216 protein-coding genes, 1 tRNA gene and 1 pseudogene (2 of these 218 only partly in view) are annotated in these 230,686 nt (G+C 38.8%); 119 read left to right on the forward strand and 99 right to left on the reverse strand.

Features of this window, described 5'->3' with window-relative positions; all coding sequences use genetic code 11:
• On the reverse strand, positions 1-412 hold the 5' end (the start) of the coding sequence (locus LEP1GSC195_RS12210) for a Ppx/GppA phosphatase family protein (protein WP_015682556.1). It extends 1,190 nt beyond the left edge of the window; the window shows 412 of its 1,602 coding nt (coding positions 1-412); its start codon is at positions 410-412; the stop codon falls past the left edge of the window.
• Between the two features lie 144 nt (positions 413-556).
• Between LEP1GSC195_RS12210 and LEP1GSC195_RS12215 the strand changes: the two genes are divergently transcribed.
• From LEP1GSC195_RS12215 to LEP1GSC195_RS12245, 8 genes are all read left to right on the forward strand, one after another.
• Positions 557-1,579, forward strand: a complete 1,023-nt coding sequence (locus tag LEP1GSC195_RS12215; protein ID WP_002972591.1) for a rod shape-determining protein — start codon at positions 557-559, stop codon at positions 1,577-1,579.
• Between the two features lie 336 nt (positions 1,580-1,915).
• Complete coding sequence (locus LEP1GSC195_RS12220) at positions 1,916-2,095, forward strand: hypothetical protein (protein ID WP_015682212.1); 180 nt, start codon at positions 1,916-1,918, stop codon at positions 2,093-2,095.
• A gap of 139 nt (positions 2,096-2,234) precedes the next feature.
• Positions 2,235-3,032 (forward strand): FRG domain-containing protein, encoded by a 798-nt coding sequence (locus tag LEP1GSC195_RS12225; RefSeq protein ID WP_232227839.1) that lies wholly within the window; start codon positions 2,235-2,237, stop codon positions 3,030-3,032.
• Positions 3,029-7,270 (forward strand): NACHT domain-containing protein, encoded by a 4,242-nt coding sequence (locus LEP1GSC195_RS12230; protein ID WP_015680625.1) that lies wholly within the window; start codon positions 3,029-3,031, stop codon positions 7,268-7,270. Before LEP1GSC195_RS12225 ends, LEP1GSC195_RS12230 begins: the two co-directional genes overlap by 4 nt.
• Positions 7,271-7,563: 293 nt before the next feature.
• Positions 7,564-7,779 (forward strand): hypothetical protein, encoded by a 216-nt coding sequence (locus LEP1GSC195_RS12235; protein WP_015682687.1) that lies wholly within the window; start codon positions 7,564-7,566, stop codon positions 7,777-7,779.
• Positions 7,780-7,794: 15 nt separating this feature from the next.
• Positions 7,795-8,370, forward strand: coding sequence for a hypothetical protein (locus LEP1GSC195_RS12240; protein WP_015682531.1), 576 nt, complete (start codon positions 7,795-7,797; stop codon positions 8,368-8,370).
• Between the two features lie 276 nt (positions 8,371-8,646).
• Positions 8,647-8,769, forward strand: coding sequence for a hypothetical protein (locus LEP1GSC195_RS20185; protein WP_269571341.1), 123 nt, complete (start codon positions 8,647-8,649; stop codon positions 8,767-8,769).
• Between the two features lie 261 nt (positions 8,770-9,030).
• On the forward strand, positions 9,031-9,684 hold the full coding sequence (locus tag LEP1GSC195_RS12245; protein ID WP_015680954.1) for a lysoplasmalogenase: 654 nt from the start codon (positions 9,031-9,033) through the stop codon (positions 9,682-9,684).
• 141 nt (positions 9,685-9,825) lie between these two features.
• On the opposite strand, the gene LEP1GSC195_RS12250 is transcribed toward LEP1GSC195_RS12245, so the two are convergent.
• Positions 9,826-11,292 (reverse strand): protein adenylyltransferase SelO, encoded by a 1,467-nt coding sequence (locus LEP1GSC195_RS12250; protein WP_040507134.1) that lies wholly within the window; start codon positions 11,290-11,292, stop codon positions 9,826-9,828.
• A 209-nt stretch (positions 11,293-11,501) separates the two neighbouring features.
• On the opposite strand from LEP1GSC195_RS12250, the gene LEP1GSC195_RS12255 reads away from it, so the two are divergent.
• Both LEP1GSC195_RS12255 and LEP1GSC195_RS12260 read left to right on the forward strand, forming a co-directional pair.
• Complete coding sequence (locus tag LEP1GSC195_RS12255; protein WP_040506693.1) at positions 11,502-11,972, forward strand: PaaI family thioesterase; 471 nt, start codon at positions 11,502-11,504, stop codon at positions 11,970-11,972.
• Positions 11,973-12,016: 44 nt separating this feature from the next.
• Entirely contained in the window at positions 12,017-12,808 is a 792-nt protein-coding gene (locus LEP1GSC195_RS12260; RefSeq protein ID WP_232227784.1) for a helix-turn-helix domain-containing protein, read from the forward strand.
• A 10-nt stretch (positions 12,809-12,818) separates the two neighbouring features.
• On the opposite strand, the gene LEP1GSC195_RS12265 is transcribed toward LEP1GSC195_RS12260, so the two are convergent.
• Positions 12,819-13,331, reverse strand: coding sequence for a DUF1554 domain-containing protein (locus LEP1GSC195_RS12265; protein WP_232227785.1), 513 nt, complete (start codon positions 13,329-13,331; stop codon positions 12,819-12,821).
• Between the two features lie 369 nt (positions 13,332-13,700).
• On the opposite strand from LEP1GSC195_RS12265, the gene LEP1GSC195_RS12270 reads away from it, so the two are divergent.
• From LEP1GSC195_RS12270 to LEP1GSC195_RS12290, 5 genes are all read left to right on the forward strand, one after another.
• Positions 13,701-13,952 carry a VOC family protein gene (locus tag LEP1GSC195_RS12270; RefSeq protein ID WP_198012778.1) on the forward strand — a complete coding sequence of 84 codons (252 nt, stop codon included), beginning with the start codon at positions 13,701-13,703 and terminating at the stop codon, positions 13,950-13,952.
• Positions 13,953-14,022: 70 nt separating this feature from the next.
• Entirely contained in the window at positions 14,023-14,577 is a 555-nt protein-coding gene (locus tag LEP1GSC195_RS12275; RefSeq protein WP_015682262.1) for a cysteine hydrolase family protein, read from the forward strand.
• Positions 14,578-14,697: 120 nt separating this feature from the next.
• Positions 14,698-15,072 carry a DUF2200 domain-containing protein gene (locus LEP1GSC195_RS12280; RefSeq protein WP_015681747.1) on the forward strand — a complete coding sequence of 125 codons (375 nt, stop codon included), beginning with the start codon at positions 14,698-14,700 and terminating at the stop codon, positions 15,070-15,072.
• A 487-nt stretch (positions 15,073-15,559) separates the two neighbouring features.
• Positions 15,560-16,165 carry a hypothetical protein gene (locus tag LEP1GSC195_RS12285; RefSeq protein ID WP_015681229.1) on the forward strand — a complete coding sequence of 202 codons (606 nt, stop codon included), beginning with the start codon at positions 15,560-15,562 and terminating at the stop codon, positions 16,163-16,165.
• A 3-nt stretch (positions 16,166-16,168) separates the two neighbouring features.
• Entirely contained in the window at positions 16,169-16,924 is a 756-nt protein-coding gene (locus tag LEP1GSC195_RS12290; protein ID WP_015681803.1) for an oxygen-binding di-iron domain-containing protein, read from the forward strand.
• Positions 16,925-16,973: 49 nt separating this feature from the next.
• On the opposite strand, the gene LEP1GSC195_RS12295 is transcribed toward LEP1GSC195_RS12290, so the two are convergent.
• Positions 16,974-18,377 carry a beta-propeller fold lactonase family protein gene (locus LEP1GSC195_RS12295; protein WP_015681551.1) on the reverse strand — a complete coding sequence of 468 codons (1,404 nt, stop codon included), beginning with the start codon at positions 18,375-18,377 and terminating at the stop codon, positions 16,974-16,976.
• Positions 18,378-18,676: 299 nt separating this feature from the next.
• On the opposite strand from LEP1GSC195_RS12295, the gene LEP1GSC195_RS12300 reads away from it, so the two are divergent.
• On the forward strand, positions 18,677-19,765 hold the full coding sequence (locus tag LEP1GSC195_RS12300; RefSeq protein ID WP_040506695.1) for a calcium:proton antiporter: 1,089 nt from the start codon (positions 18,677-18,679) through the stop codon (positions 19,763-19,765).
• A 9-nt stretch (positions 19,766-19,774) separates the two neighbouring features.
• Here the strand turns inward: LEP1GSC195_RS12300 and LEP1GSC195_RS12305 are convergent, their stop codons facing one another.
• Positions 19,775-22,159 carry a ribonucleoside-diphosphate reductase subunit alpha gene (locus LEP1GSC195_RS12305; protein ID WP_015680760.1) on the reverse strand — a complete coding sequence of 795 codons (2,385 nt, stop codon included), beginning with the start codon at positions 22,157-22,159 and terminating at the stop codon, positions 19,775-19,777.
• 18 nt (positions 22,160-22,177) lie between these two features.
• On the reverse strand, positions 22,178-23,149 hold the full coding sequence (locus LEP1GSC195_RS12310; protein ID WP_015680751.1) for a ribonucleotide-diphosphate reductase subunit beta: 972 nt from the start codon (positions 23,147-23,149) through the stop codon (positions 22,178-22,180).
• A 374-nt stretch (positions 23,150-23,523) separates the two neighbouring features.
• Here LEP1GSC195_RS12310 and LEP1GSC195_RS12315 point away from each other — a divergent pair, with 374 nt between their 5' ends.
• Positions 23,524-23,961 (forward strand): DUF3995 domain-containing protein, encoded by a 438-nt coding sequence (locus LEP1GSC195_RS12315; protein ID WP_015681246.1) that lies wholly within the window; start codon positions 23,524-23,526, stop codon positions 23,959-23,961.
• 67 nt (positions 23,962-24,028) lie between these two features.
• Here LEP1GSC195_RS12315 and LEP1GSC195_RS12320 read toward each other — a convergent pair whose 3' ends face one another.
• From LEP1GSC195_RS12320 to LEP1GSC195_RS12330, 3 genes are all read right to left on the reverse strand, one after another.
• Positions 24,029-26,767 carry an ATP-binding protein gene (locus LEP1GSC195_RS12320; protein WP_040506696.1) on the reverse strand — a complete coding sequence of 913 codons (2,739 nt, stop codon included), beginning with the start codon at positions 26,765-26,767 and terminating at the stop codon, positions 24,029-24,031.
• A gap of 145 nt (positions 26,768-26,912) precedes the next feature.
• On the reverse strand, positions 26,913-27,329 hold the full coding sequence (locus LEP1GSC195_RS12325) for an SRPBCC family protein (protein WP_015681030.1): 417 nt from the start codon (positions 27,327-27,329) through the stop codon (positions 26,913-26,915).
• Positions 27,330-27,431: 102 nt separating this feature from the next.
• A complete protein-coding gene (locus tag LEP1GSC195_RS12330) occupies positions 27,432-27,884 on the reverse strand; it encodes an SRPBCC family protein (protein ID WP_015682185.1) in 453 nt (150 codons plus the stop codon).
• Between the two features lie 78 nt (positions 27,885-27,962).
• Between LEP1GSC195_RS12330 and LEP1GSC195_RS12335 the strand changes: the two genes are divergently transcribed.
• A complete protein-coding gene (locus LEP1GSC195_RS12335; RefSeq protein ID WP_015681571.1) occupies positions 27,963-28,766 on the forward strand; it encodes an AraC family transcriptional regulator in 804 nt (267 codons plus the stop codon).
• Between the two features lie 330 nt (positions 28,767-29,096).
• Positions 29,097-29,534 carry an OsmC family protein gene (locus LEP1GSC195_RS12340; protein WP_015682385.1) on the forward strand — a complete coding sequence of 146 codons (438 nt, stop codon included), beginning with the start codon at positions 29,097-29,099 and terminating at the stop codon, positions 29,532-29,534.
• Positions 29,535-29,605: 71 nt separating this feature from the next.
• Here the strand turns inward: LEP1GSC195_RS12340 and omp85 are convergent, their stop codons facing one another.
• Together omp85 and LEP1GSC195_RS12350 are read right to left on the reverse strand one after the other, a co-directional pair.
• Positions 29,606-31,129: an Omp85 family outer membrane protein gene (omp85, locus tag LEP1GSC195_RS12345; protein ID WP_015682622.1), complete on the reverse strand. Its 1,524-nt coding sequence runs from the start codon at positions 31,127-31,129 to the stop codon at positions 29,606-29,608.
• A gap of 145 nt (positions 31,130-31,274) precedes the next feature.
• Positions 31,275-32,828 carry a methyl-accepting chemotaxis protein gene (locus LEP1GSC195_RS12350; RefSeq protein ID WP_015680801.1) on the reverse strand — a complete coding sequence of 518 codons (1,554 nt, stop codon included), beginning with the start codon at positions 32,826-32,828 and terminating at the stop codon, positions 31,275-31,277.
• A 539-nt stretch (positions 32,829-33,367) separates the two neighbouring features.
• On the opposite strand from LEP1GSC195_RS12350, the gene lsa14 reads away from it, so the two are divergent.
• The 4 genes from lsa14 to LEP1GSC195_RS12370 are packed head-to-tail and all read left to right on the forward strand — an operon-like array spanning position 33,368 to position 35,446.
• A complete protein-coding gene (gene lsa14 / locus LEP1GSC195_RS12355) occupies positions 33,368-33,784 on the forward strand; it encodes an adhesin Lsa14 (protein ID WP_015682683.1) in 417 nt (138 codons plus the stop codon).
• Positions 33,785-33,797: 13 nt separating this feature from the next.
• Complete coding sequence (locus tag LEP1GSC195_RS12360) at positions 33,798-34,115, forward strand: TRL-like family protein (RefSeq protein WP_015680583.1); 318 nt, start codon at positions 33,798-33,800, stop codon at positions 34,113-34,115.
• 2 nt (positions 34,116-34,117) lie between these two features.
• On the forward strand, positions 34,118-34,453 hold the full coding sequence (locus tag LEP1GSC195_RS12365) for a TRL domain-containing protein (RefSeq protein WP_015681132.1): 336 nt from the start codon (positions 34,118-34,120) through the stop codon (positions 34,451-34,453).
• Positions 34,454-34,456: 3 nt separating this feature from the next.
• Complete coding sequence (locus tag LEP1GSC195_RS12370; RefSeq protein WP_015681893.1) at positions 34,457-35,446, forward strand: hypothetical protein; 990 nt, start codon at positions 34,457-34,459, stop codon at positions 35,444-35,446.
• 91 nt (positions 35,447-35,537) lie between these two features.
• On the opposite strand, the gene creD is transcribed toward LEP1GSC195_RS12370, so the two are convergent.
• The 5 genes from creD to LEP1GSC195_RS12395 all read right to left on the reverse strand — a co-directional run bounded on the left by creD (position 35,538) and on the right by LEP1GSC195_RS12395 (position 42,982).
• Complete coding sequence (creD, locus tag LEP1GSC195_RS12375; RefSeq protein ID WP_015682612.1) at positions 35,538-36,866, reverse strand: cell envelope integrity protein CreD; 1,329 nt, start codon at positions 36,864-36,866, stop codon at positions 35,538-35,540.
• Between the two features lie 83 nt (positions 36,867-36,949).
• Entirely contained in the window at positions 36,950-38,341 is a 1,392-nt protein-coding gene (gene creC / locus LEP1GSC195_RS12380) for a two-component system sensor histidine kinase CreC (protein WP_232227840.1), read from the reverse strand.
• Between the two features lie 42 nt (positions 38,342-38,383).
• Positions 38,384-39,052 (reverse strand): response regulator, encoded by a 669-nt coding sequence (locus LEP1GSC195_RS12385; RefSeq protein ID WP_015681412.1) that lies wholly within the window; start codon positions 39,050-39,052, stop codon positions 38,384-38,386.
• A gap of 8 nt (positions 39,053-39,060) precedes the next feature.
• Positions 39,061-40,923, reverse strand: coding sequence for a gamma-glutamyltransferase family protein (locus LEP1GSC195_RS12390; RefSeq protein ID WP_015681051.1), 1,863 nt, complete (start codon positions 40,921-40,923; stop codon positions 39,061-39,063).
• A gap of 64 nt (positions 40,924-40,987) precedes the next feature.
• Entirely contained in the window at positions 40,988-42,982 is a 1,995-nt protein-coding gene (locus LEP1GSC195_RS12395) for a methyl-accepting chemotaxis protein (protein ID WP_015682466.1), read from the reverse strand.
• A gap of 183 nt (positions 42,983-43,165) precedes the next feature.
• On the opposite strand from LEP1GSC195_RS12395, the gene LEP1GSC195_RS12400 reads away from it, so the two are divergent.
• Together LEP1GSC195_RS12400 and LEP1GSC195_RS12405 are read left to right on the forward strand one after the other, a co-directional pair.
• Positions 43,166-43,621 carry a hypothetical protein gene (locus tag LEP1GSC195_RS12400; protein WP_015681800.1) on the forward strand — a complete coding sequence of 152 codons (456 nt, stop codon included), beginning with the start codon at positions 43,166-43,168 and terminating at the stop codon, positions 43,619-43,621.
• 137 nt (positions 43,622-43,758) lie between these two features.
• Positions 43,759-44,184, forward strand: a complete 426-nt coding sequence (locus tag LEP1GSC195_RS12405) for a hypothetical protein (protein ID WP_015680992.1) — start codon at positions 43,759-43,761, stop codon at positions 44,182-44,184.
• A 70-nt stretch (positions 44,185-44,254) separates the two neighbouring features.
• Here the strand turns inward: LEP1GSC195_RS12405 and LEP1GSC195_RS12410 are convergent, their stop codons facing one another.
• Positions 44,255-45,121 carry a DUF4349 domain-containing protein gene (locus tag LEP1GSC195_RS12410; RefSeq protein ID WP_015680525.1) on the reverse strand — a complete coding sequence of 289 codons (867 nt, stop codon included), beginning with the start codon at positions 45,119-45,121 and terminating at the stop codon, positions 44,255-44,257.
• A gap of 246 nt (positions 45,122-45,367) precedes the next feature.
• Entirely contained in the window at positions 45,368-46,621 is a 1,254-nt protein-coding gene (locus tag LEP1GSC195_RS12415) for a U32 family peptidase C-terminal domain-containing protein (protein ID WP_015682280.1), read from the reverse strand.
• Positions 46,622-46,747: 126 nt separating this feature from the next.
• Here LEP1GSC195_RS12415 and LEP1GSC195_RS12420 point away from each other — a divergent pair, with 126 nt between their 5' ends.
• The 6 genes from LEP1GSC195_RS12420 to LEP1GSC195_RS12445 all read left to right on the forward strand — a co-directional run bounded on the left by LEP1GSC195_RS12420 (position 46,748) and on the right by LEP1GSC195_RS12445 (position 50,521).
• Positions 46,748-47,242, forward strand: a complete 495-nt coding sequence (locus LEP1GSC195_RS12420) for a hypothetical protein (RefSeq protein WP_040507138.1) — start codon at positions 46,748-46,750, stop codon at positions 47,240-47,242.
• 48 nt (positions 47,243-47,290) lie between these two features.
• Entirely contained in the window at positions 47,291-48,685 is a 1,395-nt protein-coding gene (locus LEP1GSC195_RS12425; RefSeq protein WP_015680789.1) for an OmpP1/FadL family transporter, read from the forward strand.
• 12 nt (positions 48,686-48,697) lie between these two features.
• The gene (locus LEP1GSC195_RS12430) at positions 48,698-49,180 is read left to right on the forward strand and encodes a hypothetical protein (RefSeq protein ID WP_015681798.1); all 483 of its coding nucleotides are present in this window, start codon (positions 48,698-48,700) and stop codon (positions 49,178-49,180) included.
• A gap of 23 nt (positions 49,181-49,203) precedes the next feature.
• Positions 49,204-49,617 (forward strand): hypothetical protein, encoded by a 414-nt coding sequence (locus LEP1GSC195_RS12435; RefSeq protein WP_015682461.1) that lies wholly within the window; start codon positions 49,204-49,206, stop codon positions 49,615-49,617.
• Positions 49,618-49,622: 5 nt separating this feature from the next.
• Complete coding sequence (locus LEP1GSC195_RS12440) at positions 49,623-50,030, forward strand: hypothetical protein (protein WP_015682776.1); 408 nt, start codon at positions 49,623-49,625, stop codon at positions 50,028-50,030.
• 77 nt (positions 50,031-50,107) lie between these two features.
• On the forward strand, positions 50,108-50,521 hold the full coding sequence (locus LEP1GSC195_RS12445) for a hypothetical protein (protein WP_015681194.1): 414 nt from the start codon (positions 50,108-50,110) through the stop codon (positions 50,519-50,521).
• A gap of 26 nt (positions 50,522-50,547) precedes the next feature.
• Here the strand turns inward: LEP1GSC195_RS12445 and LEP1GSC195_RS12450 are convergent, their stop codons facing one another.
• A complete protein-coding gene (locus LEP1GSC195_RS12450) occupies positions 50,548-50,985 on the reverse strand; it encodes a bacteriohemerythrin (protein ID WP_002977190.1) in 438 nt (145 codons plus the stop codon).
• Between the two features lie 319 nt (positions 50,986-51,304).
• Here LEP1GSC195_RS12450 and LEP1GSC195_RS12455 point away from each other — a divergent pair, with 319 nt between their 5' ends.
• The 22 genes from LEP1GSC195_RS12455 to LEP1GSC195_RS12560 all read left to right on the forward strand — a co-directional run bounded on the left by LEP1GSC195_RS12455 (position 51,305) and on the right by LEP1GSC195_RS12560 (position 69,954).
• Entirely contained in the window at positions 51,305-51,868 is a 564-nt protein-coding gene (locus tag LEP1GSC195_RS12455) for a fasciclin domain-containing protein (protein ID WP_232227786.1), read from the forward strand.
• Between the two features lie 30 nt (positions 51,869-51,898).
• Positions 51,899-52,360: a c-type cytochrome gene (locus LEP1GSC195_RS12460; RefSeq protein ID WP_039925906.1), complete on the forward strand. Its 462-nt coding sequence runs from the start codon at positions 51,899-51,901 to the stop codon at positions 52,358-52,360.
• Between the two features lie 8 nt (positions 52,361-52,368).
• Positions 52,369-54,288 (forward strand): Sec-dependent nitrous-oxide reductase, encoded by a 1,920-nt coding sequence (nosZ, locus tag LEP1GSC195_RS12465; protein ID WP_015680928.1) that lies wholly within the window; start codon positions 52,369-52,371, stop codon positions 54,286-54,288.
• 5 nt (positions 54,289-54,293) lie between these two features.
• The gene (locus tag LEP1GSC195_RS12470; RefSeq protein WP_015681240.1) at positions 54,294-54,905 is read left to right on the forward strand and encodes a hypothetical protein; all 612 of its coding nucleotides are present in this window, start codon (positions 54,294-54,296) and stop codon (positions 54,903-54,905) included.
• A complete protein-coding gene (locus LEP1GSC195_RS12475; RefSeq protein WP_015682029.1) occupies positions 54,895-55,281 on the forward strand; it encodes a nitrous oxide reductase accessory protein NosL in 387 nt (128 codons plus the stop codon). The genes LEP1GSC195_RS12470 and LEP1GSC195_RS12475 overlap by 11 nt, the downstream gene beginning before the upstream one ends.
• Complete coding sequence (locus tag LEP1GSC195_RS12480) at positions 55,235-56,593, forward strand: nitrous oxide reductase family maturation protein NosD (protein ID WP_015682487.1); 1,359 nt, start codon at positions 55,235-55,237, stop codon at positions 56,591-56,593. Before LEP1GSC195_RS12475 ends, LEP1GSC195_RS12480 begins: the two co-directional genes overlap by 47 nt.
• Positions 56,590-57,297, forward strand: coding sequence for an ABC transporter ATP-binding protein (locus LEP1GSC195_RS12485; RefSeq protein WP_015681038.1), 708 nt, complete (start codon positions 56,590-56,592; stop codon positions 57,295-57,297). The genes LEP1GSC195_RS12480 and LEP1GSC195_RS12485 overlap by 4 nt, the downstream gene beginning before the upstream one ends.
• The gene (locus LEP1GSC195_RS12490) at positions 57,294-58,079 is read left to right on the forward strand and encodes an ABC transporter permease (RefSeq protein WP_015681559.1); all 786 of its coding nucleotides are present in this window, start codon (positions 57,294-57,296) and stop codon (positions 58,077-58,079) included. Before LEP1GSC195_RS12485 ends, LEP1GSC195_RS12490 begins: the two co-directional genes overlap by 4 nt.
• Positions 58,080-58,171: 92 nt before the next feature.
• Positions 58,172-58,585, forward strand: coding sequence for an LIC_11090 family protein (locus tag LEP1GSC195_RS12495; protein ID WP_015681160.1), 414 nt, complete (start codon positions 58,172-58,174; stop codon positions 58,583-58,585).
• A 101-nt stretch (positions 58,586-58,686) separates the two neighbouring features.
• Positions 58,687-59,472 (forward strand): hypothetical protein, encoded by a 786-nt coding sequence (locus tag LEP1GSC195_RS12500; protein WP_015681665.1) that lies wholly within the window; start codon positions 58,687-58,689, stop codon positions 59,470-59,472.
• A 68-nt stretch (positions 59,473-59,540) separates the two neighbouring features.
• Complete coding sequence (locus LEP1GSC195_RS12505; protein ID WP_015682615.1) at positions 59,541-61,154, forward strand: copper chaperone PCu(A)C; 1,614 nt, start codon at positions 59,541-59,543, stop codon at positions 61,152-61,154.
• A 194-nt stretch (positions 61,155-61,348) separates the two neighbouring features.
• Positions 61,349-61,960: a GNAT family N-acetyltransferase gene (locus LEP1GSC195_RS12510; protein ID WP_015680768.1), complete on the forward strand. Its 612-nt coding sequence runs from the start codon at positions 61,349-61,351 to the stop codon at positions 61,958-61,960.
• 11 nt (positions 61,961-61,971) lie between these two features.
• Positions 61,972-62,733: a phytanoyl-CoA dioxygenase family protein gene (locus LEP1GSC195_RS12515; RefSeq protein ID WP_015681598.1), complete on the forward strand. Its 762-nt coding sequence runs from the start codon at positions 61,972-61,974 to the stop codon at positions 62,731-62,733.
• A gap of 183 nt (positions 62,734-62,916) precedes the next feature.
• Positions 62,917-63,414 (forward strand): DinB family protein, encoded by a 498-nt coding sequence (locus LEP1GSC195_RS12520; protein WP_015680585.1) that lies wholly within the window; start codon positions 62,917-62,919, stop codon positions 63,412-63,414.
• 1 nt (position 63,415) lies between these two features.
• The gene (locus tag LEP1GSC195_RS12525) at positions 63,416-63,823 is read left to right on the forward strand and encodes a hypothetical protein (RefSeq protein WP_015682164.1); all 408 of its coding nucleotides are present in this window, start codon (positions 63,416-63,418) and stop codon (positions 63,821-63,823) included.
• Positions 63,813-64,262 carry a GNAT family N-acetyltransferase gene (locus LEP1GSC195_RS12530; RefSeq protein ID WP_015681659.1) on the forward strand — a complete coding sequence of 150 codons (450 nt, stop codon included), beginning with the start codon at positions 63,813-63,815 and terminating at the stop codon, positions 64,260-64,262. Before LEP1GSC195_RS12525 ends, LEP1GSC195_RS12530 begins: the two co-directional genes overlap by 11 nt.
• 24 nt (positions 64,263-64,286) lie before the next feature.
• Positions 64,287-64,889: an FMN-binding negative transcriptional regulator gene (locus LEP1GSC195_RS12535; protein WP_015682128.1), complete on the forward strand. Its 603-nt coding sequence runs from the start codon at positions 64,287-64,289 to the stop codon at positions 64,887-64,889.
• A gap of 56 nt (positions 64,890-64,945) precedes the next feature.
• Positions 64,946-66,124 (forward strand): chromate efflux transporter, encoded by a 1,179-nt coding sequence (gene chrA / locus LEP1GSC195_RS12540; RefSeq protein WP_015682628.1) that lies wholly within the window; start codon positions 64,946-64,948, stop codon positions 66,122-66,124.
• 18 nt (positions 66,125-66,142) lie between these two features.
• Entirely contained in the window at positions 66,143-67,705 is a 1,563-nt protein-coding gene (locus LEP1GSC195_RS12545) for an NAD(P)/FAD-dependent oxidoreductase (protein WP_015682528.1), read from the forward strand.
• Between the two features lie 2 nt (positions 67,706-67,707).
• On the forward strand, positions 67,708-69,006 hold the full coding sequence (locus LEP1GSC195_RS12550; RefSeq protein WP_015682022.1) for a DUF2079 domain-containing protein: 1,299 nt from the start codon (positions 67,708-67,710) through the stop codon (positions 69,004-69,006).
• 40 nt (positions 69,007-69,046) lie between these two features.
• Positions 69,047-69,622 carry an LBF_2127 family putative lipoprotein gene (locus LEP1GSC195_RS12555; protein WP_015681498.1) on the forward strand — a complete coding sequence of 192 codons (576 nt, stop codon included), beginning with the start codon at positions 69,047-69,049 and terminating at the stop codon, positions 69,620-69,622.
• Positions 69,592-69,954, forward strand: a complete 363-nt coding sequence (locus tag LEP1GSC195_RS12560) for a hypothetical protein (RefSeq protein ID WP_015680524.1) — start codon at positions 69,592-69,594, stop codon at positions 69,952-69,954. The genes LEP1GSC195_RS12555 and LEP1GSC195_RS12560 overlap by 31 nt, the downstream gene beginning before the upstream one ends.
• Here the strand turns inward: LEP1GSC195_RS12560 and LEP1GSC195_RS12565 are convergent.
• From LEP1GSC195_RS12565 to LEP1GSC195_RS12585, 5 genes are all read right to left on the reverse strand, one after another.
• Positions 69,951-71,309 carry a TolC family protein gene (locus tag LEP1GSC195_RS12565; protein ID WP_015681019.1) on the reverse strand — a complete coding sequence of 453 codons (1,359 nt, stop codon included), beginning with the start codon at positions 71,307-71,309 and terminating at the stop codon, positions 69,951-69,953. The genes LEP1GSC195_RS12560 and LEP1GSC195_RS12565 overlap by 4 nt on opposite strands.
• Before the next feature lie 8 nt (positions 71,310-71,317).
• Positions 71,318-74,380, reverse strand: a complete 3,063-nt coding sequence (locus LEP1GSC195_RS12570) for an ATP-binding cassette domain-containing protein (protein ID WP_015681981.1) — start codon at positions 74,378-74,380, stop codon at positions 71,318-71,320.
• A gap of 2 nt (positions 74,381-74,382) precedes the next feature.
• On the reverse strand, positions 74,383-75,486 hold the full coding sequence (locus tag LEP1GSC195_RS12575; protein ID WP_015681477.1) for an HlyD family efflux transporter periplasmic adaptor subunit: 1,104 nt from the start codon (positions 75,484-75,486) through the stop codon (positions 74,383-74,385).
• Entirely contained in the window at positions 75,479-78,544 is a 3,066-nt protein-coding gene (locus tag LEP1GSC195_RS12580; RefSeq protein WP_015680922.1) for a peptidase domain-containing ABC transporter, read from the reverse strand. Before LEP1GSC195_RS12580 ends, LEP1GSC195_RS12575 begins: the two co-directional genes overlap by 8 nt.
• Positions 78,545-78,865: 321 nt before the next feature.
• Positions 78,866-80,047, reverse strand: coding sequence for an acetyl-CoA C-acetyltransferase (locus LEP1GSC195_RS12585; RefSeq protein WP_040506703.1), 1,182 nt, complete (start codon positions 80,045-80,047; stop codon positions 78,866-78,868).
• Positions 80,048-80,136: 89 nt separating this feature from the next.
• Here LEP1GSC195_RS12585 and LEP1GSC195_RS12590 point away from each other — a divergent pair, with 89 nt between their 5' ends.
• Positions 80,137-81,534, forward strand: coding sequence for a DUF6938 domain-containing protein (locus tag LEP1GSC195_RS12590; RefSeq protein WP_015681666.1), 1,398 nt, complete (start codon positions 80,137-80,139; stop codon positions 81,532-81,534).
• A 15-nt stretch (positions 81,535-81,549) separates the two neighbouring features.
• On the opposite strand, the gene LEP1GSC195_RS12595 is transcribed toward LEP1GSC195_RS12590, so the two are convergent.
• A complete protein-coding gene (locus LEP1GSC195_RS12595) occupies positions 81,550-81,858 on the reverse strand; it encodes an Hpt domain-containing protein (protein ID WP_015681256.1) in 309 nt (102 codons plus the stop codon).
• 143 nt (positions 81,859-82,001) lie between these two features.
• Between LEP1GSC195_RS12595 and lpxA the strand changes: the two genes are divergently transcribed.
• Both lpxA and galE read left to right on the forward strand, forming a co-directional pair.
• On the forward strand, positions 82,002-82,808 hold the full coding sequence (gene lpxA / locus LEP1GSC195_RS12600; protein ID WP_015680771.1) for an acyl-ACP--UDP-N-acetylglucosamine O-acyltransferase: 807 nt from the start codon (positions 82,002-82,004) through the stop codon (positions 82,806-82,808).
• Positions 82,805-83,773, forward strand: coding sequence for a UDP-glucose 4-epimerase GalE (gene galE, locus LEP1GSC195_RS12605; protein ID WP_015681993.1), 969 nt, complete (start codon positions 82,805-82,807; stop codon positions 83,771-83,773). The genes lpxA and galE overlap by 4 nt, the downstream gene beginning before the upstream one ends.
• On the opposite strand, the gene LEP1GSC195_RS12610 is transcribed toward galE, so the two are convergent.
• Genes LEP1GSC195_RS12610 through LEP1GSC195_RS12630 form a run of 5 tightly spaced genes read right to left on the reverse strand, consistent with a single transcriptional unit; the run spans position 83,768 to position 88,745 of the window.
• Complete coding sequence (locus tag LEP1GSC195_RS12610) at positions 83,768-84,556, reverse strand: M15 family metallopeptidase (protein ID WP_015682377.1); 789 nt, start codon at positions 84,554-84,556, stop codon at positions 83,768-83,770. The genes galE and LEP1GSC195_RS12610 overlap by 6 nt on opposite strands.
• Positions 84,557-84,582: 26 nt before the next feature.
• Positions 84,583-86,652, reverse strand: a complete 2,070-nt coding sequence (gene recG, locus LEP1GSC195_RS12615) for an ATP-dependent DNA helicase RecG (RefSeq protein WP_015681614.1) — start codon at positions 86,650-86,652, stop codon at positions 84,583-84,585.
• Positions 86,649-87,059: a hypothetical protein gene (locus LEP1GSC195_RS12620; RefSeq protein ID WP_015682256.1), complete on the reverse strand. Its 411-nt coding sequence runs from the start codon at positions 87,057-87,059 to the stop codon at positions 86,649-86,651. The genes recG and LEP1GSC195_RS12620 overlap by 4 nt, the downstream gene beginning before the upstream one ends.
• Positions 87,060-88,064 (reverse strand): metallophosphoesterase family protein, encoded by a 1,005-nt coding sequence (locus LEP1GSC195_RS12625; RefSeq protein WP_015682661.1) that lies wholly within the window; start codon positions 88,062-88,064, stop codon positions 87,060-87,062.
• Positions 88,065-88,745 carry a hypothetical protein gene (locus LEP1GSC195_RS12630; RefSeq protein ID WP_015681872.1) on the reverse strand — a complete coding sequence of 227 codons (681 nt, stop codon included), beginning with the start codon at positions 88,743-88,745 and terminating at the stop codon, positions 88,065-88,067.
• Positions 88,746-88,801: 56 nt separating this feature from the next.
• On the opposite strand from LEP1GSC195_RS12630, the gene LEP1GSC195_RS12635 reads away from it, so the two are divergent.
• A complete protein-coding gene (locus tag LEP1GSC195_RS12635) occupies positions 88,802-89,803 on the forward strand; it encodes an NAD(P)H-dependent glycerol-3-phosphate dehydrogenase (RefSeq protein WP_015680828.1) in 1,002 nt (333 codons plus the stop codon).
• On the opposite strand, the gene LEP1GSC195_RS12640 is transcribed toward LEP1GSC195_RS12635, so the two are convergent.
• The 8 genes from LEP1GSC195_RS12640 to LEP1GSC195_RS12675 form a co-directional block, all read right to left on the reverse strand.
• A complete protein-coding gene (locus tag LEP1GSC195_RS12640) occupies positions 89,800-90,204 on the reverse strand; it encodes an MAPEG family protein (RefSeq protein WP_015681610.1) in 405 nt (134 codons plus the stop codon). The two genes, LEP1GSC195_RS12635 and LEP1GSC195_RS12640, sit on opposite strands and share 4 nt — an antisense overlap.
• Positions 90,205-90,328: 124 nt before the next feature.
• Positions 90,329-91,114: an alpha/beta fold hydrolase gene (locus LEP1GSC195_RS12645; protein ID WP_015681021.1), complete on the reverse strand. Its 786-nt coding sequence runs from the start codon at positions 91,112-91,114 to the stop codon at positions 90,329-90,331.
• Between the two features lie 8 nt (positions 91,115-91,122).
• Complete coding sequence (gene map, locus LEP1GSC195_RS12650; protein WP_015682746.1) at positions 91,123-91,878, reverse strand: type I methionyl aminopeptidase; 756 nt, start codon at positions 91,876-91,878, stop codon at positions 91,123-91,125.
• On the reverse strand, positions 91,879-92,853 hold the full coding sequence (gene arsS / locus LEP1GSC195_RS12655) for an arsenosugar biosynthesis radical SAM (seleno)protein ArsS (protein WP_015681107.1): 975 nt from the start codon (positions 92,851-92,853) through the stop codon (positions 91,879-91,881).
• A 3-nt stretch (positions 92,854-92,856) separates the two neighbouring features.
• On the reverse strand, positions 92,857-93,198 hold the full coding sequence (locus LEP1GSC195_RS12660; RefSeq protein WP_015680612.1) for an arsenosugar biosynthesis-associated peroxidase-like protein: 342 nt from the start codon (positions 93,196-93,198) through the stop codon (positions 92,857-92,859).
• 125 nt (positions 93,199-93,323) lie between these two features.
• Positions 93,324-94,100 carry an enoyl-CoA hydratase/isomerase family protein gene (locus LEP1GSC195_RS12665; protein ID WP_015680615.1) on the reverse strand — a complete coding sequence of 259 codons (777 nt, stop codon included), beginning with the start codon at positions 94,098-94,100 and terminating at the stop codon, positions 93,324-93,326.
• A 1-nt stretch (position 94,101) separates the two neighbouring features.
• Positions 94,102-96,150 carry an AMP-dependent synthetase/ligase gene (locus LEP1GSC195_RS12670; RefSeq protein WP_015680839.1) on the reverse strand — a complete coding sequence of 683 codons (2,049 nt, stop codon included), beginning with the start codon at positions 96,148-96,150 and terminating at the stop codon, positions 94,102-94,104.
• A gap of 68 nt (positions 96,151-96,218) precedes the next feature.
• Positions 96,219-96,431: a hypothetical protein gene (locus tag LEP1GSC195_RS12675; RefSeq protein WP_015681660.1), complete on the reverse strand. Its 213-nt coding sequence runs from the start codon at positions 96,429-96,431 to the stop codon at positions 96,219-96,221.
• 165 nt (positions 96,432-96,596) lie between these two features.
• Here LEP1GSC195_RS12675 and LEP1GSC195_RS20030 point away from each other — a divergent pair, with 165 nt between their 5' ends.
• Positions 96,597-96,827, forward strand: a complete 231-nt coding sequence (locus tag LEP1GSC195_RS20030) for a hypothetical protein (RefSeq protein WP_015682321.1) — start codon at positions 96,597-96,599, stop codon at positions 96,825-96,827.
• A 229-nt stretch (positions 96,828-97,056) separates the two neighbouring features.
• Positions 97,057-98,577 carry a MutS-related protein gene (locus LEP1GSC195_RS12685; RefSeq protein WP_040507148.1) on the forward strand — a complete coding sequence of 507 codons (1,521 nt, stop codon included), beginning with the start codon at positions 97,057-97,059 and terminating at the stop codon, positions 98,575-98,577.
• Positions 98,578-98,643: 66 nt separating this feature from the next.
• On the opposite strand, the gene LEP1GSC195_RS12690 is transcribed toward LEP1GSC195_RS12685, so the two are convergent.
• Genes LEP1GSC195_RS12690 through LEP1GSC195_RS12720 form a run of 7 tightly spaced genes read right to left on the reverse strand, consistent with a single transcriptional unit; the run spans position 98,644 to position 107,743 of the window.
• Entirely contained in the window at positions 98,644-100,722 is a 2,079-nt protein-coding gene (locus LEP1GSC195_RS12690) for an AsmA family protein (protein WP_015681006.1), read from the reverse strand.
• A gap of 7 nt (positions 100,723-100,729) precedes the next feature.
• On the reverse strand, positions 100,730-101,686 hold the full coding sequence (locus LEP1GSC195_RS12695; protein ID WP_040507149.1) for an ABC transporter ATP-binding protein: 957 nt from the start codon (positions 101,684-101,686) through the stop codon (positions 100,730-100,732).
• A complete protein-coding gene (locus tag LEP1GSC195_RS12700; protein ID WP_015682125.1) occupies positions 101,679-102,668 on the reverse strand; it encodes an ABC transporter ATP-binding protein in 990 nt (329 codons plus the stop codon). Before LEP1GSC195_RS12700 ends, LEP1GSC195_RS12695 begins: the two co-directional genes overlap by 8 nt.
• On the reverse strand, positions 102,665-103,714 hold the full coding sequence (locus LEP1GSC195_RS12705; protein WP_015681672.1) for an ABC transporter permease subunit: 1,050 nt from the start codon (positions 103,712-103,714) through the stop codon (positions 102,665-102,667). The genes LEP1GSC195_RS12700 and LEP1GSC195_RS12705 overlap by 4 nt, the downstream gene beginning before the upstream one ends.
• Positions 103,711-104,721, reverse strand: a complete 1,011-nt coding sequence (locus tag LEP1GSC195_RS12710) for an ABC transporter permease subunit (RefSeq protein ID WP_002972926.1) — start codon at positions 104,719-104,721, stop codon at positions 103,711-103,713. Before LEP1GSC195_RS12710 ends, LEP1GSC195_RS12705 begins: the two co-directional genes overlap by 4 nt.
• A 3-nt stretch (positions 104,722-104,724) precedes the next feature.
• A complete protein-coding gene (locus LEP1GSC195_RS12715; protein WP_015680667.1) occupies positions 104,725-105,771 on the reverse strand; it encodes a lipocalin-like domain-containing protein in 1,047 nt (348 codons plus the stop codon).
• Positions 105,764-107,743, reverse strand: coding sequence for a SpoIIE family protein phosphatase (locus LEP1GSC195_RS12720; RefSeq protein ID WP_015680969.1), 1,980 nt, complete (start codon positions 107,741-107,743; stop codon positions 105,764-105,766). Before LEP1GSC195_RS12720 ends, LEP1GSC195_RS12715 begins: the two co-directional genes overlap by 8 nt.
• A 137-nt stretch (positions 107,744-107,880) precedes the next feature.
• Between LEP1GSC195_RS12720 and LEP1GSC195_RS12725 the strand changes: the two genes are divergently transcribed.
• On the forward strand, positions 107,881-108,336 hold the full coding sequence (locus tag LEP1GSC195_RS12725; protein ID WP_015681321.1) for a hypothetical protein: 456 nt from the start codon (positions 107,881-107,883) through the stop codon (positions 108,334-108,336).
• Here the strand turns inward: LEP1GSC195_RS12725 and ispF are convergent.
• From ispF to LEP1GSC195_RS12740, 3 genes are read right to left on the reverse strand one after another with little or no spacing between them, the layout of a single operon-like run.
• On the reverse strand, positions 108,333-108,827 hold the full coding sequence (gene ispF / locus LEP1GSC195_RS12730; protein WP_015682641.1) for a 2-C-methyl-D-erythritol 2,4-cyclodiphosphate synthase: 495 nt from the start codon (positions 108,825-108,827) through the stop codon (positions 108,333-108,335). The two genes, LEP1GSC195_RS12725 and ispF, sit on opposite strands and share 4 nt — an antisense overlap.
• Before the next feature lie 5 nt (positions 108,828-108,832).
• Positions 108,833-109,819: a quinolinate synthase NadA gene (gene nadA / locus LEP1GSC195_RS12735; RefSeq protein WP_002977123.1), complete on the reverse strand. Its 987-nt coding sequence runs from the start codon at positions 109,817-109,819 to the stop codon at positions 108,833-108,835.
• Between the two features lie 20 nt (positions 109,820-109,839).
• On the reverse strand, positions 109,840-110,337 hold the full coding sequence (locus LEP1GSC195_RS12740; protein ID WP_015680659.1) for a hypothetical protein: 498 nt from the start codon (positions 110,335-110,337) through the stop codon (positions 109,840-109,842).
• Here LEP1GSC195_RS12740 and LEP1GSC195_RS12745 point away from each other — a divergent pair.
• Genes LEP1GSC195_RS12745 through LEP1GSC195_RS12755 form a run of 3 tightly spaced genes read left to right on the forward strand, consistent with a single transcriptional unit; the run spans position 110,312 to position 113,108 of the window.
• Positions 110,312-111,070, forward strand: coding sequence for a hypothetical protein (locus LEP1GSC195_RS12745; protein ID WP_015682451.1), 759 nt, complete (start codon positions 110,312-110,314; stop codon positions 111,068-111,070). The two genes, LEP1GSC195_RS12740 and LEP1GSC195_RS12745, sit on opposite strands and share 26 nt — an antisense overlap.
• Before the next feature lie 35 nt (positions 111,071-111,105).
• Positions 111,106-111,684 (forward strand): hypothetical protein, encoded by a 579-nt coding sequence (locus LEP1GSC195_RS12750; protein ID WP_002977008.1) that lies wholly within the window; start codon positions 111,106-111,108, stop codon positions 111,682-111,684.
• Between the two features lie 17 nt (positions 111,685-111,701).
• On the forward strand, positions 111,702-113,108 hold the full coding sequence (locus LEP1GSC195_RS12755; protein ID WP_015681586.1) for a lipoprotein: 1,407 nt from the start codon (positions 111,702-111,704) through the stop codon (positions 113,106-113,108).
• A 1-nt stretch (position 113,109) separates the two neighbouring features.
• Here the strand turns inward: LEP1GSC195_RS12755 and ftsZ are convergent, their stop codons facing one another.
• The 7 genes from ftsZ to LEP1GSC195_RS12795 form a co-directional block, all read right to left on the reverse strand.
• Positions 113,110-114,300: a cell division protein FtsZ gene (gene ftsZ / locus LEP1GSC195_RS12760; RefSeq protein ID WP_015681897.1), complete on the reverse strand. Its 1,191-nt coding sequence runs from the start codon at positions 114,298-114,300 to the stop codon at positions 113,110-113,112.
• A gap of 10 nt (positions 114,301-114,310) precedes the next feature.
• On the reverse strand, positions 114,311-115,549 hold the full coding sequence (gene ftsA / locus LEP1GSC195_RS12765) for a cell division protein FtsA (RefSeq protein WP_015681955.1): 1,239 nt from the start codon (positions 115,547-115,549) through the stop codon (positions 114,311-114,313).
• A gap of 1 nt (position 115,550) precedes the next feature.
• Positions 115,551-116,282, reverse strand: coding sequence for a cell division protein FtsQ/DivIB (locus LEP1GSC195_RS12770; RefSeq protein WP_015680837.1), 732 nt, complete (start codon positions 116,280-116,282; stop codon positions 115,551-115,553).
• Between the two features lie 113 nt (positions 116,283-116,395).
• Positions 116,396-116,761 (reverse strand): LIC_10421 family protein, encoded by a 366-nt coding sequence (locus LEP1GSC195_RS12775; protein WP_015681628.1) that lies wholly within the window; start codon positions 116,759-116,761, stop codon positions 116,396-116,398.
• Positions 116,762-117,067: 306 nt separating this feature from the next.
• A complete protein-coding gene (locus LEP1GSC195_RS12785) occupies positions 117,068-118,777 on the reverse strand; it encodes a caspase family protein (RefSeq protein ID WP_015682135.1) in 1,710 nt (569 codons plus the stop codon).
• Between the two features lie 59 nt (positions 118,778-118,836).
• A complete protein-coding gene (locus tag LEP1GSC195_RS12790) occupies positions 118,837-120,114 on the reverse strand; it encodes a DUF1574 family protein (protein ID WP_015682336.1) in 1,278 nt (425 codons plus the stop codon).
• The gene (locus LEP1GSC195_RS12795) at positions 120,104-121,660 is read right to left on the reverse strand and encodes an MBOAT family O-acyltransferase (protein ID WP_015681530.1); all 1,557 of its coding nucleotides are present in this window, start codon (positions 121,658-121,660) and stop codon (positions 120,104-120,106) included. The genes LEP1GSC195_RS12790 and LEP1GSC195_RS12795 overlap by 11 nt, the downstream gene beginning before the upstream one ends.
• Positions 121,661-121,718: 58 nt before the next feature.
• On the opposite strand from LEP1GSC195_RS12795, the gene LEP1GSC195_RS12800 reads away from it, so the two are divergent.
• From LEP1GSC195_RS12800 to LEP1GSC195_RS12830, 7 genes are all read left to right on the forward strand, one after another.
• On the forward strand, positions 121,719-123,626 hold the full coding sequence (locus LEP1GSC195_RS12800) for a RecQ family ATP-dependent DNA helicase (protein ID WP_015681942.1): 1,908 nt from the start codon (positions 121,719-121,721) through the stop codon (positions 123,624-123,626).
• A gap of 123 nt (positions 123,627-123,749) precedes the next feature.
• Positions 123,750-124,994: an amidohydrolase family protein gene (locus LEP1GSC195_RS12805; protein WP_015682624.1), complete on the forward strand. Its 1,245-nt coding sequence runs from the start codon at positions 123,750-123,752 to the stop codon at positions 124,992-124,994.
• Complete coding sequence (locus tag LEP1GSC195_RS12810; protein ID WP_015680675.1) at positions 124,984-127,068, forward strand: sensor domain-containing protein; 2,085 nt, start codon at positions 124,984-124,986, stop codon at positions 127,066-127,068. Before LEP1GSC195_RS12805 ends, LEP1GSC195_RS12810 begins: the two co-directional genes overlap by 11 nt.
• Positions 127,069-127,110: 42 nt before the next feature.
• Positions 127,111-129,510: a phenylalanine--tRNA ligase subunit beta gene (pheT, locus tag LEP1GSC195_RS12815; RefSeq protein ID WP_015681165.1), complete on the forward strand. Its 2,400-nt coding sequence runs from the start codon at positions 127,111-127,113 to the stop codon at positions 129,508-129,510.
• Positions 129,511-129,557: 47 nt separating this feature from the next.
• The gene (locus tag LEP1GSC195_RS12820) at positions 129,558-131,519 is read left to right on the forward strand and encodes a 7TM diverse intracellular signaling domain-containing protein (protein ID WP_040506708.1); all 1,962 of its coding nucleotides are present in this window, start codon (positions 129,558-129,560) and stop codon (positions 131,517-131,519) included.
• Between the two features lie 26 nt (positions 131,520-131,545).
• The gene (locus LEP1GSC195_RS12825) at positions 131,546-132,103 is read left to right on the forward strand and encodes a gamma carbonic anhydrase family protein (RefSeq protein WP_408605941.1); all 558 of its coding nucleotides are present in this window, start codon (positions 131,546-131,548) and stop codon (positions 132,101-132,103) included.
• A gap of 44 nt (positions 132,104-132,147) precedes the next feature.
• Complete coding sequence (locus LEP1GSC195_RS12830) at positions 132,148-133,371, forward strand: MFS transporter (RefSeq protein ID WP_015680705.1); 1,224 nt, start codon at positions 132,148-132,150, stop codon at positions 133,369-133,371.
• On the opposite strand, the gene LEP1GSC195_RS12835 is transcribed toward LEP1GSC195_RS12830, so the two are convergent.
• On the reverse strand, positions 133,368-133,877 hold the full coding sequence (locus tag LEP1GSC195_RS12835) for an acyl-CoA thioesterase (protein ID WP_015682294.1): 510 nt from the start codon (positions 133,875-133,877) through the stop codon (positions 133,368-133,370). The genes LEP1GSC195_RS12830 and LEP1GSC195_RS12835 overlap by 4 nt on opposite strands.
• Positions 133,878-133,966: 89 nt before the next feature.
• Between LEP1GSC195_RS12835 and LEP1GSC195_RS12840 the strand changes: the two genes are divergently transcribed.
• Complete coding sequence (locus tag LEP1GSC195_RS12840) at positions 133,967-135,859, forward strand: putative bifunctional diguanylate cyclase/phosphodiesterase (RefSeq protein ID WP_015682297.1); 1,893 nt, start codon at positions 133,967-133,969, stop codon at positions 135,857-135,859.
• Between the two features lie 83 nt (positions 135,860-135,942).
• On the forward strand, positions 135,943-136,866 hold the full coding sequence (locus tag LEP1GSC195_RS12845; RefSeq protein WP_015681720.1) for a cation diffusion facilitator family transporter: 924 nt from the start codon (positions 135,943-135,945) through the stop codon (positions 136,864-136,866).
• 106 nt (positions 136,867-136,972) lie between these two features.
• Here the strand turns inward: LEP1GSC195_RS12845 and LEP1GSC195_RS12850 are convergent, their stop codons facing one another.
• Complete coding sequence (locus LEP1GSC195_RS12850; RefSeq protein WP_015681506.1) at positions 136,973-137,629, reverse strand: DAPG hydrolase family protein; 657 nt, start codon at positions 137,627-137,629, stop codon at positions 136,973-136,975.
• 128 nt (positions 137,630-137,757) lie between these two features.
• Here LEP1GSC195_RS12850 and LEP1GSC195_RS12855 point away from each other — a divergent pair, with 128 nt between their 5' ends.
• Positions 137,758-138,414, forward strand: a complete 657-nt coding sequence (locus LEP1GSC195_RS12855; RefSeq protein WP_015681018.1) for a TetR/AcrR family transcriptional regulator — start codon at positions 137,758-137,760, stop codon at positions 138,412-138,414.
• Between the two features lie 16 nt (positions 138,415-138,430).
• Here the strand turns inward: LEP1GSC195_RS12855 and LEP1GSC195_RS12860 are convergent, their stop codons facing one another.
• Entirely contained in the window at positions 138,431-139,600 is a 1,170-nt protein-coding gene (locus LEP1GSC195_RS12860) for an MltA domain-containing protein (protein WP_015682542.1), read from the reverse strand.
• A gap of 209 nt (positions 139,601-139,809) precedes the next feature.
• On the opposite strand from LEP1GSC195_RS12860, the gene rpmH reads away from it, so the two are divergent.
• The 8 genes and pseudogenes from rpmH to LEP1GSC195_RS12895 all read left to right on the forward strand — a co-directional run bounded on the left by rpmH (position 139,810) and on the right by LEP1GSC195_RS12895 (position 146,654).
• Positions 139,810-139,971: a 50S ribosomal protein L34 gene (gene rpmH / locus LEP1GSC195_RS19560; RefSeq protein ID WP_002977245.1), complete on the forward strand. Its 162-nt coding sequence runs from the start codon at positions 139,810-139,812 to the stop codon at positions 139,969-139,971.
• A 26-nt stretch (positions 139,972-139,997) separates the two neighbouring features.
• Positions 139,998-140,303, forward strand: a pseudogene (locus tag LEP1GSC195_RS12870) (ribonuclease P protein component); the annotation flags it as partial.
• A complete protein-coding gene (gene yidD, locus LEP1GSC195_RS19565; RefSeq protein WP_084597409.1) occupies positions 140,300-140,527 on the forward strand; it encodes a membrane protein insertion efficiency factor YidD in 228 nt (75 codons plus the stop codon). The pseudogene LEP1GSC195_RS12870 and the gene yidD, both read left to right, overlap by 4 nt.
• A 3-nt stretch (positions 140,528-140,530) precedes the next feature.
• Entirely contained in the window at positions 140,531-142,483 is a 1,953-nt protein-coding gene (gene yidC / locus LEP1GSC195_RS12875) for a membrane protein insertase YidC (protein WP_040506710.1), read from the forward strand.
• A 28-nt stretch (positions 142,484-142,511) separates the two neighbouring features.
• Positions 142,512-143,243, forward strand: coding sequence for an RNA-binding cell elongation regulator Jag/EloR (gene jag / locus LEP1GSC195_RS12880; protein WP_002972218.1), 732 nt, complete (start codon positions 142,512-142,514; stop codon positions 143,241-143,243).
• On the forward strand, positions 143,236-144,621 hold the full coding sequence (gene mnmE, locus LEP1GSC195_RS12885) for a tRNA uridine-5-carboxymethylaminomethyl(34) synthesis GTPase MnmE (RefSeq protein WP_015681855.1): 1,386 nt from the start codon (positions 143,236-143,238) through the stop codon (positions 144,619-144,621). The genes jag and mnmE overlap by 8 nt, the downstream gene beginning before the upstream one ends.
• Positions 144,622-144,701: 80 nt before the next feature.
• Entirely contained in the window at positions 144,702-144,953 is a 252-nt protein-coding gene (locus tag LEP1GSC195_RS12890; protein WP_015681480.1) for a hypothetical protein, read from the forward strand.
• A 66-nt stretch (positions 144,954-145,019) separates the two neighbouring features.
• On the forward strand, positions 145,020-146,654 hold the full coding sequence (locus LEP1GSC195_RS12895; RefSeq protein WP_015680510.1) for a hypothetical protein: 1,635 nt from the start codon (positions 145,020-145,022) through the stop codon (positions 146,652-146,654).
• Between the two features lie 20 nt (positions 146,655-146,674).
• On the opposite strand, the gene LEP1GSC195_RS12900 is transcribed toward LEP1GSC195_RS12895, so the two are convergent.
• Positions 146,675-147,586 carry an ankyrin repeat domain-containing protein gene (locus tag LEP1GSC195_RS12900; RefSeq protein ID WP_015682470.1) on the reverse strand — a complete coding sequence of 304 codons (912 nt, stop codon included), beginning with the start codon at positions 147,584-147,586 and terminating at the stop codon, positions 146,675-146,677.
• Complete coding sequence (locus LEP1GSC195_RS12905; RefSeq protein ID WP_015681487.1) at positions 147,587-149,341, reverse strand: GMC oxidoreductase; 1,755 nt, start codon at positions 149,339-149,341, stop codon at positions 147,587-147,589.
• A gap of 132 nt (positions 149,342-149,473) precedes the next feature.
• Between LEP1GSC195_RS12905 and LEP1GSC195_RS12910 the strand changes: the two genes are divergently transcribed.
• Positions 149,474-150,505: a DUF2804 domain-containing protein gene (locus LEP1GSC195_RS12910; protein ID WP_015681167.1), complete on the forward strand. Its 1,032-nt coding sequence runs from the start codon at positions 149,474-149,476 to the stop codon at positions 150,503-150,505.
• An 8-nt stretch (positions 150,506-150,513) separates the two neighbouring features.
• Here the strand turns inward: LEP1GSC195_RS12910 and LEP1GSC195_RS12915 are convergent, their stop codons facing one another.
• Both LEP1GSC195_RS12915 and LEP1GSC195_RS12920 read right to left on the reverse strand, forming a co-directional pair.
• Positions 150,514-153,600, reverse strand: coding sequence for an efflux RND transporter permease subunit (locus LEP1GSC195_RS12915; RefSeq protein WP_015681326.1), 3,087 nt, complete (start codon positions 153,598-153,600; stop codon positions 150,514-150,516).
• A gap of 63 nt (positions 153,601-153,663) precedes the next feature.
• Positions 153,664-154,338: a DsbA family oxidoreductase gene (locus LEP1GSC195_RS12920; RefSeq protein WP_015681881.1), complete on the reverse strand. Its 675-nt coding sequence runs from the start codon at positions 154,336-154,338 to the stop codon at positions 153,664-153,666.
• Positions 154,339-154,390: 52 nt separating this feature from the next.
• Between LEP1GSC195_RS12920 and LEP1GSC195_RS12925 the strand changes: the two genes are divergently transcribed.
• Positions 154,391-155,575 (forward strand): Acg family FMN-binding oxidoreductase, encoded by a 1,185-nt coding sequence (locus LEP1GSC195_RS12925; RefSeq protein WP_015680681.1) that lies wholly within the window; start codon positions 154,391-154,393, stop codon positions 155,573-155,575.
• Here the strand turns inward: LEP1GSC195_RS12925 and LEP1GSC195_RS12930 are convergent.
• Genes LEP1GSC195_RS12930 through LEP1GSC195_RS12945 form a run of 4 tightly spaced genes read right to left on the reverse strand, consistent with a single transcriptional unit; the run spans position 155,572 to position 158,411 of the window.
• Positions 155,572-156,372 carry an EAL domain-containing protein gene (locus tag LEP1GSC195_RS12930; protein WP_015681094.1) on the reverse strand — a complete coding sequence of 267 codons (801 nt, stop codon included), beginning with the start codon at positions 156,370-156,372 and terminating at the stop codon, positions 155,572-155,574. The two genes, LEP1GSC195_RS12925 and LEP1GSC195_RS12930, sit on opposite strands and share 4 nt — an antisense overlap.
• 53 nt (positions 156,373-156,425) lie before the next feature.
• The gene (locus tag LEP1GSC195_RS12935; RefSeq protein WP_015682633.1) at positions 156,426-157,412 is read right to left on the reverse strand and encodes a sulfite exporter TauE/SafE family protein; all 987 of its coding nucleotides are present in this window, start codon (positions 157,410-157,412) and stop codon (positions 156,426-156,428) included.
• A gap of 5 nt (positions 157,413-157,417) precedes the next feature.
• Entirely contained in the window at positions 157,418-157,990 is a 573-nt protein-coding gene (locus tag LEP1GSC195_RS12940; RefSeq protein ID WP_015682197.1) for an LIC12231 family lipoprotein, read from the reverse strand.
• Complete coding sequence (locus LEP1GSC195_RS12945) at positions 157,971-158,411, reverse strand: hypothetical protein (RefSeq protein WP_015681383.1); 441 nt, start codon at positions 158,409-158,411, stop codon at positions 157,971-157,973. Before LEP1GSC195_RS12945 ends, LEP1GSC195_RS12940 begins: the two co-directional genes overlap by 20 nt.
• A gap of 152 nt (positions 158,412-158,563) precedes the next feature.
• Between LEP1GSC195_RS12945 and LEP1GSC195_RS12950 the strand changes: the two genes are divergently transcribed.
• Positions 158,564-158,977 (forward strand): hypothetical protein, encoded by a 414-nt coding sequence (locus LEP1GSC195_RS12950; RefSeq protein ID WP_040507155.1) that lies wholly within the window; start codon positions 158,564-158,566, stop codon positions 158,975-158,977.
• Here LEP1GSC195_RS12950 and LEP1GSC195_RS12955 read toward each other — a convergent pair.
• Positions 158,962-159,798, reverse strand: a complete 837-nt coding sequence (locus tag LEP1GSC195_RS12955) for a YihY/virulence factor BrkB family protein (protein WP_040506711.1) — start codon at positions 159,796-159,798, stop codon at positions 158,962-158,964. The genes LEP1GSC195_RS12950 and LEP1GSC195_RS12955 overlap by 16 nt on opposite strands.
• 110 nt (positions 159,799-159,908) lie before the next feature.
• Here LEP1GSC195_RS12955 and LEP1GSC195_RS19855 point away from each other — a divergent pair, with 110 nt between their 5' ends.
• From LEP1GSC195_RS19855 to LEP1GSC195_RS12970, 4 genes are read left to right on the forward strand one after another with little or no spacing between them, the layout of a single operon-like run.
• The gene (locus LEP1GSC195_RS19855; protein ID WP_015682509.1) at positions 159,909-160,070 is read left to right on the forward strand and encodes a hypothetical protein; all 162 of its coding nucleotides are present in this window, start codon (positions 159,909-159,911) and stop codon (positions 160,068-160,070) included.
• Between the two features lie 49 nt (positions 160,071-160,119).
• A complete protein-coding gene (locus LEP1GSC195_RS12960; RefSeq protein ID WP_015681771.1) occupies positions 160,120-162,060 on the forward strand; it encodes an ABC-F family ATP-binding cassette domain-containing protein in 1,941 nt (646 codons plus the stop codon).
• Complete coding sequence (locus LEP1GSC195_RS12965; protein ID WP_002977207.1) at positions 162,060-162,401, forward strand: rhodanese-like domain-containing protein; 342 nt, start codon at positions 162,060-162,062, stop codon at positions 162,399-162,401. The genes LEP1GSC195_RS12960 and LEP1GSC195_RS12965 overlap by 1 nt, the downstream gene beginning before the upstream one ends.
• Positions 162,402-162,403: 2 nt before the next feature.
• Positions 162,404-163,453 carry a 3-deoxy-7-phosphoheptulonate synthase gene (locus tag LEP1GSC195_RS12970; RefSeq protein WP_015682169.1) on the forward strand — a complete coding sequence of 350 codons (1,050 nt, stop codon included), beginning with the start codon at positions 162,404-162,406 and terminating at the stop codon, positions 163,451-163,453.
• A gap of 3 nt (positions 163,454-163,456) precedes the next feature.
• On the opposite strand, the gene panB is transcribed toward LEP1GSC195_RS12970, so the two are convergent.
• Genes panB through LEP1GSC195_RS12985 form a run of 3 tightly spaced genes read right to left on the reverse strand, consistent with a single transcriptional unit; the run spans position 163,457 to position 165,579 of the window.
• Positions 163,457-164,263, reverse strand: coding sequence for a 3-methyl-2-oxobutanoate hydroxymethyltransferase (gene panB / locus LEP1GSC195_RS12975; RefSeq protein ID WP_015682677.1), 807 nt, complete (start codon positions 164,261-164,263; stop codon positions 163,457-163,459).
• The gene (folK, locus tag LEP1GSC195_RS12980; RefSeq protein ID WP_015682489.1) at positions 164,238-164,711 is read right to left on the reverse strand and encodes a 2-amino-4-hydroxy-6-hydroxymethyldihydropteridine diphosphokinase; all 474 of its coding nucleotides are present in this window, start codon (positions 164,709-164,711) and stop codon (positions 164,238-164,240) included. The genes panB and folK overlap by 26 nt, the downstream gene beginning before the upstream one ends.
• Before the next feature lie 4 nt (positions 164,712-164,715).
• Positions 164,716-165,579, reverse strand: a complete 864-nt coding sequence (locus LEP1GSC195_RS12985) for an ATP-binding protein (protein ID WP_039925882.1) — start codon at positions 165,577-165,579, stop codon at positions 164,716-164,718.
• Positions 165,580-165,812: 233 nt separating this feature from the next.
• Here LEP1GSC195_RS12985 and fcpA point away from each other — a divergent pair, with 233 nt between their 5' ends.
• Complete coding sequence (fcpA, locus tag LEP1GSC195_RS12990) at positions 165,813-166,715, forward strand: flagellar coiling protein FcpA (protein WP_039925880.1); 903 nt, start codon at positions 165,813-165,815, stop codon at positions 166,713-166,715.
• Positions 166,716-166,773: 58 nt separating this feature from the next.
• Here the strand turns inward: fcpA and LEP1GSC195_RS12995 are convergent, their stop codons facing one another.
• The 3 genes from LEP1GSC195_RS12995 to LEP1GSC195_RS20190 are packed head-to-tail and all read right to left on the reverse strand — an operon-like array spanning position 166,774 to position 170,224.
• Positions 166,774-169,317 carry an ABC transporter permease gene (locus LEP1GSC195_RS12995; protein WP_015682033.1) on the reverse strand — a complete coding sequence of 848 codons (2,544 nt, stop codon included), beginning with the start codon at positions 169,315-169,317 and terminating at the stop codon, positions 166,774-166,776.
• Positions 169,314-170,090, reverse strand: a complete 777-nt coding sequence (locus LEP1GSC195_RS13000) for an ABC transporter ATP-binding protein (RefSeq protein ID WP_015681482.1) — start codon at positions 170,088-170,090, stop codon at positions 169,314-169,316. The genes LEP1GSC195_RS12995 and LEP1GSC195_RS13000 overlap by 4 nt, the downstream gene beginning before the upstream one ends.
• The gene (locus LEP1GSC195_RS20190; protein ID WP_015680862.1) at positions 170,090-170,224 is read right to left on the reverse strand and encodes a hypothetical protein; all 135 of its coding nucleotides are present in this window, start codon (positions 170,222-170,224) and stop codon (positions 170,090-170,092) included. Before LEP1GSC195_RS20190 ends, LEP1GSC195_RS13000 begins: the two co-directional genes overlap by 1 nt.
• Positions 170,225-170,643: 419 nt before the next feature.
• Between LEP1GSC195_RS20190 and leuS the strand changes: the two genes are divergently transcribed.
• Positions 170,644-173,247 carry a leucine--tRNA ligase gene (gene leuS / locus LEP1GSC195_RS13005; RefSeq protein WP_015681130.1) on the forward strand — a complete coding sequence of 868 codons (2,604 nt, stop codon included), beginning with the start codon at positions 170,644-170,646 and terminating at the stop codon, positions 173,245-173,247.
• A gap of 129 nt (positions 173,248-173,376) precedes the next feature.
• Here the strand turns inward: leuS and LEP1GSC195_RS13010 are convergent, their stop codons facing one another.
• The 3 genes from LEP1GSC195_RS13010 to thrC are packed head-to-tail and all read right to left on the reverse strand — an operon-like array spanning position 173,377 to position 176,647.
• Complete coding sequence (locus LEP1GSC195_RS13010; RefSeq protein WP_015681876.1) at positions 173,377-174,537, reverse strand: LIC10486 family protein; 1,161 nt, start codon at positions 174,535-174,537, stop codon at positions 173,377-173,379.
• Positions 174,537-175,247: a hypothetical protein gene (locus tag LEP1GSC195_RS13015; protein ID WP_040506712.1), complete on the reverse strand. Its 711-nt coding sequence runs from the start codon at positions 175,245-175,247 to the stop codon at positions 174,537-174,539. Before LEP1GSC195_RS13015 ends, LEP1GSC195_RS13010 begins: the two co-directional genes overlap by 1 nt.
• Positions 175,248-175,297: 50 nt before the next feature.
• Complete coding sequence (gene thrC, locus LEP1GSC195_RS13020) at positions 175,298-176,647, reverse strand: threonine synthase (RefSeq protein ID WP_015682626.1); 1,350 nt, start codon at positions 176,645-176,647, stop codon at positions 175,298-175,300.
• Between the two features lie 215 nt (positions 176,648-176,862).
• Here thrC and lepB point away from each other — a divergent pair, with 215 nt between their 5' ends.
• From lepB to LEP1GSC195_RS13035, 3 genes are read left to right on the forward strand one after another with little or no spacing between them, the layout of a single operon-like run.
• Positions 176,863-177,342 carry a signal peptidase I gene (lepB, locus tag LEP1GSC195_RS13025; protein ID WP_232227841.1) on the forward strand — a complete coding sequence of 160 codons (480 nt, stop codon included), beginning with the start codon at positions 176,863-176,865 and terminating at the stop codon, positions 177,340-177,342.
• A 2-nt stretch (positions 177,343-177,344) separates the two neighbouring features.
• Entirely contained in the window at positions 177,345-179,156 is a 1,812-nt protein-coding gene (locus LEP1GSC195_RS13030; protein WP_015681592.1) for a penicillin-binding protein, read from the forward strand.
• On the forward strand, positions 179,157-181,067 hold the full coding sequence (locus tag LEP1GSC195_RS13035) for a motility associated factor glycosyltransferase family protein (RefSeq protein ID WP_015682123.1): 1,911 nt from the start codon (positions 179,157-179,159) through the stop codon (positions 181,065-181,067).
• A gap of 1 nt (position 181,068) precedes the next feature.
• On the opposite strand, the gene LEP1GSC195_RS13040 is transcribed toward LEP1GSC195_RS13035, so the two are convergent.
• From LEP1GSC195_RS13040 to LEP1GSC195_RS13065, 6 genes are all read right to left on the reverse strand, one after another.
• Entirely contained in the window at positions 181,069-182,118 is a 1,050-nt protein-coding gene (locus LEP1GSC195_RS13040; RefSeq protein ID WP_015682253.1) for an OmpA family protein, read from the reverse strand.
• Positions 182,119-182,180: 62 nt separating this feature from the next.
• Positions 182,181-183,677, reverse strand: a complete 1,497-nt coding sequence (locus tag LEP1GSC195_RS13045) for a sigma 54-interacting transcriptional regulator (RefSeq protein WP_015680677.1) — start codon at positions 183,675-183,677, stop codon at positions 182,181-182,183.
• Positions 183,678-183,681: 4 nt separating this feature from the next.
• A complete protein-coding gene (gene prfB / locus LEP1GSC195_RS13050) occupies positions 183,682-184,809 on the reverse strand; it encodes a peptide chain release factor 2 (protein ID WP_015681315.1) in 1,128 nt (375 codons plus the stop codon).
• Between the two features lie 24 nt (positions 184,810-184,833).
• Positions 184,834-185,673: a hypothetical protein gene (locus tag LEP1GSC195_RS13055; protein ID WP_015681377.1), complete on the reverse strand. Its 840-nt coding sequence runs from the start codon at positions 185,671-185,673 to the stop codon at positions 184,834-184,836.
• Complete coding sequence (gene purD, locus LEP1GSC195_RS13060) at positions 185,673-186,950, reverse strand: phosphoribosylamine--glycine ligase (protein ID WP_015680861.1); 1,278 nt, start codon at positions 186,948-186,950, stop codon at positions 185,673-185,675. The genes LEP1GSC195_RS13055 and purD overlap by 1 nt, the downstream gene beginning before the upstream one ends.
• On the reverse strand, positions 186,940-189,624 hold the full coding sequence (locus LEP1GSC195_RS13065; protein ID WP_015682447.1) for a valine--tRNA ligase: 2,685 nt from the start codon (positions 189,622-189,624) through the stop codon (positions 186,940-186,942). Before LEP1GSC195_RS13065 ends, purD begins: the two co-directional genes overlap by 11 nt.
• Before the next feature lie 118 nt (positions 189,625-189,742).
• On the opposite strand from LEP1GSC195_RS13065, the gene LEP1GSC195_RS19860 reads away from it, so the two are divergent.
• The 5 genes from LEP1GSC195_RS19860 to LEP1GSC195_RS13085 all read left to right on the forward strand — a co-directional run bounded on the left by LEP1GSC195_RS19860 (position 189,743) and on the right by LEP1GSC195_RS13085 (position 193,246).
• Complete coding sequence (locus tag LEP1GSC195_RS19860) at positions 189,743-189,892, forward strand: hypothetical protein (RefSeq protein ID WP_002972862.1); 150 nt, start codon at positions 189,743-189,745, stop codon at positions 189,890-189,892.
• Between the two features lie 30 nt (positions 189,893-189,922).
• Positions 189,923-190,369 (forward strand): thioredoxin family protein, encoded by a 447-nt coding sequence (locus LEP1GSC195_RS13070; RefSeq protein WP_015680579.1) that lies wholly within the window; start codon positions 189,923-189,925, stop codon positions 190,367-190,369.
• 35 nt (positions 190,370-190,404) lie between these two features.
• Entirely contained in the window at positions 190,405-190,980 is a 576-nt protein-coding gene (locus tag LEP1GSC195_RS13075; protein ID WP_040506714.1) for a hypothetical protein, read from the forward strand.
• Positions 190,981-191,103: 123 nt separating this feature from the next.
• On the forward strand, positions 191,104-192,522 hold the full coding sequence (locus LEP1GSC195_RS13080) for a flavin-containing monooxygenase (RefSeq protein ID WP_015681894.1): 1,419 nt from the start codon (positions 191,104-191,106) through the stop codon (positions 192,520-192,522).
• The gene (locus tag LEP1GSC195_RS13085; RefSeq protein ID WP_015681111.1) at positions 192,479-193,246 is read left to right on the forward strand and encodes a M23 family metallopeptidase; all 768 of its coding nucleotides are present in this window, start codon (positions 192,479-192,481) and stop codon (positions 193,244-193,246) included. Before LEP1GSC195_RS13080 ends, LEP1GSC195_RS13085 begins: the two co-directional genes overlap by 44 nt.
• 23 nt (positions 193,247-193,269) lie before the next feature.
• Here the strand turns inward: LEP1GSC195_RS13085 and LEP1GSC195_RS13090 are convergent, their stop codons facing one another.
• Together LEP1GSC195_RS13090 and LEP1GSC195_RS13095 are read right to left on the reverse strand one after the other, a co-directional pair.
• On the reverse strand, positions 193,270-193,581 hold the full coding sequence (locus LEP1GSC195_RS13090; protein ID WP_015680614.1) for a hypothetical protein: 312 nt from the start codon (positions 193,579-193,581) through the stop codon (positions 193,270-193,272).
• A gap of 79 nt (positions 193,582-193,660) precedes the next feature.
• Positions 193,661-195,253, reverse strand: coding sequence for a sodium:solute symporter family protein (locus LEP1GSC195_RS13095; RefSeq protein WP_015681206.1), 1,593 nt, complete (start codon positions 195,251-195,253; stop codon positions 193,661-193,663).
• Between the two features lie 85 nt (positions 195,254-195,338).
• Between LEP1GSC195_RS13095 and LEP1GSC195_RS20035 the strand changes: the two genes are divergently transcribed.
• The 11 genes from LEP1GSC195_RS20035 (at position 195,339) to LEP1GSC195_RS13150 (ending at position 204,232) form a co-directional block, all read left to right on the forward strand.
• Positions 195,339-195,575, forward strand: coding sequence for a hypothetical protein (locus tag LEP1GSC195_RS20035; RefSeq protein ID WP_040506715.1), 237 nt, complete (start codon positions 195,339-195,341; stop codon positions 195,573-195,575).
• Between the two features lie 119 nt (positions 195,576-195,694).
• Entirely contained in the window at positions 195,695-196,867 is a 1,173-nt protein-coding gene (locus tag LEP1GSC195_RS13105) for an ACP S-malonyltransferase (RefSeq protein WP_015682749.1), read from the forward strand.
• Positions 196,867-197,823: a WYL domain-containing protein gene (locus LEP1GSC195_RS13110; protein WP_015682153.1), complete on the forward strand. Its 957-nt coding sequence runs from the start codon at positions 196,867-196,869 to the stop codon at positions 197,821-197,823. Before LEP1GSC195_RS13105 ends, LEP1GSC195_RS13110 begins: the two co-directional genes overlap by 1 nt.
• Before the next feature lie 2 nt (positions 197,824-197,825).
• Positions 197,826-198,746: a 4-(cytidine 5'-diphospho)-2-C-methyl-D-erythritol kinase gene (locus LEP1GSC195_RS13115; protein WP_040506717.1), complete on the forward strand. Its 921-nt coding sequence runs from the start codon at positions 197,826-197,828 to the stop codon at positions 198,744-198,746.
• Positions 198,747-198,750: 4 nt separating this feature from the next.
• Positions 198,751-198,826 (forward strand) — tRNA-Gln (locus LEP1GSC195_RS13120).
• Between the two features lie 27 nt (positions 198,827-198,853).
• On the forward strand, positions 198,854-199,615 hold the full coding sequence (locus LEP1GSC195_RS13125) for a sugar phosphate nucleotidyltransferase (protein ID WP_084597410.1): 762 nt from the start codon (positions 198,854-198,856) through the stop codon (positions 199,613-199,615).
• Complete coding sequence (locus LEP1GSC195_RS13130; RefSeq protein ID WP_015681670.1) at positions 199,612-200,553, forward strand: ribose-phosphate pyrophosphokinase; 942 nt, start codon at positions 199,612-199,614, stop codon at positions 200,551-200,553. The genes LEP1GSC195_RS13125 and LEP1GSC195_RS13130 overlap by 4 nt, the downstream gene beginning before the upstream one ends.
• Before the next feature lie 17 nt (positions 200,554-200,570).
• Positions 200,571-201,203: a 50S ribosomal protein L25/general stress protein Ctc gene (locus tag LEP1GSC195_RS13135; protein WP_015682329.1), complete on the forward strand. Its 633-nt coding sequence runs from the start codon at positions 200,571-200,573 to the stop codon at positions 201,201-201,203.
• A 19-nt stretch (positions 201,204-201,222) separates the two neighbouring features.
• Entirely contained in the window at positions 201,223-201,786 is a 564-nt protein-coding gene (gene pth, locus LEP1GSC195_RS13140; RefSeq protein WP_002977024.1) for an aminoacyl-tRNA hydrolase, read from the forward strand.
• 29 nt (positions 201,787-201,815) lie between these two features.
• Positions 201,816-203,768, forward strand: coding sequence for an ATP-dependent zinc metalloprotease FtsH (gene ftsH, locus LEP1GSC195_RS13145; RefSeq protein ID WP_015680517.1), 1,953 nt, complete (start codon positions 201,816-201,818; stop codon positions 203,766-203,768).
• Positions 203,769-203,776: 8 nt separating this feature from the next.
• Entirely contained in the window at positions 203,777-204,232 is a 456-nt protein-coding gene (locus LEP1GSC195_RS13150) for an EVE domain-containing protein (protein ID WP_015681902.1), read from the forward strand.
• 78 nt (positions 204,233-204,310) lie between these two features.
• Here LEP1GSC195_RS13150 and LEP1GSC195_RS13155 read toward each other — a convergent pair whose 3' ends face one another.
• The 5 genes from LEP1GSC195_RS13155 to LEP1GSC195_RS13175 form a co-directional block, all read right to left on the reverse strand.
• A complete protein-coding gene (locus LEP1GSC195_RS13155; protein WP_015682516.1) occupies positions 204,311-204,706 on the reverse strand; it encodes a response regulator in 396 nt (131 codons plus the stop codon).
• Positions 204,699-206,765 (reverse strand): PAS domain S-box protein, encoded by a 2,067-nt coding sequence (locus LEP1GSC195_RS13160; RefSeq protein WP_232227789.1) that lies wholly within the window; start codon positions 206,763-206,765, stop codon positions 204,699-204,701. Before LEP1GSC195_RS13160 ends, LEP1GSC195_RS13155 begins: the two co-directional genes overlap by 8 nt.
• Positions 206,766-206,849: 84 nt before the next feature.
• A complete protein-coding gene (locus LEP1GSC195_RS13165; protein ID WP_015681613.1) occupies positions 206,850-207,692 on the reverse strand; it encodes a CAP domain-containing protein in 843 nt (280 codons plus the stop codon).
• A gap of 8 nt (positions 207,693-207,700) precedes the next feature.
• A complete protein-coding gene (locus LEP1GSC195_RS13170; RefSeq protein WP_015681898.1) occupies positions 207,701-208,273 on the reverse strand; it encodes a hypothetical protein in 573 nt (190 codons plus the stop codon).
• A gap of 48 nt (positions 208,274-208,321) precedes the next feature.
• The gene (locus LEP1GSC195_RS13175; protein WP_015682524.1) at positions 208,322-209,707 is read right to left on the reverse strand and encodes an SLC13 family permease; all 1,386 of its coding nucleotides are present in this window, start codon (positions 209,705-209,707) and stop codon (positions 208,322-208,324) included.
• A gap of 106 nt (positions 209,708-209,813) precedes the next feature.
• On the opposite strand from LEP1GSC195_RS13175, the gene LEP1GSC195_RS13180 reads away from it, so the two are divergent.
• Positions 209,814-212,234: a 1-acyl-sn-glycerol-3-phosphate acyltransferase gene (locus LEP1GSC195_RS13180; RefSeq protein ID WP_084597411.1), complete on the forward strand. Its 2,421-nt coding sequence runs from the start codon at positions 209,814-209,816 to the stop codon at positions 212,232-212,234.
• 18 nt (positions 212,235-212,252) lie between these two features.
• On the opposite strand, the gene LEP1GSC195_RS13185 is transcribed toward LEP1GSC195_RS13180, so the two are convergent.
• Genes LEP1GSC195_RS13185 through LEP1GSC195_RS13200 form a run of 4 tightly spaced genes read right to left on the reverse strand, consistent with a single transcriptional unit; the run spans position 212,253 to position 216,249 of the window.
• Positions 212,253-212,732, reverse strand: coding sequence for a DUF4442 domain-containing protein (locus LEP1GSC195_RS13185; protein WP_015681386.1), 480 nt, complete (start codon positions 212,730-212,732; stop codon positions 212,253-212,255).
• Positions 212,732-213,625, reverse strand: a complete 894-nt coding sequence (locus tag LEP1GSC195_RS13190; protein WP_015682067.1) for a DMT family transporter — start codon at positions 213,623-213,625, stop codon at positions 212,732-212,734. Before LEP1GSC195_RS13190 ends, LEP1GSC195_RS13185 begins: the two co-directional genes overlap by 1 nt.
• The gene (locus LEP1GSC195_RS13195) at positions 213,622-214,530 is read right to left on the reverse strand and encodes an AEC family transporter (RefSeq protein ID WP_015682765.1); all 909 of its coding nucleotides are present in this window, start codon (positions 214,528-214,530) and stop codon (positions 213,622-213,624) included. Before LEP1GSC195_RS13195 ends, LEP1GSC195_RS13190 begins: the two co-directional genes overlap by 4 nt.
• 3 nt (positions 214,531-214,533) lie before the next feature.
• Positions 214,534-216,249 carry an acyl-CoA dehydrogenase family protein gene (locus LEP1GSC195_RS13200; RefSeq protein WP_015682341.1) on the reverse strand — a complete coding sequence of 572 codons (1,716 nt, stop codon included), beginning with the start codon at positions 216,247-216,249 and terminating at the stop codon, positions 214,534-214,536.
• A gap of 81 nt (positions 216,250-216,330) precedes the next feature.
• Here LEP1GSC195_RS13200 and LEP1GSC195_RS13205 point away from each other — a divergent pair, with 81 nt between their 5' ends.
• A complete protein-coding gene (locus LEP1GSC195_RS13205; protein ID WP_040506719.1) occupies positions 216,331-217,203 on the forward strand; it encodes a molecular chaperone DnaJ in 873 nt (290 codons plus the stop codon).
• A gap of 23 nt (positions 217,204-217,226) precedes the next feature.
• On the opposite strand, the gene LEP1GSC195_RS13210 is transcribed toward LEP1GSC195_RS13205, so the two are convergent.
• Positions 217,227-217,775, reverse strand: coding sequence for a YceI family protein (locus tag LEP1GSC195_RS13210; RefSeq protein WP_040506720.1), 549 nt, complete (start codon positions 217,773-217,775; stop codon positions 217,227-217,229).
• 104 nt (positions 217,776-217,879) lie between these two features.
• The gene (locus LEP1GSC195_RS13215) at positions 217,880-218,590 is read right to left on the reverse strand and encodes a SanA/YdcF family protein (protein WP_198012780.1); all 711 of its coding nucleotides are present in this window, start codon (positions 218,588-218,590) and stop codon (positions 217,880-217,882) included.
• A 25-nt stretch (positions 218,591-218,615) separates the two neighbouring features.
• On the opposite strand from LEP1GSC195_RS13215, the gene LEP1GSC195_RS13220 reads away from it, so the two are divergent.
• Together LEP1GSC195_RS13220 and ligA are read left to right on the forward strand one after the other, a co-directional pair.
• Positions 218,616-219,629, forward strand: coding sequence for a M23 family metallopeptidase (locus tag LEP1GSC195_RS13220; RefSeq protein ID WP_015681635.1), 1,014 nt, complete (start codon positions 218,616-218,618; stop codon positions 219,627-219,629).
• Positions 219,630-221,636, forward strand: a complete 2,007-nt coding sequence (ligA, locus tag LEP1GSC195_RS13225; protein WP_015680924.1) for an NAD-dependent DNA ligase LigA — start codon at positions 219,630-219,632, stop codon at positions 221,634-221,636.
• A gap of 48 nt (positions 221,637-221,684) precedes the next feature.
• Here ligA and LEP1GSC195_RS13230 read toward each other — a convergent pair whose 3' ends face one another.
• Complete coding sequence (locus LEP1GSC195_RS13230) at positions 221,685-222,317, reverse strand: methylenetetrahydrofolate reductase (protein WP_015680589.1); 633 nt, start codon at positions 222,315-222,317, stop codon at positions 221,685-221,687.
• Between the two features lie 181 nt (positions 222,318-222,498).
• Here LEP1GSC195_RS13230 and LEP1GSC195_RS13235 point away from each other — a divergent pair, with 181 nt between their 5' ends.
• The 3 genes from LEP1GSC195_RS13235 to LEP1GSC195_RS13245 are packed head-to-tail and all read left to right on the forward strand — an operon-like array spanning position 222,499 to position 223,776.
• Positions 222,499-222,843 (forward strand): ArsR/SmtB family transcription factor, encoded by a 345-nt coding sequence (locus LEP1GSC195_RS13235; RefSeq protein ID WP_015680915.1) that lies wholly within the window; start codon positions 222,499-222,501, stop codon positions 222,841-222,843.
• Entirely contained in the window at positions 222,830-223,303 is a 474-nt protein-coding gene (locus LEP1GSC195_RS13240; protein WP_015681396.1) for an SRPBCC family protein, read from the forward strand. Before LEP1GSC195_RS13235 ends, LEP1GSC195_RS13240 begins: the two co-directional genes overlap by 14 nt.
• A 56-nt stretch (positions 223,304-223,359) precedes the next feature.
• A complete protein-coding gene (locus tag LEP1GSC195_RS13245; RefSeq protein WP_015682082.1) occupies positions 223,360-223,776 on the forward strand; it encodes a GFA family protein in 417 nt (138 codons plus the stop codon).
• Between the two features lie 50 nt (positions 223,777-223,826).
• On the opposite strand, the gene LEP1GSC195_RS13250 is transcribed toward LEP1GSC195_RS13245, so the two are convergent.
• The gene (locus LEP1GSC195_RS13250) at positions 223,827-224,585 is read right to left on the reverse strand and encodes an SDR family NAD(P)-dependent oxidoreductase (RefSeq protein WP_232227791.1); all 759 of its coding nucleotides are present in this window, start codon (positions 224,583-224,585) and stop codon (positions 223,827-223,829) included.
• A 209-nt stretch (positions 224,586-224,794) separates the two neighbouring features.
• Between LEP1GSC195_RS13250 and LEP1GSC195_RS13255 the strand changes: the two genes are divergently transcribed.
• Positions 224,795-225,427 (forward strand): TetR/AcrR family transcriptional regulator, encoded by a 633-nt coding sequence (locus tag LEP1GSC195_RS13255; RefSeq protein WP_015682564.1) that lies wholly within the window; start codon positions 224,795-224,797, stop codon positions 225,425-225,427.
• 476 nt (positions 225,428-225,903) lie between these two features.
• On the opposite strand, the gene LEP1GSC195_RS13265 is transcribed toward LEP1GSC195_RS13255, so the two are convergent.
• Both LEP1GSC195_RS13265 and LEP1GSC195_RS13270 read right to left on the reverse strand, forming a co-directional pair.
• On the reverse strand, positions 225,904-226,293 hold the full coding sequence (locus LEP1GSC195_RS13265) for a DUF1801 domain-containing protein (RefSeq protein ID WP_015680825.1): 390 nt from the start codon (positions 226,291-226,293) through the stop codon (positions 225,904-225,906).
• A gap of 173 nt (positions 226,294-226,466) precedes the next feature.
• A complete protein-coding gene (locus LEP1GSC195_RS13270) occupies positions 226,467-227,072 on the reverse strand; it encodes a YceI family protein (protein WP_015681171.1) in 606 nt (201 codons plus the stop codon).
• Positions 227,073-227,149: 77 nt separating this feature from the next.
• Between LEP1GSC195_RS13270 and LEP1GSC195_RS13275 the strand changes: the two genes are divergently transcribed.
• On the forward strand, positions 227,150-229,378 hold the full coding sequence (locus LEP1GSC195_RS13275; RefSeq protein ID WP_015681819.1) for an ABC transporter transmembrane domain-containing protein: 2,229 nt from the start codon (positions 227,150-227,152) through the stop codon (positions 229,376-229,378).
• A 21-nt stretch (positions 229,379-229,399) separates the two neighbouring features.
• Positions 229,400-230,686: the 5' portion of an HlyD family secretion protein gene (locus LEP1GSC195_RS13280; protein WP_015681531.1), read on the forward strand. The gene runs 51 nt beyond the window's last position; only the first 1,287 of its 1,338 coding nucleotides appear in the window; its start codon is at positions 229,400-229,402; its stop codon lies beyond the right edge, outside the window.

The following is a 230,686-nucleotide window of genomic DNA, read 5'->3' on the forward strand; positions in this document are numbered from 1 at the left end:
ATATCCCCAAATAAATGAGGCGTGCTTCCTCATTTCCTGAGATGACTTGGATTTGGATTCCTGTTTCCTTCTCGGCTCGGTTTAGAAATACCTGGCGGTTCTCTGCTTCTCTGAGGGCACTTGTGGCAACTGCTCGGATTTCAGCCTTATAGGAGTCTGCCAGAGACTGAAATCGTTTGAGACAAGCGATCCCTCTCTCCATGGCATCTTCCTGGATAACCGCATAATCACTGCTACCGCTTCCAAGCCTTACCGATTCCTTTTCTTTGGTCAGATATTCGAGTGTACCGTCCGGTCTTAGTTTTACGACAACGATGTGGAAAGAATTTGTGCCCAAATCAATGGCAGCGAGTATCTTTTCCGTGCGAAATGCGGGATTGGGTTTTCTTAAGATTTGTGAGAAAGGAAGCATTTTGTATCTAACTAGCCTAGCGAAAATTTTTACGGTTGAAAGCAAAAACCAGCCGAAAATTATGGGGAACGGGTAGAATTATATTATTTTGGTGTTAACCCACCTGAAATTCCCCCTTTCGTACTTCTTTCACCAGGATCTGATATGATATTTGATAACCTCTATGGACTTTTCTCGAACGATATGGGAATCGATTTGGGAACCGCGAACACGCTCGTGCATGTGAAAGGACAAGGAATCGTCCTATCAGAACCGTCGGTCGTGGCAGTCCAGGCCTCTACGGGTCGGGTCCTTGCCGTTGGCCAAGAAGCCAAACGAATGCTAGGAAGAACTCCTGGTGACATCGTTGCCATTCGTCCCATGAAAGACGGGGTCATCGCCGACTTCGAAACTGTAGAAAAGATGATTCGTTACTTCATCGCTAAAGTTCACAACCGCACTACATTTGTAAAACCGCGCATCGTCATCGGAGTTCCTTCTGGAATTACCGAAGTAGAAAGACGGGCCGTTCGTGAGTCCGCAGAACAAGCGGGTGCTCGGGAAATCTTCCTCATCGAAGAAGCTCTTGCCGCGGCCATTGGTGCGAACATCCCCATCCATGAACCAGCAGGGAACATGATTGTTGATATCGGCGGGGGAACCACAGAAATCGCTGTGATCTCTCTTGGCGGTATGGTGATCGCTGAGTCCATTAGAACTGGGGGCGACGAATTTGATGAAGCCATTGTCAAATACCTCCGTAACCAATACAACCTAGTGGTCGGAGAAAGAACTGCCGAGGATATCAAACTTACCATCGGTAATGCCTTCGCAGACAAACGCGTGGACACGATGGAAGTAAAAGGTCGTGATGCGATCTCTGGTCTTCCACGTACTCTCGAACTTGATTCTAACGAAATTCGTAAAGCTCTCAAAGAACCAACAGACGAAATCCTAGACGGAATCAAATCCGTATTGGAACGCACTCCTCCGGAACTTGCGGCCGACATCGTAGAACGAGGAATCGTTCTTACAGGTGGTGGTTGCCTTCTTCGTGGTCTCGAACACTACCTCACCAAAGAAACAGGAGTTCCGGTCTTCCGTGCCGAAAACCCACTGACTTGTGTGGTACTCGGAACCGGTCGATACTTGGACGAATTGAAATACATCAAACCAGGAATCCGATAAAAGATATTTCTGATTTAGAAAACAACTCTGCAATCCTTCGGATGAAACTCTCACTCTAAGGATTAAGGTCGAAAAGGGAACCTTTGGTTCTCTTTTTTTTTGGGCGCACATTTCCGGCTCTCCGCTCCAATCTTTGCTCCGCAAAGGATTTCCGCTTCTATCCGGGGCGCGGGAAAGCTACTATCCTCAATTCAGAAATTTGAATGAGTCAATTTACTTATTGAAAACGAATTTTCCTCTTTTCGTTAATCAAATCCCCGTTAGATTTTGTTTTGTCCTAGGTTTATGGTAAACTAATATTGTTATAGGACAAGAAATCTTAATTTTGGCATTTTTATGAATGATAATTTACTCAAACTCAAAGAATATAAAGAGGTATCGAATTCAAACACCGGCTCTGATAAAAAACATTTAGAACATAAGGCGGAACTTTTGGACAAACAGATTGATGCGCTGGTGTATCAGTTGTATGGGTTGGATGAGGAAGAGATTGCGATTGTGGAAGGGGCGGTGTGAGAATATCACAGTATTTGATTAGAGAAAATAAGTGCCGTATACTGAGATAAATTTTACTAATGTGGACGAATTTTGGGAATATCTTGATCCGAGAAATCCTTTGAAGAAAAATTTTCCTGTCGATGTTTGTAAGAATATCATGTATAGAGGGCAATCGGATTCGGAATGGACATTAATACCTTCAGCCTTGAGAAGTAAGATTCGAACCTCTAGGAGAATGAAAATAAAAGACTATGAAAATGCACTAAAAGAAGAATTTTCTGTCTTAAAAGATTTTATCACTCACCCTTCCTTTGAATTGCCAAAAGGATTGCCGGGGATCGACAAACGAAAGATCTTCCATGATGTCAATATTAACACATTCTTCAAATATCCAGAAAATTTACTTCATTGGCCAATCGAACCATATGATGCTTTCTCAGCTTTCGTTCAGCACCAGAAAACGAAAACATCTCTTTTAGATTGGACTAGCCGATCTTATGTGGCAATATTTTTTGCTGCGATTGGGCATCTAGATGTTGATCCTGCCCTAAAAGAAACCAAAATTATTGCTGTCTGGATATATTTACATCATGAGAATACACGGATAAAGATTTTTGAACCTTTATCAACTGAACAAAACATAAAAGCACAATTTGGAAAGTTTAGTTCAGTTAGTCAAGAGATCGATTTTTCTGATGAAATTAGATATGAAACCTTAGATTCACTTCTAGATAAATCGCGTCTTTTCAAAATTACCATAGATAAAAACTTTTCGCCAAATTTATTACAATACTGCAAAAATCACTTTATCGATTATGCTAGTATGTATCCAACAAATAAAGATAGCATAACTAAAGCAAACGAAGACGAAAAAAAAATAATAGAAATTATGAAAACAAATCAGAAAGAATACGTATTTTTAGATCCCACAAGTGATGCATTGGATACAATATGAATATTGAATTATTAATACGTTACTCATTAGAAACTTTAAATGAAAGAAGGAATGGCGATACTGTTTTTGACAGTCTTTGTTCGGAAGTGATACGGAAAAAAATTGATCCAGATTTTTTTCCAGCAACAGGCTTAGATGCTGGAGGTGATGGCGGAATCGACGGTTGGTCAGAAACTCAAGAAGGTAAAATAAAATACGCATTTTCAATCAATAAACAATGGACACTGAAATTGAAGGAGGAAATTGAAAAAGCAAATAAACAAAAATTCAGAATACTACGTTTTTTTACAAACCAGCCCATTCCACAAAGAATTAAAGAATCAAAAAGCGAAACCGAAAAAACAATTTCTTTAGAAATCTATGATTTAGATAATTTAGTCGAAATTATCAATAAAAACCAAGAGTTAGGATCTATTCTAGATCTTCCATCTATTGAAAATGCAATCAAAATAGATTATCTTCAAAGAAATAACCAATTCAATATATCAGCAAATGAAATATCAACCTACCTACAAAGAAATGTTTATGAAATTGATTCGAAAAATAGAGAATTATCATCAAAATCTATAATTGAGTATTGTAAAAATCTTCCTGAATATACGATTCTCGAAGCTCGGGCTGGATATGGAAAAACACTTTGTCTAATATCTTTACACCAGGCAATTCTTAGAAAAAGTACAGAAGTCAAAATTCCACCAGTCTACATTGCATTACGTGATTATACCATTGGGAAACTAATGGATATGGTAGAAACGGGTATGGCAGCGAGTGGTGCTTTCCAAGTAAAAGATGCCTTGTTGCTCCTTGATGGATTCGATGAAGTATCAGAAACCAATCGATCTGCCCTTCTAAAAGAAATCAATCAAATCACAATTCAATCACCTTATATTCGCAAAGTAATACTCAGCGTAAGAGAAAATACTTATGATTTGTCTCAATTTACTAATAATGATTGGCAAGACTTAAAGTTTATATACTTGCAATCATTAGACAACGAAGATATACAATATCTCTTGGATACTCAAAGGATAACAACTTCGAATAGAGAACTTTTTACAAGAGATCCAATCTTTATTTCATTCAAAGATAATATTTTCTATGTAAGCAAATTATTGGATTTTTTTGAACAGAAAGGAACTCTAGCAAATAGTATCATTCAACTTTTTGAATTTTTAATTGAAAACGAGATCCGTAAAGTATTTCGTAAACGGGAAAATTTCACTGAAATTCAGAATTCTTTAGAGTCACTAGCATTATATATGACTCTAAATCAAAAGACTAAAATAAGAATCGAAGAAATCGATAAATTCCTTTCACTGCCAAACTCTCCATCAACCTTTGAATTTTCTCATAAAAATCTACAGGAATATTTAGCCGCCAAAAAGATAAGCCGACAACCAATCGAAATAGTGAAAAAACTGATTGCACGCGGAAATCAAATCCTTCCCTTTATGACGAATACCTTCGGCTTTCTATTGAATCTTTTCAACACTGAAATAAATTATTCTAAATTTGAAGAGATTTTAGATTGGTCTTTGCTAGGTGAAGGCAATGCGAGAAAATTGCTCCAAATCGAACCTGATAAAATCACTAAAGACATAAATCTAAAAATATTCAAATCAACAATCAACCAAGAAGCAAAATCTGGAAGTGTATGGAATATTCCATCCAACCTGGAAGATTTTTGCTTAAATGGGGATGCGAGGAACGAAAATATTCAATTCCTCGTTGAACAACTTGAATTAACAATTAATTCGGATGAATTCTTCTACTATTCAATCGTATTACAAAGTATCTTGTATAAACATAGCAATGTGCTCTCCGATCAACAAGAATCTAAAATAAAATCTGTTTTATGGAATTTATTGGATTCGAAAATCAACAATAAAAACCAAGAAAAAGTGGAATATATTCTAAGTGTTGTTTCAAAATTCAAACATTGGGAATTTTCAAATGAAGATGATTACCAAAAAATAAAAACAAAACTTTTTGAATTGCGAAACAGCGATACGATCTTCGATAATTTCTGCAAAATACTCCTTCATTCGAATTTCGAAATAAAGATAGAGCAATACCAAGAATTTTTAAACTATATTTTAGGAAAAAAATTGAATGAAATCCATCAAGTTGCAAGGAACTCACCTACTCAAATAGATGACGATTATAGTTTAAATTATGTTAAAGTTTCATCATGGGGAAATTTTCTTATACTTTCTGAGAAAATGACAGAGAAGATTTCTGATAGTCTATGGATAATCTTGCGACATTTAAGAAATCATTATAATGAATATTTTATCAAATACATTAATTCAGATGAATTGGAAGAGTATCTAAAACATATTTTAAAACGGTTGGAATTTGAATTAGATACATCACAAATCAGAGAAGAAAACAAAATGTTTTTAATGGAATGGATTTTTGAGAGTGCCGATGAAGCAAGAATAAATCCAGTTCTCAACATTATAAAAAAATTTAAAAAGTCTACCAATATCCTCCAACTTCTACACGAAATCATAATCAAAGCTCCTAATCCGAGTCGAAATGTATGGTTATTTTCAGAATTAATTCAAACTTTGATTCGATCCGAAAATGATTTTGATTTATTCCAAGAATTATTTTTGGATATGAATAATGAAAGGCTCTTCCCACTTTATAAATCAGTAATTTTTGGATTAAAAAATAATCTTGAAATCTATTCTTATATAAAAATAAAAGCGCCTCCAGAAATCATAAGTGAAATAAACCTCGATCAAATAAAAATTTCGGAATCAAAAAAAGCTTATCAATCCAGACAAGAAAAAGAGAAATCCGATTATAAAATTGCATTTAATTTGGACGAGATCAAAAAAGAAATCTCATTGATTTTTGAAGTATTAAAGACAGAAGAAATACAAAGAGCCAAGTTATGGGATTTTCGAAAAGAGAGCGAATTCGAGAATATCAACCAATTTGTATTGTTTTTAGTTCGTTATTCGACTACCGATGATAATGAAATCATAGAACGATCAAAACTTCTCACCATCTTAGATTCAATGAATTGGGATTTAAGTTTTATGGATTTTTTAATTCAATACTGTTCTGCAAAATCAATCGATATCAATGAATTCTCACAAGAGGAAATAGATAAGGTAATCGATTGGATGAAGCTTGCAGTAGAGCGCTTTCCATTAAATAATGTCGCCAAACCTCTTAAAAATGTTCACCGCACATTGTCTTTTTTATTAAGAAAAATAAATCCTGAATGGATAAATTTTGACTTCAAAAAAGAGTATGGTAAAAATTTTCTCGGACTTGCCTTTTCTGGTTTTCCGAACCAATTGCACGGAGCAATTATTGTCAACTATGATTCTTTTTCCATAGATTATCTAGAAAAAGTCCTTCTTGATCGTCTGGACATTTTGAAGTTTATCATCGAGAACTTTGAAACGGGCACAAAAAACTCAAGAGTCATAATTGGAATCACTGGATACATTTCAAATCATTTAGGTTCACTTTTCCCTGGATTGCGAAAAGAAATTAAAAACAAAATCACTCAATATTTAATAGACCACATTGCCGAAGAATACTATCCTTCCATCCTCGATTGTGCCTACCAGCTTGGCTTTTCACCTTTGGATTTGGATGTAGAATGGATTAGCAAGGCATTAGTTATCGATGAAGATAGGCAAGATCTCGTGCATAACATCGCTGCTTCATTTTACATTTATGGGTCGGAACATTTTTCAAATATTGAAGGCATTTATAACCATTTATCAAAAGCACTACTGGAATCCTTCAATAAAGAAAAAGATAGTTTAAAAAAGAAAATTTTTGCAGAATACTTATTAAGAATCCATCGTAATGGCGGCAAGGTTTTCCAATGGTATGTAAATTATTTATTGTCTAATGATGCAAATCCGATTTCTTCCAGGTTTGTACGATACTCGGAAGGTGGCAAAATTTATTCAAATAATATAAACGATCTTCCTCTGATAGAAAAACTATTTGTTTATTCAAGAGAAAAAGACCCTCCAAGTGAAAGGCGAAGGACAATTCTTGATTTTGCGCTTACTTCCTATAAAGAAATGAGTTATTCGATAAATTCCGATGAAGAACTTAGAGAAATTTTACAATCTATCGAAAGAATGATTCAAAACGGTCATCCATTTATGAATCAAATAAAGTATGAAATCGAAAGTTCATTTAACGAGAGAAATTATAAACCGATGGAACTCGAAAGATTTTTAGAGTTAGCTTGATTAGATAATTTAGTTTCATTTTTTATCAAATGCAAAACTGGAGAAAAACGAATGAGTAAAACCTCAGATAAATGCTGAGGTCTAATTGTTCATTCCACCTAACGGAATTACTGTTTTTAACCTACTGAAAAAAGTGAAAAATGGGCGGCCTAATGATTCTGAAACCTCCGCAATTGTAAGCTGAAAAAAAACAGGAACTATGTCTCATTTTTGCTGTACTTTTAAATCAAGGCATTCTATCGTTTGAAATCTAAAGGAAAGACAAAAGTTTTAGTGCTTGAGAAAAGGCTACTTTGTCAAATAATTACAATATGACTGATATTCTTAAAGATGCAAGTCCTGAGTCTTTAAAGGCAGGGGAACGATTTATCCAACGGATTAAATCTGGAGTGATCAAAAAGAATTCCCTTCCCAATAAGTCAGAAGATTATCCATTAGAAAAGGCGTCGGACAATTACAAAGCCTACCTCGACTCCGATGATTTTGCTCATTTAATCAATAAAAAATAGAACCTACTCCTTCGCATGCCTGAAGCCGACTATGAATATTTAATAAAGAATTTCGGCGAAGAGAAAATACTTAATCGGTTTGTTTTCATTCGTGATAGAGCAATCGATTTTCTAAAACGTATTTGCATAGATCATAATATCGCTTTTGATGATTATTTTTTTGTATGTGACGAACTCATCGAAGAAGCGGTGATCGATTATTTTGCTGATTTAGTTCGCTTAAAAGATTTTCATAATATTGAAAAAGCCCAGCCTCAAAAAGTAGCGGCCTACACTTCTTATTGGGTTTTCAGAAGAAAACCTATCCAATTGAAAAAACCCATCGAAGATGATCTTCTAATTCGTTTTCCAAATATTAAATTTCTTAATGAATCGTTTGCCTACACATTACTTATCAATTTAGTATTTGATGAAAGAAAGAGAACCAACGATTCGAACCCTAAGTATGGAATATTCAGAGATTTAATTATGTATAATTTTCAATACAGACAACTGAATTCACAGATTTTAGAATTGGTAATTGTCGCTCTTAGTACGAATCCAAATAAAGAATTTCTAAGTGAGACTGATCACCCAATTATGGGAGACTAAACTCTTTCTAATTAAGTTCAATCAAATCCCCCGCACCAGGGATTGCAGTGGAAATCCTTTGCGCGATAGCGAAAAGATTGGAACGGAAAGCCCGGTCGCTTTCATAGAAAATTCAAGCGCAAACATCAGATTGCGAGGTGCCCACTAAAAGGTAACGCTTTCGCTGAAAGATTTGTTTCTTTTTCTTGTTTACAACCGGTGCAATCGATGATTTCCTCTCGACTGTAACTACAACGTGGCTCAAGCAAGCCCCGGACCGATGAGTCAGGAGACCAAATGGGCGACAAAAATCCGAAAACGAAAACAAAGCAGACATCGCAGAAAAACGCAAAAAGCGCTATTGCCAAAGGGAAAAAAGATGCGGCCACTGCCGCAAAGCAGGTTCCTTCGAAGAAGTAGCTATATTCTGGAAATTCACCGATCGATCTCGTGTTTGATGAAAGAAACGATTGGGACTTGAAGCCCGGTCGATGGAACAAAAATTCCGAGGTAACCTAACGATTACTAGGTGCCTACTCATGAGATGATTCGGGAGAATCATACAAAAAAGATTCGTCTTTCAGTAAATGTACCTCTCATCATGGGCAATCTATGCCACAAAATTTTGCTTGCTACTGATTTCTGTGGCTCAATTCTTTCAAAGGGCAAAGGATTTTTTTAATGGTTCATTATATCATTCTATTTTCAGCACTCCCACTTCTGTCAGGGCTTCTCTACTTTGAAAAAAAAGAATCCGTAAAAGGACTGTTAACTGTGAAACCACTTTTATCATTTCTTTTTGTTTTATCAGCGTTTCTTCAGTTACATGATCAAAAAACTTACGATTATCTAATCCTTACAGGGCTGATTTTATGCCTATTAGGAGATATCTGTTTGATATTTTTCTTCCATAAAAAAGTTTTTACTGCGGGCCTAGCAACATTTCTCGCAGGTCATGTTATGTATACCATTGCCTTTTCCAGTTTGGGAGAACTGGGTTGGGTAATGATAACGGTGGGAGCATTATGCATTCTCCTCAGCATCATTATTTTCATTCGGCTAAAGTCACACCTCGGCAATATGCGCGGGCCCGTTTTAGTATATATCATTATTATCACAGCGATGGTTGTCGGAGCTGCCTCATTGTGGAATCATTCAGCGCTAAATATCACTAGCCGCAATCTTGTGCTGATCGGGGCACTGCTCTTCTACATATCAGATATCTTTGTGGCACGGCATCGGTTCGTAAAAAAAGAATTTCTGAATAGGGCTATCGGTCTGCCTATGTATTACACTGCACAATTTCTAATTGCATTTTCAGTAGGTTTGATCTGACAGTTATGCATTTTTATCGAACCAAGTCTGCGATGAAGCAGAAGATAGATGGTTCAGAGAAACTTCACTTAAGTCACTCATTCATCATTTTTTGCCAATAAAAAAGAAAATTCAGCACTTTGATAACCTAACAATTCGCCGTTATGTACCACAGAACGTTCGATAATTGCCATCTCCACCAGAGGGGGCTTCTTCTGAGTAATCATAGCCTAACTCCCGCTTGTAGGGAGACAAACTTCTTTCGATGAGTTGTTCGGCAACACTTGTAAGACCTTGGTTTGCATTCGCGAGTGCGATTTCCACGAGGTGATTTCTGGGAACCAAACTTGGATTGGATTTTTGCATGAGAGTTATGGCATCCTCTTCGCGGATCCCTTGTTTCTTTTGTTCCTCGATCCAAACCTTCACCCAATCTTTCCAACGTGTATCGTTATAAATTGAATCTTTTGGTGTATACACTCCCTCCAATACAAGAAATGTATTCGTAAAATCGGCTTCTGTGTCTTGCATCCATTGGTACAGGCTTTGGAGTAATGGTAATTCCTTTTCAGTTAAGTTAGGAATTCCGATTTTTTCACCTAACATACGCAAGTAACTTATTTGAAACCAAGTTTCCAATTCGTTTAATTTTGCCTTTGCCAATTCAATAGCGGTTTCTTGATTTGGATCAATAAGCGGAAGTAGAGAATTGGTTAGACAAGCAAGGTTCCATTGTGCTATTCCCACTTGATTCGAAAATGCATAACGCCCATTGACATCTATAGAACTAAACACACGTTTTGCGGAAAATCCATTCATAAAGGCACAGGGACCATAGTCGATGGTTTCTCCGGAAATACTCATATTGTCGGTATTCATCACTCCATGGATAAATCCAACTCGCATCCAATTGGTGATAAGGGTTACTTGGCGCTTCATCACAAAATCCAAAAATGTTAGTGCGGGATTGTCTGTTTGCAAAACCTCTGGAGCATGCCTATTGGCAGTGTATTGAAATAATGCCTCCAGTTCTTCCAAGGATAAAGTTTGGTACGCATATTCAAATGTTCCCACTCGAATATGGCTTTTTGCCACCCGAGTCAAAACGGCTCCTTCTTGGGGTTCTTCTCGTAAAACAGTCTCTCCTGATTTGACAACCGCCAAACTTCGAGTTGTTGGAATCTGTAAGCCAGCCATCGCCTCGCTCATGATATACTCTCGCACCATAGCGCTGAGAGTGGCACGACCATCACCATTTCTCGAATACTTGGTTCTTCCTGAACCCTTCCATTGGAAATCAAACCGTTCTCCACTTCGGTTTTTGAATTCCCCCATCACAATCGTTCTACCATCACCTAACACTGCAAAGTGTCCAAACTGGTGGCCGGCATAGGCTTGTGCAAACGGTTGGAAACCTTCCGGAAGGTTTGTCCCAGAAAAAAAATGAGCAGTGGCTTCCTCCTGTTTTTTCCAATGCGAAAATTGAAACTCAGAAGCTAAGTCATCGTTCCAAAATAAAACTTTGGGAGAAGAAACGGGAGTGGGTTTGGTGGATTGGAAAAATGAATTGGGTAAGGAAGTATAGGTTGTTTCCGTAGCGGGATGCGAAGGGAAGGAAAAAGATGGCATATCATTTAGACCACCCTTGACATTGATTGTGCGTTTGATTTTCACCCGAATGTTCCTTCTTTATCTTCTCTCCGAATTGTGATTTCAATCTGTTATCTGAGACGAATATTTGTTATCTCCATAAACAGTCCCAGACATTTGCAGGTTTTTCCAAGACTCATACATAACGACATGTTACCCTTCTCCCCATACAAACAAACGGGGGGAATATGACTGTTTTAGAATTACTGTACCATAACGTACCAATGGATCTTTTTACTTTAAAGGAAAACTGTTCTTTGGTGGAACAGGCCCAAAATCTGATCGACCAATGCCATCCGGGTGCGACGAATATGAAAGTTTTGAATCTCAGCAGAGAAATTTCCGAAGCTGACATTCCTTACTCTCAAAGTAACAGAGCTCTTCATGGATTTATGCACGGAGGTTGTTTCTTTAGTGTGGGTGATACGCTCACATCTATCATGGCCTTCTTCCACGTGGAAAATCAAAAGGAAAGGACCTTTACGATGGATGCATCGATACGATACCTACGACCCGTAAGGACGGAAACCGTTCGCGCCAAAGCAAGACTCGTCCAAAAGAACGGAAAACTTTTAGAATACGTCTGTGACTTTTTTAACGAAGAAAACAAAAGGACAGCACAAGCAAAATACAAATATGCAATCGCAGAACCGCGTTGATTTTTTCGATTGTGTTTGTTAGGTTTTTCGGTTCAGATGAGCAGATGCAGAACGTAATCTGTGCTCTTCGAGGTGCGGTGTTGTTCGTCGGACAATTGCCGTATCTTGCGTTTCATTCTACCGTTACCTCTGCAACGATTGTAGGGCTTAATACGGAAATCCAAAAACGGATCCAAGGGAATCAAGATTGGATGAGTTCTCGTTGTTTTGTTTTTGATGGAAGATTGAGTCACGAAACAATTCTCAAAGGACCTGTCGGAATTTTGTTTGCCGATCCTGGAAGTGAAATCGGAGAGATTCTAACAAAGGAGGCTGGCCCTAGCAGACTTTCCTCCAATCCCACTTGGGCGCCAGAATTGATTGCCACTTGTTTTGAAATTCAAACTGCAAACCCGGAACAATATCCCAAAATCTTAAGTAGTTCTTTTCCCTTCAACCAACTAACACCTGCAAAAAAAATACAAGACGATGATCGTTTAATTCATGTTTTACGTAAACTCATCGAGAGCCCAGAAGAAACTGTAAATATCGAAGAACTTGCCCATGAGATTGGAATGTCTGAGTCTTGGTTACAACATGAATTTAAGAATGTGGTTGGTCTTCCCATTCGTGCTTTTCGTAAATGGTTTCGAATCAAAACGGCGGTGATCGCACTCAAACAAGGAGCCACCCTTGCCGACGCGGCCCTCAGTGCAGGCTTTTACGACCAAGCTCACTTTACCAATGTGTTTCGGGAAATCTTCGGAATTTCACCTTCCATCGTATTTAAAAAGGGAGAATCAATTCGCTGGTACATCCAAAACGAAGAGATCGATAAGATGCTTAAAGTTCTTTAAAAAACTGAAACTATTGCTCCACGCAGAGTAAATTGTTGAGAGTACCTCCGTTTCCGAATGCTGATGTGATCGCAATCGAACGGCTATCAGTCCAACTTGTTACCCCATAGGATCCGCAGCTTGCTGAGACACTATCCACCCAAGACGAACAGGTATGTGTTGTATCGGTTTGCCAATCCCAAGAAGGATTGTTTTTGATCCCTGTCCAAATTGCCGCCGCTGCGACAGAAATTAGATTCGTTAAGTTATTGTTATATACACCATTGGCATCCGATATGAAAATAATAGTAGATGGACTTGAGGCTTGCACATAGCTCGTATTTGGTGCCAATACCCAGTCGATTTGTTCCGTAATTCCACCAGAAGTACAATTAACGCTATTGCACGCTCTGCGATTTACATTATCCACAATCAAAGCCTTATAATTACCAGAGGAAGGTTTGTTGGCATCCAAGGAACATTTGTTATCTGCACCTATAATACCTCCTAGATTGGCATTATAGATCGTTGCTGTAACGAACATTTTACAAGGAGAACAGTGAGGAAAACCCGAGGAATTTGACAGAGTTGGTTTTTGCGTAATCAATTGTAAGATTCCGCAGCTACTTGTAAGATCAGCAGGATTACACAAATCTGCAGGTTTGCAGTAAAGAAAGCACAAAAGGTAGATGCAAAAGAATCTTATATTTAATCTCATGAATTGGACTGTTAAGTTCTTACGATAACATACTGGTATTTTTTTGTCCTCCGGGGACGGGAATCAGGAAGATAAATAAATAATTTATAACAACTGTATTTCATTCAGAATCTGAAACAGCGGAGACAACGTTTAACTTTCGTAATAAATCCCGGGACATTTGGTTATCGGTTGGGATCCTAATCCGAATAGAGTATGTTCATGATCATAAGAATGCGAAATCCGCCCATTGTTTCAGATCATAGGGCTACTCCTGTAAATTCGCTCGGATATTTGCGAGTGATGTTCACCGTACAAGATATTGACGAAATGGTATCTAGACTGATCAAAAATGGTGCAGCGCTTGTCGGTGGAATGGTTCAATACGAAGACATGTACCGACTTTGTTTTATTCATGGAGCCGAAGGAATTTTAATCGGTTTGGCAGAAGGACTCGGAAAAAAATAAGTATCCGCCCTTTATGGTTAAAGTGCCTTCATTTGAAGGTATGATTATTGATAAGAATTAGGTGATTCATATGAAAACTGCATTGATGGTTATTGATGTTCAAAATGACTATTTCCCTAACGGTAAGATGGAATTGAGTGATAGCATTCCAGCAAGCATTCAAATAAAAAAAATACTCCAACATTTTCGAAATGAAGCATTGCCGATAATTCATATCAAACATATTTCCACGAGACCAGGATCAACTTTCTTCCTACCTGATACTTTCGGTGTTGAATTCCAGGAAAATGTATTACCTACAAGCGATGAGAAAATAATTATAAAACACTATCCGAATAGCTTTCGCGAAACAGAACTCAACAGTTATCTAAAAGATAATCATATCTCAAAACTTGTAATCACTGGAATGATGACTCACATGTGCATTGATACAACAGTTAGAGCAGCTTACGATTTAGGATATGAATGTATTGTCGTTAAAGATTGTTGTGCGACAAAAATACTAAAAATAGATGAAGATGAAATATCTGCAGAAAATGTCCATAATGCATTTATGGCAGCCCTGAATGGAGTATTTTCTAAAGTCCTTACAACTAAACTAATATTAGAAATGCCATTTAAATAAATTCTCATCCCTCCAATAGTTGTAGAGGAATTCCCACAAATATTTGAGTTGCTGACCAGACCTAATTGAAGTATAAATACTCAGTCCTTTATTGAATAGATCCAAAGGAAATGTAAATTTATGGAACCAACCGCAGAACACAACCAACGAATGGCGCAAATGACTTTTGCCTCGGTGTATCCTCTTTATTTGACTAAAATTGAAAAAAAGGGACGAACACAAAAAGAACTAAACCAAGTGATCGAATGGTTAACATCTTTTGATGATAAAAAGATCAAAGAATTGATCGATAAAAAAGTAACTTTTCAAACCTTCTTTGAGAAAGCTAAATTAAATAAAAATGCAAATCTCATCAAAGGAATGATTTGTGGGTATCGTGTGGAAGAAATTCAGAATCCAATTACAAAACAAGTTCGGTATTTAGACAAACTAGTAGATGAATTGGCGAAAGGGAAAACAATGGAGAAGATTTTAAGGAATGGCATTTCGATATGACCTCCGGCCTAATCAATGCCCCAATTGTATTGATTATAATCAGTCGTTTCGGTCGTTAAGTAGCGAAGCGTATCGATACAGTGTTTTACTACGAACGAGTGCAAGGATGGTCACGAAAGAAAAAAGAAACATTGATGGAAAAAGCTAAATTCATCTGACAAATCCACCTAACTTTTATTAATCTAAAAATCACCTAACAAATAGTATTTTTCGAACAATCCTTGCGCCAAGGATTGCAGTGGAAATCGGAGCGAAAGCGAAGATTGGAACGAAAAGCCTGGTCGGTTCGAAGATCCAATCGCAAAATTATTTCCCATTCGAGGCGCCCAAACGAACCGAAAACTATCTCTGGGCCACCTACCAGACTTTTAGACCCATTCTATACCTTTTTTCTTAATTTCGCTGATTGTATCTCTTCTTGACAAATCATCCTATAGATGATCTGCTGATTGAGTTCCAGATATTTGAAAATCCTGTTAGGTTCCCAATGGCAGATGAAGAGACAAAAGATTTTTTCCGAAAAATTATTTTTACCAATGAAGAAATTTTAAAACTTAGAATTTTACTTTATAGTTTAAAAATACGAGCTCTCAATGCACAAATCCTTTCCGCAAACTCGGGAGCATTTGCAGCAAGTTACGGTGTTGTATCAGCAGAGATCATTCATTTTAATCATAAAATTCAGGAAGTAAACGAGAAGTTAACGAGAGCAATCACCGTAGTCATTAAGATGGCAAGTGAAATGCAAAAAATAGCCAAGGTCTATCATTTGCTACAAATAGCAGTTGAAACTTGTGATAAAAGAAAAATTGACCCTAGTCATTATAAAAATATTGAGTCCAGTTTACATTACCGCAACGAAGAAAAAGAAATGTTGGATTTACAGTTGAGAAAAGAATTTAACGCCATACACAACATAGTTAAAAGTTCAACTAAGTTATGTTTGGAGGGGCGCACTGTTTCTTTACAAGCTCGTATTGAATCAGCATCCATCATCGAAAATCAAAAATTATTTTTAGCAGTTGCTGAAAGTTTTGATGGGGCATTAAATATTATCGAATCTTCTTATCGTTATTTGGCTAAACTCTGGTAAACAATGAAAAAAATTCAAACTATCTATTCGGATAATGATCACAAATGGTCAGTGATTGCAAGAGATCCTGCCAAACCTAGTTGGCTCATTGATACCAATGAATACTTAATTGAGTCGGATGGAATGGGGCTACTCACAGATCCGGGGGGAAGCGAAATTTTTCCTGAAGTGTTTTCTGCACTGGTGGAAGTATTTCCTGCTTCGCAAATTAAAAATATTTTTGCCTCCCACCAAGATCCCGATATTGTTTCTTCTATTTCTTTATGGTTGGAAGTCAACCCAGCAATTCGTTGTTATGTGAGTTGGCTTTGGACTGGTTTTTTACCTCACTTCGGAGGGAATGCAGAGACCTTCATTCCTATGCCCGATGAAGGAATGGAAATCATTCACCAAAACATTAAACTTAGATCCATCCCCGCCCACTTTTTACATAGCGCTGGAAATTTAAATCTTTGGGATCCAAAAGCAAAAATATTGTTCAGTGGAGATATCGGTGCCGCCTTACTTCCTATAGATGAGACAGATTTGATAGTAAAAGATTTTGACAAACACATTCATTATATGGAAAAGTTTCATAAACGATGGATGGCTTCTGAACAAGCCAAAGTAGCATGGTGCGAACGAATCTCCCATTTGAAGCCAGATATGCTTTGCCCACAACATGGCTCTGTATTCCAAGGGCCCGATGTGGAACGCTTTATCAACTGGTTTTCGGAATTAAAAATTGGAATGGATGCGTTGGAGCTTCCGAAAACTTAAAATGAGAATTTAGAAATTGAATCTCAGACTTTTCATTGGATTTTAAGATTTATAGAAACGTCAGGTTCCATTGAGGATGACCTGGATTCACTGTCCCCAATAAAGTGAGTTCACCAGTGGTTTGGCTGATAGTGAATTGATATATATCCCCGCTATTATTTGCCACATAGGCGAAACGTCCGCTTGGATCGATTATCATATAACGCACGTTTCCAACTAGTCCAGACTGTTTTGAGGAGAAAGAAATTTTTCCCGATTTTGAATCCACCGTATAACAAGATATTTCACCTTCATTGATATGGACTAAATAGAAAAAATTTCCGCTAGGATGGATTGCTGTACCATTGATGCTCAGGCCGTGAAAAACAGAATCCACAAAAGCCATTTGTCCCGTATTTTTATCAAAACTTAAAACCGTTACAGTAGGACTAGTAGCAACATATAAATATCTGCCATTGGGATGAGTTGCAACAAAACCTGAGCCTCCACTGGGAAAACTTGGACTAATTCCTACTTGTGTTAAACTTCCATCATTATAGTTGATTCGATAGGAAACAATTTCTGTTAAGCTAGGACTAATATAAAAGATAAAATTCCCATTGCGTGAAATTTGAATCACATTGTGAGGAACAGCAGTTGGGTAGGCTGAAAGAAAAGTAAGAGTGCCATCGGAATTGATCGCAAAAGCCCGAATCTCCATATTACCTTCCGATGCAAGGTATAAAAATCTACCGTCGGGAGTGATGACAAGATTTCTCGGTGCTGCACCCGCCGAAGAAGTAGGGATAGAATTTGCAGTGAGAGCACCCGTACTCTGGTTGATTAAAAATTGGGAGAAAGTTCCACCGTATAAGTTTGCAGTAAATAAAAACTTTCCTGTTGGATCGACTCCGATCCCTGTGGGTCCATCACCAGTTGCATATACTCCAACTGAGGATAGGACTCCGGTTGTCTGGTTCATAGACAGAAAGCCAACAAAATCATTTAAATCCATAGAGGTATAAACATAACCCGAATACACCGTGATATCGGAGCTAGCATTGGTCCGTCCATCGGCTGCTGTGGCAGTGATCCAAACCTTTCCATTGCCAATACTTTGGACGAGTCCATTGGCATCGACTGTAGCCACAGAATTGTCGCTACTGGACCACTGAAAAGTAGAATCTGTTTTGGAACCGTACAAATAGTACTGTGCTTTGAGTTGCAAACTGTCCCCTTTATGAATGCCAGCCCAACTATGATTGAGTTCGACCGTAGAATTGGAGTCAGCAAGTAAGGCCAAAAGACCAAACAACGATTTGGAGGAAGGATTTTTTTCGGGAAAAAGGAGATTGTGAACGATGGGATTGAGCAGGCAGGCGTTGAAGGAAAAAAGACAAATGAATAAGTAAAAAACTTTCTGATACTTTGTGATTGTTGGAAGATACAATCGATGAGAACGATTTGTTTTCATAGAAATCAACAAACATAAGTAAAGCGGATATGAAAATTGTCATTCCTAAAATCTAGAACCATTGGTAAAAAAATCTTTGTTTTGAACTGCGTTAGCGCCAGGGATTGCAGTGGAAATCGAAGCGAAGCGGAGATTGCAACGGAAAGCCCGGTCATGCCTGGAACAAATGAGACTTACAGGAAAAAATCGAGGCGCCCCGAGTTTTAACAAAGATGGCAAATCTGTGGATTTGGTTGAACTTTACAGCGTTTTTGATCGTCTTAGAAGGGAAGGAATTATTTTATATATTTATAAACTCTATGACAAAAACAAAAACTCTCACATCCAATGACTGGCTTTCGATCACTTCCTTTTTGGTATTGGTCTTTGCCATGATCGCACCCATTGGCGAAGGACTGCTGATTGCATTCGCTGTTGTATTTTTAGCAGTGGGAATTTCCAGTGCGGTTCACAATGCAGAAGTCATTGCCGAACGAGTGGGACCTGCACTCGGAACATTGATTTTGGCAATTTCAGTCACGGTGATTGAAGTGGCACTTATCGTAAGTCTTATGAGTAACGACACTGCAGACTCACCACAAATTGCAAGAGACACTGTGTTTGCGGCTCTAATGATTGTGACCAATGGTATCATTGGAATCTGTATTTTGTTAGGTGGATTGAAACATAAAGAATTAGGATTTCAATTGGTGGGAACAACCGCTTTACTAGGAGTTCTTGCTGTGTTATCCACTCTCACATTAATTTTGCCATTATACACAACTTCCACAAACAAAGGAACTTATAGTGCGGGGCAATTGATTTTTGTTTCCTTTGCCTCTCTTGTTTTATACGGATCTCTTGTTTGGTCACAAACCAAGTCTCATAAAAACTTTTTTTCTGCTTCCGAAGGTGAGGTTCTGCCAACCGACACAACCGCAACTAAACCTTCCAAAAAAAGAGCCATTACTAGTTTTATCTCGCTTTTATTTTCACTCGTCGCCGTTGTTGGATTGTCAAAAATTTTAAGTCCGACAATCGAAAGCACCATAGCCGCATTAGGTGCACCAAAAGCAGTAGTGGGGATAGTCATTGCGATTCTTGTCCTTGCGCCAGAAACATTGGCTGCGATGAATGCAGCAAAAATCAATGAATTACAAACCAGCTTAAATTTAGCTTTGGGATCGGGAGCAGCCAGTATTGCGCTGACCATTCCCGCAGTGAGTCTCTATTCGTTGTTATTTGACAAGCCACTCACCCTTGGTTTGGATACCAAGGGAATTGTGTTTTTAATGGTAACATTTCTTGCAGGAAGTTTTACTTTTGGATCAGGAAGGACCACATCCCTTCATGGACTCATCCACTTAGTGATTATGGCTTCTTTTTTGGCGATCTCTCTTATGCCATAAAGAGTCCGCTTAACTTCCACATACGAGGCATCCTTCTTCCATAGAACAAGATTCGCCGACAAATTCAGATTCCGCTTGGACTTTGTTAGTTGATTCTTGCATAGCAAGTTCGTTCTCTTTTGTAATTTTGTCTTTGGCTTTTTCCACAGTGAATTGAATGGCTTGGGTAGCGGCTTTCGTTCGTAAGTAATACATTCCTGTTTTTAAACCTTGTTTCCATGCATAAAAATGCATAGACGAAAGTTTAGAAACTGTAGGATTTTCCACAAACAAGTTTAAAGACTGGGATTGGCAGATAAAGGCACCACGGTCTCTTGCCATATCAATGAGTGATCTTTGTTTCATTTCCCAAACTGTTTTATAGATTTCTTTGATAGAATCAGGAATGGAAGGAATGGATTGGATACTGCCACCCGCTTCAATAATTTGATTTTTCATTTCAGAATTCCAAAGTTCGAGTTCAATTAAATCATGTAACAAGTGTTTATTGACAATGATAAATTCTCCACTCAAGACTCGTCTTGAATAAATATTGGAAGTATAAGGTTCAAAACATTCGTTGTTTCCCAAAATTTGTGAGGTGGAAGCTGTGGGCATGGGGGCCACAAGAAGGGAATTTCTCGCGCCATATTGGATCACTTCTTTACGAAGGCTTTCAAAATCCCAACGTCCTGTTGGATTTACATTCCATAAATCAAATTGAAATATTCCCTTCGAGAGAGGAGATCCCGAATAACTTGGATAAGATCCTTCCACTTTTGCTATATCTTTACTTGCGGTCATTGCAGCAAAATAGATGGTTTCAAAAATCTCGATGTTGAGTTTTTTTGCAGCATCACTTTCATAAGGCATTCGTAATAGAATAAAAACATCCGCAAGACCTTGCACACCAATGCCGATGGGACGGTGTTTTAAATTAGAATTTTTAGCTTCAGGCACTGGATAATAATTTTCATCGATGATGCGGTTTAGATTCACAGTCATCTGATAGACAATCTCATACAATGTTTCAAACAAAAACTTCCCGTCGGAAACAAACTTCAGTAAGGCGACTGATGCTAAATTGCAAACCGCTACTTCGTCGGGACTAGTAAACTCTAAAATTTCAGTGCAAAGGTTACTACTTTTGATGGTTCCTAAGTTTTTCTGATTACTTTTAGAATTGGCAGCATCTTTGTATAACAAATACGGAGTCCCAGTTTCGATTTGTGATTCTACAATGGCAAACCATAGGTCCTGGGCTTTGACTTTAGTGCGAGCGCGACCTTCTATTTCATACCTTTCATACAATTGAACAAAATCATCACCATACACATCAGAGAGACCTGGAGCTTCATGGGGGCAAAACAGGCTCCAATCTCCCCCCTCTTCCACACGTTTCATAAATAGGTCGGAGATCCAAAGAGCATAGAATAAATCACGGGCACGCATCTCTTCTTTTCCATGGTTTTTCTTTAATTCCAAAAAAGGAAATATATCGGCATGCCAAGGTTCTAAATAAATGGCAAAGGCACCTTTTCGTTTCCCACCACCTTGGTCCACATAACGCGCTGTATCATTAAACACTCGTAACATGGGAATGATTCCATTACTGGTTCCATTAGTACCGCCAATATAAGAACCTGTGGCACGAATATTATGAATGGAAAGTCCAATCCCACCAGCACTCTGCGAAATTTTGGCTGTTTGTTTCAATGTATCGTAAATTCCATCAATGCTATCGTCTTTCATGGTCAAAAGAAAACAGCTACTCATTTGTGGTTTCGGAGTGCCTGCATTAAAAAGTGTAGGAGTTGCATGAGTAAACCAACGTTCGCTCATTAAATTGTATGTTTTGATGACTTCTTCAATTCGATCTTTATGGATTCCTATCGCCACTCGCATATACATGTGTTGTGGCCGTTCTACAATCTTTCCATCAAGCTTCAATAAATAGGATTTTTCTAAAGTTCTAAATCCAAAATAATCAAATCCGAAATCCCTATCATAAATAATGGAACTATCCAAAAGTTCAGAATGTTTTTGCACCACTGCCCAAACATCTTCTGCAATGAGGGGCATCCATTTTCCTGTTTTCGGATCTTGATAAGAATACAAACGTTCCATTGTTTCCGAAAAGGATTTTGTTGTGTTTTTATGCAGATTACTCACAGCAATACGACTAGCAAGAAGTGCGTAGTCTGGGTGTTTGGTGGTAAGTGAAGCAGAAATTTCTGAGGCTAAATTGTCTAATTCAGAGGTGCTCACCCCGTCAAAAATCCCTTCGATTACTTTTTTAGCTACATCGATGGGACTCACCAATCGACTAAGGCCATAGGATAATTTTTCAATCCGAGCAGTCACCTTATCAAACTTAACCGATTCTTGTTTTCCATTTCTTTTGAGTACAAACATATAATTACCTTTTAGAATTTAAAAATCTTCATTAAGCGAAAATGTGAAACCTTGTTCCGAATTGAGAACACCAGCCTTCTGGTAGTCACCCACTCGTTTTTCAAAGAAGTTTGTTTTCCCTTGTAAGGAAATCATTTCCATAAAATCAAATGGATTGGAGGAATAATAGAGTTTCTCAAAGCCAAGTTCAATGAGCCAACGGTCAGCGACAAATTCAATGTATTGTTGCATCAGTTTTGCATTCATACCAATGAGGTCCACTGACAAAGATTCGGTGATAAACTCTTTCTCGATATTTACTGCATCGGTAAAAATTTCATACACACGTTCGGCACTTGGTTTGTCTTGTATCATTTTAAAAAGGATACAGGCAAATTCGCAATGTAAAGCTTCATCGCGACTGATGAGTTCATTGGAAAAACTAAGACCAGGAAGGAGCCCTCTTTTTTTCATCCAAAAAATGGCACAAAAACTTCCGCTAAAAAATATTCCTTCCACAGCAGCGAAGGCAAGGAGTCGTTCCGCAAAATTTCCTTCACCGATCCAACGTAATGCCCATTCTGATTTTTTTTGAACGGCGGGGATGGTTTCTATGGAATGAAATAAGCGATTTTTTTCTTTTGGATCTTTGATGTAGGTATCAATCAAAAGAGAATAAGTTTCCGAGTGAATGTTTTCCATCATAATTTGGAATCCATAAAAGCACCTAACTTCAGGCAATTGAACTTCTCTCATAAAGTTGACTGCTAGGTTTTCATTTACAATCCCATCACTCGCAGCAAAAAATGCTAAAATATTACTTAAAAAAAATCGTTCTTTGTCATTGAGTGAGTTCCAATCGTCTAAATCGCTACTCAAATCAATTTCTTCAGCAGTCCAAAAGGATGCTTGTTGTTTCTTATACATTTCCCAGATTTTAGGATATTTAATGGGAAGGATCACAAAACGATCCTTGTTTTCTTTTAGTAATACTTCTGATTGATAATCCATGACTAAATCTCCGTTAGTCGGGACGCAACATCTTTTTTTTAGAAGGTGTGGGTATCCCGGTAGCAATAGTCCGGGGCCCTGAAAAAATTTTCGGTACGGATGATCGTTTACGGGCGATTCATCTGTGGGAAGATCCGACTTTTCTTACCTGAATTGGATAAGAATTTACGGTTGCGCCGTCAGTTGAGGAGTTTCACCTCATTCCTCCCGGAATAGAATCTAAACAAATCCAAAGAGACATATTTTGTCAATGGAATAAAACGGAGGAAAAATCAAAAAAGTCCAGAGAATAGAAATCCTAAGCTAACAATGACAAACGAATCATTTTAAATAATGAGTATTCAATCATCTTCCCATTTCGAAAGATTTCCTCTATGCATCTTCTTTACACATTGGCCTTGGTCGTTATTTTTTTCATTCTCGCCGTTTTACATTTTCTTTGGTCCCTCAATATTCTTTGGGGATTCGAATCTGCACTGCCACGAAAAAAAGATGGAAGTTTTCTATTTTATCCAAAAAAGATCGAAAGTTTTTTGGTTGGACTCGCACTCACTCTTCTAGCAGGATTTTACTTTTCATTCACAGGTTTTATACCGTTGTTATTTGATTCCATAGTTTATCAAATTGGATGTTGGTTTACTATTGTTATCTTTGGGATTCGTGCCATTGGAGATTTTCACTATGTTGGTTTCACCAAACGTATCAAAAATAAGGAATTCGCATATTGGGATACTATCCTCTTTTCTCCTCTCTGTCTTTTTATCTCGTTTTTAGCTTATTTGGTAGAAAGAGGAATAGAGTCTTTGTTCTAACAAAATTTCTAAGACCTTTCGCTTTTATCTCCAGAATCTTGGGTATTGATTTATAAATCAAATTTTGTTAGGTCAAATTTTGATAGATAGTGGAAAGAAGTTCTGAAAGTATGATAGGTTTTTTTACATAACCATTCATTCCATTTTCCAAATATTCATTCAATTGGGATTCCATACTATTTGCAGTGATCGCTATGATGGGAATATCACGGTACGAATCATTTCGTTTTCGGATGAGTTTTGTTGCTTCCATTCCATCTAATACTGGCATCTGAATGTCCATTAAGATTATATCAAATCTATCTTCCAAATGACTTAATGAATCATCCAAAAGCTGAATTGCTTCCTGACCATTCGACGCAACACTTACCTTGATTTTTTCTTTTTGAAATATTTTTACTATGAATTTTTGATTTAATAAATTGTCCTCAGCAATTAAAATATGAAAACTTTTACCAAAGTCATCTAACTTTGAATTAATATTAGTTAACGGTGCTTCTCTTTGATCCGTTTCTTGAAATGGAATGGTAAATTGAAATGTGGAGCCTGAGTTTACTTTACTTTGAACCTCGACTTCCCCACCCATTAATTGAACAAGTTGCTTAGAGATATAGAGACCAAGGCCAGAACCTTCAAATTTTTTGGTTCGAGAGTCTTCTAATTGAACAAATCGATTAAATAATTTAGAAATATTCTCTTCAGAAATTCCGATTCCTGTGTCCTTTACCTTAAAAATTATAAATCTTTTATCATCACTTAAATTTACATCTAAACATATCGATCCTACAGATGTGAACTTAAAAGCATTTGCGATTAGATTGATCAATATTTGGCGTAAGCGGTTTTCATCAACTAGGACATAAAGGCTAGAATCCAAATCTGTTACATTCAAATGTAACTCTAAATTCTTTTGCTGCGCATCCACCGAGAACAAATGGACTACGTCTTTGCAAAGTTTGTTTATGTTAGCTGGTTTTGAAACAATCTCTAATTTTTTGTTTTCTAGCTTAGATACATCCAGTATGTCGTTAATAATTGTAAGGAGAGACAAAACCGACTTTTTCGCATTATCTAAATAGTCTTTTTGTTCTACATCTACATTGGTCTGTTCCAACAAGGTCAACATTCCTAAAACACCATTCATCGGTGTGCGGATTTCATGACTCATATTTGCCAAAAAATCTGATTTGACTCTGTTGGCTTTTTCAAGCTCAAAGGTTCTCTTTTCAACTATATCCTGAATGCTCTTTTCTTTACCCATAATAATAAGAAGCAATATCCCGAGTAGTCCTGTTAATAACGAAGAAATAATTAACAAAAATTTGGATGCATTTGTTAGATTCATTTGAAAATATTCTTTCGTTGCAATAGTTTTTATATTTAAAACATGCGAACCAATTGTCATTTGACGTTCATAATAAAAATCAGAAAAAATCTTTTCCTCCATATTCGAACATTCTTTAGAAAACAAACCTATGTTAGATGAATTTTTCAACTCTTCAATTTTTATACATAAATGATTTTGATCATTCCCGATCAGTGCCTTTTCAATTATGGTGGCTATTCGAATCACGGCAGTGGCAAATCCAAACTCTCCGTTCCACCTCTTGACAGGAAAAAGAACCAAAAAACCTAAATTATTATCCAAACTTTGAACCAAGCTAATTTTACCTGTCATATCGATTCCTTGTCTTTCAGTTGCACGGAAAAGTGCCTCCATCCTAGTTGAATCTGAAAGTAGGTTGAATCCAATTGCTTGTTTGTTTTCATTATATGGGTATATATATCTTATATATACGTATTCTTCGTTCTGAGGCGAAGGTAATAATTTTTTATCCTTTTGGATGGAAATTCCAATAGAATCTGGATAATCTATTTTTAAGTTTGCATCCGCTATGGAACGTAATGAATGTCGAACCAAAGGGTTCCAAGAAAGTGCAGTTACACTATCCGAGTCTTCCATAATTCCTTTTGAAAACGCATCAAAGTATCTACGATTTAATTTTTCTGTTAACGCTATAAATGAGCCAAGCCCCTTAACAACTCTAAGGTTTTCTAATAATCGATTTTCGATTCCAGTAGAAATGATTTGGCCATCTGATTTGATTCGATATTTAATAAATTCTTTTTCCCAATTCCGAGTTAAGAAAAAAATAGATAAGGTAAAAACAAAAGTACTCATTGTTGCAGAGGCAAAAATAATTAATCTTAATAATTTTTCCTCACCCTCGTACCATTTCCAAATTAATATAAGTAGTGGAGTAAAAATGATAATTCCGATCGAATCACCCATCCACCAAGTAATCCAAGTTTGAAAAAGAAACTCAAAGTAGATGATCTTAAAATAAAACAAAGATAAACTACCAATCACTGAAGAAATGAATGCAGTAACTGGACCGGCTAATAAAAAAAAGATTAAAATCTCGTTTGCTTGGAAAATATTCAATTTGGGACTCGAATACTTTTTTAAAAGATAGGATCCCAATATCGCTGAAGTCGAATTCCCCAAAGAGATAGTTATATTTTGTGGATTAGAGATTAAAAATTGAATCCATGGTTCCGATGTGGGGAAATGGGTTGTGTTAGTAAAGTAAGCACCAAAAAATAGTGCCGGCCAAACACGATTGCCAAATATTAAAACAAATCCCAAAGCAAGGCCCGCTGGGGGCCAAACGGGAGTACTGTATCCATCTATGGAGGACAGGTTGAGGCTGAGTTTTCCCGCTATGAGATAGAGAAAGAATACAAAGATCAGGAGAACAAATTCTCGAATGAAATTTCTGATCAATGCATTCCAGACAGGCATACAATTTTAAAGACGATGAAAATTAAAAGAATCAGTAAAATTAAAATTTCGACTGAGGGGAAATAAAAGTATTTTTCTCGTCCAAGTCAGGAAGGACCTACCTAGGGTACCAATCGTCCGATTGTTTTGAACCAATCGAAAATTTCTAATGGGACTCTACGTATTTCTTAAAGTTGTCAAGTATGGCTTGCCATCCTCCCCTTTGCATCTCTACCGGATTCTCTTTCTCAGCATCAAAACTTACGGTTACTGTTGTTTTATTTCCTTCAGTTTCTAAATCAACAGAGGCTTTCCTGCCATCTTCCATCGTATAGGTAAATGACTTTTGTTCGATGATATTGTCATAGACCGCTTCAAACTCAAAACCAAAACTTCCATCCTTGGCTTCCATTCTTGCACTGTATTTACCGCCGACTCGCAAATCATTTTTGGCCCAAGGACATTGCCAGTCGTCAGTAGCAAAGTTCCAATGGATGATGTGTTTCGGATTGGTGTAGTAGTCCCAAACTTTTTTAGAGTCAGCATCGATAGTGGATTGAATCATGATTTGGTTGGAGTCCATGCCAGGAGTTTTACCGGCTTCTCTTTTCAGTTGCAATTCATTTTCAGTATCACCGAGATCAAAATTTTATCAAAAAAAATAAGTCAGAAGCAGCTCTAGATTTTAATCCAACTTCTCTGCAATTCCTTTTATGATATCCAAACATTGGTTCCAACTCTCGATGGAATGGTCCCGTCTTTCCTCTGTGGTAAATCCAGTTTGAGTTAAGTGGATTGTGACAAGTCCGTCTGCAAATGTTAGTTTGTTTTCAATGATAGAATAGTTTTCGGGTCTGTCAGGTAAGCCAAAAAAAGCGCTAAAATAAGAATACTTAAATGTGTGAGGTGGTTGGAAGGAAAGTATGTTTCCTTTTTCATTGTATGGAGTTCCTTCCCAAACTCCTTTAAAAACAAGGGAAGATCCCTCCTTCCATTCAGAAATGGCTTCGGATCCATATAAATACTCTTTGATGTATTTGGGTGTCGTAAGAATTTCCCAAATACGTTCTTGATTTGATCGTATGGTTTTAGTAAGACTCAAACTTAAATGATGATTCATTTGATTGGCAGTGTTCATTGGCTTCCTCAAAAAATAAGATATCAGGGATCCAAAGTTTTGGATTGTAAAAACACGACAAAACTATAAATAAGTGGTATGGCGAAAGAAAAAGGAAAACCAACTAGAGGAGTATTACGCCAAACAAAAGCAAACTTGACGGCGAAACACAGTCGTTTTTTTGCCAATACGAAACTAGATTATTTTATAGAGCACTATTGGACCGTCAGCTGGGATTTAACAGGTAAGGAACCTTATCTTGCAGAAACTCTTCCTAATCCAAGCATTCACATTGTTTTTGAAATAGGAAATTCCAAAATATTTGGAGTCACCAAAGGTAGATTTTCTACTCTTTTAGAAGGGAAAGGTTCTGTGTTTGGCATCAAATTTCGACCCGGGGGGTTTTATCCTTTCTTTCAAAAAAATATAGCCGTACTCACAGACAAAACGATTCCCATATCTGAACTTACAAAAGAAGAGATTCTACCACTTGAAAAGGAAATCTTTCAAAAAGAAGACGAAGAGAGTAGAATCAAAATCGTTGAAACTTGGTTAGAAAATATCCTTCCGGAACGCGATCCTAAAATTCTCTTCATCAATACCATAATCGATCGGATCAAAGATGATAGAAGTATTCAATCGGTAGAACAAATTACGAAACTATATTCGATCCAACTTCGTAGTTTACAAAGACTCTTTCAAGAGTATGTAGGAGTGAGTCCCAAATGGGTGATCCAAAGATTTCGAATCCAAGAAGTCGCAGAACGAATAGAAAAAGAAAAAACAATTCCTTATGCAGAGATGGCTCTCGAACTAGGATATTACGACCAGGCGCATTTTATAAAAGATTTTAAAAATACCATTGGACTAAGTCCCGAAGAATACCTAAAAACGATGTTTTGATCATAATAAAGACCATTGGTTTGATGAATCCGAAATCGTAGACTAGCGCCAGGGATACGGAAGGCTTGGTCACCTGCCATCGTTAGATGGTGGGGGACGGAAGCGAACGCGGACCCTGGAGTAGCCCGGTCGGTTTTGGATCCAATCATTGCAGTAAAACCTTTCGAGGCGCCCCTTTCTCCCACTTCCACCGTAGCCTCTGTCCAAAGTATCAGAAGTTCGAAGCATATACTATGCAATATTGAACAATTTGTCTGTTATAACGAACATAGGACTTGCCAATTCTTTTCCTCTCCTGAACTTCAGTACGTACCAATTTGGAGGAAACAAATGGCGAATAGTTTATTTGAAGCAAAGGCATCGTGGGCCGGGGGCCTGAAGTTGAACATTGAATCAAGGAATCACAAATGGGTGATTGATGAACCAGAATTTTTAGGTGGGACCGATTTAGGAGCAAATCCAGTAGAACATGTATTAGGTGGTCTTGCGGCCTGTGTGGGAGTTTTGGTTTCTGTTTTTGCACCGGCGCACAAAGTGGAATTAAAAGACTACCAAGTTTTTGCAGAAGGTGATTTAGATTTGGATGGATTTCAAGGCCTATCAGATGTTAGACCAGGTTTTTCGGAAATCCGTTACCGAGTTAACATTCAAAGTGATTCACCAAAAGCAAACATTGATGCACTTCTTGCCCATATTGATAAAGTATGTCCCGTGAAGGATAGTCTTTCCGGAGTTGCCGTTTTGAATGAGGTTGCTGTTGCAGGTTAATATTTATTTAGGATACCAATCGTTGGGATAAAACCTTTGGTATCCTCCCTGTACGTTTCTTATATTTTTAATTAGAATACATGACTAAAGTTGACAAAAAGTTGTTCATCTTCTCTAGATTTTGCATAATCGATCATGATGATAGTTGCTTGGTTCCAGGCAATTCGTAAACCAATACCTCTAGAATACGCATAACCTTTCCAACCTAATTTATGTTCGTCGTCCCATACACGACCGTAATCGAAAAAAGGAACTAAGTTGAAGGCAAAGAACTCAGACCCAAATTTAGCTTCAGCAAATTTCCAACGAACTTCTGTGTTTCCCCAACCCATGGCACGGCCCACAAATCGATCTTGTTTGAAACCTCGAATGGTTCGAAGGCCTCCTAGCCCCCCAACAAGACCTTCAGTTCCCCACATATTTCTATATTCATAAAATGGTGCTTCCCCATCTGTCACACCCAAGCCAAATCGATTGGCGATAACTAACTTATCAAATACCTTGGGGAATGGACTCCAAAATAGTTTTGTTTGAGCAAAGTATTTTTGATAATTGTAATCTGACCCAATGGACTTTGTATGTTTTTCATAAGTTGCTTCCGCAAAAATTCCGGAATTGGGATCTGGTTCAAAATCTCTGGTGTCGTATACAAGACCAACACGAAGAGCATTCACATAACCACCATTATATCCAATTATTTTTTTTGCTTCATAATCTTCCGTAAGTCGTGTTTTGCCATTGGGAACATCCGCAGTGTGTTCACCACCGAGGATAGGATCTACACCACGTGCTAACTTACCATCATAGGTTCTCACAATATTATTAGAAAACTTTAAACCCGCCACAAGCCTGACTGTTCCACCGACAAAGGAACGTTCTGTACTTGTGGTTGCCATTGGTGTTTCTATCACATAACGGTTGTACATTTTATCTGTCACAACATAACCAGGTGCTTGTGGAAATCCTGAATAGGATTTTCCTCCAAAACTTATGGGATCGGAACTAGTTCCTGGCCGGTAATACGCCAGGTTATTTTCCTGATCCATATAACTTGCGTTTACAATATGCCTTCCATCTTGTTGGTTTCTATCCAAATAAGATAAAGGTTTCATACTTTCTTCACCAATACCAAAGTAGAGTGTAGTGGGTGTGATGGTCAAAAATAAGTCAGCACGTAGTCTCCATTGTGTGTCTGCAATGAAGGGCATGTCCAAACTTACTTGGTGGTATTGAGCATTTTTGTTTGTATTGAAGTATTGAGCAAACACACGCATGCGATACGGTGTGTAATAAAAAAGTGGATCTGTTTTTTTTCCGTTCTCGTAGATATAAGCACGAGCCCCATACCCAATGCCTTCGTTTGGGTCGGAGTTGATCAGTGGCAAACCTGTTGGATACCAACTTTCTTTTTTATCCTCAATGTCCTTTTTGCAAAGTTGTTTGCTCGTATCCATAGGAAAGGGGAGATTTTTCGGTGGAGGATCTTTTTCACAACCGGCACTGGGAACGTATTCTTGCGCAGAGAGAGAAGTTGGAATGGCAAAGAAAAACCAACCAACAAAGGAAAAAAGAACAAGGCTAAGGATTCGATTCATAGGCGTGTGAGCGTACACAACCCATGGACAATACGTACAGGATAGAATTGGTCAACCAGGAAATGAGTTTCTACTCACTTTTTATAGAGATCGAGTCTTACTCCGGAGTTTGGTTTCCAGAGTTGGGAATTTAGCAAAATGATTGTTAATTCGTCATTTCTTTCGTCATGGAATCCAACTGAACAATGATCCCTCCGGTGGATTTGCTACTTTCTGAAATTTGTTTGGAAATTTCGACTATGTTGGTTGCGTATTCCGAAATGTTTGCGGTGATTTTTGTAGACTCTTCTGTTGCAATCTTTTGGAAATTCGTAGAATTTTCTATTGTTTTACTGGTTTCGTAAATCCTGGTGTTTAGGTTGTCGATGGTCTCAATCGCTTTGTCAATTTCCACAATTTTGGAACCAACACCGGTGATTTCATTTTTGATAATTCCAATAGCTGTATCTAATTTTCCCATAAGATCAGAGGACTTGTTGATAAGTTCACTACTCTCACCAATGAGAGAAAGATTCTCTTGAATGATTTTTGAAATTTCTTTTGAGTTTCGAGTGGTTGCATCTGCTAACTTTGAAATCTCTTCCGCAACCACCGCAAATCCCCGACCATGTTCCCCTGCTCTTGCTGCTTCAATGGCTGCATTTAAAGATAACAAGTTTACTTTGTCAGCAATGTCATTGATGACATTGACAAAATCTGAAATTTCTGTGCTTTTTTCTTGGAGGATATTGAACTTATTGATTGAGAGATGAATGTGTTCGGATGTATCATTTGAATAACCCATAACCACATCTAAATTTTTATATATTCTTCCTGTTCCCGTTTGGACAGTTTCGTTAATTGCTTTTAGATCATTTACAGATTGAATCGAAACTTCAGATTCATTATACAAGGATTTGGCGATCTTATTATTTGAATCTGCTTTTGAAGATAACTCTCTCAAGGAAGTAGATATTTCCGAAAGAGAGGATGCTTGGTGTTCAGAAATTTGTTTTAATTCATCTGATATGGTATCTTGATTTTTGATCTGTTGTTTCATAAGATCAATTGTATGAAGAATGGTTTTCGCCGCGTTTAATACATTGTCTAAGGCCTTCTTTGCCTCTTTTTGTTTTTCTACAGCTAAGTTAAGAAGAGTTCTTGTAGCAGTTGCCCCAACTGTCGCACCAATCCCTACCCAAACAAAAATCAAAAATCTTACAATGATATTACTTTTAGGACCACCAGGGATGAGTTCTGGTCGTAACAAAAACAAAACAATTTCAGAAACTATAATCAGAATAAAATTGTATATGGAAGCATTTCTATTGAAGTATAAAACACTTAGGACAAACGAAATATAAAAAGTGGCAGCAAGTTCTGTCGCTCCATAGATCACATACTGAAACACAAGTAAACACAAAGTTACACCTGTGATGGATATATAACTAGAAGACCAATGTGTTTTTAACTTTGCAGAAAGTAAAAAACCAACGATCAGTATCGAGGTAGCTAAAAGAAATTCGATTAGAATGCTTTGGTAAGTGAGGTAATCCGAACCTTTCCCAGCAATTTTGATCGAAAGTGTCGCCACGTTCGCAAGAGCAAGGATCGAAAGAAACGACATAAACATACGTTTGTTGTTTCGTAACATCACTTCCGTGAAAAGATCATCGGATATCGTCATCACCTTATTGGGGGCAAAAAATTTAGCGAACAAACAGAACCTTCTTTATGACGTAGTTTGATTTAAGTGCCATACTTTAGGAATGGGGTCACTTGGCAAGAAACGTCCCTCCTCTTCTGCTAGAAAGATTCTAAAATAGAAGCGAGGTAATTTTCAGCCTGGAGGCCGATTTTGCGGAACACAAGCTGCGTCCGTTCCTAAATCTATGGAATGAAGGAATTAAAACTCAATCCACTTCGAAACAAATGAGACGAAAGGAAAGAGTTAGATTTACAAAAAAACCTATAACCTATTGGGAATTTATTCTATTATCTTTCCAGAAAATGGAATTCTTGAATGGGATAACATCTGCGGAACTTCTTTGCAATGCCAAGGAAAGGTACTTTTTGTGTGCGCAGACTAACAGCAATCATCCTATTTTCACAAGACACACATTAGGTTTCAACTGATTTTTTATTAAAATATTAGATTTTTTGAATATTCTAGATATCCCTAAACCACCGTTAAGACCATGTTAGTTTTTTAAACAGAATGCGCCTACTCGGTTGACACATAACAAAGGTATAATTCTAATGTCAGAAAATAATTTGGAGAATTATGTGAAAAAAAACATTTTCTTTGTTATCTTGCTCAATTTGATTCTATTTACGCTAAACTGTAGTGGCGGGTCCATACATTCTAGTTATGTTCCAAGTGCCAATACAAATCCAACTCGAGAATACGCAACCCCCTCAGTATTACTCAAGGGAGGATTTATTTATCATAAAACTTACGTTCCTGGCCCAATTGGCTTAAATGCAGAGGGGACTTCAGAAGGACGAGGATGTAGTCAGTCCGTTTTGTATTTATTCTCATCCGGAAATTCCTCTATTGAAGCAGCGAAAAGAGCAGGAAATATTACAAAAGTTGCATATTTGGATTACGAACAAGTGGGGATTTTCATGGGCATCATCTACCATCGATTTTGTACCATTGTTAAAGGATCATAATCAGGATATAATCATGAAAATCAAACTAGTATTTATCTTTCTGCTAAGTGTATTTCTCCTCACAAGTTGTGCAATTGGACCTACTCATGGTTATATTTTGACATCAACAAGATTTGCGGGAACTTTTAATCCCGAAAATAATGTTAAGGCAACAAAAGAAGGAACTGGGTGTCAGTTTACTGTTTTGTATCTTTTTAGTTTCGGAGATGCAGGTGCAGGATCTGTGGCAAAACAAAATGGGATCAACAAAATTGCAACGATTGACCACTCCACACTATCTTTTCTAACCGGTGTTTACCGATCATACTGTACAATCGTTTACGGAGAGTAATTATGAAATATCTATTTCTTCCTATTTTAAGTTTATTATTTTTTTCAAATTGTGTAACAACTCCACTCCCAGGTTATTTGTTCGCATACACAACCCAACACTTAAATGGCGATGCCACTGGTAACATGGTAACATCTGCTAAACTAGAGAAAATGGGGAAGTCTTGTAGTTTTTCCGGAATCGTAGTCAATTTTTTCTTTTATGGTGCTGGTAACTCAATTGAAGAAGCAACTCAACATGCAAGTATCCAGAAGATAGCTGTCATCGACAGAGAATCTTTGACTATCCTACCGTTCGGTATCTTCTATCGCGAATGCGTAATTGTATGGGGAGAGTAAATCGTGTCCCATAAGATACTAATCACTGTTTTGTGGATTTCTTGCCTATATTCAAGTAGCATTTTCTCCAAAGACTTTGACTCAACTCACGAATTACCAAAAGTAAGGGAACCGGACAAACATAGAGTTTATCTTCGCCGTAATGAAGGTTATGGAGGAATAAATTTTCCAGTCATAGATTACTTAAAATATGAACATTTTAATTCATTATTGATTAATGGGTACGATGCTAACTCTGCGGTTAGGGCATTTTCAAAGAATGACGGTTATAATGCGGTTTCCATTCAACACGAACTCGAATATCGTTATATGGATAAGTTCCGAGTCTTTTATGAAAGTCGATCATTAGTAAATTTAAAAGCTAGCAAAAATGATCAAAGAAATCTACAATTCAAAGAAGATTACTCAAGTTTAGGGGTAGCATATTTTCATCCTTTATCCCCTAATTTAAATATTGGGGTTAGTTTGAGACAGGTTGATATTGAACAAACCACAAAAAATAACTATGTGTTGTTTGATCTTTTCCCGCCACTGGTTGGCCCAAGAAATAGAGAATTCAGTATGAACGTACGAGGCACAGTACCAGGACTTCATATCGAAATTAAGCCATTACGTTGGTTTGAAATTCATATTGGAAAACAATTCTATAATCTTTCAGGAAATGATACTAGATCAAGAATTGATATCATTTTGGTTAGTGATAGAAATGCTAATTTATTGCTTGGCTATTTTGACTTTTCAAAAGGTTTAGTAAGCTATACGGGAGAAAAAACAACATTAGACTTTGTATTTCGGTTCTCTTCCTGGTTTGCCACTAAATGGGGTTATTCGATTGAAAGATATGACGTAAAATACAAAAAATACCTTCTTTATGTAGATGATGATCTTCAATCTACATTGATTTATACAGCTTTGGAAGGTTCACAAAAGCAAAAAATGGAATTTGGATCTATGAATCTAACCTTTGAATTTTCAAAAAGTTTCGGCGAGTAACTTAAAAAAAACCTAACAGGGAACAGATCCCTGTTAGGATATCCTTCTATATCATTTCCATCTGTAATCTTATCAGTTCGAAAGCTCCAATCTAACCTTCCTTCTTTAATCCAAACTGGTACCAATCCACTTTACGAGTAAAATGCATCACGGCCGCTAGAACGGAAAAAAGTGCCAATGATCCAAGAAGTAACGCTTGTTCTTCGGATGCCAAAATCACATAAAGGAAAGAATATAAAACCAAATAATACGAAGCTGTAATCATCCCCTTCTTTTTATTTTTTAGCACACTAATCGCATAATATCCAATGAGTCCTGTCACCGCTAAACTCGACAAAATATACGCTGGCAAAAAACCCAAGTGCTCCGAAAACGATAGGTTTAGAATGTAAAACAATACCATGGCCGACCCGATTAAAATGTATTGGATGGGATGTAACAATACTCCGCCAAACACTTCCATCAAAAAAAACAAAGCAAAACTAGTTACAATAAAAAGAAGTCCATACTTTACAGACCTTTCCATCTTCAGATAATGATCCACAGGAATCACCAAACTCACTCCATACCCAGAATTCAAAATGGAATTTAAGATGCCATCATCCATAGAATGGATCACTTGAGGATAGGATCTTGCAAAATAAGACGACTCCCAAACAGCAGAAAATCCATTTTCATGAATGGAACGATCTTTTGGCAGAAGGTTTCCATTAAAGGAAGGATCCTTCCAATCAGAACTCATCATCAGTTTGGATTTTTTTCCGACAGGAATTACAGAGAGTGTTTCGGATCCTTTGACTTCCATTTGGATTTCAAATGGAATCGAGTTACCAGCTTCTGTGATAAAAACAGGGGCATTCAACCCTGATGGTAAATAGGAAGATTTGGTTCCTGGTAAAAACTTTTTATCTTTCCCAGACCAAGTCAGTTTCATTTCGCCTCCGAGGCCTTTCAAATCCGAAACAGAGACAAGTAACCTTGCATCATCCCAATAGATATAAGTTGTGTCCATAGGGAAATCAGAGGATTGTATTGGTGAAAATTTTCCAGTAAGCTTCACCTTACTTGTGTATAATGGAATTTCATAGATACTTCTTTTTCGAAGTTCCGTTTTCATATCTACGATAGAATCCAAATCCTCAGGTAAAAAATAGGCATAATCGGTAATATAATCCCACTTATCCTTTTCTTTTGTGGAACCTGATTTTGGAATTCTTAGATTGTAAGGAACCATCAAAATAGGGCCGACGATGGTTTGGTTCGTTCCCCATTTTTCCCCCACTTCGACTACGGCTTCGTTTCTTGCGGCACTTCTTTCTTCGATTAAAGAACCAATCATAGCCAGTGGTATGATAAACAATAAAATCATACCGCCGAGTATGGCTAAACGTAGGTTGACCGATGTTTGTAATTTACTCATAAAAATCTCCTATCTAAAGGATAGATCTTTTTCGTGAGTCTTTTATGTTCTGATTGTGAGGATTCTGTGAGGGTCTAGTTTTTTTAGAACCGGATGGAAACAATTACCCCATGAGAGTCGCGGTTTCTGATCTCTAACTGGCCACCATGTAGTTCAACAATTTGGTTTACAATGCTAAGACCCAAACCAGAACTTTTTCGGTTGTTCGTTGGTCTTGGTAAAGAATAGAATTTTTCTGTCACCCGAGTGAGTGCATAATCAGGAATTTTATGACCCTCATCTATTACAGATAATTTTAAGGAATTGTCTGGTTCTTTATGTATTTCAATGTTTATGGTATCGTTTTCGCTCGCAAAATCGATGGAATTTTTAATCAAATTTTTTATAGCTAAAAATAAATAATTACGGTTTCCCTTTACTTCCCAAGTTTTATTTTCACAATCAATTCTAACATGAATGGATTTCCATTCCATTTCCGATTGGAAATTCAGTAATACTTCCTGAACTAAATCATACAAAATTACGTTGTCTTCCAAAGATATCGATTTTTTTCCCTCCAAGGAAGAAAGTTCTAACAATTGTTCGATGATATTTTGAATTCGTTTGGCTTCCTCCTGTATATTTTTGGTGAGTCGTTCTGATTCGTTGGGATGTGTATGTAACAGTTCTACTGATGCTAAAATTGAAGAAAGCGGACTTTTGATTTCATGAGTCAAAGTTTGCACATAAGATTCTATATATTTTTTTCCTTCAATTTCTTCGACTAGTAAATCCACCTTTTTTCCTAGTTCGTTCAATTCACGAATTCCAATTTTGGGAAACACAACTTTCTCTTTTCTGCGTAACGAACTCACATACTGAGAGAGTCTTAAAATTGGTCGAAAAAATAAATAGGCAAGTATACTAAACAGGACGGCAATCGCAGAAGCCACAAGGAGAGATATTCGCCAAAACTTTCTTTTTGCTTCATCAATAAAAGGGATCACCCCTGTTTTTGGTTTGATGACAGTGAGAACTCCAATGGTCTTATTTTTGTTTCGGATGGGAGAGGCCACAAACAAGGCACCTTCTCCTTCCTTATCAATGAGTTTACTCGATCTTGCTCCATACTTTCCTTGAAGAGTCAAATACACATCGTTAAACTTCGAATAGTCGAGCCCTTCTCTATACTTTTCCGAATCAAATACCACAATTCCCTTTGTATTGGTGATATAAACTTGGATGTCTGTATTTGTTTTTAAAAGAGAATAAATCTTTGCATTAAAAGAACGTTTGTTTGTGTTTTCGAAAACGGGTGAAAATATAGAATGAAGGGTCTCTTGGAACTTTAGATAGGAACGAGGATTTTGTTCTAGTCTCTCTTCCACAATGGCAGATAAAATATGTGCTGTGTCATTCAACGATTCCTCGACAGTTTCCATATAACGAGGGCGAATGGATTCTTCTGTTTTATCGATTAAATAATAAAATCCAATACTTAGGATAAAAAAAACTAATGATGATTCGAATCCAAAGGTTCATATCTTTTCCTTCAATCCATAACCCTGTCCCCTTCTTGTTTCAATGGGGTCGAAGTCATTTTCAATTTCTTTGAACCTAGCACGGATGTTTTTGATGACTGTATCCACAGCGCGGTCGAAACTATCTTCTGGTTCTGTCCACACACTGTCCATAATTTCTTCTCTGGTAAAAATACGTCCGGGCCATTTAAAAAATAATTCCATGGTTTTGTATTCGTAAGGGGAAAGATTCAATATTTTGCCATTCAAATAAACCAATTTTTTATCCAATGAAATTCTAAACTTATGATCTTCCATTGGTTGTAGTTGGGTTGTTCTTCTTAAAATGGCACGAATTCTTGCTAAAAGTTCTCTGGGACTGAATGGTTTTACAATATAATCGTCTGCTCCCATTTCCAATCCCAATACTTTATCGATCTCTGTATTTCGTGCTGTTAAAAAGATAACAGGTGTTTGGAATGACTTTCGAATTTCTTTTAGAACTTCAAATCCATTTTGGTCAGGTAATCCAATATCAAGCACAATGAGTGAGGTATCATTGGAGACTTTTTGAATCCCTTGTTTCCCTGTGGAAGCCACAGATACAGAAAACCCTTCCGACTCCAAAGTAATTTGGATGGTTTCCTGGATTCCTGGTTCATCTTCAATCAGAAGTATTTTGGTCATCTGAAAATTTATTTCCCTTCAGCCCAAGACTCTTCTCTAGGGTCGGCCACTCCTATCAGTTTTTTAGACTTTGCATCATTTAATACTGCGCAGACGGAACCAAAATCATTGTCTAAATGACCTTTTTTATATACTTTATAACCCATTGTTTTTAAAGAATCAGAGACTTTTGCATACAGAGACTCTTCTAATTCAATTCCACCCGGCCTGTAACTATGTGGTGAAAAACTATCTGGCCAGTTCACGGAACGAAATCTAGGTACCTCCACCGCTTTTTGTGGATCCATTCCAAAGACGATCACATTTAGAAAAAATTGAATCATCGCTTGGCTTTGGACATCCCCACCAGGTGTTCCAAAACTCATCCATAACTTTCCTTGTTTCAACACCATACCTGGATTAGGTGTGATCCGTGGTCGTTTTCCCGGGGCAAGTGCGGAAGGATGATTTGGGTCCAAACGAAACTGTGTCATACGAATTCCCAATGTAATCCCCGTACCAGGAACCATCGGTGATTGCGGGAAATCGCTCGGAGTGAGAGAGACAGCATTCCCACTTCCATCCACAATACTCAAATAAGTAGTGTCTTTGCCATACTTAATTTCGCTGATCGATTGTTCCTTTGTTTCGTTAGGTTGTAAATGATGGGAGTTTGGTTTTTTTGAATCGAACATCCAAGGATTTCCAGAAGGAGGTGTCACTCCAAAGGCATCTTTTTGAATCAGTTTTCGTCTGAGATTCGCATACTTTTTGGAAAGTAAACCAGCAATAGGAACCTCTACAAATTTTGGATCTCCAAAATATTTTTCTCTATCGGCAATGACAAGTTCAATCGCTTGGGACACTGTATGGATGTATTCTGGGGAGTTATGACCCATTGATTTAAGATCAACACCATCTAACAATTGCAAAACCATAGGAACCACTGGACCTTGTGTCCAAGTTTGGTTTGAGAAAATTTGGTATTCTCCAAACTCACCGGATACTGGTTTTTCCCAACCACCGGTATATTTTGCCAAATCTTCTTTCGTAAAAAGACCATTTTTATCCGTATGTAGTTTCACAATGGCATCAGAAATTGGCCCTTTATAAAAATAATCTCTTACCGATTCTAACGCTTGTTTTCTGGTCTTTCCTGTTTTTAAAGTTTGCATTTCTGCACCAGCCATAGACTTCCATGTATTTGCCAGATCCAACCGTTTCGTGAGTTCCCCTTCTCGAATTCCATACCACCATTTTTTCTCAAGGTATACTTCCGAGTTGTATGGCATAATCAAAGTAAAACCTAAACGTTTATATAATGGTAAGTCTAAGTTCTTTACTAAGATTCGGTTGGCAGGAAAACCTTCTTCTGCGATTTGAATGGCTGGCTGCACTAGTTCTGAAAAAGATTTGGTTCCATGATCTTGTAACAATCTTACAATGACATCGGGAGATGCCGGCAACAACTGAGCCAAAATAGAATTTTTTGGCATCACCTCATAACCTTTCTCTTTAAACCATTCGATATTTGCTTTTTTAGGGGCAGTCCCTGCTCCTATATAACTTTTTACTTGTCCTGATTTTTTATCATAAACTAATGTTGGTGCCACAGAAGGAAAACTAGCAGCTTCTCCATTGGTTACATTTAACACAAGGAGTGCTGCAACGGATGCATCAACTGCATTCCCACCACTTTCCAAAACTTTGATTGCAGCCTTTGTGGCCAAAGGATTTCCCGTGGAGACCATAAACTTTTGTCCAACGGCAGCATTACGTAAATTACCTTGAGGGTCCACATAAGAAGGAACAAGTGGCCGACGACTTCCCAAACATTGAAATAAAGAAATAGAGATGGCCAGAGAAATAAAAATCTTTGGTAAATTTGCCATGGAATCCTCAAAAAACGAATTGATAAAAACAATGTCGAATTTTGATTTTATGTCGAACTATTTTTTACAACTTAAATCGTTCGGTGATCCCTTTTAAAATCTCAGCAGTTGATGCTAAATTTTGCGCGGAAGAAGACATCTCTTCTGAACCAGAAGCAGTAATTAACGTATGTTCATTGATTTGTATGATGACTTCCGAAATTTCTCTCACTGCCCTCTTCTGTTCATTGGTGGAGAGTTTGATTGTCTCTGCATCAAAACCCATTTGTTCAGCACCTTCGTCTACTTCTCGTTTAATGGATTCTTGAGCAGAAGTGACTGAGTACAATTTGTTCATTGCTGCATTTACTGTTTCCACATTTTGAATGATGTTGTGTAACATTTCGGCAGACGAACGAATGGCATTGGCACCGGAATCCAATTCCCGATTGTTTTTAGTAATCATGGTTCCAATTGATTTAATAGAGGAGGCTGTTTTTTCTGAAAGTTTAGAGATCTCATCAGCAACAACAGCAAATCCTCTTCCCGCTTCACCGGCCCGAGCCGCTTCAATCGCAGCATTCAAAGCCAATAGTTGTGTTTGGTCTGCGATTTCATTGATGATTTGAATGATAGCAGTCATTTCTCCCGAGGAATGAAGGATGTTCTCAATCATTTGGCTCATACCTTGGATGGACTCTTCTCCCTTTTTGGCTTGGTTAGAAATGGATTCTGCTAACTTCAGTGTGCTTTCAATTTCGGATCCAATTTTACGGATACTTTCTGATAGTTCTCTAATTTTAGAATGGAAGTTTGTAAAGTTTCCAAATTGCCTGTCTGTAGAGGCTGCAATATGATCCATACCTGCGGACATTTCTTCAATCGTAGCAGACATCTCTTCAGAAGAAGCCGCAGTGGACTGCGCTCCTGTAGCAAAGTTATTGGAAGAAGAAGTTAATTCTTCCGATGATGCAGCAAGTTCTATGGTAATTCTTTGGATCTCTTCAAAAGACTTTCTTAAACTAGCAATAAATACATTGAGTCCTTGCCCCATACGTCCAATCTCATCATCATAAACAACTTTAATGGACGAAGTTAAATTTCCCTCTGACATTTCTTTAAAAATATGACTCACATCTTCCAATGGATTCAATCGTTTACTCAGTAAAACATATAACAACCAAATAGACACAAGAGCAATCACGATGGATGAAATTGCTATGATTATAAGTAACTCAAACAGTGCTTCTTTGATTTCTTCTTTAGGTTGGATGGCAAGAATCACCATTCCCCAATCTTTTAGATGATGGCTAACAGCAAGATGTTCCCGTTCTAAATATTCAAATTCAAGTACATCTCCTGTTTTCAAAGACAACATACGTGCACCTGATTCATCTTTGGACAAATCATACTTTAAAATTTGTTTTTTTTCTTTTAAAGCAATGAGGAGTCCCGCCTTTGTCGAAATGACAACATAACCATCGCGACCAATTTTGATTTTATTGATCACCTTATCGGTTAAGTTCATAAGCGAGAGTGCAATTCCCGCATTCCCGATCAATTTTTCGTTGTCGTATACAGGATAGGTGATGGTAACAACAGGATTGTTAGTGAGAGGATTCAGAATAGGTTTTCCGATAAAGTACCTTTTTTCTTTGCCGGCCTTTAGTTCTTCTGGATCCATATCTTCCGGTTTCATTTTCCATCCGATAGCTTGGCCTGTGGCATCCGCTACAACTCGAGGATCATTATCATAAGTATGTGTATAAATATTTTCATAGACTCCATACCGATCATTCATTTCCTTAAAGTAGGCTTGAGCGATGGGTTTCCCTGTTTTTAAGGAAGTGATGGTTCTTTGATCATTGGCTACAGTTTTAATGACATTGACATGGTTTACAAAAAAATCATCGATCTCTTGGCCAACAACTTCTACAATTCCTTGCATTTGTCCAATATAAGCTTCTTTTATCTTTTTTTGCCCAAAGTAATAAGCAACTGAACCTACCGAACAGCTAATAATAAAAAGAATAGTAGCACCACTCAGTAACAAAATGAATTTAATAGAATTACGCTGCATAAAATTTCCCCGAAGTCTTTATATTGAACGTGGTTCAGAATATCAGAATATTCTTAATGAACCCACCACAAGGCCCATTGGTTCAGAGTTTGGAATGACTGTTTTTTTGCAACATACCTAGAATCATTCTAACGAAAAATCCTTTTTTTATGATCTAGGGATTACTACTCATGTCCAATCGATATGAAGAACGAAATCTATACGAAATGGGAAAAGGAATCAGCTCTTGTCACAACGCGAATTTCTGGTGCTGTGACAGAAACGGAAGTATCCGAGTGGAAACAAAGTTTGGAAAAGGCATTTGCAGAAATTCCTGCTGGCACAAAATTTAAAATCTTTGTAAACCTTCACGGCCTAAATCCTGCTTCCGTTTCCGCCCATAAATCTTACCGGGACATAGTCCCACTACTCTTAAGCCAATACAATTGGAGGATTGGCTACTTGGATCTATTCGACGAAGCAAAAGATTTAAAATTAACTTCCAAAAACGAAATAGAATGTTTGGCAGCGGTCCATTGCCATCACGATAGTTATAAAATCAACGAATACGAAAGCCGATTTGGAAAAGATTCAGAACATTTTTATGACGATCCCGAAAAATCTGAATCTTGGATACGAAGTTATTCCATACCTCTCTAAAGAAACTAAAAACTAATACTTTGATAAAGCCATTCCCTATTCTCAGCGGATTGGCTTTTGGTAATATGAATCTTGTTCTCTAAATAAAGAATACAAAACCGTCTTGACTTTGGGTGATAAAACATAGAATCACCGAGATGAAAAAACAAATCCTCTTTTGTATTCTATTTTTCTTCACGGTAGCACTCAATGCTAATCCAGAAACCAAAGCAACGGAACTCTGCAATTGTTTAAAAAAAGCAAAGAGCTCAGAAATTGAAGCGGACAAAAAGAAATGTTTGGCACAAAGAGAAGAACATGTAGCTATTTTAAAGAAGGGATCTAAAGCATACGATTCCTATCTTGTCGCTCTTCAGAAATGCGAACAAGAGTTAGCGGGAACACCAGAAACGAAACCAAACCTTTCCATAGAAGAAAAAGTTTCAGCAGTATGTGATTGTTTTCAAAAAGCGGAAAAACAAAATAGAATGGGATGTTTCAAACTCCAAAGTGACTATGGAAAAACCATTTCGGACCCAGAAGAGAAAAAAAAGTTCAATCTCTCCTCTGGCAGTTGTAACTAACAGACAAACCATAACGAAAGAGCACTGCCTTTCGTTATGTGATGGAATTACTTTTCTACAATTCTCTCCATTATTTTTTAAAATACTTCCCAATCTTTTTCAGTGGAAAATACAAAATACCTGCAAGAAGGAAGAAAGGAATCATCCAAATCAGATAGTATGTTAAATCTAAAAAAACATTTAGAATTCCAATGAATGCATTTTTATAGGTTGGGACTTGGATTTTATCCGGTGGAATGGGGGTCGAAAATTGAACGGTTAAGGTAGCCCACTTTACCTTATCTTTTATTTTCCAAATTTCATGCTCCGACTGGTCCAAATTGTTTTCGCTATCTGTTACGGCTTCTTCGATCGCTTGCCAGTTTTTTGAATTGGCCGAAGTTTGGTTGTTGGCATTCGTTCGTCGACCTAATCGAATTTTTTCGCGGTTTGACTTGATCTTTTGCCAAACCATTCCTTCTGTATGGTCTACCGTAGAGATGTCCTCACTCTGTAAAACCCCATAAGTATCCAATTCAATTAAAGCTTCATATAGTTTTTCAGAATGGATATGAATGCGAAGGCTCATATAAGGAGAGTCCGCATTCACAGCAGAACTACTTTCTATATAGCCATATTTGGTAATAAAACCAAGTATATCCTTTCTTGTTTTGATCAAATTTTGGGTTTGGTAACTTAATTGGACTTGGTATTCTAACAATCGTTCGGAACTAGTGGGAATGGGAACAAATACCTGGCCCAGTTGGTTTTCGACTGACGGTTGTTCGATGCTCTCTTCGGATCGCGAAGCACTGGGAGCCACTTTTTTTTCACTCACGGCATCCAAGGAACGCATTTCCGCTTCGGCTGGTGCAGTGTTCTCCCCGTTGGATTCTTTGCCACATTGCAGGAGGAAGGCAAACACAATGAAGATTAAAAATACTAATTTATTTTTCACAAAAAACCCTAACCTATCTAATTCTACTGTTACTTAACAGTTCTCCTTAGGCAGATTCTCAATAGAAAGAGGTGTAAATCTCGGGGCGAATCCAGCACCAAAAGTGCTGGACCGGGCTTTCCGCTGCAATCTGCAAAGCAACAGAAGAATATTTTTTAGTTTTCGTATCTATACACCTAACTTCCGTTGCATTGCAGGATTTACGCTACAATCCCTATCGCGGGGAGAACTTAGGAGGAAACTCACTTATAATTTTTTACTTAAAAAAGACCTAGACGGAATCACAAACGGAACTTCTAACTCAACTGTCCCCATTCCCCCACTAATCACTTCCACAGGTTTTTCTTTATAAAATATTTGATCCACAGTAAAAGACAATGCTTCCGGATCAGAAGCCGTGATCACTTCCATCACATCTCCTTTTTGGATTTTATTTTTCACTTCAATGACGATTCGTTTTGTATCCGGTTTATATTCTTTTACAAACCCCGCATACTTTTGGCTCATCTGTAAACTCGTTCCAAATTCATTGTTTTGGAAATCTCTTTCCTCTTCAGGAATTCTATCTTCCATACCACGAGTCAAAAACCCAGAGAAGTATTTTCTAGAAGAAACTTTATCCAGTTCTTGTAACCACTTTCTGTCAAAACTTTCGCCTCGCGCTATACTATCCAAGGTATTTCTGTAACTACGTGCCACCATTCCCACATAATAATCGTTTTTTGTGCGACCTTCCACTTTTAAAGAATCCACTCCCGCATCACATAACTCTTGTAAGAATTCAATGGCTCGAAGATCTTTAGAATTCATTAAAAATGTTCCATCCTCGTCAGTAATGAGTTCCATAGCTTCATCATTTTGTTTAGGATTGGTAACAAATACTTTATACAAATCACGGCAGGCATTATTACAAGAACCTTGGTTGGCATCCCGTTTTTTAAAGTAATTACTCATAAAACAACGACCACTATGAGCAATACAAATCGATCCATGCACAAAGACTTCAATTTCCATATCGGGAACTTCATTTTTGATTTCTGCAATTTCAGAAATGGAAACTTCGCGAGATAAGATCACTCGAGTGGCACCAAATTTTTTCCAAAATTTCACTGTCGCATAATTCATCGTATTGGCTTGGACAGAAATATGAATGTCAATTTCAGGATGAGCTTCCTTTGTTATGAGTATCAAACCAGGATCAGCCATAATCAATGCATCCGGTTTTAATGCCGCCATCTGATCTAAATACTTAGGATAGGATGGCAACTTAGAATTTCTTGGAATGTTATTCACAGTGAAATAGATTTTTTTACCGAGTTTCCGGGCAAGGGTTACACCGGCATCCAATGCCTCCATAGTAAAATCGTTTTCTCTGGCTCGCAAAGAAAACCTCGGGACACCACAATAGGCTGCGTCTGCACCATATAGATAAGCAATTTCTAATTTTTCTAAATTTCCGGCAGGAAGTAACAGTTCTGGAATTTTTCTCATCTGGGACACACTCTCAATCCATCCCAAAAGAATCCCCTTTTCTAAAAAGGAAAATATATAAGATAGATTTTTAGATTGTTTCTAAAAATAAAAAAGGAAAAGACAAACAACCCATCCATTCCATTTTCATCTATCATGTTGTTTTACTTTTTACTTTTGATCTTTCATATTTTCTCTGCGATGATTTGGGTAGGAGGAATGATCTTCTATGTAATCGTAGTCATTCCAGTCATTCGAAATCCTGAGTTAAAAGATCAAAAACTAAGGTTACTCCAATTAACAGCTCTTCAGTTTAGAAATATATCTTACTTTGTTTTTTTGGTTTTTGTTATCTCAGGGATAGGACTATTATATAACAAAGGTTATTTTGAATCAAACGGTGCCTTACTCACAACTAACATAGGTTACATGTTTTTGGCAAAAATAGGATTATTTACCATTTTATTTTTATCTTCTTTGTATCACGACTTTGTGACTGGACCCAAAACATTTATCTACTTAGAATCAGACCCCATCCAATATGAAAGGTATAGGAAAACTTCTGCTTTCTTTGGAAGGTTCAATTTGTTGGTATCCGTTTCGATTGCACTCTTGGGAATCCTGGCTTCTCGGGGCTTCTCCCTTTTCTGAATTTTTATCCCCTTGACTTCGAAAGGGCTGGCTCATCCATTGGGGTAAATGATTTCGAGTCGCATTTTCATATTTTTATTCATTCTAATTCTAATCTTGGATCCGAGACTCTCCCCCTCTCTGGAGGCCTTTCATGGGATCCTGCAGCCAGCGTTTGGAGCAAGACAAGCCGGAATGGGAGGTGCCTTCCAAGCGGTGGGCGGATCGGTGATGGATTTAGAATCGAATCCCTCTCATTTGGCACGAGTCAAAAGAACCAAATGGGAGTTAGGTTCTGGAATTCATTTGCCCACTATCGAATATAATGATGAATACATTGATCCAGATCCTAGTCGTTCTTATCGCAACTCAACAGTCGAACATCCGAGAGCAGTCCTTCCCTATATTGGGATCATCAAACCTATATCGGAAAATATAAGCATTGGTTTTGCTTTGTATGCACAAGGAGGTGGGGGTGGACAGTTTAAAAATATCAAACGACACACACCTGACGGCCGAACCCTCAATGAAACCTTTGGAACAAATATTCCCGTCATCGGCGAGAGCACAAAAGCAGTAGAAGATTTAAACTTTAGATTTATGACCATGAAATCCACGTTTGGTGCTGGGTTCAAAAAAGGGAACTTTGCCGTGGGCGCCGGTCTTGACCTGGTTTATGGGTTTATGGAACTGAAAAGAACCTACCAAGATGAAACAAGAAGCCTCACTATCCCTGGCGGAATCCGTTACCAAAGTGACTCGGCTTATAGCATGGGAGGAAAAATTGGAGTCTCTTATGACCTAACAGAGAATATCCGAATCGCTTATTCCTACACTACTAGAAATTTTTTACCGATGGATGGAACTATGAAAGTAGATGGGTATGCTCCCGAAAGATCCTTTGGTACAAGAGTGTCCCGGTATATGCTTTGGCCAGACAAACATATTGCGGGAATTTCTTATCGCACTGACAGATTTATCATCGACTTTGATATCAAATACATCCCTTGGTCGGAAAGTTTTAATTCTAGTAAGTTTCGCCTAGAGGATGTTTGGATGAGGACACCTATTGGAGTAGAAACTAATGCTTTTCAATTCAATTTAAATTGGAAAAACCAAACCATATTTGCTATTGGGGCCGAGTATAAATGGAATGATCGTTTTATGAGTCGAATGGGGTATAGTTATGGAAACAATGTAATTCCTGCTAGCGGAGTGAGTCCCATGTTAGGAGCTAGTATCGAACACCACCTTTCTATGGGTGGAAGTATCTCCTGGAATGACTCCACTTTCCATATCGCATGTGAATATGGATTTCCTAAAAAAACTTATGGAGGAAAAACTTCAGACTGGACGTTATCCCATGCCATCTATTCTAGTAAAGAAATTCATCCATTCCAATTTTCTTATAACAAACAGATGAGTGTATTTAGTATCTATTTTGGAATGGAACAAAATATTTAAAAGGCAAAACAAATGAATTCTAAATCTATTGGAAAAATTGCGATCGGAATTTGGATCGTAACCTTCATCACACTTGGGTATTTTTTTTATTTCGGAAGCACTAGTCGTTCTTTAGACAACCGAACTGCAATTCATCTAACACCTGCTGAACGACAATTAGTCCTAACTGAAATGAGGGCCCTACTCACAGCAGTCAATGGAATGCTAGGTGGACTGGCAGACAAAGACTACGAAGGTGCAGCAAAAGCCGCCGATGCCGTAGGTATGGGCCTTGTTGCTAGTTTAGAACACCAAGAAAAAACGATTCTTTTAAAACTTCCTGTGGAATTCAAAAAACTGGGATTTGGAACTCACGAAAAGTTTGATGCAATCGCAGCAAAGATTCGCAAAAAACAAGACATTCATACACTTTTAAAAGAGATGGATGAACTTACGCGTAACTGTGTCGCTTGCCACGCCAGTTACAAAATCGAACTCGACTCAGAAAAAAAATAAACTAGGGCCAAACTGGATTTCCTATGCCAAAGATTTCAAGATACTTTATCAAATCTGGAATGTTGTATTTGTTGTGCGGAGTTTTAGTTTATGCTCTCTCTGAATTTCCAGGATCTAACTGGGAAATTCATTTAATGCCTGTTTATTGGCACATGATTGCTCTTGGATGGATTACGCAGATTATCATGGGTGTTTCTCTTTGGATGTATCCAAAAGGAAAAAATCCAGCTCCGAAAAATGGATCCAATCTTTCTTGGATGGCTTATTTTTGTTTAAATTTAGGGCTTATCTTTCGCATTGGTTCAGAACCTTTTTTGTATTTAAATAGAGACCTTTCCCTTGTACCTTTTGCTTTTTCTATCTTTTTGCAATTTGCAGGAATCCTTTGTTTTGTATTGGAAATTTGGCCAAGATTAGAACCGCAAAGTAGAAAATAAAATCTATGTTACCCATTCAATCCGTTTGGCTCATTCGAATTTCCTTAATTTACTTAATCCTCGGATCCTTGTTAGGGTCTCTTCTTATGTTTCACAAAGCCTTTGGGTGGAATCCTGAAATTTGGAAATTCCTACCACTGCATTATTCGATTCTGATTTGGGGATTTTTCATTCAACTAATTATGGGAACGGCTTATTGGATGTTTCCCAAGTTTCTTTCAGAACATCCCCGGGGATCCAGTAAGCAGGCATGGTTGATGTTTTCTAGTTACAATTTTGGTTTGATTCTATATTTAATTACAAAATTTTTTATCCCAATCGATTCCTTCGCTCTACTTGGAAAATGCCTAATTTTTTTCGGTTTACTAACATTTATGAGACTCGCTTGGGTGAGAATCATTTCCTACACTTAAAACCAAATCCCTTCAGAAAAAAATTCTCTATTGATTTAGATCAATTCCTTCCTGAAACAAGGGTGGTAATTTGTATCATGAAGTTTTCCAAGTTTATTTTCCATGGTTTTATTTTATTCCTAATAACGATTACGTTCTCGTGCCATGAACATACGGGTTCAAAACTTCCAGAACTGAACAATGGCAAAGTTTGGGTGGCAGATAAATCTACAAGGTTGGGATTTCAGAAGATGGACGAACAATTTCATCATGCTAATTCTCTTGAATCACTAGAGGACTACCATAAACAAGCTGATCAAATTTTATCCATTATCAATGAAATCCAATCCTCTTGTACAATGTCAGGCCAAGGACATGAAGAGTTACATAATTATATAAATTTATTATTAGAAGAAGTGCGTATAATGAAAGGAAACGATATCGATTTGGCTAAAAAAGCAAAATCAGAACTTATCGAAAAAATATCCAAACATTCATTGTACTTTGAATGAACAAAGTAAATTCAAAAAGAAAATGATTATATACTAAACTTAATGAAAGGTTTGTAATCTAAATCTTCTTTCAAGATATGATTGGTAAGCCACGCCCGTAAAAAATCAATTAAGTCTTTAAAGAAAGTATCCAATAATTCATCATTGGAAAGTAAATTCCCCTGACCCAAACGATTTTTTAAATCCAATATTTTATCTGTGAACTTATTGTGTTGGTTGATATGTGCTTCTAGATTCGGATATTGGTTGAGTTCCATCACACGTTCTTCAATCAAAAAATGACTGAGAGTATAATCCTCTAGTTCAGAAACTGCATCGAGTAACACCTTCGATTTTCCTGAAAGGTGGTGTTTGTTTTCTTCGTAAACCGTTTCGATATTGTTAATTAACCGAAAGAGTTTTTTATGTTGAGAATCAATCTCGGAAATATTCGTTTCATACTTCGAATCCCAATGCGCTATCATAAGAGCCTCGTTCTTTCAGGATTTTGCAGCGCCCAAAGAGGACAAGTGATTAATCCCGACAACAAGGAAAGTGAAGGTTTCCCTAAGTCATGATTAGAATTAGAATCATTATAAATTAATTTATAGAACGAATCGTTCTGGGGATTCAAAGCAGTCTGAACCGCTTTCTCGATAACCAAACCCAAAAAAGTTACTGACAACCGATCTATGTATTGATAAAAATCAATGTTTATGATTCCTGCCATCTTGATTTAGATCAATACATATTCAGACGATCTGGCATTAAATGGTAGGTGAACCAATGAGTGGGCGGTATCCAATGAACAAAAAATTTTTTCAATTAACCATGATTACAATTGTCACCTGTCTTTCGCTAGCTGGTGTTTCTTGCGGAAAGGATGAAGACTCCAATTCTGGCAAAGGAATTTCTGCAGTTGCCGATGACAAATCACAACAAGATGTACTAAAAATTGCAGTAGGTTCAAAAGACCATACTACCCTGGTTGCAGCTGTCCAAGCTGCGGGCCTTGTGGATTCCCTTGCTAACCAAGGACCGTTCACTGTGTTCGCACCAACAAACGATGCATTTGCAAAGTTACCTGCAGGAACTGTAGATGATCTTCTAAAACCAAGCCAAAAAGATGCATTGAAGAACATATTAGAATACCATGTTGTAGTGGGTAACTTAACCGAATCCATTTTGAAGTCTGAGTTCACTGGTAAAGATGACGAACTCGGAATGGCAAATGGAGGTCACACTAAAGTTTCCTTAAAAAATGGAAAGGTTTTGATCAATGGTGCCACCATTGTTGCATCCATTCCTGCAACTAACGGGATCATCCACGTAGTTGACACAGTGTTACTACCACCTGCAAAGAAATGATAAATACTAAAATACTAAGGAGTATTTAAGATGAACCTTTCAATATTAACCGGAGTACACTACCGAATCAAATTCGGACTTATAGTAGGACTCTTAATCAGTATGACAATCATATCCTGTGGAGGAGACAAAACAGAAGAAGCACCAGCATCTAATGCGGGTTCCAAAGGGATAGGACCAGTAAAATCTGTCACCCTGGGAGCTTTAGACCAGTCAATGGCAGATCGTGGAAAAAAACAATTTGAAGCCAAGTGTTCCGCTTGTCACAAATTCGAAGAAAAGGTTGTAGGACCTGCTCTTCAAGATGTTACACTCCGCAGAACTCCCGAATGGATTATGAATATGATCCTAAATCCAGTGGAGATGACTCAAAAAGATCCCATCGGACAAGAGTTACTCGGTGAACACTTAACTCAAATGACTTTTCAAAATATTAAGGAAGAAGAAGCACGAGAGATCCTCGAGTACTTCCGCAAGATGGATTTAAAATAGGTAACTATATGTTAAAAAAATCAAATTTAATACTCGTTACACTTGGAATCACCCTTATGGCATTCGTTCCGAATTGCAAAAAGGGTGCAGCTACGGCAACACTTGCTTCCGATGCTGCTTCTAGAGTGTATGTGGCTCCAGGTGAAAAGGACGAAGTATACGCCTTTTTATCTGGTGGGTTTAGTGGTCAGATGTCCGTTTACGGAATTCCATCTGCACGGTTGTTCAAGATCATTCCAGTGTTTTCTGTGTTTCCAGAAAACGGATATGGGTTTGATGAAGAAACCAAAGACATGTTAAAAACAACTCATGGTTATGTGCCGTGGGATGATAGCCACCACGTAGAAGCATCTATGACTGATGGAAAACAAGATGGTCGTTGGATGTTTTTAAATGCAAACAACACACCAAGGCTTGCAAGGATTGATCTAAAGTCTTTTGAGACCAAAGAGATTTTAGAAATCCCAAACACTGCCGGTAACCACGCATCTCCGTTTGCAACAGAAAATACAGAGTATTTGATGGCAGCAACTAGATTCTCGGTTCCTGTTCCGCAAGCAAGCGTTGCTATCGACAGTTTCTCCAAAGGTGGGTTCAAAGGAACTGTCACTATGGTGAAAGTGGATAAAAACACAGGAAGACTTTCCATTGAATTGCAAGTTCTTGTTCCTGGGTTTAACTATGACTTATCCCATTGTGGTAAAAAGAAATCCCATGACTGGTGTTTCTTCAGTAGTTACAACTCTGAACAAGCACACAAAATGTTAGAAGTTGGTGCTTCTAAAAAAGATAAAGACTTTATCTTAGCATTCAACTGGGTTCGTGCTAAAGAATGTAAAGACCAAGGAAAGGCTTACAACTTTGGTGGTGAATACGTAAACAACTTCCACGATGAAAACAAACCAGCCGTTTCTACTAAGTTAAGCGGTGTGAAGATGTTGAATCCGAAGGATTGTCCAGGTATGATGTATTACATGCCAACACCAAAAAGTCCACATGGAACTGACGTTGACTCTACAGGAGAATACATTGTCGGTGGTGGAAAGTTAGCATCCGTAATCCCAGTTCACTCCTTTAGCAAAATGATGGAAGTGAAAGACAAAAAGGAACACCATTCGACTGAAATCGAAGGAATTCCAGTTCTTAAATATGAATCTACACTTGCTGGTGAAGTACAAAAACCATGTCTTGGTCCATTACATACTGAGTTCGACGGTCAAGGGTATGCCTATACTTCTTGTTTCGTAAGTTCTGAAGTTGTAAAATGGAAACTCGGCACATGGGAAGTGGTACAACATCTACCTGCTTATTATAGTGTTGGTCACTTATCTATCGTTGGTGGTAGTTCTTCAGAGCCTTACGGTAAGTATCTGATTGCCATGAACAAAATCACTAAAGACAGATATCTGCCTGTAGGTATGGAGTTACCGCAAAGTGCGCAACTCTATGACATCTCTTCTGGTAAAGCGGAATTGTTGTCAGACTTCCCTACTGTGGGAGAACCACACTATTCACAAATGATTCCGGCAAAACTGCTTATGGATAAAACAGCAAAACTCTTTCCTTTGGAAGAAAACAAACATCCGTATGCGACCAAAAATGAGAATGATGCAAAAATTGTAAGATTAGGAAGTACTGTCCATATCTACATGACTGCGATTCGTTCTCACTTCAAACCGGATATCATTGAAGCAAGAACTGGGGAAACTCTATACTTCCACGTAACCAACTTGGAACAAGATTATGATATTCCTCACGGATTTGCGATTGGTGGAGCACCTAACATGACAAACCTTCTTATCATGCCAGGTGAAACTAGAACCTTTAAATGGGTTGCTCCAAAACCAGGAGTTTATCCTTTCTACTGCACAGACTTCTGTTCTGCTCTACACCAAGAGATGCAACAGTACATCCGAGTTAGTCCATAACTTGTATGAAAACTTTACTTTTCCAAACGTTAAGTAAAAGAAACCGGCTCCTAATCTTAGGGGTCGGTTTAGTTCTGATTTTGGTGTATTTGATTCCCATTTGGTCCATATCCATTTCGGCTCCACAGTACCCCGAGGGACTCGGAATGCAAATTTGGATCAATAAAATCACCGGTGCCACACCTTATGATTTAAAAAACATCAACCTTCTGAATCATTACATTGGTATGCAAGAGATCGTTTCGGAATCCATTCCAGAACTTCTTTTTATGCCGTATGTTCTTGCTTATCTGATCTTTGGTGCCTTTATCACTGAACTCTATCCCAAAGTGGGGATGGCAATTCTTGGGATCATAAACCTAGTGATTGTTGGGCTTGTGGGACTTTCTGATTTTTGGAGATGGGAATATAACTACGGACACAACTTAAATCCAGAAGCTCCTATCATTGTGGAAGGAATGGCTTACCAGCCACCACTACTTGGTTGCAAGGAAATGTTAAACATTACTGCTTGTAGTTATCCTTCGTATGGTGGTATGATTTTAGGACTTAGCCTCGTCGTATTGGTATATATTCTCTGGGATGAAAATCGTAGGAAAAAATCAAATGTGGTTTAAGAACTTAAAACTTGTTTGTATTTTCTTCACAGTTGGCCTGATCAACTGTGGGGAAGTCCATCCCGAACGATTGACAGTTGGGGAAATGAAATGTAGTCATTGTTCAATGAACATTGTAGATATGCGATTTCATACACAACTCATCACTTATAAAGGAAAAAGATACCATTTCGATGCCATTGAATGTTTGGAGCAATTTCAAAAAGACAAAGACTTAAAAACACAAAAAATATGGGTCACTAACTATTTAGATACAAACGAATTTCTCTCGAAAGACGAGGCAATCATCATTCATTCAGACAAAATTCGTTCGCCAATGGGTGCAGGACTTGCCGCTTTTAAAACTCATGAAGACTCTATCCCATTTCAAAAGTAAAAGGATTGATCAAAGAACCAATTTGAATCATAAACACCATTTAATCAACAACCACATCCATCTCGCATGGAAAAAGTTCTTTTCTATTTTTGCTTTTATACTTTTCTCTATTTTCCCTATCTATCCTTTGTCTGCAAAAACCATTGCTGTTTGTTCCAATTGCACGGTAAAATCAGTAAAAACTGCTATCGCTCTTTCTCAAAACGGAGACACCATAAAAATCCAAACAGGAACCTACAAAGAAGGATTTTTACCAATTACAAAATCCATCACAATCGTAGGAGAAGCCGGTGTTGTGATCGACGGACTCAAAGAAAAACATGTGTTTGGAATTTATTCCAACGGAGTGCGCCTAGAAAATTTAAAAATCATGGGAAGTGGAATCTCTGATTTAACCGAATATGCTGGAGTTTATGCTGATAAAGTCAAAAACTGCCATTTCGAAAACTTAATTTTAGAAGATAATGTCTATGGTTTTTATCTCGCAGAAACAACCAACTGCACACTCAAAAATAATATTTCCATAGGAAACGCAGAAAATGAAGTCCTCGGTGGGAACGGCATCCACCTTTGGTCTGCCAGCAATAACAAAATCATTGGAAACAAACTACAAAAACACCGTGATGGAATTTATTTAGAATTTTCAGAGAACTTAGACATTCAAGGCAATGAATCCAAAGAGAACATTCGTTATGGAATGCATTTTATGTCTTCCAGCCATAACCAATTCAATCGGAATATTTTCAAAAACAATTCTGCCGGTGTTGCCGTGATGTATAGTAAAGATATCATCATGGAAGAAAATGAGTTTATGGATAACTGGGGAGAAAGTTCGAATGGAATTCTTTTAAAAGATATTGCAGATAGCACATTGTCTAAAAATCGATTCGAAGGGAATACAATTGCTGTGTTTGCCGATGGAATTACCAATATAAAGTTTCTGAATAATGATTTTATCAACAATGGTTGGGGAATTAAAATCCTAGGAAATACTGATTATAACAAAATTATAGATAATAATTTTATAAAGAATGTATTTGATGTAAGCACCAATACAAAATCTACTACCAATGAATTTGTAAATAACTACTGGGATCACTATGAAGGTTATGATTTGGACAAAGATCATATCGGTGATGTTCCCCACAAAACCATTCATTTTTTTGGTTACTGGATTGCTGTGTATCCTTTCCTAATGGTGCTTTATGAATCCCCAGTGGTTCTTTTTTTACAAGGGATTGAAAAAGCCTTCCCCATTGTGACACCGATCGAATTTGAAGACCAACATCCTAGGATGAAGGAAAGAATATGATAGAAGTAAAAAATCTTACCATCAGTTACGGTGGTAACTCTGTTGCCGTCAAAGATGTAAACTTTCAAACAGAATCAGGGAATATTGTATCCATCATTGGCCCTAATGGATCAGGAAAAAGTTCTCTCATCAAAGGAATCCTGGGACTCGTACAACCCAGTTCTGGACAAATTTTATTCCAAAGCAAAATCAATGAACCACATACCATCGGTTATATGCCACAAACGCCTCGTTTCCCAACAAATATTAAAGTAAGAGAACTAATTTCGTTTTTTAAAAAACTAGAACTTGTTGAGGAAGAAAGATTTCAAAACCTTTTATCAATTTTAGAGTTAAATAGCCACATGGATAAAAAAATTGGATCTCTATCGGGAGGAACCAAACAAAAAATTAGCATCCTCCAGTGTTTTTCTTCCAAAAAAGATCTGTATGTGATCGATGAACCCACTGCCAGTTTAGATCCATATATCTCGCATTTATTAAAATCTCTTTTGGCAGAAAAGAAAAAAGAAGGTTCTCTTGTTATATTTTCAACTCATATATTAAAGGAGTTACAAGAGTTAGCCGACAGATTTCTTCTTTTATCAGAAGGGTCCATTCTGATTGATGATTCTCCGGAAAATTTTCTCAGAAAAAACAACAAAACTGATTTAGATCAGGCACTAATGAATTTCTGGAATGAGGAATACAAAACAAAGCCATGAAAGAAATTTTATTTTTTGAAATCAAAGAAAATATCAGAAGTCGATGGGTATTCATTTACTCAGGAATTCTCATCCTTGTGATGATGATCTTAAGTTTTTTTGGAGATCAGAATGGAATCCGATTGCTCGTAAGCACAATGAACTTAACACTCATTGTCATTCCTTTATTCGCTATTACATTTTCTGGAATGTCATTTTTAGAATCGATGCCTTTTGCTGAAGTATTACTTTCTAAATCAGTAAGTAGAAGTTCTCTTTTTTTGGGCAAGTATTTAGGAATCACGGTATCACTTTCCCTCGGATTATTATTCGGTTTAGGTATTCCTGGGTTTTTTCTTTTTTCAAATGAACCTAAATTCCTATTTTTATTTTCTGAGTTACTCGTTTTTGGAATTTTCTTAACAGCAATCTTTGTAGCACTAGCGTTTTTAGTTTCTTCTTTGATTCGAAGGGGAGAAATTGTTTTAACTGTTTCTCTTTTGGTTTGGTTGTACTTCTTTATCTTTTTCGATGCCCTTGTTTTTATCTTTAGTTTGTATTTAGGTGACTATCCAATAGAAATTCCCTCTCTAATCGTTATTTTACTTAACCCGATCGACTTAATTAGAATTCTTTTAATTTTACAAACCAGCTCTTCTGCCCTGCTAGGATTTTCTGGTGCCTTACTATTAAGGCAATTAGGACTGTACGGTGTGTTCGGCATTACTATTTTGTTTCTAAGTTTATGGGTCAGCATCCCACTATACATAGCTTTTAAACGATTCCAAAAACGAAATTTTTAGAGTATGATTTATATCAATTGAGTTATTTGAGTGCACTTGATTTAGATCATTGAAAAACTAAGAGGTGCCTTGTAAAATGATATACAATCATCATGAAACGTTGGTTACAAATAGCCTCGGTTTTGATCTTACTTCCCTTTATAGGTAAAATCCTATTTTTGGAAACTGGATTACTTGCCCAGTCTATGTACCGCCTTTCTATGATTTGTCATTGCAACCACGGTTCCAAAAACGAAATCCATAAAGAAGAAGAATCCCATTCTTCACAGAGGATTACCTGCCACCTAACCAAAGGGAGTGGTCCTCACCAATGTTCCTGTGCCAAGAAAAAATCAGCGACTAAGATTCTTCAATCTCAGTCTATGAATCCTAGTTTTACGACAGAAACAAAATTAAATAACTTAATTGCCTATGATGTAATCATCCTCGCCTTCAAGACAAACTTCCTCCTCTTGACAGGTTTTTCCCACCCACCTGACAAACCACCAAGACATATCCTTACCTAAGATGTAACGAATTCGCTCCCCTTATAAGGAGCAGTAACAAAATCAATTAGGCAAACTGAATCAAAAGTTTAGTCCTTGGACTTCTATACAAAGGTAATTTTATGTTTAAGAATCTATTTCATATCTCTCTCGTGTGTTTGTTCATCTTCAATTGTAGTATGGCCAATAAAACGGATGCGAATAATGCTTCGAATCTTCTCGCCCTCATTGTTGCAGCAAACAACAATCCTGGTTGTTCCATTTCTTCTACTACAGCAATCACAAGCAACCTCACTCAAGTAGAAAGCAAACCTCGAACAAAATATTCAATCTATGGATGTGATGAAGGCGGGTTTCGGAATTTGGATCTAACACAATCAGAAGTAACCAAAGGTGCAACAGGATCCACAGCATCTTCTGTTCTGTTTACAAACAATGATGTGATGCTTGCAACAAACAAAGGAGGAACTAATATAGAAGTATCCTTCATTTTGAACTCACCGACTAGCAGCTTAGATGTGATCGCCTATGGAACAGGAAATCCAGTAAGTGGGCCCACATACCGATTGATTGCCGGTGCACAAACACAATACAAAAATGCAGCGGGTGTGTTTGGCAACACTGGTAAAGGTGGATCTGTTGCGGCACCTATACCAGTCGTGGGAACTAGTTATACATTTTGCCTAGACTTCCAATCCACACCAGGTGGATCCAGATTTCTAAATGGTTTTAACAAACCATGTTCGGAACTTACAGATACGGAAAGAGGATCGATGTCCTACTATCCAATCATGCAAATGATGAATGTTCCAGTGTATACAGGTGGCAATCGATTGGGTTTTGTATTGAATGGAGTTACCATCACTTCTTTCACAGTCGGTTCCATTGTATCTAACACAGAAATGTAAATTCTCTCTCCAAACACTTGTCATACTGGTGAATCAAGTAGCCAGTATGATTTTTTGGGAAAGGACCCATGACAGAAATGAAACTTAAAATTTTAATCATTATACTTATTATGACCACTCCTCTTCTTTCTAAAGAGGTAAAACTTGAGAATGCTTATATCAAATATACATCCTCTTCAAACTCTGTTGTTTATCTTACTTTAAACAATACTTCCAATACAGAAAAAAAACTCATCGAAACAAAATCAAACATAGCGGATCGAGTAGAGTTATTCACAATGAAACCATCGGATTCGGGAACAAAAATGATTCCAGTTTCTGAAATTCCAATTCCAAAAAAAAGTTTAGTGCATCTCACTCCGAAAGGGTATCATATCATGCTTTTCGGAATCAAATCCCCACTCAAATTAAAAGAATCCATACCTTTTCGTTTTCTATTTTCCGATGGATCGGAGATTCAAATCAACATTCCTGTGGAATCAAATCCACCTAACAAAGAAATTAACTCCAAACTAACAGGTCAGGCTACAAAAACAGATGATCCATCTTCTGGGAACGGAACAGATGAAACGGATATGTCAACTTACGACCCAAATGAATCATCTAACGAAGACCATTTGAATCATGACCACTCTGGGCACGAAGGACATGAACAACACAACCGAGCCGACGCTTTAGCTCCTGCGGGAATTATGAATCCACATATCCATGAAAAAGGTAAGTGGATGATTGATTACCGTTACATGGGAATGAAGATGTGGGGTTTGCAGTCGGGAACCAGTGGATTGTCCGATCTTGGGACTTTGTATTTTCCTTACACCGACCCCACGGTTCAAATGCCAACAGGAAGTTTGATTACAAGCTCACCATTAGGGACAACAATTCCAGTTTTATCACCTAACAAGTACAATTACATGTCTGTTCCTACAGATATGGTGATGGAAATGAACATGGTAAGTGCTATGACTTCCATTTCTGACAAGTGGATGATCATGTTTATGGTTCCGGCAGTAAAAAACAAAATGACCATGGCATCAAGTAATTTTGACCGCGCACCTATGAGTTCTGCGGGTATTGGGGATGTAAGTTTTAGCACTGCTTACCGATTGATAAAAACAGAACATCAAAATTTTTTCACTGGGATGGGTCTATCTCTTCCCACAGGTTCAATTGATGAAAGAGACAATATGCCTATGATGGGAAAACAAAAGGTTCCTTATAATATGCAACCAGGAACAGGTACCTATAGTTTGTTACCGCAATTGTCATATAACGGGAATTATAAGAGAATTTCCTGGGGAGCCCAATCACAAGCAACCTTACGTATAGGAAAAAATGATAACAACTATCGATTTGGAAATCGGTATGAAGTCTCTGGTTGGTTATCTTTTCTTGTGCACGAAACCATGTCACTCTCAGTCCGAGTAGCCAAACAAAAATGGCTCAACTTACAAGGAATGGATGCGACCTTAGATCCCAAGATGGATCCGCAAAATGATCCCTACCGCCAAGGAGGAACGCGGAGTGACCTACTCATCGGTGTTAACTTTCTTGTTACAAGTGGAATTTTACAAGGGGCTCGGTTTGGATTCGAATATGGTAAACCCTTCCATCAAAATCTAAACGGACCACAACTAGGAACAAGAGAACTCATCAATGTATTTGCTTCGTTTACATTTTAAAGTTTAAAAATATTATATTTTCCTTTGGCGCACATCTCCGGCTCTCCGCTGCAATCTTTCCCTTCGGGAAAGGATTTCCGCTGTGATCCGGGGCGCGGGAGATAGAATTCTCTATTGACGAATCATCGCGATTCAAAAAAAATTTGGATAGTTATCTAACTAAATTTTAGGATTCCAATTTCCAATACTTACCAATGACCAATAACCACCTAACTATTCGTAAAGCAATACCCTCTGATAAGGATTTCATTGTCCCACTCATCTATTCTTCAGGACCTAAGGCCTGGACTTTTGTATTCCAAGAAGGGCAAAAAACTGCTTTTGACTTTTTAAATACGTCGTATGTTCGTCGGGGAAATACGGTTTCGTATACCAACCATTTTGTGGCTGAGATAGAGGGTCGGGTCGTTGGTTCTATTCTTTCTTACTCACAACCTAGTTTTTTAGCACTCACATTAGGAACTGCCCTTCGAATCCTTTCTGTGTATGGACTTCGAGCTCCGAAAGTGATGGCCCGAGGACTCAAAACAGAAACCATCATCCAACCACCAAAGTCAGGATGTTTGTATTTAGGTCATATTGCCGTTTTAGAAACGGAAAGAAACAAGGGGATCGCCAAAGAACTTATCAACTTTATGATATCTAAAGAAACAAAATATAAAACTTCCTCTTTGGATGTTTCGGCAGAAAACCAACCTGCCATATCCCTCTATCAAAAGTTAGGTTTTCAAATCAAAGAAACAAGACATCCTTTGGGTTGGGAGGGAACGATTCCTTCGCACTACTATATGGAAAAACAAATTTAATTTTTCTGTGTATGAACGGTATAGATTCAGAAACAAAATCTAAATTAAAAACATTGGGTTACCACTTGTTTCCCAATCTGATTCCACTTGATAGAATCAGATTGTTAAAAGAAATCCTTATTCGCACTAACGAGGAATGGTTGCAGGAATTTCAGAATCCAAAGAATATAAATAGTGCTTATCTGACTTCCGCAAAGTATATGAAAGATAAAAATGATAGAAAAACTCTATTTGAATTTATAGAGTCCGATTTGTTGCTGGATGTTTGTGATTTGATTTTCAATGATCCTATATACTTTCTCAATACACAGATCTTTTTTAATCCTTTAGACCCAAACAAACTACCCTATTGGCATAGGGACATCCAATACCTCGGAATCTCTGAAGAAGAACAAAAAAACCGAATAGAGAAAGACCATGTTTGGCACTTTCGCATTCCTTTAGAGGAAGATCCTGGAATTTGGCTTATTCCCGGTTCCCACACTCGTTGGGATACAGAGAAAGAGAGGCAAGTGCGTTTGGAACTCGAGGGAAAGAAAAACAATGCGGACATGGAAGGTCAAATTCTTATCCCACACAATCCCGGTGATCTTTTAGTATTTTCAGCTCACCTGATTCACAAAGGGAATTACGGTTCCAATCGTTTTTCTTTTGATATCCTATACACTAACTTTCCAGAACAAAAACAAATCGCAGAAAAATGGAATCATTTCCCAGAGGAAAACTACCAACGGAAAAATCCAAAAAGAAAAACCCTTTTCCAATTAGTTTAAACGGAAATTCAGGAGGGAGGATTTTTGTCTGCGCCAGCGACCGCAGTGGAAATCCTTTCCCGAAGGGAAAGATTGGAACGTAGGGCGCGGTCGTGTCACAAAAAAGATTCCACTCAACTAACAATTTCGAGGCGCCCAAATTTAGTCATTGATTTCCCTTTATAATAATAAAAACCATTCACTATGAAAGATTTTTTCTTACGAAACAATGCTTATCATATTTGGGCTACAAAACTTCTATATGAATCACTGGAAAACATTTCTGAGGAAAATTACAAAAAGGATCTAGGTTTATTTTTTAAATCGATTCATGGAACTCTCAATCATTTGTTACTGGTAGAAAAAGTTTGGTATTCAAGGCTTGTGGGGGAAGTATATGTTCCTCTATCTCTCGCAGAAGAAATCGAATCAGACCGCCAAACATTAAAAATACGGATGATCCAAACATTGGAGAAGTGGAACACTTGGTTACAGGATCTAGACAATTCAGTTTGGCCCACTCTCTTTCGTTATAAAACCATGCGAGGGTTCGAAGCGGAACTTATTTTCAGTGATGTGGTCCAACACGATTTTAACCACCGCACACACCATAGAGGCCAGATTACTTCCGCTATTACACAGTTAGGTGAGAAGTCTCCCGAAATTGATTTTGTATATTACCTTCAATCACTAGGAAAATAATATGTGGAACCCCTCCAAAAAAACAAGAACGATCGCAATTAAGATTTTAATCGCTTTGTTTTCTTTGACTATGATTTTTCATGTTGCAGCACTACTCCAACTCATTCCCTTCCAATTCCTTTGGGGAGGAAGGCTTAGCAGTTTAGAAGAGATGTATGTAATGGAAACGGTCTCTCTTCTAGTAAACGGTTTTTTTCTTTGGTCAAGCTTTCGGTATTTATATTACATAAACCAAGGTTTGGTGCCCGTTTGGATCCGAATTGTGTTTGGTTTCATCGGAATTATTTTTTTACTAAATACTATTGGGAATCTAGTTGCCATCACAAATTTGGAAACTTTACTGGCTACACCGGTAACAGCATTTTTAACCGGAATTTGTTTCTCATTGGTACCCAAATATGAAAATTAGACAAGCTAACTATAAAGACGTTTCCAAACTTTCGGAAATTTTTGATGCATACAGACAGTTCTATGGACAAACTTCTGATATAACGGGAGCTACGCGCTTCTTACAAGATAGAATGGAACATGGGCAATCCATTATCTTTTTAGCAGAAGATTCAAAATCAGGAGACATTGTTGGGTTCACACAACTTTACCCTGTGTTTTCTTCCATTTCGATGCAAAGATCTTACATTCTAAATGATCTTTTTGTAAAAAAAGAATTCCGCAAACAAGGACTCGCCAAACAATTGATTGCCGAAGCGAAGTCTTTTACCAAAACCAATTCGGGAAAAGGTTTGGAACTTTCCACTTCGACACACAACAAAGAAGCCCGTGCTTTGTATGCAAAAGAAGCTTTCGTAGAAGAAATGGAATTTTTGACTTATTTTTGGAAGTCAGTCTAATTTATTTTAGAGGAGTAGATAGCAGTGTACATCCCCGATTCTTTTAAAATGGAAACTGAGTTCATTTACCAATGTATTGAAGAGAATTCCTTTTCTATATTGGTTTCTGAAAATAATGGAGAGATGATAGCGACTCACTTACCCCTACTCCTTTCTGATGACAAACAATCGTTAATTGGTCACTTTGCAAAACCAAATCCACAAAAAGATAGTTTCGGAAAAGAAGTACTTTGTATCTTTTCTGGACCTCATTGTTATATTTCGCCGGCTTGGTATGAAACAGACCGAGCCGTCCCCACTTGGAATTTTATCGCAGTACATGCCAAAGGAATTCTGAATATTGTAGAAGATCCAAAAAAAATTCATACGAGTTTGGTGAAACTTGTCAAAAAATTCGAATCCAAAGATTCAAAATATAAAATGGATCAGGTAGATACTCAATATATCGAAGGATTAAAAAAAGGAATTGTTCCTTTTGAAATCAAAATCACTCATCTTGAAGGAAAACAAAAACTAAGTCAGAACCATTCCGAGGAACGTCGAAATCTAGTAATTAAAGAATTGGAAATATTGCCAGGTGAAAATGAAAGGGCCATCGCCAAATTAATGAAAGACAGTATAAACTAGGAAAAAGAAAGTTCAAATCTCAATACTTTGTTATTGGATATTTAAAAACTAAATTTATGAATCTATATTGGGATCTATTCAAAACTTTTTTGATTTTAGGATGTACTTCCTTTGGAGGTCCGATCGCACATTTAGGTTACTTCCAACATGAATTTGTAGAAAAGAAAAAATGGATCTCTTCTTCCGCCTATGCAGACTTAGTTGCTTTATCTCAATTTTTACCTGGTCCTGCAAGTAGCCAAGTTGGAATTGCCATTGGACAAATTCGCGGAGGTATCCTCGGTGGAATTCTTGCTTGGTTTGCTTTTACACTTCCCTCTGCAATCATCATGATTCTTTTCGGGCTTGGTGTTGGTTTGTATCCTGAATTTTGGAACCAAGGTGTTTTACACGGATTCAAAATCGCAGCAGTAGTTGTTGTCTCACATGCGGTTTGGTCTATGGGTGTAAAACTTTGTCCTGATAAAGAAAGGATTAGTTTGGCACTACTCGCATTATTTTTTTCCGTTGCCATTGGCGGCACTTACGGCCAGATCCTTCCTATTTTGTTAGGTGGAATTTTTGGTTTTTTCTTTTTAAAAAAGGAAGCTAACCTCCCTCATTCTCCTTCTGGATTTAAAATTTCCCATATTTATTCATATACACTACTTACCATTTTTTTTCTGATTCTATTTCTTCTTCCCTTTTTATCCAACTTCTTACAAAATCAGTCCCTACGCATTTTTGATAGTTTTTTTCGAGTGGGTTCCTTGGTCTTTGGTGGTGGACATGTTGTACTGCCCTTACTCAAAGAAGAAGTAGTCACAACTGGTTTAGTATCCAACCAATTGTTTATGGTGGGCTATGGGGCTGCCCAGGCCATCCCCGGGCCTCTCTTTACCTTCACCGCTTATTTAGGAACAGTATCTACACTAGCACCTAATGGAATTCTAGGTGGAGTCTTTTGTTTGGTTGCCGCATTTTTACCAGCTTACCTACTCATCATCGGAGTCCTTCCAGTTTGGGAAAAGTTTCGAAAGGAAACTTGGTTAAAACAATCGATGGCAGGAATCAATGCAGTGGTTGTCGGTTTACTTATTGCTGCTCTTTATTCTCCTGTTTGGACAGAAGCCATTTTCAATAGATTTGATTTTCTTGTATTTGCATTGGGGTTTGTTTTACTTATGTTTTGGAAACTTCCCTCGTGGGTCATTGTAGGTGTTTGTGCCTTCTTTGGTTTTTGTTTGAATTTTTAATTTAGGAAAAAATCTTCCGTGAAACTAGAATTAAATGTAAGAGTGACTCCAGAGATTGCCGCAAACCCAGACAATCTCCTACAATTTGTTTCCAAACAAAACAAAATTCCAAAGACATCCATTAAACATATTGAATGCACCTCTCGTTCCATCGATGCGAGGCAAAGAAATGTTGTCTTCCAGTTGCGATTAGATGTGTATGTAAACGAAGATTTTATTCCTTTGGAATATCCAATCCCTAGTTTTCCCAATGTAAGTTTAGAGGAACCAGTGATTATCATTGGAGCCGGTCCAGCTGGATTATTTGCCGCCTTACGCGTATTAGAATTAGGGAAGAAACCAATTATCCTGGAACGAGGAAAAAATGTAAAAGATCGTATTGAAGACCTACGAGGAATCAACGTCCATCATATTGTAAACGAAGATTCGAATTATTGTTTTGGCGAAGGGGGAGCTGGAACCTATTCTGATGGAAAACTTTATACCAGATCCAAAAAAAGAGGAAATATCCGCAAGGTATTGGAGTATCTTGTTACATTTGGAGCAACAAAACAGATATTAGTTGATGCTCATCCTCATATCGGGACAAACAAACTCCCACGGATCATTCAAAATATTAGAGAGAGTATCCTTGCCTCGGGTGGAGAGATTCATTTTCAAACACGAATCACCGATTTAATTCTATCTGGAAATTCCATCATGGGAGTGAAATCTCTCACTGGCGAAAAGTGGACTGCAAAAAATGTCATCATTGCTACAGGCCACTCAGGGCGAGAGATGTTTCAACTACTCTACGAAAAAGGAATCGAAATCCAAACAAAACCTTTAGCCATCGGTGTTCGTGTGGAACACCCACAAAGTTTAATTGATTCGATCCAATACCATTGTGATGTCAAAAATCCATTATTACCTGCCTCCGAATACTCACTTGTGAAACAAATTAACGGCAGGGGAGTATATAGTTTTTGCATGTGTCCTGGTGGAGTGATTGCACCTTGCGCCACCAAACCCGGAGAAGTTGTCACTAATGGATGGTCTAGTGCAGAACGTTCACGCCCTACGGCAAACTCTGGCATTGTCGTTGAACTTCGATTTGATGACTTCAAACCATTTGAATCCTTTGGAGTTTTTTCTGCTCTTAAATACCAATCAGCGATTGAACAGAAAGCCTTCCAAATGAATGGAGGAACACAAAAAGCCCCTGCTCAAAGAATGGTTGATTTCACAAAGGATAGAATCTCAACCGACCTACCAAAAACTTCCTATACACCCGGTCTTGTCTCCGTATCTCTTTCTGATTTACTTCCTCCACTCATCTCTGACTCTCTGAAAAAAGGATTTCAAGAATTTGAGTCCTCCATGAAAGGATACTTCACCAACGAAGCTATCATCCATGCACCGGAAACACGCACATCTTCTCCCATCCAAATTCCGAGAGATCCGGATACATTGGAACACATACGTATCAAGGGATTGTTTCCTTGTGGGGAAGGTGCAGGTTATGCGGGAGGGATTGTTTCTGCGGCAATTGATGGAATGAAATGTGCGGAATCTGCACTCACCGGTAGTTTTACAAAGTAGAAATGAAACGTATTCCGCACCATTTGCCATCCTTACTTTTGTGGATGCTCGTATTCTATTTTTTATCAGAAAGATCTATCTTTCGTTACCAACATATCGGTGCGGGAGTGGATATTGGTCTCTTTGAAAATCTTTTTTATAATTTAATCCATAATGCAAAGGCGGTCACTTCTATTGGGATTGATGGCAATTTACACCATTACTTTGCGGACCATATCAATTGGTATATCTATCCCTTATCTCTGTTATATGGCCTATTTTCCTTTGCGGAAACCTTACTCATATTCCAAGCTTTTGTTTTAAGTATTCCCATCCTCATTCTACCTCTGTATAAAAAAGATACACTCCACCAATGGATTTATCCTTTGTTATATGGTCTTTTTTTACCGATTTACTGGATTCAAATCTTTGATTTCCACCCTGAAGTCATTTGGATTCCCTTGTTTTTTTTGTTTGATTACTTTTGGAAACAAAAATCACCTTACTGGATCGTTTTCTTCATTCTAAGTTTGTTTGCCAAAGAAGAATGTGCTTTAGTTTGGATTGTTTTTTCCTTGCTTGAATGGAAATCACAAAAAAAAGAAAGCCTTTGGATCGGGACTGTATCCTTTCTTTATTTTCTCTTCTGTATTTTTTTACTCAGCGAGTTGAGAAGTCCTACCCCAAATAACCAAATCCCTGCACATTGGGAACGATATCAAAGTCCTATTGCAGCTTTACAAAATCTATATTTGTTTCCCTATCTCTTTTTATTTCTAAACTTACCTTTTTTATTTATCCAATTTAAGAATAAACGAATACTATGTTTAGTTCCCTATCTCTTATATTCGCTTTTATCTTCCTACGAAGTGAACAAAACTCCATTCACTCATCATAGTTTTATTGCTATTCCCATCATCATAATTAGCTTCCTAGAAGTTATGGATCAATTTCCAAAAAAATACAAACTTTTGTTTGGTGAAATTATCTTACTCGTATCAACAACTCTATTCTTTTGGTTTGGTCCTTTTTCAAAATCCTTCTCTTACAAAAAAGAATATATGAATCCCGGTATTTCTACAAAAGATATAACTACCCTTCGTAGTTTGGTTCCTGGAAAATCAGTAGTTTCGAATTTACCGCAGTATCTTTCCAATCGAAGTGAAGTTCAGTTGTTTTTACCTAATAAAGAATATTCTGCGGACTACTTTGTTTTCTACCAATTTCAAAATCAATTACCGCCAGCAGCTCTTCCAAAGGAATATAAATGGGAAAGGGAAATAGAAAACCACATCCAAGTATATAGACGTGAGGAAAATTGATTGATCCATTTTTAAAATCGCTTACACTGAACACTGAAAAATGAGATATCTTACTTATTACTTACCGTTTCTTTTTTTATTTCACTGCGCAGTCGATTTACGCCAGGTACCTCCCCCTTCACCCAATGGAAATACAAACCGAACACAAACTAACCTTCCCTTAGTGATCGGAAAATTTGAAATTCTTTCTGCCGACCGTGGAGCCTATACAGATGCATGGCGTATGGCTTGGAAAGGCCACCTAACATCCGCCAGTTTGTTTTCGAATGTTGTCCTGGAACTTAATCCCAAAACAACATCCGATTTTTACACCATTGATATAGAAATGAAAACGCATTATAATGACAAATACAATTGGTGGTATACCTGGCCGGTTTTATGGCCATTCACAGGAATTTGGCCCATTCAATACAGAGAGGCAGAATATACTGTAGATTTTAAATATAAATTATTTAAAAACAAATCCCTTCTGAATGAAGGAACCGTTACAAAAAAAGGGGACACTCATGAATTCCTGTATGGACTCTACAAAGTCAGGAACTTCCATCGAATGATTGAAGAAACAAACTTAGAAGCTGTTAGAACATGTATTCAAAATTTATCCGAATCATTATAATCTTAAACTTATTTAGTTTTGGTGGATGTGTGAGTATTCCTTTTCAACCGGCAAACCATACAGAAGATTGTTTGGCCTACTACTATCAAACCAAACGTCAAGTCACGGAAGTATTTGATGAAAATACACTGACACTCGGTCTTGTTGTTACTCTTTCCATACTCCATTCAGCGTTGTCCCCGATTTTTCTTTTACCAATTCTCACTACTCCTTATATTCATTACAAAAATAAGGTCAAATCGGATGAAATTCTAAGCCAATGGAAAAAAGATAGATGTGGGATTAGAGAAACTAATTCCGTGGAAACCAAAAATCGTCCAACAGATCTTTAATTATTTAGGAACTTCATAGTATCTCCTAAAAGAAGACCGATTTGAAGTCTCAGCTGGATTAGATCATAACGGTTTTGGATTTCATTTCGCATTACATCGCGGAGTCGCCTATCAACCGTTTGCAATTCAATAATGGAAGCGGATCCAGTTTTATAGGCTTTTTCCATAATTTGATAATTCTCTTCAGCAATACGTTTACTTTCACGTGAAATATCATATAACTCTATCAAGTTGTTATGTTGTTGGATCAATTCAAAGAGATACAATCCAGTATTCTCGCGTAAAAACTGAGATTGGGATTTTGCTAATTTGATTTCAATTTTAGATTTATCAAATTCGTTTTTAGACAACCAACGATTGAACAAAGGGAATCGAAATCCAAAATTACCACCAACATTAAAATCTGCATCGGAAGATCTAGCATACCGACTAAAATCATTTCGACTATAATCATAAACTTCCATAGAGTTTGCCCATGTACCACTCAAACCCGAAAAAGATTCCCGATTGGACTGGTTGTAAACATTCACAAAAAAATCAGGAACCCAAAGTTCGTTGAACCGAACCAACTTTTGGACTTCTAATATCTTCACTTGATTAATAGTCAAAATAATATCAAAATTAAGATCCGTTAAGTTCTTTTCATATTCAGTTAAAGTAGATTCCAAAGGAAGGATTTTGTAATCACGTTCTGGAATCTCTTTCAAAGAAACGTCTTTTAATAAAAACTTTCTTCTAAATATGGATTGGCTTTTTTGTTGATCTAACCTAGACTTGATTGCGTTGTATTTATAAAAGAAATAATCTACTTTAGAGTTTTGAGTCACTAAATATGATTCAATTCCTTGTTTATAAAGTTTTTGAACAGTCTGAAATTGTTTGTCCGCATCCGATTCATTTGAAAAATCGTAATCATAGAATGCTAAAAGTTTCAGAGTCTCAGCATATTGAAATGCTTGGTCAAACAACTCTTTTTGGTATAAGGCTCGATATTCCAATAACAATCGTTCGTATTCCAATTCCAAAATCAAATTGGTCAGAACTGTATTTCCCTGGTCTTGGAAATTCCAATTAAGATTTAAAGATGTACTCCAACCCTTTCTATTATAACCATCTCCTCGTAGTGCTTCGAAAAAAGGAGAATGTTCTAAATTGACAGAAGGTAAATAACGTAAATTTTTTGAATCAATATCAACTTTTTTTCGTTCAATTTCCATCTCTTTCAATTTCAATTCATAAGACTTTTCTCCAACTAACTTAGGTAAGTCATGAAAATCTACCGCATCTGACCATAAATTAGAAACCAGAAAAATCGATACAAAAACAGTAAGTATATATAAATAAAAACGAATCACTAAATCAATTATCGGATCGCTTCCTGTTTGGAATGAAGTAATTGGTAAATTCCACCTTTAGAAAGCAATTCCCGGTGACTGCCCTTACCCTCCAATTTTCCTCGTTCCAATACAAAAATTTGGTCATAATTACGGATTGTATCTAATCTGTGGGCCACTGTGATGATGGTTGCTTCTGCAAAAACAGAATTTATATGAGACAGAATCCGGGCTTCCGTTTCCTTATCCAAAGAGGCAGTTGGCTCATCCAACAATAGGAGATTCGGTCTTTGTAAAAACAATCGAGCGAGTGACACTCTTTGTTTTTGTCCCCCAGAAAATATAAAACCTCTCTCAGAGATTTCCGTATCATAACCAAGCGGAAGTTTTACGATATCGTCATGGATACAAGCAAGTTTGGCCGCCTCTACTACTTCGCTGAGTGTTGCTTCTGGTTTTGTGATCGAAATATTTTCTCTGACAGTTCCCGCAATCAAAGGATTCTCTTGGAAGAGCACACCAATTTTTGTTCGTAAACTTGGAAGCCAAATTTCATCCAAAGAAACATCATCAATGATAATTTCCCCTTCTTGTGGTTTATATAGACCAAGTATCAGTTTCAAAATTGTGGATTTTCCACTTCCACTCCGACCGACAAAGGCCACTTTTTTACCAGCTTGAATTTTAATTTTTAGATTACGAATTCCTGATTCTGGTTTTAATGTATCATAAAAAAAAGTAAGATTATTAAACTCTATATTCCCTTTTACTTCCGGTAAATCCACTTTAAATAAATTGTCTCTATCGGTCATTTCGCTATCCAGAGATTCAAAACTACGCAATCGATTCCAGGACATGTTGGCCTTTTGAAATTTCAAAAAATCATCATACAAAGAAACAATTGGATTTCGAATGTAAGCAACAAGACCAATGATCGCATACAAGGTTCCAAGGGTCATCTGGTCTTTCAGAATCAGAATACTGCCAACTAACATGACTATGACGATAGTTATCTGTTTAAAAAATTCAGTATTAGTAAAAATCAAGTTAGAATAAAAAAGCTTTTTCCCTTCTGAATTCAATTGAGTCGTAAGTCTTTTTTCAAAATCCCAACGGTGAGAATATGTAGCACCTAGATTTTTGATTGTTTCAAAACCGTGGATGGTTTCTATGAAGTAACTTAGTGTTTCTGATTTTTTCAGTGATTCTTTTTTTGTTTCTTCAATGATTTTAGGAGTAAGTGCACGAAGGATTAACATCTCGGGCAAGATTAAAAAACCAATAATTACCAGCAATAGTGGAGAAAGAAAGAGAAAGATAACAAATACCAACGAACTAAAAAGTAAGTCAAAAATTTTCATTGCACCTTGGTCAGAGAAAAATAAAATCACTGATTCAATCTCCTCCCAACGATTCAGGATCTCTCCTTTTCGATTCCTCTCAAAAAAGGAAATGGGTAAAGAAATCAATTTTACTAAAAAGCGAATGGCAATCGTCTGATTTACCCGATTACTCGTAAAAAAGATAACGTTGGACCGGAAGTAACCAAGAAAGGATTGAGAAAAACTAAGTAAAACAACAACTAAAACTACCGGAAGAAAAAACTCTTTGTTCTCTTGTAACAAAACAGCGTCGATCAAATACAAATTCACCAAAGGTATAAAAACTTCTAAACCTTTAATCACAAAACTTGCAACAATACCTGCTTTTAAATATTGAATTGCAGGTAAAAAATATTCGGCAAGCCCAGAAAAAAATCTATTTTTCCATTCCCATTTTTGATCTGGTCTTACCTTAGGAATGAAATAGATAACTACATTCGAAGATTTTTGTTCCCATTCTTCTCGAGAAATACTCATCTCGCCATACTCTGGGTCAACGATGAGAACTTTTTTTGGCCCAATGGACTTCACGATTACGTACTTAGAATTCTCAAAAAAGTTTATGGCCGGATTGTTATTTAATTCTACCTCATGTTCTTTCCAATTTACAAAATAACAGTCTCCTTTTCCTTCTCCAAAACTACTCTTCCAATGATTCGGCCTGATGTCTGGATCAAAATCAGGAAAAGCTGAATCCGCATCATAATCAGCAAAGGAAAATCCCCAATAACGAAATATCATTTTGCGACATGCATCACCAGATTGTGACTTACCATCTTGAAACAAAAATGGAAACCTTAATTGATTTCGTAGTGGCGGTGAAAATTTTAACTTAGGTAAAAAATGAAACTTATCTTCTTCATATATCGAAGATGTTTCGAATTTATCTTCTTCAATACCATCACCTAAGTTTAGTTTCCTTTCGCTCATAATCGAACGAATGGTGATCAATAGACTTTCTGATTTTTTGAAAAAACTTTCAGCATCTTTCGAAGAAAGTTCATAAACAAAACTTTCTTCCACAGCAGTCACTGTTGCATTTCTTACTTTTTTCTCCAACACCCCCATTTCACCTAACACAGAACCTGCTTCGACGAAGGAAAAATAATCTTTCTGCCAAGTAGATTTAGTGACCTTGAACCTTCCCGATCGAATAAAAAACAAAGAAGAACTTTTGTTTCCTTCTTTCATTAGTATTTGGCCAGAGGATATCTTTCGTTTTACTAAAACTTTGGCTAACTCTTGAATTTCTGGATTCGATAGTTTTCTAAAATAGGGATGGATTCTTAATTCATCACGAAGTTGTACGTTTTCTTTATATTCATTCCATAACTGCTTTTTAGTTTTATCAGATTCAATGAATTTTATAAATTGAGCTTGTGATAAAACGCGAACCTTCGAATTCTCTTCTACTTGGAATAGTTGTTTTTTTAATGAATCCGAAGATAATTCGGCAACTCCATAGAAAGAGCCTTCCGTTAAAGTTCGAATCAATAGTTCTTTTTCGTTAATTTTTAATTTAACTTGAATCCTACCCGTTTCAACAATTAGGATTGGTGTCGGCTCTAATTCATTTCCTCCTATCCTATCATTTGCGACAAGAGATCTAAATTCAAATAAACGAACTAACTTCTTCAACTCGTTAGTTGGTAGTGTAGATAAAAATTCATCCTCACTAACAACTCTAGGAATTTCTTTTAAGTTTTTCAAAATTAATTCCTAGGATCTGCAGAACGAAATAAAATTTGATAGATGCTCTTTCTATCGATGACGATATCCGCAACTACCTTTAAACCGGGAAACAACCGGAATTCTTTACCATCTTGATTTAAATCTTGTGTACCTAAAATAAGAATCACGGAAAATGAATCTTTTTCTTTTGTATTGGGGATGATTTGTGAAACGGTTCCTTCCACTACACCAAAATCATTTTGGTGGAAAGCTTTTACCTTGATCACTGATGTTAGTCCAATGCGGACGGCCCCGATATCTTTACTACTAACTTCGACTATTGCTTCTAATGGTTGACCTTCTTCCATTAAGGACGCAACCGTCTGACCTCGAATGATATTTTGTCCCACGTTATTGACAGAAAGTTCTCCAATGATACCGGAAAAAGGCATTCGTATGACTGCATTAGCAACTCTTTCTCGTTTTAACTTCGTATCACCTCGAAGACTCGAAATCACATTTTCTTCTCTTTGAATTTCGTCCTTTAAGTTCCCGAATTCTTCGTTAAACTCTAATAAACTTTGATCATAAATAAATTTTGCTCCAACACCGTTTTGAAAATCCATAAATGCTTTTTTTAAGCTTACGAATTTATTTAATACTCCACCCGACAAAGCAGATCCTGAATTGTTTTCTAAATTATAAGCTAAGTTTTTTAGTATCTTTTCCGCTTCTCTTTTATTTCGAATTAAACGTTGTAATTTTTTCTCTTCATAATCTAAGTTATTTGTATCTTTTGATAATTCAATTTGTTGCTCTGAAAATTCTAATTCCATTATGGGCTCACCTTTTTTAAGAAAGTCCCCAGATTTTACATATAGATTTGTCAGTGTTCCCGTTTCCAAAGCTTCTACCATGTGGTAGTTTCCCTTTGGTCGAATGGAACCTGTTGCTTGTACAACAACATCCACTCGTCCGAAAACTAAGAACAAAATAAAACAGATAAAAAATGCAGTGATGAGATAAATTCCTTTTCTCTCCCAATTGGGTGCAGGGTGTTTTAATAACTCATCATAATAGGATGCTGAATGTCTTGATTCCCAGTTAGAATCAGTTTCTTTTATGTTTTTAAATTTTTTAAACATCTTTATCCCCTTCACTTAATGTTGGGAACAAATGGTAATAGAAACCTTTGGTTGTAATCAACTCAGCATGAGTTCCCATCTCTACAATCCGACCTTCATCCAACACAATGATTTTATCAGCACTGACTGTACTGTGAAGTCTGTGAGAGATTTGAATGACCGTTCTATCCTGAAAGACTGTTTCCCACTGAGATTGGATATGTGATTCTGTTTCAGAATCTAAGGCCGATGTTGGTTCATCTAAGAACAAAATACTTGGATTAGTCACTAAAGCTCTAGCGATTGCCAACCTTTGCCTTTGCCCACCTGAAAGGCCAATTCCCGATTCTCCAATTTTTGTTTCATATTTCATTGGAAATCTATCAACAAAATGATCAACAGAGGCTAATTTTGCACCAGCTAACAAAGATTCTTTGTTTAGGGATGGATTTTTTTTGGATAAATTTTCAGCGATAGTTCCAGAAAATAAAATTGGATGTTGTTCCACGGCTCCAAACTGAATTCTTACTTCTTCAGGATCTAATGTGGAAAGATCGAATGAGTCCACAAATACTTTTCCTTTACTTGGTGTGAGTGTTCCCATCATAACCCTCATCAAAGTGGATTTCCCACACCCACTCCTTCCCACAATAGCTATTTTTTCGCCTGCTTCTATTTCCAAATTGATATCAGAAAGTATATCGGGACTTGTTTCTGAATAACGAAAACTAATATGGTCTAAGGTAATTTTTCCAGAAAGTCTGGGCAATTCACCAAAGGGTCGTTGGCTGACAATCTCTCCAGGAAGTGAATAAATTTCTGTCAGCCGTGCTCGAGACTCACGTAATTCGCTTAAATCTTCATATACATGACAAAGCCTAACTATCGGTTCCATCAAAAGTGAATAGAGCACCAAAAAAGCCAAAAAACTCCCCAAGGTCAATGATTCATCTAAAACATCACTTACACCGAATGTAATCACTGCTATCAGACCAATTTGTTCAAAGAATTTACTTATCAACTGCAAAACATGGACTCGTTTCCCAACTCGTAAGTTGGTGAGGATGGTTCTTGCTATTTCATTCAAACCTTTAGAAAGATAACGACTTTCCATCGCTGATGATTTGATGAGTGGCATTCCTGCAAATAATGATAAGAAAAAGGAAGTAGTTTTCTTTTTTGATTCGAAACTATGTTTTTGTAATTTTTTGATTTTGGAACTGGAACGAACAACAAACAATGAATAAACGATTAAAAAGAAAAGGCCAACAAAGGATAGGCTACTATCCAGACGAAATAAGATGAAAAGATAAATCGGGAGAGTCACTAAATCTAGAATCAAAAATAAACCAGATCTTTGTGTGATTTCTAATATCCTTTGGTTTTCTTTTAACCTTTGGGTAAAGTCACCCGTTTCAAATTTACGGAATTCCGGTAAAGTTAAGTTGAGTATATGTTGGAAAAATCGTACAAAATAATTATATTCCAAACTTTGCATAAGCCCAATGGAAATTAGATTTCTAAATAAAGAAAACAGTGTTTGGAAAAATACCGCGAGAGCCACTCCAATCACTATGGTAAATAGAAAATTTCTATCCGAAAAGACTAATACCTGATCCACCACTTGGCGTATCAAATAAGGTAAAGACAATGTTAAAAAGGCAGAAAATATTGTGGCAACCAAGATCCAACGAATTTCACTTCGTTTGGGACTAAACAAAGTTCGGAGTTCTTTAAAAAAGCTAATCAAACTAACATCGGCAGACATTGTGGCCGGTGCCGGTGAAAACTGCAATATCACTCCATCCCAAATATGTAAAAATTGAGAAATTGGAAGTTCGTAAACTCCTTTGATTGGATGTGAGATAAGAACCGCATCTAACTCTAAATCATATAGATACAACAAACAAGGAACACTTTCATCATCAGTAATAAAAACAGGATTTTCTAATTCAACAAGTTGGTCTGGAGAAAGGTGTTGTTGTTTGGTTAAAAAACCCAACTTCTCAAGCTCAATCGCTAATTCAAAAATACCAGGGACAATATTCCTACTTAACTCATTTTTAATCCTAATTTTCCAGTTTGTTGGGAGAGGTTTGTCGAATACTCTTAAAGCCAATTCGGAACAAACTAGACCAACTAATGTATGTTCCTCTGTAGTGACTTGCTCTATGTATACTTTTTTAGTTGCCTTTCTAAATTCGAAACGTTTAGAGACAAACGGTCGTATTATATTTTCTTCTTTTTCTTTCGCCTTGTAAGTCGAATAACGAAGTAAACGTGACTGAACAATTTCTTCTAGTTTGTTTCCTTTTTCTACACCAATAACCTTACGAAAAACAGAACCAGGTATTTTGTATAAATCGGAATCTTCTGAGGTTACTGCACTTGCTAATCGTTTCTGTTGTTTGAAGATAGCAATCTCACCAAGGATATCTCCCGAACGCATAATGGAGATAATCTTTCTTGGATTTTCTGTTCGAATCTGGATTTTCCCCGATCGAACAATGTATGCGGCGTCTCCTTCTTCCCCTTCCGCAAATATAAAATCTCCTTGTGGGACTTTTACTAACTGTATGGATTTGAGAATGAGTTTGATCTCTTCTGGTGATAGTTCATCAAAGAAACTAAGTTTACGAACATAATGAAACTTTTCTTGTTCTTCTTCTCTATGTTTTGCTTTTTCTGCAATTTCTGGATGCGATTCAACTAACTTTAAAAAACGAGATGTAGGGAGTAAAAGTACTATAGAAGGCTCAAGTGCATAATAATCATGTTTAGACGGAGTTTTCGTGAGAGTGATTCTTTCCCCAATGGATTCACCGACTTCAACAAAAGTATATCTACCCAAACTCAAGTCTTGTTTGTTTTGTTTCATTCCAAATCGACCAGTTAATACAAAATGAATGTATTCCGGCATTTGGTTGGCTTTAATTAGATTTTGTCCTAACCGAACAAAACGTACTTCAATAAATGGTAGTAGGCTTTCCCTTTCTGCTTCGTCCAGTTCCGCTAGTAAATAATTACTTCGAAACACTGTGCGGATTTTTTCAAGATTTCGCCTAACTTCAGATTGCATTTATTTATCCGCTACAATGAGGATTCGAGGCGCTAATCAGTGCCATTTTCGAAAAATTTCGCATCCATGTATTACTGTTACCATCGACGAAAATCGGGCTAGTCCTAAGCAGATAAAGGCCATCCGTTCAAAACTGGGTTTGAAATTGGAAAAAACTTGATTCTTTTGATTGTTTCTTAGGGAGTTGGGGGAAAGGAAAAATTCTTAGTGGATTTCCTTAATATTTTTTAGCTTCCGAGAAGTCATCCACCCACCAAAAGAAAAATGGCCTTTGGGCAGAGTGCGAGAATTGACAACCCGGAAGTTTTTTAAAACAGACTGTTATGCTTTCGGATTTTCTAAAACGATAGCAATTCCTTGGCCACCACCAATACAAAGTGAGGCAACTCCGTATTTAACTCCTCGTCTTTGCATTTCTAATGCAAGAGTCAAAGTCACACGGTTACCTGAAGCTCCGAGTGGGTGTCCAATGGCAACAGCACCACCATTCACATTGGTATTTTTTGGATCGAGTCCCAATTCTTTTTGAACCGCTAGATACTGTGCAGCAAATGCTTCGTTGATTTCAAAAAGACCGATGTCTTTTAAACTAAGTCCTGCTTTTTGTAAGGCAGCAGGGATAGCGATCGCTGGACCAATTCCCATCTTAGCCGGATCACAACCTGCATGTCCCCATGACTTTACAATCGCTAAAGGTTCTTTCCCTAATTTTTTGGCTTGGGATGCAGAAGCGACGATCAAGGCAGAGGCACCATCATTGATTCCAGAGGCATTTCCCGCAGTGACTGTTCCGTCTTTTTTGAAAGCTGGTTTTAAGTTAGCTAGTTTTGTTGCACCCGCTTTTCCTTTGATGAATTCATCCTTATCAAATACGATAGGATTTTTTCCACTAATCGTAATGGCATGAATCTCATCTTTTAAGATTCCTTTGTTTGTTGCTTCTTCGGCTCTTTCTTGAGAAGTTGCTGCCCAAAGGTCTTGTTCTTCTCTGGAGATTTTGTATTGGTCAGATAAGTTTTCAGCAGTCATTCCCATGGGAAGTTCTACATAAATGTCAGTTAAACCTGTCGCTAAAGAATCTTCAAATTCAGAATTTCCATAACGAACACCGAATCTTGCATTACGAACCACATAAGGTGCGTTACTCATTGATTCTACACCACCAGCCAGAACTGTATGTGCTTCACCTAACATAATTTTTTTTGCCGCTTGGATGACAGCTTCCATTCCAGAACCACAAAGCCTGTTGAGTGTGAGTGCAGGGCTCGCAATGGGGACTCCTGATTTTAAACCAATATGTCGTGCTAAATAGATTCCGTCTTTTCCCGTTGGGATTACATTCCCAAAAATACTTTCTTCAATGAGAGATGGATCCACACCGGTTTTCTGAAGTGCTGCTTTGGAGACTTCTACTCCAAGGTCTACGGCACTCATATCTTTGAGAGTTCCGCCAAAACTACCGAATGCAGATCTAAGTCCGCCCAATATATAAACTTGTTCCATAGATACCAGAAATAGGCAAATTTAGTCACCTGTCAGCTAAGAATTGAAATTTCACTTGAAAGGGAATCCAAGATGGATAGACTTCCTGCATGAATCGAGAACCCATGTTCGGCCTGGAAACCGGCTTTTTATCCAAACAAACCGCAGGTCTCATTTGCGGAATCCTCCAAAAACGTTATTCGATTGGCAACTCCCATGTACCCTTGTTCTCCTCTCCGTCTCCTTTGTATCCTGGTTTGGAACTCATCTCAGACAAAGGACCAAATCCCATCCAAAAACGATTGGTGGTCGGAAGTATTCGTATGGGGTATGGCCACCACCGTATGGCTTTGTCCGTTTATTCTCATTCTTTAAAAAAACAAATTCCCACTTACTTACATGACCTACTTGCCATCCAGTCCCCTGAGGCAACCGCTATCGCCGACATTGATTCTGGTTATAGTTATTTTTCAAGACTCAGTGCCGAGATTGGTGGACCAGTGGAATGGCTTTGGGGACAACTTATGTCCCAAGGAAATCTAACTTCTTTAGAACTTTCTTGCCAATTGGCGGAGCTTTATAAGGGGCTTATGAAGGGAATTCCGACCGACTCTCCCGTAATCACCACATATCCGTTAAATGGTCAAATTGCGGTAGCATCAGGATTTCAAAAAACAATCCACCTTATTTGTGATAACTACCCACAATATTATTTATTAGTGCCGGGTGCACTGAATTTAGTCCAGACTCCTTCCGCCTATTCAAAGTTTATCCAAATGGGTGTTCCAAAAGAAAACCTTGCTGTTGCGGGACATTGGGTTTCCGAAGATGTTCTATCGAATGCAGTGACTGACAGTGAAAATCGCGTTCGTAGAATTGATTCTAAAAAATGCAGAAGGTTTCTTATCCCCATTGGAGGAGCTGGTGCCCAAAAAGGTTATGTAATCGATTTAATACGTTTGAGTAAAAACCATCTGCAAAATAAGAAGGCAGTGTTTTGGATCAATACAGGGGATCATACCAAAGTTCTAAAATCCATTGAAGAGTTTCTTATCGTCAAAAAAATTCCCTATTTATCCATAAATACTTGGGAAGATTTAATTCATTTTATTGAACGTCACCCTTTACGTTCCGAAGACAACGAAAACAATCCACCTGTTGTTTTGTTTCATTTTCCATCACACACGGAAGCATTTTCTGCAACCGATAGACTGATTCGTATTACAGATGTTCTAGTCACAAAACCATCGGAGCTTGCTTTCTATCCGGTTCCTAAACTTTTTATTCGCAGAGTGGGAGATCATGAGGCCGCATCGGTTCTTCGTTCATTGGAACTCGGAGAAGGAACTGTGGAATGTAGAGAAGTAATACACGCAAAAGAACTCATTCATATATTCACTGAATCAGAAGATTTGCTACTACGTATGAATGAATCTGTAATTAGAAATACAATTGAGGGAATCTATAATGGAAGTAAGGCGGCCGTGGAAATCTCAGCCGCAAACTAACGAGTCAGTGGATTTTTAGGTAGAAAACTTCTTTTCTAATTCTAGTCTGGTTGATTCCCAGATAGCGGCAATTTTTTTTCCCTCTTCCACCGAGGCTTCAATTTCGCCGGTTTTTGCAAAACCTTCTGCTTTGATCACCACTTCTGAAAGCGCTGCCAAACCAAAATTAGCAGCCACACCTTTGATTTGGTGTAATTCTGCCTGCAAATCCTTTGGTTCTTTGGAGACCAAAAGACGGCCTAAATTTTCGATCCGAGTTGCCATATTTTCCAAAAGAGAGGTTATCATCTCTTTTAACCAGGCCTGGTCCTCTGGATCGTTCATATCCACTAAAGATTCTATACGAGACCAATCTATAAGCAAGTTACACCACCCAGTCAAAAGTAAACAGACTAAGAAAAGCGTGTAAATTACATTTTAAAAAATCATTTGCAGGTCCTCGGAATCGGTTTTTTTTGTAAAACACTATGAAAATTCACCCCACTGCCATCATCGATCCGAAGGCGGAACTCCATGAGTCCGTAGAAGTAGGACCGTTTTGTATCATTGAGAAAGATGTCAAAATCGGCGAAGGAACCGTCATTGAATCCCATGTAAAGATCCTATCAGGAACTCGTATTGGTAAGTTCAACAAACTATCGTCGGGCGGAAGTTTCGGCGGATTACCACAAGATTTAGCCTTCAAACCGGAAACTAAGACCTATTTAGAAATTGGTGACCACAACCATACCCGAGAAAACGTTATCTTCCACCGTGGATCCGTAGAAGGAAAAGCTACAGTCATAGGAAATCATAACTATCTTATGGGGAACGTTCATATTGCTCATGATGTGATCGTTGGTGACCATAACATTATGGTTCAAAACACGATGCTCGCCGGCCATGTCGTCATTGGTGATAAAGTTTTTATTTCGGGTTCCGTTGGAGTCCATCAATTTGTACGTGTTTCTGATTATGCAATGTTAGCTGGTCTTACGAAAGTAGTAAAAGATGTACCTCCGTATGCTACAGTGGATGGTCATCCTGCACTCGTAGTCAGCTTGAATGTTGTTGGTATGAAACGTGCGGGAATTTCTGCGGATGTTCGTTTGGCAATCAAACGTGTTTATAAAATCATATATCACAGCGGGCTCAATACCAAACAAGCCCTTGCTGAATTAAAAAAGGATACCAATCCCGCACCAGAAGTAAAAAAAATTATCGAATTCTTTGAGTCCAGTAAACGCGGTGTTGTAGATCATCGTTTTGTCTCAGGTGGATCTGACGAAGAATGAGAGTTCTCGTTACCGGGGGAGCCGGTTATATCGGAAGTCATATTGTTTTAGAACTTATGGAATTGGGACATGATATCCTCGTTGTCGATGATATGGAAAAAGGAAACGAAGCCAATTTGTTTCCTGGAAATGAATTCATCAAAGGAGAAATCCAAAATCCTGAAATTTTAAAACAAATATTTGCAAAAAAAATAGATGCCGTTTTTCACTTCGCTGCGTGGAAAGCTGCCGGTGAATCCATGACCGATCCACTTAAGTATACAATGAATAACTTAAATGGCACCTTTACTTTGTTAAATGCACTGATAGAACATGATTGTAAATATATTGTTTTTTCTTCTTCCGCTGCTGTCTATGGAGCACCCAAATACTTACCTATCGATGAAAATCATCCCTTACAACCAGAGAATTACTACGGATATACAAAACTCTGTATTGAAGAAAACCTCGAATGGTTCGATAAATTAAAAGGTTTAAAATCTGCAAGATTACGGTACTTCAATGCCGCAGGTTATGATCCAAAAGGTAGGATCAAAGGAATTGAAAAAACTCCTGCCAATTTATTACCCATTATTATGGAAACAGCCTCGGGAATTCGAAATGGATACGAAATTTTTGGAACCGATTATGAAACTGAAGACGGAACTTGTGTTCGTGACTACATTCATGTTTCCGATTTAGCGAAAGCCCATGTTTTAGCTTTGAATTACATTATGTCGAAAAATGAAAGTTTGACGGTGAATCTAGGTTCGGAATCGGGCTACTCTGTTAAAGAAATGGCAGATCTTGCTGAAAAAGTGGTAGGGAAAACCATTGTTCACAAAACAAGTGGTAGACGAGCAGGAGATCCTGCGAAGTTACTCGCATCTTCTGCAAAAGCAAGAGAACTACTAAATTGGAAACCAATTTATAGTGATGCAGAAACTCTACTGTCTAGTATGTGGAATCTGTATAAAACCCTATAAAGAAGGGTTTTGAATCTTTTCACAATCCGGGTTTATGGAACGAACAAAGTCCAAAGCCCGGTCTCCTAAAACATCAGCACCTAAAAAACTTCCTGCCAATTGAATCTGACCTGACGTAAATCCCTTGGCCCATTCTTTTGTGAGTTGGTTCGAAATCGGAGCATAAGACCAGTGCCACTTTTCTTCCTGGTATCCTTTGTTGTTTCTTGTCGACAAACGACTGTACGGTTGGCAAAATCCGTATTTGTTTGCATTTTGTTTTAACCAATCGTAAAGAATTTTCCCCTTTCCATTCTCTTCAAAATAGGCATTGTCGAGGGCATTGATATCAAAATCGGTTCCCCAATGGTGGCGAGAAGTTCCTGGAGCACTGGAAAATTCCAAAATCAAATTGGTAATTTCTTCCGGTGATTTCCCTTTGATGGGAACACGCATTGCTTTTTTACCCGTGTATTTGGATTCCCAAATTCCTTTTTGATGGCTAAAGTTTCGAAAAGAAGAAACTAAAAATATATGTTGTTTGTAAGTCGATGGTTTTGAATCTTCAAAATCATTCACCATTTGGTGGAGAGCCTTCTTAACATCAGGCCTAAGAAAATGTTCTTTTCCATTTTCCTCTAGTATAACAGACGCTAATGGGCCAGGAGAATTGAATTTACCCGTTAAATAGGAAGTTTTATCAATACCTAAATACAAATCTGTGGGAGATGTTTTCAGCGGTTTTTCTCCGCAAACTAAAAAGAAAGAAACAAATAATAGAGTTATGTATTTAGTTCGTAACATAGATAGGTTCATTAAAAATTTAAGGATTAATTCGCAAATAAAAATTTGCCTTCACTGAATCTTGTACTCAATTCAGCCACTTCGGTGGGATCATCCAAAGGAAAGGAAGAAGCATCTTCTTTGGCTTCATCAAGTAAATTCCGATCGGAAACCAAGTCGGCAATTTTAAATTCAGGGAGTCCACTTTGTTTGACACCTAGAAGTTCCCCGGGACCTCGAATCGCCAAATCTTTTTCGGCCAAATAGTATCCATCGTTGGAAGCTACAAGTGCCTCCAAACGGTCACGTCCTTCATCACTAATAAAATCACCCGTCATTAAAATACAAAAACTTTCGATATCACTTCTTCCCACACGACCACGTAACTGGTGTAATTGGGAAATTCCAAACCTGTCTGCATGTTCCACTACTAATATTGTAGCATTGGGAACATCCACTCCAACTTCCACTACCGTGGTTGTGACAAGAATTTGGATTTCTCCTGATTTGAATTTCTCCATCACCGATTCTTTTTCTGCACTTTTCATTTTCCCATGTAGCAATCCAATTTTTAATTCGGGAAATACATTGGTTCTCAGGTTTTCATAAGCCACAGTACAAGATTCCAAGTCGACTTTTTCCGATTCTTCTACTAACGGATATACAATATAACACTGTCTTCCCGATCCAACATACTTACGAATGGAATTGTAAACGCCTGCTCTTCTATCTTCTTTGTACCATCTTGTATCAATGGGTTTACGGCCTTTGGGTTTTGTTTTGATATTTACTAAAGTTAAATCCCCATACAAAGTAAGACAAAGTGTCCGCGGGATCGGTGTTGCAGTCATTGCCAAGATATCAGGATTTTTTCCTTTCGAACGAATGGTTTCTCTTTGGTCCACACCAAACTTATGTTGTTCATCAATCACAACAAGACCCAAGTCAGAAAAAACGACATCTTCTTGTAATAGAGAGTGAGTTCCAATGATGATATTGGATTCTCCCATTTTGATCCTTGTCAGTTTTTCTAATCGAGTTTTTTTGTTTTCACCACCTAACAATAACTCAATTCCAAGAAAAGGCATATTGCCCATAAATTTATATATGGTTTGGTAGTGTTGGCGAGCTAAAATTTCTGTGGGCGCCAAAAACACTACCTGGATGTGGTTATCAATATAATGGAGAGCAATGAGAAGGGCTGTAATTGTTTTTCCCGAACCCACATCTCCTTGGAGTAAAAAGGCAGCCGGTGAATCAGAACTCGTTTGCAAAAGAATGGTAGAGACAGCTACTTTTTGGTCTTCTGTCAATTCGAAGGGAAGGTTCTTTTCCAAGTTCTCATGGGAAGGGGATTTGGGAAGCGGCCAAAGCAATCGTTTTACTTTTTGTCTTTCTCTTTGTTTGTATAATAAAAGCCTTTGGAAGTAAAAAAACTCTTCATAAGCAAATCTTTTCCGTGCAATTTGTACGGCTTCCATAGTTTCCGGAAAATGAATTTCATGAAAAGCCTCGTCCCGAGGAAGTAAGGTGCGTTTTTTGACTAACTTCTGGGGAAGGTTTTCTGCAATCACACCACCTGCCAGGACTTGATGGATGAGTTTTCTTAAACCTTTGGAATCAAGACCATCTTCTTTGAGGGCTTCTGTAGATGGGTAAAGTGGAATGATACGACCCGCATGAATGGAATCTTCTGGGTCTTCCTTATCGGATAAAAATTCATACTCTGGGTGGAGGATCTGGTATCCTTTAAAGTATTCTAATTTTCCAGAGACGACTACCTTTCTATCGACTGTAAAAATCTTATGAAAGAAATTCACGCCGCGAAAGAATACCAAATTGATCCTTTCGTTGTTTAAGGTCCGAAACCCAACAAGTAAGCGACTCTTTTTTCCATGAACGATATAACTATCCGCAATCGTTCCCAGAAGGGTCACCACATCCCCTTGTTTTAAGATAATGTCTTTTGTAAAATTACGATCTAAATAACGGCGTGGGAAATAAGTTAGGAGTTCAAAGTAGGTAGAAATTCCATGTTCTAAAAGGACAGATTTTCGTTTGGGACCAATCCCTTTCAGTGTGGATAAACTTTGCGATAGATCTAGTCCCTGTTTCATAGTTCATCCGTGGGTTTGGGTGGCCCAAATCCATTGTCTTTCAGATTCGTTGTTTCTGAAGAATCTGTTGGTTTTCTTTCAGAATCCAAAATCAAATAGCAGTATTTACATCCATAAATTTGTGCCTGTTTTTTTCCTTCACTATTGGTATAGGTAGAAATGGCAGCATATAAAAATTCATCTTTACGCAGGACTGTCCCACAAACAGGACATAGGCGAATGCGTGGCATACTCGGATCTTTTTCTTTTCCATAGATCTTTCTTGGATCCCCGACTCGTAAAGATCCTTCTTTTGCGAGACGTTCTTTTTCTTTTTTATCTAAACTTTGATTGTCAACAGCAGAGAGGGCGTATAAAAAAAAGGCCACGGTAAAAAGGACACCGCATATCGTAAGAAAGGTGACCATTTAATTGCCTCGAATGTAGTCTTCGGAACTCACTGTGGAGATGGGATTTTGGGATATTAATTTCGGATATTTTTCAGAACAATCTACTTCAATGAGTGTATGCCAATCCTCACCTCGCAACTGGCAAAGATTGGATTGAACTACGTTTTTTCCTTCCATAAGAATTTCGGCAAAATATCCACCCTCTTGAAATCCATGTAAAGAATCCACCGCACCAAAGTTAGATGGGTTGATAAAGACAGTATTTCTTGTTTTTTTGATTCCCTGGTCTTCATGGACATGGCCGGAGACAACGAGCGATGGTGATTCATCATCCAAATACCTTCGAATCCCTTGGCTTCCACATTTTCCTACACCGGGAATGGTATCAAAGTATCCATAAGCCGGATTGTGAATCCAACAAATGTCTGGTAGTTCTTCGCGGAAAAAATCTTCCGGCTCACTATAATTTTTTCCGTTCTTTGTGTATTCATGAAAAACTACGGTGAGTTTTTCTGGAATCCCTGAGGTCCAAATGGGAGCACCGCCGTAGCCAGAAACTTTGAGATTCCCGAATTCAAAACTTTTACGATGCACTTCGCGTTGGTAGAGTTCTGTGTATTGTAAATCCAAATCATAGTTTCCCGGCAAACAATACACAGGTGACTTGGCATATTTTAAGATTAGTTTTTCGATGATTTCATATTTTTCTTTCATCGTTTTGGCAGCGAGTTTATACAAATCTCGATACTTTTGGGATTTTTCTACGATGGCTGTGGAATACTTTTCAGGAAAACGAATGGCATGAGTTGTAAAATCAAAAGGAGTGGAATCATCCTTCCTTTCCGTTAACAAATAGTACAATTCTTCCTGGACTCCACAAAAATCAATGATGCGATCAAAAGAAAAAAATGCCTTATAAATAATATCTCCGGAAAACAAATATAAGTCTGCCTCTGTGGTTTGCAGAATTCGTTTTAAACCATGAAGTCCATCATGGATGTCCGTAAGATAAATGATTTTCATTTATTCATTTTCCCAAAGTAACATCTGTATATCGCGGTCTTCTTCAATATAATCTATCTTTAAATATTCAGGTCCAAAAAAATCCACAAGAGGTTTTAGGATGGTGGAAGATCTTACGAAAATATAAAGTTCATTATTATCTCCAATGATGTATTGGATTTCAATTTTTCCTGCGATCGAAGGAACTAAGTTGAGAAAGTAATTTAGATCAAATAGAATTTCCCACTGTAAACCGGTAAGTGAAAGTAGGTGAGGTGCCGCATGTAAGATAGACTCAAAAACTTTTTTTTTGTGAAAAGGATCTACCTTGCCAAACCACCTAACAAAGTCAAAACGCCTAGGTTTTGTATCCCAAACACGATATCCCACAATTTTCAATCGAGCTTTGTTATCTTTGACGGAAACAGGTTTGAGGCGGACACGATAACGAATGGATTCCACATTCAAAAATCGAGCAATCCAGAGCCAACCCATCCGGTAAACTCCTGTCATAATGACCTCACCCTTGGCAGAAGAGACTTCCAAACTCTCTAAATCGGGATCTTCCGCAATGATCTCAGTCGATATGACCTTTCGTAAGCTACCTAATAGTAAGGTGACTTTATAATTACTCTTTGGGACCACTTTTGGTGGCAAAAAGAGATTCAGTGGATTGAAACGGAGAAGATCCGTTAAAAGCATATTTTAATTTTATTTTCTATTGCCTTTTTGGAAAGCAGATTTAGAATACAGAACTCATGAAGATTGGTATCATTGGCGCTGGAAGTTTTGGCACTGCACTAGGTAGTATATTAGCGGACAAGGGGTATGACGTCACCCTTTGGACCAGGAGCGAGGATCAAGCAAGATCCATCAATGAAAAACATATAAATACAAAACACATGCCGGATTTACTGCTCCCGGAGAAACTAAAAGCGGATACAAACCTCATCCACGTCGTCAAAGACAAGGATATGATCGTTTCGGCTCCTCCGAGCCATGCACTCTCAGGAATTTTAAAAGAAATCAAAGACCATATCCCGCCGAAAGTGCCCATTGTTTCAGCATCCAAAGGAATTGAAAACGAAAGTCTCAGGCTTATATCAGAGATCTTTGAATCAGAACTTCCCGGACAATTCCATTCACAACTTTCTTATCTTTCTGGTCCCAGTTTTGCCAAAGAAATGGTCAAAAGAGTTCCCACCATTGTGTCCATCGCATCAAAGAACGAAGCCACCGCCAAACGAGTGCAAGAGATTTTTAGTTTTACCTACTTTCGAACGTATTGGACGCCCGATGTGGTGGGTGTAGAAGTTGGTGGTGCATTGAAGAATGTCATTGCCATTGCTGCTGGGGTTGCCGATGGTCTCGGGTTTGGCCAAAATACAAGAGCTGCTCTCATCACACGCGGGTTAAACGAGATCACAAGAATGGGAATCAAAATGGGTGCAGACCCAATGACTTTCCTCGGGCCATCAGGAATGGGAGATTTGGTTCTCACCTGTTGTGGAGAAGGATCAAGAAATCGTACAGTTGGCTTTCGTTTAGGCAAAGGTGAAAAACTAAAAGAAATTTTAGCTTCCATGAATGAAGTCGCAGAAGGTGTCAAAACCACTCTCTCTGCAAAGAATCTTTCCGACAAACTGGGTGTGGAAATGGCCATCACCCAGGAAGTGTATCGGATGTTATACGAAGACAAAGACCCGAAAGAAGTTGTTAAGGCTCTTATGAGCCGAGATTTAAAACGTGAAGGTGTTTAGAACAGACGAACCAAAAGTACGATATAAGTTACAATTTGTATCATATAAAACGTAAATCGGACATTCACTGCTAAAACACTTGTGGAAGTTAAATGAGTGAGGGATTGCAAAACCCTTGCTCCCAAAATCACAAACCCTGCCTGGTTGACAAAACTATCAATCATCCCAAAACTCGAAGTTAAAAAAACTACTGTCAAAAAAAGAGGAAGGTTTTCCAAGCTATTGAGATGAGCACGGTTCAGTCTCCAATTGAAGTCCGATCCATGTTGCACTCCAGCCGGAAATTCATTTGATTTTTTTTTGCCGAGTAATACCAAAATACTACGATACGTTGTTAAAGATACACCAAGTCCCAATGTCCAAAGTGCAAATCCAATGAGTGTAAAATAAATCGTTTCCACAAATCCTCCTTTTGTATCGGAACCAAACTATATTGGATAAGATACAGGTGGAGATTCTAAATGACTCTAGTTCATTTGTAAAGTAATTAAAAGGATTTTCTGATTCAGTTAGAAAACTTCCTATTTATAACCCAATTGCATTGATTTGTTTCCAAATAGTAAGCCAGGAGGAAGAAAAAAAATGGTCTGGTGCTTCTGGTATTTCGATACAGTTGATTCCGTTCTGTTTGGCGAAGTTCAGAGTGTACTCTTTTGGAAACCACTTGTCTTCTTTAGGAAGAAAGATTGTATATTTAGTTCGTTTTTGAATGAGAGAACCATCCACAACAAATCCTGGTAAAAATAGGTTTTTTAGAAAAACAGATAAGTCCGACAACTGGACTCGGCTGTTTTTGATCGATACAGTTAAATTTTGGATTTTTCCATCTTCCAACCATTGTGGGTTTGCCAAAGTCTCTAATATTTGTTTGTTGGGAGCCACTTCATCGGAAATACCAGGTAACAAAAGGAGGCGACTAAACTCTTCAATCGAACCAGATTCATACAAAAATCGAAGGCTAAGAACACTATCCAAAATGGGGGAAAGTAAAAACAAATGCCGAAACCAAACTTGGTTTGCATACATCAGAAGAGCTGCTCCGCCTCCACTATGGCCAATTCCATACAATTCTTTGTTTAAGTAACCTCTCTCTTTTAGATAAGCATCTAACAATTGTATGGAAGTCTTTGGATCATAATTTCCCTCCGAGTTTCCATGCGAGGGGGGATTGAACCGAATGAGTCGAAGACCCAATCCTTGAAGCTCTGAATCACGAATCCGAAACGATCTGGCATTGCCACCCGTACTCGGCCAAAGGACAAGTACTCCTCGCATTTTTTCTTGCGAGGCACCTGATTCAATGATTTCCACTATGAAATTTACAATGTAGCGATGATGGGTTTTCCGTTTTGGACAATCACTGTATGTTCGCACTGCGCCACATAACTGAGTTCTCCACGACGGTTACTAGCCACAAGTGTCCAACCATCTTCTTCTTCATAAGCAGTTTGGCTTCCCGTAGAAATAAAAGACTCAATCGCAAGGACCAGGCCATTGCCCAATTTCCTTTGGTCTCGTTTTTCTTCATAAACCAAAACTTGCGGTTCTTCATGGAGTTTTTTCCCAGTTCCATGTCCCGCTAAATTTTTGATCACAGTAAATCCATTTTCGACGGCTGCAGAATGAATTTCTCTTCCAATATGACGTAAATAATTACCAGTGAACGCTTGTTCTGTGGCACGCATCGTTCCTTCAATTGCCGTTGCACAAAGTTTTTGAAGTCTTTCGTTGGACTCGCCAACTACAAAAGAAATTCCCGTATCGGCATAGTATCCATCGAGTTTTGCCGAAACGTCTATATTCACCAAATCACCGTTTTTCAAAATAGTTTCGTTTTTCGGAATTCCATGAGCAATTTCATAATTGGTGCTGATACAAGTGTAACCAGGAAATTTATAATCAAATTTGGGAGCAGAGAAAGCCCCTGCTTTTTCAAACTCAAGTTTGGCAACATTGTCCAATTCCAAAGTAGAAACTCCGGGTTTTGCTAGTAGTTTTAAAAGTTCACGAACCTTTGCGACAAATTTCCCTGCTTTTAAAATCCCTTGTAAATCTTTTTCATTTTGAATCGACATCTAAACAATCTCCCCACCACAACTGGATCCCGCACCTGCAGTACACCCGTAACAATGATTTGCTACAACGATATCTCGACTAAGGAAAGATTGCAAATCGAAATCCCTGAGATGTTTTACTTCTCTCGATTTTAAATCCAACATTTGATTGAAATCACAATCATACACCGTCCCATCATAACCTACAGAAATTTGATCTAAACACATAAGGCCATTTACTGTAGCCGGATTGTAAGCATTGACAAGAGTTTCCATATACATTTCAAACTTATCTGCTCGAACAAGCGAACCCAAGAATCGATTGATGGGAAGGTTGTTGATGCAAAACAATTGATTGAATATAATTCCATATTTTTTAGAAAGAGATTCTTTATACTCTCTTTCTAATTGCGATTGCCCTGAACTTAAAAAAAGTCCATTAGGGTTGTAAACCAAATGAATAGGAAGGGTCTTCCCATAACCAAGCTCATTTAACTTCCTTAAGGCGGTAATTGATTTTTGAAAAACACCCTTTCCTCTTTGGTTGTCTGTAGTGTTTTCCAAAACAGAAGGAAGTGAGGAAATAATTTCTACTTGGTAACTTGCTAAAAATTCGTATAACCATTCATAACCAGGTTCTTCCAAAATGGTAAGGTTACAACGGTCCATCACTCGTTTGCCTAACTTTCGAGACCCTTCGACGAGATAACGAAAGTGAGGGTTCCCCTCTGGGGCACCGCCGGTGATGTCTACTGTTTCAATTTCGGGAATTTTTGAAATTAAATCCAAACAAAGATCCACAGTAGCTTTGTCCATCATTTCCGTTCGGATCGGGGATGCATCCACATGACAATGGCGACAAGCTTGATTACACCACCTACCCACATTGATTTGGAAAACCTTTAGAGATCTTGCAGAAATTGATTTTCCTACAGTTTCATGAAACGGCTTTCCACTATATGCGCGTAAGGTGGATAATTGTTCGGTTACTTCCATAATCTAGAAAGAAAGTTCATCAATTTTATTTTGCATTTGAACACTATGAACCAAACTGATTCCAGCGGCCATAGCGGCTGCAACATGAACTGCTTCATTCATTTGTGCTTCATCAGCACCTTTTTGTAATGAGGTTGTTGTATAAGCATCAATGCAATAGGGACATTTTAAGGCATGAGACACAGCAAGGGCAATGAGTGCCTTTTCTCTTTCCGTAAGAGCACCCTCTGCCATCACTGCATTGTAGTATCCGAAAAATTTGTCTGCTAAAGCAGGATTGGTGCGACCAATTTCACCAAATCTACCTAAATCCTTTGCATTATAATAATGATTGTTTTCTGACATAGTAACTCCTTATTGTTAGACTTTTAAAAGTAACCAGGGAGTCAATTGGGGCAATTTGTTAAGCCCATTTAGAACATAGAATTTTATTCAAATTGTCCAACAGATAAAACAAATAAATCTAGATATTAAGTAATGAACTTGGGTCTACGTTTTTCAATGAGGGACAAAAATCCTTCCTGTCCATCGGGAGATAAAATGACTTTTGTAAAAAGATCTGCATCGATTTGAAAGAGAGATTCCATTCGGTTACGGTAGGGTTCTCTTAAGGCAGTTTTCATTCCCCGGCAAGAATTGTTCGTGAGTTTTGCAAGTGATTCAGCAAATTTTAATGATTCACCAAACAATGTTTCAGCGCTAAATAACTCATCGACAAGACCGATTTCTTTTGCTTCCGGACCTTTGATTTGTTTACCAGTAAATAAAAGATCACGAGTGACCTTAACACCAACCAAATCTTGCAAAACGATTGTAGGAATCGAAGGAAAGTTTAAACCAACAATGGCTTCGGAAAAACCGATCCTTGCTCCTTTGTCCACCATATACCGATAGTCAGAAAAGAGAGCAAACACAGCTCCTGCGGCCATACAATGTCCGTTCACCACGGCAATGGTAGGAACAGGAAAATGAAAATAGGTTTGTGCTGTTCTTAACAACTGTTCCACGGACTTTCGAACATCGGACTCTGACTTCCCATACATAAGTGTGGGTTCAATTCCGTTGGAAAAAAACTGTGTTTGTGCGGATGAAAAAAGCAAAACACGTAAATTAGGATTGTTTGCGTGTTTTTTTAAGATTTGTTCGAATAAGACGAAAGCTTCAAAATCAAATGTGTTCTTTTCATTGGACTGCATCTTGATTTCCAAGATGCGGTCTCCATGAAAAATCTCTGCAAATGGAGTCATATTAACTGTTTTTGTAGAGTTCCAAAATTCTGTCTTTGTATTTTTCCGTAATCACGTGTCGTTTCATCTTCATTAGGTTAGTCAGCTCATCACCCACCTCAAACGGTTTTGTAATGAGTGTTACGTATTGCACCTGCTCGAAGTTTTTGAAACCGGTTTTAACACTGTTAAAATTACGAACTTCCTTTTTGTAAAAATCCACAATCCTAGGATTGGTAATTAGTTTATCAGGATTTTTTTCAGAGATTCCATTTTCCTCTGCCCAAGGGATCAGAGCATCAAAGTCAGGAACAATGATGGCACCGAGAACTTTTTGGTCTTGGCCCACAATCATCGACTGTTTGATGTAAGTTGATTCATCGATTTTGTTTTCGATAGGAACTGGCTCTACGTTTTCTCCACCAAGAAGAACGATGGTATCCTTCGCACGACCTGTAAGAGTCAGAGTTTTTTTGAAGTTAATCATCCCGATGTCACCGGTATTGAGCCAATTGTCCACAATGGTCTTTTTGGTAGTTTCTGGATTTTTGTAATATCCTTTCATTACCTGAGGTCCCTTGATGTGAACTACACCTTTCACACCTAATTTACCAAAGATGATATTTCTTTTGTCGTCGATATGACAAAGGACATTTCCTGCATCATCGCGAATTTGCACCTGGCTGAGAGGAACAATATCACCCACAGATCCCATCACTGGTCTGTCGAAGGTTCGAGCAGAAATCACGGGACCTGTTTCTGTCATTCCGTATCCTTCCAGAACCGTAATCCCGATATCCATAAAGAAGGCATCCACATGTTTTTGAAGAGCCCCACCCCCCGATAAAGTGGCACGTAAATGCCCACCAGTTGCTTGGCGGATTTTGGAAAGTACGATGCGATCCAAAGTAAAAGAGTTAAAAAGAGCTCCTAACCCCGCAATCACATAGAGTGGAGTTTTGAAGGCACTGTCCTCTGGTAATCCAAACTGCGCTGCCAAAATGGCAAGAATGGTCACAGTGAACGGACCAGTTAACAAAAGCTTAACGATAGAAATAACAGACAATCCTAAGGATTGGAAAATGTTTCTTCCTTCATAATCAACTTCCCAACCTTTTAGAAAACGAATGGCAGCATGGTAGTGTTTTGAAAAGAAGTAAGCCACTTTGAATAAAAATCTTCTCACAGGAGGAGTTTGTTTTGGATCGTTAATACGAGTGTAAATCCCATTGTAAATACTTTCCCAAACACGTGGAGCCGAAGCCATAAAGGTTGGTCTTGCTTTTTGGATGTCGTTACGAAGTTCCGTTACTTTTGTATAATAAGTAGCACCACCGTTGATGATAGCGAAGTATTCAACAACACGTTCAAAGATATGCCAAACAGGAAGAATAGACAACATACGGTCGTCAGGTGATACTTTGGCAACACGAGGAACTACATAGTGCATCTGGTGAATCATATTGGAATGCATAAGCATAACGCCTTTTGGCATTCCTGTGGTTCCAGAAGTATAAATAAGAGTGTACAAATCGTCCGGTTTGATTCCGGCCATTCGTTTCTCTGCCTCTCGTTTTCCTTTGGCACGCATATCTCTCCCTTTTTCTAGGAGATCATAAAAATGAAGAATTCCAGCACCTGATTTAAGTTTGGTGTCTTTGTCCATAATGATGACGGTTTTTACCGACTTCACTTGGGATTTGTTGTTTTTGTATTTTTCGTAAACTTTATCATTTTCAACGAAAACAATCTTAGCTTCCGAATGGTTCAAAATATAAACAATTTCTGAATCTGTGATATCAGAACCCCGTGGAACGTTGGCAGCACCAGCAGTTAACACCGCACAATCGGCGATGATCCATTCCATACGGTTGTCAGCTAGAACTCCGATGTGTTCTCTAGCCTTAACTCCTAAATCAATGAGGGCTTCTGCAAGTGCGAGCCCATCTTCATAGAGTTCCTTGTAAGTGAGGGCTTGGTAATCCTTTTGAGCATTCTTATACCAGAATGCGGGTCTTGGACCGAATTTTTCTGCGGATTCCTTATAAACTTCTGCTAGGTTATTTGCCATATCTCTCCATCTAAAAGCGGTCTTTATGATAGACCCTACTTTCAGATGGTCAAGAGAAATTTAGGCAATTAGTCCCAGTGGAACCCTTCGCGTTGGTGTCCTTTTTTCAGATGGCGTTCGCGAATTTCGCGAAGTTTGCTCATTTGGGAGAGATTGAGTAGGTTACGTGCCGCAAGTCCCATTTGAGGGAGAAGGGTTTCGTCTTGTGTGTTGGCTAAAAACTGGTTGGTCTTCACAAAGGAGCTTTTAAACTCCAAATTCATATCGGGATAGAAATCCATACAAGCCTCCGTGCTTTCCGGTTTCCGGGGTATTTGTTTTTAAGGTTTCCCACCATCCGTGGTAGGTAGCCTTTCCCCAATATATGTATCGCCGGAAAATGAATATCCTGAAGCAAAAAATTTTGCTTGTACTATTTTTTTTTATCTGGTTATTGGTATTCGTTCATGACGATTCGATTGGAAAATTCTACTGGCAGACGAAACGGGCGTTTCGTTGCTTACGAGTATGGGGAAGACTTATTTGGCACCCTATATTTGAATAAATTTTCGGGTCGCGAAAGAGGTCGTCTGACTGACAAATGGAGATTAAATGACTTAGGAAGTCTCATCCGTGTACTCGACACAGAGATTTCTCGCAGGGAAGAAGAAAATTACGAACGACCCCTTTTCTACTAATCCAACTTATGTGTTCCTAAATCTTAGGGACAGACGTTACAAAGACAAAATACATTACCTTTCCCAGAAACTAAGAAGAGTTTCCATATTCCGTTTTGTTACCTTTGCTTTTTTTGTGAGTGCTCTTACTCTTTGTTATCTAACCAAACAATCTTGGAAGGAATACAGCTATTCTTTTCTCATTCTCGTTCCCTTTGTCTATTTAGTGCAGTTGTATTCGAAGCGAAAAATACAGATCCAATATGCAAAAAAAACACATACATTTGTTTTAGAAGAAATCGCAAGACTGCGCGGGGAATTTAAAAAATTAAAAACAAGAGAACTTTGGGAATATCCGGAAGCCGTACGGAATCACCCTCTTTCAATAGATTTAGATCTTTGCACCAAACAAGGATTTCTCGGAATTTATGATACCACCATCACAGAAATTGGGTTCCAAACTTATCTCAAACGTTTTTTGCAAGAACCAATTGAGGAACCAAAACTAGATTCTGATCCAAATGAGATAAAAAAAATTTTGAATCAACCTTTTCGTGCCTTCCATTTGCTTCGAAAGTTTTTAGTTCCCGAATCAGAAACGAATGAAAAATTTCATCTACCTAGCGTTAGTTCAGAGCAGTCTTTTTGGAAAAAAAGAAGGTTTTTAAAGTATATTTTCCCGATTTGGGGGATACTCTCTCCGATTTATTTAGTTCTGGGATTGTTATTTGATCTGCCACTCATCCCTTTACTTCTCCTGACCAATGGACTATTATTTTTGAGTTACAGAAATGACTCTTTAAAACAATGGAAAGAAATTAAAACTTTGTCTTCTGGGGCAGGAAGATTTGAAAAAACTTTTGTTTATTTGACAAAAGATCGGAAGACCACCAAACAAATGATTGGTCGTATATCTTCGTTGGGAGATTCTTCTGAATTACTCATCTCTCCCCTCCCTCACCTCATTCTCAATATTTTATGTTTATGGGATCTATGGAAAATTAAATCCCTCGAGAAATGGAAACTAAAGTTTGAAAATCTTTGGAATGATCTGCAGATTCTCATCTTAAAAACAGATGCAGAACTTCCCTTTGTGAATTTTGGATTTTTGTTTCCTGAAGCAAACTTTGCGATCTCATCTCCAGCGGGAAATTTGGGGGCGAAGAGTTTGGTCCATCCTTTACTTCCGAAGGAAAGCCGCGTGTTCAATCCACTCACCAAAATGTTACCTGGGGATTTAATGATTGTGACCGGGTCGAATATGAGTGGAAAAACAACCTACCTTAGATCTATCGCCATGTCATTGTTACTTGCCGGAGCAGGTGCACCTGTGCTTGGTTCGGAATTTGAATTTCCAGAGTTCCAAATCCATACACTGATTCGGTCGCAAGATTCGATGGAAGATGGTGTTTCCTTTTTTTATAGTGAAGTGAGGCGATTGTCTTCCATCATCCAAACGGCGGACAACCATAAGAAGGTTCCTATTTTATTTTTGGACGAAATTTTAAAGGGAACAAATTCCAAAGAACGTTACATCGCAACCCGAGAAATTCTCTCTGTTCTAAGGGAAAAACAAACTATTGTATTTCTTACTACGCATGATCTAAAACTAGCAGAAATCCCTTGGGCCAAACGATTCCATTTCACCGAACTGGAAGTAGATGGACAAATGGATTTTGATTATAAAATCCGAGATGGAGTGTCCGGTTCTACAAATGCCCTCAAAATTTTGAAAAAAGCAGGAATTCCAATACGAAGTGAAGAGGAATAAAATATCTTTCTAAATCTTACTTACCATCGTTTTCATTCTCTCCCACAAGCGGGTTCATTTGTTGGTTTATTTTTCCTTATCTTCCTCTTCCTTCCCGCCAAACAAAGATTTAATTCCCTTCCAACCTTTTTGAACACCGCCAGATACATTATCAACAGCTTTATTTACATAGTCAGACATTGCTGAGCCTGCGATCCCACCAACAGCAGCTCCCGCTGGACTTGCAAGAAAGATTGTGCCTGCGTATACAGAACCAAGCCAGATGGGATCGATGAATGGGGCCGAAACTCCATAGGTTCCACGGTAGATGATGGGAAGTTTTAACGCTCTACCCGCCACTCCAGGGAATCCAACCGTGAATTTCATATCGATATTTTTATTGAATCCAATCTTCCCACCGCCTGAACCTGCGATTCCATCTGCTTTCAATGTAAAATTCATTACTTCAATGGTTTCCTTTGCATAATGAAAATCAAACTTTAGTTCGTTATATGGAGTAGCTCTACTGAAATCTATTTTTTTTAAATTGATTACGCTACCGATCGAACTGATAGGTTTTAAAATGTTTGTATAACTTAATAATTCTCCATGATTTGCATTGATATTTCCTGTGACAGATAGATTGGAAATGAGAGCATCTTCAGTATCCGCAGGTGACGACAAAACAAATTCGGAATCCAAACTACCTGTGATGGGTGAAATTTTAAAAAGATCGGAAAGGATAGGTGCCACACTCAAATTTTTAACATTTCCTTTGATTTCAAGACCCGCATTATTTCCCCAAAGATAATGCCCTGTACCAACTGCAATTCCTTCATAAGCCTTTAATTCATATTTTGTAATATTTAATTTTCTCTTTGCATAGTGAATATTTAGTTTTAGGGAATCAGCATGAAAATCTGCAGCATTTAGATTTCTTAAATTAAAAGTCAAATACACATTCATTCGGTTCACATAACCAGTGCTTGGTATGTCTCTTGTGAGAATAGATTTTTCGAAATCAGGATCCACCCAAATTTTGATGACTTTGATGATACTGGGAACATCTAAATAATCCGAAGTTCCTTCAAAAGATATTGTTGGTGATAAAGGCGGTTTTAAAAAGTTAACATACCCCGATCCGTTTAACTTGGACTTTCCTTTCCAATCAACAACAACGTTGGCAAAGGATAATTTATCCTCACGAATATCATAATTCATGATTGTTGAGACATGCCCATCTGCAAAAGTTTTACCATCTTTCAGCGCCAAATCACGAATATGCATTCGATCCACAGTTGCATATATTTTTGCATCATCTCGCTTATAAAAAGAAATGTTACCCGTAGTTTTAGCAAATCGCAAATCTCCATTTGTAAAAATGATCAATATATCGTGAAGATCTGATCCTTTTAAATTTTGAAATGAAAATTCGCCTTCTAAACGTGCAGATTCATAACTCATTTCATCTGTAACAAATAATACATTTGTACTAAATGAAATGGGTTCACCATTTAGTTTACCATAAACATAGACATCTAAGTTACGCAAGTCACGATCTAACTGAAACGTGCTTTCCCAAAGATACAACCTGATATTGCGAGCGTACAGTTTATCTTCAAAAAGAATGGTAATGTTTTTAATTTCAATTTGATTTACAAAGTTTGCAAAGATCTTTGAGAAGTAATACTTTGTTTCAGATTGAACAACTTCTTCAATGGTCTCTTTTGTTTCTTTAGTAGAGGACTCAGTGTTAGAAAGGATTCTTTCAAAAATTGGAAACGATTCGTCCTTTTCACGAGCGATTTCCACTGTACCCGTATTGAGATAGACCTTTTTTATTTCTAAAGGTTGTCCAACAAAAACTCCATAATAGACTTCAATCCTAAGTTTGTGGACTTGAATCAACTCATCATTATTTTTGGATACTGTTACCTCGGCCAATTCAATTCCTGGAAATGGAAAAAATACAGGTTCTGAAGACTGGTAGTCCACCTGTAGGCCCGTTAGTTGGTTTGTCGTGTCGAGAATAAGTTTTTTATAGTAATCTGGATCTGCTAATAGTGGATACAGAATAAAAAACATAGTCATAGAGACGACAAAAATCAGAGTCAGCAGGATTTTACCGACAACTCCTTTGATTTTGTCTCGAATGCTTAAGTTCATTAGAATTTTACTTTAAAGGGAAATGACATTTTACTCTACGTGTTTGTGTAGGAAAACTTTCCACAGGTTCTTCCGTTTTACAAATATCTTGAACAATTGGACATCTTGTATGGAACCTACAGCCGCGAGGTTTATTCATCAAACTAGGAATTTCGCCTATTAATGGCTGAGAAACTTTTGTTCGATCTTTTAAATCAAAACTGGCAGAGAATAATGCCTTTGTATAAGGATGTAATGGTGCTTTAGTGATCTCATCACGACTACATTCTTCTACAATTTGTCCTAAATACATGACAGCGATTCGATCCGATACGTGTTTTACAATGTTCAAGTCATGAGATATAAACAAATAAGATAGGCCATATTTCTCACGTAATAACAAAATATTATTAATTACTTGTGCTTGGGTGGAAATATCTAAAGCAGAAACTGCTTCATCACAAACGACAAGACTTGGTTCTAAAATCAAGGCACGAGCAATGGCAATCCTTTGTCTTTGGCCCCCGCTAAATTCATGGGGATAACGATGCAAAATATCGGCCGGTAAGTTGACTTCGGCAAGTGCCTGAATTGCTTTTTCTTTTTTTTCCGACAAAGACAGATTCGGAAAATGAATCTGCAGGCCCTCTGTGATGATTTCTTCAATCGTAAAACGTGGGTTCAGTGAAGAATAAGGATCTTGAAAAACCACCTGGATTTTTCGTTTGAGTGCTTTTAGTTTTTCTTTAGGAATATTTTTAATTTCCTGATCTTCAAACTGGATGGAGCCAGAATCAAATGGCAATAAGGATAAAATGGCTCTGCCGATTGTTGACTTACCACATCCGGATTCACCCACAAGTCCCAAAATTTTTCCTTGAGGTATGGAAAAACTTACTCCCTCAACAGCGACCAGTCGTTTGGAAGAGAAAGATAGCGTTTGTGATTGTTTATACGAAACAACTAAGTCTTTTACATTAAGCACTTTCCTTTCCTCCATATAAAAAACATTCTACAGATTGGTTCTCCGATATAGATACTGGCTTCGGAATAGCCTGATGACAAATAGGAAGTTTTTCGTTACAACGTGTGTGGAATCGACATCCTGTGGGATAAGATTTGGGAGAAGGTACAATCCCTTCAATAGTAACTAATTTTTTTCCAATGTTTTCATGAGTCGGATAAGCAGAAATCAAGGCTTGTGTATACGGATGTTTTGGGTTATCAATGACCTCACTAACGCTTCCTTGTTCAATGATCATTCCCGCATACATAACAGCAATTCGATCGGCAATATGGCTCACGAGGCCGATATCATGGGAAATAAAAAGGACCGACATTCCATTTTCTTTCCGCAATTCTTTCAAGAGTTCAATCAATTGCAATTGGATGGTGACATCAATGGCACTTGTAGGTTCATCTGCGATTAAAATTTGAGGATCACACATCAGTGCCATTGCAATACATACTCTTTGTAACATCCCACCAGAGAATTGATTTGGATACTGCCCAAGCCTAAGTCTTGCATCGGTAATTCCTACTCTTTCTAATAAATAGATAGCCTTCTCTTCTGCTTGAATTTTCGAACCAAGACCATGTAATAAAAAACCTTCGGTGAGTTGGGCTCCAATTTTGTGAAGTGGGTTCAGGGCTGAAAACGGTTCTTGAAATACATAGGAAATCTTTCTTCCTCTAACCGTCATCAGGTGATCTGCTGACATTTGTAACAAGTTCTTATCTTCAAATAAAATCGAGCCCGTCGGATACAATGTTGTATTGGATGGTAACAACTTTGTGAGCGCCAAACTAGTGATAGACTTCCCACAACCGGACTCCCCAACAAGAGCGAGAGTCTCACCTTTTGACAAATAAAAATCAACATTGTCTACAATCGGTAAAATCCCATCATCAGTTTTGATTTGGATAGAAAGATCTTTGACTTCAATGGCTTTTGTAATTTCTTTCATTCGTAAGCCACCTTATCTTTGGGATCAAATGCATCCCGAAGTCCTTCACCCACAAATGCAGAAAATAAAATGGTTAGAAACAAAGCAACCGATGGAAAGGTAATCAACCACCAAGCAGTAAGCCTTTCTCTTCCTTGTCCAATCAACTCTCCCCAGGAAGGATTGGGGGCAGGGATTCCATAACCCAAAAAGTCAAGGGCGGAAAGAACAGAGATCGCAGATATTAGAATAAAAGGTAAAAAAGTAACAAGAGGAGTAATGGAATTGGGTAATAAATGACGCATTATAATCGAAAGCGAAGAAGCTCCCAAAGTTTTTGCAGCATCAACAAACTGCTGTTTGCGGAGTTTTAAAAACTCACCACGCATATAATAACTAAGACCAATCCAACTTAAAGAACCATAAGTAACAATAAGCACCATAAAGCCTCGTCCAAAAAATGAACCCATAATCAAAATCAGATATAAAAATGGAATCGCAGATAAGATTTCTATAATCCTTTGTAAAAATAAATCTAATCGCCCCATAAAATATCCTTGGATCCCACCAATAAAGGAAGCGAGTAAGATTTCAACAATGATAAGGATCAAACTAAAAGTCATCGCCAACCGATATCCATATATGATGCGAGTAAACACGTCCCTTCCCCTGTCATCTGTTCCCATCCAATGACGAAAGCTGGGTTTAGAAGGAGGATTTGTTCCCTCCTCTAAACTTTCCAAGTTGTCTTCATTGACTCCAAACGGGACAGGAGGAAAAAGCATATAATTGGATGAACCAACAAACCTGGATTCTTTACTGAGTTTTTTATAATTGGGTTCTGTTAAATTAAGTCCGCCGAACTTTGTTTCTGGATAGAAACTAAAAATCGGAAAAGCTACCGCCCCTTCATACAAAATAAACAATGGTTTGTTATTGATAAGAAGTGGGGAAAAAAGAGATAAAACATAAGTATAAAAAAGAATTAACATCGAATAATAAGCACGTTTATTCTTTTTAAACTTTTCCCACTTACGAATGTTTGCCGGGTTTGAAATAAAATTCATTCGAAATCAATCCTAGGATCTATCAGTATATAACAGAAATCGGAGACAATCTTTCCAATAAGCCCTAAAAAACTTTGAGCTAGGAGTAAACCCATCATCAGATCTGTGTCCCGTTCTCTTACCGCTTCAAAACTTAAGAGACCCATTCCATCGATATTGAAGACTAACTCAATAAACAAAGAACCCGAAAAAATCAAAGTTAAGTTACTTCCGAAACCAGTGGCAATCGGAATCAGTGAATTTCGAAATGCATGACGAAAAATTGAATCGGAAAAACTAAGACCTTTGGATACAGCTGTGCGAACATATTCTTTAGCAATTTGATCTAACAAACTATTTTTCATGAGTAGAGTGAGGACAGCAAAACTTCCCACCACATAACAGATCACAGGTAAGAACATGTGGGCGAGTCGATCGTTTACTTTCCCCCAAAAACTCAAATCTTCATAAAAGTCAGATACCTCGTGTCCCAAAGGAAAAAAGGAAAACACTTCTCCCGATGCAAATAAATATAAAAGTAACATGGCAAAGGCGAAAACAGGTAGTGAATAGGTGAAAAAAATAATAAAACTAGAAATGAAATCAAATCGACTTCCTTCCTTTAATGCCTTCTGAATTCCAAGAGGGATACAAATCAAATAAGTTAAAAAGAAACCAGAGAGTCCAAAAAAAAGTGATACAGGAAGTTTTTCTACAATGAGTTCTGATACCTTACGAGAGTGCAACCTAGACTCCCCTAAATCAAACTGAACAATTTGTTTCAGCCACAGTAAATAGGCGATTGGTGCCGGTTTGTCTAAATGTAGCCTTTGTTTGATGAGTTCAATTTCTTCCTGCGAAATTTGTTTGGTAGAGGCTCCAGCTAAATTTCCCGTACCCTTTAGTTTTGCAATCTCGCTATTGAGTGGACCACCTGGCGCAAAATGCGAGATCAAAAAAACAAGGAATGTGATTCCAAGTAGGGTAGGAAAGATGAGTAAAAAGCGTTTTAGAAAATATTTCCACATATCTTAGAACTCCCACCACTCTTTCGGTTTTTTATAACCTTTCAATTCTAAATATCCTTTGGCCGACTTTTTTTGAATTGGATCGATTGCTTCCACTCCACCTTCCCAATAGATTGTAGAAGTTGTCTTACTTCCATCAAACTCTTGTTCATTGAAAATAGGAAATACGTTCCATTCTCCACCTGGATATTTGATATTCCAGTGGAGTGGGTATTCTATTTTTGTAGCGGGGCTTTTCCAAAAGGATCCGACTGTTTCCATTTGGATTTGACCTGGCTCTTTCCAGGTGGTCGTATTTCCTTCTGGATTTCGATAGGTTCCAAAAATCTCTGGTGTCAGCCCACCCGACTCTCGAAACCGAAAGAATACATAATCGCCACCTGAATTGTCCGACAAACAAATCCAATCCCAACCTGTTTCCCCTCTGGCAAGTGTGGGGATAGACTTGGAATTTTTTTCACTCCATTCATGATCCATCCAAGAATTTCCCGAAACAATAATCTCCCTCTTCCCATTGACAAAAAGATTACCTTTTGTTTTGAGTCTCGGATAACTATAGTAATACGAAAATATGTTGGGATTCCGATTAGATTTAATAGACAACCCGTCTTTGCCATGAACCAGGATTTTTCCATTTCCTTCTAACTCCAAATCCAAACTCAAATCTTTTGATTTTGACTGGGCTTGGATATGGAATTTATCTTTAGAGATGATTTCTAATCGATAGGTCCCACTAAAGATGGCTTTCTCTGAAAAGCCAGCGATACCACCTATCGTCCGTTTAATGGCTTGTGAATTTCGGTATTTTTTAGAAGAAAAATCGGAAATGGCAAAATGAACCGGATACACTTCTGGATTCCAATCACTACCATCTGAAAACTTCAGTCGAAAAAAAGACAATTCATATCCGTATACGTTTCCAGTGTCAGATTCTATATGCCCAACAAAGTAACACCATTCCAGTCCAAAATCCGAATGAAAACTATGATCTTTGGGAAAACTAAAGTGAAAAAAAAGGAGGGATAGGATTAAAATTTTAATTCTATTCATCAGGTAAAGACTCCCACTTCTTTTCAAGTGGAAGGATATGAAGATAAGATTCTTCAATTCGTTTCATCTTTTCAATGACATCTTTCATTTTTTTCTTTTCATTTAACTTTCGATACAATTGGGCTAAGTTATACAAATTAGATAAATTCGAATCATTAATGGAATGAGCTTTTTTCCACTCTACTTCTGCTTTTTCAAACATCTCCATTTGGTAATAACAATATCCAAGAACAGAATGTGATTTGAAATGATTGGTTTTGAATTTATTATAAGACTCCAACATGCTGATGGCTTTTTCAAAATTCCGACTGTAAGCAAGTGCCTTTCCATAAGAGAGTTGTGTATCAAGTTCACGAGGTAAAATTTGATGTGCTTGTTCATAAAAACCCACAGCTTCCTTAAACTCTTTTTTCTGATAAGCATCATCTCCTTTGGTTTTAATCAAATTAAACTCAGGAAGCCTTGGGGACAACTGAAGACCAAGTAAAGTGATATCATCCATAGGATCTGTACCCATGGTATATTCTTTGTGGATTGTTAGAATGGTTTCCACAGTTTCTTGGATAGATTTTTCTGCACAAGATTCAATAATTTGGATGAGCCTCTCTTCTCCAAACGCAAGTCCTTTATCACTTTCTGCTTCAGTCAGTCCGTCAGTGTATAAAAACAATTTATCACCCGGCTCCAACTGGATTTGAAAGTCTAGAAACGTATCCCCTGCATCGGGAAACATTCCAAGGAAGGTCCCGTCTCCTTCGCAGATTTCAGCCTTATTCGTTTTAGCTCGGAATAAAATGGGTCTTGGGTGGCCGGCAACGGAATACAAAACTTTATAATCATCATGAATCAAAACATAAACACAAGTTGTGTATCCTTGTTGTTTGACTAAGTCCAATAACTCCCGATTGATTAGTTTGAATGTTTCCGATGGTTTTGGTTTTTTAAAATTGGAAAAAAGTAACTTTGATAAAGCAGTAATAAAAGCTGCAGGGACTCCATGACCTGAAACATCACAAACTGCCACACCCAACTTATCCATGTTATATGGAAAATAATCGTAATAATCCCCACTCACTTCTTGCATCGGGGCAAACGCTGTCCAAAATTGAATTCCATTCCAATCGGGAATGATTTCTGGAATGAGACCCTTCTGGATGTTTTTTGCCAACCGTAAGTCCTTGGCCATAGAGAGTTGTTTTTTCTCCAACTCTTGTTTGAAGGATTTTAATACTTCGACAGCCGCCTCTAAATCGCGATTTTCAATCGCCAGTTCACGGGATTTTCCTACAACGTCTTTAACATCTACAATGGAAATTTCCTCCAATTGGGAATCCATTCGGGATGTGACCATCACTCTGTGTCTATTCGTTAAATCGTCTTTTGTCAAACGAGAACGGGACAAAAACAAATTGTCTTCCAACCATTCCATTTCATATTCATTGGAATCGGCACCAAATAGAATATCTTCACCTAACTCTTTGTGGGATACATGGATTCCAAAAAGTTTTGTTTTTGTCATTCGGATACTGAATTCTTTGAGTTCAAAGAGTACGGCAAGACCGTTCAACATCCCTTGAAAAAAAACAGCATCGTACCATTTATCTTGATAATCAGGTAAATACTTAAATATAAATATTACTTTTTGGTTGGAGATGGCTTTTACATTCAGATAAACTGTTCGCGTTAGGCGATTGATCAAAATAGGAAGACGTTCGATCATCTCCGTCAAATCAATCCGGGAATCATCTAGAGGAAGTAAATCATAAGCATTGGTGATAAGACTTTCTGTTCCCAGATGGTACAAAATTCCTGAGATATCTAGAGATTGGGAAATGATTTGGATGATTTTATCTTCTAAATCTTGAGAGATCCAATAGTTAGGATCTTTTAGAATTCGATTGTATACCGTATCATCTAAAATTTCTGGAAATGGATTGGTATGCCGTGATAAATGATTCTCGCGTTGGTACACTTGAACCAGTCCTGAGACACGTTTCGATGATATTTCTCTTCCTGCGTGCAGTGGCAAAACCCTCCCGAGGGTTTCCCATCGGTAGGAGAAAAATAAATTTCAATCGATCCCTAGGCAATAGATTTTTCAATGGAGATATGATTTGGTATCTTCGTGTCTTTGGGGTTTTTGTTTTGGTCTTTGGTGTTCTTGTGTTCCAACAAAGTGAAACTCAGATGGAACGAACCTGGGAAGTCACAAACAAACCAGAACTGGTACAGAAAGTTCTTTATGACTCCTTCCAACCCAAATCCTCACGCTTGCCAGTCGTTGGCGAAAGTTGGGAAGCCAAAATCATGGGTGAGACGGTAAAATGCACTACAACCTCAGCCAACACACAAGGCCAAACTGAGTTCCAAATTTCGGCAGAAGGTTTTAAACACTACCGGGTCTTAAAAGAATCCTACCGAGTGGAACCCATCCAGAACGGTGTTCGTATTCATGGAAAATGGGAGCTTGAAACCAGTCCGAATACTCTTTCCAAACTTCTATTTTTATTCTTTAGCGATGCCGATCTCGATCACGTTGCCTCTGGAAAACAAAAACTATTTTAAGACTTAGCCTTTGTACTTTCCAATAGTACAGTTGCCATTACCATTACACCTTCGCTCCGACCAAGCGAACCCATCCCTTCAGACGTAGTTGCTTTGATCGAAACACAGTCTAACGGCAATTTGGTGATACTCGCCAACGAAGCATTGAGCTCTGCCCGAATAGGATTGATTTTTGGATGGTCTCCCACATAAGTACAATCGATATTCACTAGTTTGAATTTTTTCTCTGCCATAAGTTCCAAACACTTCTCAATGATCCGAGTAGACTTCATATTTTTATATTGTGGGTCTGTATCAGGAAAGTGAACACCAATATCACCGAGTGCTAAGGCACCGAGAATGGCATCTGCCACTGCATGTAAAACCACGTCAGCATCACTATGACCTAGAAAAGCAAACTCTGATTTGACTTCGACACCAGCCAAAATTAGCGGGCGAAAGGGTTCATGGATTAATTTATGAAAATCGATTCCGTTTCCAACTCTAAACATAGATCCTACTTTTTATAACTCAATTCTAACATACGATTTACAGACTTTTGTGCGAGGCGAATCACTTCTTCATCCAAAAAGATTTCAAATTGTTCTTTTAGAAGGGCATCTCGCACTTTTTCCAAAGTAATTTTTTTCATGTGCGGACAGGTTTGACAAGTGGATACAAACTCTTTTTCAGGAAATTCTGCACGCAAATTATCACCCATTGAACACTCTGTCACAAGCATAATTTTGTTTGTTTTACTTTGTCGAATGAAATCGACCATTTGGGAAGTGGAGCCAGAAAAATCTGCCTCTTTTACTACATCTTCATGGCACTCCGGATGAGTGATTACAGTGAGACCATCACTGAACAATCGTTTTGCGGAACGAATATCTTCTGGAGTATACATTTCGTGAACCATACAACGTCCAGGATGAGAAATGATGGTTTTGGATGTTTGGTTACGCACATTCCCTGCCAAATATTCATCTGGCAAAAAAATCACAGTATCCCCTTCCACAGCGTTTACAATTTGTACGGCATTAGCTGAAGTACAACAAACATCGGTTTCTGCTTTTACTTCCGCCGAACAGTTGACATACGTTACCACGGGAACACCCGGGTATTTGGCTTTCAGAGCTTTAACATCATCTCTTGTAATGGCTTCCGCAAGGGAACATCCCGCTTTTAAATCAGCAATAAGAACCTTTTTTTCTGGAGATAAAATTTTGGCAGTCTCAGCCATAAAATGAACTCCGTTAAAGAGAATCATGGCAGCTTTCGTTTCCTTTGCCATTTTCGAAAGATACAAAGAATCTCCAATGATATCAGATACTCCCCAAAAAACATCGGGAGTCATATAGTTATGACCGAGGATCACTGCATTTTTTTCTTTTTTGAGTCTATTGATTTCTTCTGCTAATGGAAGGATTCGTTCTTCTATTTCGTGCGGAAGATAAATAGGGTTTAATTTTTGGACCAATTGGTCTTTAGTTACTAGTGACATAGTGCACTCCTAATGAATCATTAAAATGGATCGGTACGAAGGATGGTGTTTGTTTCACTGAGTCCAGAATCAGCAGGAGGAACTTCATTTTCCAAAGATCCACATTTGTTGAAACTTTCACGAAAAGAAAGTTCTGCCTGGGAGCTCCCTGTTCTTTGGACTTTGCGGTAGTCCGAGTTGGAATTAAAAGAATTCCGATTACAAGCCTTTGCGATATTGTAGGTTAAATTTATTTTTGTAAAACAATCGAAATATAAGATAGCTACAGCATCTGTATTTAATTCTTGCGGAAGGATTTCTCCTTTGAGTCGAGAAATAAGACCAGAACACACAGCCGAACTAGAATCTGGAACGGCGACACAATTTGCTTCTGAGGAAATAAACCTTTGACAAGCCGAATCAATAGCAGTCCCTTGCGATAGGATCGAAGCAAGTAGTTCCGCATCAGAATCTTTTTTCGATTTTTTCGTGCAACCATTGGCCCCAGAGACAATGCCTGTTAACAAAAAGAAAACCATCACTTTCCTTGTCATACTGATTCTACTTTCCCTCTTTTTGGGTGGACTTGTCTATATCCTTTTTCTGAAAAAAACGAACCCTGATCTGAAAGCATCTTCTTATGATTCCCGTTCCGAGGTCTACTGGGAGAGGTTACAAAATCGCCCGGAGGTTTTACTTGGGCCTGGTTACCCGACCGATTTGCGTGATTTTCTGGAAACTCTCAGAGGTAAAGAATCCTATCTTTGGGAAGGGGACAGAGACAAAACCTATGCCTATTTACTCGAAACCTATCCAGATGAAAGAGGCCATGTTCTCTACGCAGTTTACATTGCCTTTATGAACTGGAAGGAAAAAAGTTCGGAAGTGGAACAAAGAGGAGACCTTTCGGCCTACGAAAAACTAACAGCCGTGAATCGTGTATCAGAAGAGATTTTCCCTCTTGTCCTACGTAGCATTTTATTTCCCAAACATCCCACCACTCCTCCGGTTTTGCTTCTCTCCTATCTGGAAGATTATGTTCAGAAAAATCCCTACAGTTATTCCCGCGAAAGGAAAAGAATCTTTCTAAGAAAAATGGAAGAACTCTATCAATCTGAAAAATGGGAAATCCGAACTTGGGAAAGTCCTATGTTTCTTCGCCAGGTGATTGAACTGATCTATGCAAGAGAAATTTTAGAAATGTCCGAAGAGGAAAAAACTTCTTACCGCAGTGCAAAATTGGAGGAACTGAAAGCCGATTTTTGGAATTGACAAGACCTGATTGTATCCCCCATATAAGTGGGGTTATGAAACAAATTCTTTTCTCCTTTCTCTTAGTAGGATTCTTATTCCAATGCAGTAGCAGTCCCAAACGACTAGACAACGCTGATGATTATATCTCCGACTCGGGTGGGCTCACTAGCCAGGAATTGGTGAAAGCTGCCGACAAACTCGCAGGCCAAATTGGGGAGTACTTTAAAGAAAACCCACACGAAGAAGGTGTCTTTGTTGCCCACTTCCCCACACGTAACGATACATCAGAACAAATCCAAACTGAACTTTTTGACAACGCCTTTGTTTCAAAACTTATCAAAAGCAAAATTTATACAGTTCGCACAAAAACAAGAGAGCAGTCGCTAAACGAAATCCAGTTCAGTTTGTCCGGACTTACTTCCAACAGACTTTCCATTGGAAAACTAAAATCTCCCAACTTCTTTGTCCGTTGCGAAATCAACGAAAACATGTTTACTTCCGATGGAGAAAAAATCGTAGAACAATCCATCAATATCGAACTAGTGGAAGTGGAAACAACCATCGCTGTTTGGTCTGAAAAAGTTTCTTATCGTAAATTAGCTGTTCGAGGAAATAAAGGGGTTAGCTGGTAACCCCTGCCCATCATTTCATGAAAAAAACAATTCTCTTTCTTTCTCTCTTCATTCTCGGTTGTGCCAGTGATTACAACAAAATCATCAAAGCAACTGAGTCGGCGTACTATGGTCAGGATTATGACTCTGCCATTCCTAAAATTAGAGAACTCTACGAAGGTTCTTCTACTAAGGACAAACTTCTCTTTTTAATGGAAGCAGGTATGATCTTTCATACCAAGGGTGATTACGTAACCTCCAATAAAGTATTCAAAGAAGCAGAAGATTTAGCTGACAATATCAGGGTCAGCATGATGAGGTCAGGTCTTTCGTTTGTCCTTTCTGACAACGAATCCAATTACACCGGTGAAGACTTTGAAAGAGTTATGATCAAGTTCTACATTGCGAATAATTACCTGCTTCAAGGTGATACAGCTAATGCAAAAATTTATTTCCGAAGACTTGACTTCGAACTAAAAGAAATGCGTTTTATGGCAGCGGAATATCGCCAAAACAATGCTGCTAGACTCATCGATGCTTATGTTTCAGAAAAACTCGGCCGTTACAATGACGCTCGTGTCCAATATAAAAACATGGAACAACTTGTCGGCAAAAGTCAAAATCTAATCGCCGACAGATATTTGTTAGCTGTTAGGGAAGGAGATTCTGGAGACCAGGCAAAATATGCAGCAGGGCGATCTAGTATACAAGCGTATAATAGTTCCATGCAAAGAACATCTCCAGAAAATGAAAAACTTTCTGAAGTCATCATCATCCATGAAGCCGGTAAATCTGCGATTAAAATGTCTCGAGGAAAACTCATGGAAGATGAGTACTTTGCTGTGGCACTCAGGGGAGCAGTAGAAGTCGGACTTTATTCCAAAGGGGCAGGAGCTTCTCTTACTGGTGCGATTGCAGCACTTTCCATTGCCGAAAATCCAATTCCTATCTATAAAGAAAGGGATCCAAATGGTTCTTTGCCTAAGAAATATTTCATCAATGGAGTGGATGTCGGTTATTCAGATATCATGAACAACTACTCTGAAACGGCGATGAACAACTTTAACGAAAATTACAAAACTCTGATCACAAAGAACCTTACATCTTTGTCATTAAAGATTGTAGCTGCTGTGATTGCATCGGAAGCGATGGCTCGTGCGATTGAATCCAGTGGGAAAAGCAAAAATAACGATTTGGTTTCTGGACTCATTCGAGTGGCGGCCGGTGCTGCAGCGGGACTTGCTGTATCTCAAACCATTGCCCCAGACCTACGTTGTTGGCGAACCATACCAGCAAACTTCCAAGTGAAACGTATCTTTTTAGCTCCCGGAGAATACGACTTTAAAGTCGAATCTCCAGGATCCATTGTGACAGCCGCACCGAAAAAACTCCTAGTGGAAGCCGGCAAACCGTTGTTTGTTTCGGTTCGCTCTTACTCCAATTAGTTTAGTCGTTCTTTCTTCTTAAAAAAGCAGGAATGTCGTAGTCCTCTCCGTAGTTTTGAAACGGGGAGGATTGTTTCTGAGAAGAAAATCCTCGGTTCGATTGGCGGATGGAACGAGTTGAATCTTGTTCCTTTCCTAGTCCAGATTCCTTTTCCTCGCTCTTTCGAATGTATGACAAAGGAGAAATCGATTCTTCTGAACCCACAACCTTTTGTTCTCTTTGGTACTGTTTCCCTCTTTTAGCAAAACCTGTAGCAATCACTGTCACTCGGATTTGCTCAGAAAGACTTGTGTCCTCATTCAGTCCGATGATAATGTTGGCATCGGGATCTGCTTGGGCTGTAATGATTTGCGAAACTTCATTCCATTCATGGATGGTAAGATCGTTTCCGCCAGTCACATTGATAAGAAGGGACTTGGCGCCTTGAATACTAGAATCTTCGAGGAGAGTATTGTTGATGGCTTGTTCTACGGCTTCACTCACTCGAGTTTCTCCGCTTCCTTCCCCTACACCTAAAATCGCATCCCCAGTATCTTTCATAATGGTTTTTACATCGGCAAAGTCTACATTGATGATTCCTGGGTGGTTTATGATATCGCTGATCCCACGAACACCGTTTAACAAGATATCATCGATCACACGGAAGGCCATATCTACAGGAGTGTTTTTATCCACGACTTGAAAGATAGAATCATTACGAATGGTGATGAGAGTATCTACATTGGCACGGAGTTGGTCGATTCCGTGTTTGGCAAGTTCGGCTCGTCGTTTTCCTTCAAAGGAAAATGGGACAGTCACCACACCCACAACCAAACATTTCATTTCTTTGGCAATGGCCGCAATGATAGGAGCAGCTCCGGTGCCTGTTCCACCACCCATACCCGCAGTGACAAAAACCATATCTGCACCTTTAAGGGCCGATACAATTCGCTCTTTATCTTCGAGGGCTGCCTTCTCTCCAAGTTCTGGATCCCCACCAGCACCCATCCCACGAGTTACTTTATTACCTAATTGGATTTTGACTTCTACAGGAGATTTTAATAATACTTGTTCGTCGGTGTTCATCACAATAAAATCAACACCCGTCATTTTTGCATGAACCATACGAGTGACGGCGTTCATTCCGCCTCCACCAACTCCAATGACTTTGATAATGGCAGGGCTTGTTTTTTCTTCTTCTAGGTACAACATCGACATATCCTTAGAGATTATTCTCCATCCAACGACGAACCTTCTTCATCCAACCGTCTGAATCAGATCCGGAATGCATGTTTCTTTGTTCTAGGTTTTGTATTTTTGAACTATATTTAATAAGACCAACGGCAGTGGCATATTCTGGTGAGGAAATTTTATCCACAAGCCCACTGAGTCCTGCAGGTTTCGCACGACCGACTGACAAACGTAATACTTCCTCGGCAGTGGCTTCAATTCCTTGTAACAGAGAGGTTCCTCCCGTAAGGATAACTCCTCCCGCCAAACTAGGCTTAAATCCTGACCGAACCAGTTCATGATCAATCATTTCTAAAATTTCACGAACCCGGGGTTCTAAAATTTCCACAAGTTCCTGGCGAAAGACGGAACGGGATGGCCTTCCAGAGATCGAAGGAATTTCAAATTTTTCAGTAGGGTCCACCATATCAATGCGTGTGTGACCATAACGTTTTTTGATGACTTCTGCTGTTTCGACCGTGGTTTTTAAACCTATAGAAATATCGCTTGTGATGTGGAATCCGCCAAAGGGAACCACTGAGGAAAAAGCAATTCCGCCATCCACATAGATGATGATGTCGCAGATTCCAGCACCGATATCAATGACAGCGGTTCCTAAATCTTTTTCACCCGAAGTGAGGATGGCTTCGGAAGAAGCAAGACTTGATAATACCCGATCCATTTGCAATAGACCAGCTTGTTCTACACAACGATCAATATTATTGAGTGCTGTGTTTCCGCAGGATACAATATGAACTTCTGCCTCTAAACGAACTCCTGTCATTCCAATCGGATCTTTAATATTGACTTGGTCATCCACTTTGAATTCTTTCGTGAGAACATGGATCACTTGTTGATCATTCGGAATATGGACAGCTTGTGCTGCTTCTACAACACGCATTATATCTGTTTCTGAAACGATTCGTTCTCTGTTAGTAACAGCGATGATTCCTTTTTCATTGAACCCATTTACCGACTTGCCAGAAACATTTACGACAACGGTATTCACTTCTTGGCCTGCCATGAGTTCGGCATCACCAAACGCCTCTATGATGGACTTAGTTGTAGTTTCTATGTTAACAATAGAACCGTTTTTAATACCGGCAGAAGGATAAACTCCCGTTCCAATAATTTCGATTTCATGATCACCCACAAGTCGCCCAATGACAACTTTAACAAGAGAGGATCCCAAATCCAAGGCCGTTATGATCGGTGCATCATCATAGGTCATATTAGTGGTAAACGGCGTCCTCTCCTCTTAAATCTATAGAAACAGCCTTAACAGATTCTGCTTCCATATAGGCAATCGAAGCATATAGTTTGCGAAACACATTCAATTCTAACTTATCTCCTAAGTATACTTTCATGGAATTTGGAGATTTTAAATACAAAGTATAATTGCCATCACGTTCAACGCTGAGTTCGGAGATTCTGGATTTGAGTGCGGGATAAAGGGAAAGAGCATGTCGCATTTCTTTAGTGATATCAAAAATCTGTCTGCCTTCTAGTTTTTGTTCCCTCACGGTGAACTGCCCACTAATCACAATTAGATGATTAGCTAACACGCGATCTCTGGAAAGTATCTCCAGATTTTCATCCACTTCATACAGGGAATTTCCTACATGTATGACAAATTCAGCGACTTTCTCCTGTATATTGATAATCAAAAATCCATCGGGATCCCGGGTGATTCGAACCTTCCGAATCCTCGGATGGTTTGACAATCGTTTCTCCCATTCTTTCCAATCGGCTATGGTTGGTGCCTCTGGATCCACTCCCAAAGAGTGAAATACCTCAGCAGGAGAAAGAGCTATAAGGCCTTCCCACTCCACACGAACCACCGGTTTCACGGGTCTACCCCAACGAAAGACTAGTCCTAGAGCCACAAGACCCACAAAGACTAAAAGGATCGGAACCACACGCCCAAATCGTTTTTCTTTGATTTCTTGGGGGGTGTCAACCATATATTGATTATGTCACATACTAAGGATGTTTGGAAAGCATTTATCCACAGGGTACAAAAAAAGGCCAGGCGAACCTGACCTTTCTCGCTAGTCTCAAAATGAATTTGAGGTGCTTAGTTTTGTGCTACCCTCATAGAACCTTGGCTTAGATCCATAGAGATAGTTTGGTATTTTTTGGCTTCTTTTTCAAGAGCTTCTGCACGGCGAAGAAGTTCTTTCTTCTCGTTCATTTGGCTAAGAGCCTTACCACCTCGAGTAGATCCTGCTCTGTCACGAAGTGCCTGAGCCATTTCTACTTTTTCTTTAGCGATGTTCGCTAGGTATTCCGAAACGGCAGATTTTTGCGCCGGAGTGGTTGCTTGTTCAATCATAGCAGACTCCAAAAGCTCCAATCTTTCGTTTGTATCTAAAGCATAGAGATTTGCTGTTGCAAGTCCCATAGCCAAGATCCCTGTTGCGATTATCTTTGTTGTTTTCATGTGATCCTCTCTAGAGTGGGAACCTCTTTTTCCGATTCCCTTTTTATTCTATGACTCTAGAAAACTTCTCATCCCGATTAAATTCAATCGGAAATTACGAAGAATTTCCCCTAGGAAGGCCCAAGTTAGCAAAAAAAGGTGAATTTAGATTAATATTAATCAAATCAAGATTAAATTTAATCAATCTGGTTCATAATCGTGCTCAAAAGTTGCCAATCAAGGATAGGATTCCCGAGGAAGGGCATAAAAAAACCCTCCGAAGAGGGTCTTCCTTTGTCTTTCCAAAATCTAAGAAAGGGATTTTGGTCAGTATTTGGTCTTTGTGTAACTCAATTTTTTATTGAGGATGATCTCTACTGTTGTCAATTCCCCAGGTTTGATATTGATTTCCGAATTTTCCAATTTCATCTCTTCCATGAAACTAGCTCGGATTTCGTATTTACCCGGCTTTAAGTTGGTAAACCAAAAGTATCCATCTTTGTCGGTAGTGACTTTGAAGATTTGGTTGGTCGAGACCACAGTTGGCATATATATGGGGTGTTTTTCGATGGGGTTGTCCAAGGTTTTGTAGAACACTCGGCCCCGAATCGCTCCAAATCCATCCATGGAATTGATTGCATCCACAGTCACAGTCTGTTTTGGAAGCACTGCCGTGGCTGTTTTGTAAATCGGATACTTGTCTGCACGGATTTCAATTTGGTGCACTCCGGCAGGAAGGTTATCAATTTTCACATTGTAGATATCTCCCTGAACCAAGGTTCCATTTTTGGAAACCGATCCCCAAATTTTTGATTTCTCAGTTGTGACTTGGGATGTGTATTCCTGATCATCCACAAGGACTTTGATCGAACGCACTTTGTCTTCTGGTTGGGAAGATTTCAATTTTCCTTGTTTGTTAAGAAGGTCATAAGGGGATTTGGTTGCGGCTCCCCCATAAGACTTATCTTTGATGATGGAAGTGCGAATGAGGATACTTCCCGTTGTGACGGAAGGTGGGGCCGGTGGTTCCACTTCTGTAATCGGAGGGATGACCACTGTGGTTTCGTTGGCCGGTGTCGGTTCCGGTTCTGGTGCCACGGGAGGGGTCGTCGTATTGTTATTGTTCGGCGTGGTAGTCTCTACTGGTGTGATTGGAACGTTTACCACAACGTTTGGCGGTTTTGGGGGAGGGTTTTGTGGTTTAGGAGAACCTGACAAAAAGATCCCTGCTGCATTTCCAGAAACTTGCGGGGTTTGTTCGTGGTTGAATTGGCGAGCCATCTTTACGGTTTCTTCTTTGGCAACAAAGAAGGCTTCGAGGGCTGTCACCACACTGTCTTTGTTTAAATCCCCTTTTTCCAGGGCATTTCCAAAGTTATAAGTAAAGATACCATGGTTGATGGTTCCACCCACTTCGATGGATGTTTGGTCATCATCCGAGGAGGAAATGACTGCTTTGTCTTGGAAAAAATAATCTTCCGCATTTTGGCGGACAACTCCATCGTTTCCTTGGGCAATCGGGATCTCGGCAGCGCCACGGGTATTTTTTCCCTTTTTGGCAATCCCACCAGAATAACAACAATCCATCACAAGGACCGTCTTCTGAGATTTGATTTCTGTTAAAAATTCGTTTAATTCTTCATCGGAAATATGGGGGCGATCGTAACAGATCAGATAGTTCCGCATTCCGTTTTTAGCCTTCGCATCTTTCATATACATTCCATGACCGGAGAAGTATAAAAAGACCGAGTCCTCTTTTCCCACAACTTTACCCAGTTGGGTAATTGCATTTTTTACATTGTCGCGAGTGACCATGGAACCTAACAGGACTTTGATATCCTTAAAGTTTCCTTTCTTTTGGATTTTTTCCTTTAAGAACGTTGCGTCTGCTTCACAGAGATTCAACTCAGGGATTTTAGCTGTGTTCCCTTTGTAGTTAGTTCCAATGAACAACGCATAACGGTTCTGCCCAAACACCGGTACACCGATGAGATAGGCCAATAGAATACAAACAAATATGTTTCGAAACGAAAACATGATTGGGTTTCCTCTTATCCGGATGGAGTGCCTCATTTTCCATCACTGGAAATCGGAAATCAATTGGATTTTTCTTTGGAATGCAAAAAACGGAACACCTGGGGAAGAACATAATTACGAAATTCTTCGTTTACCCGTTTTTCTCCTCGGCAATCGTAATGGATATTATCTACAAACCTCTCAGCGGGGTAGGAAGAATCGGGAAAGAAAAAGAGTTTGGCATCTGGATTTTCTCTAAAAAAAAGTTTCAAATCGACAAGGAGGTCCTTGGATTCTTGAGACTCTTGGCGTTCCTTCATCCAAGGCATATAAACCAACCCGAATTGAATTCCTTGTGCACGTGTATATTCGATCAGTTCTTTTAATACAATAAAGTCCGGTTTGTTATAAATATAGGGTTTTGGATTGGTTAGTTCTTCATCCAATTCCTTTCGAATCAAATCTTTGGAAAAGATAACAAGTTCTGGTTTCAATCGATTGGAGATATTGTATTTTCCGAAATGGCGACTGATTTGGTCTTCGATAGTGAGGTTGTCTTCCAATTGGGAAGAGGCAGGTTTACAAAGTCCCGCCTCTACATTTTCACAAGATTCACAAAACAAGGATCTTTCTTTGTAGTTTTTATCTACCTTCCAATTCGTTTGACTGAGAGCATTCCGAATGGCACCATGAAACCGATAGGACTCGTATAACAGTGGTGCTGCTTTCGAAAGTATAAACAATCGTTCCACACCTGAATATTGTTCGGAAAGTTCTGAGTAGGTAAATTGATGAAGGTATCGGTGGCCAAAAAATTCCCAAAGGATTTGGTTTGCGTCTTCTTGTTTTCCACTATAACTAATAATGTTGGTCGGAGTAGAGGTGCGAAAAAAATTCTTCTCTATTCCTTCGTTCCACCTTCGGTTCATATAAGTGGAAATAGATTCGTTTTCTTTTACGGACTTGGCATCGGGATCATACAGAGGGGGACCATATCCCGTTGCATATAACTTAGGAGATGCTGCAAACAATACCATTTTTGGTTTGGCATTTCCCTTCTTTAGATATTTGTCCAAAAAGAAACGATAGTATTTTGGTCCCATAGCCGGCAAACTATGATTATAGACTGAGAAATCAATGTCAGGTTGTTTCGGGTAACCAGCAAGAGCCATTGACCTTGAATCACCTAACACAATGATGTCAGCGTCACCTTTTCCAGATTCTACAAAGTTTTTCTTTAAGTTTACAAAAAAGATTTCTGGTTGTTCCAAAAAATGGATCCCTGTGAATCGAACCACAAGTTCCAATACTAAGAAAAACAAGAGGGAGATACCGATTCCTAAAAATTTAGAACGCAAAGTAAATTACCTCCTTTCCAAAAATCCCACGAGTGAGGATGAGAAATCCCATAAAGGACAAAATAAATGCCTGAATTATGGGGTGAATTTGAAAGATCCAATATCTTTCTTTTTTAAAATAAGTAATACCATCAAGAATCATAAGTGGTAAAAAGATTCTGAAATACTCCCCAAAAAGTCCCATCATATCCTTTATATTATTGTTTGGACTTAGATCCCAATCCCAAACAAAAAGAAATTTTTTCATATAAAGGAACATCATTTGAGCATCATAAGAACGGAACGCAAGGCCACTAAACGCAACCAACATATAAATTAAAATCCGGCTAGAGGTTCCCGAGAGAACACTTAAGAGTTTGTCCTTTAGAGTCGGTAATTTGGGTTGTGTGGTTTCTTTATTGTCTTCTTTCTTTTTGGCAAAGACAACTAAGTAAATGATTGTATAACCACCTTGCAAACAACCCCAAGTGATAAAGGTCCAGTTGGCTCCATGCCAAAGCCCTGATAGAAAAAAAATAATAAATAGATTTCTATACTGCGCAAATTTTCCGTATTTACTTCCCCCTAAGGAAATATAAATATAATCGCGAAACCATCTATTGAGTGTTACATGCCAACGAGTCCAAAATTCAGTGGGTGTTTTAGAAAATTCAGGAGTTTCAAAATTCACAGTGAGAGTGACACCTAGAAGTCTGGAAACACCTAGCGCAATAAATGAATAACCTGCAAAGTCACAATAAATCTGAGGTAAAAATAAAACAGCGCCCGCAAAAATCTGAGATCCATCCATGGATTGGATGATTTCTGGATTTTGTGTGTATAAAGACTTACCAGCAAGGAAAACTTGGTCTACATAGGTGGCTAAGTTATCGGCAACATACACCTTCATAAAGTAACCGAGTAGGATGTCATACAATCCTTTTTGCACTCCATCCCAAGTGGGAAACTTCGGTTTTTTTAGTTGAGGGAGAAGGTCTTGTGCTCTTTCGATTGGCCCTGCGACCAGTTGCGGAAAATAGTTCACAAACAAAGCAAAGTCAAAAAAGTCACGTTCTGCTTTGATTTGCCTACGAAACACATCGATAGTATACGACATGGTTTGAAAGGTATAAAAACTAATTCCCACAGGAAGGATGATGTTTCGCAAAAGATAGGTATTGGAATTTGTAGCCTCTGTAGATCCCAGCCATAAAGCCAACTGGTTCCATGAATCGATGAGGTTCACTGCGAAAAAATCGTAGTACTTCATGGTAAAGAGTAGGCCCAAGTTAGCTATGATGGAAACTGATAGATAGAGACGACGACGAATTTGGTTTTCTGTACCTTCAATGAGGAGGGCAGCACAGTAGTCAATAATGGTGCTAATGAGAATGAGGGTTAGAAAAAACCACTCCCACCATCCGTAGAAAAAATACGATGCAAGAAGTAACCATAGGTTTTGTGCGCGGTAAGCCCACTTCTGTTTTCCGGCAAACCAACCGAATCCCAAAAAGATCGAATACACGATCAAAAAGAATAACAAAAATACAAAGGTATTAAAAAGCATCGGTCTTCGTAACTATTTCCAGAACGCCGATTCTGTAAAATTCAAAAATGAGGGTAAAATGGGGAATCTTATCGTTGACCCGTTCGGATTTAAGGAAATCTTGAGAGTTACCTTGGATCTACGCTCGGAACTCAAAACCAAATTCGGTTTTTCGGAATTTCGCCCGGGACAAGAAGAAGCCATTCGTTCAGTTCTGAATGGTGAAGATACACTTGCGATTTTGCCTACCGGTGCCGGAAAATCTCTTATCTACCAACTCCCGGCTGCCATTCAAAAAAATAAACTAACCCTAGTTATATCGCCACTCATAGCTCTCATGAAAGACCAAACAGAGAGTTTACTTGCCAAAGGAATTCCTGCTGCTTTTTGTAATTCTACACAAGATGAAGTGGAACAAATGACCATCCTTGCCAAGTCGGTAAAAGGAGAAATTCGAGTCCTTCTTGTTTCACCAGAAAGAGCACTGTCCAACGGATTTCTTCGTATCTTTCGGGAATTGGATTTATTTGCACTCGTTGTAGATGAAGCACATTGTGTGTCTCAATGGGGACATGACTTCCGTCCCGAATACCGCCAAATTCATGTTTTACGGGAACGTCATCCCCGCCCTAATTTTCCTATTCTTGCCCTTACGGCAACGGCTACAGAAAGAGTCCAAACGGATGTTCAGTCTTCTCTGGGAATGAAGACACCCACGGTAGTTCTTTCTACTTTTTTTCGGCCCAATTTAAAATTCGGTGTAGAATACCCGGCTGCCGAAAGGGACAAAGCGGATCGGTTGATAGAACTTTTAGAACCATGGAAAGACGGAAGGAAATTTCCTGGACGAGCTATTGTTTACTGTGCCACTCGAAAAAAAACCGATGAAGTGTATGATCTTTTAAAAGACTTCGGGTTCTCTGTTGGAAAGTACCATGCCGGTAGAACGGATGGGATCCGAGAACGAACCCAAAATGCTTATACGTCTGGTAAAGTTCCTATCCTTGTTGCCACCAATGCCTTTGGAATGGGAATGGATCAACCTGACGTTCGTTTGGTGGTTCATTACCAAGTTCCTGCCTCACTTGAAGCCTATTACCAAGAAGCAGGTCGGGCGGGAAGAGATGGACTTGATTCGGAATGTGTTTTGTTTTACAAAGCGGGCGATGTGGCCACCCAAGTTTTTATGTTGTCCAAAGAAACAAACTTCAAAGGTGGAGATACTCTCCTCAAATATATGAAAGAGTATGCCAATAAAGAAGAATGTAGGCAGGTCCAACTTTGTTCTTATTTTGGAGAGACTATTTCTCCTTGTGGGAGTTGTGATATTTGTACAGAAGTTGGCGCCAATCTCCATCGTTCTAAGTTTTTAAAAACAGAAGCTGCAAAAGTCCAAAAGAAAAATGAAAAGCGGGACTACCCTCTTTCTGAATGGGAAGAAGAAACCATCCAAAATTTTTTAAAGGAACATCCCGCTGTGTTTGGTAAGAATATCATTGCCAAAACTCTTGTGGGCAAACGTACTAAAGATGTTCTTCGGTATCGGATGGAACGAAATCCTTTCCACGGAAAGTTGGATGGAATTCCCGAAGAAGCAGTGGTCGCAAAATTAGAAATCTGGGTGGAACAAAAAAAAGTTTTGGTGGCCGGGGCCAAATACCCGAAACTCTATCTGCCCAATTTTGCCAAAATAAAATCGAAAGTATCATCATCTAACTCTGATGATACGGGAAGTTCGATTTCAAAAGTCAAAAAACCACCGACTCTCAATTCGCAAATTTTAAAAGAACTGATGAATTACCGAGACAGGAAAGCAAGACAACTCAAATGGAAGAAGTTTATGGTATTTCAAAATCCAGTTCTCAAACGAATTGCGGAAAGAAAACCAAGAACCTTATCTGAACTAGAAGCCACAAAAGGTGTGGGTCCTGCAAAAGTAGAACGGTTTGGAAATGATATTATCGAAATCTTAGCCAAATGGGAATGATCGAATCAACATTTCCCAATTCTGAATGGATGAGGAAACAAGGTTCCAACCATTCTCAGATCTAAACTAAATTCCCTTGAAACTTTCCATGACTCTTAGAATCTGCAGATTCATAGGGGCAAAATGGAAAAAATTGCAGGGAAAATCGTCACACACGAAAGAGAATTTGAAGGAACGATTGAATTTGATCCCAGTTCTGGACTCATCACCAATGTAAAAGAAGGAATCGATCCCGATGCTCGTCAATTTTCCGATGGTTCGGTCATTTTTCCTGGTTTCGGAGACATTCACATCCATGCAAGAGAAGATGTGAGTGGAAAACATACCTATAAAGAAGATTTTATCTCTGCTGGTAATGCCGCCATCAACGGGGGAGTGATCCATGTTGCGGATATGCCAAACAATCCTGTTCCTCCGATTGATGACGAAACTTATGCCGCAAAACTTGCGCTCACCACAAAGGCTCCCATCCATATCACTTTGTATGCAGGTATTGGCCCTCACACTAAACCATTAGAAAAAAAAGTTCCCTATAAAGTATTTATGGGCCCATCCATCGGAGAATTGTTTTTTCATGACAATGCCTCTTTAGAAGAAGTCATCCAACACTATGTTGGCCAAGACATCAGTTTCCATTGTGAAGATCCGGAAATCTTAATTGCCAACCAATCCAAACCCACACATGAAGAAAGACGCCCGAAAGAAGCAGAAACCGTAGCCACTGACTTTGCTTTGTATTTGATTGAAAAATACAATCTAAAGGGAAAACTTTGCCACTATTCCACAAAGGATGGCCTTTCTAAAATCATTGCTGCTAAAAAACGAGGAGTGAATGTCACTTGTGAAGTCACACCCACCCATTTGATGTTTGATACCGATATGTTGACAGAAACCAATCATAAATGGTTTCAAATGAACCCACCGCTACGGGGAAAAGAAGACCGGGAAGCCATGGTCAAAGGAATTTTGGAAGGCCACATCGACTATTTAGCAACGGATCACGCCCCTCATTCCATAGAAGAAAAACAAAAAGGTACCAGTGGGATCTCACAACTAGATACTTATGGGTTATTTGTCACCTATATGATACTTAAACTAAACATTCCGAAGACTATCATAGCAAAAATATGTGCCAAAAACCCGGGTGAGTTTGTTTCTGCCTACTTACCAAAGAAATTTGGAAAAGGGGTTGGAGTTATTAATCAAGGTTATGCGGCGAATTTTTCTGTCCTAAATTTAAAAAAACCAGTTGAATTTCAAAAATCAATGGTTAAAAGTAAGTCCGGCTGGTCACCCTTCGAAGGATTCAGTTTCCCTGGATCCATCGAATCAGTCTACTTTTTAGGCAAAGAAATTCATGCAAAATGAGCCATTAGGCAGTAAAATTCTCTCTGGACTCACAGTTAAGTCACTCCTCGCAGAGTATCCGAATAGCTTTCAAGTGATGGATTGGGATGGAAATTTTGTTTCTGTTACCGAACGATTTGCTAGGTTTTTGGAATTTGAACCCAAAGAGATTATTGGCAAATCCATCGTTGATTTTACCCAAGAAGATGATAAAGAAAAAACAAAAGATACTTTCGTAAATCTTGGTGATAATCCGAATATTGTAAATTTTGAAAATAGACTCGTTACCAAAGCCAATGAAGAAGTATGGATCATTTGGTTACTGATCCCTTTACGTGAATCTAAAATCATCCTTGCTTTCGATCGCGATGTCACCATTCAAAAAGACATTTCCTTCGAATTCCTTTTGCAACAACAAAAGTACAAATCTATCTTTGACAACCTACCGATGGGTATTGCCATCACAGATGAAAAAGGAAAAATTGTAGAAACCAATAAAACTGCCCGAACCTATTTTAATATCCAAGACGGCGAACTTTTAAATCGAACCTTAAACATTCGAAAGTATACTCTCATCCAACCTAACGGAACAAAAATCTATCCACGAAACTCAAGCCTTATGCGTGCACTTCGTCACAAAGAAGTGATTCGTAATTTAGAAATTGGAATGATCAAGGAAGATAAAATCACTTGGTTTGATATTTTAGCAACACCGATCCCCATTGAAAACTTTGGATTGGCTGTTGCCTTTCTTGACATCACCCAAAGAAGGCATGCCGAAGAAAAAATTGCCTACATGGCTTTTTTTGACCAACTCACAAACTTACCCAACCGTAACTCTCTGATTGATAAACTCTTTCCTATTTTTGAAGAAGCAAGAAGGCATGGGAATCTGGTGGGAGTTCTTGCTATCGATTTGGATAATTTTAAAATCATCAATGATTCGAGAGGCCATGACTTTGGTGACAAAATCATCAAACTAGTTGCTTATAGAATCCGCGAAAGCATTCGAGTATATGATTTGATTAGTAGACAGGGCGGCGATGAATTTACCGTTGTATTGCCGGATTTATCGAATGAAAGAGATGCCGCTGTGATTTCTGAATCCATTTTAGATGCCATGACCCATCCTTTTGTCATCGATGGAGAAAGAATTTTTGTTAATATTTCTATTGGTATCGCCTTATACCCGACAGATGGAAAAGATTCCAATACACTTTTAAAAAATGCAGACAGTGCCTTGAACTTAGCTAAATCGCAAGGGAAAAACTGTTATGTATTTTTTACCGAAGAATTACAAACGGTAGTCGCTGAACGATTGGAAATCGAAAATCGAATGCGGATCGCCATCATCGAAAATCAATTCACTTTGATGTACCAACCCAAAATTGATCTTTATACTAGAAAACCTGTGGGTGTAGAAGCACTCATTCGTTGGCGCCACCCCGAACGTGGCCTTATTTCTCCCAATGTATTCATTCCTATCTCCGAAGAAACAGGTATGATTTTAGCCATCGGGGAATGGGTAATCAAATCAGCGATCCAGACTATGCGTATTTGGAAAGATGAAGGAATTAATGATGTTTCTATGGCGGTGAATATCTCCACCAAACAATTCAAACACGAAAAATTAATTTCCACCATTGCTGAAAATCTAAAGCTTTTTAAAGTGGATCCACATGACTTAGAAGTGGAACTCACAGAAAGTTCCGTCATGGAAAATGCGGACGCTGCTGTTCGTACCATGCAAGAAATTCGTAAACTCGGTGCTAAAATTGCGATTGATGATTTTGGAACCGGTTATAGCAGTTTGGGGTATTTGAAAAAACTCCCGATCTCTTCTTTAAAAATTGACCGTTCTTTTGTTTCAGAAATCACTTCAGACAAAGACTCCAAAACCATCATACACGCTGTTGCTAACTTGGCACATAACCTTGGTTTGAGTGTAGTTGCGGAAGGGGCGGAAACTGCAGAACAAGTGGAGTTACTTGCGGAAAGTGGAGTGGATCTCATTCAGGGATTTTTCTTCGCCAAACCGATGACTTCCGAGGATTGTCTTCATTTTCTGAAGACAGAACTTGGAATTTCGGATTGACCCGTTCGCTTTCCCACCGTTTTTATCAATTAAGGATTTCACTTGAAACTTTCAGTTGATTGGTTAAACGAATTTACCCCCCTCTCCCAGATTCCTTTTGAAAAGGTTCTGGACAAAATTAATACATCCATTTGCGAAATTGATGATGTGGAAGAATTCAAAGTCCACCTATCATCGGTTATCACTGTAAAAATCAAATCACTTGAAAAACATCCGAATGCGGAAAAGCTCCAAACCACTATTGCCAGTGATGGTTCCAAAGAATACCAGATTGTCACAGCTGCCACCAACGTAAAAGCCGGAGACATTGTGCCTTTGGCCCTTCCTGGAACCAAACTCGATGGTAAAGAAATTTTAGATTCGGAACTGCGTGGGGTTCGTTCCCAAGGGATGTACTGTTCCGAAAAAGAATTGGGACTAACTTTAGAATCTTCGGGAGTTTTGATTTTTCCCTCGGACACAGCGCTTGGAATTTCTGTTCGCAAACTATTTTTATGGGAAGATACCATTCTCACCATCGATAACAAATCGATCACTCATAGGCCAGATCTTTGGAATCATTTTGGATTTGCTCGCGAACTTGCAGCCCAACTCCTATTGCCTTTAAACAATTTTCCATTCCAAGCAGAAACAAAATTAGAATCAGGGAATGATGGCCTCTCCGTTACCAAATCAGAACATGCCCACTCCTATTATGTTTGTTCTATCCAAGATGTAAAAATTACTCCCTCCAATCCCAAAATCAAATCACGACTTGAAAAATGTGGGATCCGTTCTATTAACAATGTTGTGGATGTTTCCAATTACTTACTTCTAGAACTCGGACAACCCACTCATTTTTTTGATAGAGAAAGAATATCATCCACAACTTTCTCTGTTGTGAAATCTGCAGAAGGAACTTCCTTTCCTCTCCTCGATGACACGACACCAAAATTACAAAAAGACCTCCTTCTCATTCAAAATGGAAAAGATCCTGTAGCCCTAGCGGGCGTTATGGGAGGAAAAGATTCAGCCGTGATTGAATCCACAAAAAACATTGTGATGGAATCGGCTGTTTTCAAAAGAGAGGATGTTCGTTATACCATTCGTAAAACAAATATTCGTACAGAATCAGCAGTTCGTTATGAAAAAGGTTTAGATAGTTTCACTTCGTTGCCGGTAATTCGTCGTGCCGTCCAATTACTCAAAGAAAATGGAAATCCCAACATCAAGGTTTATGAACCACAAGGTTTCAACCATACAGAATCCAAATCTGTTACCATCAAAACGAATCTTAGTTTCCTTCGCCATAAATTAGGAAAAGATATTTCCCAAACGGAAGTGACAGAAATCTTAAACCGACTTGGGTTTACTGTCACAAACAAAGAAGAAGAACTTTCGGTTCTTGTTCCAAGGTACAGACAAAATTATGATGTGACGATTCCTGAAGATCTTGTGGAAGAAATTGGAAGGACTATCGGATACGCCTCCATCCAAACACAAGCACTTTCTATGGCAGTGGAAACACCCATTCGAAATCCACTCCGTGAGTTGGAACGAAGAATAAAAAACTTCCTCGCTTTGGAAGTGGGATTTAATGAAGTTTATAATTATTCTTTTGCTTCACCGACAGATGCCAAATTAGAATCATCACAAGAAAATTCCTCTTTAAAAATTGCAAACGAAATGCCCGACGAACATTCGTTACTACGAAACAGTTTGTTTCCTGGATTAATCAAACAAGCAAAAGTCAACCAAGACCGATTTGAAACTGTCAATCTTTTTGAGTTAGGAAGGACCTACCATAAAGAAGGAAAAGGTTCTGATTTGGCTGAGGAAAGACGTTGGCTCGCCATTCTTTCTCTTTCCAAAAATAAACCAAATGATTTGTCTGCGGTTGAATTGGAATTTCTTCATTTAAGAGAAACTATTTCAGAACTTTTTTTATACCTAAACCTTCCTAAGTTCGAATGGACCAAAACAACAAGAAACTACTTTCATCCCAATGCTGGACTTGTTTTAAATTATGATGGAATTGAAATTGTTGAGCTTGGAATTCTTCACACGCGTTATGCGGACGATTACGATTTAAAACGTCGCGCCATTCTCTCTAAAATCAATATGGAAAAGTTGGCGGATGTTTGGGAAAAACAGGGTAGAAACTCACATTTTATTCCTCCATCCAACTTTCCTCAAGGCCAACTCGATCTTTCCTTGTTAATGAACGAAAAAGATTCTACAGAATCCTTTGCAAGTTTAGTGCATACGATGAAGATTCCAGAGCTCGAATCTGTTTTTGTGCAGACCATCTTCAAAGGGGACTCTGTGGGCGAAGGAAAAAAATCTGTCACATATAGGTTTCAACTTATGTCCTATGACAAGACCTTTACCCAAGAAAGGTTCAAAGAACTTTCAGATTCACTCGTTGAAACGGCAAAGGCAAACGGATACAGCTTACGATAAATTTGCTTTGACAAATCCCGATTTTTATCGGGAAATCATCCGAGTTTATGCGGACGCTCCTAACAGTCATTTTGTCGGGTTTGGTATTGTCTTGTTCCCGATTGGAAATTCAGAAATCCATTACTGATGACAGTTTTGTTCCGCAAAAAATCGATTATGCGATCGCCGCAGGTATTGACGTTAATTTTCAAAAACTTCGGTGGACTCCTATTTTTAAAAATAACTTGAGTTTGGGTTTCCAATCAAACCACGTTTACCTTCGCATCAAAGCTACAAACCCAACCTCTGTTAATAAGCTGATCCTTGATCTAGGAAACCCCCATCTTGACATGGTTCGTGTTTATGAAGAGGGAAATCCAGAACCCATCAAAGAAGGTGGTGACTTTATTGCTCATTCTCACTGGGATGCTTTTTCCAAATCCATTGCCTTCGAACTGGATTGGAAAGAAAATGAAACCAAAACACTCATTTTGGAAACCAAATCGTCATCAAACGTTAGTTATTTGATTCGTTTTTACTCAAAGGAAACATTTTACCTAAAAGAAAATTTAGAGAACACCATCCTTGGCTTTTTTTATGGAACCATCTTCATCATGGTGATTTATAACTTATTCATTTATTTTATCTTAAAAGAAAAAGCATACATCTCCTATTCCATTTCTATTTTTTTTAATTTAATGCTACAAATGTATCTAAATGGAATTCTAAACCAAGTAATCACTTTAGATCATCCAGAAATTCACAATCGGATTGGGAGTATCATTGTGACTTGTTCTGCATTATCAGGTTGGACATTTGCCCAACAGACTTTGAATCTTCGAGAATTAAATCCTTGGTCATACAGACTCATCCAATCACTAAAAATAATTGTTTTATTTTATATTTTAATTCCCTATTCCTACTTACCCATCGACGTTGCTGTTCGTTTAGGAAATTTAATCGCCCAACTATTTGTAGTTTCTGTTCTTCTAGTTGCGATAGTCAATTACAGTACGGGAAACAAACAAGCAAGGTTGTTCCTCATTGGCTGGAGTACTTTGCTCTTTGGAATTTTAATGTACACTTTGATGCAAAATGGAATTTTGCCCGTGAATGTATTTACGATTTATGGAAACCAAATCGGATCTACCTTAGAAGCAGCAATCTTGTCGTTAGCACTTGCAAATAAAATCAATGAACTAAAAGAAGAAAAGGCCAAAACACAAGCAGAAGCCTTGGTCACTCTCGAAGAAAAAGTAAGAGAACGGACTAAGACTTTGGATGAATCCTTAAATCTGATTAAAAAGGATTTGAACGTTGCCAAAAAAATCCAAAAGACTTTGTTCTCGGATATCAAAACCAGTGATCCAAGAATACATTTCCATTCCTACTACCAATCTATGTCTGAAGTAGGCGGAGATTTCTATGACCTAACGCAAGTAAAGCCAGACTACTATCGTATTTTTGTTGCCGATGCTACTGGGCACGGAATCCAAGCAGCTCTTATCACTATGGCAATCAAAGCAGAATATGAATCATTAAAAGTAATTTATGACCATCCGGATGATTTGGTATTTCATATAAACCAAATCTTTATTAATAAATACAGCAATATCCAAACCATTTTTACATGTTCTGTTTGTGATATTGATTTAAAAAACAAATTACTTTTCTATGCTTCTGCAGGTCATCCCGACCAAATCCATCAGAGAATTCATGACATAAAACTACTTCCCAGAACAGGGAAAATCATTGGTCTTATGGATCATACCCAATACCGACTCATAGAACACCAAATTGAAGAAGGAGATCGTATCTTTTTGTTCACCGATGGAATTTTTGAACAGTTCAATGAAGAAAAAGAACTGTTTGGCGAAGATAGATTGTATGAAATATTAAAAGAGAACCTAAAGATGAGTTTAGATCATACAATGGCAAAAGTACTCAGTGAACTAGCTTCGTTTACCGAAGGGGATGTAAAACAAGACGACATTACATTTATCGGTTGCGAAATTCAAAGTCTAAGTTGATTTTGATATCCATGTCCTATTCCGAAATTCCAGTTTTTACAAAACCATTCATCCACCCTTCCGCTACCGCCTTCGGTATGATAGAATATGGAACTTCTGTTTCTCTTTGGCCAGGAGCTGTGGTTCGTGCCGATATGAACTCCATCAAATTAGGTAATTACGTTAACATCCAAGACAATTCCACTCTCCATACAGATAGCACAAGTCCTATATCCATCGGCGAATGGACATTAGTTGGTCATAATGTAATGATTCACGGCTGTAAAATTGGTAGAGGAGTTCTTGTAGGCATTGGTTCTATCGTTCTTGATAATGCTGAAATTGGCGATGGTTCACAAATTGCGGCAGGATGTATGATTCGAGGTGGTAAAAAAATTCCTCCTCGATCTCTTGTAGTCCCCGATGGATCTGATATTAAAATTTTTCCCGGAAAAGCAAAACCAGAACTAACAGTAGCGGGATGTATTGAATATGCTCACTTATCGGTTCGTTTTGAAAAAAACATCTTTGTTCCCTTTCAAAAAGAAGAAGAAGTTCATTTTGTAACTCAAGCAAAAGATATCATTACAAAGCTTGGGATCTAACATACCCAAATTCTTTTTTCTATTGTCTAAGTGATATCTCTCTTATGAAAAAAATTATAGATAAAATCCAAATCCTGGGAATTTTTTCCATTACCCAAACTGTATTCCAAATTGGAACAGTGCTGATCATGTCCGTTTCAGCCTTGGCAGGGCAAAACATCGCACCCTCTCCCGAATCAGCGTCCTTACCCATTTCCTTTGTCATTCTAGGAACCCTCCTTGGTTTGTTTCCTGCATCAAGAATGATGAAATGGAAAGGAAGTAAGTTTGGTTTACTCACTGGAACAGTGATTGGAATTTTCGGAGCTATTCTCGCATCCTATGCGATGTACGAGAGAAATTTTATTCTTTTTTCCATAGCACACTTGTTATATGGATTCCATCAATCCTTTATACAATACTTACGATTTGTGGCAATGGAATCGGTTCCCACACATGATAGGGCAAGTGCTTTGTCATGGATTTTGATAGCTGGAATTCCCGCAGCTTTCCTTGGTCCATTGGCAGGACTTCACGGGATCCAACTCATTCCTGATTCCTTGTACTTGGGATGTTATATCATCCTTATTTTAAGTTTGTCATTACAATTTGTTTTTGTTAGTTTTCTTCCCACACCTTCCAAACCAACAAACGAAAACCATACGAAAGATTTAGAATCTTCTCCCAGAGAAGCAGTAAGACCTCTTTCCTATCATGTTAAAAACTTTGGACTTTGGGTCTCTGTTTTGGCGACTGGTTTTAGTTTTGGACTGATGGCTATGCTTATGTCTGCCGTTCCTGTGGCGATGAAAACACATGGACACGCGATGCACGCCTCTACTACTGTTTTACAATGGCATGTACTCGGAATGTACATCCCTTCTTTTTTCTCAGGACAATTGGTACGAAAAATGACAGCTCCTTATCTCATTCTACTTGGAATTTTTGTGATGGGACTCGAAAGTTTTGCAGCCTTACAAGGAACAGGATTTTTACCATTCGCAGTGGCCCTCATTCTACTCGGAATTGGATGGAATTTTATGTATGTGGGAGGAACCAATCTACTTGTGGAACAATACCACCCTTCAGAAAAAAATACCATTCAAGCGATTAACGATACCATTGTTTACTCTATGGCAATCCTTTCAACATATAGCGCAGGTTATTTGGAAAATAAAATTGGTTGGCTTCGTTTAAATTTGGTAAGTATTCCTTTTCTCGTTTTGATTACAATTTTTATTATTGTTTATATCGAACGCAATCGAAGGAATTTAAAAGTTATTCATTAAATGATCTTTCTTCCGGCTTTGATTTTGGCAGAAAAATCTTTTGCCATTTCAATCCGGAGTTTCCCTTCTGCGTATCTTCTTTTTTCCAAGTCTGTTTCTAAACGTAAGGGAGGGACTGGACAAGGTTTTTTATTTTCATCCAAAGCAACAAACGAGAGATAGGCTGTGGTTGCGCGAACCATCTCACCGGTATAGGGATTCTCACGATTGACTTGAACTCCCACTTCCATGGAAGTGTTTCCCACATAATTGACCATTGCTTTTAAATTGACATGATCCCCAATTTGAATTGGTGTTATGAAATTAATTCGATCAATACTTACGGTTACAGCCTCATGACCGGAATGCCTTTGCGCAGACATTGCGGCGATCAAATCGATCCAACTCATGATGGCACCACCGAATGCTGTTCCGTAATGATTTGCATCATTGGGAAGTACAATATGCCTTGTTTCTACTGCAGATTCTTGGGGTGACTTAGCGGGTAAATCGTTAGGATTCGTCACAATGAGGATAACTTCCTCTTGACCAATCACGAAGGAAAGGCTTTTTTAAGGATTCTTGGGACCAGTTTCATTCGTCCAATAAAAAGCAAATGCTGAAAGATAAACATAAATATGTCTACTGGACGAAGTTCCGAAAGGACACAAGTCCTCTACTTCGCAGGTTTCTTTTGGCCGCCTCAGGTTTGTTTGTCGTTGCAGCATGCTTACATATTGTACCCCTTTTAACACACCAAGGGGAAGTTGATTATCTTTTTTTTACCGTAGACCTCAGCTTTGCTGCGATTCTTTTTTTAGAATTTCTCTTAAAAAACAAAGTACCATTAATCATTCGTGTTTTTAGTTTAATCTGTACAACTATATTTATCTCTGTATTGTCCTATATGAGAAGCGGCCTTTTGGGTAGTGCAGAAATTTCAATAGCATTTATGATTGTTTCTTTTTTTGTTTTTCTTCCGCCCATCTTAAGTTTAATTTCTTCGCTCCTTGTATCGTTACTTCCTGCATTATTTGGTGGACTCGTTTATTTTTCATGGATTCAATTCCCGAATTCATTAGGAATTAGAAATAATAATCCTAGAGAATGGATTTTTAATTCTATCAGTTTAATTCTATTTTCTGTTTTAACTGGTTTTTTAATCCAAAGACTACGATCAAAATTAATTAAAAATATAATTTATCTCAAAGAGTCGAGAAGCAAAATATTAAAATCTCAGAAACATATCGATAAACTAGCGTTTTATGATTCATTAACACATCTACCAAACAGACATCTTTTTGAAAAAATAATTCAAAATAGAATCAACTCAGGTGTATCAGAATCATTTCTACTTTTGATCAATCTAAAGGGACTCAAGGTAATCAATGCTTTACATGGAATCGGATTTGGGGACCAAATCCTTACCTTAACAGGATGTGTGCTTAAATTATTTACTGATGAAAAACCAGACATACTGGTTGCGAGTTTGGGTGGCGACGAATTTATACTCTGGATCGAAAACTCAAGCAAAACCAAAATCGAAGAGGCAATCGTTAAATTTGATCTCAACAATAACGAATTATTAACGCCAGAACGGCTAGGACATAGATTACAATATAGAGTTTCAGGAATCCAGTTTCCCCAAGATGCGAATCATCTAGATGAAATTATACGCAAACTTTCTATAGCGATGAATGTGGCAAGAGATGGAATTTTAACAAAATTGGTTTGGTTCCAAACAGGAATGGAGTCGAAGATTGAAAGAGAACAAAAATTAAAGAATTATTTGGAGAAGGCAATCAACGGAAACAACTTCAAGATAGCTTACCAAGAAAAAGTCGACATTACTTCTAAACAAACTGTGGGACTTGAGGCTCTCGCCAGGTGGAGTCTACCCGAATTCGGAGATATAACTCCCGATGAATTTATACCCATCATCACCAAATCTGAGTTAATTGTTCCGTTTGGAAAATGTATTTTTGAAAAAGTAATTTCTCATATTCCTCGTTTATTAGAATCTTTTGGAAAACAAATTCAAGTCTCTATCAATATTTCACCTATCTTCTTTTTATATCCAAATTTCAACGAGTACATCATTCGTTATCTATTAGATCACAAGATTGATCCAAAAATTTTAATATTCGAAATTACAGAAGATGTATTCTTAGATGAAATAGAAACCATCCAAGAAATTGTATCCGAACTCAGATCGAAAGGAATCTCTGTATCGTTGGATGATTTTGGAAAAGGTTACTCCTCCCTTCATTATATGCAAAAAATACAATTTGATGAATTAAAAATTGATAAATCTTTTTTAGATGACATTGCATGTTCTGATCGAAACTTTCTGCTTTTAGAATCCATTTGCCATTTAGCTGATTCATTAGGGCTCAAAACCATTGCAGAAGGTATTGAAAACGAAGAACAACTTCTCCGTCTCAAACAAACCTCTTGTCACGTTGTCCAAGGGTATCTATACTCAAGGCCACAGATTCTTTTTGATTGAATATAAGCAAATCTGCGAATCTACTTTATTTTCGACTCTTTCTTTAGTTGCAGGGAAAAAACTAATCTGAAATTATATCCTCTATGGGACAAGGTCATAATCATTCTAATCACGACCATCACTCGCACGATCACCACCACCATACCTCATCCTCGTCTAAAAACTTAGCATGGGCGTTCGCACTTAACTTAAGTTTTTCGCTCTTAGAGTTAGTAGGTGGAATTTTTTCCAATAGTATCGCCATTATTTCCGATGCCTTTCACGACTTTGGTGATGCATTGTCTCTTGCCCTTGTTTGGTATCTCCAAAAAGTTTCTACAAAACCGAAAGACAATTATTTTGATTATGGTTACAAACGATTCTCAATATTAGGTGCACTTATTATTTCTGTCATTCTTTCTGTTGGATCTATTTTTATGATCATTGAATCAATTAAAAGATTCATTACTCCAGAAGAAACCAAAGCTGATATTATGTTTGTATTGGCAATCGTTGGCGTTGTGGTCAATGGAGCCGCCATGATCCGATTGAATCATGGTAAATCATTAACAGAGAAAGCAGTTTTTCTACATTTTTTAGAGGATATACTTGGATGGGTCGCAGTTCTTATCGGAAGTATTGTTATGATGTATTTTACATTCCCTTGGTTTGATCCTTTGCTCTCGCTAGCAATTGCTTTATGGATCTTATGGAATGCCTATGGTAACATTAAACAGGTGATGGTAGTCATGTTACAGGCGGTTCCGGAATCTATCGATCGTAGAGATTTAATCGACAAATGGGAAAAAATCAAAGGGATTCACTCCGTACATGATATTAAAATCTGGAGTTTAGATGGTAATCATCATGTAGCCTCTTTACACGTACTGATAGATAAAACTGTAAAACTAAATGAGTTTCAAAAAGTAAAAGAGAGAATTCGAAAGGTTGCCCTAGATTTTGAAATCATCCATACAACCATCGAACTAGAAACAGACGCTGAAGCATGCAAACTACATTCAGAATAAATCTGTTTGAGTTTCTCCCTTTTTAGTGTCAATGTCTTACCATTCGTGAGGTACCTGTAAGAAGGAAGCCAAAAGAATTAGTTTATAACTATTGCCAGATTTTTTATCACCGTATATTCTCATTTTCTTTCCTATAGAGACCAGGTAAAAAACGTTCGAACTGACCCACCTCTTCGATGTTATGTTTGATCCAAGCCAATCCGTGTTTTTTGTCAAAGAACAAAAATTCAAATAGCGGTCGCATCAACTTAAAACTAAAACCTTTCCATCCCACAAGCAAACAATTCTCGTAACGGGTTCCGTGTGCGGTTTCTTTAAAACTATATTCCATTCTTGCAATAGGCAAAATCCCATTCAAACGAGGATTATGAATAAATCCATCCTCATCCAATTTTTCAATCGGACTCACTACATTCACTAAATAGCTTTTTTGCCTACCTAAGTATTCAACGATTCTAAGTTCAGCACCTGGCCCTACACTTCCATCCGGTTTTCTTTTTTCGTAACTTACATGAACATGGTCTTCGGGATGCCACACATGGTACCGATTATAAACACCTCCCTCATATTCTATATCCCCTTCCAAATGTTGAAACCACCAAACTAACATTCTAGGATGGATTCCCTTTAATGTATCATGTCGAATCCAATATTTGATTCGTCCATCTGGCAAAACCTCTCTTCCAGATTCTGCCGAATCCACAGACTTCCGATTCCAATGAATTTGTAACTTTGGCAAAAGTCCCAATTTAACCTTTTTCATACCAATCTCCCTAGTATAGTAAACGCTATACTTAAATATTTTCCATGTAAAGTGATTACTATACAAAAAATCAATCGAAAAATCTGACGGGAGGTAAAAAATGATTCAAAAGAGCCGAATGGATATTGATGAAACTGACCTTAAAACTACTACAAAACGAATTTAGCGCTTACGAAAATCCGCAATCGGAGAAAGAACAGGACATAGTCATGGCAGCGGAAGATGTTTTTGCAGAGTTTGGCTTTGCCGGTGCCACAACTGCGGAATTAGCCAAAAGGGCTGGTGTTACAGAACGTACGCTTTTTAAATATTTTCTTTCTAAGTTTGATTTATACAAAAGGATTTTGTCAGGTTTACTATTATCCACAATTGTTCCCGGTCATATGTCAGACCTAAAAGAAAGATTACAATCACTGAAACCAAACTTCAAGGACTGGTATATTTCCATACTCAAAGCACGATGGGAAGCGGTATCCAAAGAACCAAAAAAACTAAAACTTCTGCTCGGTGCTCTTCTTTTCTCCAAAGAATTCTCTGAAATTTTTGGAAATCTCTGGAAAACAAATTTATATGATACCTCGCTCGAGGCCATTCGTTACTTTCAGGAAATCGGAGAAATCAGAAAGGATTTAGATCCTAATCAAATCGTAAGAAATTCTTTTAGTTTAGGGGCAAGTTTACTCATTACTAAATTTGTTCTGGCCCCGAAATTGCCAATGGATCCAAAAGAAGAAGTCGAAACTCTTTTTGAAATTTTTTATCATGGAATTAAAAAGGACCAATAATCTTCGAATTTATTTTTTATTTTCTTTTCTCTTCTCTGTTTTTCTTTTTTGGAAGTAACAAGGTAACTTTTCCTTTAGTTAGCAAATTGTTGGCAAATTCTTCAATTCCTACTCCACTTCCTAAATAATAATCCAATCTGCCCTCACCTGAGATAGCATTTCCGCGGTCGTGAACAAACACCAAACGATCGTTTGTTTGCACATGACTCGACTCAAAAGATAGAAGGATAGGAAATCCTAAGGGAATTTGTTTGTCCATGGCAACGGAACGAAAGGGAACCAAGCGAATTCCAGCACTTCCCAATGGCCCAAGGTCCTCTTCCGTAATTTTATGTGTTTCTTTCTCAAAAAATATATATCTTGGGTTTTTAAAAATTGCTTCCGTCACTTCTTTCGGTTTTGTTTGGATACAATTGGATAAGTGGTATGGTTTTAAACTAGGACAGATTCCTTTCAGATAAACGGAAGGACTAATATAATTTTGACCATTGTCTGCTGCATAATTGATCCGAAAGGATTCGTTTGTTTCTGTTTGAACCAAAGCTGATCCTTCCAATTGTGCTAAATGCAAATCGGTCAAACGTAAAAATACAATTGGTTTTGAATATTTTTCCCAAATAGATTTTTCTTTCCATCGCTCTCGAAGAAAGTGAATAGGATTTTCTGAAGTTATATTATTTGGATTCGATACGGGTGGAGATAAAGCTGGATATTGATATTCACCTTCAGGTTTCGTTCTTCCATGAATTCGTACTTCATAATATCCTGTTATAGTTGGTGATCCCGCAGAAGGACTTAAGTCTTTTAGTTCAAATCGTTTTTTAAGTAGGCTCTCGTCTACCACCAAAGAAGATAAATCCATTATTTTTTTCAGTTCCAATAACGATTCCACCATCTCCGATTTTGAATACGTAACCTCACCCAAACGAATTTTTGTATTTGCTGGCATTCTTTCAAAATACCGAACGGACTCAGTGAGGGCCGTCTGAAAATTGCTGGCGTTCTGGGAATCGGAGAGAATCTGTTTCTGATCTTTGATTTGGGTTGGTTCAGAAAGAAGTGGTTTCCAACCAATAAAGAAGCAGAGAAGTAAAAATAAGGATAGGTTTTGGATCTGTCTCCATTTGAAATGACAGGGATTTTTGCCAATTGGAACCAAGAAAATATAGAAGGCTGTTTTCCTCATCTGGCGAAGCTCCCTAGAAAGCAAATCACCCAGGAACAGTTGCCCGAAAGGAAAGTCACTTACCTGAGCCAAAGTTTTTACCTTATGTCTCATAAGAAAGTCGCTGTCCAATCATTTTTCCCAATTCCCCTTGACTTCCATGAGGGTACCAAAAACCTTTCAAAAGACCTCATATTTTTGCGATCATATATAGATAAATTAGGTGTTTCATGAAACGTACGTACCAACCGAGTAATATTAAACGCGTGAGAACTCACGGATTCCGAACTAGAATGGCTACCCCAGGTGGAAGAAATGTGATAGCCTCCAGAAGAAGAAAAGGACGCGCTAAATTGACTGTTTCCGACGAAAAAATCGGGAGAAAGTTCTAATTTAGGAGCTTCCTTCGGAGACTCTTCACGACCCAACCAGAATCCAGGAACTCTTTCGTCAGAATCGTAAAATGGGCAGGCCACCGATGCGATGGCTTGTTCGAAAAAACGGCCTTCCTTTTGCCAGTTTTTTATTTTGTCCCGATAAAACTCACAAAACAGCCGTTGAACGCAACCGTTCGAAACGAATCCTGAGAGAACTGGTTCGGAAACATCTTCCTGCTTTTCCAATAGGATACGATTACGCTCTATTGGCGCAGGTAGGATTTGCGAAGTTATCTAAGGAAGACCGAGAGGTTTTTTTCCTTTCGGTTCTAAAACAATTCCCATGAATCGGCTGTTTTTGGTTCTTATTTACCTCTACAAAAAACTGCTGTCCCCCCTATTGCCTCCGGCTTGCCGATTTACCCCAAGTTGTTCTGAATACGCCAAAGAAGCCTTTGAGACCTACCCATGGTACAAAGCGTTTGTTCTGAGTGTTGTTCGAATTTCTAAATGCCACCCCTATCACGAAGGCGGGCATGACCCATTACCGAAATCCTTTAACAAGAGTTAACTTATGCAAAATGATTCCACTAACAGACAAAGTCGTTTATTCCTCGCGCTATTCTTAAGTTTAGCAGTATGGATGGGTATAAACTATTTCTTCTTTCCCCCACAAACACCAAAACCAAAAGTCGTAGACGAAGTTTCGAAAGAAAACTCAGACAAAGAGACAAAGGCAGGGAATCCTGCGGATCCAAAAGCAGAACTAAAAAAACCAACCACAGAAACCACTAAGTTAAATCCTGTAAAAACAGAAGATGTAAAAACGTTTTCTCTAAAAACAGATTCCTTCCTGGTACATTTTTCTAGTTTAGGTGGCCGAATCACTGAATACTATATCAAAGACCATAAAGAACCAGACGGTTCAGAATTTGCTATTGCGAAAGATCCTAAGTTTGAAATCGAATTTGATGGAAAAAAAGAAAAGGCTGTTGAACTCACTAGAGGACAAGGTTTTGATTTTAACATTATTGAAGATAAAGATACAGTTCCTTTTTCTGCTTACAACTTAGTAAACTTTAGCTCAAGTTACAATGCTGATACAAAAACTGTTATCTTCGAAGCACCTTCGTTAGATGGTAAATTTACAATCCAAAAGAAATTCCAGTTTTTCCCTTCTGAAAACTATTTTAAATTTCATTTAACTCTAAAAAACAGAACTAACGAAACCATCAATATTTCTCCATCTAAGTCGGATGTATATTTTAGATCGTTTAGTTCCCTTGGTCCAGTGCTTAAGAAAAAAGAAGACTTTAATGATAGGGACAATGCACACTACTTTCGTTATTACTATTTAGATGGAAGTTTTAAGGACCACGTAGACGGAACAAGCACTCAAGGATTTTTTGATAACCTATTCGGTTCCAATGAAGGAAAAGACACTCGTTACGAAATCAAAAAAGGTTCTAACGATAAAGTGGACTTTGTGGGAACCGGAAGCCGTTACTTCATTGGGGTCATCGATCCGTTAAATGATAACCCGGCGGGAGTCCTTCTCGATAACCGCAAAGGAAATGAAACGGGAGTTCTTCTTGTTTATGACAATTGGAAACTTGGTCCTGGTGAAGAAGTAAACTTGGATTATGCGGCTTATGTCGGAGTTCGTGAACTTGACGGAACCGCTTTTAGAGATAGTAAACTTGATCCAAAAATCAATAAAGACTCTGCGTTTGTTGGTCTCAGTGATTCACTCGACAAATCATTCAACCAAGGGATTACAACCCCACTTCGAAACGGAATTGTTTGGATCTTAAAAAAGATTTATTTGGTCATTCCTAACTACGGTTGGGCCATTGTTATTTTTGCCATCCTCTTCAAATTAGCATTCTATCCGCTGAACAAAAAACAAGCGGAGTCAATGAAGAAGATGCAAGAGTTATCTCCGCAAATCAAACTCATCAACGAAAAGTATGCAGATGATCCAAAACTCAAACAAGAAAAAACCGTTGAGTTGTACAAAAAGAACGGAACAAACCCAATGGCGGGTTGCCTTCCGATGCTCATCCAAATTCCTATCTTTATCGCGCTTTATACTGCGTTTTCTGATACAGTGGATCTTTGGAACTCTCCATTCCTTTGGATCAAAGATTTAAGTGAACCAGACACGGTTTATACAACTCCCAAGTTAGCTTTTATTGGAGCTCTTGCTATCAACATCTTACCACTGATCATGGTAGCAACTCAAGTAGTTCAGTCTCGCATGACAACAGTGTCTACAGACCCGAACCAAAAGATGATGATGTATATGATGCCTGTTATCATGTTATACTTCTTCTGGTCAATGCCTGCCGGTGTGACCATGTATTGGACAATGCAAAACATCTTATCCATTGCCCAACAAGTGTATACAAACAAGTTTGGAAAATCAGAAGACAAAAAACCAAAAAATAATGGGCCCGAACCAGCAAACAACGCATCTGCGGTAGCCCGACCTGGATTTAGAAACCAGAACAAAAAGAAAAAATGAAATCATTGTTTAACAAGGAAGATCACAGATGAATAATTACATTTTCGAAGCCGAAGGAAAAACTAAAAGTGAGGCGGAAGAATATTCTTTAGAAACTCTTCGTCTCCAACCAGGCGATTTACGATTCGAAGTAGTTGATTCCGGAAAATCCGGATTTTTGGGAATCACACAAAAAAAACCAGCCGTTGTACGCGCGTTTGTTGCTAACAACGATATCCCATCCGAAAAAATCATCCACGGAGTTATCATTACCATTTTGAAAAAAATGGGAATTCCTGCGGAAGTAGTAGGAATGGGTGATGTAGATGGAAAAATCTATGTCGAACTTACAAGTAAAGAATCTGGACTCATCATTGGAAAAAGAGGGGGCACTTTAGATTCACTTCAATTCCTTCTCAATCTGATGGTAGACCCAAGAATTCGCCACAACAGAAAAATTGTTTTGGATATTGAATCTTACCGCGACAAACGCGAGTTATCTCTCATTCGATTGGCAAAATCTGTCGCTGCCTCGGTCATCAAATCAGGAAGATCCAAACTTTTAGATCCAATGAATCCTTTTGAACGAAGAATTGTTCACATGGCAATCCAAGAGGACGAAAGAGTATTCACAAGATCGGAAGGAAATGGAACTTTCAAAAGAGTTCGAGTTATCTCTGCAAAAGAAAAACATAAATACAAAGATTTGGAAGATCCTTCTAAAAAAGGCCTTCCTGTAGAAGACTTTGCAGACGGAGTAGACCAAGAAGATCTTGATTGATACCATTGCGGCATTGTCCACTGCCTCAGGTCCCGGAGCGATTGGCATCCTTCGGGTATCGGGCTCTGCCGTATTGCCCATTGCCCTCTCCGTTCTTCAAAAGAACGGATCTCCTCTCACCGAAGAATTTATTCAAAACCAAAGGCGAACTGCTATTTTCTGCGATTTCGTAGATACGGAACACCCTCTAGACCAAATTGTATTTTTCTATTTTCCATCACCTAACTCTTACACAGGTGAAGACTTAGCAGAGTTCCACTTACATGGGAACCCCATCCTACTCAAACGTGGTTTACAAATTCTTTTTGAGAAGGGAGCGCGCCCAGCCCAGAAGGGTGAGTTTACCAAAAGGGCCTATCTGAATGGAAAAATCAATCTGTCTGGTGCAGAAGCCATCGGTCGACTCATCGAAGCACGATCTCGATATGAATTGGAATTGGCTCAAAAAAATGTCTTTGGTGAAATTACAAAATTAAGTTCCAAAATTAGAAGTGATTTGATTTCACTCAAAGCGGAATGCGAAGCTGAAATTGATTTTTCTACAGAAGACCTTACCTTTGAAAGTTTGGAAGAAAGAAAAAATCGGATGATCTCACTCAAGAATCTTTGTTCCAAATTGATCCAAGATTCGGAACGGGCCGAAACTCTCATTTTACAATCAACTGTTGTTTTGTTTGGAGAACCTAACACGGGGAAATCGAGTTTAATGAATTTACTTATTGGAAAGGACCGTTCGATTATCTCTGACATTCCCGGTACGACTAGGGATTATATAGCCGAAGAATTAAGTTTGGATGGAATCCCCATTCGACTTGTGGACACGGCCGGGATCCGAGAAACATCAGATAACATTGAACAGATGGGAATAGAACGAAGCAAACGAGAAGCCGACAGTGCCAATGTAAAATTACTTCTGATTGATACCTCCCAACCATTCGACAAAAGTTCGTTTTTAACAAAACACAAAGAAAGACTCCATGGTTCCATCCTTGTAGCCAATAAAATTGATGAAAAACAAAATGATTGGAATTCAAATCAATTGGACGACCTACAAAAAGAATTTGAGTTAGAGATTACGGAAATCTCTTGTAAAACAAAAGTGGGAATTCCTCATTTATTAGAACTTTTAAAAACAAAACTCACATCTCAAGATAGTGCGGAAGATGTAGTTTTATTAGAAGATAGACAAAGGTATCACATTCAAAAAATTGAATCTAGTTTATCAGAAGCCATTCATCTTATGGAAGATGGTGCCCCAGCAGAAATTTATATCCAAGAAATCAATTCTTCCCTGAAGGAAATTGGTGAAGTCAACGGTCATGTTGATAACGAAGAAATCCTAGGCAGAATTTTTAGTAAATTCTGTGTGGGTAAATAATTCACAAAAATCACAAAATTTACGATTGTCTAATCGTCCAAATAGTATCTAATAGGTGCACATTCGATACGAGGTAAAAAATGAAAAAATTTCTTGTGATTCTCTCTATTTTCTCTTTCAGCACTTTTGGTTTGTTTGCACAAACAGAAGCAGACGAAGAACCTACGATGCAAGCTGATGAGGCTTCAGAAACCGTTAAACCTAAAAAAGAAAAAATCAATAACAAAGACGGTGAGAAAAAAGAGAAAAAGAATAACAAAGATGGCGCAAAGAAGGCTAAAAAAGCTAAGAAAGCCAAAAAAGAGAAAAAAGCAAAAAAAGACGCAGAGTAATCTTTTCGTCTCATCTCAAACCAAACCCCTGGAAACAGGGGTTTTTTTATGCCCTAAAAAACCAAAATGAAACCAACCACCAACAAATTCACCTACTATACGTTAGCTGTATTATTTCTAATTTTTCTTTCCTGTTCTAGTTCTAAAGAAAAAGAATCAGAATCTTCGTTTATTAAATCCATTCTGTTTCATTTTGAACTCAAATCCATTCCCAAAGAACTGAAAGGCGAAAAGATATCCTACTCTTTAAAGTTTTATTTTTGCCCGATCCCAACGGCCAAAGATTGTTATACACCCGTGTCCATCAATACACAAACAACCAGTCGTCCGATTGGCTCCACTGCAGACCAAATCACTTTCTCTCAAGAGTTACCAAAAACATGGACACATCTTTCCATTCGCTTAGAAGGGATTCAAAAAGTGTATGGAAAATATTCCCCTGGCCACAATCCCTATTGGATTCAAAATACAGATTCGCTTATACAGAATCCAAAAATAACTCATGTGTTTACCTTTGTAAGCCAAGAGAACGTAATTCCAAATCGAAAACAAGAAGAGCTAGCATATAAGTTTTCCCCCATCCTTGTCTTTCATAAAGATAAAAAATACCTACCGACTAATATCGAAAAGTATGCAAACTTTTTTCAGTCGAAAGAATACAGTCTTCCAGGTAAAGACATTCGTCGCAAATCTCTTGGCCAAACCACTTGGAACTATGTGGAATTTCCTGACCTAAGAGAAACGGAGAAACAAACCCATTTGTACTATCATGTTCGTTATGCGAAGACTACTGTTTCGGGAACGCAAATTACTGCCCTACCTGGATTTCGTGATGACAGTAATTATTGGTATGAAGTGGGAAATGGAGATATGGTCATCTCCTATTGGATTTGGTATGATTGGAATGAAGGACCAACCAAGTTCGGCAATATCCACCAAGGAGATTTAGAATCCTATGCCCTCCTCATCTCAAAGGAAGGCAAACCAAAACGAATTTTACTGACAGGACATGATCATATCCTACTCGATACAGATTTTCGAAATATCAATTCTTTAAAAAATCATCCGATCCTTTATGTGGCAAAAGGAAATATGGGATCAGACGGGGGAAATCCAACGTCGGCTTATGGTGGTTATACTGTAAAACTTCAAGCAGGAAATGCATTGTTCAACTATATATCTGATCCTTGGGATGTGTTTCCTAGTTTCGATCCGGAAAACTCTATTCTCATTCTTCCCAAAGATCTTTCTGAAAAAGCTTTAACAAATGTTAAAATTGGCTCAGGAATCACCGACAAATCAACAGTTTTAGATGATTGCGAATGTAAAGATATCCCTGAACCAACTCGTTTTGTCGATGCTCGCGGCATGATCAAACAAAGGATCGAAAGGCTTGTGGCTTGGGAAGAACCAGGTTGGATAGGCCAAACAGCAGACAAAGACCCTGACGGCCACCATAAGGTGGATCCAAAACTTTCCTCTTTCTTTCGGTTTCAAGGGAGACTCGGGAAACACCCTCGGTCAGATTTAAGAATTGGAGAACTCCACCAATACGGTGAATCTCCAGAAAATGCACCATTCAAAACCAATATCGAACAACATTATACCTTTGAAAGTCCGAAGACCGAACGTTCCCACACGGACCGCGAAGGAAATTATGGGCCCAAATTTTTAGGAGATAATTCGACTCCGCAAAAGTAACAAAATTTGACCTGATAAAATCAAATCAGGTCGACTAACTTTGCTTTGGTTAATTCTTCTGGTTTGAAAGGTTTCTCTCTTTTGATGTAGTCGATCATTTCTTCTCGGTGGGAATAACCAGCACCGAGGATTGCTTTTTGGATCACAAAGTCTTTCCAAGTTTTCAAACAATGGCCAAACTTTTCTCGGTCCAAAAGCCTTGTGATGGATTCTTCATTCTCTCCCCAAACAAAGGGATTTGCACCTGCGTCTAGTAGGTCTATCAAACATTCCACCGCATCGGAAGATGCTGCTAAAAACAAAGCGGTGTTTCCCATATTGTCTTTTGTCTCTAAAGAAAAATCTCCCTCTTCCAAAAGATAAGAACATAGATCATATAAATTTCTTTCTGCGACTAAATGAAGTGCCGATTTTCCTTCACTGTCTTTGTGTTCTATGATTTTAGGAAATTTATGAAATAAATTCGTAACGATCTCCATACGGTCTTCCGTGATCGCTTCTAAAAATACCGATCGTCCCTCTTCATTGCGTAAAGAAAGAACTTCTTCTGTTAAAGATTCTGCAAGGACTTCCCAAAGTGGTTCGGCGGATTCAAGGACAGAGAGATGAAAGATGGTGTTTCCATTTTTGTCTCGGGTAAGAAGATGAGATGAGTTTTTCCAAGTTGCAACCGTTTCCGTAAGGATATGTAAAAAGGATTCTTTGTTTTGGCCTATCACATCGAAGATGACATTGCCGGGAGTTCTATAAGGAAATGCGGGATCGGCTCCATTTAAAATGGCATGTCGAAACAAATCCACATTCTCCATCTTTAACATCCAAGAAAGAGGATTAGTTCCATAGGAATCTAATTCATTGGGGTCGGCTCCCGCACGAATCTCACTCTCCCATTCTTCGATACTTCCCGATTTGGCAACGTCAATCAAACTCATTTAGGTTAAGATTTTACGTTTACTCACTTGCGTCGATTTTTTAACGGAAGATTTTTTAGGAAGAGATCCAATGATTTTATCAAAACCCTTTTTAGTTTCAAACGTTAAAAATTGAATTGGGGCTTTGTCTTTTGTCGGAACCAAACTCATGGCTCGTTCGGAGAGGGCTGTGATGGTCAAACTTGGATTCACTCCTAAATTGACTGTGAGCATGGAGGCATCACAAACACGTAGGTTCTCATAACCAAACACTTTGTTTTCCATATCGATCACTCCGCGTTCAGGCGAATCAGCAACAACGCATCCTCCCATAATATGACCCGTCAAAGGAGCATTGAGCAGTGTATCATTAAAAGAACTTCTTGGAATCCCACCAACAATCTCGGCTAGTTTTCTAGCAAAGGCATTAGCAATGGGAATGTATGTAGGTGTTGGCTCCCCGGTTGATAGGGCAGAGGTAATGGTTTTTTGGAAAGGCCATATAAACCGTCTTTTTCGTACAAGTCGTACGCTATTATCAACTGTTTGCATCACAAGTAAAATGATAGAATTTTTTGCAAATCCAATAGGATTGTGAGATTTCAAAAAATATAAAGGATGGCGAATCATAGTCCAAAAGAATTTGAGTGGTCTTGGAAAAATTCCGCCTCCATCCGTCATCACACTAGCAAGGACTCCAAAAAAATCAGATCCCTTCGAATACCGAACTGGTTCGATATGTGTATTTTCATCAGGATGGACAGACGAAGTAATGGCAATCCCTTTGGAATAATCGGCACCCTTACTTGCAGGAACAGTGACTGGCAAAACAGTTTCACTATTGGTTCGGACTGTATCACCTAACTTCTCAGACAAACGAATCATTTTGTTTTCTTGTTGCATCTTAAGTAGAAGGCCAACGGTTCCCATCACACCAGCAGATAAAACCACTTGTTTAGAACGAAATTTTCGTTTAGGAGAACCAAACCAACCGGTTGTGCTCCTTGTTTCCAATTCATATCCAAATGCACCGCTGGCTTCTGGATCTGGAATTCCTTTTTCATTGATAGGGATGAGGGATGTGACTTTGGTTTCAGGAAGGATAGCGGCTCCCAACTTTTCTGCTAAGTATAAATAGTTTTTATCCAAAGTGTTTTTTGCGTTATGACGACAACCCACCATACAACCACCACAGAAATTACAAGGATCGCGGTCGGGTCCATCACCACCAAAGAATGGATCCTTAGGATCTTTTTTATTCCCAAAATAAATTCCCACAGGAGTTCTACGGAATGTATCCCCCTTACCGAATGTTTTTGCTGTTTCTAACAAAATTTGATCTGGTTCCCAAAGTTGTGGATTTTCAGTCACACCAAGCATGTGTTTGGCAACATCATAATATGGTAATAAAGTTTTTTCCCCACCCATTTTTGAATACAAAGGTGAATTTAATACTTTTGAGGAAGGAACATACAAGGTACAGGCATATACTAATGAACCACCTCCAACACCCGATCCACTCACAAGTAAGAAGTCATTGAGTAAATTGATTCTTTGGATTCCATAAAAACCTAATTTCGGCATCCACAAGTACTTACGAAGACTCCAATTGGTTTTGGGAAAGTCTGTAGCTTTCCATCGTTTTCCCGACTCAATCACCAAAACTTTATAACCTTTTTGAGACAACCGATAGGCTGAAACGGATCCTCCAAAACCAGACCCAACGATTATAAAGTCGTACTCATAATTTAGCTCTTTTGGAATGGATTGACTCATGGTTCGTTTTTCCTTGTTTGTGGTGCGTAAGCGAAACCGAGTCTGCAAAGGAATTCAATTCCTGTCAATTCGCTCTTACCGAATCGGATAAAAACTTCTAGCCGAAAGTTATAAATCCTTTTAAATCGGTTCATGCCTGAGATCAAAAAACAAATCCCTCTACTAAAATCTGACGGAACCCTCACGGAAGAAGGTTGGGCACGGTCCCCTCTTTGGACTTATAATCGCGAAAGTATTGCAGCCTCCGCACTAAGGATAAAGGAATGGGATTATTATTCGATTCTGTCCCCTTCTAAAGATTTTGGAATTACAATCACTGCATCTGATTTGGGTTATGCGGGCCTATTTGCCATTTGTTTTTTGGATTTTAAAAAAGGAACATTCAAACAAATTGATACACTTTCTGTCCTACCATTAGGGAAAACAGGATTCCCTCGTGTGAATAGTAGCGGAGTGGTTCAGTTTGAGGACAAAAAACTTCGCCTTCGCTTTGAAGTCATCAAAGGAAAACGAATTTTGGAATTTGAATCCAAAACCTTTGAAGCACCAGATGGTGCCAAAGGAATCCAAGGAAAAATCGAACTCACTGAACCAAAAATGGAATCGATGAATATCGCTACTTCATGGAAAGAAAACAGAAAAGCTTTTTATTATAATACTAAAATCAATTGTATGCCTGCTACGGGCCAAGTGCAAGTTGGGAACACTAAGTATCAATTTGATGCCAAAAAAGATTTTGGTGCCTTGGATTGGGGCCGAGGTGTATGGACTTATAAAAACAGATGGTATTGGAGTTCTGTATCCACTTGGATTGGAGGAAAACCATTTGGTCTCAATTTAGGATATGGGTTTACCGATAGAACACCAGCGTCTGAAAATACAATCCTTTACGATGGCAAAATTCATAAACTGGATGAAGTCAATTTTATCATGGATACCAAAAACTATATGGCTCCATGGAAATTCACATCCAATAACAATCGTTTGGAATTGGATTTTACTCCCATTGTAGATAGAAAATCTTATATGAATTTTTTAATCATTAAAACAAACCAACACCAAGTTTTTGGAAAATTTAATGGAACTGTAGTTTTAGATAACGGGAAAAAACTGAAACTCGAGAACATCCTCGGTTTTGCCGAAGATGTCCTGATGCATTACTAAGATTTTTATTAAGTTCTTTTCTTTAGTTTGTAATAAGCAGAGAAACTTGCAGGGATAAAGATAAGGGATCCAAAGGTTCCAAATCCAAGTCCCCAGGCTAAGGAAAGGGTCATCGGAATGAGAAGAGGATCCGATCCACCAATCGCATAGGCTGTTGGGATCATACCTGCCATGGTAGTCATGGTGGTTACTAAAATGGGTCGGAACCGTTCTGCTGAAGCGGTGATGAGAGACTCATACAACCCTTCTCCTTTTGCTTGGAATTCTTGAATGGTATCCACAAGTACAATGGATGCGTTTACAATCACCCCAGCAAGACCAATGATACCAATCATTGCAAGAAAACTAAGTGCCTTACCAGAAATCAAAAATCCAAATACCACACCCACAAATCCTAAGGGAATGGAGAGTAAAATGAGAATTGGTTTTTTGATGCTATTAAAGATGATCGCAAGGATAGCAAAAATTCCAAAGAGTGCAAGAACTCCTGCGATTAGAAGTGAAACCATGGATTTGGCCGTTTCTTCTTGTTCTCCTCTAAATTTAATTTTATAACCCGGATACTTTTTACCAATGTTTCCAAACTCATCTACAATTTTTCCATTCACAATGGATGAGCTTGTAATGGCCTCATTGACATCAGCAAGGACAGTAATTGCTTTTTCATAGTCATTATGATATAAAGCTTCTATCCCTTGGACAGTCGTTTTTGTAGTGACTGCCGTAATCGGTGTTAGGAGACCAAATTTGTTCGAAATCTGAATTGAATCCAAATCTTCGATTCCATCTCGAAACCTATCATCGTTTTGGATTATGATTCGAACCTCATCCTTCCCCTTACGAAGATTAGATGCTTCTAGTCCATCCATTGCAGTGCGAACATAGTAAGCGGTAATTTCCGTATCAATTCCAGTAATGGCTGATGCCGTATCCTTAACTCGAATTTGAATTTCTTCTCTACCAGGTTTGTAATCATCATTGATGTTGATCACACCCTCTTGTTTTTTAAGGAAACCTTGCATCTCATTGGAAATTTGTTTTAAAACTTTGTAGTCACGACCTTCGATTGCGACTGTTACCGCAGCACCAATTGGTGGGCCGTTCACAACCAAATCCACCATCACAGAAACCGCATTAGGAAGTTTTTTTAAATCTGGTTCTAATTCACCAAAAATTTCCTGGGCTGTACGTTTTCGTTCTGTTTCCGGAACCAAAATGATCTGAGCCATTCCAAGTTGTTCTCCAATTCGTGTGAGTGGATCAGTAGGATCTGTTTGTTGGATTCCAATTTTTAAAATGATACTTTGAACTTCTGATTTTGGAATTTTATCTAAAATTGGTTGGAAGTATTGCAGTTGTTTTGCGGTCTCTTGAGAAGAAAAATCAGGAGGAAATTCCGCACGCACCAAAACATAATCAATCCCTTCCTTCGGAAACAAATTGAAATTCATCAGTCCGACAAGTCCACAAGAAGACAAAAAGACAATGAGAATCGAACCTAAGGTAAGGAATGGACGTTTGACAACCCTTGTGATGAAACGTGTGAATCCAGACTTGAGAGATTCAAATCCATTGTCTAAAATCGCACGAAACTTATCACGGTGTTTGGAACGTTTTTTGACTTCATGCGACGTGAACTGTGCATACCGGACCGGAAGCAATAAAAAAGATTCAAATAAGGATAAAGTCAAAGCAACAATTACCATAAAGGGAATCTGCCAAATAAATTTACCCATAATGCCCGACATAAATGCCATTGGCAAAAAGGCAGCTACCGTTGTTAGATAAGATCCAATGATGGGAACAAATAACTCACTGGCACCAAGAACTGCGGCTTCCTTTGAATCCATTTTTCTGGATCGATGTTTATAGATATTTTCAGAAATGATAATACTGTTATCAACGAGCATCCCAAGAGATATAATAATCCCAAGCATGGACACTAAGTTGAAGGAAACATCAAAAATAGGAAAAGCAATGGTAGTTGCAAATAGAGTCAATGGCAAAGAAAGACTTGTGAGAAGTGAATCTTTGAAACTAAAAAATAGAATCAGAACTACCACAACCAAAAACAAACCTTGTAAGGAATTGGTAATCACCACATCCAATCGTTTGATCGCACGTGCCCCTTCATTGTTTAGCTCCGTAAATTGAATGTTAGCCGGAATTTGTTTTTTTAATTCTGCGATTCGTCCCTGAACGGCTTCCACTGTGCGAATGATGTCTGCACTATCTTTTTTGATGATTTGAAGAACATAAGCAGGTTCTCCATTCACAATGGCAACCACCCGTGGTCTTTCGTAAGTATCTTTTACATTGGCAACTTGTGATAAAAGAATCGTATTTCCTGTTTCATTCGAACGAATGGGAATATTTTTAATATCATTGATTTCGCTTATTTCACCGGTCACACGAATGTCTTGAGTGATGGGGCGTAAAAAAGATCCCGCGGGAACACTGATATTTCGTTTAGAAATGGCATTGATGATATCGGAAAAACCAAGAGTGTATCGTTTCTTTAAATCAGGATCCACACGAATCCGCCACTCTTCTTTTCGTTTTCCAAAAGCATCCACTCGAGATACCCCTGAGACTTTACGCATTTCATCTTCAATGAAACGTCCCATTTCCTGAAGTTCCATCTCATCCATAGCACCATGGATCGCAATCTCTAACACGGGAAAGTTGGAACTCTTTTGTTCTGTAACGATCGGCCTATCTTTTACTGTTGATGGTAAATTGGTAACGCGGTCCACAGCACGCCTAATATCGTTCACAACACCATCTGGATTATTATGTTCTAAATCGATTTTGATACTGATATCGGATTCTGAGTTTCGAGAGATAGAACGAACAGAGTCGAGACCTTCTACCTCACGTAACTTTTCTTCGATGGGAATGGTTACTTTTTTTTCCACATCCACAGGACTGGCACCAGGATAAACAGTAAGAACGCGCACTTGACGAAAATTTACTCTCGGAAATGCTTCTCGTTTCATAGAAAGCACAGAGATCATTCCCGCAAGGAACAAAAAGATAAAAACCAAGTTAGCAACTAATGGTTTATAGACGAAGAAATGGATAATTTTTTTCATAAATATAATTCAATTTTAATCAACCTAATGATTTTGAATGCGTGGTCAAGGTGAAATGGAAATTTATTGACTTGGATTTTCTGATTCGCGTTCTTTTAATACAGTTTCGATCACTTCCACAAAAACCGACGTATCTTGAGCCCCACTCACAGCATACTTCCCTCCAACAATAAAATAAGGAACACCGCTAATTCCATTTTGGTGGTAATAGGATATTTCTTGTCGGATATGTTCTTTGAGTTCTGGATCTGCAAACACAGCATCAAACTTGATACGATCCTTATAAACAGGTTCTGCTACTTTCCAAATAATTTCTTTGTCAGTGAGGTCTTTCCCCTCGGTAAAGTTTGCAGAAAAAAACAAATCAACCAACTTCGCTTGATCTTCCAAATTAGAAAGTCCAGCAACAAGTGCATGTAACACTAATGTATTTGTAGCCTTAGGAATCGCATCGAACTGAAAAGAAATGCCAACGTCCTTTCCAATTTGGGTAAGCCTTTGCCAAGCCCCATCCAACCTGTCTAAACTTCCAAATTTCTGTGTTAGGTGTTCTTTATAATCGATTCCTGCTTCTGGAATTTCGGGAGACAATTGAAACGGCCTCCAGCGAACTTGTGGATTGATTTTATCTCCCACGGTTTGGAGTGCCAACTCCAGTTTCTTTTTTCCTACATAACACCAAGGGCAAGCTACATCGGATACGATATCAATGGAAAAAGGTTCAGAGTTGGTTGACATTTAAGGTTAGACTCCCATTCAATTAAGGTCTAAAACCAGAAATGGGAAAATTATGAAGCTCACAAGAAAAAGATTTCTATTTAACAGTTTTGCCTCCGGTGCCTTGGTCTCCCTGTCCACAATCCGAAATGACTTGTATGCTTATGGAGCAGAGGATTCGGCCCTCCACAGAAAAGACCCCCTCGGGTATGCGGAGTCCCTGGGTTTTTCCAAACCCTTAGACCAAATCCTCATCACAGCCCTCCTTGCCCCCAATTCTCATAATTCACAGCCTTGGAAAATGAAACGAATATCGGATTCGGAATTTTTACTTTTTGGGGATGGAGAAAAACAACTTCCAGAAATTGATTCCCTAAACCGCCAATTCTTTCATACCCAAGGGACTTTTTTGGAGTTAGCTCATCTAACGGCCGATAAACTTATGTTTGATACGAAGATTACTTACTTCCCCAAAGGAAAACCTAGTTCCAAAACCTTTCACCTAAACTCCGTTGCAAAATTTGAAATCTCTCCCAAGTCCAAATGTGTTCACGACTTTTTATTTGCCGGTGTTCCCAACCGCCGAATGAATAAGTCTGTTTATTCAGGTGCACTGCTTACCAACGAAGAAATAGATGATTTAAAAATGTTAACTGGCCCATCCAAACATAAATTACTCTTTCTCAATGATCCAAAAAAATTAGAATCCATCCTTCCTTTACTTGATTCTGCTTTTGCCATGGAAACAAATCGCACTGTATCCAATGAGTTAAACCGCAAATGGTTTCGTGTTTCCAAAGAAGACATTTATAACAAACGAGATGGACTCACACTCGAGGGCAATGGACTTTCGGGAATCAAACTCTGGTTTGCCAAAACATTCTTTGTGGATTTATCCAAAGAAGCTTGGCATTCTGAATCCGCTAAAGAAACGGGAATCCAAATGTTCCAAAACCAAGTGTATTCTTCCAAGGCCTTGGTTTTCTTTATCACGGAAGGATCCGATGAAGAGAGCTCTTGGATCGAAACAGGAAGGGATTTTATGCGACTGACATTAGCCTGTGCGGTGCGTAACATTGCCTTCCACACCATGAACCAATCGGTTGAAGATTATCCAGAAAGCCGAGTCTTCACCAAACAACTAAAGACGATACTTGGCTTAAAGGCCAAGGATCAAATCCAGTTGATTGCACGAATGGGCAGGAGTTCTTATGAATATGATACCCCTAGACGAGAGATAGAAAGTTTTATGATCTAAATGTTGGGAAAATTTACATCACCTGCCGACTCAAAGGCAGGTTTAGAAAATAAATATCCTTGGTAGAGATGAATTCCCATATCTACTAAAACTTTTAATTCCTCAATTGTTTCTACTCCCTCCGCAATAACGGCAATTCCGACTTCACGACAAACACCCGCTATCGCATTGGTTAATTTTTGAGCCACTGGATTCAAATGAATGTTTCGAATTAGCTCCATATCTAGTTTGATCAGGTCGGGTTGGAATTTTGCCAGTAGGTTGAGTCCCGAATAACCAGAACCAAAATCATCTATTGCAGTTAAAAAACCATATTGTTTGTATGCTTTAAAGATTTTAATGATATGGTCGTGATCTTGTATTTCTTCCCCTTCGGTTAACTCAAACACCAACCGATTGAGTGGAAATTGGAATTCACGACTTGCTTCTAAAGTTGTACGAATACAAGTTTCAGGTTGGTAAATGGCGTTGGGTAAAAAATTAATATTTAAGTAAGAGGGAATTTGTAACTGGCTTGCGAGTTGGATGGCTTTGATTCGACAGGACTGGTCAAACTGATATCTGTTAGTTGCATTAACTTGAGAAAGAATCGAATAGGCAGATTCTCCTGAAGTTCCTCGCACCAATGCCTCATGAGAATAAACCTTTTTTTGATTCCAGTCCACAATGGGTTGAAAAGCCATCGTAAAAGAAAAATCAAGGCCAGCACCGCTGCGACATTCGGCACAACTATACAATTTAGGTACTTTCCCTTCGGGAGTGTTCACCAACTGATCTTCGGGAAATTTGAATTTCATAATAGCGTTACTCGATTTAGACGAAATCTAAATAAAAAAACGAAATTCGACAACTAGAATTTTGGAAGTTTGCCGAGCACATACCAAACCACAACCAAAAACTGAAAGATAGCTGTGACAAGTAAGATGCTATAAGGTTTGGCATTCACTGCTTTTAAGGAACCAATCCTTGCCCCAAAGATCCCTCCAAAACTTCCCACAAGGGCAAGTTCCAAATGCAACTTTCCTTGCATAAAAAACAAAACACTCGTTCCAAAGGAAGTGAGAAAAATTCCGAGAAAAGATGTGGCCACCGCTTCTACGGGACTCATGCGAAAGTAATACACAAAGAGAGGGACCGCAAGGAAACCTCCGCCAATCCCAAAAAGGGAGGAAAACAAACCAAAAAAGATTCCTGTGAAAAGAACGATCAAAACGGATTTGGAGGAATAGGAAAACAAATCCACATCGTTCTTATTTTCTTGCACTGGCAAAACCGGAAGAGAATTTGAATTCAAATTTGACCCAGTGATTTTGGCATTCGCTTCGGAAGTGGGATGCAAAATTTCAGACTGTGCTTCCAGAGATTGGTAGTATTTCCTTCTCCTCTTTAAAGCTGTGATCAAATTATATACTGCAAGGATTCCCAGAAAAAATGTAAACACCACCAGATAAATAAATTCCGACAAAGGAATTCCATAATACAACTGTTTGCCGAACTCTGTGTCTTCAAACCTTCCAAACTTATACGCAGTATACTGCGCCGCAGGAATCGATGTACAAAGCAAAAGAAACCCTTGTTTCCAACGAATTTTATTGTTTTTATAATACACAACAAGGCCGGAAAGTGCAGAGACCGGCATCTGTGCCAAAGAAACTGCTACGGCTTGAACGGCTGTAAGGTGGAAGAAACTATGGAAGAAGGGAGTGTAAATAAACCCTCCTCCCAAACCTAAAAAGGAGGCTAAATACCCAACAAAGAATCCAACTCCAAAAACTACAATGATCCCAGGCCAGAAGCCCCAAACAAAATCATGATAAATTTGAAAGTTGAAATCCAATGGTTTTAGAAATGTTCCTTAGCATCCTCAAAGAACTTCAGTGTAGTTCTTTCAAAAACTTCTCGTTCGGTTGCTGTTTCAAAGTTGTACCAAGAAATAGGAATGAAAAGAAGCCACTGCGCATAGTTTCTAAAGATATGGTAATCATAAGTTCCTACCTTCTTTCCATCTTTGTAGAGAAGGTATTGTACATCATAACCATCTTGAGTGGACCAAGCAGGAAGTAATGTAGCAGTCAGAGTAGAAATTCCAAGAAACACTGTCGCTTCCGGAGAAGGAGAACGGTAATTTACTTTTACATTAACCAAATATCCGGACTTCGGTACGTCCACACCTTCCACTGTATTTTTAAAACGAGTTTTGTTTTGAAAGTAGTTCTTGAGAGCTTCTCTTCCCCCCAAATTCATTTGAGGAAACGTAGGTAACGCATAAACAAAGTTAGCATCGTTAGTTTTTTCTTCAGAAGGAAGAGGAAGAATTTTAGGATGATCCTTATAACTGATCAAACAATTGGTAAAAATGAAAAGTGTAACAATTGCAACTGCAATGGGAGATACTTTAGTTTTGGCTATGGTCATGCAAACCTTCCTCGTCATGTCTTCTTTCTAATTCTTCATACAATTCTTCTTGGTCTTCGCCAAAAAATAATTCAAACCCAATTCGTAAACAAACAGGATCATCCTCGATAGAAACATTACTAGGTAAAATTAAATTCATTACATAGAATGTATTGGATTCTGCTTCTTCTAAAAATCCTTCTGTCGCATCCCATTCGTCAAAACCCTCTACTTCCGGTTTACGAAATTCTTTTAAAATTTCATCGAAAGGTTCTGTGATGTAGTTAAATTCGCCAGATTCACTATCAATGATAAACTGAATGTGATGGCAACCAGGTCCTTCTTCTTCTAACGGACTTAAGACAAGACTTCCACAAGCCGGGCAATGGATGACGGGATCGATGGCTCCGCTTGGCCAATTGATATTGATGGTTTCGATCATAGGTTACAAACCTCAAGTCCCCATCCTAATGAATCTCATTCTTAGGGAAACTGGAATTTGTGATTTTTTTCCAAAAAACATTTCAAAACTTTGTTAGGAAAATTCAGATAAAATTTGCTTTAAATCTGGGGTTCTATTTCTATCAAAAACAAATGGGGATCACAGCCGAATACCAATCCGCTTTTACTTCCAGCTTTCAAGAATTTTTTGGAAACGCAAAAGATGTAGGATGGGAACTTTACCACTTGAGTTCAGAACCAGAAAATGATTTTCCCTCTTGGCTCACCTTCACCATCAGAAACCCGTTAGGTGGAAGAGCATTAGTATTTCGTTATGAACGGTTAGAAAATAAATTTTATGCTCATCTGAAAGTCCAAGTTATTCCCGGAGAAGAAAATTGGAGCCTCGATCAGTTATTCCATAAAAAAGGATACACTGACCTAGATTCTGATGATATCCTTTCTTCCGGTGGAGAGTGGTTATTCCATTCCTTGGCACGCCACTACTTCGGAATCATTATTTCTTTTTGTCCTAGGATCTTAGAACCCGATTACTTTTTAGACTGAGGTTTTATTTTTTTATCGTCCGCAAGGACCTGGTTCCATAAAAATCCCCAGATAAAAAATGTAGAATTGATATAGGTGTACAACATCAACACTACCATTTTGGAAATCAAATCATAGGCTAAAGAATAATTCACTCCTACGTTTTTCATTTTGAGATACCCTTGGAATCCAAAACTCATTCCAAGAACAAGTAGGGACGCAAAAATCGCACCAGGTAAATTTTCTTTTAAAGTTGTTTTTGCTTTAGTAATATAAGCATAATAGAATGTAAACAAACCAATGCTATATGGCAAAATAATAAGAGATACTGACAAATAGGGATTGTATCTAAAAAACCCAAATCGAAACTTTTGAAACAAAAAACGTTCTGCGGCAACCATTCCGAATGTCAGATAAAAATACAAAACCAGTAGTAACAAAGAGATCACTAACAATCGAAAATTGATCCACTGGGATGCAATAAAACCAACCTTGGTTTCGTCCCGAGAGATAAACCGAAGTGCTTTGGATATGGTTCCAAAGATAGTCAAACTGGAAAAAAACGAAATTGCAATGCTGACTGCGATCACATTATAGCTTTTAACCTTTGTTAGATTCTCGACACTTTTATCAATGGGTTGAAAAATGGGTGCCGGTAAAAACTTACCCATTTGGTCTGTCATCAAATTGATGGTTCTCGGATCCTGCAAAAGCCCAAGTAGGGTCACAAAGACAACGAGGAGGGGAAACAAGGTCAAAAGGAAGGTAAACGAAAGTTCCGAAGCAAGGCCATGGACATCGTACAAGTACACTTCGCTGAAAAATCGTCTGAGGCGTTTCATGCGGTCAGTTTGGAACTTGTCTGTATTTTTGTCTTATTTTTCTTGCAGTCTCATTTACCGAGGAAACCCTGGAAGAATCTCAGTGACGTACCTAAAAGGGGAAAACTTCCATGTCAGAAGAAAAAGAAAATAAGAACAAAAAAATCGCGAAGATGACGGTCGAAGAAATTGACTCGGCCATTAAAAAGTCTGTCGAAACAATGAACGGCGAATCCAGCCTTTATGTGAAACACCTTCGCGAAAGAAAGGCGGAACTTCTAGCCAAGAAATAAGGTTAGTCCCTCCTAAATTCCCCGCCGAACTGGCGGGTTTTCACACCCCTTGATCCAATTCATCCAAATCCACCAACATTTCGGCCCCAAAGTTCTCTTTGAGGGATTCAGCTGGCATATCAAACCAGGGTGTCGCGTTGCCATCGTGGGTCCCAACGGCTCCGGAAAAACCACCCTTTTCCAAATGGCGGCCGGAAAGATGAAACCCGAATCCGGGGAAGTCATCCGTTCCAAAAATACGGTCCTTTCTCTTTTCCAACAGATCCCAGAATTCAGTCCCGAGACTTCTGTCATCGATACAGTTCTCGATGAAAACAAACTCTATGCTGAATATGATGGCAAACGAAAACTCATCGAATCCAAATTCGAAACTATAGATCATGAAGATCCAGCTTTTGAAGAACTCCTTCATGAACAAAGTGACCTGGAAGAATTTGCCCACTTACACGACTTACACGGTCTAGAAGCGAGAGCCAAAAAAATTCTATCGGGTCTTGGTTTTTCCACGGCCGATTTTGTACGCAAAACCAAAGAGTTTTCACCGGGTTACCACCACCGCATTGGTCTTGCCATTGCCCTACTCAACCCACATAATTTATTACTTTTGGATGAGCCCACAAACCATTTGGATGATAAAACCAAATCTTGGTTAGCGGACTTTCTTGTCTCACAAAACCAAGCCTTTGTTCTTGTGACCCATGATCCTGAATTTCTGAATCAAACAGTCGATACCATTATTGAAATCAATCCTCATGGAACTTTTGAATTCCAAGGAAGTTTGGAAGAATTTTTTGAAGCAAAAAATGAAATCCAAGAACAACTAAAAGCACAATTCGCAAAAGAAGAAACCTATCTTAAGAGCCGAATGGAATGGGTGGAACGTTTCCGTGCCCAAGCAACCAAAGCAAGGCAAGTCCAGTCGGTCATCAAACGTTTGGAAAAAAGAGACAAGGTAGACAATCCAGAAGAATCTTTCTGGAACCAAAAACCAGATTATCAATTCCAATTTGTTCCTTCGAGTAATATCATCCTTCGATTAGAAAATGCTTCTTTTTCTTATCCTGATAAAAATACAGGAGTGAAAAAACAGATCTTTGAAAATGCAGAGATTGAAATCTCCGCAGGCGACAAAGTAGCGTTAGTTGGTCCCAATGGTGCTGGAAAGTCCACTCTTATGCGTTGTCTTTTAGAAAGACACAAACTGGATTCAGGTTCCCTCTATTATGGACCGAAAACCAAACTGGGATACTTTTCCCAAACCCACGGAGAAGATTTAGACGAAAGTCTCAACCTTGTGGAAACAGTCCTAAAAAAATACCCCGAACTCAGTGAAGAAAAAGCAAGGACACTTCTTGGGCATTTTGCTTTTCCGGGAGACGGGGTATTTAAATCCGTAAAACACCTATCAGGTGGAGAACAGAGCCGCCTTCGTTTGGCCCTTCTTGTCAACCACCCCACCAATTGCCTATTTTTAGATGAACCCACAAACCATTTGGACATTGTGATTCGGGAAGCCATCAAAAGATCCCTGATCGATTTTCCAGGAAGCCTACTCATCATCAGCCACGACCCGGATTTTATGAAGGGACTTTGTAACCGTACCTTCCAACTCTCTGGGGGAGTTTTACAAAACCTAAATTGTAGTTTTGACGACTACCTCAAGTTCCATAAGGAAGATGAAAAGGAATCTCCTGCCCAAAATCCTGCGGGTAAAGCTAAGTTTGAGGAAAAAAAAGCAAATCCTCAAGCAAGCAAAAACAAACGGAAAAAATTAGAGAAAGAAATTTCCGATTTGGAAGTCCAAATAGAAAGGCTGGAAAAAAATAAAAAGGACAAAGAGGAACTTTTACAGGATCCTGAGTTCTTTAAAAATAGAAGTTTTCAGTTGGAAATGGACACTTATAACGATATTAAAAGAGAAGTTGCTCTCCTTACGAAACGTTGGGAAGATGCAACTCTAGAACTAGAAGAAATGGGCGGAGTTACATAATGGTACCGGAAATTGATGTAGTAAGTTTTAAAAAACGATTGGATGCACGTGCAGAAGGCAAAGATGATTTTTTTGTATTGGATGTAAGAAATCCCAATGAACAACAAATTGCTTTAGTCCCTGGCACAGACAAACTCATTCCCGTTAGTGAACTTGCTGCCCGCATCGAAGAATTAAAAAACCAAATTGATAAAGAAATTTTGGTCTATTGCCGTTCGGGTGGAAGGTCCGGAATGGCTTGTGGAATTTTGGCCCAAGCAGGATTCAAATCCTACAAAAACGTAGCCGGAGGAACCCTTGCTTATTCCGATTTAGTTGACCCATCCATGCAAAAGTATTAATTATGAAACCTACAGCCAATTTAAGAATTTTAGAACAACATAGTCTCATCCCTCCTTCTGTTATCATCGAAGAACTTCCATTAACCGATGCAGCATCCGATGTGGTCGTACGGACAAGAAGTGAAATTTCTGATATCATCCATGGCAAAGACAACAAGCGGATGTTAGTTGTCGTTGGGCCATGTTCTGTTCACGATATTGGTGCCGTGATGGAATATGCATCCAAACTAAAACCAAAAATTGAAGAATTCAAAAATGAACTTTTGATTGTGATGCGAGTTTATTTTGAAAAACCAAGAACCACTGTGGGTTGGAAAGGACTCATCAACGATCCCGATTTAGATGGATCTTTTCATATCAACAAAGGCCTCCAACTGGCCCGCAAACTCTTGTTAGATTTAAATAACATGGGAATCCCTTGTGGAACCGAATTTTTAGATGTGATTTCTCCCCAATACATTGCGGATTTAGTGGCTTGGGGTGCCATTGGGGCAAGAACCACGGAAAGCCAAGTGCATCGTGAATTGGCATCGGGTTTATCAGCGCCTATTGGTTTTAAAAATGGAACCGATGGAAATGTACAAATTGCTGTGGATGCGATTCGTTCTGCAGGTTCTAGCCATCATTTTCTTTCTGTTACCAACCAAGGAAGCAGTGCCATCTTTCGTACTGCGGGTAATAAAGACACTCATGTGATTTTACGTGGTGGAAACAAAGGACCTAACTTTGATGAGGCGTCCGTAACGGAAGTTTGTGCTCAAATCGAAAAAGCGGGTCTTCCTGCAAAAGTGATGGTGGACTGTTCTCATGGCAATAGCCAAAAAGACTATAGAAAACAACCAAGTGTGATCGATGCGGTAGCAGAACAATTTGAGAAAGGAAGCAATCATATCTTAGGTGTGATGATTGAAAGCCATCTGAAAGAGGGAAATCAGTCTATCGATGCCAAACCTCTTGTTTATGGTCAGTCCATCACGGATGCTTGTGTCTCTTGGGAAACTACCATTCCTATGTTCGAACGATTGGCTGAAGCTGCTAAAAAGAGAAAATAGGCTTTAAGTATCAGGAAAAACGTGGGTCTCCGATGGATACTCACGTTTGGAAACTTCGCGGTGGTAAAGATTCACCGCATCCTTCACTGCCCCACTCAAATTTCCAAACTTCTTTAAAAACTTAGGATGAAAGTCTTCATTCAGACCTAGTAAATCCTGCATCACAAGGACTTGGCCTGAGGTGTACTTTCCGGCTCCAATTCCAATCGTTGGAATGCGGATGGATTCTGTAATTTCCTTGCCCAAAGATTCAGGAACCATTTCAAGTAACAAAGCAAAGGCGCCTGCTTCCGCAATTTCTCTGGATTTGCGAATCATTTTGGAACGAGCCGCTTCGGTTTTCCCTTGGACACGGTGTCCCCCGAGAGTATGAACCGACTGAGGAGTGAGTCCCAAATGGGCAAAAACCGGAATCCCAGATTCTGTCATCCTCTTAGTAAGTTCGATGATAAAATCAGAATCCCCTTCCAGTTTCACACAAGAAGCATTGGTTTCTTTGAGCACACGGCCTGCAGAACGAATCCCTTCTTCGATCGATGTTTGGTAAGATAAAAATGGCAAATCAGCAACAATGGTTTTGTCGGGAGCTCCCTTACAAACCGCCTTTGTATGGTAGATGATTTCATCGAGTGTAACAGGAAGTGTGGACTGGTTTCCTTGGATCACCATTCCTAGAGAATCTCCTACAAGTAAACAATCTACTTCCGTTCGGTTAAAGAGAGTGGCAAAGGTATAGTCGTAACAAGTAACAACAGAGATCGGTTCCCCCGCATCATACTTTTTTTTATACTGTAGAATAATGTTTTTCATGGTTTAGTTCCAAAAAGAGTGTATAAACTCCAATTTCTCCCATATCGGTTAACAATTGTTTTATGAAAGGCCTAGAATAAAGCGAATGATGAGGAAGGTGTAAAAAATCTGTTTTCATCACCACCGCTTCGTAGGTAAGAATATCGATATCGATTTCGCGAGGTCCTTTCCAAGACCTACGTTTACGACCGAGTTTGTCTTCAATTCCTTGTAATGAATCCAAAAGACAAGGAAGTGTAAAGGCAGAAGATACCATTACTTTTAAAATTTGGTTTAAAAAGTAAGGTTGGTTGGTATTTTCTAAGGGTGCGGTTTCCAATCTTTCGGATTGTTTTAAAATTTGAACTTCGGGTAGTGTTGAAATTTCCCAAATTGCCTGGTCCATAAAATGATGTCTGTCACCAATGTTGGAACCGAGAGACAAAAAGGCAATGTTGGAATATTTCATAATCTTACCTCTTTACAAACTTAGTGCGATAGTCCGGACACTTTAATTCAATTTCTTTAGTCATTTCCATAAGCCGTGAGTAGATGCGACCTTGGCCTCTGTCTCTCCACTCAACAAGAGAATGGTTGGAAGTGAGAAGAGTGAGTTTCTCTTGTTCATAACGACTATCAATGAGATCGTATAACTTACGATTGTTGAATTCGGATTCCTTCTGAACTCCAAAGTCATCAATGATAAGAACATCAACGTTGGCAAATTCCTTTTCAATGGAACGTTCTTGGCCATGAGTTTCGCTATCGGATTGATAAGTATCACGGATGGCAGACAAAAAGTCTTTGTTTACCTTAGCATACTTACAAGTGATCCCATAACGAAAGATGAGTTCATTTAATATGACGCAAGCGAGTAAGGTTTTCCCAGATCCAGTCCCACCCCAAAGATAAAATCCCTGTGGGGAAAAATCTGGATTTTTAAATTTATGAACCAGTTCATTGGCCCAGTCATGAGCGATGATAAAAGACATATCGGGGTCGTTTGCTGTATCGCCAATGTCGATTGTGGACAAAAATTGGAAGCGGTAACGGGCTGGAATGTTGGCCTTTTCGACCAAATTCTCTAGGTTACGAAGGGAAAACCGAGCGTTGTGGCAAACACAAGGAAGCATTTTGTCCAATTTTCGATCGAAAGTCATAAAGGGAGCTTGCCCTTTCGACTCACAAGTGTTACAGTCGCTACCTATACAATGGCAAAGCACTAGTGCCCCTGAACGAGAGCCCCGGACATGTTCTGCTAAGGTAATTCCGACCCCTCCACAGGTTTTACACTGCGGATTTCCGTCTCGGATGGAAGTAATTTCGGATAAATTCATCTCCAAGGAGCAATCTTCTCGAATTCTCTAAGCTGTCAAGGAATGAGATTTTTTAGGAGTTTAAGGACTTATGTCCCTTTAAATGGAATGGAATCGGAAGAAAAAGTTCACAATTAGGTTTTTTTCCGCATTAATTCGTTATTATTGACTCTTGCCATTCCGATACTTTCATTGAAGAAATAGATAAACCTATTCCTTCAAAATATTGAAAGAGACAAAAGGGTCACACGACTATGAAGATTATTAAGTATCTCCTTATTCTCCAACTGGTGTCCGGCTTCAGTGTGCTTTTCGCACAAACTCAGCCTGCGAACGCTCAAGACAGCCAAGCGGCTAAAGACCAAGTCGACGAACTTCTCAAAGGCGAACTCGTTCCTGAGAATGACGATGCGGAACTTACCGAAGACCAAAAAAAGAGAAAGAAAGAAATTATGGAACAGGAATCTCTTTGGAAGAATCCTGATTTTAAAGGGTATAACAAAACTTTCCAAGAGTTACACCAACTTTCTAAAACTTTCGCTAACAACCAATTCCGTTTGGCTCTTTCAAACTACCAATCCGGTATCAATACCGTTATGAAAAATAGAGATTGGGTTGAGCAGTACCGCAAAGAAGAAGCGGAAAAGAAACGCTTAGATGAAAAATGGTACTGGCAAAAAGTGGATCGTAAATCCAGAGAAGAACGTGTAGTTTACCGTGAAAAAATGAAAGCGAAACAAGACGCTCTCAACTACTTCTCTAAAGCGATCAACCACCTTGACGAAATTAAAAACCCTGACTTAAGAGAAAGACCTGAGTTTAAAAGACTTCTTTCTGATGTTTACCGTTCATGGGTAATGGCTGAGTATGACCTACAAAATCTTCCTCAAACCATCCCAATTCTTGAACTTTACATCGAAATTGATGATAACGAGAAAGAATATCCTGCTCACAAGTATCTTGCAAGTGCCTATAGCTTCGAAGAAAACATGATCAAAAAGTCCAAAGGACCAGATGATATGCTCTTCAAGTATCGTTACAAAAAGAACGTTCACTTACTACGTGCCACTGAGTTAAAATATGGAAAGGATTCTCCTGAATACAAACATATTGTTAACGTAATCAACCGAGATGAGGTTATTTCGGTAGCACAATAATCCCGAAAACATCTCTTTCAATGAGAAAGCCCGGCTTTAACCCCGGGCTTTTTTGTTTTTATTTAATTTCTTTGAGTACAGTCTTCGTTGGCATTCGAAAGAAACTAAAAAGTCCGAGTGCATACAAACTCACCGTCACAAAACAAATCCCCACAAACACTAGAGTGAGTTGTCCATAAGGATACACACTGCGGAGCTCCAAGACCGACCGGTTCAGTACCTCATTGGAAACAACGGAATAAATCAGTCCGAGTAAAAAGGAAATCACAGAAACAAGCAGGGCTTCTCTAAGAAAATGTTTACCCATAAAACGACTGTTGGCTCCAATCACTCGTAATAATGCAAACTCCCGTTTCCGTTCCGATTGGCTTGCATATAACGTTGTAAATACGAGAACAAAAGAGGCCGCCAAAATAAAGGCCGTCATCAGTGCCATCATCTGTGTCACTTTCTCTAAAATTCCCATAAAGGCTTGGATGGTTTTTTCCGTATCAATCACCGTGATATTCGGAAACTGATTCACGATGACCTTTTGTAATTGGTATCTGTCTTCGTTTGTATCAATGAGTAAGGAAACAATATAAAACCGAGGGGCTTTTTCCAAAATCCCTTTGGAAAATAGAACTACGAAGTTCGGTTTCATATCGGCCCAGTTCACAGAACGAAGGTTTGTGATTTTTCCAGAAACTTCACGGCCTTGGACATTGAAGGTGAGTTCATCCCCCACTCCCGCTTGCAAATAACCAGCAAAATCACGTTCCACCGAAATTTCATTTCGTCCCGATTCGTCCCACCAATTCCCTTTGGTTACCTCTTCGGTATCATATATCTCATCTCTGTACGATAAGAAGTATTCCCGAGTTCTGGCAGTGGCACGCCAATTGCGATCCATTGCGTTTTTGATGGTATCTTCTTTTTTAATGGGTTCCCCATTGACTTTAGAGAGGCGAGCGCCAATCACAGGTGCCAAATATTGTTTTTCCACAGGAAAGGCTTTAATAGCCGTTAGTAGGTCATCTTTTTGTGTTTCTCGGATGTCCAACAGAAACATATTGGGCCTTCGTTCGATTTCCCGTGCCCCACTCAGTTCGAGCAAACTTTCTTGTAAAATGAGGGACAATGTCAAAATAAACAAAGCAGACCCAAGCCCAATGATGGATAGTCTTAGGGCTCCTGATTTACGAGTGACTTTTTTTGTCACAAGGCTCCACTCTTTCGAAAGCCATCCCAGTTTAGAAATTTTTGTGATGAATAGTCCAAGAAGGATGTACAAACCGTACACAAGAACAGGTAAGGTTAGTAGTACCAATGTAAAAAGAATCCCTTTAAAGATACTTTCTGTTTCGAGGACGGCAAGACTGGTAAAGAGAATATAAATCAAAAGAAAAGAAACAAATTGCCATTTGGATGTGGATAAATTGCCGCTGGTTTGTGATTCTACTTCTTTCAGTGCTGCAAGGGGTTTCACCGATCTTGTTTCTAAAACAAGGGGAATGGAGATGAGCAGTGGTAATACAACTCCAAGCACCAAACTCCAAAGAATCGAAGAAAAAGAGAATCCAAATACAATCCCAGCTTCGACAGACATAAGCCCGCTGATATCCGGTAAAATGGATTGGATTCCAAATCCCAATACAAGCCCAAGAGTGGTTCCGAAAATGGAGAGGATTAAAATTTCTGCAAAGACCAAAAGTAAAATCACATTGGGTTTGGCCCCGAGACACATAAGGATGGCGATCTCGTTTCTTTTTTCGAGTAACCGAGTTCTTACTGCTGTATATACAGCGATGGCTCCCAGAAAAAAACCAGCAAGAGCAAGAAGAGCCATATAATCAAAAGTGTTTTTGATAAACTGTTGGGATCCCGAATTCACTTCTGTATTGTGATAGATGGTTAAGTCTTCTTTGATGAGGGCTTCAAATTCTTTGTCCTTCCAATCCAAACTATCAATGGAATCCGGAAACTTGGCATAGATGGTATATCGGATGCGACTTCCTCTCTGCACAAGCCCTGTTTTGTTGGCAGTATCTCTACGAATGATGGAACCTGGAGCCGATCCCACAAAAGAACCCACTGCACCTGGTTCTTTCACCACAACACCAGCTAACACGAGTAAACTATCACCCAAACGCACTCGGTCTCCGAGTTTTAATTTGAGATTCTCCACTAGAGATTTATCGAGTAAAACCTGGTTTGGTTTCAAATTTCGGTAAGCCGCTTCCGGTTCGGTTTTCATTTCTCCGTAAAAAGGATAATTTGTTTCCACAGCCTTGATAAAACTTAAGGAATTCTCTTCCCCCGATTCATTGGAAATCATAGACAAAAACTGAATGGAAGCACTAGTTTCTGATCCTGGGGGAAGGGTGGTTTCCACCAATTTTTCCGCTGTTTTGGAGATTTCTTGGGGGGATTGGAGAGCGATATCGGCCCCCATAATTGATTTTGCCTCTTTTTTGATGGCATTTGCGGTATTGTCTTTGTAAGAATGGATCCCAATCACTGAACCCACACCAAGAGTAATAGAAACTACAATAAGCAGGGAATACCGAAACCGAGAGAATAGCTCCCTTTTTAGATAAAAACGAAACAAAGATGCTTTCATCGACTCGCCTTCTTTGAGGTTCCAATCGTTTTTTTCTGTTTGGTGGTCTTTTTTGCGACCGACTTTTGGGAAGAAGCCGACTGAGTTTTCTTTTTGTTCCGAGAATCCGAAATAATTTCCCCATCTTTCATTTCTAACACACGATCGGCTAGTTTTGCCACATCAGGGTCATGGGTTACCACAACTAAAGTAGTACCTTGTTCTTTGTTTCTGTACAAAAGTAGGTCTAATATTGTTTTGCTATTTTTAAAATCTAAGTTGGCAGTGGGTTCATCTGCAAAAATGATCTTCGGATCGTTAACAAAACTTCTTGCAATGGCAATTCTCTGCTCTTCTCCACCTGACAATTGTTTGGGGAAGTGAGTCGCACGATGGGACATAGATACAGATTCCAATATCTTTTCTGATTTTTTTAAAATCTCTGCTTCTGTTAATGATGATTTTAAGTATAATGGAATGCCTACGTTTTCAATTGCATTGAGGCCAGGAAGTAATTGGAAGTTTTGAAAGATAAAACCAATCCGATCTGCACGTAAATCGGCTAAATTCGATTCATTTTCCTGAGTCACATCGATTCCATCTAAGGAAACAATACCTGTATCCGGTTTATCTAGACCGGCCGCTACACCAAGAAGTGTTGACTTACCTGAGCCTGATGGGCCTATAATCGCTACAAATTCACCTGTTTCAATGCGAAATGAAATATTTTTCAACACATCAATCGTTTCCGATTCATTATGAAATGACTTAAACACATTTTTAAATTCCAACACTAGGTTTTTCCCCCAAAGATTTTATCGCCTAACAAAAGAGACATGACTAATAACGGGCATTTATTAGAAAAAATATCACCTAACAATGATTTTTCAATTTTTTCCATAACAGTTATAATTTTTTTAATTTTCATTTCCGTTCCAACTATATTGCACAGATTAGAAAAAAATCTGACAAAATTTTACTTATCTTTTTGAGCGTACATCCTAATTTTTTTTGACCCCAAAGGGTGGGTTTCATATAAAGTAACTTCATCGTAGTGTTTCCCCTTCCCCTGTTTTTGGGATTTTTGGGGAGTTATGAACAGCACTGTCGATAAGCGGACTCATACAGGTAAATATAGAATGCTCGAATGCAATACAAAGATAAATACTGCAGACTTTATGAATGTGAAAATCAATAATCTTAAACCTTGTGCGGAATGTGGATCCGTCACGAACCTTTATCAATACAATCTCTGCAAAGTTTGTTTGTCCAAGAGTTTCAAAAAGCTTGTAAAAATCATCGACTCCGTGAGAAAGTAGAATTACTACACTTTCTCTACGTTAGTCGATGAATTATCCATTCCAAGATATTGAACAAAAATGGCAAAAACACTGGGACGACCACCAGACCTTTCGCACAAACGCTCACTCAACCAAACCTAAATACTATTGTTTAGACATGTTTCCCTACCCAAGTGGCGCAGGACTGCACGTAGGCCACCCAGAGGGATATACAGCGACAGACATCATTTCACGACTCAAACGAATGGAAGGATTTGAAGTCCTTCACCCCATGGGATGGGACGCTTTTGGCCTTCCTGCGGAAAGGTATGCGATGACAACGGGAGTTCACCCACGCACCACCACAAAGAACAATATTGATACCTTTCGTCGCCAAATCAAAAGCCTTGGCCTATCTTATGATTGGAATCGAGAAATCTCGACCACTCACCCGGACTACTACCGTTGGACCCAGTGGATTTTCCTTCAAATCTACAATTCGTACTTTGATCGTAAAAAGAACAAAGCCTTACCCATTACTGAACTCATCCAATCCTTAGAATCGGAGGGCTCCACCTTCTTTGAAGGGAAGGAACTACCGAAAGGAATCCAATTTTCTCCCACCGAATGGAAGGCCAAATCCCGAAAGGAAAAAGAAGACATCCTCTCTTTTTTCCGATTGGTATATGAAGCAAACATTCCTGTCAACTGGTGTGAGGCACTTGGAACTGTTCTTGCCAATGAAGAAGTGGAAGAATGGACTTCCAAAGGGTATTCTGTAGAAAGAAAACCCATGCGCCAATACATGATGCGCATCACTTCTTACGCCGAACGTCTGCTAAACGACCTTTCCCTTTGTGAATGGCCTACTTCTACTCTAGAGATGCAAAGAAATTGGATTGGAAAATCTGAAGGATTGGAACTCAGTTTCCCTGTTCCTTCTTTATCCAAAGACATCACTGTTTATACAACAAGACCCGATACCATTTTTGGGGCCACTTACCTAGTCCTTGCCCCAGAACACGCACTCGTAGCAGAGCTTACCACTCCCGAACAAAAATCGGCTGTGGAAAAATACCAAAAAGACTGTTCTTTAAAAAGTGATTTGGAACGAACCGAGCTGAATAAAGACAAAACAGGTGTGTTTACAGGATCTTACGCCAGTTTGCCAACAGACTCCTCAATAAAGGTTCCCATCTATATTTCTGATTATGTTTTAATTTCTTATGGAACCGGTGCCATCATGGCCGTTCCTGCTCACGACCAAAGAGACTACGATTTTGCTATGAAGTTCCAACTTCCGATCAAACAAGTAATCGATGGAAAGATGGAACCAAATCTTGCTTTTGATTCCAAAGATTCTGTTTGTATCAACTCTTCTTCCGCAGAAGTACAGTTAGATGGTAAAACTTACAAAGATGCCTTCCAAACCATGTCCATTTGGGCAGAAAAGAAAGGCCTTGGACGTAAAAAAGTCCAATTCAAACTGAGAGATTGGCTTTTTGCCAGACAAAGGTATTGGGGAGAACCCATCCCTCTTGTTCACTTTGCCGATGGATCTTCCAAAGCACTTTCTGATTCCGAACTTCCCTTGGTTCTTCCAGACTTAGAAGAATTCAAACCTTCTGGCACGGGAGAATCCCCACTAGCACTTGCTAAAGATTGGCTCGTGTATACAGATCCAGAAACCGGAGAAGTGGGAAAAAGAGAAACCAATACCATGCCGCAGTGGGCCGGTTCTTGTTATTATTATCTTCGTTACATTGACCCAAGAAACAACGACAAACTCATCGATCCAGAACTGGAAAAAGCATGGATGCCTGTGGAAGTTTATGTGGGCGGGGCAGAACATGCCGTATTACACTTGCTATACTCCAGATTTTGGCATAAAATCCTTTTTGATTTAGGCCATGTTTCTTCCCCAGAGCCCTTCCAAAAGTTAGTCCACCAAGGTTTAATTTTGGGAGAAGACAAAGGGAAAATGTCAAAATCTCGTGGAAACGTTGTCAATCCAGATGATGTAGTCTCTGAATTTGGTGCAGACACACTTAGGCTTTTTGAAATGTTTATGGGTCCGTTTGAGATGTCCAAACCTTGGAGTAAAAACGGAGTGGATGGAGTGTTTCGATTTTTAAATCGAGTTTGGAGACTTTTTCACTCAGGCGAAAATGAATCTTTTTTTGTAGAAGATATCGAACCAAACGAAGCCGAACTGAAAACACTACATCGTACAATTAAAAAAGTAAAAGACGATATCGATAGTTTTTCTTTTAATACAGCCGTATCTCAGATGATGATCTTCATCAATGAGTTCACAACAAATCCTAGAAAACCGAGAAAAGTTTTGGAACCGTTCGTTCTCGCACTCTCTCCCTATGCTCCCCATTTGGCAGAAGAACTTTGGTTTAAACTCGGATATAAAGAATCACTCGCCTACCATCCTTATCCAAAATGGGATGAGAAGTACTTACTCGATGCCAACATCACCATTGTGATTCAAGTGAATGGAAAAATGAGAGGAGAGTTTCTTGCTCCTCGTGACATTGAAGAGAAAGAAGTTTTGTCCCTTGCCAAAGCAGTGGAAAAAGCAAAACCATTTTGGGAAGGCAAAGAAATCAAAAAAGAAATCTATGTGAAGGGAAAACTCGTCAATATCGTAGTTGCCGGATAAATTTCTTTCCGATCAAAATTAATATCCAAATTAGTTTTAAAAATCGAAAATCCTGTTCTTAAAACTAAAACCCCTCACTTTCCACTACTGGATTGGTTGAGGGGTTTTTTTTTATTCTAAAAACTTTGCCTACAAGATCACCATGACAAAGATCAGCACTCCAAAGAGTACGATGGTGATAAAAACACCCATTAGAATAAATAAGTTTGCTCCAGAAGACTTGGATTCCTGAGCCGAAGCGTTACCTGCTTTTTTCTTGGCACTTTGTGCCGCAGAACCTTTGTTTGCTGTGCCTGACATACCTGCTGGTTTTGGAATGGCTACCTTCACAGGATGTTCTTCAATCGAATGAAGCAAATACTGGTTTGGTCCTTCTGCAAAAATATGATATTCTGTTTTGTTTCCAGCAATTCCAAGAAACCTGCCTACCACTGGTTCTTTGGAAATTTTCCCTTCTTCATCGATGAGTCCAAGAATTTGTGCATTCGTTTGACCCTCGGGAGTTTCTGTGGGAACACGAAAAAGAATTTCCATTCCTTCGATTAAATTATCAAACTCCACACCGTTGATGGGAGAAATGACCGTTTTCATATTCAATTCTTTAGGAAAGGAAGCCCGGTATTGGGCAATTTGACGGTCCAGTGAGGAAAGTTCACCTTTCGCTGGTTCGGTGGAAATTCCCGGGACTGAAGCGTCTTGGGCCGAAGCCGTTTCATCTTCTGGTTTAGGGATGGGAAGGATCACACCTTTCATTGGATTTTCATAACGAAACTTTGCTGTAGAAATTTTATCTACTTCCGCTTGCAGTTTTATATTTCTACCTTTTGTTGCCGCAAGGATGGGCATTTCTAAAATTTCAGCAATATGAGAAGGATCTTTTTTTTGCCAAAGGGGAAGGAGTTCCTCTAACTTCTCTTTGGTGAAGGCTCTGTGTACAGCACGCCCAATGTTTTCTGAAATCGCAGGATCATAACCGCCGGTTTTGCCAATATCACCTAAGTCCGTTGAGATCTGAACATGGTCTGCAAAAGTTCGAATCCGTCGAAATGTTGGTGATGTCCCCACCACGGCATACAATTCCATAAGATGTTTACGAATGGAAGATACGAGAATGAGAACCATTCCGTTCAAACTGTCCAAATCTATTTTGATTTTCACAAGGTAACCGTCTGTAATTTTACCTTGTAAAACTTCTTTGGCTTGTTCGTCCGTAAACACGGCTTCTCTTGTCAGACCGATTAGGTCTGCTTGTCGTTTGAGTTGTTCTGCTTTTGAGCTTAATTCGGACATTATTCTACAAACAATTGTTCGTGTGTTTCACTGGATTTGGGAATTCCACTTAAATGAACTTCCACACGCGCGACTGTTTCCTTTTTCCTTTCTGATGAATATATAGAGAGTAAACGACGGTCAAAACCTGATTGAGACAACAATATTTCTACCATTGTGATTCCCATTCCTGCTCCCTCCGTACTATCACCGTGTTCCATAAAGAACTCGAATAGATTATCATACTTTTTCGCATTAATAAACTTTTCTTTTACTCGTTCTGCCTCAATTGGCAATAATGGGAAATTATTTCTAATTTCCAGGTTAATTTTGTCCTTTTTGTAGATGCAAGTGATCTTTACAAAGAGGCCGGACTCGCGCATTTGTTTTTTATATGCCGGAAACTTTCTTTCATTGAGGCTGGACTTAAAAAATTTCATCCCCTCTTCATAATCTTGTAAGTTCTGGATGTTGAGTTTGAGTTCTCCAAAGATGATTCGTTTGATGGCTGCTTTTGTGGAATTGACAATGAGTTCCTTCGCAGCCGTATAAAAGAGCTCCATCAAATCTTCACGACCAACGGAACCTAAAATCCGGAACAAAATGTACTTTAGTTTGGCCTCACCAATATCCCCCATCACATAAGTGATCATAGAGACCTTCTTCCCTAATGCCACGGCACGATCCACAGATGTGCAGAACTCAGAGCTTAGTTGGATCTCTTGGTACATACCGGTAAACTGAAAAAATTTGCCAACATGTAGGGGATTTGTCTAGCGATTTATAACTTCTTCAGTTGTTTACCTAGGATTTCCATCACCCCGCTGATGTTTGGTTTGCATGATTGGATTCGGTTCTTTAATTTCTCATCAATATTAGGGATTTTCCCTTCATGGAAGGCTAGTTTGAATTCTGTGAACTTAAGTCCATTTGCTGTGGAGATCACAACCACCGACTCACCCTTTTTGACTACTCCCGATTCCACCGATTTCAATAGAGCCGCAAGAGCCACACCAGTATGAGGATCATTATAAAGTCCGTAAAGATCTCCACGAGCCGCTGCATTGGCCAACTCTTCTTCCGTTGCGACTTCCACGATTCCGTTGAATTTTTTTAAGATGCGGATCGCTTTTTTCACGGAGACAGGATCACCAATTTGGATTGCAGAAGCTAAAGTTTTTTCTGCGGTCACAGGAGCGAAGTCCGCAAAACCATTCTTAAACGATTCGTAGAGTGGACTTGCATTTTTTGCCTGCGCTAATATAATTCTCGGGTACTTATCGATAAGTCCAAGTTCATACATCATCTCAAATCCCATACCAAGTGCAGAAACATTTCCTAAGTTTCCACCGGGAATGACTATCCAATCGGGAACTTTCCAACCTAACTGTTGTGTAATTTCCACAGAGATTGTTTTTTGTCCTTCGATACGAAGTGAATTCATAGAGTTGGCAAGATAAATGGATTTTTCTTTGGTGAGTTCTTTCACCACTGCCATACAACCATCAAAGTCTGTTTCGAGTGCCAAAACTAGAGCCCCATTGGCAACGGGTTGGATGAGTTGGGCCGTAGATACCTTGTTTGCTGGTAAAAGTATAATGGATGGAATTCCAGCTTTTGCTGCATAAGAAGCGAGCGCTGCCGAGGTATCTCCCGTGGAGGCACAAGCCACTGCTTGGATAGGCACTCCGTCCGAAATCATTTGTTTGACTTGGCTCACAAGGACCGTCATTCCTAAATCTTTAAAAGAGCCAGTGTGAGAAACTCCGCACTGTTTGACGTACAGGTTTGCCAAACCCAAATCTTTAGCAAAACGAGAAGCGTCATACAAATGGCTGGTTCCTTCGCCCGAAGTGATGATATTTTCATCGCTGATTCCGGGTAACACCCATTCCTTTTTTCCCCAAACACCAGAGGCATTGGGAAATTGGCTAGATCGGAACCGAGATTCAAATTCCGATTTCCATTCGGGTGCAGAAACTTGTTTCAGACTGTCTATATCATGTTCAACATTTAAAAGTTCCCCGCAAGCTTCGCAGGAATAAATCACTTGGTGGAGAGGGTAGGTTTTGCGACAAGAGTCATTGGTACAACGAAACTGTGCTCGGAATTGATATTTTGTAAGTGACATAGACTTCTCTAGGCTTCAGATTTACGGAAAGTTCCTTTTCCATTCTGGAGAAAGGGGAAAAATGCACGAATGATTTTTATCGTTTTTTGATGGATATGGAAACAGAAACTAAAGTCTCCCGGTGGTGGGCAAAATTCAAACGATACACCCGTCGCAGTCTTTTCATTTTTATCTTTCTCTGTTTCCTCCTATTTATACGCATTTTTCTATTCCAAATCTATTCCATTCAGGGAAATTCCATGTATCCGACCTTGGAACACGGGTCTGTTGTCTTTGTTTGGAAGGGTGGATTTGCCATTTCTGCCAAATTCTTTGGAACGGAACTTCTATACACGGACCCCAAAATCAACAAATTGGACTTGGTGCTTTTTGTGAGTAAGGAGGATGAACTTGTCGTCAAACGAGTGATAGGTTTACCAGGAGAATTTTATTCTATTGAGGCGGGACGTGTCCTCATTGATTCCACCGAGCTGTTAGAAAATTATCTTCCTCAAGGAACTTACACAAGTGAGCCAAGTACGTCTATATTTCTCAATCGTCACAACTCACCTTTTCTAGCTATGGATAAACAAGGTAGAATTCCCCCGGGTTATTATCTTCTTCTAGGTGACAACAGGCAGTATTCAACGGATTCCCGATCCTTTGGACTCGTACCTGTAGAAAAAATCAAAGGCAAAGTGATCTTCTATTTTTAACAATGACCGAATACAAACAACGTTTTAAGTATATCATTCTATTTATACTCTTCCTTTTCGTCATCCTACTCTTTCGCGTTATCTATCTCACTTATTTTAATGATAATATCATTAATCTAAAGTCGAGTAAGTATGTACAACGAGGAACTATCTACGATAGGAGAGGGATTGAACTTGCGATCTCTCGCGAGTCGGCAACGGTTGGAATTGATCCAACAAATATCTATGATCCGGAACTCACAGCACAGGAGCTCGGTCCCATACTTGGAATCTCACCAACAAAACTGATTGAAACCATTCGCGACAAACAGAATTATTTTTTATTAAAAAGAGAAATTGAGCTTACCAAAGCAGAAAAAATCAAAGCTCTCTCGTTACCCGGTGTTCGTGTGGAAAAAGAATACAAACGAATTTATCCGCAAGGAAGTTTAGCCGCCAGTCTACTTGGTTTTACAGGTTACGATGATGACAAAGCCCTCTCAGGACTTGAGATGTTGTTCAATTTGGAATTGTTATCTACACCCGATGCAGAATCAACCAAAGGAAATAATGTTCATCTAACTATTGATAGTATCATTCAATACCGATTAGAGAAGTCACTGCAGAAAGCCTTTATCCAAACTGCTTCCAAACGGGGAATCGGTATGATTATGGATACAGAAACAGGGAAAATTTTAGCGATGGCATCTTTCCCCAATTTTGATCCCAACCATTTCCAAGATTTTCCTTTAGAATCTCATTCCAATTGGTCTATCCGCCATGTTTATGAACCGGGATCGACAATGAAAATCTTCATTGCCCTAATGTTACTGAATGAAGGCAAAATCCTTCCCGGCGAAAGGTTTCATTGTCCAGGATACATTGAAATAGGAAAAACAACCATTCGTTGTACTGACAATCATGGTCATGTGAATTTGGATGAAATTTTACAATACTCCTGTAACGTTGGAATCATTAAAGCAGCCCAAAAAATTGATGAAGCAACATACTACAGTTATATGGATAAATTTAAATTTGGAAAAAGAACCAACTTTTCCATCCATGAGGCGAAAGGATATTTACCTCCTTTAAACAAATGGAATAAAAGTACACCTTACTTTTTATCCATTGGACAAGGTCTATCTGTCACACCAATCCAACTCATCACAGCAGCAGCGGCAGTTGTAAATGGAGGGATTTTATTTGAACCCTCCGTGGTTTCGCAAGTGACCAATTCCTATGGGGAACTGGTTCATGAATTTTCCATAAAACATGAGTTACTGGGTATTAAAGAAGGAGCGGCAAAAAAAACATTAAATGCTATGAGTAAGGCCGTCTCACAAGGAACGGGAAAAAAAGCTTATTTAGAAAATTACTTTATCGCAGGAAAAACGGGAACTTCGCAAAAAGCAAAAGCTGGGGCAGGATACCAAGCAGGTTTATTCACAGCCAGTTTTCTCGGATTTTTTCCAGCAGAAAAGCCAAAGTATGTGGGTCTTATTGTTTTTGATGAACCTGGTGGGGATGCCCATACGGGTGGCGGGATTGCAGCACCTGTCTTTCGTGAGGTGGTAGAAAGTATCATTCCTATTGTCGAAAAAAGTGAGAAGGCTCTTGTTTACCGATTGAAAGGCGAAAGAAATAAAATTTATAAATTCGATCCTAAGGTAATGCCTGACCTTACTGGATTCACTGCTTCTGAAACTATCCAAATTTTAAAACAACTCAAAGCAGAATACAAATTAGAAGGTTCCGGGTTTGTCAAATCGCAAGATCCAAAAGCAGGGTCTTCCCTTTCCCCCAATACAGCGATCAAAATCGTTTTGGAACCTTAAGTGAAAGATTCTCTCTTAGAAAAAAATCTAGCGGCCCTTCCTTCTCGATTGGCAGAAGTGATTCAGAATACTGTAAATTCAATCGGAACAACGGATTCAAATTCGCAGAACATCGAAACTAAGATTTCTTACGAACTCATAAAATCCAAAACAGGAGATCCTACTTTAGAGTTGGATGGAGTTTGGATCCATAGTCGATTTGATCCCAAAAAAGAAGCGGAACGGTTTGCGACCGAACTTCCCCATGATGGAAGTGAACGCATTTATCTATTGTTTGGTGCAGGTTTGGGTTATATTCTCCCCTTTTTGATAGAAAAAGAAAAGGTAACCATTATCTGGATGGAACCCTTTCCTTTTTTCGTCCAGGAAGCATTCAAAATCTTTGATTTTTCAAAACCATTGTTAGATGGAAAACTAATCCTTATTTCGGGGGAGGGAATGGAAGACCAACTCTCGGAAGCGGTGAAAGGAAAAGGAACCTACCCCATTAGTTTTGTTCCCCACCGTGGGTCTTGGCAATGGAAAGAAACCGAATACCAAAGATTGAAATACACCGCCGAACAAATGTTTCACAAGAAAGATGTGAATCTTGCAACATTAACACGATTCGAAAAAATTTGGGCAAAAAACATTTGTTATAACCTTCCCGAATTATCTCAGTTTCATCCAGTCTCAGACCTTTTTGGAATCGCAAATGGGATCTCCATTGTTGTTGCGGGCGCTGGACCAAGCCTTTCCGAATCTGTACCCGATCTTATAAAGTATCGAAACCAATTTTTACTACTCGCAGTAGACACGGCTCTTCCCATTCTCTCCTCCTTTGGTGTAGAACCTGATTTGATTTTTTCTGTCGACCCGCAAGCACTCAATAGCCAATATCTGGAAGATTATTCGGGGGACGCCATTTTGATTTTTGACCCAACATCCACCTACTTAAGCCTTCGGTTGGAAAAAGGGCCAAACAAAGGTTTTGTGACCTCCTCTCCTTTCCCATTGATTCGTTTACTGGAAAGGACTGGTCTATCAGAGATAGGCTCGGTTCCTTTTGGTGGGTCTGTTTCCACCAATGCGGCAAGCCTTGCCACTCTTATGGGGGCTAAGTCTGTATTTTTAGTCGGACAGGATTTGAGTTTTACCAAGGGTCTTGCCCATTCCAAAGGGGCAGTCCTCGAAGAACGATTGAACTATTTAGAATCTAGAAAGTTTCGTAGAGAAAAACACAATTATAAACAACTCTTTGCTTTACCGCAAAAAAAAGTCATAGGCAATTTGGATGAAACCTATATCACCAATGAGAAGATGTTGATCTTTAAAAAATGGTTCGAAGATCATGCCAAAGAAAATCCCTGGACCAACTTAACTAAGTTTGGTGCCAAACTCGAAGGGATTCCCCATTCGGATTTTGCAAAAGAATTTGCGAGCGATGTAAGTGAAGTAAAAAACCAAACCAATTCGGTAAATTCGATTCGTAATCAAATTCGTTCCTTGTTGAAAAAAGAAAAATCTTTTTTCGATCAAAAACAATTGGTTTCCGAAATTAAATCCACTACCGAAGCGTTATCGGAATTTGTTGCTACGGTCAAACGTGGCCTTGCGGTTTCACAAAGGATATATAATCAAATTCAAAGAAACCAAATCAATCCCAAAACTTTTTCGGAAGATATCAAACAAATGGATGCAATTGATGAACAGGTATCAGGGAAAAAAGGTTTAAATGAAATTTTGAGTTTAGGAATCCAGAGAATCATCTTAACCATCACCGAAGGATATGATGACCACTTGAGTTTGGAAGAAAAAGAAAACACCCAACTGGGTGTGGCAAAGAAGTCTTTACTTTTATATGAAGGGCTTTACACATCCGTCAGGTCCACCAAACGGATGCTCACTAAATCTTTATACAGATTGTTGTAACCTATTCGGTTACAGATAAAACAGTAAAATCAACACGTCTATTTTTGATCCGACCTGCTTCTGTAGAATTGGATTCAATTTCCGCAGTCTCACCAAATCCTCGATAGTCGATTTGAGATGCATTTACACCATATTTCACTAATTCATCATAGATAAACTTAGCACGTTCATCTGATAGAATTTTGTTTTCATCCATCTCACCAATAAAACAAGTATGTCCTTTGACTCGAACATGAATCCCCGGATATGATTTCAGCGCTTCCGCTAAGGTGACAATTTTGTCAGCAGCGGTCTCTTCTGTTTGCATACTTTGTTTGATAAAACGAATTTGAAGGTCGTTGATGTATCGAATGGCTCTCCCTTGAGATTCAAATTTATCAGAAGCTCTTCCTTCTGATAGGGCCACTCTCTCCAAAGAGCGAGTCCCCGCTTCCGAAGAAACATTCGCATTTTGATTAATATTTTCAGTTGATTTCGAACTTCGATTACAACTACGGATTCCAAAAACAATCAAAACAATAAAGAATAAAAGAATAAGCGCAAGTAAGATGATCCGCCCGATTCGATTTTGTTTTGGAGTGATTTGAAATTTATTCAAAGCAACTAATTCATTATATTCAGGTGTTGGTGCCACTTCGTCCTGTGAACTATCACCACCTTCATAGTTTTCATGATAAGGAGTGAAACCTTCAAAGGAAGATTTGGCAGAACGAGAGGAATTACGTTTTACAGTGGATTCCTTTTTTGTAGTTCCCTTAGTTGTTGTTTTTTTCTTTGCGGCAGGGACAGAAATTTTTGCTGCCCATTTACGAATCTCTGAACGAAGGTATTCATCGGCCTCTGGGCTAAATTTGAAATTATCTCGGATGTATTTTACAGTGCGTTTTTCCACATCTGTATAGTCCCCACCATCTTTAATGGCATCAAAAAGGGTCTTTGCAATATTTTTGCCGATAGGAGCTTTGCTACGTTTGGTGGCTTTCTCTGCAATTTCTAACAATTCATTGTCATATTGTTTACCACTTATGGTACGGTAATAACTATCTGCCACGTGAAAGCTCCTTTGTAATCATATCGACAGGTAAGGCCAATCTATCCATTCTTTTCTTGGACTTAGGTGTTGAATCCGTCCAGAAATTGGTTATTTTTGATCTTATACTGCAAAGAACCACGACTAATACCAAGCAGTTTGGCTGCTTCTTCCTGAGTCGATACTCTTTGGAAAGCCTCTTTGATCCAAATGGCTTCCAATCTTTCGATGGCGATGTTGAGCGATAGATTTTCCGAAGGAGAAAGAATCTCTGCTCCCACCGCAAAACTTTGGACTTTTGAGGTCGATTCGGTTTCCCGTTTCCCATCTTGCAAAAAGGAATGCGGTTCCAAAACAGTTTCCGGTGGAACAAGGACAGCATACTGAATGACACTTTGTAGTTGCCTAACATTTCCACTCCAAGGCATCCCGGTTAATGCCTTGAGCGCTTCTGTTGAAAACGTTTTGTTCCTTCCATACTGTTTGTTGTATTGGTATAAAAAATGATGTGCAAGGAGAGGAACGTCCCCTCTTCGTTCGCGCAATGGTGGCATACGAAGCGGAACTTCCGCTAGGCGATAATATAAATCCATAGAAAAAGTTTCTTTCTGGATATCTTCTAATAAATCTCGTTTGCTTCCTGTAAAAATTCTAATGTTGAGAACCTCATCCTTCTTTTTCGCAGAGGGGTTGGGCATTGTTTTATCTCGTAAAGTTTGGAAAAGTCTTGTTTGTAGATTCGTTGGTAAATCTCCAATGGATTCAATATATAAAGACCCACCATTGGCTTGTTCTAATTTTCCGGGATTGAATATCTTTCCGCTGGGCACACCAAAAAGTTCCGCTTCCAATAGTTCATAACTAAGGCCAGAACAATCTACAGTGAGGAATGGACCATTCTTCCTTTGGGATATATAATGTAAAGCTTTGGCTATTAATTTTTTCCCTGATCCTTCTTCCCCTATAATCATCACAGATGTATCCGAGGGACCCACTTGCCTGATTCGATGTTTTAAAAATAGAATACTGGGATCATAACCAAGAATTTCCTCTACTGGATCTTCTTCTCTTTTGGATTTTTCAAAGGCTTCTTTGGCAATCCGTTCTTCCAGGATAACGATTGTTAATTGAGAAGCAAATAGAGTGGCTTGGTTGATAATCTCTGATGAGAAAAAGTTTACTTTATCCGACTCTAGGTTAAGGACTCCAATGGTAGAATCTCTAGTAACTAATGGAATCGCAAGTTCAGAACGAACGGTTTCAATGAGTTTCACATAGTCTTTATCTAAAGTGACATCGGGAACATAGATAATTTCTCTAGTGGAGGCTGCCCGACCCGTAACACCCAGATTAAACGGAAGTTTGGCGGCGATTTTCTTTTCCCAATCCATACCTTTTGCCGCAACAATGGTGAGGACTTTTTCTTCCTGGTCCATAATGGATATACTACCGGTAGAGGCTCCAAACAATGTCAGAGTCATTTCCAAAATGAAATTCAAGCGATCCGTAATATTCGGAAGTTGTTGAATTTCTTTTTGGATTTTCCTTAAAGTACCGGAAATATCCTGTTTTACAGACATTTGTTTATACTTTTGCGTTTGCCTTTTGGTTTGTCAGGTATTTTAAGTAGGCAATGATAAAATCTTCCAGGTCTCCGTCCATTACTGCATGAACGTTTCCCGTTTCAAAATCAGTTCTATGGTCTTTTACCAAATTGTAAGGATGAAACACATAACTTCGAATTTGTGATCCCCAAGAAATATCTCTCTTTTCACCGGCTTTTTTTGCGTTCTCTTCTTCTGCCTTTTGTTTTTCCATCTCATACAAACGAGCACGTAACATTTTCATTGCGGTATCACGGTTTTTGATTTGAGATCTTTCCATTTGACAAGAAACCACAACACCAGTAGGGATATGTGTGATTCGCACAGCAGAGTCTGTTGTGTTTACATGTTGTCCCCCAGCCCCAGAGGAGCGATACACATCTACACGAAGGTCTTTTTCTTCGATATTCACTTGGATGTCATCATCCACTTCTGGTGTCACATACACTGACGCAAAGGATGTATGCCTTCTTTTATTGGAATCAAAAGGTGAAATTCGCACGAGTCTATGGACCCCAGACTCACATTTTAAATATCCGAAAGGATGATCCCCTTGGATGTAAAGCGTGGCATTTTTGATTCCCGCAGTTTCTCCCGGTTGGTAGTCAACAAGTTCTGCACGATATCCTTTTTGTTCACAAAACCTTGTGTACATTCGTAGTAACATATCAGCCCAGTCTTGAGATTCTGTTCCGCCGGCACCAGGATGGATATTGATAAACGCAGCTTTCCCATCATCTTTACCAGCCAGTGCATCTAACATTTGCAAGTTTTCAAAGGCTTCAAACATTCGATCAAAATCATCGTTTAAAGATTTTAAGCCTGTCTCGCCCATTTCTTCCGAAGTGAGTTCAATCAAATCAGGAAAATCGAATAGTTCTTTCTTTAATTCCAACCAAGGATCTAACTTTAGTTGTAACTCGTTACGTTTTTGTGTTACGTTTTTTGCTTGGTCAGGGGAATCCCATAACTTTGGATCGTTTGCTTTTTCAATGAGTGATGATAAACGGTCATAGTCTTCTTGGAAATTCTGAGCCGCCCAATAAGTTTGAAATGATTCTATCATTTCTGATGTTTGTTTTTTTAAGTCTTTTAGTGATCTATCCATAATGCGTAAATCCGAATCGGAAGTTTAAAATAGAGAATCTTTACGAAGTCTTTCCACTTCCCATTGGAAGGTAGTTTCTCTGAGTTGGGGTGTATTTCCTTCCACAGTTCCCACAAGAGAATAACTCGATTCTTTTCCATAACTATCAGGCAATCGTTTGAGTATAAACTTACCTGATTTAATGAGTTCAATGACATGTAAAAGAAAAGGATCTTTTTCCTTTCGGCTCATCTCTTCCATGGAATAATAAAAAGTAGAAAGCCCTTTATAGAACCAATCAATACATTCGTTTTTGCCACGAGGCCAAATTTGTTCCAAACGAATTTCTGATTCTTGGACTAGTGACTTTCCAAGGAATGGTTTTTGTAATACACGGCACTGAGAATAAATTTCAAAATTTAAATCTCGATCTCCACCCTTTTCAAAATCCACACCGATCCAACGAATCCAAGATTTTTTTTCTTTAATGGATAATGCAGGAATGAGGGCAAACAAATACCCTTGGTCTTTAAAGATTCGTTCATGGGCAAGATGTTCCAAGATTTCTATAGGGATCATGTAATGTCCCTTCATCCATTCCACCACATAAGGAATCGATTCTAACAAAAGGTATTCCGGTGGGGTTTCCGACCGAATGATATCACCGAACTGCGTGAGAATAAAAATAAAAGACAACAATTCCTGACGACTGAGTCCCGAAAGAACACTCACAGAACCACTTAAATTTTGAAGGGCCCTACGAATCATAAGATGTTGTTGGAGTTGGGTTTGGTTTTCAGACAAAATAATCCCTAGATGTTTTTCAAAATTGCGAAGGCTTGTACGTTCACAATATTTAAAATTTCCAGAGATACTGAATGGCACTAGAGGGCTCTCCTACCTATGTCTTTTCGATAAAAAGTATCCGGTGCTTTAATTTTTGTTAAAAACGAATAACAATCCTGGATGGCATCTTTTAAAGAATTACCAAAGGAAGTGATTCCGAGAATCCTTCCCCCATTCGCTAAAACTTGGTTCTCTTGTCGTTTGGTTCCTGCGTGGTAAACAACCACATTTCCTTCGTTAGATGGAATTTCCAAAGGCATACCTTTTGTGGGCGAGTCTGGATATCCTTTTGCTGCAAGAACTACAACAGCGGAAGAACCTTCCTTTAATTTCAAATTTCTTTCAGGAAGGGTTCCCGTTGCCGATGCATAAAAAATAGGTAATAAATCTTCATCTAACAGGCGAAGGACACACTGCGTTTCTGGATCTCCAAAACGACAATTGAATTCCACTACACTCGGAATGCCTTCTTTGGTAATCATAAGCCCAACGTATAAAAGTCCTTTGTAGGGATGGCCTGATGTTCTAAAATCAGCTAACATGGGTTCAATGACCTGTTCCTTCACTAAAGAAAGAACAACATCTGTGACAATCGGGGCCGGTGCATAAGCTCCCATTCCCCCGGTATTGGGACCAATGTCTCCATCATAAGCACGTTTGTGGTCTTGGGCTGCAGGAAGGCACATATACCTTTCTCCATCAGTGATGACAAAAAGGGAGGCTTCTTCTCCTTCTAAAAAAGATTCCAATACTACTTTGTTCCCACTTTCCCCAAACTTCGATTCCAGAAATATTTCATCTAACGCCTGTTTTACTTCTTTTAACTCAAAAGCAACAGTGACCCCTTTTCCGGCAGCAAGCCCATCTGCCTTTACAACCAAAGGTAAGATTTCTTTCTGGGCATAACTCCAAGCAGATTCATGATCCGTAAAGACTGCAAAGGAAGCTGTGGGAACTTTGGCACGTTTCATCATTTCTTTTGCAAAATGTTTACTTCCTTCAACTTGAGCACAATAGGCAGAAGGCCCAAAACAAGGGATGTTAATTTCTGCACACCAATCAGAAAGACCGTTCACTAGTGGATCTTCTGGACCCACGATCACTAGGTTTGTTCCCGATGTTTTGATATATGCGAAAAATTTAGATTTATCGGTAATAGAAATCTCTGATGAATCTAAAAGCACGTCTTGCGAAAATCCACCATTGCCTGGAAATACCCGAAGGGATTCCAAAGATTTTGATTTTGAAATAGCATCTGCTAACGCGTGTTCTCTTCCGCCACTTCCAATGAGTAAAACTTTAAATTTATGTTCCAATTTTTTCTAAAGCCCTTACCGTACTATCTAGTTTCTCTTTCCAAGTATTATACTTTTCTCTTTCTTTTTCTACGACATCCGGTTTTGCTTTTTCTAAGAAGGCTGGATTGTTGATTTTATTTTCCAACTTTTCCATTTCCAATTGGATTTGTTTTTTCTCTTTTTCCAATCGTTGTTTTTCTTTTTCAAAATCAAAAATACCTTCTAATGGAAGAAAAATTTCTCCTATCGAAAAAGCTCCCACAGAATCCGTATTTTTAGCTTCATACGAATCTATAAATTCGATACTCTCTGCTTTCGATAGTTGGAGGATGGATTTGATTTCTCTTTCCATCATCTCTTTTAATTCTTTATGATTACACTTGAGAATCACCTTACATTTTTTCTCAGGTTTGACTCCGAGTTCCGCACGCATATTGCGAATCTTTGTGATGATCTCACGAACAAGCTCCATCCGTACCACAGCCGGTGCCGTATCAGATACTCCGTAAGCCTTGGGAAATTCTGTTTTTGCAAGTTCCGTAGTTTCCAGTAAAGAATGAATTTCTTCTGTGATAAACGGCATAAAAGGATGTAAGAGTCCGAGTGACTTTTTTAATACACTGATGAGGACAAGTCGTGCTTTCTCTTGTGACTCTGGACTTACATTTCCATACACACGAGCTTTGGTTAATTCCAAATACCAATCACAAAAAGATCCCCAAACAAAATCATAAATAGAATTGGCCATTTCGAAAAAAAGATAACCGGAATAGGCTTTTTCATACTTGCTAAGCATCCGATCAAATTCATTCAAAATCCAAAGGTCAGTATCTTCTAAGGTACTTATGTCTGGTTCTTTGGCTGTGAACTCTTCCGGTAGGTTCATAAAAATAAACCGACTCGAATTCCAAATTTTATTACAGAATGAACGATACCCATCTAACCTAGATTCGTCGAAAAGTATGTCTTTTCCTTCCGGTAACACAGCGGCGAGAAAAAATCGAAACGAATCCGTTCCGTATTTACTCATCATGTCTAAAGGATCGACTACGTTTCCAAGTGACTTACTGAACTTCTTTCCATCCTTATCACGAACGAGGCCATGGATGAGAACCTTCTGAAAGGGAACATCATCCATAAATTTCAGACCATTCATAATCATCCGCGCTACCCAGAAGAAAATGATATCAAAACCAGTAACTAAAACGGATGTAGGATAATATTTTTTTAGTTCTTCCGAATTTTCAGGCCAACCAAAAACCGTGAACGGCCAAAGACCCGAAGAGAACCAAGTATCGAGAACATCTTCATCTTGTTTGATGGTCTCTTTGGTAACAGAAATTCCCTTTTTGGAAAATAGAGATACTGCTTCTTCAACAGATTCAGCAACCACCATTTCTCCGTTTGGTGCATAATAGGCGGGAATGCGATGTCCCCACCAAAGTTGACGAGAAATACACCAATCACGAATGTTTTCCATCCATTCAAAGTATGTTTTTTCCCACATCTTTGGTTGGAACTGAACCTTTCCTGATTTTACCACTTCAATGGCAGGTTTTGCTAATGATTCAATTTTTACAAACCACTGAGTCGATAACAACGGTTCAATGACGGCCCCACCCCTTTGGTTGTGCCCCACACTATGAACGTGGGTTTCTATTTTTTCAATATAACCATTCGATTCAAGTTCTTCTACAACACGTTTGCGAGCTTCAAACCTATCGAGTCCATTGTATTTGCCAGCTTGTTCATTGAGAGTCCCATCTAAATTCATAATATTGATAGGAGTTAATTGCAAACGAAGTCCGGCTTCGTAGTCATTGATATCATGGGCCGGAGTGATTTTTACAAGCCCCGATCCAAATTCTTTATCCACAAAGGAATCAAATAAAACAGGAATTTCTTTTCCCGCAATTGGCAAATACACAAACTTGCCTTTTAAAGCCGCATAACGCGTATCATCTGGATGAGCACAAACCGCCACGTCACCAAACATTGTTTCGGGTCTTGTGGTCGCCACTACGATGTATTCGTCTTTAGTTAGAGTTTTGGGATCTTTTGTTTTAAACTCAGCTTTGGGATATTTAACATGATAGAGTTTGCCTTGTTTTTCTTTGTACTCTACTTCGATGTCGGAGATAGCAGTTTTGGTAACCGGACACCAATTGATGATTCGTTCCCCGCGATAAATCAAACCTTCATCATACAAACTGCGAAACACTTTGATGACTGCTTTCGAAAGTCCTTCGTCAAAGGTAAACCTTTCACGAGACCAGTCGACTGATTCACCGAGTAACCGTTGTTGCTTGGCAATGATTCCGCCAGAATGAGCTTTCCATTCCCAAACTTTCTCGATAAATCCTTCGCGAGTAAAATCGGTTCTAGACTTTCCTTCTTTAGCTAGTTCACGTTCCACAACTACTTGTGTAGCAATCCCTGCGTGATCCATTCCTGGAACCCAAACTACATTTTTTCCTTTTTTACGTTCAATGCGAATGATGATGTCTTGGATCGTATGATTGAGTGCATGCCCAATATGTAAGTTCCCTGTGACGTTTGGAGGCGGGATGACGATCGAGAATGTTTCTTTGCGAGAGGAGTCAGGAGCAAAGGTTTTTTTTTCTTCCCAGGTTTGTATCCATTTGGGCTCTACGGATTCGGGATCGTAACGGTCAGGTAGCTGTGATTTCATAGGGTCTTTGGATTTCTTGCACTTTACTATGTTTCGTAAAGAGTTTAGGGGTCAAGGATGAAACAGCAATCATCAGGTTCGCATTGACAGAAAGGGGAGGCAAAAGAATCTGGTTGGCATGAACGCAAAAACAGCAAAAATCCTCGGCAAATATGCAACCTTCAAAGGTGTTTCAGAAAAACAATTGAAACGCGATTGGTTGTCTCTTTCTCACATCGATAAAGATAAAAAAAGACAAGAAATCCTTAAAGAAATCGCTAAGAAATAAGACAGGCGGAAGTTTCCTTCCGCACATTTTATGGAACGCAAGTTTCGAATTCTTTTCTTTCTCCTAATCCTTGGATTTTCCCACACCAACCTTTCTCATTGTTCTAGACAAAGCGACATAATACTTTCCCAATACCAAGAGAGTTTGGCTGAGGCGAAGAACTTAAATCGCAAACTCATCGTCGTTTTTGGTGCCGATTGGTGTCCCGATTGTCGGGCATTAGATGGGATCTTCAGGGAACCTGAGCTAAAGAGCCTACTCTCTCAAAATTTTCTCATCTTTAAAGTAGATGTAGGTCGCTTCGATAAAAACTTAAGTCTAAATGATGCACTTGGGAATCCCATCCAAAATGGAATTCCCGCTTTGGTTGTCATTGAGCCAACGGGAAAGATTCTCACATCCACCAAAGGAGGAGAATTCTCTAACGCCAGTAAGATGACAAAAGAACAAGTTTTAGAATATTTATATCGACTTTAGGAGATGGTTTGTTTTAAAAAAACCGCTTTAGATCTATGCACCAAAACAACAACCAACTAACAAATAACATGTTCTCATTCAAATTGATAACCTCTTTCCGATCCATCCGATACACACTATTATCCCTAAGCTTCCTTTTGACCTTTTCTCTTTCTGCGGAAGAACAGGCCACACCGACTTTAGTTGTTGGCAACCCACTTCCCGAAATCAATTACACAAACCAGTGGGAAGAACCAAGTCCCATCCCGTCAGAGACCACAAAGGTTTTGTTTATCTCTGATATGGATGCGAGTAAAATCATCCACCCGATCTTAGAAAAAGAAGGAAAAGGATATTTGGAATCCAAACAAGCGGTAATTGTTTCTGACATCCATAGAATGCCATCACTCATTACAAAATTTGTGGCTTTACCTAAAATGAAATCGTATCCGTATACGCTTCGTTTGGTGAGAGAAGAAAAAGTAGCAGATTCTTTTCCAAGAACAAAAGGATCTCTTACCCTCATCCAACTAAAAGAGGGGAAGGTTACGAAGATCCAAATTTCTAACTTGGAATCAGAGATTCGTAGCTTTTTGGAAACCCAAGAAAAACCTTCCAAATCTGGTCGTTAAACATTGAATATGTGTCAAATGATCTCTTTTTTTCCTTAGAAATGTAAAATCTACTTGTAACGACGTTCTCTTTTCGCAGAATCTCTCCCTGAACCTCTATCTTTTGGTTACGAGAGAAATACTATGGCACTTCCTAAAGTTTGTGTAATTGGCGCAGGATCCTCCGGTATAACAGTCATTAAATCATTGAAGGAACATGGGATTCCCTTTGATTGTTATGAAAAAGGAAGTGATGTGGGTGGGAACTGGCGTTATAAAAACGACAACGGCCTTAGTAATATTTATAAATCTCTGCACATCAATACCCATAGAGATCGGATGGAATACCGCGACTATCCGATGCCAACAAACTATCCCGACTACCCAAACCACGAACCCATTCAAAAATACTTTTTATCTTTCGTAGACCACTTTGGCCTTCGCAAACACATCCAATTCAAAAATGGGATCAAAAAAGCCGAACGAACGGAAGATGGGATTTGGAAAATCACTCCCGAAAAAGGACCGACCAAATACTACGACGTGTTAGTTGTAGCCAATGGGCACCACTGGAGTGAACGTTGGCCCGATCCTGCATTTCCTGGAAAATTTTCTGGCCAAATCATGCACTCCCACTCCTATGTTGACCCAAAAACACCTGTTAACTGTGAAGGGAAAAACGTCGTGGTCCTCGGAATGGGAAACAGTGCCATGGACATCTCAGTGGAACTTTCGAGACCCGGTGTAGCGAAAAGAGTATTTTTATCAGCAAGACGAGGTGCATATGTCATTCCGAATTATTTATTTGGAAAACCATTAGATAAATTAACAGAATATACACCTCATTGGGTTCCCTTTTTTATCCAACAAACATTGGCTCACCTTCTCATTCGCTTTGGTGTAGGAAAAATGGAAGACTTTGGTTTACCAAAGCCGGATCACAAGTTTGGATCGGCACACCCCACCATTTCACAAGATTTACTCGTAAGACTTGGTCGTGGCGATATCAAACCAAAACCAGTGATCACCGAACTCAAAGGGAAAAAAATTGCCTTTGCTGATGGAACAGAAGAAGAGGCAGATGTTCTCATCTATTGCACCGGATACAATATCAAGTTTCCATTCTTTGATGAGAATTTTTTATCAGCTCCTAATAACTACATTCCCCTTTTCTATAAAATGATCAAACCCGGAATCAATGATTTGTTTTTTGTGGGTCTCATGCAACCGTTAGGTGCTATTATGCCACTAGCAGAATGTCAAGGGAAATGGATCGCCCAGTATCTCACTGGAAACTACGTACTGCCTTCTAAAGAAGATATGGAGAAGGCTATCGAAAAGGACCAAGCGGATATGAAAAAAAGGTATGTGAGTAGCACACGCCATACCATCCAAGTGGATTACGATACCTTCATATACAATATGAAAGAGGAAATGGCATCTGGCAAAAAAAGATCGGCAAAACTCGGAAACCATTTGCCAATCGAAGCACGGGCGGGATTCCTTTCGGAAGGCCGTCATGAATCTTCAAAATCCTCAAAAAAGAATTTGGTCCGCAAGTAACCAATTTCTCCGGTTCCTACTTGCAACCTGTCTTTCTCTACTCGGGACAGGTTGTGTCTCCAAAGGTTATTCCTACCAAGGAAACCCACTCTTCGGATGGATGGAATCCTCCGGCGAAATTCGTGCCACAAATCCCTATCCAATCTTAACTCGTTATCCTTCCTTTCAAGCCACCGATTTTGAATTTCCTGTTGGGGGAAAGTATGCCGAAGGGTATTATTTGGCGCAAAAATTTGGGGCTGAAAATGGAAAATTTGGGGGCCGCAAACATCTAGGAGAAGATTGGAATTCCATTACTGGCGGCGATAGTGATTTTGCAGCTCCCGTGTATGCCTTTGGGAACGGAGTGGTTTCAGAGATCGCTGACTACGGTGGAGGTTGGGGAAAAGTAGTAAGAATTGTCCACCACCACAATGTAGGAAATGGAGACTTTTGGTTTTTAGAAACAGTCTATGCCCACCTCCACACCATCGATGTGGAACCTGGACAACTAGTGAAAAAAACGGAATGGATTGGAACCATTGGCGATGCGGGAGGAAATTATCCTGCCCACTTACATTTTGAACTTCGTTCGGCCATTGGAGCATCGTTAGGTGGAGGATATGGCTTAAAAACCGATGGTTTTTTGCCACCCACTCGGTGGCTTATGCAGTATGGGCCCAAAGACAAATCCTTTTCTGAAGAAAGTTTTCAGTATCTCATCGAAAAGGGCGGAACCCTATGACCTATAGTTTTTAATATACGAATTTAGTAACTGCTGATGAATCCTAACACTTCGTCTTCTTTCTCAGCATTTGTGTCATAAAAATTACAATGAATTTCATACAAAGGTTCGCTCCCCATTTTCTCGCACTTCAAAGTTTTCACAAGAAAGTCAACAGAACCTGTCATCGAAATCATTTTTAAGGAAACTTTCAATATAGAAGGCACTTCAATGTCATAAGGATGGTAAAACATGATACCTCTAGCACTGATATGCTTTTTAGAATCATAATCCTTTAAATGTTCTAATTGAACTTCGAATGTGGCCGGGATTTCTGTATAATGATTTGGTTTCATAGTCTTAGTGTATACTGCAACAAACATAGGATCATTAAACTCTCATTCAATTACTATTTTATTACGTACGTATAAATCTTTATGCAAAAATGATATTAAATCCTGCAAGAAGGACAATGAGTCCAACTCCCCAGGCTAAAATTCTTGGATCCCAAAATGCATTTGTTTTATCTCTGTCAGAATAAACGAGTCCATGTAAATCCTTTGTGAGATCCTCAGTTTCTATATAACTCACAACGACCATGGTTAGAAAACAAGCCAGACCAGAGTAAATGGCTCCATAGAAATTAGAAACCATATCCGATTTGTAATATAGAATACCTAAAGAATATAAGATAAAATGAACCAACCCGCTTCCTGTTCCGAGTAACATGCCATAGAAGGCACTCCAGCCGGAAGCCCGCTTCCAAAACATTCCTAACAAAAAAATGGAAATTAAGGGTGCATTAAAAAAAGAAAAGAGTAGTTGGATGTAGTTCATGATGTTCTCAAACTGCATGGCAATGTAAGAAGCAAAAATAGCAAAGATTATGGCAAACATAGTGGAACGTTTTCCGATCTTTAAATAATCTTTATCGTCTTTGTTTTTATTGATGTATGTTTGATAAATATCATAAGTAAAGATAGTATTCATTGCCGTGATGGAACTGGACATACCGGCCATAAAAGCGGCAAGCAGTGCTGTTGTTCCAAGACCTAACATTCCAGAGGGATAATAGTTCTTTAATAAGATGATAAAACTTTTATTGTACTCCCCGTTCATCTCTTTAGAAAATTCGGTTAAGGCAATTAACCCAGGAATTACTGTTAAAAAAGGTAAAAATAATTTGAACATAGCTCCGATGAGTGGAGTTCTTCTTGCTGCCCGAAAATCTTTTGCCGCCATTGCCCTTTGCACTTCTGTAAATCCACAAGTCCAATAGGAAAAGGATAAAACAAAACCAAGCCCCACCGTTACACTTAACAAATCCCATCCGAGTTCATTTTGTCCATTGGCAAGTCCCTGCCACATATGTTTGTGTGAATTGGGAATTTTCTGCATAAGACCATCCCAACCACCTAACTTCGTTAATCCTATAATCACAAGAGGGAATAAACCAAGAACAGTTAAAAAAAATTGCATCACCTCGGTGTAAATGGAAGAGCTCAAACCCCCAAAGTATGTATAAATTAAAACGATACAGGCACTAAACAAAATGGAAAAATGAGGATTCCAACCGAACATAGTTTCAAAAACCAAGGACAAAGAATAGAGATAAATTCCTGAACCCAACGCCAGTGAAAGTAAGGTGATCAATGAATTGACTAAATGGGCAGGCCTATTGAAACGATAGCGCAGATATTCTGGAACACTCCTAATTTTTGAAGAATAGTAAAAAGGCATCATAAAGATCCCAAGAAAAATCATTCCGGGAATGGCACCCAAATAGTAAAAATGAAAGGTCAAAAATCCGTATTCTGCCCCACTCGCACTCATCCCTAACAATTCTAAGGCGGAAATATTGGCAGAAATAAAAGCAATTCCCGTAATCCAACTGGGGATCATTCGTCCCGCGAGAAGGAAATCACTCGATTGGTTCATGGATTTCTTAAGTAAGATCCCAATCACAACCATAAACCCAACAAAGACTAAAAGGATGAGATAATCGATGGGAGAAAGCGTTACGAACATAGGTCCGTAGAAGATGGGAAAATGAACCTTTGTAAAGAGGAAATCCCGAATCTCACCTATCTGGAATTATTTTCCTTCAAAATTTTTGAAACCAACCGACATTCATGGTAACTCTTTGACCGAAAAAGACTTTCCGAATTATGTCACATTGATAGATTCGGAACCACCAGGAGGACCTATGTTCTATCTTCTTTTAGCCCTTCTCCATGAAGACTATTCTTCCGGAAGAATCGATTTTTCTACCTATTTCGAAAATACTGTTCTCCTTGCACTAGACCACGAACGCATTAAATCCAATCTCGAACAAAGTAAAGCCGCTTAAATTCGCTTCAAACACCAAAAAGCCAGGGGTTCCTGCCCTGGTTCCTTACGGAATTTTCTCCTTGTTCTAGGAAGTCCGATCTGTACGGTAACAGAAAAATCACATCTCAGGAAGATTAAATGACATCGGCCAAACTCCTTACTGCTACCCTCCAAAATTCTCAAAAATTTTTCCTTCAATTTGGGGGACAGGGTTCACCTTATCTAAAAGAACTCGTAAAATTACACGCAGAACCAGAACTCAAAGAATTTTTCGAAACAAGTTTCAAAACCATCGCTGAAATTGCAGCCCGTGATGGCAAAAGTCCCCTTTTAAACGAGGGATTCGATTTCAAATCATGGATTGAAAATCCAGACGGCGCTCCTTCAGAAGACTACTTAGCTCGTGCTCCCATCTCCGTGCCGGGAATCTTTATGACACAAATTGCAAACTATGTTTTAGTTTCTAAACGTGGTTATCCCACAGCTGAACTCATCACAGCAACGGGAGCTCTTAGTGGACATAGCCAAGGCGTTATCGCTTCTGCCCTTGTTGGTCTTGGATTAGATGGGCTTGATTTTCTAAAAGCATACTCCGACTTCTTAAAGTTTGTTTTTTATCTAGGGTTTAATGGTCAAAAAGTTTATCCTAACTTTGTTGTTTCAGAAGAGATCGTAAAAGAAAACGAAGCCAATGGAGATAAAAATCCAGCACCTATGGTTGCCGTGATTGGTTATACAAAAGATGAATTAGAAGAAAGAGTGAAAAAAACAAATGACTCTCTTGGACTCAAAGGTCAAGACACAGTTTTCATTTCTCTTTATAACACTCCAGATTCTATGATCCTTTCGGCACTTCCTTCTTCTCTTCTTGCCTTCCGTAAACAATGGAAAGCAGAGATGGACGAGAAAAAATTCAAATTTGTTTATTTAAAAACAACAGCTCCTTTCCATTGCCCATTTATGGAAACTTCCCTCGACAAATTCAATACAGAAGATGCTGCAGTGGTTCCATTTCCTTATACTGGTGCAGATTTAAAAGTTCCTGTATATAGTATCTTTGATGGTCACAACCTTCAAAAAGATGGAAACTTACGTGACATCCTTTTTAAGATGGTTTTGATTGAGCCACTTTACTGGGATTTGGCGATCGCACCCATTTTTAATGATAGTGCCATCAACACAATCATTGACTTTGGACCAAGTGTTGTGAGCCAAAGACTCACTGGTGGACATCTAAAAGCAAAAAACATCGAAAAACAATCATTATGTGCATCGAATGCTAAGGAATTAAAAGTAATTCTCGAAGCATAATGAATCCATCCACTCTTCGGGCCGCCTCCAAATTAAATTTAATCCGCCTTCTGGCTTCCCATCCAGAAGGGCTTGGACTAGAAGAAATTCAAAGCGTAACGGGACACAAATCCATATCCTCACTCAAAAAAGATTTGGGTGAGTTGTATATGATTGAGATGTATCCTTATTCACCGACCGATGCTGTGGATTTAGATTTTGATGGGGAGAAGGTAAAAATCCGACTCCCCATTGCTGTTGATTCGGCCCTCCCACTTTCCCCAAAAGAATGGTCCCTCCTCAGATCACTATTAATCACACAAAAAACAAAAGAAGATTCTAAACTCAATCTTTCCATCTTAAACAAAATTGATTCGGTGATTCCTTCTGGCGATTGGTCTCCTTATCAAAAATCAAAAGAAACCATTGTAAAAGCAATTGATGAAAAAAAAATACTAACGATTGTTTATTGGAAGCGTGACACTAAGGAAAAAGAAACAAGGACTTTAGCTCCTTGGATCCTTTGGGAAGAAAACGATTCATATCTTTTGGCTTTTGATCTTACCAAGCAAGGATTCCGATCCTTTCGTTTAGATTATATTTTAGACATTACCATCACTGATACAAAATATCCGAATCTACCTGATACCGCAGGTGAATTTTTAGAAGGGTTCAAACAATTGTTTGGTGCCGATTCCGAAAACAAAGACTTTGCAAAACTATGGATCACTGATTCTGCCTCTTATCATTTAGGAATGAAACTGATCCTAGAACCAACGGGAGCCCAAAAACAAATTGGTGATACTCTTTACCGAGAATTTCAAGCTCCCATCCGAGACCAAAACTGGTTTGTCCAAACCATCTTAGGATACGGAACCTCTGTATTGGTGTCGGAACCTACCGAATTAAAGAACTCCATCCAATTCCATTTACAATCCATAGCGCCTTCGAAACCGAATCTTCACATAGAATCTTAGGAATGGTTTCCTTGAATTCTATTGCAAAGGGAAAGATTAACATTGGTTTGATGATTCCCTACAAACGGGAAGATGGACTCCACGAAATCCGCAGTGTCTTTGTTCCTATTAGTTTTGGTGATCCGATGGAAATCCAAGTTTATCCCCTCTCTGTTGGCCAAACCTCAAGTTTCCACTTAGTTTCGGAAAACCATCTCCACGGTTACCGGCATGAAAAATTCGAAGAAGTTTCCGAAAGAGGAGATCTAACCCGAAACATTCTCTATAAGGCCTTTCAGAAGTTAACTTCGTACCTTCGTGAACCCGTTTCTATCACCATCCATTTACAAAAATACCTTCCACCCGAAGGGGGAATTGGGGGTGGGAGTAGCAATGCAGGTCTTTTCTTAAAAGAACTCTTCCCGTGGACCCATCTTCCGAAAGAAGAAGAGATTCCCTTGGCAAAATCCATTGGAGCGGATGTCCCTTTCTTCCTACAGCCCTCCTCTTGTTACGTGAGTGGGATTGGTGAGGTCTTAGAACCCATATCTGTAGCAAAAGGGTCAGGAATTTTGGCCATCCCTCCCTTCGGACTTTCTACAGCATCTATGTATTTAGGCCTTCAAAAAAGTTTACAAAAACCCTATGGTTCCGAAGTATGGAAATTTCTGGCAGAGGATTTAATTCGAAGTCTTCAGGTCGGGGATTGGGCATACCTGCAAAACAGGCTCGAGAACGAGTTTGAAAAAATCGCTTTTCAGACCCAACCCTTACTAAAGGAATTGAAATTAGGGTTCTATGAGTCGGGAGCAGTCTATGCTTCTTTATCGGGTTCGGGTTCTTGCTATTACGGCATTTATCCTTCAGATAGAGAGAGAGACGAAGCCCTTCGCATTGTCTCCGATCGATTCCCCGATATGGAATTTCGAACGTTCTCTTTTTAGAAACTGGCCTGTAGCCAAGCGGTAAGGCAGCGGTTTTTGGTATCGCCATTCCCTAGGTTCGAATCCTAGCAGGCCAGCCAGTTTTAAAAGATCCGATAGAACGAACGATGAACCTACATAATACTGTAACTGCTGTTATTTTGGCGGCGGGGAAAGGAACTCGAATGAAGAGTGAGCTTCCCAAGGTTGCGGTTGTACTGAACGAATCTCCACTTTTACTTCACGTTCTTCGCAATATCGAATCCGCCGGCATCAAACGAAAGGTCGTGGTTGTCGGTTACCGCAAAGATGTCGTTACAGATATCGCAAAATCATTTTCTGGTGTAGAATTTGCCGAACAAACAGAACAGTTGGGAACAGGACATGCTGTCCTGTCGGCAGAACCAGCCCTTGCACCTTACACGGGATATACGATTGTTGCCTGCGGGGATGCACCACTCATTTCTGCAAAATCATTTACTGAACTTATAGAACTCCATAAAGAAAACGGATATTCTGCGACTGTTCTTTCGGCCAAAATGGAAAACCCTACGGGTTACGGTCGCATCATCCGTTCTGTCGATGATGGTAGCCTTTTGCGCATCGTAGAAGAAAAAGACGCTACTCCCGAAGAGAAAGTCGTCAATGAAGTGAACACAGGAACCTATTGTTTTACCACGGAAGATCTTTTTACTGCCTTAAAACAAATCGGTAATGACAATGCTCAAAAGGAATATTACCTCACAGATGTAATAAAGATTTTTAGATCTTTGGGAAAAAAGGTCGGAGCAAAAACTTTGGCAAATGCTTTAGAAAGTCACGGTATCAATTCTCCTGATGATTTGGCTCTTGCAAAACAATATATAGATAAAGGGTTGGTTGGAGTATGAATCCCAGCGAAGTAGTTGTATTTTCCGGAAATGCAAACAGACCTCTTGCCGAGGAAATTTGTAAACACCTGAACATTCCCAACGGCCAAATCTCAGTTAAGAGATTCTCCGATGGAGAAAGTTCCGTAAAAATCGAAGAAAACGTTCGTGGACGGGATGTATTTGTGGTTCAGTCCATAAGCTATCCAGCAAACGACAGTTTGATGGAACTTTTACTCATCATCGATGCAGCAAGAAGAGCCTCTGCTCGTCGTATTACGGCCGTTATCCCTTATTATGGTTACGGACGCCAAGACAGAAAAGTAGAACCACGCGTTCCTATTTCTGCTCGAATGGTCGCTGATTTAATTGAAACTGTTGGTCCTGACCGAGTTCTCACAATGGATTTACACGCTGACCAAATCCAAGGATTCTTTCGGATTCCTGTAGACCATTTATACTTTTCACCAGTCCTCGCTGAGTACATCAACTCACTTGGTATGGACGACCTTGTGATTGTTTCTCCAGACTCTGGTGGAGCAGAAAGGGCTCGTAACTTCGGAAAGAAGGTAAACGGATCTCTTGCCATCATTGACAAACGTAGACCAAAAGCTAACGAGTCTGTGGTGATGCATGTCATTGGTGAAATCAAAGACAAAAACTGCCTTTTACTCGATGATATGATAGATACTGGCGGTACCATTGCAAAAGCGGCAACTGCTCTCTATCAAAACGGAGCCAAATCGGTATTGTGTTGTGCATCCCACGGAGTTCTTTCCGGAGAAGCACCTACCAAATTGAATGAAGGCGACTTCAAACAAATTGTGCTTTCAAATTCTATCGCCATTCCGGAGAGCAAAAAAATAAATCACTTGAAAACGCTCTCTATCGCACCACTCTTTGCTAAAGCCATTGAGCGAATTCATAACGAAGAATCAATTTCTAGTCTGTTTTCATAACTTTAAGGAACATAATCATGGAAAAAATCAGTATCAAAGCACAAACAAGAACTTCTAAAGGAAAAGGTCCTGCCAGAAGAATGCGTGTGGAAGGTTTAGTACCGGCGAACATCATCGGAAGCGGTGAAGCAAAATCGGCAAGTGTTGTCGAAAAAGAAATCCAAAAACTCATCGACTCAGGAATCCGTAAGGCAACCCTCATTGACCTGGAACTTGATGGTAAAACAGAAAGAGTTTTCGTAAAAGAAATTCAAAGGTTTCCACACACAGGTCAAATCCGTCACATTGACTTCTTTAAAGTAACTCCTGGTAAAAAGATCCTCACAACAGTGGCAATCAAAACAACTGGTGTTGCAAAAGGTTCCAAAGCAGGTGGCCAGTTCGAACACCTCGTTCATGAAATCAAAGTGAAGTCAACTCCTGAAGATTTAACTGACGTAATCACAATTGATGTCAGTGGTTTGGATATCGGAAACATGATTAAAGTTTCTGAACTTCCGCACCCTGCGTCTTGGGAAATCCTAATCAATGGTGATCCGATTGTTGCTTCTTGTAGCAAAACAAAGGCAATCCTTGCTGCTGAACGTGCTGAAAAAGCGGAAGCAGAGACCAAGGGCAAACCAGCAGCGAAAAAAGCTGGAAAGAAATAAGATCTACTTTTAGGAACCAATGAAGTTAATTGTAGGGCTAGGAAATCCTGGCGATAAATATAATAACAATCGATCTAACATTGGTTTCAAGATTCTAGATGTCATTGCAAACAACATTGGCATCGAAATCAAAACGAAGAAAAAGAAATCTCTCATCGGTCGTGGTGACTTTGAAGGGGACGAAGTGGTTTTACTCAAACCACAAACCTTCAGTGACCTTTCCGGTGAGTCGGTTCTCTACATTGCCTCCTTTTTGAAAATCCAGGTAAAAGACATTGTGGTCATCCATGAAGATGTCGGGTTAGATCTCGGCCAAATCGTAGTCACCAAAGGTGGAGAAAACGATGTCAACCCTGGGGTCAACTCGGTTTCTGTCTCATTACGATCCCCCAATTTTATACGAATTCGGATCGGCGTTCTTAATTCAGCCTTCGATCCTAAAAAAAGAGAAGAATTTTTACGTGAAGATTTTGAGCCATTAGAGAACCTGAGTTTGATACAGATCATCAATGACGCCGAAGCGGCGATTCGTTCGATTTCCATGGGGGATATTGACGAAGTGATTCAGAAATATCACCTTTGATTTCAGTCTAACTAGCGAGAAGTCTTTACATGAATAAAAACATCAAAACCGTATTTCTATTTTTGCTCGTATTCCTTGTCATTTTGGCAACGGTTTATAAAGGTCAGGACTTCGCCGGTAAACCCGACGAAATCAGCTATTCCGATTTTTTGAATATGGTCGAACCCATCGAAGGGAAAAAGCCGATTGGGAAAATTACTTCGAAAGATGGAAAGGATATTTCCTCCAAACAACAAATCATCATTGATCGAGAGCTGATTGAAGGTTGGTACATCCCAGAAATCAGCAAAGACAATAAACCAAAACCCTTCAAAACTAACGTAGCACAGGTGAACGATGATTTGGTGACAAAACTTCGTAAGTCACGCCTCAGTTTTACTGCGAAATCAACAGAAGAAAACAAGTTTTGGAGTGTGGTATCAGGAATCATTCCTTGGTTGTTTGCACTCGGTATCATTTGGTTCATCATGATGCGCCAACTCCAAGCATCAGGCAACAAAGCATTTACCTTTGGTAAATCTCGTGCCAAAATGAATGTGGATCCAAAAGTCAAAGTCACCTTTAATGATGTGGCTGGTTGTGAAGAAGCAAAAGTAGAGTTACTTGAAATCATTGAATTTCTAAAAGACCCAAAAAAATTCCAAGCCATTGGTGCACGAATTCCGAAAGGAGTTCTTCTTGTGGGTCCTCCAGGAACTGGTAAGACCTTACTTGCCAAAGCAGTAGCGGGTGAAGCAGGTGTTCCTTTCTTCTCAATTTCTGGTTCTGACTTTGTCGAAATGTTTGTAGGTGTGGGAGCATCACGTGTCCGTGATCTATTTGACCAAGGTAAAAAAAATGCTCCTTGTATCATCTTTATAGATGAGATTGATGCGGTAGGTCGTCTTCGTGGTGCAGGCCTTGGCGGCGGGCATGACGAAAGAGAACAGACCCTCAATCAAATGTTAGTCGAGATGGACGGATTTGAAATGAATGAAGGTGTTATCGTGATGGCTGCGACTAACCGCGCAGATGTACTCGATCCTGCTCTCCTTCGTCCCGGTCGTTTTGACAGACAAGTAATAGTGGACCTTCCAGACCTCAAAGGCCGGGAAGAGATTTTACTTGTTCACTCCAAAAAAGTTCCATTAGTTTCAGATATTTCACTAAACTCTATCGCTCGGGGAACACCAGGTTTTACAGGAGCCGATCTTGCAAACCTTATCAATGAAGCGGCACTCCTTGCGGCGCGTCGTAACAAAAAACGTGTCACCCAAGAAGAACTCGAAGAAGCACGAGATAAAGTCATGATGGGACCTGAACGTAAGTCTATGTTTATCTCTGACAAAGAGAAAGAAATGACGGCTTACCATGAAGCGGGTCATGCCCTGCTTGGCACCTTACTGCCGTATACCGAACCCGTTCATAAAGTCACAATCATTCCTCGTGGTAGAGCTCTTGGGCTTACCCAGTCTCTTCCTGTGGAAGACAGACATTCCTATCGCAAAAACTACTGTTTGGATCGAATTGTAATGTCTATGGGTGGCTACATTGCCGAAGAACTCATCTTTGGTGATCCGTCTAACGGTTCTTCCAACGATATCCAACAAGCAACCAACATTGCACGTCGTATGGTTTGTGAATGGGGTATGTCTGAAAAACTTGGAACCATCCATTACGGATCTGGCGAAACTTCACCGTTTATGGGCCGAGACTACGGTCATACAAGCAAACCTTACTCAGAAGAATTTGCGGCCCTTATTGACCAAGAGGTCAAACGTATCATCCAAACCTGCCTTGACAAAGGTCGTGATTTAGTGAAAAAGAACCAAAAGAAATTGGATTCCATTGCGAAAGCCCTCCTTGCTAAAGAAACGATCGACGCACAGGAACTTATGGACATTGTCCAACCTTCTTTTGACAAATATGCAGATTCCAAATCAGGATTAGGAACTAAAAAAGGCAAAGGTTCTTCGACAACAAAACCGGCCTATTCTTCTTAATTAAACTGATGAAGTATTGGCTCTTTAAAACAGAACCAGATGTCTTTTCCATTGACGACCTAATCAGAGAAAAACTTTCTTATTGGGAAGGGGTAAGAAACTACCAAGCACGTAACTATCTTCGCGATGAAGTAAAGTTAGGTGACTTGGTTTTATTTTATCATAGTCGCTTAGATCCCCCAGGGATAGTGGGCATCGCAGAAGTGGCAAAGGAAGCAACCCCTGACCCTTACCAGTTTGATCCCAATCATAAATACTTTGATCCAAAACTAAAAGGAACGGAGCCAAGATGGTACGGAGTGCACTTAAAACCCCACACAAAATTTAAAGATCTGATTCCTCTGGATACATTAAGAAATACCAAAGGATTAGAGAAAATGGTTGTGACACAAAAAGGATCTAGGTTGTCGATTCAACCTGTGGCTAAGAAAGAATTTGAAATTGTAGTCAAAATGGGAAAGTAGAATCAAACCGACTGACGGCTGATTGACCTTTTTAAGTCACAACACTGCATCCAATAGAAAGATACCGATCACCAAATATCAATTCATTTGATGAATGATTTCTCTTAGTTTTTCTAGAGTTATGGGTTTGATTATATAATTTCCTCTTAGATTGTATTTTTCTGCTCTTCGTAAATCTTCTTCATTGGACGAACTAGTCACAATGTAAATTGTAATCTTCTGAATTATTGGAATCATTGTGAATTCATCTAGAAATTGCCAACCGTCCCATACAGGCATATTCAAATCTAATAATATTAGTTCAGGTAAACTTTCTTGTAAGGAAATTCGAGAGGAAAGCATATCATAAGCTTCTTTTCCATTTTGGCAAACTAAGGTATGATTGACGAGGCCAGAAAGAGTAATGATTTGTTTTGTCAAAAAAAGATGAACCGGGTCATCTTCCACAACACAGGCTAAATTAATTTTATTCATAAGGTAAAAATACAGTAAATTTTGTACCTACTCCCACGGTACTTTCAACCTCAATTTTTCCACCCATGGTTTCTATTTGGTTTTTCGAAATGAACAATCCGACTCCTCTGGCTTCTTTATTCTCGTGAAATGTTTTATACATTCCAAATAGTTTGTCCCCGTGTTTCTTTAAATCGATACCCTGGCCGTTGTCTTCAAATTGGATTCTTATCAATTTATTTGTATAGGAACCGGAAATGTTTAAAAAGCTATTTCTACCGTTCGTTTTGTACTTAATTGCATTGGTAATTAGGTTCAACACAATGCTATCTAAATAAGCAGGAATCCCGCGAACAAAAAAATGAGTCGGAAGATTGACTTCAATTTTTAATTCTGACTCTAAAATCTGTAAAGCCAAACTTTCAATATTTTTCTGGACAACCTGACCAATATCTATAGATTCATAATTCTCTTGAGCTAGATTTACTTTAATCACGGCGGTAAGATCTTCAATGGTGCGTTTTAAGTTCTCGGTCGCTCCAAATAATAACTGCATCATTTCATTTTGAAAATAACTAGGATAAGAATTTTGCAAAATTTCCATCATACCGCTAATTCCAAAACTATGAGATCGTAAATTATGAGAGACAATATTTGTAAAATTTTTCAATCGATGGTTTTGTTCATTAGTAATATCTAGTAACGATTGTATTTCTGCTTCTGCTTTTTTTAGCTCAGAAATATCAACGGCAATGCCGAGATAACCTGTGATTTGATCGTTTTGTTTTACGGCTGTGACAGACAATAAAACAGGGAAAATAGATCCATCCTTTCTTTTGTAAGTCCATTCAAAAGTAATTGGTTTTTCAATTTTGGCATTATAAATAAATATTTCAAATCCTTGAATGCTTCGATTGTATTCTTGGGAAAGTAATTTTACTTTTTCCTCTATTTCACTTTCAATATGCAAAATTTCGGGAGTATGTTTTCCGATCAATTCCTCCGAAGAATACCCAAGCATCAGCTCTGCACCATGATTAAATTCGGTAATGACACCTTCTGTATCTGTGCTAATAATCGAAACAAGAGTGCTAGAATCTAAAATGGCTTGGTTTTTAGCTAAAGCTATTTTCAGTTTTTGTTCAACTAACTTCCATTCTGTGATATCGATGATCTGAGAAATAAAATAAAGAACCTTTCCTTCTTCATTTTTTACCATAGAAACGGCTAAAATAGCGTATACTAGGTTACCATTTTTATGAAAATATCTTTTTTCCATTTGATAGAACTTTCTTTTTTCAGCGACAAGTTCCTCTAAATAGGTTAAATCAACGTTTAAGTCATCTGGATGAGTGATATCTTGAAAGGTAAGCTGCATGAGTTCTAACTCAGTATACCCAATGATATCACAAACCCTTTTGTTGACCTTGAGCCATCTGCCATTTCCATCCAATAATGCCATACCAATGGCTGAATTATCAAAATTTTCCCGGAAAGCATCTTCACTGATACGAAGATTTTTTTCCATTTTTTTTATTTCACCTATAGCTTGTTCGGTGCCAAATACGGATAATGGTTTTCCATCCGCTGAATGTCCAAATAAAATCAATTCGTTTGTTTGCAACGCATCGGAATTGGATTTTTCCTTAATGGCATTTGCAGTTCGATTGGCGATGTCTCGGAGAAGTTCTTTTTGTTTTGGACTCAGAGTTTTTTGGTTGTCGTCCATAACAGATACTGTTCCCAAAATAAATCCATCTTCATGGAATAAAGGAATCCCTGCAAAAAAAGTGATTGGAAATTCTGTTGTTAAAACTGTGTTTTGTTTGGATTTTTTTTCGCTTGAGTCGTTTTCAAAAATTACAATATCCTTTGCATACTCCAATGTTTGCAAAGTAAACGAGACTAAACCAGAAAGTTCACTCGGTGAAATTCCGAAGTGGGCAATGGGTCTTTGTTCTTTCTGGTCTAAAGTGGTAATCAGAGAAATTTTTGAATCACATATCTGAGCTGCAAGTTTTGCCAAAAAATCATATTCGCTTATATCCAAATAGACATCTTCCTTGTGTCGAAAATTCAAAACGAATGGTTCGTTTTCTTTTACCCTATTTGATGTCTTATTTTTGTAAGTTAAGTTTTTTGATTCTACCCAGGAAAGTAAACCTTAAGGTTTCGCTGTAAACACTTGTACGGCTTTTACTTTATCAATGTCATAAAACTTCTTATCTTTATAAAAGGAAGTCCCTGCACCCATATAGGTAAATTCCGGATTAAGGATGTTTTTTCTATGACCTGGGGAATTAAACCAAGTTTCCACCACAGCTTTAGCTAAACTCAAATAGGTATGGTTAGGGATAGGAGTTCCGGCTTTTGTATAACTAAAAAAAGGACCCCCGTTTTGGACGGGTGTGAATACAGCACGTCCCCCTTGGTATTGGATTCCAAAAGAGTTGATGATATTTTCTGCCGAGTAAGTGTCTGTAATTCCCACCAAATCCAAACGATCACGTAAGGTTTCCTTCCCATTTACCGTACTTGTATGAGAATAAAAATCATAAGTTACCATATCTTGTGCATGCCCAAAGGCCGCTTGTTCACATCTTTCAGAATATTTAAAAGGACGAAGGCCAAGAGATTTTCTCTCCTTAGAGGAAACATAAAAAATAGCAGCATTTAACAATGGATAATCGACTTTTGCAAAATCAATGGTTGTGTTTGCAGGAGCATAGGAAGGAAAAGTATCTTCTGTAAATAAATCATATTGTTCAACCTTCCACTTATCCGAATCAGGTAACTCTCTCCCATCTTCGATACTTTCCAAAAATGCTAAATTAGGATCCTGTGCTTCGACAACCTTTTGCACAGGTTCTGGTTTTTTGACTTCGACAACAGGAGTTTTTTTTACTTCAGGAGTTTTACAAACAAAGGTAAATAGACTCAGAACAAAAACAATGGTCAACGTTTGCGATTGAATCATGGGAAGTTTTAATTTTAGTAACAAGTTCATAGAGTCTCCTATAGGTAACGATTGTAATCTTGAACCACATTGTGGATTAGATTCTTTTCTTTATTAAAATGAATAGTTTTCGCTTCTTTGATTCCAGTTTCCCAGATAAACATAAACGGAATTCCAAATAGAGTAGAATGTTTTTGACGATACTTCTCGCGACCAATGAGTTTCTCGTTTAGATAAAAGTCTGCATGGAGGACTCTTTCTTTGGAGTAAATAGATGGTAAAAGTCCGACAGTACCTAACATAAATAATGTGGATATGGAAGATATCCAGAAATGTTCATACTCATTCACTTCGCTTGTATACAAATCGATATGGTGGTTGGCCCGAACACCGTCAGATAAAACACGGCCAAAGTATCCGGTCTCTAGTAGGTATTTTGTATAAATAGATGTAATTTCTCGTTTGGTTTTATCATTTTCGGGAGTGGATACTTTAATGGTAAGGATTGCAATTTGTTGTTTGAAATCAGGTCTTGCGATGATGGGAACATCTTCGCTCATATAATTATAACAAGAAAAAAGAAAAAATGGTACAAATACGGAGAGAAATCCAAGAAACCGAAACTTTCGCATAATTCGAAAGTAGAGTAATGGAAGTTGGGGAGAGGAAAAGCCTTTTTTTTAAAACCGTGAAAAATCGACAATTCCCAAGAGATGTAAAATCAGGCCCCCGACAGTCACAAAAAAGGTCCAAGCGATGATGGAAATGATGCCACCAACCTTTAACATCTCTAGGCTTCTAATGCCACCATAACTGAAGGCTAAAGCATTGGGTGGTGTGGACACAGGAAGTGGCATGGCAAGGGAAGCACCGATGGTGGCCCCAATGGCAGCAGGTAAAATGAGATGCTGAGGTAGACCCATCGTAATCGGAAGGATCAAATTGGCAACACTGGTGTTACTTAAAAAACAAGAAAGGCCAAGGGAGAGGATGGAGAAAAATAAAAACAACCCTAATTGACCTGAATCACCTAACAAAAACAATCCGACAAAGTGTTTGGCAAGCCCAGTTTCTTCAAATGCCTTACCGAGAGCAATTCCACCGCCCATAAGGATCAAGACGTCCCAAGAAAGGTTCCGAAATTCCTTTAAGTCTAAAAGTCGAAATCCAAAAAAAACAATCACTGGAAATAAGGCCACAGTTCCATTAGACACTCCATGCCAGTCAGATGTGATCCAACCCAAAATAGTAACAGTAATGATCCCCAATGCAATGGAACGATCTCGCTGTGCGATAGACGAATTTGTATTCATCACTTGGATGGAAGAAACAGACTTCCCAGATTTGTCTTTTTTTAAGTACACAATGTACAAAAGAATAGCAAGTGCTAAGACGGAAAGGATGAATACTGGGAAAGCAAATCCCATCCAATTTAAGAATCCAATTTCCAATCCTCTTTCTTGTAGATAACCAATTCCAATCACATTGGGAAGAGTTCCCACTGGTGTTCCAATTCCACCCAAGTTGGCGGAAAAAGGAACAATAAATAGAAGCGATTTTCGCAGAGGGTTGTTTTCTTCCAAAGACTTCATCATGGAAGAAACAAGACCGAGCATCATGGCAGCCGTGGCAGTATTGTTCATAAAGCAGGATAAAAAGGCAGTGGCAAAACCTAAAGAAAGAACAAGTAAAAAGGCTGAACCTTTAGTTTTTTGAATCACAAACCTGGCAATGGCAGAATCCAATCCATAGGATGTGATGGCCGAAGAGATTACAAATCCACCTAAGAATAGTAAAATGGTCTCAGAAAAATAACAGGAGAGGAAAGTAATCGTTTTTGGTGCCCCAGGCCCCCAAGCCGGAAGTAACCAGACCAATTCCAAAAATAAAACTAAAAAACCGGTAACATAGAGAGGGAAAAGTTCTGTCACCCAAAGAAAGGAAACAAGCAAGGCAATTGCCAAATTGATCTCTTGTGGTCTAGTAAGACCGAGCCAGTTTTGGTACCAGCCGAAGAGGGCCGGAATGACGGCAAGACTTGAAAATACAATACCAGCTCTAATCATTGTGACTTGACGATTTACACTCTCCTGATACTTTTTCGATAGACTCGAATCGTTTCAAGCAAACAAATAAAGTAAGATTCCCCTCGATTCGTAATGTTAATTTTTTATGCAAATAGCTTATAACGACTTAAAACAAGCAGTTCTGGGAAGCGGCCCAATGGGTATTATCATCGCTACCGTTTTGGCACAGAAGTTCGACTCTATCACTCTTTGGATTCCAGACAAAGAATTGGTAGAGGTTCTAAAGAAACGTCGCCAAACAGAGATTATGGGAAAGACCATTGATCTACCTGACCATATCGATATTGTATCCAGTTTGGATTCTTTTGGCAGGGATGATTGGGTTTTCCATGTAGCCGTACCTTCTCGATCTTTTATGGATAGTGTTCATGCTCTCTTGGAAGTGTTAGAACCAACCAACAGTTATGTATTTTCTTTTTTGACCAAAGGAATCCTGGATTCCAAAAACAGAAAAAAAACAGGATTCATTACATACTCGCAATATTTACAAAACTATTTAAAAGACAGAAACTATTCCAATGCATCGGTTGCCGTTGTAAATGGCCCATCTTTACTCGGTGAAATTCTAGAAGAGAAACTTAGTTTTTTTAATATTGGATCTTATGAAAAAGAAACTTCCGAATACCTTTCCGAAGTACTGGCTTCCAACTTCATCCACACATCAGTTACCGATGATGTTGTTGGAATGGAAATTGTAGGTGTCGCAAAAAATCCAATGGCGATTGCGAGTGGAATTGTTTCCTTAATGCCACGTTTCGGATCCAACTTACTCGGAGAAATTCTATCTGTTGGATTTCAAGAAGTAAGAGACCTTGCGATGCGTTATGGGGCAAGACCTGACACCGTGATGGGAAGATCAGGACTTGCCGATTTTATCACCACTGCCACAAGTAACAAAAGCCGAAACAGAGGATTTGGACAAAAAATTGTCGGTGAACTTTTGTCAGGTGGCGAGAAATTAAGTATCAAAGATCGAATTGAAATTTTCTTTGTGCCAAGATCCTTTATCGAAAGAGAATCGACAAAATGGCATGATAATGTCGAAGGAACGTATGCTCTCAGCATTCTTATCGAACTTGCCAATGAAATTCGTCTTCCTTTTACTTTACATAGAACTCTCTTTGATGTTCTTACGAGAAAACAACCGCCGGATGCCTTAGTTGATTTGATCTGTGGTAAAAAAACAGAATCAAAAAATATTCCACTCGTTGTCCAAAAAAAAGTGGGACTCAACTTAACCTCTGGAATCGATTTTCAAAATCTTCTGGTAGATCGAATTTTAAAACACATCAGCAATGTTCCTGGAACAGTAACAAGAGTTAAAAAACAATCCTCTGCAGTCATTGAATCCACGCAGAAAAGACTCACCAAAGCCACTCGTAAAAAACAAAAACTAGATGAAGTCAAATTTGAAGCGGAGCTGGAAATCTGGCAACGGTTCCAAAATTGCCAAAAAGATGAAGAGAACACTTTGGTAAAAGAGCTCGTTCGATTCTATGTAACAGAAATTGCAGACAACTATAGCCCAACCGTTCGCGAGTCCATACTTCGTTTTGTGGCACCAATCCGTCTTTTCTCCGGTGGCTTCCTAAAAGGATCAATGATTCCCCATATTGGTGGAAAAACGGAAGTAGTGAAAGCTCTCTCGTCTAAGTACAATTTATTGTATGCTCCCACTCATAGATCTCATTTAGATTCCGTGGAAGTTGCATATTCTTTGTTTCATTTAGGTTTACCTGTTCCTCGTTATGCGGCGGGAATCAATTTAATGTCCAATCCTTTTTGGGAATGGATGTTAAAGTCGCTTGGTGCTTATGCCGTGGACAGGGAAAGAACACGAAACAGTTTGTATTTAGAATGCCTGACTCTCTATTCACAAGTTATGTTAGAACAAGGAATACCGTCGCTTGTGTATCCAGAAGGGACTCGTTCCCGAACAGGGGCAATTGTACCTGTAAAAACAGGACTTTTGACAACGGCAGTAAACGCTTTCCGAAGTTCAGGAACAGAAATTGTTATAGTTCCCATCTCTGTCTCGTATGAAACCGTTCCCGAAGACAACCAGTTCTGCAATATTCCAGAAGAGTTGGGAATGGCGGGATTTCTTGCCAAACGTTCCAATGTGTATGTAGAGTTTTGTGACCCAATCCCCATATCAGAATATGCACACACAGAAGATCCAACTTTGGAGCTCAGTTATCGAATCACCAAAGGTTGGAAACAATACCATAAGATTCTACCAAATCAAATCGTTGCTAAAATCCTTGCGGAGAATGATTTTTCTATCGAACTCTCACAGAGTACAATGTTAGTCGAAGATTTCATTTCCCGTCACGACGGAAACTATCTAATCAAAGATCCAGAAGAAGTATGGGAAAAAGGTAGAAAGATTTTGGAAAAACGAAAGATGATCGAAGAATCCAATCGAGTGATTCATTCCAAAAATGATGCGCTGCTTTTGTATTATGCGAGCATGATTCCAGAAGACGAAGATAAAAAGTACTAGATAAAGGTCAATGGACCATTATCCATTCTGGACGGGGAGCCTTCCCCGTTTACGAATATAAACTGTCTTTTCTAGTTTCGCAATCACTTCACCCTCCTCGTTTTTCACTTCAGTTGTAAAAAGATAATCCCCTTTTTTCTTCAGTTCGATTTCTTCTTTGATCCTTTCAATTTCGGAATCAGAAATTCGAAACTCTGCAATGACCTTACCCATTCCCGGTTTCACAAAGATCATATTCCCGGCTTTGTCCCAAACAATATAATCGGATCCTAATCTTTCCAAAAGGATTAACATAAAAAATGGATCACACATGGAATACAAAGAGCCACCAAAATGAACTCCCACATAATTCCTGTTATAGAATCGTAAATTCATTTCGGAACGAAAATAAGAAAAGTCCGGAGCAATTTCTTTAATGCGAATTCCAGCTCCCACATAAGGTGGATAAAAGTTAAATAACCAAATTTTAAATCTTTTTTTCCAAGAGATCTTTTTCATCAAAGATTCGGTTCCTTTCGTTTTTGTTTGGAATTGATTAAATATACAGCAAGTATTGCTAAAGATCCGCCAATGATGACGGGAATTTGAACCACTTCATCCAAGATCAAAAAACTACTCAAATACGCAGAGAGAGGAACTATAAAAATGAAACTACTAGCAATTTCCGATCCAAGTCTTGTTGCTGCATAAAAATAAACCGTAGTTCCAAAGGTTGTAGAGATTACGGTTAAGTAAAAGATAGAAGCCCAGAAATCAAAGCCCATATCCCAGACCTTCCAAAAACTGGGATCATTGAAACAAAACAGAAACTCAATGATCGATCCTACAGCATAGACATAAAAACTATAGGTAATCGGTGACATGGATTTTCCCGTGGATTGGCTATTGAGCGAAAGTGTAGCCCAAACAAAAGAACATAATAAAAAGAACAAATTCCCAGATAACAATAAATAGTCGATACTGATTTTCCAAACTTGTAAAATAACAAGACCGCCGATAAATCCGAAAAACAAACCAATCACTTGCCGTTTTGAGATTCGTTTCTTCTGCACCAAGACAACAATAAAAAAAGTAACAATGGGATTCAGAGTGGTGACAAGAACTCCACCCGCGCCAGGGAGTCCGTTTTTTAGACCCATAAAGAAAAATTGATTATAAAAGGTATAAATGATTCCACCAATCAGAACATTCCAATAGTCTTTTCCTGTTTTGAGTTTAAAAGGAATTCGCATAACAATAAGCAGGGGAATGACAGAAAGAAAAGTGGCGAGAAACCTCCAAAACACCAAAACAGAAATGGGAACGGTTCCTGCTATCATTTTGCCAATAGGCCAAGAGATCCCCCAGGAGACCATGGCAAATATAAGTAAAAGTAAAAATTTAAGATTCAAATGTAGTTTCCTTTCAACAAAAAGTTGAGAACGTAAGTGGTGCCAAAGGAAAGAGGAATTCCAATACCCAACATAAGGCTTGCTAAATGAGGAGAAATATTTTTTTCAATTGTTATCACCGTGGAAGTGACCATAGGCGCCATTGCCGATTCCAAAACAATGGTTTGGTAGAGTAAGGTATCTTCTTCTAAAGGAGAATAAATCCAGTACACAAATAAGGGAGCCAAAACCAACTTAAAACCTAGTCCTAAAGCCAAAACTCTGCCATGGCCTGCGATGGTACGCAGATCCAACATAAACCCTACTGACACTAATGCGAGTGGAGTGAGAGTATCACCCAATCGGAGTAAAACTAATTTTACGGCTTCTGGATAGGCAAATGGGCGAGTGATGATGGCAACAAACAAAGCATAAATGGGAGCAAATCCCAGAACCCTTTTGAAAAGAGTGGAAAAGTCCCACTTCCCATCCATAGCAATGGAAGCCAAAATGATTCCCGGAAAACTTAAGACCATAAAAGTTCCAAGTTGATCCGCTAAAATTCCATAACCCAAAGAGTCTTTACCTAAGTAGGTTTCGAGTAGTGGAAAACCCACAAAAGAGGTATTGCCAAGACCAGCAGTTAACACTAAACAGACGGCCGTATGGAACTTTAAAACCTTTAGTTTGTACAAACAAAGAAAAAATACCACAGCGATTCCAAATACAAGCCATGGCATGGAAGAAGGTAAGAGAGAAGTCGCATCCACTTTTAATTCATGGACATGATACAAAACAAGAGAAGGTAAAGAAATAAAGAGGATAAACCCATTTAATACTTTAGAAGTAGATTCTGGAAACTGGGGCAATCTTCGAAAAAATAACCCAAGCCCAAAACAAATTCCTAATAGTAAAAAGTTCTCCATGCTTTAGAAAGAAAGAAAGGTCGCTATGGCCTTAGAATCAAAAAAGACCCCCTCTTTTTGTCTAGGTGCTTCGAGTCCGTCTCGAGCCATCTCAGCATAGCCGTTGGCAAAGTGTAGATACTTTGTCTCTAGTTTTTTCTCGCTATCATGTGCCGCTTGTTCGATAAATTCAGCGAGTAAAAATACTTGGTAAGTTACATCCGCAATGTAAACACGATTCATATCTTTCCAATCTTTAGACTGATTTTTGATACAATCTTCTAATTCTTTTCGTTTGGATTGGAAAACTGTGAATGCATTTTTTAATTCAGGATAGCTGTTTGCTTTTTTTGTTAACTCATCTAACAAAGATTGGAAGGCTGTATACACTTTTGGTTTTTGTAAAGCATGCAAACAATGATCCGTAATGATGAGGTGGGTTCCTTCCCAAGTTTCATTGATGATGGAATCATTATGGAGGCGAGGCAGTGGAGAAAAGTCCCCAATGATTCCATTTCCGCCCAGAGTTAAGATTGCTTTTTGAGTGATATAACTTGCTTGCGAAGAAGATTTGTACTTCATAAGAGGAACTGTAATCTCTGCAGCATCGTCGCCTTTCTCTGCAAGGTTCGCCGATCGAAAGTTTACAAAACAATTTCCTGTTTGTAAGATTTGCATTTCTGCGAGTGTCTTAGTAAAGGAAGGAAATTCCAAAATCTTTTTCCCGTAAGCGGTACGAAACTTCGCATATTCAGAAGCCTCCATCACCGACCTTCTTGCGTTTCCACTAGAGCCAAGCCCCACATGCAATCGAGAGGTTTTGATGATATAACGAATGAGATTCACAAGTCCATGACCCGGACGACCAAACTCTTCGGCTTCGACCTTATCATAAATAATTTCTACAGTGAGTTTTCCACGAGAACCGATGATGTCTTTTTTCCGTATGATATGGTGACCGTTGAGTTCTCCATTTTCTTTAATCCTGGGAACAAGAAACATACCTACGGTGTTGGTTCCTTCCATCTTTGCCGTTGTCACCCAAAGGTCACCTGGATTGGAACAAAACCATTTTTCACCAGTTAACTCCCATTTGCCGTTCGGCAGTTTTTTAGCAGTGGTGCGATTGGCAGAAACGTTACTTCCACCCACTCTCTCCGTTACATATTGTCCGGCCATAAAATGAGAAGAACTTCCCTTCCCTGCAACTAGTGGTAGGTATTTTTTCTTTTGTTCCTCTGTTCCTATTTTTTTGAGAGCTAAGATGATTCCATCAGTCATTGCCAATGGGCAAGCAACTCCCCCCTCTCCATTCATATTTATTAAATAAGTAAGCGCATAACGATGAATATGTGTAAAATCAAATTTCCATTCTGGATGAAAGTCTAAATTCACCACCCCGTGGTCATAAGAAATTTTTCGTGCTAATTTTTGTTCTTCTGAATATTTTATAAAATCAATACGTTTACCAGTTCGGTCATATTTAACCACCTCGCCGTATTTTCCCTCTTTGTGACACTCTTCTGTGAGTTCATCCAAAATCCCACCCACAAGTTCCCCATACTTATGGATGTGTTCTTCCATCGCTTTTTTATGTTCTGGTGTAAAAGTTTCTGAATAACGGTGAACCATTCTTTGTAAGGCGGGGTCCATTTCGTAAAAATTCTTACCACGAACTCCCTTGTATTCGGAAATATCGAATGGTTGTAAAGAAGGATGTTCTGAAATATGGTGGCTCATTCTTCCAGTTCAAAAAAAGGAATAGGATTCACTAGCAAAAAAGTCGCCCAAGTTTGAAATTGGTTCTAGAGTTGATTCTTTATGGTCCAAAGAGTGGAAACGAGAAAATCCAAACAAATTCTGCACGATGTCATATTTGAACTGCAGAACGTTTCTGAGTCGATGCAGTGGTTTATGTCCTATGATCGCCTTTCTGAACTTTTAGAAATCAGAAAGGAAGAATGCCTCCGCAAAGTATATCAATTCAAATCCGCAAAACCACAGATGACTCTTTCCGGTGGATTCCATGAAGTCGATGGGGACTTACTTGTCGATTTTCTCGCCTGGAGTCTGGAATTAGATGAAGTCGCAGAGGAGTTCCTAAAAGGAGGAATCTTTTTTAGTGAACGTCCGTTATTTGAACTTCGTGAATCTTACAAAACACTCATCCAAAAAACAATCGCCAATCACAAACTAGACCGCGAATTAATTTTACTTTTAACAGCAGCTACCGTAGATTTTGATGATGCCGTTGATTCTTATTTGATGGATAAATTTGAAATTGATTTTTTTGTGAGAAGGTCCATCCACCAGTTTTTAGAAAAGTTCGAAATTCATCCGGAATTCGGCGCCGAAGAATTTTTATATGAATACTTAAAAAGCCTAATCCCCACAAAGATTCTAAACTTTCGAGACATCACTCGTGAATTCAGAGATAGAACCTATTATGAGTTATACGGTCGATTTAGAGAAACCAAAAAGAAGAAAAAAAAGATCGTAAAAACAGTTTCTATCGAACTCAAAGATCTATTGGCTTTTTTTGATTTGGAACCTGGAGCCAACATCACTGATGTAAAAAAGAAATTCAAAGAACTCTTAAAAAAATACCATCCTGATATTAACAAAAAAGGCGAAGAGATGACAAAACGAATTATCCTAAAATACAATCGTCTTGTCGAACTTCTAGGAACCTAAATTTCTAATTCCCACCCCGCATTCTATTTCAGTTTGATTTGAAAAAGATATTTGATCCGAATCTCATCTTTCGCTTTCATAAATAGAAGCGATGGATTTTCTAATTCATATTCAGAAAACTTTACAATGAATGATCCGTCGACATTGATTAGATTTGAATCCTCTGGACTCACACTCGCATCAGTAGTAAATTCTTTTGTGTTTCCATGGATAGTTAATTTCCCTTTTATCGTATAGGTTTTTTCCTTTATTACATTCACCGATTCGATTTTCACGAGGATGTTAGGTGAATCCGGATAACCTAGTATTTCTTGAATGTGTGAATCTCGATTACTGTCTCCAGAAGAAATTTTTAAAAGCGGAATGGTTATCACAAAAGGGGACTTTAAACTGTATTGGTTATTAGAAGTTTGGATGTTTGGTTCCTCCATTTGGATTTCACCACAAACACCTTTTACATTTTTTGTAGTATGTTCTACGTAGAACTCGATACTCTTTTTTGTAACTTCGCTTGCGAAAACATTGTTAACTAAGAGTAAACTTATGATAATAATAATTATTTTCTGATTCATAAAACTTCCATACCCTAATTCATTGGACGTAAATTTCTATGGAGTTAGGAAAAGGAAATATTCGCAAAATAGAATGATTCTATTATATGCAAATACACCTAACTCTACTTATGTGAAGAAATGGGGATAGAACCTTTCCAGGTAGACACACCACTTCCATCAATAGGATAGGGTTTGCCTAAATATTTGGGTGGTGTATCCCATTGGATGTCCCACCAAGCAAGGATTCTTGCAGGATATTCACGAAAACCATAATACGTTTCTTTTTTATAGGTTCGTAAATTACATTCATAACCGTATAACTCAAGTTCTAACTCTCTTCCTAAATAGATGGCTCTCGGCAAAAAGAAAGATTGGCTGACGAAGATGGCTTTTTTTACAAGGAAAACTTCTTTGGCACGAATCAGAGTATCGAGTGTTCGAAATCCGGCATGATCCACAAAAATATCTTCTGGTTTCACTTTGTGTTTTAGCATAAATTCCAACATAGGTCTGAGTTCGTTGTAATCGGACTTACCATTGTCTCCAGAAAGTAAGATTTTGTTGACTCGTCCCTTGTTGTATAAATCTAACCCACAAGCCAGTCGGTCCATGAGAATGCTGGAAGGCGTTTTTCCATAAACAGCGGCACCTGGAACAATAGCAACTTCTGCTTCAGGGATTTCCATTGGTTGGTTCGAGTGGATAGAAGTTTGGTATACATACCAAAATCGTAAATTCGTTGCCAATGTGACAAAAACCAGAATTCCCAAAATCAAAGCAATCCCAAGAAATAGGGATTTCCACTTGACCCTTGAGAGGAATCGGAACGTCATATTTATGTAGGACACGCGGTTCGTCATGAAGAAGAAAATTAAAGAGATTACGTCTGTTTTTTCACAGGACAATCCGAAAATCAAGAAACAGATTGATAAGGTGAAAGAAAAAGGTCACCAACGGATGACCATTCTTGTCATTCCCCATGGATATGATAGTTCTTTCCACTTCCAAATTTCTCATTTTACCATTCTATTTTTTTTGGCTCTGACTGTAGGGCTTCTTAGCCTTGCCATTTTTGGAATTGTTCGTTCGAGTAACACCCAAACACAAATCAACCAACTTTCTAAAGTTTACGGAACCTATTTCGATACATACATCACTCACGCAAGCCAATTAGAAGAAATGAAAGAAGAGTATTCTAAACTCAATGAAAACATGTTGGAACTCTTTACTCTCATTGATGGTAGCGATGATGAACTTCTGAAAATTCCTACAGAGGATTGGATCGAAACATCTGCGGTGGAATCACTCCAAAAAGAAGAAAAAGAAGACAAACAATTGGATGTAGGCCGGAAATACCTAAATGAAATTTATGACCTTCGCCAATTAAAACACCGAATGGGGAATTACCAACGTTTGGTGGAAGCGAATTACCAATTTTTATACCAACGTTCTGATATTTTATCTCGTTCTCCTCTTTTCAATCCAATGTATTCCTACAACTTAACTTCTCCCTTTGGCATGAGAAAGTCACCTACCACTGGTTATTGGGAATATCATGACGGTTTGGATATGGCAAACGCAACAGGAACTCCCATCTATGCTTCTGCACCAGGACGAGTGGTTCGTGTTACTTATTCCAATGTGGGATATGGCCACCATGTTATCATCCAACATGATTTCGGCTTTAGCACGTTATACGGCCACTGTTCAAGAATTTATGTAAGAACAGGACAGGAAATAAAAGCCGGAGAACAAATTGCCGAAGTGGGTGCGACAGGAAATGTAACCGGTCCACACTTACATTATGAAATTTTCATTTCCGAAGAAGGAAAAACAGATCCAGAACAATACATGCAAGCAGGGGTTTACTGATTGCCTAAGAAAGAAAATCCTGCCAAACGAATCGCAGAACTTCGCAAAGAGATTCAAAAACACAACGATCTTTACTATAAAGACAATACACCTAAAATTTCAGATAAAGAGTTTGATCTTTTAGTCAAGGAATTACAATCCCTTGAAAAGTCTAACCCTGATTTGGTGATAGATTCCTCACCAAGTTTACAAGTGGGATCGGATCTCTCTCCCCAATTTAGCAAATTCAAACACAAAGTTCCTGTTTTATCTCTAGAAAATACATATAATGAAACTGAACTCTCTGAATGGTTAGAAAAAACAGGCATTGAAGAATTTTATTCCTTAGAATGGAAAATTGATGGCGCCTCCATATTGTTATACTATGAGAATGGAAAACTCACCCACTGTGTGACCCGGGGTTCCGGTGGCATTGGCGACGTTGTCACTGAAAATGTCAAAACTATAGAATCCATTCCACAAACATTATCCGAACCTTTGAGTCTCTCCGTTCGCGGGGAAATTTTTATGACCTTCGCTGACTTTGAAGAATTTAACGAAGAATATGGTGGAAAGTTTGCCAATCCCAGAAACTTAGCCGCAGGTTCTATCAAACAAAAAGATCCGAATGATGTCGCCAAACGTCCGTTAAGAATCTATGTTTATGATGTGTATTTTTCCTCATCGCGCAAAGGAATCAACAAACACAAAGACATCATAGCCTTATTAAAAAAAGAAAAATTCCCCCTCGCTCCTGACTCAGAGATCATCAAAGGAAAAAACCTCGTAAAAGAAATTGAATCCTTCCGAAAGAAAAAAGATAAAATGCCTTTTCCTGTGGATGGACTCGTCATCAAACTCGATGACCTCAACCTTCGCGAAAACCTGGGCGAAACAAGTCAATCACCCCGTTGGGCTCGGGCCTTCAAATTTGATGCATTACTCAAAGAAACCACCATTGAAGAAATTGATTTTGCCATTGGACGAACAGGAAAAATCACACCACGTGCCAAAGTCACACCAATTTCTCTTGCAGGAACCACCGTTACTTACGCCACCTTACACAACCAAGACTATATCGATCAACTAGGTGCAGGAATTGGAGCAAAAGTTCTCATCTCCAAACGTGGGGAAATCATTCCCGCTGTGGAAAAAGTAACCGTTCCTCCTAAAACTGTTTTTGTATTACCAAAGGAATGTCCTTCTTGCAAAACAAAACTAACAAAATTAGACGACTCTGTTGATTTTTTCTGCACCAATCGCAACTGTCCCGAACGAAAGTTAAACCAACTCATTTTCTTTTGTTCCAAAAAACAAATGAATATCGAGGGTCTCGGCGAAAAACAAATCCAAGTTTTTTTTGAAAAGGGCTGGGTCAAAGACATATCCGATCTATATACATTAGGAAAATACAAGACCGAAATACTCAAGTTAGATGGCTTCGCAGAAAAATCTGTAAAAATTATTTTTGATGCCATAGAAAAATCCAAAGAAAAAGATTTCCGTTTTACCTTACCTTCTATTGGCCTAAGTGAAGTGGGTCCGAAGGTCACAGAAATCCTCATTGAACACGGATTTGATTCTTGGGAAAAACTACTCACCCTAGCCAAATCCAAAACTGCCGAAGAAGAGCTCACATCCATCCACGGAATTGGCCCCCGAACCATCGAAGCCCTACTCACTCACCTAAAGGATAAAGAAACACTTAAACTTGTAAAAACTCTAATCAAACTGGGACTAAAATTCCAAGCCGACGAAACCGAAAAAAGCGACATACAGCCGTTTGTCGGCCAAAGTTGGTGTGTGACGGGTAGTTTCGAAAATTTCCAACCACGAGATATTGCAATGGACCTTATCACCAAACACGGCGGCAAAAAAGTTTCCGGTGTCTCTTCGAAAACCACCCATCTTCTTTACGGCCCCGGTGCCGGCTCCAAATTAGAAAAGGCCACCGAACTCGGTGTTACTTTAGTTTCCGAACCAGAATTTTTAAACCTCTTGGAAAAAGAAGGAATCCCTTTGCCCTAATGGGAAGACAAGAGGAAGTAGCCGCAGATTGAACTGCGATAGTTCAATCTATTCAGTTAATTTCAGCAACTCAATAGAAGCATCTATTTCCTCTTTTCTGATGGAAACACTTTCTATATTTCTTCCAATCGGAATATTTTTGGCATCAGCGAAGTTTTTCAAATCCAGCCAAATATTTTTCGACAATTCAATAGATTTAGAAAGGATATCATCTGAATTTCTCAGATCATTTTCAAGCCACTTGGGAATGCTTATTCCGAGCCAATGCATGAATTGTAGCGTTTTTAAAGAGCCGCACGGAGTCAGGGTAAAAATTATCGGAGCCAGTTCAATCTTATGCTCTTTGCCATAGTAATAATAATCGGAAAGAAAGTTTTTCGATGCATCTAAATTGTATACCCCTTGGGAAACGAAGAATTTGCATCCGGATGCGATCTTATCGAAGACTCTTAAGTGTTCGGGAGAGTTATTTGTGTGACGTTCAGGAATTACTACACCGCCAAGTTGGAGATTATTATTTATTTTAGTTTTTAAATCGTAAGCATCTCGAATGGTCAGATTTACCTTTTGTTGTCTAGAAGCTGCGCCAACAAAAACAGAGAGGTATTGCTCCGAAGGGGCATTTTCAATAAATTTAGTAAGTTCACGAACATTGTATTTACCAACGGCTCTATAAATCACTTTGGGGCCTTTCGCCTAACGAACTGCCATCTGAACCGATACAAATCCGTCATACTATAACTTTTTAGTATACAATCCTAGATTCATAATCGACATAATTTTTCCTTTTCCCCCTTCGGAATCACATCCAACCTCTAAATTTTCGTTGACATGCAGGCAAATACCTGCATGTTGATTTTGTATGTCGAAAGAAATCGAAGGAGCAGACAGAGTATTCAAGGCGCTTGCGGATACGAGTCGCAGGAAAGTGCTCGATCTTCTCTATGCTGAGAATGGCCAAACTCTCACTGCTCTCTGTGAACAACTCGATATGCAAAGGCAATCGGCGACACAACACATAGAAATCCTCATAAGTGCCAATCTGGTATCGGTTGTTTGGAAAGGGAGAGAGAAACTCCACTTTATCAATCCAGTACCGATTCATGAAGTCTATGAACGTTGGGTTCGAAAATTTGAAAAAAATCGCTTAGGGTTTTTATACGACCTGAAAGTGCAACTTGAAGGAGAAAATGATGGAAAAAAATAGTTTCGTCTACGTCACGTATATACTCAGTACGCCAGAGAAAGTCTGGAGTGCGTTAGTTGATCCGGAGATCACCAAACTCTATTGGTTAGATCCATTAGCGAAGAACCCAGCCCACGTCAACGTTTCAGATTGGAAACCAGGTTCTGTTTGGAAACATGAAAAGGTAGATGAGACAAGAACGGTGGATATCACCGGTAAGGTTCTTGAAAGTTCACCTCCCCATCGTTTGGTGCTTACCTGGGCTCGTCCTAATGAGATGGAAGAAGAATCAAAACATGCTCGTGTCACATTTACGATTGAACCTTATGCGAATGGACTCGTTCGTTTGGTGGTGACACACGAAGATCTAGATCCCCAAATGTTTGCGGGAATCTCTTCAGGTTGGCCAAGTGTTCTCTCTAATCTCAAAACATACCTGGAATCGGGTTTTCCTCTTGCCCACCACCTACCGGTCACTTAAATGCAATCTCATCTTAAGGAGAGCATGTTTCTAAAACTTATTTATGGAGAGTTAATATGAATCTATCTTATTCTGGCGGATGCGCTTGCGGTGCCATTCGTTACAACATTTCTGATGAACCAATCTTTATGAATGATTGCCAATGCAAAGACTGCCAACGAATGAGTGGAACAGGACATGGATCTTATCTAACCTTTCCCTCTCGCGCTGCGGTAATACTCGAAGGAGAGGCAACACATTTTGATATGATTGGGGACAGTGGCAATACAAAGACAAGTAGTTTTTGCCCCAAATGTGGATCTCCCGTCTATATGACGTTCGCTGCCATGCCAACCCTGTTCACAGTGCACGCAGCAAGTCTTGATGATCCCAGTCGTTACAAACCACAAGTGGCAACATACACTCTGCGTGGATTCCCTTGGGACCATCTGGATCCTGCCCTTCCGAAATTTGAGAAGATGCCGAAAACTTAACACCCTTGGTAGCAGGAGTTAGGTTCATTTTAACGATACCTCGCTTCCTCCTACCAAGGAACAGGAACATTATCCCAAGTCGTAAAGGTACCGGTTGCTCCCTCTGGTCCAAGTGCGGCTACCCTCACCACTTCCCGTGCTCCATCCTCAAGACTTTCAAACCCTTCAAAATTGGTTAGGGCCGATTTGGTAAATCCAGGAGATACCAAATTCACCTTAATTGTTGTATCTTTCAATTCCAACATCATCGAAAGAGTGATTCCATTGAGTGCTGTTTTTGATGCCGCATAAACAGGATTGTAAAAGGAACTATAACCTGAGTTAGGGTCAGAATTTAAACTGAGGGAACCTAATGTACTAGATACATTGACGATACGAGCATCTTTGGATTCCCGAAGCAGAGGCAACATCGCCTGGTATACGGCAAGGACTCCAAACACATTGGTATCCCAAACAACTCGCATTTCATCAATCGAAGTTAAACTTGCCCGAGTCGATGCCATGTACTCGTGCATGGATAAACCCAGTTTTTGCATCCTGGTATTGGAAATTCCTGCATTGTTTACCAAAACATCAAGGCGACCAAATTGTTTCTGAATGCTCGCACTCGCATCGGCGATCGACTGCCGGTCTGTGACATCCAATTGAATGGCGACAGTTCCATTCCCGATTTCTTTTGCCGCCGTTTCCCCTCTTTTTTTGTCGCGTGAACCGAGAAGGACTTTCATTCCCTTACCTGCCAATTCTTTAGCGACTTGAAACCCTATCCCTTGGTTTGCCCCAGTCACGAGAGCAATGCGTGTATTCATTGATTCCATCTTTTTACTCCTACTCAAATCTTGCCTATAGCCCGAACTCAATTTGATCCACGTACATTTACGGAACTTTATAGTATCGGAACTAATAAGTCTCGTATTTGGACATTGGAAATATGGAATTCTTTGGTCAATAAAAAAATTGGTAAAAAGATAGTTCCCTGTGATTTCGAAATCATTTTGTATGTTATAATCAGATCCGAATGGAAAAGAAAAAAAGAGAAACAGTTCCGAAAAAAGCCACTCAAACACCGGTACTAGGGAGGAAACGAGATCCCTCTCTGGATGCCTCCATTCTCAAAGCAACTATTGAGATGCTTGCTGAAGAAGGGTTTGATGGAATGACGATGGACAAAATCGCCATCAAAGTTGGTACAGGAAAGGCAGCTTGTTACAGACGTTGGCCGTCCAAAGTCAAACTTGTCAAAGACGCTTTGATATGGATGAATCGTAACCAGTTAGAACTCGAAAAAATTCCCGATACAGGTTCTCTTAGAAATGATTTTTTAGCTATCCTCAAACCCCATTCGATGGAAGAAGCCAACGCAAAACTTCGAGTACTCGGAGGCTTAGGGACATTTTGGTTGGATGAAGAAATCGAAAAAAAAGGAATCACTGAAATTTTTGGACCTTGGACTGAAATGAACCGAACACTTATCCAAAGAGCCATGGATCGCGGAGAAATTTCTAAAAAAGCAAATGTAAATCTTGTTTGTAAAGTGCTAAACTCGATGGCAACTTACCGCGCGCTTATCGAACGAAAACCTCCCGACAAAACACTGTTTATCGCACTCATTGACCAAGTGGTGATGCCTGCCTTAAAAAACCCAGGTTAAATTCTCTTATGCGCCTCACTTCGGTTAGATGATTAAACTTTTTTCAATCACGACCGCGCTATTCGCTCCAATCTTTCGCTTCTGCGAAAGGATTTCCGCTTCTATCGCTGGCGCGTGGATTGGAGCGATTACGAAGCGTTCCTCAAGTTTGTATTTAAAAACATCGGAATGGATATAGGGAAGAAAGGTTCCTAGAGAATTTTTCTTATCATCTGTCAAGCTTCAAAATAACAACAGCGAATATACGCAATGCGCTTAAACTTCAGAATATGGGGAATAAACGTAATGCGTATAAACGCGGAGTTACAAAATAAATTTGCCTTTTGAGGGATGTTGTTAAGGGCGTGAACACGATTCAAACATGTGGCCTAACTTTTTTATCATTATAAAAGTTTGAATGTTCCGTTTGACTGTTTTTACCTCATAACCATGGGGTTTCTTGCATAAATAGTCAAAGGGTAAAAAGTTAAACGTCTTTATTTTAGTCTTTCTAAAACACCCTTTCGTTTCACAATATTTTTATAGTCCCATTGGATTTTCTTTGCTTGGCCGAGCCAACGTTTTAAGTCTTTTTTATTGATTTGGCTGACATCCGTATAACGAACTTCTGCTGCTTTAAAACTCCCCTCAGGTTCTAACCCTTTCTCTTCAAAAGTTTGCCCACTCCAAAAGAGAAGACGAATGCAACTCTTTAGTTTGCTATAGCCAACAATGGGATTTCCATCCAGAAACCAAACAGGATGTGCATGCCAAATTTTCTTCTCTGCTTTTGATAAATGCAAATCGATTTCCTCATAGAGAACATTACAAATTTCTCTTTCCGACGGAGATTGGGTCTTGTTGTATGTTTCGATTTCTTTACTCATTGGTATCCTTTTCCTATCTGATTTATTAAAGGTTAATGTTCTATAGATTCAAAAGAAAAATATAAGACCGAATTTCCAATATGAATCTAAAAACGCAAAATCATATAATTTCGGAATACACAAGCCAACACATCGCCACATATAAATCTATGCAGCGATTCTGAAATCTAAAACTATTTACAGATTTTCTTTAGCGTTGAAACTACTTTAACATCAACAGTAGGCCAAAGTTTACTTACCCCATCAGAACCTTTGTGTAAATCATTACATTCTGCATTTAATTTACCGAGTCCTGATTGCAAGCCAAGAGTTACTACATCCACAGTCCCTGTAACTTCTACTGCATCATCTTTCCAAACAAAGTTCACTGGTACCGATACTTTAGAATTTCCCAATCGCAAATTTAATTTTGCAGTCCCTGTTTCCCCAGCAGTGATCTCTGAAAAGGTTCCTGAGATTTTTTTATTTCCTTTCACAGAACCAAAAAAGAATTTTTTAATTTTTCCATCCCGATCTGGTACACCTGAGTTGACGGAAGAAGAATCAATTTGGAATTGTAAAGAGTTTACCGCACCAAACTTTGATTTGTCTTTTTGTTTGCCGACTACTTTGATCGAATCGAACTTTCCTTTAACACCTGTTTTCTCTGTAAATTTGAACGCTGTCCACTCTAAAGAGGTTTGCGATGGGTCGTATTCATATATGCAATTTTCTTGTGCAAAGAGTCCAGTGGAGAAACAGAGTGCGATTAGTACCAAAATAGAATTAAAAATTTTCATAGGAACCTCTAGTTGAAAATAGAAAATCCTGAACTAAGTTTTGTCAAGTGGAGTCTAAGGTTCGAATCACAATTCGCATGTTAAAATTCTTACATTTGTTGGTATTTCATTTCAAGAACCAACTCTTCAAACCCAAAGAAGAATCTCATTCCATACGGCTTTCTTCCCATGAAGATTTGGCAAAATCAGTTTTGGATTTTTTATCCGAATCATTGCACATCCATTCTGTTCCAAGTGAAATGATTGAGGGATTTCGGTCTCTTCGTAGTAGATATTACCAGCTAACAAAGGAAATTTTTTATGATTTTCTATTTGCTGCTTCCCACCAATACCAAATTCGTTTAAATATTGTTCAAAAAACATTACAAGACATAAGATATTATACCACGCAAGATGCACCCTTTGTCTTCCAGGCGAGAGGTGAAGGTGGAAGTTTACCAGAACTTTATGCCATCCTGAGTTACCAAACATCCTCCTATCTAGTCAAACCACTACATCGGTTTGATGCGGAAGAGGAATGGTATTCTGAAAAAGAATTATTAAAACTCATCGGAATCAAATCAAACAAAGATTACACTGATTGGATCATTGCCGAACCGACCTTCCCATTTTCAACAAACAAAGAAACATCAAAATCACATTCTTCCGTTACCAATGCTTTAAAACAAATTTTACATCTAATTCGAATGGAATCCAAAGACATTTGGATTGTGTTTATTTATGGAATCGGAATTGGGATTTTATCGTTAGTGGTTCCTGTTGCCACATCATCCCTTGTCAACATTGTGGCTTTTGGTGTGATGATCCAACCAGTCATCATATTAACATTGTTAGTTGTATTTTTCTTAGGGTTTGCTGGTGCCATGCAGACAATCCAAATCTACGTAGTGGAGATTTTGCAACGACGTGTTTTTGTGAGAATTGCCACTGAGTTTGCGGTGAAATTTCCCAAAATTCGCCAAGATGTCTTAGATAAACACCACAACCCCGAACTTGTGAATCGATTCTTTGATACAATGACCATCCAAAAATCCATCCATTCCTTGTTAGTTGATGGACTTTCGGTTGTATTGACCACTGTAATTGGTTTTATCCTGATTTCTTTTTATCACCCTATCTTTATTGTGTTTTCCTTTATCATTTTACTCTTCGGTGGGTATTGGGTCATCTATCGATTGGGAAAACCCGCTGCAGAAAACTATATCAAAATTTCAAAAGAAAAATACAAAGTGGCTGCTTGGTTAGAAGAAATATCCAGACATTCTGCCCTCTTCCACTCTACCTTTGGATCCAATTTCGCCTTGGACAAAGCCGATTCTCTTATTCGAGACTACTTATATGCCAGAAAAAAATACTTTTTCAATTACATCCGGCAAATCATTGGCCTTGTAGGAATCCAGGCTTTAGCTAGTGCCATCGTACTTGGATTAGGTGGATATTTAGTCATCCATAGACAACTTACGATTGGACAACTCGTGGCAGCAGAACTTGTCATTGCCAAAGTACTCAGCGATATCTCCAAATTTGGAAAACAGCTGGATAGTTTTTATAGTTTGATTGCAGCCGTTGACAAAATCAATTCAGTATTCAACCTACCTACCATCCCAGTAAAAACAGTTGAATTTGAAATTCCCGAAGGCCCAATCCAGGCGCAATTATCAGGAATTGGTTATTCGTTAACCAATGGCCACAAAATCTTCAGCCAATTCCAACTGAAAATTCCAGCAGGAAAATCCATTGGAGTCTCTTCCAATACCGCTTACGATGCACAGATTCTTTTAGATTTGTTATGTGGTCTCAGAGAACCTTCATCCGGTATTGTGGAATACAATCACCAGAACATCCATGAAGTTTCCAAAGAACAAATCCACTCTGTTACTTTTTTAGTTCGAGGAAATGAAATCTTTGAAGGAACCATCTTAGAAAACATCCGGGTAGGACGAGAAGAAATACCACTCATTGAGATCAGAGAACTTTTATTAGATCTTGGAATCTGGGAAACAATCCAATCTTTACCAAATGGAATCCATACTCCACTTTTAACATTTGGTCATCCTTTTGATACGACCCAAACCACCATTCTTTCTTTAGCCCGGGCCATCGTTGGGAAACCAAAACTCTTGTTAATCGATGGAATTTTAGACCAACTACCACCACAAATTCTTTCGGCATCTCTCAAAGTATTGTTACAAAAAAATAGGGAGTGGACTCTACTTGTTGTTTCCAAATCACCAAGTATTCTTTCCCAAATGGACCAAGTTTTACGTTTAGAAAACGATACCCATTCCCTAAAGGTAAACTCGTAAAGTTATTATATGAAAACCGATATGTCACAGAAATGGAAACTTTATAAAAATCTACCTTCGTATCGATTGGTACAAACGGCTTTGCCTGCACAAAGTCTTGCATACATTCTCACCATTATATTTTTCTTAAGTGTTCTTATCCTTTTATATGTTCCCTGGCAACAAACAACCATGGGATTTGGAAGGGTGGTCGCCTATGCTCCCTTGGATCGCCAACAACTCATTGAATCTCCCATTGCTGGCCGTGTTGTCAAATGGCATGTACATGAAGGAACTCGAGTCAAAAAAGGAGATCCGATCATTGATATCTCGGACAACGACCCCAACTTTATCAATCGGATTCGAGAAGAAAAAAATGCCCTCTTACAACGATTAGAGGCTGCGAGATCGAGAGAGGATAATATTCGTTCACGAATCATTAGTTTACGATCCTCAAGGGGAAGTGCTGTGAATGCAGCAGACTCTAGAAGGATGATGGCAAAGGATCGAGTGCGAGCCAGCGAACAAGCAGTAGATGCTGCAAAAGCCGCTTTAAGAACAGCCAATCTGAATTTAGATCGCCAAAAACAATTATGGGAAAAAGGTCTTACTTCCAAACGAACCTTAGAACTTGCGGAACTGGAACATACAAACTCAGAAACAGGACTTGATCGTGCAAAGTCTGCTTATGATGCCGCAGTGAAAGAGGAACGAGCGTTGTACAGTGATTCAGGCAAAGTGTCACAAGATGCTGATGCTTCCATCAATGATGCCAAAGCTTCTCTAGCATCGGCCCAATCGGAAGTGGCTCGTGTATTAGAAGACTTACCAAAACTAGAAGCAAGATTATCCAGACAAGAAACCCAAGAAGTATTTGCGCCGAGAGATGGAACCATTATGAGAATATTGGTCAATCCCGACACACAACAAGTGAAAGAAGGAGATGGAGTTGCCATTCTTGTTCCAGATTCCGAAGACAAGGCCATCGAACTTTTTATTTCCGGCAACGATATACCGCTCGTTGGGGAAGGTAGAAAGGTACGTTTACAATTCCAAGGTTATCCTGTATTACAAATCAGTGGATGGCCTGAGACTGCCGTCGGAACATTCGGAGGCATTGTCAAACTAGTGGATATCACAGACAGTGGATCTGGAAATTTTAGAGTCCTTGTCATTCCTGATAGAGAAGATAGGCAATGGCCGTCGAGTCGTTACTTAAGGCAAGGTGTCCGAGCCAAAGGTTGGATCTTTCTCAACCGTGTGAGTGTTGGTTACGAACTTTGGAGAAGGTTCAATGACTTTCCACCAAACCTTCCCATGGATGATCCA

Origin of the sequence: Leptospira wolbachii serovar Codice str. CDC, assembly GCF_000332515.2 — a bacterium.
Lineage (GTDB): Bacteria > Spirochaetota > Leptospiria > Leptospirales > Leptospiraceae > Leptospira_A > Leptospira_A wolbachii.

Coding starts and splice junctions, on each gene's coding strand:
- ftsZ (WP_015681897.1), bottom strand. CDS start 114,300: ATGTTGTACCTAGAAGAAGAAAAAACAAGCCCTGCCATTATCAAAGTC.
- LEP1GSC195_RS12290 (WP_015681803.1), top strand. CDS start 16,169: ATGAAAAAAATTCAAACTATCTATTCGGATAATGATCACAAATGGTCA.
- LEP1GSC195_RS12305 (WP_015680760.1), bottom strand. CDS start 22,159: ATGTTTGTACTCAAAAGAAATGGAAAACAAGAATCGGTTAAGTTTGAT.
- LEP1GSC195_RS13085 (WP_015681111.1), top strand. CDS start 192,479: ATGAATCTTCAAAATCCTCAAAAAAGAATTTGGTCCGCAAGTAACCAA.
- LEP1GSC195_RS13265 (WP_015680825.1), bottom strand. CDS start 226,293: ATGAGTAAAGAAATCGAAACATACAACAAGACCCAATCTCCGTCGGAA.
- LEP1GSC195_RS12820 (WP_040506708.1), top strand. CDS start 129,558: ATGCGGACGCTCCTAACAGTCATTTTGTCGGGTTTGGTATTGTCTTGT.
- LEP1GSC195_RS12745 (WP_015682451.1), top strand. CDS start 110,312: ATGCCTGTTAACAAAAAGAAAACCATCACTTTCCTTGTCATACTGATT.
- LEP1GSC195_RS12515 (WP_015681598.1), top strand. CDS start 61,972: ATGAACGGTATAGATTCAGAAACAAAATCTAAATTAAAAACATTGGGT.
- LEP1GSC195_RS12265 (WP_232227785.1), bottom strand. CDS start 13,331: ATGTTCGTTACAGCAACGATCTATAATGCCAATCTAGGAGGTATTATA.
- LEP1GSC195_RS12470 (WP_015681240.1), top strand. CDS start 54,294: ATGAAAACTTTACTTTTCCAAACGTTAAGTAAAAGAAACCGGCTCCTA.
- LEP1GSC195_RS13205 (WP_040506719.1), top strand. CDS start 216,331: ATGGTCCAAAGAGTGGAAACGAGAAAATCCAAACAAATTCTGCACGAT.
- LEP1GSC195_RS13105 (WP_015682749.1), top strand. CDS start 195,695: ATGACATCGGCCAAACTCCTTACTGCTACCCTCCAAAATTCTCAAAAA.
- LEP1GSC195_RS12850 (WP_015681506.1), bottom strand. CDS start 137,629: ATGAAAAAGGTTAAATTGGGACTTTTGCCAAAGTTACAAATTCATTGG.
- LEP1GSC195_RS12500 (WP_015681665.1), top strand. CDS start 58,687: ATGTTTAAGAATCTATTTCATATCTCTCTCGTGTGTTTGTTCATCTTC.
- LEP1GSC195_RS12845 (WP_015681720.1), top strand. CDS start 135,943: ATGGGACAAGGTCATAATCATTCTAATCACGACCATCACTCGCACGAT.
- LEP1GSC195_RS19855 (WP_015682509.1), top strand. CDS start 159,909: ATGTCAGAAGAAAAAGAAAATAAGAACAAAAAAATCGCGAAGATGACG.
- LEP1GSC195_RS12625 (WP_015682661.1), bottom strand. CDS start 88,064: ATGAAAATCATTTATCTTACGGACATCCATGATGGACTTCATGGTTTA.
- LEP1GSC195_RS12795 (WP_015681530.1), bottom strand. CDS start 121,660: ATGCTTTTTAATACCTTTGTATTTTTGTTATTCTTTTTGATCGTGTAT.
- LEP1GSC195_RS12550 (WP_015682022.1), top strand. CDS start 67,708: ATGAAACGTATTCCGCACCATTTGCCATCCTTACTTTTGTGGATGCTC.
- LEP1GSC195_RS12995 (WP_015682033.1), bottom strand. CDS start 169,317: ATGAAAGCATCTTTGTTTCGTTTTTATCTAAAAAGGGAGCTATTCTCT.
- LEP1GSC195_RS12620 (WP_015682256.1), bottom strand. CDS start 87,059: ATGGTCACCTTTCTTACGATATGCGGTGTCCTTTTTACCGTGGCCTTT.
- LEP1GSC195_RS12955 (WP_040506711.1), bottom strand. CDS start 159,798: ATGAAACGCCTCAGACGATTTTTCAGCGAAGTGTACTTGTACGATGTC.
- LEP1GSC195_RS12325 (WP_015681030.1), bottom strand. CDS start 27,329: ATGGACTCCAACCAAATCATGATTCAATCCACTATCGATGCTGACTCT.
- LEP1GSC195_RS12855 (WP_015681018.1), top strand. CDS start 137,758: ATGAAACTGACCTTAAAACTACTACAAAACGAATTTAGCGCTTACGAA.
- LEP1GSC195_RS12255 (WP_040506693.1), top strand. CDS start 11,502: ATGACTGTTTTAGAATTACTGTACCATAACGTACCAATGGATCTTTTT.
- LEP1GSC195_RS12635 (WP_015680828.1), top strand. CDS start 88,802: ATGAAGATTGGTATCATTGGCGCTGGAAGTTTTGGCACTGCACTAGGT.
- LEP1GSC195_RS13165 (WP_015681613.1), bottom strand. CDS start 207,692: ATGAACTTGTTACTAAAATTAAAACTTCCCATGATTCAATCGCAAACG.
- LEP1GSC195_RS13210 (WP_040506720.1), bottom strand. CDS start 217,775: ATGAATCAGAAAATAATTATTATTATCATAAGTTTACTCTTAGTTAAC.
- LEP1GSC195_RS13200 (WP_015682341.1), bottom strand. CDS start 216,249: ATGAGCCACCATATTTCAGAACATCCTTCTTTACAACCATTCGATATT.
- LEP1GSC195_RS12435 (WP_015682461.1), top strand. CDS start 49,204: ATGCCAAAGATTTCAAGATACTTTATCAAATCTGGAATGTTGTATTTG.
- yidC (WP_040506710.1), top strand. CDS start 140,531: ATGCAAAATGATTCCACTAACAGACAAAGTCGTTTATTCCTCGCGCTA.
- LEP1GSC195_RS12285 (WP_015681229.1), top strand. CDS start 15,560: ATGGCAGATGAAGAGACAAAAGATTTTTTCCGAAAAATTATTTTTACC.
- LEP1GSC195_RS13155 (WP_015682516.1), bottom strand. CDS start 204,706: ATGAATAAAATTAATTTAGCCTGTGTTGTGGAAGATGACCCGGTTCAT.
- LEP1GSC195_RS13185 (WP_015681386.1), bottom strand. CDS start 212,732: ATGAAAAAGATCTCTTGGAAAAAAAGATTTAAAATTTGGTTATTTAAC.
- LEP1GSC195_RS12800 (WP_015681942.1), top strand. CDS start 121,719: ATGGGGAATCTTATCGTTGACCCGTTCGGATTTAAGGAAATCTTGAGA.
- LEP1GSC195_RS12445 (WP_015681194.1), top strand. CDS start 50,108: ATGAAGTTTTCCAAGTTTATTTTCCATGGTTTTATTTTATTCCTAATA.
- LEP1GSC195_RS12950 (WP_040507155.1), top strand. CDS start 158,564: ATGGGGATCACAGCCGAATACCAATCCGCTTTTACTTCCAGCTTTCAA.
- LEP1GSC195_RS12705 (WP_015681672.1), bottom strand. CDS start 103,714: ATGAATTTTATTTCAAACCCGGCAAACATTCGTAAGTGGGAAAAGTTT.
- LEP1GSC195_RS12505 (WP_015682615.1), top strand. CDS start 59,541: ATGACAGAAATGAAACTTAAAATTTTAATCATTATACTTATTATGACC.
- omp85 (WP_015682622.1), bottom strand. CDS start 31,129: ATGAATCGAATCCTTAGCCTTGTTCTTTTTTCCTTTGTTGGTTGGTTT.
- LEP1GSC195_RS12510 (WP_015680768.1), top strand. CDS start 61,349: ATGACCAATAACCACCTAACTATTCGTAAAGCAATACCCTCTGATAAG.
- LEP1GSC195_RS12315 (WP_015681246.1), top strand. CDS start 23,524: ATGCATCTTCTTTACACATTGGCCTTGGTCGTTATTTTTTTCATTCTC.
- LEP1GSC195_RS12495 (WP_015681160.1), top strand. CDS start 58,172: ATGAAACGTTGGTTACAAATAGCCTCGGTTTTGATCTTACTTCCCTTT.
- LEP1GSC195_RS12425 (WP_015680789.1), top strand. CDS start 47,291: ATGATTTCGAGTCGCATTTTCATATTTTTATTCATTCTAATTCTAATC.
- LEP1GSC195_RS12670 (WP_015680839.1), bottom strand. CDS start 96,150: ATGGCAAATAACCTAGCAGAAGTTTATAAGGAATCCGCAGAAAAATTC.
- jag (WP_002972218.1), top strand. CDS start 142,512: ATGAATAATTACATTTTCGAAGCCGAAGGAAAAACTAAAAGTGAGGCG.
- LEP1GSC195_RS12405 (WP_015680992.1), top strand. CDS start 43,759: ATGAAAAAACAAATCCTCTTTTGTATTCTATTTTTCTTCACGGTAGCA.
- LEP1GSC195_RS12595 (WP_015681256.1), bottom strand. CDS start 81,858: ATGAACGATCCAGAGGACCAGGCCTGGTTAAAAGAGATGATAACCTCT.
- LEP1GSC195_RS12675 (WP_015681660.1), bottom strand. CDS start 96,431: ATGGATTTCTATCCCGATATGAATTTGGAGTTTAAAAGCTCCTTTGTG.
- LEP1GSC195_RS12385 (WP_015681412.1), bottom strand. CDS start 39,052: ATGACCAAAATACTTCTGATTGAAGATGAACCAGGAATCCAGGAAACC.
- LEP1GSC195_RS12810 (WP_015680675.1), top strand. CDS start 124,984: ATGCAAAATGAGCCATTAGGCAGTAAAATTCTCTCTGGACTCACAGTT.
- LEP1GSC195_RS12525 (WP_015682164.1), top strand. CDS start 63,416: ATGTGGAACCCCTCCAAAAAAACAAGAACGATCGCAATTAAGATTTTA.
- LEP1GSC195_RS12610 (WP_015682377.1), bottom strand. CDS start 84,556: ATGTTACGAACTAAATACATAACTCTATTATTTGTTTCTTTCTTTTTA.
- LEP1GSC195_RS12890 (WP_015681480.1), top strand. CDS start 144,702: ATGAAAAAATTTCTTGTGATTCTCTCTATTTTCTCTTTCAGCACTTTT.
- LEP1GSC195_RS13125 (WP_084597410.1), top strand. CDS start 198,854: ATGAACCTACATAATACTGTAACTGCTGTTATTTTGGCGGCGGGGAAA.
- LEP1GSC195_RS13135 (WP_015682329.1), top strand. CDS start 200,571: ATGGAAAAAATCAGTATCAAAGCACAAACAAGAACTTCTAAAGGAAAA.
- LEP1GSC195_RS13195 (WP_015682765.1), bottom strand. CDS start 214,530: ATGGAGAACTTTTTACTATTAGGAATTTGTTTTGGGCTTGGGTTATTT.
- LEP1GSC195_RS12775 (WP_015681628.1), bottom strand. CDS start 116,761: ATGAAAACAACAAAGATAATCGCAACAGGGATCTTGGCTATGGGACTT.
- LEP1GSC195_RS13080 (WP_015681894.1), top strand. CDS start 191,104: ATGGCACTTCCTAAAGTTTGTGTAATTGGCGCAGGATCCTCCGGTATA.
- recG (WP_015681614.1), bottom strand. CDS start 86,652: ATGAAACAGGGACTAGATCTATCGCAAAGTTTATCCACACTGAAAGGG.
- LEP1GSC195_RS13235 (WP_015680915.1), top strand. CDS start 222,499: ATGTCGAAAGAAATCGAAGGAGCAGACAGAGTATTCAAGGCGCTTGCG.
- rpmH (WP_002977245.1), top strand. CDS start 139,810: ATGAAACGTACGTACCAACCGAGTAATATTAAACGCGTGAGAACTCAC.
- LEP1GSC195_RS12660 (WP_015680612.1), bottom strand. CDS start 93,198: ATGTCAGAAAACAATCATTATTATAATGCAAAGGATTTAGGTAGATTT.
- chrA (WP_015682628.1), top strand. CDS start 64,946: ATGAATCTATATTGGGATCTATTCAAAACTTTTTTGATTTTAGGATGT.
- LEP1GSC195_RS12330 (WP_015682185.1), bottom strand. CDS start 27,884: ATGAACACTGCCAATCAAATGAATCATCATTTAAGTTTGAGTCTTACT.
- lsa14 (WP_015682683.1), top strand. CDS start 33,368: ATGTCAGAAAATAATTTGGAGAATTATGTGAAAAAAAACATTTTCTTT.
- LEP1GSC195_RS12985 (WP_039925882.1), bottom strand. CDS start 165,579: ATGAATTTATCCGAAATTACTTCCATCCGAGACGGAAATCCGCAGTGT.
- ispF (WP_015682641.1), bottom strand. CDS start 108,827: ATGTTTAGAGTTGGAAACGGAATCGATTTTCATAAATTAATCCATGAA.
- thrC (WP_015682626.1), bottom strand. CDS start 176,647: ATGTCACTTACAAAATATCAATTCCGAGCACAGTTTCGTTGTACCAAT.
- LEP1GSC195_RS13115 (WP_040506717.1), top strand. CDS start 197,826: ATGGTTTCCTTGAATTCTATTGCAAAGGGAAAGATTAACATTGGTTTG.
- LEP1GSC195_RS12225 (WP_232227839.1), top strand. CDS start 2,235: ATGTATAGAGGGCAATCGGATTCGGAATGGACATTAATACCTTCAGCC.
- LEP1GSC195_RS12895 (WP_015680510.1), top strand. CDS start 145,020: ATGAAACCAACCACCAACAAATTCACCTACTATACGTTAGCTGTATTA.
- prfB (WP_015681315.1), bottom strand. CDS start 184,809: ATGGATAGATCACTAAAAGACTTAAAAAAACAAACATCAGAAATGATA.
- arsS (WP_015681107.1), bottom strand. CDS start 92,853: ATGGAAGTAACCGAACAATTATCCACCTTACGCGCATATAGTGGAAAG.
- LEP1GSC195_RS12530 (WP_015681659.1), top strand. CDS start 63,813: ATGAAAATTAGACAAGCTAACTATAAAGACGTTTCCAAACTTTCGGAA.
- LEP1GSC195_RS12830 (WP_015680705.1), top strand. CDS start 132,148: ATGAAAAAAATTATAGATAAAATCCAAATCCTGGGAATTTTTTCCATT.
- LEP1GSC195_RS12560 (WP_015680524.1), top strand. CDS start 69,592: ATGTATTCAAAATTTATCCGAATCATTATAATCTTAAACTTATTTAGT.
- LEP1GSC195_RS12750 (WP_002977008.1), top strand. CDS start 111,106: ATGAAACAAATTCTTTTCTCCTTTCTCTTAGTAGGATTCTTATTCCAA.
- LEP1GSC195_RS13010 (WP_015681876.1), bottom strand. CDS start 174,537: ATGTCCGAATTAAGCTCAAAAGCAGAACAACTCAAACGACAAGCAGAC.
- LEP1GSC195_RS12215 (WP_002972591.1), top strand. CDS start 557: ATGATATTTGATAACCTCTATGGACTTTTCTCGAACGATATGGGAATC.
- LEP1GSC195_RS12300 (WP_040506695.1), top strand. CDS start 18,677: ATGACAAAAACAAAAACTCTCACATCCAATGACTGGCTTTCGATCACT.
- LEP1GSC195_RS13255 (WP_015682564.1), top strand. CDS start 224,795: ATGGAAAAGAAAAAAAGAGAAACAGTTCCGAAAAAAGCCACTCAAACA.
- LEP1GSC195_RS12910 (WP_015681167.1), top strand. CDS start 149,474: ATGCCTGAGATCAAAAAACAAATCCCTCTACTAAAATCTGACGGAACC.
- LEP1GSC195_RS12575 (WP_015681477.1), bottom strand. CDS start 75,486: ATGTTTAAAAAATTTAAAAACATAAAAGAAACTGATTCTAACTGGGAA.
- LEP1GSC195_RS12240 (WP_015682531.1), top strand. CDS start 7,795: ATGCCTGAAGCCGACTATGAATATTTAATAAAGAATTTCGGCGAAGAG.
- LEP1GSC195_RS13175 (WP_015682524.1), bottom strand. CDS start 209,707: ATGATTAGAGCTGGTATTGTATTTTCAAGTCTTGCCGTCATTCCGGCC.
- LEP1GSC195_RS13045 (WP_015680677.1), bottom strand. CDS start 183,677: ATGTCTGTAAAACAGGATATTTCCGGTACTTTAAGGAAAATCCAAAAA.
- LEP1GSC195_RS12320 (WP_040506696.1), bottom strand. CDS start 26,767: ATGCCTGTCTGGAATGCATTGATCAGAAATTTCATTCGAGAATTTGTT.
- LEP1GSC195_RS12630 (WP_015681872.1), bottom strand. CDS start 88,745: ATGCTTTTAACGGATCTTCTCCGTTTCAATCCACTGAATCTCTTTTTG.
- LEP1GSC195_RS12690 (WP_015681006.1), bottom strand. CDS start 100,722: ATGAACTTAAGCATTCGAGACAAAATCAAAGGAGTTGTCGGTAAAATC.
- LEP1GSC195_RS12400 (WP_015681800.1), top strand. CDS start 43,166: ATGAAGAACGAAATCTATACGAAATGGGAAAAGGAATCAGCTCTTGTC.
- LEP1GSC195_RS13275 (WP_015681819.1), top strand. CDS start 227,150: ATGTTAAAATTCTTACATTTGTTGGTATTTCATTTCAAGAACCAACTC.
- LEP1GSC195_RS12420 (WP_040507138.1), top strand. CDS start 46,748: ATGTTGTTTTACTTTTTACTTTTGATCTTTCATATTTTCTCTGCGATG.
- LEP1GSC195_RS12700 (WP_015682125.1), bottom strand. CDS start 102,668: ATGAAAGAAATTACAAAAGCCATTGAAGTCAAAGATCTTTCTATCCAA.
- LEP1GSC195_RS12250 (WP_040507134.1), bottom strand. CDS start 11,292: ATGCCATCTTTTTCCTTCCCTTCGCATCCCGCTACGGAAACAACCTAT.
- ftsH (WP_015680517.1), top strand. CDS start 201,816: ATGAATAAAAACATCAAAACCGTATTTCTATTTTTGCTCGTATTCCTT.
- LEP1GSC195_RS12490 (WP_015681559.1), top strand. CDS start 57,294: ATGAAAGAAATTTTATTTTTTGAAATCAAAGAAAATATCAGAAGTCGA.
- LEP1GSC195_RS12905 (WP_015681487.1), bottom strand. CDS start 149,341: ATGAGTCAATCCATTCCAAAAGAGCTAAATTATGAGTACGACTTTATA.
- LEP1GSC195_RS13150 (WP_015681902.1), top strand. CDS start 203,777: ATGAAGTATTGGCTCTTTAAAACAGAACCAGATGTCTTTTCCATTGAC.
- LEP1GSC195_RS12390 (WP_015681051.1), bottom strand. CDS start 40,923: ATGGCAAATTTACCAAAGATTTTTATTTCTCTGGCCATCTCTATTTCT.
- LEP1GSC195_RS12580 (WP_015680922.1), bottom strand. CDS start 78,544: ATGCAATCTGAAGTTAGGCGAAATCTTGAAAAAATCCGCACAGTGTTT.
- LEP1GSC195_RS12430 (WP_015681798.1), top strand. CDS start 48,698: ATGAATTCTAAATCTATTGGAAAAATTGCGATCGGAATTTGGATCGTA.
- LEP1GSC195_RS12280 (WP_015681747.1), top strand. CDS start 14,698: ATGGAACCAACCGCAGAACACAACCAACGAATGGCGCAAATGACTTTT.
- LEP1GSC195_RS13215 (WP_198012780.1), bottom strand. CDS start 218,590: ATGACGTTCCGATTCCTCTCAAGGGTCAAGTGGAAATCCCTATTTCTT.
- LEP1GSC195_RS13170 (WP_015681898.1), bottom strand. CDS start 208,273: ATGCGAAAGTTTCGGTTTCTTGGATTTCTCTCCGTATTTGTACCATTT.
- LEP1GSC195_RS12805 (WP_015682624.1), top strand. CDS start 123,750: ATGGAAAAAATTGCAGGGAAAATCGTCACACACGAAAGAGAATTTGAA.
- LEP1GSC195_RS20030 (WP_015682321.1), top strand. CDS start 96,597: ATGACGATTCGATTGGAAAATTCTACTGGCAGACGAAACGGGCGTTTC.
- LEP1GSC195_RS20185 (WP_269571341.1), top strand. CDS start 8,647: ATGGGCGACAAAAATCCGAAAACGAAAACAAAGCAGACATCGCAGAAA.
- LEP1GSC195_RS13220 (WP_015681635.1), top strand. CDS start 218,616: ATGAAGAAGAAAATTAAAGAGATTACGTCTGTTTTTTCACAGGACAAT.
- map (WP_015682746.1), bottom strand. CDS start 91,878: ATGTCGATTCAAAATGAAAAAGATTTACAAGGGATTTTAAAAGCAGGG.
- LEP1GSC195_RS13015 (WP_040506712.1), bottom strand. CDS start 175,247: ATGTACCAAGAGATCCAACTAAGCTCTGAGTTCTGCACATCTGTGGAT.
- LEP1GSC195_RS13110 (WP_015682153.1), top strand. CDS start 196,867: ATGAATCCATCCACTCTTCGGGCCGCCTCCAAATTAAATTTAATCCGC.
- folK (WP_015682489.1), bottom strand. CDS start 164,711: ATGAAATATTCCAACATTGCCTTTTTGTCTCTCGGTTCCAACATTGGT.
- lpxA (WP_015680771.1), top strand. CDS start 82,002: ATGAAAATTCACCCCACTGCCATCATCGATCCGAAGGCGGAACTCCAT.
- yidD (WP_084597409.1), top strand. CDS start 140,300: ATGAATCGGCTGTTTTTGGTTCTTATTTACCTCTACAAAAAACTGCTG.
- LEP1GSC195_RS12245 (WP_015680954.1), top strand. CDS start 9,031: ATGGTTCATTATATCATTCTATTTTCAGCACTCCCACTTCTGTCAGGG.
- LEP1GSC195_RS13270 (WP_015681171.1), bottom strand. CDS start 227,072: ATGAAAATTTTTAATTCTATTTTGGTACTAATCGCACTCTGTTTCTCC.
- LEP1GSC195_RS12965 (WP_002977207.1), top strand. CDS start 162,060: ATGGTACCGGAAATTGATGTAGTAAGTTTTAAAAAACGATTGGATGCA.
- LEP1GSC195_RS13240 (WP_015681396.1), top strand. CDS start 222,830: ATGGAAAAAAATAGTTTCGTCTACGTCACGTATATACTCAGTACGCCA.
- LEP1GSC195_RS13070 (WP_015680579.1), top strand. CDS start 189,923: ATGGAACGCAAGTTTCGAATTCTTTTCTTTCTCCTAATCCTTGGATTT.
- LEP1GSC195_RS12440 (WP_015682776.1), top strand. CDS start 49,623: ATGTTACCCATTCAATCCGTTTGGCTCATTCGAATTTCCTTAATTTAC.
- nadA (WP_002977123.1), bottom strand. CDS start 109,819: ATGTCACTAGTAACTAAAGACCAATTGGTCCAAAAATTAAACCCTATT.
- LEP1GSC195_RS12455 (WP_232227786.1), top strand. CDS start 51,305: ATGAACAAAAAATTTTTTCAATTAACCATGATTACAATTGTCACCTGT.
- LEP1GSC195_RS13075 (WP_040506714.1), top strand. CDS start 190,405: ATGCACCAAAACAACAACCAACTAACAAATAACATGTTCTCATTCAAA.
- LEP1GSC195_RS13090 (WP_015680614.1), bottom strand. CDS start 193,581: ATGAAACCAAATCATTATACAGAAATCCCGGCCACATTCGAAGTTCAA.
- LEP1GSC195_RS12940 (WP_015682197.1), bottom strand. CDS start 157,990: ATGACCATAGCCAAAACTAAAGTATCTCCCATTGCAGTTGCAATTGTT.
- LEP1GSC195_RS12920 (WP_015681881.1), bottom strand. CDS start 154,338: ATGTCAACCAACTCTGAACCTTTTTCCATTGATATCGTATCCGATGTA.
- LEP1GSC195_RS12755 (WP_015681586.1), top strand. CDS start 111,702: ATGAAAAAAACAATTCTCTTTCTTTCTCTCTTCATTCTCGGTTGTGCC.
- LEP1GSC195_RS12460 (WP_039925906.1), top strand. CDS start 51,899: ATGAACCTTTCAATATTAACCGGAGTACACTACCGAATCAAATTCGGA.
- LEP1GSC195_RS12260 (WP_232227784.1), top strand. CDS start 12,017: ATGCAGAACGTAATCTGTGCTCTTCGAGGTGCGGTGTTGTTCGTCGGA.
- LEP1GSC195_RS12365 (WP_015681132.1), top strand. CDS start 34,118: ATGAAATATCTATTTCTTCCTATTTTAAGTTTATTATTTTTTTCAAAT.
- LEP1GSC195_RS12585 (WP_040506703.1), bottom strand. CDS start 80,047: ATGGAACAAGTTTATATATTGGGCGGACTTAGATCTGCATTCGGTAGT.
- LEP1GSC195_RS12450 (WP_002977190.1), bottom strand. CDS start 50,985: ATGATAGCGCATTGGGATTCGAAGTATGAAACGAATATTTCCGAGATT.
- LEP1GSC195_RS12930 (WP_015681094.1), bottom strand. CDS start 156,372: ATGAAATTCAAATTTCCCGAAGATCAGTTGGTGAACACTCCCGAAGGG.
- LEP1GSC195_RS12475 (WP_015682029.1), top strand. CDS start 54,895: ATGTGGTTTAAGAACTTAAAACTTGTTTGTATTTTCTTCACAGTTGGC.
- LEP1GSC195_RS12715 (WP_015680667.1), bottom strand. CDS start 105,771: ATGAATAGAATTAAAATTTTAATCCTATCCCTCCTTTTTTTTCACTTT.
- LEP1GSC195_RS12710 (WP_002972926.1), bottom strand. CDS start 104,721: ATGTGGAAATATTTTCTAAAACGCTTTTTACTCATCTTTCCTACCCTA.
- LEP1GSC195_RS12900 (WP_015682470.1), bottom strand. CDS start 147,586: ATGAGTTTGATTGACGTTGCCAAATCGGGAAGTATCGAAGAATGGGAG.
- LEP1GSC195_RS12275 (WP_015682262.1), top strand. CDS start 14,023: ATGAAAACTGCATTGATGGTTATTGATGTTCAAAATGACTATTTCCCT.
- LEP1GSC195_RS12220 (WP_015682212.1), top strand. CDS start 1,916: ATGAATGATAATTTACTCAAACTCAAAGAATATAAAGAGGTATCGAAT.
- LEP1GSC195_RS12520 (WP_015680585.1), top strand. CDS start 62,917: ATGAAAGATTTTTTCTTACGAAACAATGCTTATCATATTTGGGCTACA.
- LEP1GSC195_RS13095 (WP_015681206.1), bottom strand. CDS start 195,253: ATGTTCGTAACGCTTTCTCCCATCGATTATCTCATCCTTTTAGTCTTT.
- LEP1GSC195_RS12970 (WP_015682169.1), top strand. CDS start 162,404: ATGAAACCTACAGCCAATTTAAGAATTTTAGAACAACATAGTCTCATC.
- LEP1GSC195_RS12295 (WP_015681551.1), bottom strand. CDS start 18,377: ATGAAAACAAATCGTTCTCATCGATTGTATCTTCCAACAATCACAAAG.
- LEP1GSC195_RS12335 (WP_015681571.1), top strand. CDS start 27,963: ATGGCGAAAGAAAAAGGAAAACCAACTAGAGGAGTATTACGCCAAACA.
- LEP1GSC195_RS12860 (WP_015682542.1), bottom strand. CDS start 139,600: ATGAGGAAAACAGCCTTCTATATTTTCTTGGTTCCAATTGGCAAAAAT.
- leuS (WP_015681130.1), top strand. CDS start 170,644: ATGAATTATCCATTCCAAGATATTGAACAAAAATGGCAAAAACACTGG.
- LEP1GSC195_RS12785 (WP_015682135.1), bottom strand. CDS start 118,777: ATGTTTTCGTTTCGAAACATATTTGTTTGTATTCTATTGGCCTATCTC.
- LEP1GSC195_RS13250 (WP_232227791.1), bottom strand. CDS start 224,585: ATGAATACACGCATTGCTCTCGTGACTGGGGCAAACCAAGGGATAGGG.
- LEP1GSC195_RS12590 (WP_015681666.1), top strand. CDS start 80,137: ATGAATCGAGAACCCATGTTCGGCCTGGAAACCGGCTTTTTATCCAAA.
- pth (WP_002977024.1), top strand. CDS start 201,223: ATGAAGTTAATTGTAGGGCTAGGAAATCCTGGCGATAAATATAATAAC.
- LEP1GSC195_RS12270 (WP_198012778.1), top strand. CDS start 13,701: ATGTTCATGATCATAAGAATGCGAAATCCGCCCATTGTTTCAGATCAT.
- LEP1GSC195_RS13065 (WP_015682447.1), bottom strand. CDS start 189,624: ATGAAATCACAGCTACCTGACCGTTACGATCCCGAATCCGTAGAGCCC.
- panB (WP_015682677.1), bottom strand. CDS start 164,263: ATGAAAAACATTATTCTACAGTATAAAAAAAAGTATGATGCGGGGGAA.
- LEP1GSC195_RS13245 (WP_015682082.1), top strand. CDS start 223,360: ATGAATCTATCTTATTCTGGCGGATGCGCTTGCGGTGCCATTCGTTAC.
- LEP1GSC195_RS12770 (WP_015680837.1), bottom strand. CDS start 116,282: ATGGTTGACACCCCCCAAGAAATCAAAGAAAAACGATTTGGGCGTGTG.
- LEP1GSC195_RS12665 (WP_015680615.1), bottom strand. CDS start 94,100: ATGACTCCATTTGCAGAGATTTTTCATGGAGACCGCATCTTGGAAATC.
- LEP1GSC195_RS12740 (WP_015680659.1), bottom strand. CDS start 110,337: ATGGTTTTCTTTTTGTTAACAGGCATTGTCTCTGGGGCCAATGGTTGC.
- LEP1GSC195_RS20190 (WP_015680862.1), bottom strand. CDS start 170,224: ATGAAAATTAAAAAAATTATAACTGTTATGGAAAAAATTGAAAAATCA.
- LEP1GSC195_RS12310 (WP_015680751.1), bottom strand. CDS start 23,149: ATGGATTATCAATCAGAAGTATTACTAAAAGAAAACAAGGATCGTTTT.
- ftsA (WP_015681955.1), bottom strand. CDS start 115,549: ATGACCTATGATGATGCACCGATCATAACGGCCTTGGATTTGGGATCC.
- LEP1GSC195_RS12485 (WP_015681038.1), top strand. CDS start 56,590: ATGATAGAAGTAAAAAATCTTACCATCAGTTACGGTGGTAACTCTGTT.
- LEP1GSC195_RS12230 (WP_015680625.1), top strand. CDS start 3,029: ATGAATATTGAATTATTAATACGTTACTCATTAGAAACTTTAAATGAA.
- LEP1GSC195_RS13030 (WP_015681592.1), top strand. CDS start 177,345: ATGACCGAATACAAACAACGTTTTAAGTATATCATTCTATTTATACTC.
- fcpA (WP_039925880.1), top strand. CDS start 165,813: ATGAAGATTATTAAGTATCTCCTTATTCTCCAACTGGTGTCCGGCTTC.
- galE (WP_015681993.1), top strand. CDS start 82,805: ATGAGAGTTCTCGTTACCGGGGGAGCCGGTTATATCGGAAGTCATATT.
- LEP1GSC195_RS19860 (WP_002972862.1), top strand. CDS start 189,743: ATGAACGCAAAAACAGCAAAAATCCTCGGCAAATATGCAACCTTCAAA.
- LEP1GSC195_RS12945 (WP_015681383.1), bottom strand. CDS start 158,411: ATGATCGAAACCATCAATATCAATTGGCCAAGCGGAGCCATCGATCCC.
- LEP1GSC195_RS13180 (WP_084597411.1), top strand. CDS start 209,814: ATGCAAATAGCTTATAACGACTTAAAACAAGCAGTTCTGGGAAGCGGC.
- LEP1GSC195_RS12360 (WP_015680583.1), top strand. CDS start 33,798: ATGAAAATCAAACTAGTATTTATCTTTCTGCTAAGTGTATTTCTCCTC.
- LEP1GSC195_RS12340 (WP_015682385.1), top strand. CDS start 29,097: ATGGCGAATAGTTTATTTGAAGCAAAGGCATCGTGGGCCGGGGGCCTG.
- LEP1GSC195_RS12725 (WP_015681321.1), top strand. CDS start 107,881: ATGATTTGGTATCTTCGTGTCTTTGGGGTTTTTGTTTTGGTCTTTGGT.
- LEP1GSC195_RS12915 (WP_015681326.1), bottom strand. CDS start 153,600: ATGAAAAAAATTATCCATTTCTTCGTCTATAAACCATTAGTTGCTAAC.
- LEP1GSC195_RS12395 (WP_015682466.1), bottom strand. CDS start 42,982: ATGCAGCGTAATTCTATTAAATTCATTTTGTTACTGAGTGGTGCTACT.
- LEP1GSC195_RS13130 (WP_015681670.1), top strand. CDS start 199,612: ATGAATCCCAGCGAAGTAGTTGTATTTTCCGGAAATGCAAACAGACCT.
- LEP1GSC195_RS12840 (WP_015682297.1), top strand. CDS start 133,967: ATGCTGAAAGATAAACATAAATATGTCTACTGGACGAAGTTCCGAAAG.
- LEP1GSC195_RS12925 (WP_015680681.1), top strand. CDS start 154,391: ATGAAGCTCACAAGAAAAAGATTTCTATTTAACAGTTTTGCCTCCGGT.
- creD (WP_015682612.1), bottom strand. CDS start 36,866: ATGAGTAAATTACAAACATCGGTCAACCTACGTTTAGCCATACTCGGC.
- nosZ (WP_015680928.1), top strand. CDS start 52,369: ATGTTAAAAAAATCAAATTTAATACTCGTTACACTTGGAATCACCCTT.
- LEP1GSC195_RS12555 (WP_015681498.1), top strand. CDS start 69,047: ATGAGATATCTTACTTATTACTTACCGTTTCTTTTTTTATTTCACTGC.